The sequence below is a fragment of the Planococcus maritimus genome (assembly GCF_001687625.2).
Lineage (GTDB): Bacteria > Bacillota > Bacilli > Bacillales_A > Planococcaceae > Planococcus > Planococcus maritimus.
Map to the genome: position 1 here is coordinate 209,652 of NZ_CP016538.2, position 228,797 is coordinate 438,448.

Here is a 228,797-nt window from a genome sequence, read left to right on the forward strand (position 1 = left end):
CGGGAAGGCCGGATTTTGACGGGCGACTACCCGAATCTCGGTTATCCGTGCAGCCATTGCAAAACAATAATTCACCGGCATATGCTGTGTGAGGATTGCCGTCTCGATTTCCTCCGGAGCGCTAACGAGATACTGGCGGAAGATGACGAATGGGCAAACAGCACACAAGCACGCTGGAAAATGAAGAAATAACTTTAAGAGGTGGTGAAGGAATGAATATTGATAAAACGAATAGTTCTTCCTTTATTCAATCTTACCAAAAGCAAATGCAGGTGACGCCGGCCCAAAAAGCGCGCCCGCTTCAACAGGAAGACCAATTGCAGATCTCAAGTGAGGCGAAGGCGATGTTCGAGAAGAATACGGAAGCGGATATCGCCCGTCAAGAAAAAATACAGCTGCTCAAAGCACAGGTGGCTTCCGGTGAATACCAAGTCGATTCTGACAAGGTAGCCGAAAAAATCCATCAGTACTGGTTCGATAAATGACAGTTGAGCGGGTCGGAAAAGAGGGAACTCCGGTGTTGAAAATGATGACCGCGACACTTGATGAGCTGATCACCATACAGCAGCAATTGATCCGCTACGCGGAACGCAAACAGACAGTGCTGATCGAGCATAAAATAGACGAACTGACCGAACTGGTTAAAGAAGAGACGCGGCTTATCCGCAGGCTCGGCCAGCTCGAAGACGAGCGCGAACGCCTGGTGATGGACGTGCTTGAAGAGCATCCGGGACTCAGCTTCAGCGAGTTTACCGAACAGATGCCGGACGAAACAGCGAAACGGGCGCTGCAGGAGCAATTGACGTTATTGAAGCAATTGCTTTTGGAGCTGCAGGCCAAAAACCGCCAAAACGAGAAACTGGTACAAGATTCCGTGGATTTTATCCAAGGCATGATCGGCCATATCACGACGCCGGTAAAACAGCCATATAATTACCCGCCGAAATCCGGCGCAGCACCTAAACAGTCAACCAATCGGGGCTTTTTCGATACCAAAGCATAAAGCCCCCAGGGAAAGCAGGGGATCACGTGTCAACTTTTCACACTTTGGAAACCGGCCGCCGCGGCTTATCCGCCGGCCAGGCGAGCCTTTCGACCACAGGCCATAATATCGCAAACGCCAATACGAAAGGCTATTCGCGCCAACAAGTGAACACGAGTTCCGCTGCTTCTTTGGAAGTTTGGACGAGCCAAGGCAAAGGACAGCTTGGCACCGGCGTGACGGTCGATTCGGTCATGCGCGTGCGCGACCGCTTTCTCGACCAGCAATACCGCGGGCATACAGCAGAACTTGCCGAGTGGCAAACGAAAAGTGAAGCGCTCGGAAATGTGGAAACGATTCTCGGCGAGCCGGGAGAAAACGGGTTGAACGCGTCGATGGGCCGTTTATGGAGCGCTTGGCAAGACTTGGAAAGCGACCCGTCGAACGCGGCGGTCCAAGCAGTCGTCAAAGAACGGGCGCAAGCTTTTGCGGACGTGGCAAAAACGATCGACCGCTCGATGGGCGATTTGAAAGTGGAATTGACGGAACGCACGGCAGCGGCACAGACAGAAGCGCAAACATTGATCTCGCGCATTGAAGAGCTGAACAAACACATTTCCCAGAACGGAGCCCAGGCAAACGATTTGCGCGATGCACGCGATGCGGCGGTCGATGAACTGTCTCAGCTGATGGACATCAAAGTGACGGAAAAATCGGATGGCAGTTATGCACTGGCCTTAGCTTCGAACAACCAGCCGGTAAAATCGGGCGAACCGGTCGATCTCGAGGCAGCAGGCGGCAAGCTCGGTGGTCTCGGACAATCCTTAACGACAGTCGAAAATTATCAACAAAAGATCAACACGGCAGTGACAGAATTCGCTCAAGCGAATGGCAATGTTTTTGAAACGGCTTCACCAGCAGGTGAATTGAGCGTTGCAAAAGATGCGCAGCTCGAATTGCCAAAAGGATTAGATGAAGGCGTGAAAAACGTGCAAGCCGATTTCCGTGCTATCGTCAGCGGCCTCGGGGCGGAAGGGCAGACCGCCGGCTATGCAGTTTCTTCGCAAGAGCAATTGATCGTCTCGACAGACAACCGCCGCCAAGCGGTCGCCGGCGTTTCGCTGGATGAAGAAATGTCGAACTTGGTGAAATTCCAGCACGCTTATAATGCCGCAGCCCGCTTAGTATCAACGACCGATGAAATGCTCGATACGATCATCAACCGGATGGCTGCACGCTAAACCCAAAAAACGGAGGACGGCCCAATGAGAGTAACCCAGCAAATGATGCACCAAAATTCCCTGCGCCATATGCAGCAAAATCTTGGGCGTTTTGAAAACACCAGTATGCAGGCATCCAGCGGCAAATTGCTGCATAAGCCGTCCGACAATCCGCAAGCGGTAGCGAAAGCGATGAGTTTGAACAGCGTCATGTCAGCAAACGAACAATACGAGCGCAATATCGGCGATGCCAATTTGTGGCTCGATGAAAATGACCGCTCGATTCAAGCGATGGTCGATGTCACACAGCGCATCCGGGAACTCGGCGTGCAAGGCGGCAGCGGGACATTGTCTCCGGAAGACCGCGAATTGATCTTCAAGGAAGTCGGGGTATTGAACGATCAATTGCGCGAATTCGCGAATGCCGAAGTCGACGGCCGGTATTTATTCGGTGGCGGCGACGGCACGGTGAAGCCGTTTCCGGATGCTGTTTCGTTTGAAGCAGCTCCGCCAAACGGGACGCTGAAAACGGCGAAGATCGGTGTCGGGCTGCAGCTGGAAATCGGCATCTTGCCTCAAACGCTTGTCGGCAGCGGGGACGATCCGACGAATATATTCCGGGCCGTTGGAAAACTCGCTGAAAACATACAAGCTGGCGAAGCGGTTAATCTGGATGAAATCGATAAGGCCATGGAGCGCTTATTGACTTCGGCTGCTGAAAACGGCGCGCGTCAAAACCGCGTCGAAGCGACCGAAAGCCGGCTGTTGGACGCCAAGCTATCACTTGGAACTGCCTTATCTTCTATAGAAGATGTAGATTATGCTGAAATACTAATCAAATTGAAAAGTGAAGAAAGTGTTTACCAAGCAAGCCTGTCATCTTCGGCCAAGATCATGCAGACAAACTTGATGGACTTTCTCCGGTAAACAGCTAATCAAAAGCGATTGGCTGTTTTTTTATTGAAGTTTTCCGAATCAGCCCATATGAAAAAAAGCCGCGCACCAAGAGAGATTTCTCTTGGCGTGCGGCTTTTAATATTATGTTACTAAAAAATAATTTGGCAATATTAGGATTTCATCGTATTCACAAGACCCATCATATCGTCAGCGTAGGAAATGGCGCGCCCTTGTGATTGAAACAATCGCTGGGTGGCGATCAACTCGGTCATTTCGGCGGCCATGTCCACATTCGAGGTTTCCAAAAACCGGTGGGACATCGGCATGTCGATTAATTCGACCACGCCGGCAGCTGCTTGTTCGGCTTGTGTGCCGGGCAAGCGATAGCGATTATCGCCGGCATTTTCAAGAAGGGCAGGGCGAATGATTTTTGCCGTGCCGAGCTGAAAGGTTTCAGGCGGCTGGTTGTCATAAGAAACAGTCACGAGCCCGTCGTTGCCAAGGGACATTTCGCTATAACCGGCGCCGATCGTAATTGGCAGGCCGTCTGCACCGAGCACGGAATCACCGGAAGCGGTGGTGAGCGCAAGCCGGTCACTTTCTGGAATCGCTTCGGCCTGAAAAGAACCGTTTCGTGTGTAGTAGTTTTCCTCGCCATTGGCAATTCGGAAATAAGCGTTTGGCGATTGAAGGGCAAAATCCAGTTCACGGCCGGTTTCTTGCAAGGAGCCTTGCGAGTGGCGGGTAATGCCTTCGGATATCAAGGCGCCACCGCCGATCCGCAGTCCGTTCGGCGTGGTGCGGCCGATTTCGTTGGCCGTTCCGGCTTGCTTCGTCACGCTGTACAACAAGGCGTCGGAAAAATTGGCTTCTTGTTTTTTATAGCCATGCGTATTGACGTTGGCGACGTTATTGGCGATGGAATCGATTTTTTTCTGCAGTTCGCGCATCGTGCTGCTCGCTGTGTTCATTTGAATGTTCATGGACGCTGCTCCTTATCAGACCCGGCCGATTTCATTGACCGCTTTTTCCATGCTGCGGTCATAGGCCTGGATTACTTTTTGGTTGGATTCGAATCCGCGATAAGCGGTCATCATGTCGGTCATGGTGCGGGTCAAGTCGACATTGGACTGTTCGATAAAGCCTTGCTGGGCGTATCGCTCACCGTCAGCGGCGAGTGCCGGTGCATCATCAGGGTCGCCTTCCCAAGCGAGCAAGTTATGGCCTTGCTTGACGAGTTGGCCTGCATCTTCTGTCACACCGATCCACAAGTTTCCGGCGACGGTCCCATCTTCACGGGTAATCGCGCCGCTATCGTCTGCGGAAAATTCACTATCGCCGACTTGCAGCGGCTGAAGATTGTCGCCGAGCACTCGCTGGCCAAAGCTAGTCGCAAGAAAACCTTGTGCGTCTACCGTGAATTGGCCATTGCGCGTATAGCGCACATCGCCGTCTGCCGTTTCTACGGCAAACAATAAATGGCCGCGCTCGCCGGTTTCCGGGTCTGCTGCTAATTTTTCATCGAGCAAAGCGAAGTCTGTGGCATTGCCGGTTTCCCGGATAGGGCCTTGAAGAAACGAAGGAATCGCTTCTTGCAAATAAACACCGGTGGAAAGGTGGCCGATCGGTGCCGGCTGGTTGGCATTTTGCGCCTTGATCAATTGATCTGGAAATGATCGGACTGCCGAATCGTCTGTTTTAAAGCCGGGAGTGCTGGCATTCGCCAAATTATTGGTTAAGACTTGTTGGTATCTGTTTTGCGACATCATCCCTGAAGTCGCCGTATACAATCCACGGAACATATTACCTAGTCACCCTTCCTTTTCTAGTCTAAAGAACTATTAGCCTAATCTGGTATTTTCATTTTAACAGAAAACTGCAGATTAAATGGAAAAAATAGTAGAATTTTTTTACAAAATAAAATAGCCAAAATAAATAAAGCATGATACTATACCGGAGTAATAGTCATTCAAAATGATTCTAAAAGACGAGTTTACAGAAAAATATACCCATATCATGACGAAAATAGCAAACTTATACGAAAGTAAAGGACGCAAAGCTACGGATCTAACTGTCCCAGACACATGACCGCCGGGCTGCCGAAAGATGGTAGATTTGACTCAAATCCGCCTGTTTTTCAGTGGGTTTTTTATTTGGGCAAATTCACAAATAGGGGGTTAAGCGATGAATTTATTTCCATCAAGCATTCAAAAAATGGAGCAGGCTTTGTCGACATCGACATTGAAACAGCGTGTCCATGCCGATAATATCGCCAATGTCGATACGGCCAATTACAAAAGCAAGCAAGTGAACTTTCAGCAAGTGATGGAACAGGCAAGCGCTTCGCGTATGCAAAGTTACCGAACGAATGCGCAACACATGGAGTTTCAAAGTGGGCGGGGAGCTTCGCCGGTGACGGTCAATCACAATACGACAATGACGCCAAATGGCAATAACGTAGATATGGATTTTGAAATGGCGGAACTGGCGAAAAACCAATTATGGTACAACGCCGTTACCGAGCGGATCAATGGCAAATTCAGTAGCCTGAGTTCGGTCATCAACGGAGGGAGATAAGGGGAATGTCTTTATTTAACGGTCTGAATATTAGCGCAACGGGGCTTACGGCTAACCGCTTGCGAATGGATGTCGTCTCTTCAAATATCGCAAATGCCAATACGAACCGTGCCGAGTTAGTGGACGGGGAATGGGTGCCTTATCGCCGCAAAACAGTTGAGTTGTCGACGGCTGATGCTTCGCCTTTTGCCAAACATTTGAGTTCTGCCATGGGGCAAACCGCTGCTGGTGGCGGGGTTAAAGCGAGCGCGATTCGTGAAGACCAGACACCTTTTCCAGTGACTTATAATCCGGATCACCCGGATGCGGATGCTGAAGGGTATGTCCGGACATCGAACGTCGATCCCATTCAAGAAATGGTCGATTTGATGTCTGCCACCCGTTCGTATGAAGCGAACGTGACGGCGATGAACGCGTCGAAAAGCATGTTCATGAAAGCACTCGAAATCGGGAAATAACGAAGTTTAGTTTAGGAGGGGCAGCATGGAGAAAATTGGACAGCTGCAGACGCCGTTTCTGCAAAATCAATTCATGGAAAAATTACAGCCAGAACCGCAAGCGACAGGCTTCGGCGATGTCTTTAAAAATGCATTAAAAGAAGTGAGCAATGCGCAAAATGTATCCGATAAAAAGACCGACCAATTGCTGACGGGCGAAGTACAAGATGTCCACGAAGTGATGATCGCTTCGCAAAAAGCAAGTTTATCCCTGCAGATGACGATGCAAGTGCGCAATAAAGTGGTAGAAGCGTATCAAGAAGTCATGAGAATGCAAGTATGAAAAAGATTAAGGTGTGCGGTCAATGAAAGAAAAGTTCGAAACTTATAAAACCAAAACAAAAGACTCCTGGGGCAGTTTATCGAAAGCGACCAAATGGCTAATGGCCGCGTCCTTTTTCATCACTTTACTTGCTCTAGGGCTTTTTGTTTTCTTCAATAGCCAATCGAATATGTCGCCGCTTTATGCCAATTTGGATCCGGCAGAAGCGGGCGAAATCAAAGCGGCCATCGAGAGCCAAGGCATACCGGTCGAAGTATCGACAGACGGGTCGACGATTTCTGTTCCAGACGAACAAGTGGCTGGGTTGAAAGTCAGCTTAGCGGCTGAAGGCTTGCCGAAAAATGGCAATGTCACGTACGGCATCTTCAGTGAAAACATGGGCCTCGGGATGACTGACCGCCATTTTGATGTCGTCGAACGCGATGCCATGCAAAATGAATTAGCGTATTTGGTCAAGCAAATTGCCGGTGTGACAGATGCCAATGTCATGATTACCTTGCCAAAAGAAAACGTCTGGTTGACCGATGAAGAGCAAGTGTCGACGGCGTCGATTGTCGTCAAAGGCGACGGCACGTTAAATCTAGACCAGAAGCAAATTAATGGCTTGTACCATTTGGTCAGCAAATCGGTGCCGAATTTGCCGATGGAGCAAATCGTCATCATGGACCAAAATGGCCAAGTGTTTGAATTGCAGGATACAGGAGCACCGGATACCAATTTAACGATGTATCAGCAAAATCGTGAAATCCAACAAGGCATCGAACAAGATATTCAGCGTGAATTGCAGCAAATGCTTGGGCTATTGCTCGGGCAAGACAAAGTCGTCGTGTCCGTTATGGCGAATATTGACTTCACGAAAGAAAAACGCGAAGAGCAATTGGTGGAACCGGTCGATCTCGAAACCGGCGAAGGCATCGACATCAGTGTCGAACGAATCGTCGAAACGTATGCAAGCGAAGGCCAAGCCTTAGCAGACGATGCTGGTACCGGCGAGACGGATATTGCCAACTACCCATCAGCAGATGGCAGCGGCACAAGTGAATCTGAACGTACTGAAGAGCGCATCAACCGCGAAGTCAATCGGATCAGTCGACAGATCGAAATGAGTCCTTATGTCATTGACGACATTACGATCAATGTCGGCGTCGAACCGCCAGTGCCGGATAATCCGGCAACATTAACCGAACAGAATATGACGGATATCCGTACCTTATTAGCAAACACTGTGAGCGCCTCGCTCAGCATGAACGAATTCCAGCCGACTCCAGCAGAACTCGATGACCGGATTTCGATCTTTGCGACGGAATTCCAAGGACGTCCCGAAATGGCTGAAGAAGAGCCGGTCGTGACCCTTTGGACAGGCATCCCGCTTCTATGGTATGTGGCAGCAGGTGTTGGCATCCTATTGTTGACGGGCATTATCTTGTTCGTCGTGAAAAGACGCAAAAAGCAACAAGCAGAATTGGAAGCCGAACTGGAAATGGATTATTTCGAGCGAGCGGCAGCAAAAATGCAACCAGCAGCAAGCACGCAAGAAGGCGAAGTGGATTTGTCCGAGTTTAATAATCGAACGAATCCGAAACGCAAAACGATCGAGAAGCTTGCCAAGGGACGCCCGGACGACTTTACGAATTTACTGCGCTCGTGGATGGCGGATGATTAGGAGAGAACTGAATGGTAGAACGGATAAAAGAATTGACGGGCATCCAAAAAGTGGCCGTATTGCTTGTGGGCATGGGGCCGGATGTGTCAGTCGAAGTGTTCAAGCGCCTGTCTGAAAAGGAAATCGATCAATTGACGATGGAAATTTCCAATGTGCGCCAATTGAAAAATAGCCAATCGGAACGAGTCATCAACGAATTTTATGAAATGGTGCTGGCCCAGGATTATATGAACGAAGGCGGGCTCAGCTATGCGCGGGAAGTGCTTGAAAAAGCGCTCGGCAAAGAAAAGGCCATCGATACAATCGGCCGGCTGTCGAATCGTCTTCAAGTCAAGCCGTTCAATTTTGCAAGGCGCCTCGACCCAGCGCGTATTGTGACGGTGCTGCAAAGCGAGCAACCCCAGACAATCGCGCTGGTGTTGTCGTATTTGGATCCGAAGCAATCTTCTGCAATCCTGTCGCAGCTGCCTGTCGAGCAGCGGGCGGAAGTGGCGAAGCGCATCGCTTTGATGGAAAGCACATCACCTGATGTCATCCAGCAAGTCGAGCAAGTTTTGGAACGCAAACTGTCGTCTGTTAACGGTGCCCAAGATTATGCGGCAACCGGCGGCGTGGAAGCGATTGTCCGTGTGCTTAACCAAGTGGACCGAAGCACCGAAAAAGCCATCTTGTCCGAACTCGAAACCGGCAGCCCGGACCTTGTCGCTGAAATCAAGAAGCTTATGTTTGTTTTCGAAGACATCGTCAAATTGGACGTCCGTTCGATTCAACGGGTCATTCGCGAAGTGAGCGACTTGGACTTGAGTTTTGCGTTAAAAGCGGCCAGTGATGAAGTAAAAGAAAGCATTTTCCGAAATATGTCGACAAGGCGTTCGGAAATGATCCGTGAAGAAATCGACGTCATGGGGCCTGTCAAATTGAAAGACGTAGAAAATGCCCAGACTGAAATCGTGGCCTTGATCCGCAAACTGGAAGAAGAAGGGGAAATCACCGTCTCACGTGAAGAAGGAGATGAACTGATTGTCTAACATCATCCGCAGCACGGAACAAAGCGGCACGAAAATCATCCAATTGCGCAAAGTGGAGACGCGCAGGCAATTCACGAGCCAAGCGGATGGAGACATCGAGCAATACGGTGGGCGTTTAAAGGATGAAGTTGCGACGCTTGAACAGCAGCTCGACACTTTACGGCAGCAATTGGCCGACGAGCAACAGCAAGCGCATGAGGAAATGGCCGCTTGGCGAGAAGAACAGCAGCAACAAGCGGCGGCAGAAGCCCAGCAACAAGCACAAGCCGCAGCAACAGAAGGGTTTCAAGAAGGCTTCGCACAAGGACTCGCACAAGCCGAAGCGGATTTTCGCGAACAGCGCGAATTGATGGAAGGCTTGATCGCAGGAGCGTACGAAGAGCAAAAACGCATCATCCGTGAAGCGGAGCCGTTCTTGCTGTCGCTTAGCACAGAAATTGCACGCAAAATTATCCGCAATGAACTCAAGCAAGACGATGCCCAGCTATTGTCGATCATCCAACACGCCCTCCGGCAAGCGGATGATTCAGAAGAAGTCGCAATCCATGTGGCGCTTGAAGATTATCCGGCGGTCCTGCCTTTTGAAGATGAGCTGAAAAGCTATATCCGGGCAGGCGCCGAGCTGAAATTGATGCCGGTGGCGAACCAAGCGCCCGCCGGCTGTACGATCCATACGAAAAGTGGCTCGTACGATGCGACTTTGGACAGCCAATTGAGCGAAATCAAAAAACAATTGCTTCTTTATTGTGAGGAGAAGGCCAATGACGAAGCTGGAAGATAGCGAATACTTAACGCTTCTAGAAGAAATCGAACCGGTGAAAAAACACGGCAAAGTCGTCCAAGTCATCGGCTTAACCATTGAAGCGCAAGGGCCGAACGCCAAGCTTGGCGAATTGTGCTTATTGTATCCGAGCCGTTTCGACCCGCCGATCGAGGCGGAAGTGGTCGGCTTTAAGGAAAACAAAATCATGCTCATGCCGCTGAGTGACCTCGCGCAAGTGGGGCCGGGTTGCCTCGTCGTCGCAACGGGCGTGCCTTTGCAAATTCGTGTCGGCCCAGCCATCCTCGGAAAAATCCTGGACGGCACGGGCAAACCGCTCGATGACAATAAATTGCCAAAAGGCTTGAAGAAATATTCCACCACCAATACGCCGCCAAATCCGCTCAAGCGGCCGCGCATCGACAAGCCACTAGAAGTCGGCGTGCGCGCGATTGATGGATTGTTAACGGTTGGCCAAGGCCAGCGCATCGGTGTATTTGCCGGAAGCGGGGTCGGCAAAAGTACGCTCATGGGCATGATCGCCCGCAACACCGAAGCCGACGTCAACGTCATCGCCTTGATCGGCGAGCGGGGCCGGGAAGTGCGAGATTTCATCGAACGCGATCTCGGGCCAGAAGGGTTGAAAAACTCGGTCGTCGTCGCCGCAACTTCCGATCAGACACCGATGCAGCGCATTAAAGGAGCTTTAACCGCGACGGCGATTGCAGAGTATTTCCGCGACCAAGGCAAAAACGTCATGCTCATGATGGATTCGGTCACGCGTTTTGCCATGGCGCAACGCGAAGTCGGACTTGCAGTCGGAGAACCGCCGACTAGTAAAGGCTATACGCCAAGCGTTTTTGCCTTGCTGCCGCGCTTGCTCGAACGTTCCGGAACATCAGCAAAGGGATCGATTACCGCCTTCTACACAGTGCTTGTCGACGGCGACGATATGAACGAACCAATCGCCGATGCAGTGCGCGGGATTTTGGACGGCCATATCGTCCTGGACCGCAAATTGGCACAAAAAGGTCAATTTCCGGCGATCAATATCATGGCCAGCGTCAGCCGAATCATGAATGAAGTGACGACGCGCGACCACCAGCAGGCAGCGACCGAACTCAAGCGCCTGCTCGCAGCGCATGATTCCGCAGAAGACTTGATCAATATCGGGGCCTATAAAAGCGGGGCCAATAAGGAAATTGACGAAGCGATTCGCGCGTATCCGTTGATCCGGGACTATTTACAGCAAGATATTTACGAGAAGGCCGAATTGACGGAAAGCGTCGACCGGCTCGCACGACAATTTGGAGGTGCTGAAACGTGACACGATTCAATTTCCGATTCCAGAAAATTCTCGAACTAAAAGAAAACGAAACGCAGCTAGCCCAAGTCGAAATGGCCGAAGCGCTGAAAAAAGAGCAGGCGGTCCGCGAACAAAGCGAAGCCTTGCAAACGAAGATCATGGAAGCAGAAGAAATGAAAAAAGCAAAAGAACAAAAAGGCATCCCGATTTCTGAGCTGCGCATGCTCGAAGGCTATATTTACCAGCTGTATGAGCAGTCGTCCGCAGCGAACCGCGAAGTCGCGGCGCATGAGCGGCATGTCTCACAAAGCCAGGATGCCTTGAAAGCAAAAGCGCGCGAAGAGAAAACCTGGGGCAATTTGAAAGAACAAAACTATGCCGCCCACCAAAAAGAGAACCAAGCGGCAGAGCAGAGCTTTTTCGATGACCTGGCAGGGAGCCGCTACCATCGCCTCGGCAGAACCGGTGATGCCCAGTGAACGCCCTATCTTCTATCTTGATGGGAAGCACCGCTGCTCCTGTTGTTGCGAAAGCGGCGAAGGCTGCCGATCCGGCACGGCAATTTGAACAATTGCTGATGGGCTTGTCAGCGGGATCAGCAGAACAGCCGGAACTTGAAGCGGCCGCAGAACAATTGCCTGATGAAGAACTGATGGCGCTGTTCGGGCAATTGATGGGTACGCCGACAGAACAATTGACCGAAGAACAGCAAGCCTTGCAATACGCCATCTTCCAATTGACAGGAGATGCGAACGGAGAACAGCTGCAACTGGCCATTGAAGCCTATGTTGCCGATGAAGAAATGCAGGCGGAATTGACTGCACTGGTCAAACAATTGAAATCGTTTATAACAGCTGCTAAAGAATTCGCACAGCCCGATGGATTTTCGGGGGTCGCGCTAAAAGAAATGGACCTAACTGAGGCGGCACCGGATGAAACCTTGCGCCCGCTCATCGAACTGGCTGCGCAGTTGACAGAAGAAACGCCTTCTTCAGAAAAAGTGCAATTAGTAAAAGAACTCATGCCTGTTAAACCAGAAACGCGCCTGCCATTTGCGCAAACGCCCGCTTTCTTGCTTCGTGCCTTAACACAAGAAAGCGCTCCAGTTGATCGCACGGTGGAGCAACAAGCGTCTGATGTGCAAGCGATGCCTGCGGAAGAATTGGTTCCAGAAGCCGAGGCGGTTCAAGCCGCAGCGCCTGTGAAAACAGAAGGACAGGTGCAGGCCGCGGTGCTTCCGGCCGCATTCGCTGAACAAAAATCGGTGGATGCCCAGGTGCGGCAAGTGCCGGTGCAAAAACTTTCGGAAACACTCGCAGAATGGATCAGCTCTCCTGCGCGCCTCGCCGCTGGCGGCAATGAAACGCGCTTGCGCATCAATATTTTCCCTGAGCATCTCGGCCATTTAGAGATTTTGGTCAGTACAGCAAGCGGGAAAGTCAGCGCACAAATCATTGCGAGCCACGGGGCCGCAAAAGAAGCGGTCGAACTTCAATTAAATCAATTGCGCATTTCCTTGTCTCAGCAAGGTGTGGAAATCGATCGCTTGGAAGTGCGGGAAGACAACGGCCCATCCGAGTTCGAACAGCACAAACAGCAGCAATCGCCTTTCTCGAATGCACCGAAAGACAATATTAGCCAGCATGGCGGAAGCGGCGGTGAAGCTGTTGCGGATGATGCCGATATGCCGCCACAGCGCGAGCGTGAAACCGCATCAGCCAATGGCCAAGTGGATTATAGCGTTTAAACAAAAGGGAGTGCTTGAATGAATATCGCAGCAACAGGGACAACGACGGCGGCAACTCAACCGGCGGCTACGACAGAAACTACAAAGCCGGATGCTCTCGGGCAAGACGCTTTCCTGAAAATCCTCATCGCGCAGCTGAAATACCAGGATCCGATGGAACCACAGAAAGATGCAGAGTTTATCGGGCAGATGGCGCAGTTCAGCAGCCTTGAGCAATTGACTCAATTGAACAAGACGATGACAGGATACGCCGGAGAAGGCGGTAACGCATCGCTTGCAGATTCTGCTCATTTGCTCGGAACAGAAATCAGCTGGTCGGCGAATGGCGAGAGTGGTACCGGCATTGTCCAAGCCGTAACGATGAAAAATGGCGAAGTCATGGTCGAGCTGAAAGACGGGGAAACCAAAATCCCGCTATCGGCCATTGAACGGATCGAACAGCAAAACGACAATCAAAACGAACAGGCGGCCGAGCAAGCTTAAACTTGCAGCCAGCTGAAAGGGGAAATGACAAATGTTGCGTTCTATGTACTCAGGGGTAGCCGGCATGAAAAACTTCCAGGTGAAATTGGATGTAATCGGGAACAATATTTCCAACGTCAACACGATCGGATTCAAGAAAAGCTCGATCCAGTTCCAGGATCTGCTGAGCCAAACCGTATCGACAAGCGGGGCAAACCCGATGCAGGTCGGTCTTGGCTCTAGCGCCGCTTCTCTTAACATCAACCACAGCCCAGGTTCTGCGATTTCGACTGGGGTAGCGACAGATTTAAGCATTATGGGCGACGGATTTTTCGTCGTGCAATCGCCAGAAGACGTGAATGAGCGTTATTTGACGCGTGCCGGCAGTTTTACTTTGGACTCAGATGGTCTCTTGACCACAGCGCAAGGATATAACGTGCTTGATACAGACGGAAACCCAATCCAAATCAACCCAGGCAGCAATTTCAGCATCGATCGCCTCGGCAATATCCAGCAAGAAAACGGCCCGACAATTCAAATCGGCATGTTTGATATCGATAACCCGGCAAGCCTCGAAAAAGTCGGGGGTTCGATGTATAAACTAGGGAACCAAGAAGCTATCGCAAACGGCGATATTTCAGATGCAGGAACAATCAATTCCCAAATCGGCTCCGGTTTACTCGAAATGTCCAACGTTGACCTTACGGAAGAGTTCACGGAAATGATTATCGCCCAGCGCGGCTTCCAGGCAAATTCACGGACCATCACGACTTCAGATGAACTGCTACAGGAAGTCGTGAACTTGAAACGATGATAATACTGGCTGGACGGGGTGAAACTTTATGATTCGCTTAACGAGGCTGAACCGTTCTGAAATCGTCTTGAATGCGGTCTATATCGAACGGATTGAAGCGATGCCGGATACGGTCATTACACTGACAACCGGAAGGAAAGTCCATGTACTGGAGCCGGTGCAAACGGTGATCGGCCAAGTGACGGCTTACTACCGGGACATCAACATCCTTCCGAAATTGCACGACGCACCTATGGAAGAGTAAGGAGAGTCAGCATGGAACCTAATTTTTCAGAAAAGGATGCGGAGGATTTGAGCAACAAGAATATTCATACCTACGATTTCAAGAAAGCTTTGCGGTTTTCACAAGATCAGATCCGGACATTGTCCCGTATCCATGAAAATTTCGCGCGATTATTGACCTCTTACTTTTCGGCGCAGCTGCGCACCTACGTGCAAATCACGACGGAAAAAGTAGAGCAAGTCGCGTATACGGATTTTCTTCAGCAAATCGAAAAAAAGTCGATTCTTGGGGTCTTTGAAGCCCAACCATTGACAGGCAGCATGGTGATGAAATTTTCGCCGGAAGTGGCTTATGTCATGTTCGACCGCCTGCTTGGCGGGCAAGGAAACGTCGTGCAGCGGTCGAGCGATTTGACTGAAATCGAGATCAGCGTCATCAACCGAATCTTCAACCAGTCATTGGGCTGCTTTCAGGAAGCTTGGACCTCTGTAATAGAATTATCGGCAGAATTAAAAGAAGTTGAAGTAAATCCGCAATTTTTACCGATGGCTTCGCCGAACGAAACTGTCATTATCGTCAATTTGGTGGCCAAGATCGGCGACACGGAAGGGAAAATTCAATTATGCTTGCCGCATTTGGTGCTCGAGCATGTCTTGCCGAAATTATCGGCCCGCCATTGGCTCGCCAGCCAGAAAAAAGCGATTGAACACGAGGAAGTGGAAGCCTTAGAAAAACGCCTCCATGGAACGAAGATGGACATTGCTGCGGTTCTCGGAGAAGTGACGGTCGATATTAAGGATTTTCTGGATTTAAAAGAAGGCGATGTTCTCCGTTTGAATGAATCGGTGGATGCGCCGGTCAAACTGTATGTGGACCAAAAGCAGAAATTCCTGGCACAGCCTGGGACTTCGAAAGGCCGGTTAGCGGTCCAAATTACCGGCTTGTGCGGGGAAGGGGAATTTTACGATGAAGGATGAGCGTTTATCACCAGAAGAAATGGAAGGCTTGCTAAACAAGCCGGAGCGAACGGAATCAGCTGATGCTTTGGGCAGCCATGAACTCGATGTGCTGAAAGAGCTATTCTGTACGGCATTTGGCGGCACCGCGGTGTTGCAAGATTCGCTGTTTCCAGAAACGTCCGCCATCGAAGGACCCGTTTGGACGGTAAAAAGCAAAGAAGCCTTGTTTTCAGAAATGGAGACGCCGGTCTATATAGCACTTGGAGAATACACTGGCTTTGTCAAAATGCCTCAGATTGTGACATTGGACCAAACAGACGCTCACGCGGTGGCATCTCAGTTGACTGGAGAAACAGAAGAGGAAGCCTTGTTCGCTGCGGTTCAAGACATGCTGTCGCGCTTATTCACAGCTTCAGCGTCTGCTTTATCGATGGTGACTGGCCAAGAGGCAGGCTATTCCTTATCAGGGATGGACATTCTAGAGACCGGACAACAATTTCCATTTACCCATTTCACGAAAGAACAATGGTTTGCGGAGGCGTTGTTCACGCTTTCTGTCGGCGACCACCAAAACGTCGCATTCCGTATGTATTTGCCGGCGGGCCCTTGCCGAGAGCTTGTCGAAAAACTGGCAGGCTGCGAAGAACATGCAGAAGAAGTAAAGGAGGGACAGGGTATGCCATCAAACGATCAACAACCGCCGGAAAAAACGCAACAGCCGGAAGGAGCAAATGGACCGAGTGTCCAGTCGGTCCAATTTTCGAGCTTTGACGATATTACCGCTGAACAATCGGCGCCGAACAACCTTGATATGCTGTTAGACATCCCATTGCAAGTGACGGTAGAACTTGGCCGCACGAAGCGAATGGTCAAAGACATCCTTGAAATGTCACAAGGCTCGATTATCGAACTCGATAAACTGGCGGGAGAGCCAGTGGATATTCTCATCAACAATAAATTGATCGCAGTTGGCGAAGTCGTCGTCATCGACGAAAATTTCGGCGTGCGTGTGACAGATATCTTAAGTACGGCAGAGCGCATTTCCAAACTGCGTTGATGCAAGGCGAAGGAGTACGGCAAGTGTGAATTACAGACATTGGATTTTATTACTCATAACGCTCGCTGCCCTTTGGCTTGCCGCACCAGTAGCGTCTGCAGAGACGGGAAACGTAGCCGATTGGTTAAAAGAAGACCCGGCAAGCGAAAGTGAGCCGGCTGAGGCGGAAGCGGTGCCGGAGATTGAAGAAAAAAGTTTCGGCTTGATTATCGGCCAATTGATTTTTTATACGCTGCTGATTGTGGGCTTGATCTATGGCCTCATCAAGTTTTTGGCGATGCGCCAAAAAGGCGGGCAGTCACAGCGGGCGATTCAACTGATGGGCGGTTCGCCGCTCGGCCAGAACAAATCGCTGCAGCTGGTCAAAGTCGGCGGCCAATTCTATTTGATTGGTGTCGGCAATGAAGTGACACTCATTAAAGAATTTTTAGAGCCTGAAGAGATTGCGGCGTTAGAGCAAGATCTAGAACAACAACGTCCGGCAGCATCTGTTTTATTCGGCAATAACGGCAAAGCAAAAGCGCCTTTTGGAAATTTCGAGCAGTATTTCAACCGCAGTTTGGAGAAGCAAAAAGAGCGGCGCTTGTCTTTCGGCGAGAAACGCGCAGATGACGGGGAGGACCAACGATGATTCCTGACTTGTTATTGGCCATTCCCGGCATCTCACTCGATAATAACGACCCTGGCGATGTTTCGACGACTTTGCAATTATTATTGATGCTCACGGTTTTATCACTTGCCCCGGGCATCTTGATCATGATGACGAGCTTTACGCGAATCATCATCGTCTTGAGCTTCGTGCGGACAGGGCTCGGCACACAGTCGATGCCGCCTAACCAAGTATTGGTCGGCTTAGCGCTATTTTTAACATTTTTCATCATGGCACCAGTTGCGACAGAAATTAACGACACGGCCTTGCAGCCATATTTGGATGAAGAGCTGGAACAAGAAGAAGCGCTTGATGCGGCTATCTTGCCGATCAAAGAATTCATGGCCCAGCATACGCGTGAAAAAGATTTGGCCTTATTCTTCAAATACGCCGAACTCGAAAAGCCGGAGGGCATTGAAGGCATTCCGTTGACGTCCTTGGTCCCGGCATTTGCACTTAGCGAATTGAAGACGGCGTTCCAGATCGGCTTCGTCATCTTCATCCCGTTTTTGATCATCGATATGGTCGTCGCATCAACTTTGATGGCGATGGGGATGATGATGTTGCCGCCGGTCATGATTTCCCTGCCTTTTAAAATTTTATTGTTCGTCCTGGTGGATGGATGGTATTTAATCATCGAATCGCTGCTTGTCAGCTTTTAGCGAGAGGAAGAATTTATTTGACGCCGGATATGGTCATCAAACTAGCAGAACAATCCATTTATCTCATCATACTCATTTCAGCTCCGCTTTTGCTTATCGCCTTGGGAGTGGGCTTATTGGTCAGCGTGTTTCAGGCCATGACCCAAATCCAGGAGCAAACTCTGGCATTCATCCCGAAAATACTGGCCGTGTTTCTATCGCTGGTCATTTTCGGCCCCTGGATGCTGACGATGCTCCTGGATTATACGCGCGATTTGTTTGAGCAGCTGCCGCGGTTCGTCGGATAAGCGGCGATGTTGAATGAGGCTCTTACTCTGCTGCCGTTTTTCCTGCTCGTGCTTATCCGCCTGACTTCGTTTTTCCTCATTGCGCCGCTGTTTGCGATGAAGGGAGTGCCCACTCAATTCAAAATCGGTATCGCGGCTTTTCTCGCACTCATCGCAACTACGGCCTGGTCACCGGAAACCGCGCTGGTGATCGACGGGGGCTATACCTTATTGATCTTCAAGGAACTTGCGGTTGGGCTGGCGCTCGGTTTTACGGCTGCGCTATTGCTGTATGCAGTGCAAATTGCCGGGTCGTTCATCGATTTTCAGATGGGTTTCGCGATTGCCAACGTCTTGGATCCGCAGACCGGCGCACAGGTGCCGATTATCGGCCAATTCAAATACACGCTCGCCTTATTGTTCTTATTGACCGTAAACGGCCATCACATGATGCTTGACGGCGTGATGCAAAGTTTGCGTTCCTTGCCCCCGGAAGAGTTTTTGTCGGTCGCTCCTGGAGCCATCGCGCGTTTTATGACCGACTTGTTTATCGAAATGTTCATCATCGCTTTCCAGATTTCGCTGCCAATCGTCGCGTCCTTGTTTTTGATCGATGTGGCGCTTGGGATCTTAGCGAAAACCGTACCGCAATTGAACATCTTTGCGGTGGGGCTGCCCTTGAAGATTTTTGTCGGATTTGTGCTGTTGCTGCTGACGATGACGGTGTTTTTTTACTTGCTGCAAATCCTTTTCGACAAAATGATGGTCAGCATGGGCGAATTAATCAGCTTATTGGGAGGCGGATAGGATGACACGCTATCCATTGGACCTGCAATTTTTTGCTGGTGAAAAAACCGAAAAAGCGACGCCGCAAAAGCGCCAGGAATCACGCAAAAAAGGCCAAGTGGCCAAAAGCCAGGAAGTCGCAGCAGCACTCATCATGCTCGGCGGCATTCTCCTGCTGAGCTTTCTAGGGGATTGGATGTTAGACCAATTGCTCGCTATTTACCGCATCAATTACATCCAATACATCAGCTGGGACATCACGCCAGACACCATCCGCCTCATGTTCGAGCAATTGGCGATGGATGCGTTCTTGGTGATCGTGCCAATTATGGTCGTCGGCGTCGTTTTCGGATTTCTTGGCAATTACGTCCAAGTTGGCCCGTTGTTTACAGCCGAGCCCTTAAAAGCAAAGCTCGAACGGCTCGACCCGATCAAAGGCGCCAAACGAATCTTTTCGGTCCGCGCCCTCGTGGAGTTGGCTAAGTCTTTACTGAAAATCGCCATTATTGGAGGTGCCGCCTTTGGAGTGCTATGGGCGGGGCAAGAACAAATCTTCTCGCTATCGCGGCAAAACCTGCGTGATTCTTTAAGCCTCGTCGGGGGACTCGTCGTCCAGATGGGCATGATCGCGGCGTTGATCTTGCTGTCCTTATCGACGCTTGACTATTTGTATCAAAAATACGAATTCGAAAAAGGCATCCGGATGTCGAAACAAGACATTAAAGATGAATACAAAAAGGCAGAAGGCGACCCCTTGATCAAACAGAAGATCAAGGAAAAGCAGCGCCAAATGAGCATGAACCGCATGATCCAAGATTTGCCAAACGCCGATGTTGTCATTACCAACCCGACGCATTACGCCATCGCAATCCAATACGACGCCGAGACGATGGAAGCCCCGAAAATCATCGCCATGGGAAGAGATTTCACGGCGCTCAAGATCAAAGAAAAAGCGAAAGAGCTCGGCATCGTGACAATGGAAAACAAGCCGCTCGCCCGCTCGCTCTATGCGCAAGTATCGATCGGCGACACCGTACCGGAAGAACTATTCCTAGCCGTCGCCGAAGTCCTCGCCTATATCTATGCTTTGAAAGGGAAGCTTTCGTGAGTTTTTACGGTGTAATGAACAAGCTCAAGTGCCTCTCGCTTATTCATTAGTCGCCGCCTTCCGCTTTTTAAATCATTGCAATAAAAGGATATGGAGCAAAACAGCGCAGACTCCTGGGGGGTCAGTGAAGTGCTGAAATCCATTCGGGCGGCTAGCCCGAATTAGTTCAGCGCGAGCCCCCCGGAAAGCCAGCTGTTTTGCGGAATATCCCGACTTAACTTCAACATACATAGCTAAACAGCAACAAGAAAGAGGAGGAAGCAGTTTGAAATTTAGAGATTATGCGATATTGGTATCGGTGATCATGATTGTCATCATGATGGTTATCCCGCTGCCGCCGCTGTTATTGGATATTTTAATCATGATCAATATCAGCTTGGCGCTGACCATCATTCTCGTGGCCATGAATACACAAGAGCCATTGCAGTTCTCGATTTTTCCGACGCTCCTCTTGCTGACAACCTTGTTCCGCCTCGGCTTGAACGTCTCCACAACACGTTCGATCTTAACCAATCAAACCGGCGGGCAAGTCATCGAAACATTTGGTTCGTTCGTGGTCGGAGGCAGTGCCATTATCGGGATCTTGGTGTTCTTGATCTTAGTCATTATCCAATTCCTCGTCATCACCAAGGGTTCGGAGCGGGTAGCAGAAGTTGCCGCCCGTTTCACGCTCGATTCCATGCCCGGCAAACAGATGAGTATCGACGCTGATTTAGGTGCGGGAATGATCTCGGACCGTGAAGCGAAAACACGGCGCGAAAAAGTCGGACAGGAAGCGGACTTTTACGGCGCGATGGACGGGGCCAGTAAATTCGTTAAAGGCGATGCCATCGCCGGCATCATTATCACCATCATCAATATCATTGGCGGCTTGATGATCGGTGTCATCGTCCACGGTTTGCCGATCGCAGAAGCGGCGCAATTGTTCACCTTGCTATCGATCGGCGACGGACTCGTCAGCCAAATCCCGGCGCTGTTGATTTCGACGGCGATGGGGATTGTCGTCACCCGTGCGGTATCGGACGGTAACCTTGGTTCGGATATCACGCGTCAATTATTCGCTTTCCCGAAAATGCTTTACGTAGTTGCCGGTACCTTGATGATGCTCGCGATTTTCACGCCGATCAATCCGTTGCTTATTATGCCGGTCGCCGGCGTTATTGCCTTCAGCGCTTTCCGAATGGAAAGGACGCTTAAAGCTGAGGAAGCGGTCGAGAAAGACAGCGACCCGAACGAAAAAGAAGCAGCTGAATTGAAAAGCCCAGAAAGCGTCACGGACTTGCTTCATGTCGATGCCATTGAATTTGAATTCGGCTATGGTTTGATTCCCATCGCTGATAAGAACCAAGGCGGCGATTTGTTGGACCGGGTCATTATGATTCGCCGGCAATGTGCGATGGAACTGGGCATTGTCGTCCCGGTCATCCGCATTCGCGACAATATCCAATTGCAGCCAAACGAATACGTTATCAAAATCAAAGGCAACCGGGTGGCGCGCGGTGATATTATGCTCGATCATTATCTCGCGATGAGCCCAGGGGTCGATGATGAGAATGTTTACGGCATTGAAACGATCGAGCCCGCGTTCGGCATGCCGGCGTTATGGGTCGATGAAGACATGAAAGAAGAAGCGGAGATGGCCGGTTACGCCATCGTAGATCCGCCGTCTGTCGTGTCGACGCATTTAACGGAAATCATTAAACGCCATGCGCACGAACTCGTCGGCCGCCAGGAAGTGAAGTCGCTGATTGAAAACATCCGGGATTCTGCTCCGGCTGTCGTCGAAGAGTTGATCCCCAATTTGATGAGCATTGGCGAAGTCCAAAAAGTGCTGATGAAATTATTGAAGGAAAAAGTATCGATCCGCAATTTGCTGGTCGTCTTGGAAACCTTGGCAGATTACGCGCCGCAAACAAAAGACGTCGATTTGCTGACGGAATATGTGCGACAGGCACTCGCTAGACAAATCACCCGCCAATACGCGCCGGATAATGAAGCTTTAAAAGTCATTACGGCAGGAGCGAGCTTGGAGAAGAAATTCGCTGAGTCGGTCCATCGCACCGAGCAGGGCAATTACCTATCGATCGATCCGGAATCGTCCCAGACAATTTTCCAGAAAATCACGGAGCAGGCGGGACAGCTTCAGCAAAACGGCGTCCAACCAATCCTTCTAACTTCGCCAGCCATCCGCATTTATATGCGCCAATTCGTAGAACGCTTTGCGCCGGATCTGCCGGTCTTGTCTTATAACGAATTGGAACCTGAAATCGAAATTCAAAGTGTTGGAGTCGTGAATATCCCATGAGATTAAAAACTTACCGCGTCGCTACAATGCCTGAAGCCATGGTCCTCATCAAAAGAGATTTGGGCGACGATGCCCTCATCTTGAATACGAAAAAAGTGAAAACGGGCGGCTTGTTTGGTTTGTTCCAAAAAGAGCGCCTGGAAGTCACGGCGGCGGTCCAGACAGCAGAAGAAACAGCCCCTCAACCACAAGCTGCGAAATCACAGCCTGTCGAAGTCCCAAAAACAACCGAACCAAAAAGACCGGACACCGATGTAGTAATGGAAGAATTGAAAAGTTTGAAACGGCTTATGATGCACGAAGGCCCAGAAGACCGCTTGCCTGAGCCGTTACGCCCGATGCGCCGTTTGCTCGAAAAGCAAGGCGTGGATGAGGCGGTACAGACGGAGCTGCTGTCTGAGCTATTGCAAACTGTCGAATCCGATAAACCGGTACAAGAAGCCTTTCATGCAGAGCTGGTCCGTTTTATCGAACACCATCAGCAAACCGTCCAAAACGACTCGCCTTCGATCGCTTGTTTTATCGGACCAACGGGTGTCGGCAAGACGACAACCATCGCGAAAGTCGCCGCTGAACAATTGCTTGAACACAAGCGAACCGTCGGATTGATCACTGCCGATACGTACCGCATTGCCGCCGTAGCGCAATTGAAAACTTACGGCGAGATTCTCGATGTGCCGGTAGAAGTAGTCGAATCCCGTGAACAATTGGCCGGCGCGCTTGAAGCCTTAAAGGCATGCGACGTCATCTTGATCGACACGGCGGGGCGCAACTACCAGCAAGCTGAATACGTTCAGGATTTGCAGAAATTGCTGCCGGATACGCAACACATCCATACGACCTTGGTGCTCAGCTTAACAGCGAAATACGAAGACATGGTTCATATCATTGGAAACTTCGGTGCGCTATCAATCGACGAGTTATTGTTGACGAAAAAAGACGAAACGGCTTCTGCCGGGGTCATCTTGAATTTATTGCATCATTACCGGATCCCGCTTCGCCGCATCGCGACCGGCCAAAACGTGCCGGACGATTTGGTTGCGGCAACGCCAAGCCTAATTGCCGATTACATTGCGGGGGAGCTGCGCCATGCGTGACCAAGCCATTCAGTTAAGGGAAAAGATGACACGCAAAAATGCCAAGCCGGGCACACTCAACACCCGTGTCTTGGCTGTAACGAGCGGAAAAGGCGGCGTCGGCAAATCGAATTTCACTTTGAATTTCGCGCTCGCGTTGATCGAACAAGGAAAATCGGTGCTGATTATCGATGTTGATTTGGGCTTTGCCAATATCGATATTCTGTTCGGCCACGTTCCAAAACAAACCATTGCCGGCATGCTCGACAAGCAATTATCGATCCAAGAGCTTATCGAAAAAGGACCGCTCGGCTTGCAGTTGATTGCCGGGGGGCAAGGGTTTTCGGGCTTGCTTGAAATCAGTGCGGATAAAATGAAACACTTCATGGAACAAATCGGAAGCCTTCAAGGACAAGTGGATTTTGTGCTGCTCGATACAGGAGCGGGCTTGTCGGAAAACAATATGCGCTTTTTGCTCGCGGCCGATGAAGTGCTTTTGGTTACGACGCCTGAACCGACCTCGGTAACGGATGCCTATTCGGTCGTCAAGGTGATGCACGCCAAAGATTCAGACTTGGCGATCCGACTCGTCGTCAATCAATGCACCGATGGCAAAGAAGGACAGCAGACAGCCATGAATTTCACGAAAGTCGCCGGGAATTTCCTGGATAAAGACATCCGGACGCTCGGCATCTTGCCATCGGATTTCCACGTACCGCAAGCAGTAAAATTGCAACAACCGTTCTTGCTGGCCCATCCGAACAGTGCGGCGAGCAAGGCGCTGCGTACGCTCACCGCGGAGTATCTGGAGATGCCGTCGCCGTTCAAGATTGGGCTTCGGGGATTCGTCATGAAATTATTCTTTAAATAAAGGCATAGCGGAAGAGGGGTGGACAGCTTGGTAAATCAGAAATTGTCGAATGCAGAACTGGCGCAATGGGACAACTGGCAGCAGCATAGGGACCAGGACGCCGGCGATTATTTGGTCGCAAAATACTTGCCCTTGGTGGATTATGTGATTCAACGCTTTCTCATCAGCCTGCCGAAAACCGTCGATAAAGATGAAGTCCGAAGCTACGCCTACGAAGGCTTGCTGGATGCTCTCGACAAATTCAAGCCCGACAAAGACTGGAAATTCGAAACCTATGCCGCCTGGCGCATCAAAGGGGCGATCATCGACGGACTTCGAAAAAGCGACTGGCTGCCGCGCTCGCTGCGGGACAAGGTTAAGAAAATCGAAAAAGCATACGCCGAACTCGAACAACAGAAAGGCGAGAGCGTTAGCGACCAAGAAGTCAGCGAATATTTGGGGATGACTCAAGCAGAGCTCAATCGTGCCGTGTCGGAAGCTGCCTTATCGGCGATGCTGTCGATGGACAATGATCAGGCGAACATGGAAGATCGATTGCCGCGCGCTGTCGCCGGTTCTCCGGAACGAGAGCTGTCTGGGCAATTGACGAAAGACGCTTTGTCTAAAGCCATCGCCAAGCTTCCAGAAAAAGAAAAATTGACGGTTTCCTTATGCTATTTTGAAGAGATGAAGCTGACCGAAATCGCTGAAATTCTCGGGCTCAGCGTTTCGAGAGTATCGCAATTGCATTCTAAAGCGATGCTCCGGCTGCATGCAGCGATGTTATCGGTTCATGAACATTATTAAGCGAAGGAAAGCAGGGAGCAGATGGTAACACTATTGATAGTGGTCAGCACTTTATTGGTATTGCTGAACGTCAAATTGATGATGTCGAGGAAACTCATGGTCGAGCAGGAGTCCGAACGGCTTGAGGCGGCGATGGCGGAGTTTGTCGCAGCTGTCGAACAGGAAAACGATGCCTTGTACGATAAACTGATGGAACGCGTGGAACAGGCGGAAGCGAAAATGGCAGGAAGGGAACAAGCGGATCTCCCGACAGTGCCAGCGGTCCAACCGGAAAGTGCGCTTGATGACGTCGTTGTGCCTGCAGTTGAAACCAGCCGACGGGACCAAGTGAGGCAATTGATGAGGCAGGGCTTTTCAGCTGCCCATATCGCGAAGCTTTTGGAACTGCCGATCGGCGAAGCGGAAGTCGCCGTGCAATTAGAGAAGAAAAGACAGATTCAGTAGGTGGGGGAGAAAGATGCGCATTGATGCTGTAAGGCCGCGGCCTTCGGAACAACCCAATACGGCCGCTTTAAAACCATCAGGCGGCGGATTTGCACAGGTGATGAAGCAATCCCGCACAGAACTTCGCCGCGATGCACTGACGCCATTGTTCGCAAATGTGGAGCAAACCGGCAAACGGCTCGCGGAACATAGGACCCTGGAGAATGTGGTGGCGTATAAACAATCCATCAAACAATTTCTCAAGGAATCGCTTCGCCACGGGATGCAACTGACTGACCAAGCTGCCGAAAATTTTGGGGAAGGGACCCCGCCTCATCAACTCGTGAAAGTCATTGATGAAAAAGTAATTGCGCTGCAAGATCAATTACTGGATAATGAAGTGGAATATATTGGGGTGCTGGATACAATAGGGGAAATAAAAGGTTTGCTGCTGAATCTTTATATGTAAGCAGTATGGGGGAAGGGAGATACGCCGCAATGGAGGATAATCGAAGGGAATTCTTTCGTGTATCGTTTGTGCGGACCATTGATGGGAAATTGGTGGTTCCAGAAGGTGGGGAAGTGCTTATAGACATTTCCAATTTAAGTGCGGGCGGAGTGGTTTTCGACGGCTATTTTGACATCGCGCTTCGCGAAAAAGTACTGTGTCGCTTTGAGTTGTTGGATGAACCTTTTGAATTAGAGGGGCATATTATCCGCAAGCTAGCGAAAGACTATAGTTTCGAATACGCTGTGGAATTTTTGGCGGGCCAGCGGGCAGTGCCTAAATTGTTTCAGCAATTGAATACATACCAGATCCGCAAACGCAGAAGTTTGTTGAATGACTAAAAAGAAGGCCTCGGCCTTCTTTTTTTTCAGAGTGTTGAAGAAGTCTATGGTTTGCTCTCAACTATGAAAAAGTAGCGTCTTTCGCTTTCTTCAACAGAATAACCTCTCTAAGTATTTGGAGAAGTGTTCGCTCGACTCCTGTGGATCAGCGAGACGACCGAGACCCCGCAAGGCGCGTAGCGGCTGAGGAGGCTTGGGCGCGAGCCCACGGAAAGCGAGCGATAAGCTTCGGAAAATACGACTTTTCACCTTTCTCGACAACCTGCTAAAAAGAAGGCTCAGGCCTTCTTTTTTTCATGCAGGAATATAGATGCCCCGAATCGAAAGTAAGGGGAGATGGATGAGGAGAGGGGATTGGGCAATGCGGGCAGGTGAACATCTTCTGAATGTCTGGCAGCGCTTTGACGGGCTGCCAATGGATAATTTGGTGAAGGCCTGGAATTACGAACGGGCTGGATTGAAAAAGCAGCGCAGCATCGAACAAATGAAGGAACATCGGGAGGATTACGGGCTTGGCGGAAATTGCTTTGACCTGGCGCTTTGGCTACTGGCGGAATTTCGCGAAGCGGGAATCGAGGCCTATCCGGTTGGGTCGGAACTCAGCACGGCAGAAGCGCATGCAGCGGTTGTGGCAATCGACGGGCAGGGCAGGCGCTTTCTGTGTGATTTAGGAGACCAGTGGATTCAGCCGATTTTACTAGACACGCAAGATGCCTCTTTTTCGGATACCCCGCAAACAGGATTTTTCCCGGGAGCAGATGTGCAATTATCGGCTGAGCCGGATGGCATGACGATCGTTTATCAGCGGCCGGGCGGGAAGTTGTCGGTACAGAAGTATTCACTCGCTCCGGTAAGCGAAGAAACATTTTGGAAGGCAGCGGAATATTCACAGCATCAGCTTGGCAAAACACCGCTCATCGAAGTCCGCGTGCCTTACGCAGGAGAAGTGGCGCATTGGGAATTTAATGATTGGCAAAGTGAGCTCAGCACGAGCAAGGGCTTGGTTCAGGAGGAAGCTGCCGCAAGTTTTGACGCATGGGTAGAGCGCATCCAGGGGCGATCAGGATATGCGCGTGAGATCATCAAAGAAGCACTTTCATTTTACAAAAGCATGGACTGAGCAAGGCAAGGAGGTAAAAATATGAACACCAATTCATTGCCAAAAGAAATTCAGACAGAACGACTAAAGTTAATCCCCATCACTGAAGAACTGTATCGGAATTTGTATGGCAGTTATGCGATGGATGCACACATTAGCCTGCATTTAGACGATTTAAAACAAGATCAGCGTCTTTACGGCTGGGGGGCATGGATCGCTTTTGATCAATCCGGCGCACCGATTGGCGATATGGGGTTCAAGGGATGTCCGGACAAAGCCGGAAAAGTGGAAATCGGCTATGGCGTAAAGGAACCTTATCAAGGGAACGGCTACGCGACAGAAGGCGTGCAAGGCTTGATCGATTGGGCCTTTGCTTTTCCGGAAGTACGTGAAGTGACGGCGGAATGCTATGAAGACAATGCGCCTTCGATTCGTGTGCTCGAAAAGCTTGGATTTGAACGCATCGCACAGTCGAAAGAATTGGTGTTTTGGAGATTGCGCGATGGCTATTGAAAAACTAGCTTGTGTGACAGAGGATGGTGCGCTAATCGGCGTCGCGACCCGGGAGGAAGTCCATCGCCAAGGTTTGTGGCACGAGACCTTTCATTGCTGGATCGTTTCGCGTGAACAAGGCCGCACTTTGATTCATTTGCAGCTAAGAAGCCAAAATAAGGCGGATTTTCCCGGGCTTTTCGATATTACGGCAGCGGGCCATATCGCAGCGCACGAATCGATGCGAGACGGCGTTCGGGAAATTAAAGAAGAGCTTGGCTTAACGCTTTCATTTGAGCAATTAGCGCAGCTGGGTGTCGTGCATGACGAGATCGTCTTGCCTGGATTCACCGACCGCGAGCGCGCTTTTCTTCATTTGTACGAAGGCATGCCTATTGACCTGGAGGATTACCGCCTGCAACCAGAGGAAGTCTCAGGCATGGTGGCTGTCGAGTTTCTGGCATTCTTTGAACTGTGCATGAGGCAGACAGAAGCAATCGATGCCCGTGGGTTTATTGAAACGACAGAGGGAAGGCAGCCGTTTCATCAGAAAATCGGCTTGGCCGATTGCGTCCCACATCAACTCACTTACTGGCAGCAAGTGGCGATCCGCATTCGCCGCAAGTTAATGGATGACTAAAAAAGCGTCTGTATGGAAAAGAGCCGAATTGGCAACTTTATCATACAGGCGCTTTTTGAATGGGTTAAAACACGCTAAAGTCTTCTGATTTCAAGTCAGTGACGAACATATGGCCAGGAGCATGAGTGATCATCAAGGAAGGCTTGCTTTCCATCGCGACGGCTTGTGGCGTGACGCCACATGCCCAGAAGACCGGCACTTCGCCTTCTTTAATTTCAACGGCATCGCCGAAATCGGGCTTGTTGATGTCTTGGATGCCAATCGATTCGGGATTGCCGATATGGACGGGAGCGCCGTGGACGTTCGGGAAGCGGCTCGTCACTTGCACCGCGCGGACGATGTCTTGTTCTTTGACCGGGCGCATGCTAACGACAGTCGGTCCTTGGAAGCGGCCGGCTGGGACAGCTGCAAGCGAAGTCTTATACATCGGCACGTTGCAGCCCTGCTCTTGATGGCGCATCGGAATGCCGTTTTGTGTCAGCGCTTCTTCGAATGTAAAGCTGCAGCCAAGCAAGAAAGCGACCATGTCATCTGTCCATAACGGGCGGATGTCAGTTGTTTCTTCCGTCAACACGCCATCACGGTAGATGCGGTATTTCGGAATGTCGGTGCGCAAATCTGCATACGGCGCGGACAATGCCGGAACAAATGAACCGGGTTCCGTGACATCGATGACCGGACAGGCTTTTGGATTGCGCTGACAGAACAGCAGAAATTCAAACGCCATGTCTTTTGGCAAAATAGCCAGATTCGTTTGGATGAATCCTGGGGCGAAGCCAGACGTCGGTGCTTGGAATTCGCCTGTCCGGATGGCGCTGCGCAGCTCTTCTGGAGATGTGAATTGCATGTCCATTCACTCCTTATTTAAATAATTGCGGGATGCCATTCAATAATGTGTAACCGCCCATCCAGGACATGGCGATCACGATGACGACACCGAAGATCGTCATCCATAGCGGATGTTTGTAATCGCCGACGACTTTTTTCTTGTGGGCGGCGACGAGCATCACACCGAGTGCAATCGGCAAGATCAAGCCGTTCAACGAGCCGACAAGCAAGAGAATCAAGACCGGGCGTCCAATGGAGATAAAGACGATGGTCGAGATGACGATAAAGCCAATGGTCAAGTAGCGGTGATATTTCTCAAGCACCGGGCTGAACGACCGGATGAACGAAACAGAGGTATAAGCGGCGCCGACGACCGAAGTGACTGCGGCAGCCCACATGACGACACCGAAAATTTTATAGCCGATATTGCCAGCAGCAAGCTGAAATACAGAAGCTGGCGGATTGTCCGGATCGAGAGCCAGTCCTTGCGAGACGACACCGAGTACGGCAAGGAATAAGATGACGCGCATGATGGACGCGACCCCAATCGCATAAATGGAGCTGCGCGTCACTTGCGGCAAATGCCTTTGACCGGTCATCCCGGCATCGACCAGGCGATGGCCGCCGGCGAACGTGATATAGCCGCCGACGGTTCCGCCGACAAGCGTAACAATCGCAAAAATATCGATTGTATCAGGAGCGAAAGTTTTCGCCACCGCTTCACCGACAGGCGGTTGTGCGGTGATCATGACATAAATCGTCAAGGCGATCATGACAAAGCCGAGAATTTGGGCGAAGCGGTCCATCGCGCGTCCCGCTTCTTTCACCATGAAGATCCCGACTGCCAGCAAGCCGCTAAGTCCTGCGCCGAGTTCCGGGGAAATGCCGAACAACACATTCGTACCGAGCCCAGCACCAGCAATGTTCCCGATATTAAAAGCAAGCCCACCGATGACGACGAGAAACGCTAGCACGTAGCCAAGCCCTGGCAGCACGTCATTTGCGATATCTTGCGCGCGCTTTCCTGAAATGGCAATGATGCGCCAAATGTTCGTCTGCGCACCGATATCGATGATGATGGAGATCAAAATGACAAAGCCGAATGACGCCAATAAAGTCTCAGTAAAAACGGTTGTTTGGGTCAAGAACCCCGGTCCGATAGCGGAAGTCGCCATTAGGAAGGCAGCGCCGAGCAGGACGCTGCGGTTGGTATTTTTCATCTTTTTAACATTGTCCATAAAAGTTCCTCCTTAGGCGGTGTTACACAATTTTGTGGATATGTTGGATAGCGATTCCCGCCTCTTTCAAGGAACCGGAGATCTGCATCGCAAATTCTTTTGCAGTCTTGCCATCGCCGTGGATGCAGATCGTTTCTGCCTTCAAGGCAGTCTCGGTGCCTTCTGTATTGATGACTTTGTTTTCTTTGACCATGTGAATGACTTGTTGGATCGCAGCATCTGGGTCGGTGATGAGCGCGTTGTCTTGGCTGCGCGGCGTGAGCGTGCCATCTGGCTGATACGTGCGGTCGGAGAACACTTCATTCGCTGTGCGCAAGCCGATCTTATTGCCGGCTTTGATGATTTCACTGCCAGATAAGCCGAACAAGACGAGTTCCGGGTCGATTTTATAGACCGCTTCTGCGATCGCTTCCGACAGCTTGGCATCACCTGCGGCCATATTGTACATGGCGCCGTGGGCTTTCACGTGTTGAAGCTTTCCGCCTTCTGCTTTCACAAACCCGTAGAGTGCACCAATCTGGTAAATGACAAGATCGTATATTTCCTGTGGGGTGACAGCCATGTTGCGCCGCCCGAAACCGGCAAGGTCCTGAAGGCCGGGGTGGGCACCGATGCCGACGTTTTTGTCGAGTGCCAGTTTGACGGTTTCGCGCATCGTCGCCGGGTCGCCTGCGTGAAAGCCGCACGCGATATTGGCGGAAGTGACGTAATCGAGAATTGCCCGGTCATTGCCAAGTGTATAGGTACCGAAGCTTTCACCCATGTCACAGTTCAAATCTACTTGATGGTTCATGTCCATTCCTCCCGTTTCATTTGGATTGCGATTTTCAATTGACGGATTTGCTGTTCTTGTTCGATGTAAAGCTGTTGTGCATCATGCACAGAGATGTGGCGGAATTTCAGCGATTCGCCGGGTTTTAATTGACTGATCAGCGGCAAATCGACCGCTGCGACTTGGCCGATTTTCGGATAGCCGCCGGTCGTCTGGCGGTCTGCGAGCAAGACGATGGGGTTGCCATCTGCCGGGACTTGCACAGAACCGAACGCGACCGCTTCCGAAATCAATTCTTCCTGCTTTTCAAGTGCCAGTTCAGCACCTTCCAAGCGATAGCCCATGCGGTCTGAACTGGCTGAAACGGTGAAGGTTTCTTCGAATATGCGTGTCCGGCTCTCTTCATTAAAGAGAGTGAATTGACGTCCCGGCATCATCCGGACGATCGGCTGCTCGTGGTAGCGGGCAGGCGGGATGAGCCAGTCAGGTGCCTGTGCGTTCTGGTTTTTTAAGGCTTCTAGGCGCCCGGCAGGAAGAGGGAGCGTCTGCAGGCTGTCGCCGTTTTTTAGCGCGCGCCCGTGGAAGCCGCCGATGCCTGCGCGTAAATACGTGGAGCAGCTGTCCATGACAACCGGTATATCAAAACTGCCCGCAACGGCCACGTAACTGCGTGCGCCGCGCTTCGGTTCGCCGAATGACAGGATGCTGCCCTTTCGGACGAAATGGCCGCGCCACATGGTAAGTGGCTTGCCGTCGAGCGAAGGGGATAAGTCGCCTCCGCAAATGGCGATGAAATGGTCGGCTTCGAACTCGATGACCGGGCCGGACAAGGCGATTTCCAGGGTTGCTGCCGTTTCGGCATTGCCTGCGAGCAAATTGGCGATGCGGTGGGCAAACGGGTCCATAACGCCGCTTGCGATGACACCATAGCGCTGAAATCCGGTGCGGCCGAGATCTTGCACAGCTGTTTGCAGCCCACTTTTACGAATGGTCAGCATCTTGCTTCGCCTCCTGTTCCCGGTATTCAGCTTCATCGATTTGCGTGAAGCGGATTTCGTCTCCGGCCCGAAGCAAACTCGGGATGTCTTGGTCTGGCACAAATAGACGCAAAGGTGTGCGGCCGATCAACTGCCAGCCGCCCGGTGTTTTAATCGGATAGACACCGGTTTGCATGCCGGCAATCCCGACAGTGCGTTCAGGAATGCGCAAACGCGGCGATTTCCTTCTAGGTGCGGCAATTTTTTCGGACATGCCGCCGATGAACGGAAAGCCCGGGGCAAACCCAATCATGTGCACGCTGTAGATGCCAGACGTATGGATGTCTATGACTTCTTCTTCCGTCAGGCCATTATGCTCTGCGACAAAGCGAAGGTCAGGACCAAAATCGCCGCCATAACAAACCGGAATTTCGATTTGGCGTGGAGCGGGTGCTTCGACCTCATCCATTTGGGCCATTAGCGATTTTAGTTCCTGTTCCACCTCTGCTTGTTTGAGCTGGCATGGATCATAAAAAACCGTGACCGTCGTGAACGCTGGGATGAATTCGATTAGCCACTCCGGCGCTTCTTTTTCTAAGAGCGCCGACAGCTTGCGGACGGCTTGCTCCGACTCTTTATTGATGATGGCGCCGGTTTCGATGACCAGTGCCTGTTCACTGAGCGGGGAAAATGTGAATGCCAAAAAGTTCACCTCATCTGCAGATTATTCTAAATACTTTAACAGTATAATGCTTCTCATTAGTGAATGAAAGTGGAAGAAAGTTGGAGTTTGAAGAGTGCACTTATCGATAAATCGCTTCATCTATTAGCATGAATCAATAATTTGGCCCAATGAACAGGAGGATTATGGAAAAAAACACAAAAAAGCTTCCGCAATAGCTTCAAAAAATGTTATTGAAAGAATAGCATTCCATAAAAAAACCGATGCCAGCAGAAGCCGGCATCGGGGCAGTTGAGCTTATTCTTCAATTTCAATCGGCTGTGTCACATCGGCTCCGTCAAAAAACTCGGCGGAAAGTTCAGCGATAGTGCCGTCTTCAAGCATCTCATCGATTGCATTGTTGACGTTTTCGACCAATTCGTCATTACCTTTGTTCATGACCATGCCGCCTTCAGACGGGCGGTATTTGATCGTTGGGTGGATAACGATCTCGAGTTCTGGGAACGCTTCGATGGCGAGTGTCTGCAAATAATAATCGTTGAGAATGACATCGGTGCGGCCGATTGCGACGTCGCGCAAATACGTTTCATTTGTTGCGTTGTCGTAGGTCACTTCTTCAGCGCCATATGAACGGGCAGTTTCCATATAAACGGATGTTGAAGCGCCGGCTGCTTTTTTGCCTTCAAGGTCTTCTAGCGTCTCGATGCCAGAAAGATCGCCTTCGCGAACGATGGCTGTCCCGTACGAATATTTGAACGGCGTAGAGAAGACGAATTTCTCTTTGCGGTCTTCGTTAATCTCGATATCATTCGCGGCGATATCGACTTGGCCAGTTTGGACGGACGTCATCATCTCGTCAAAGCCCATTTCAGAAAACTCAATTTCAAGTTCAAGGCGTTCAGCCATTTCGCGAACGACCTCGACTTCAAAACCGGTCAATTCATCGGTGCCTTCTTCACGGTAGGAAGTCGGGTAAAGCGTACCGGATGTTGCGACGGTCAAGGTGCCTTGTTCTTGTATTTCGTCCCATGCGCTGGCTGTTTCTTCAGCGGTTTCTTCGCTGTCGCTGCCGCATGCGGACAAGGTAAGTGCTGCAGCGGCAGAAAGTGCGGTGATGGAAAACTTGGATGATAAAATTTTGTTCAAAAGAAGTTCCTCCTGTCTTGTCATGTGTACGTCAAACATAGCATGATAAGCGCTTTCAGGAAAGCTGAAATACTCACTTGAATAAAGTTGTAATTATCTGATATTTAAATTGACCAGAGTGGTCGAATGTTGTATATTGAAGTCGACCAGGGTGGTCAAGTTGTGCGTGGATATGGAGGTGATCGTCATCGTTGAACGATTTGAAAATTTAGAAGAGCGCAAGCAACGCACCATTCTTCAGGCCGCGCTTGCTGAATTTGCGGCGCATGGCTACGCGAAAGCCTCGACCAATCGCATCGTCCAAGCGGCAGGCATCGGCAAGGGGATGTTGTTTTATTATTTCACGAGCAAGCAGGAGCTGTACGCGTATTTGGTGAAGTATAGCCTTGAAACCATCCAGAGCCGTTATTTGGACCGAGTGGATGGGGAAGAACCGGATATGATTGAACGACTCACACAGCTTGCCCGCCTGAAAATGGAAGCCCAAGTTGAAAATGAGGAAGTATTCAATTTCTCAGCTGTGTTTATGCAAGAAAACGATGCGCCTTTGCCTGACGAGCTGGCGGTGAAAATAGGCGAACTGAAACAGACCGGCTACCGGCTCATGTATGAAGGTATCGACAAAAGCCGTTTCCGGAAAGATGCAGATCCCGATAAAGTATTCCATTTGATCCGTTGGTCGATCGATGGCTTCCAACAGGAATTGCTTGCGAAGCTGTCTGGCCAGAACCTTGCTGAGATTGACTTTGCGCCGTATTGGGATGAATTTTATGGCTATTTGGCTATTTTGAAAAGGAGTTTTTACGAAACGGAGGGGGAATCGTCATGACGGTCGTCAAAACACAAGGGCTCAGTAAAACATTCGGGGAGTTCAAAGCGCTGGATGGCGTCGATATCGAAGTGAAAGAAGGAGAAGTCTTCGGTTTCATCGGGCCGAACGGGGCAGGGAAATCAACGACTTTGCGTGTCTTGCTCGGCATTTTGAAAGCATCGGAAGGCAGCGCCGAGATTTTCGGCAAAGATGTTTGGAAAGATGCCGTCGATATCCATAAACGAGTGGCGTACGTGCCAGGGGATGTCAATTTATGGCCAAACTTGACCGGCGGCGAAGTGATCGATTTGTTTGGCAGATTACGCGGCGGCTACGACAAGAAACGGCGCGATGAGCTGATCAGCCGGTTCGGGCTCGACCCAAGCAAAAAATGCCGGACCTATTCAAAAGGCAATCGGCAGAAAGTGGCGCTCATCGCTGCCTTTTCTGCAGATGCAGATCTTTATATCTTTGATGAGCCGACGTCTGGTCTCGATCCGCTCATGGAGCGCGTGTTTGCCGAATACGTCCAGGAAGCGAAAGCACAAGGCAAGAGCATCCTCCTGTCGAGCCATATCCTATCAGAAGTAGAAAAACTATGCGACCGGGTGGCAATTATCCGCAAAGGGCGCATTATTGAAACCGGGACGCTTAAAGAGATGCGCCATTTAACAGGCTCTTTGATGTTCATTGAAACCCATCAGCCGATACCGGACTTGGCCGAACTGCGGGGCGTGCACCGTGTTGAGCCCTTTGATGGCGGCTGGTCATTCCAAGTGGACAGCGATGAACTTGATGCAGTCGTTCGCCATTTAAGCGCGTTCGGCCTGAAGCGGATGGAAAGCCGTCCGCCAACCTTGGAAGATTTGTTTATCCGCCATTATGAAGAAACGGAGACAGGAGCAGGGGGTGGCGTGTGATGAGCCAGCTTTTTGACCATACGTGGAGTTTGATGCGTTTTATCTTGCGGCGAGACCGAATCCGCCTGCCCATCTGGATCTTGTCGTTCGCTTTTGTATCGGCAGGTGTCGTCCTCGTCTTCGAAAATTTATACGGAGACGATATCGAACGCCAAGCTTTAAGCGAAACGATGGAAAATCCGGCCATGATCGCCATGGTCGGGCCGAATTACGGTGGAATGGACTATACGACAGGTGCTATGACAGCGCATGAAATGCTGTTGATGACGGCCGCTGTTGTGGCGCTAATGAATATTTTATTGGTCAGTCGCCATACACGAGGCGATGAAGAGGAAGGGCGGCTAGAATTGGTCCGCGCGCTCCCTGTCGGCCGGTTGTCGAGTACGGCAGCAGTTTTAGGCGTGCTAGCGGGTGTCAATGCCTTACTCGCTTTGGTGACCGGCGTTTCGATGGCAGCTCTTGGAGTCGACAGTGTGGACCTCCACGGTTCTCTCTTGTTCGGTGCGTCGTTAGGAGCCACAGGATTCTTCTTCGCGGCATTGACGATCGTCCTTGCACAATTGACACAGAACGCCCGGGCTACGACCGGCTTGTCGATTGCCGCGTTGCTCGCGTTTTACATGATTCGCGCAATAGGTGATGTCATGAGCGAACCATTGGCACTCACCTCTCCGCTCGGATGGATCCTGCGTGCCAAGCCCTATATCGAAAACGAGTGGTGGCCGGTTGGGTTGTCGCTCGGCTTGGCACTCGCCCTCTCTATCCTTGCCTTGTATTTAAACAGTATCCGTGACCACGATTCGGGCTTTTTACCGACGCGAGCTGGACGAACCACCGCTTCTAGTATGTTGCAAGGGACGTTCGGTTTAGCATTTCGCCTTCAACGCACGAGCCTGATTGCTTGGGCAGTTGCCATGTTTATTCTGGGCGCTTCTTATGGCTCTGTGCTTGGCGAAATCGAAAGTTTCTTCGATGATATCGAGCTTTTCCAGCAATTGATTGTCCAGCAAGCAGGATTCAGCCTGATCGAATTGTTCATCCCCGTGTTGTCATCAGTCATGGCCATTCTGGCTTCAATCCCAGCGATTATGGTGGTATTGAAGATCAAGACAGAAGAAAAGAATGAGCGGATGGAGCACCTGGTGAGCCGCTCGGTTTCCCGCGTGCGCCTTGTTTTTAGCTATTGGCTCCTCGCTTCATTGACTGCCGTCACGATGCTTGCGATGACCGGGCTTGGACTCGGCATTGCGGGCAATAGTGTGTTAGAAGACAGCTTGTCGTTTAACACCTATCTCGGCGCGCCGCTAGCATATTTGCCTGCGGTGCTGGTCATGATCGGGCTGGCCCTGGCATTTGTCGGCTTCTGGCCTAGTATTGCGAGTTTCCTCTGGCTTTACTTAGGTGTATCATTTTTCGTCGTCTACTTGGGAGAGTTACTGCAACTACCGGAGTGGGTGGAAAAGTTGACGCCTTATGGACACATCCCGGCGATTCCATTGGATGAGGTCAATTACGGCGTGCTCATATTGATGGTTGTCATTGCAGCAGCTTTGGCGCTAGCAGGTGCCTATGGCTTCCGCCGGCGTGATTTGCAAAATTGATAGCTGACTGAATGGCAGCATAGAATAGAAGGAGAAATGAAAAAATCCCCGGCGCGATAAAGCGCTGGGGATTTTTAGGTTCATAACAGCAGCCAGGCTACGAGGGGGCTGAGCAATGCGCCAAGAACAGCAGCCAAAGTCATCGCGACAGAACTCATCGAAGCTGATTCAGGGCCGTATTCGAACGCTTTCGCTGTGCCCAGGCCATGGGCTGATGCGCCGAGACCGATACCACGCCCAATCGGGGAATCGATATGCAATGCGTGCAGCATATACGGGCCGAGCAGAATGCCTGTGAACCCCGCGACCATGACGAAGACGGCAGCGAGCGACGGGATGCCGCCAATGGTCGAGGCGATCTGCATGGCAACAGGCGTCGTCAACGATTTCGGCAAGACCGTCAAAATCAATTCATCCGCAAAACCGAGCCAGCGCGTGAATAAGGTACCGCTGACGAGGCCAGCAAGGACCCCGGCAGTGATTCCGGCTGCGATCGGGACCAAGTTTTTTTGGAGCAATTGACGATGCTTATAGAGCGGGACAGCAAGTGCCACAACAGCCGGTCCGAGGAGAAATGCGATCCAGTCGCCGCCTTCCATATAAGTTTCGTAAGGAATATCGAACAGGACCAAGATTGCCACGAGTGCGACGGTTGTGGTAATGACCGGGTTCAAGGGCGTTTTGCGAAATCTTAAATAGATGAAATTGGCAATGACATAGGCCGTGACGGTCAGCGTGGAAAAAATAAGGGCTGCAGGAGTAAATGCCATGATTAAGTTTCCTCCTTTTTCGCTGCATGTCGATTCGCCATGTGTTGGCTTACGAATCCGGCCGCGGCCATCGTGATTAACGTGCTAATGATGACAACCGGCAACAGCAACGCCCCTTTTCCGGAAAATAGCGGACCATAATCGACGACGCCGACCGTAGCCGGAATGAAATATAAGGAAAGAAAACTCAATAAGAATGTCGCGCCGGCATCGATCCATTCAAGAGGATAAATTTTCAGCAATAATGCGCCAAACAGTAATAAAAAGCCGATGATGCTGCCAGGCATAGGCAAATGGAGCAAAGCTTGTATGGCTTCGCCAATCAGCAAAAAGCCATAAAGCACAAGCAATTGCAAAATAATGCGTATGATTTTCATTGTGCATCTCCGCCTTCCAGATAATTTTGGAAAACGATGGACGTCTTCATCTACGTAGATATTTTACAGCAATAAGCACAAAATGCGAGCCAATATGTTCGGTTATGGACACGGAAAAACTGTCAGTCAAGGAAGAAAATGTTATAGCGAAAAAGCTCTACATCGCAGCATTTACAGCGTATAATGAAATTTTCCGAAAACAAAAATTTAATCCTTGCATTTTATAAAAGATGTTGTAGTATTACATTGTGCAATATATCGCATACAATTATTCGCTGATAGTATTTAGGGATAAAAGAAAATGAATATTCAAACAAGTGAGGGAGTTAGTTAAGTATGGACAGCAAATTATCGATGAAAGCATATCTTATTATTGGGACAATGCTTTTCGCATTATTTTTTGGAGCGGGGAATTTGATTTTCCCGGCACAGCTCGGCCAGTATGCAGGTGAACACGTTTGGGTGGCGATGGCCGGTTTCTTGACAACAGGTGTCGGGCTGCCGCTTCTTGGCATCTTGGCAATCGGCTTTTCAAAAAGCAAAGACTTGCAGGACCTTTCAAGCCGTGTACATCCAGTGTATGGTCTATTGTTCACTGCCGCTCTTTATTTGACGATCGGGCCGTTCTTCGCCTTGCCGCGGACGGCTGCCGTTTCTTATGAAGTCGGCATCGTGCCGTTTATCGGTGACGGGTCAGTTGCCATCGGCTTGATCGTCTTCTCGGTTATTTTTTACGTTATTTCTTTATTGCTATCGTTGAATCCGACGCAAATGGTCGACAGCATCGGCAAATTCCTCGCTCCGGCCATTTTGGTGGTCCTTGGCATTTTGCTGGTCGCTGCGTTTGTTTCTCCGATGGGGGAGGCAGGACCTGCGCAAGACGGATATGCCACTGGCGCATTTCTGACTGGCTTTACGGAAGGATATAACACGATGGATGCGCTCGCTTCACTCGTATTCGGGATCATTGTCATTTCTGCTGTTCAAAAAATGGGCGTGACTTCTTCTAAAGGCTTGCTCAAAGCAACGCTTCTCAGCGGGGCTGTCGCCGCGGCTTTATTGGCGATCGTTTATACGGGCATTGCGTTTCTTGGCGCGACGAGCACGGCTCAACTCGGTCTATTGGAAACGGGTGGACCTGTGTTAAGCGGAGCGTCTGAACATTATTTCGGTACGTTCGGCGCCATGCTATTGGCCGTCATCATCATCTTGGCCTGCCTGACAACTGCGGTCGGCTTGACGGTGGCGACTTCGGAATTTTTCCATAAGCTGACGCCAAGCATCAGCTACCGCACCTACGTCTTTATCTTTACAATATTCTCATTGGTTGTGACGAATGCCGGATTGTCGAACATCATCACCTATTCGATTCCGGTCTTAATGTTCTTGTACCCACTGGCAATCGTCTTGATCATGTTGGCGTTCATGTCACCGCTTTTCAATCACAGCCGTATCGTTTACGTATCAGCCATCGGCGTGACATTCCTCATTGCCATCATCGATGGATTGAAGACCTTAACTGGTTCACTGGGTACGGACAATCCAGCTTGGCTCCAAAGCATCATCGACTTTTATGCAGAAGTTCTGCCGCTGTACAGCGATGGGCTGGGATGGTTTGTCCCGGCATTAGCTGCCATTCTCATTTCCGGCATTGTCGCCCGCATGAGAAACCGCAACGGAGCGGAATCGCCTGCATTCACCAATCGCTAAAAAAAGCTGTTCCCAACGTGTCTGACACGTTGTGGAACAGCTTTTTTAAATACCTTTGGAAGCGGTCAATTCTTCGATGGTGCGGACCCAGTTGGATTTCATTAAATGTGAGATCTTGTCGCCATCTCCTGCTTTGAGTGTCTCGATGATTTCAATATGCTCATCGTGAGAACGCATCGTCAGGACAAGGGAGTGATGGAAAAACTGTCTGCGGACGTGTGATTGAAGCTGGCCGAGAATGGAATCAATATATGGATTTCCGGCCGCATCGACGATGATTTGATGGAACTCTTCATCGATTTTTAAGGCAGAGAAGGAATCGCTGCTGCGGATTGCGCGCGCAAACTTCCGGTTGGTTTCTTCCAAAAGCCCGAAAATTTCAGGAGTCAAATTCGGGATGGCCAGTTCACCGGCAAGTGCTTGCAGCACAGCTAGAGGAGGCAGGAGGTGTTTAATGTCTTCGATATGGATATCCGTCACGCGTGTCGCTTTGCCAGGAAACATTTCAATGAATCCTTGTACTTCTAAAAGCTGCAGGGCTTCGCGAATCGGCGTGCGGCTCAAATTGAGTGCTTCGGCGAGTTCGGTGTCGACCAGTTTTTCACCAGGCTGTAACGTGCCATCGATGATCCATTGCTGCAGTTGCAAGTGGGCGCTTTCTTTAGCGGAAACGCGTACCGGCCTTGTATGATCTACAGGAATCGGCATAGTAAATCTCCTTTCGAAATTATCTGACTCCATTATACACTAATCTACACATCAGTAAAATGCAGAATGCAATATATCTGAAACACGGATTTGCGAATGGCAGTTTGAGGCCCTCCCTAAAGGGAATAACAGCTCTATCAGGAAACTTTAAGGAGGAGCCGCCATGTTATCATTCGTTACCAGTAAAGACGAACAAACCTTTGCTATCGAAGTCGAAGGCAAGGTGACCAAAGACGATTTGAAAAAATTCGATAATGTCGTATTCGAGAAATTCCGCAACGATGAGAAATTCAATGTCTATGCCGTTATCGGCGATATCGACGCCCCAACCGCAGGCGCGATATTCGAGGAACTGGCCATCGATGCCAAGCGCTGGACCCAGTATAATAAACTGGCCATTGTCAGTGAACAAAATTGGCTCGATAAAGCCTCTGGTGCTATCGATAAACTTCCAGGCGTTCAAGCAGAATATTTCCCGATCGACCAGATGGAGCAGGCCTGGGATTGGATAAAGGAGAGGTGAAGGGACATGCTGTCCATTGTGCCGAGTAAAGATATCGAAACAATCGCAATTGAAGTAGAAGGACGTGCCAGCAAAGCCGATTTTGAGAAGTTGGATCACGTCATCCGTGAGAAAGTGAACGAAAAAGGCCATTTTAATATGTATGCGATCATCTACAAAGTGGAAGATTCCACTTTGTTCGATGCAGCAGACAGTGCGGACATCGACCGTGATAGCTGGAGCCAAGCGCGCAAGTTCGCGGTCATCAGCGAAAAGGACTGGACCCAGGCCACGAGCGGCTGGAAAGGTTTCGCAGATGGCCTGGAAACACGTCATTTCAGTCTCGACGAAATGAACGATGCCTGGGAATGGATGCAAGAATGAATAATGGATACAAAGCGTTCCGCATCGTTGCGGAGCGCTTTTTTCTATTGGGCGGGCTAGTGGGAACGAGGGTTGGAAAGCTTGAGATGAAAAGAAGCAAGTGGAAAAGCTCCCGCTTGTCGACTGCGTTGCAGGGGGCTGCTTGGGGCTCGCAGGATGCGACTCATGCAGCTGATGCGACAGGACGTCGCGCTTTCAGCTGCCCGAGTATAGGGCGGGTGCCCGGCCAAGATGGCAAAAAGAACGCCGTACATTTGTCTCGCCAGCCCGCGCGGTCCCACAGGCGTCAGCCCCCTTCCACTCCGTCTCTAGTTTTAGAGGGGAAGAAAACTTCTCCTGTTCACTCGATAGAAAATGAAGAAATGCTTCATGTTTTGTAGCTCAAGTTATCTTTGGTACCGCGAGGCAAGCTAGTTCTGATCCCCAATAAAGTTTTTGGCTGAAGCACCAACGTGCCAGACGCTGCATCCCGGGAAGCGATTCCCCCACAAGCCGGCAACTGGGTACGGAAGCAGAACTATCTAAACACGCTTCACTCAACGAAATCACTCAGCCGCCGAGCGTAAAAGGGTGAGCCGAAGCGGTAAGACAAGCGTCCTTCTTGGCTTACTGCGAGAGGCCAACCCAAAGCCCGGCGGCGACTACTCAGGCAAAGTAAAAACAAAAGCAAAAACAATTCAACACCCAAACTCCCGCTATCTTCTCTAAGCATGTCCCAGGAAGCGATTCCCCCACAAGCCGGCAACTGGGTAAGGAAGCCGAACTACATAAACACGCTTCACTCAATGAAATCGCTCAGCCGCCAAGCGTAAAGGGGTGAGCCGAAGCCGTAAGACAGGCGGTCTTCCTGACTTACTGTGAGAGGCCAACCCAAAGCCCGGCGGCGACTACTCAGGCGAAGTAAAAACAATTCAACACCCAACCTCCCACTATCTTTTCCAAGCACGTCCCAGGAAGCGATTCCGAACCGAACCGGAAAAGAATAGCCATTGCGTTTTCACAAGCCTTCTCGTTTCCATGCCCATTTCACCGAAAAGAACGTTTGGAAGTGGGCAGGGCGACAGATTTCCTTTACACTGATTATAATGCAAAACGCAACGGCATAGATAGGATGAGGAATTGTGAGAAACGAATTGACCATAACAGTGAAAGACACATTAAGAAATGAATTGGCGAAAGGGTCGCCGCTCGTCACAAAAGACGGATTGATGAACGACATCGACGCACCCGAAGGCAGCTTGCTGCGCCTCGTTGACAAAGACGGGGAATACCTCGGTACCGGCTATTACGGCGAGCAAAACAAAGGCGCCGGCTGGGTCTTGACGAGAAACCAGGACGAAGCGGTCGGGCAAGCCTTTATCGAACGCAAACTAGAACTCGCCTTCAGCCGCCGTGAGAAATTCTTCAACAACCCAGAGACGACGGCCTTCCGTGTGTTTAACGGCGAAGGAGACGGCTTTGGTGGATTGACGATCGATTATTACGCAGGATTTTACTTGCTGTCCTGGTATAGCGAAGGGGTCTATTCGTTCCGCGAAGACGTCGTAGCCGCTTTAGAGAACGTAGTGGAGTGTATCGGCATCTATGAAAAGAAACGCTTCGACACGAAAGGCCAGTATATCGAAGACGATGATTTCGTATCGGGCGAGCGCGGGGAATTCCCGTTGATCGTTCAGGAAAACGGCGTGAATTACGCGGTTTATTTGAATGATGGCGCAATGACCGGCATTTTCCTTGACCAGCGCGATGTGCGCCAAGCGATTCGCACGAAATATGCGGACGGCAAAAGCGTCTTGAATACCTTCTCTTACACAGGTGCGTTTTCTGTAGCAGCAGCGCTTGGCGGGGCGGACAAGACAACAAGCGTGGACCTTGCGAAGCGCAGTTCGGCAAAAACCATCGAACAGTTCAGCATCAATGGCATCGATTTTGACGAGCAGGACATTTTGGTCATGGACGTTTTCAATTATTTCAAATACGCCAAGCGCAAAAACTTGAGCTTTGATGTGGTCGTCCTCGATCCCCCAAGCTTTGCGCGTTCGAAAAAGCACGTCTTCAGTGCGGCGAAAGATTACACCAATCTCATGAAAGAGTCGATTGATATTACGGCGCCAGGCGGCTTGATCGTCGCTTCGACCAATAGCGCTTCATTTAATATGAAGAAATTCACTCAAATGATCGATAAAGCATTCAAAGATAGAGACCAGAAATACAAAGTGGTGGAGACCTACAGCCTGCCGACAGATTTCCATGTCGACCGGAGATTCCCGGAAGGCGATTACTTGAAAGTGTTATTCCTCCGCTTGCTGTAAAGTGGGCTCATAGGCAAAAACAAGAGCGCAGATGGGCATTCAACAATGAATGTGCAACTGCGCTCTTTGTGCATGCTCTTGTGCACGAAAAGTGGGTTATAATGGAAAAAATAGCGATTACTTAATTTGGAGGCGGCAGTATGGCAAAAGCAATTTCCTCATCCTCACTCGCGGGGAGCCCGGTTTATCCGGTGATGTTCGCGATCGGTGGTGTCCATTTATTGAATGATTCCTTGCAGGCGGTGATCCCGGCAATGTTCCCGATTTTGGAGAAAGATTTGGGCTTGTCCTTTACACAGCTCGGGCTGATCGCTTTTGCGCTCAATATGGTCGCTTCTGTCCTGCAGCCGGTCATCGGGTTTGCGAGCGATAAAAAGCCGATGCCTTACGCGCTGCCGCTCGGCATGGTATTTTCTTTTATCGGGATTGCCGGCTTGGCTTTCGCTCCGGAATACTGGCTCATCTTGCTGTCGGTAATTTTCCTCGGCTTTGGTTCTGCGGTATTTCATCCGGAAGGCTCGCGTGTTTCCTATATGGCAGCGGGTTCGAGACGTGGTTTGTCGCAGTCGATTTACCAAGTTGGTGGCAACTCCGGTCAAGCGCTGGCCCCTTTGATCAGTGCCTTCATCCTCGTACCGCTCGGTCAACGGGGCGCAGCGCTGTTTCTCTTCGTCGCAGCGCTCGGCATTTTTGTGCTAACGAAGATTTCCGCTTGGTACAAGGCACAGTTAGAACGTGATAAGCTCGCGAAAGTGAAAAAAGCGGTGCTGTCTTCTTTGCCGCCTTTGACGAAAAAGCAAGTAGGTACGGCTTTGACCTTACTGTTATTAATCATATTCGCGCGTACTTTCTACATAACGACGATTACGAGCTTTTATATATTCCATTTAATGGAGAACTACGGCGTGACGATCCAACAAGGACAAATGTTCATTTTCTTGTTCCTTGGAATCGGTGCGTTCGGGACTTTTTTTGGCGGCCCGCTTGCAGACCGCATCGGCCGCAAGCGCGTCATCGTGCTGTCATTGATTGTGCCAATCCCGTTGGCACTGGTGTTGCCTTATGTGGCGCTTCCAATCGTTGCCGTCATTCTGGCCGTGCTTGGCTTTTTCCTCATGTTGAGTTTTTCCGTCATGGTCGTTTACGCCCAAGAGCTTGTGCCCAGCAGAATCGGCACGATGTCTGGGCTGACAGTCGGTTTGGCGTTTGGCATGGGGGCGATTGGGGCAGTTGCGATTGGCGTATTGATGGATTCGATTGGCGTGTATGAAACGATGGTTATTATTTCCGTCTTGCCGATTCTCGGATTGGTTGGCTTGGCACTGCCAAAAGACCGGAAAATTACCGCTGCATAAACAGTGGCGAACGGATAGATAGGAGATGTAAGGATGGAATCCATAGAGAAAAAACAAAGCATCAAGCCGTTTTTTACACTTTTAACATCGATTAAAATCCCGAAATGGGCGCTGGTTTTCGGACTGGCGACGAGCCTTGTGACGACAATTGTCGGCTTGCTTGTGCCATTGCTCACGAGAGAATTGGTGGACGGCTTTTCAGTAGAAGCATTAAGCGCGGGTTTGATTGCGACGCTTGCGGCTGCGTTTATCGTACAGGCTATCATTAACGGCGTATCGATTTATTTACTAAGTATGGTCGGACAGCGCATCGTGGCGGGTCTGCGCGAACGCATGTGGCTTCATTTGCTGCGTTTGCGTGTCGGCTATTTCGACCAGCATGCGAGTGGCCAGACAGTGAGCCGTGTCGTCAACGATACCGGCATCGTCCGGAATCTGATCACTGATCATTTCCCGAATTTCGTCACTGGCATTATTACCATTATCGGGGCGGTTGCTATTCTTCTTGTGCTGGACTGGAAAATGACCTTGATCATGATGCTTGCCGTGCCGTTGACGATCGCCATCATGATTCCTTTGGGACGCAAGATGGCGAAGATTTCCCGCAGTTTGCAAGATGAAACCGCTGTGTTCACAGGCGATGTTCAACAGACACTCGGCGAAATCCGCTTGATGAAATCATCGACTGCCGAACAAGTGGAAGAACAGCGCGGGTTGTCAGGCGTTCAGAAACTTTATGGCCTTGGCATGAGAGAAGCGAAAGTCTATGCCTTGATCGGCCCGCTCATGTATTTGGTCGTCATGGTCGTCATCGTGATGATCATCGGCTACGGCGGTATCCGAGTATCGGAAGGATCGATGTCGACCGGATCGCTGGTCGCTTTCCTTCTGTATCTGTTCCAAATTGTCGTGCCGCTCGCTACGTTTGCGCGCTTTTTTACGGAGTTGCAAAAAGCGAGAGGCGCGACAGAGCGCATCATCGACATTCTGGAATTGCCGCTTGAAGAACAAGAGCGTGGCAAAGAAATAGACATCAGCGGCAAAACGCTGCGCCTTGAAGACGTCAGCTTTTCCTACGAAACCGGCGAACCGGTCTTGCAAGGCGTGTCATTCGAAGCGCATCCTGGCCAGAAGATTGCCTTTGCCGGGCCGAGTGGTGGAGGCAAGACGACCATTTTCGGGCTAATTGAACGCTTTTACGAACCGACTGCAGGGACGATCACGATTGGAGATGTGCCGATCGGTGAAGTGGCCATTTCTTCCTGGCGCGACCAAATCGGTTATGTGTCACAAGAAAGTGCCATGATGGGCGGCACGATCCGCGCCAATTTGACGTATGGTTTGCCGGATGCCGACAGCTATGAGGATGAAGAATTGTGGCGTGTTTCCCGCATGGCGTATGCTGAAGAATTCATCGCTTCGTTTCCCGATGGATTAGACACACAAGTCGGAGAGCGCGGCGTGAAATTGTCCGGCGGGCAAAGACAGCGCATTGCCATCGCCCGTGCATTTTTACGTGATCCTAAATTATTGATGATGGACGAAGCGACCGCAAGTCTCGACAGCCAATCCGAGGGCATCGTTGGGCAAGCACTTGGACGCTTGATGGAAGGGCGCACAACATTGGTTATTGCCCATCGCTTGTCTACCATCGTCGATGCGGATCAGATTGTCTTTATTGAAGGCGGGCGCGTTACAGGCACCGGCAGTCACCGCGAGTTAACTGGGAAACATGCTTTATACCGGGAATTTGCCGAGCAACAATTAACTTAATGTTTTCTCTTGACCTTGACGCTGCGTCAAGGTTTAAGATGAAGTTATCAGGAGGTGGCGGCATGTATACAGTGCAAAAACTGGCTTCGCTTGCCGGCGTCAGCGCACGTACTTTGCGTTATTACGATTCCATCGGCTTGCTGATGCCGCAGAAAAACGAATCTGGTTACCGGGTGTACAACAGCGCAGAAATCGATCGCCTGCAGCTCATTCTGTTTTACCGGGAACTTGGGTTTGGGCTTCAAGACATTGCAAAGCTTCTGGACGACCCGGATTTTGATGAAACGGAAGCATTGATCGGACAGCGACAACAGCTACTTGAAGAACGCAGCCGCCTGGACCTGTTGATTACTAATGTGGAGAAAACGATTTCCGCAAAACAAGGGGATAGTCAAATGGCAGATCACGAAAAGTTTGAAGGATTTAAACAGCAACTGGTTGATGACAATGAAGCGGCGTACGGAACAGAAATCCGCGAGAAATACGGCGACACTGAAATCGACCGCTCAAATGCCAAAATGCTCGGGATGGGCCAAGAACAATACGAAGCGTTCAAGCGCCTTGAGCAAGACATTCTGGACAAGTTGGAACGTGCGCTAACAGAAGGCGAACAGGCAGGAGCTGCGGGTCAGGAAGTAGCCGATTTGCACCGGCAATGGCTCGGGTTTACGTGGGGCAGTTACGATCCCAAAGCACACGCCGGCCTAGCGGAGATGTATGTGGCAGATGAACGGTTTGCTGCGTACTATGATAGAGCCGGTGAAGGCGCAGCGCAGTATTTGCGAGATGCCATCATTGCCTATACCGATCAGCACAGTGAATAAAAATGGTCCCGCCTTGGCGGGTCTTTTTTCGTTTCGTTCGGAAAGGCAAGGGAATAGAAGTTAAATACAATAAGAAAGATGGGGGATGAGGAAGATGCTGACCGTGATGAGCTTTAATATTGCCTCAGGAAAACGAATAGACGGCGAACTGGAACTTGAATTGACAGCACAGGCCATTGAACAAGGGCGAGTGGATATTGCCGGTTTACAGGAGGTCGACCGCAACTTTTCCTCGCGCAGCAAATTTTGGGACCAGGCCAAATGGCTATCCAAGCGGCTCGGCATGAACATGGCATACGGGCCGAATTTGATCGACAGGGGAGCCGGTGGCACGCGGCCGAAGCGTGAATACGGCAACGCAATCTTAAGCCACTATCCAATTGTATCGTCCAAAAACCATGATTTAAGCGCTGTCGAAACGCATCCGGAAAACTTTGAGCCGCGCGGGATGCTTGAAGCGGTCATTGAAGTGGCTGGGCAACGATTTTCTTTTTACAATACGCATCTGTCGTTGATTGACGAGATCGTGGACCGCAATTTGACGGAAATTCTCACCATCACCGCAGGCAACCCGCTGCCTCAACTACTGGTAGGAGATTTCAATGCGTCGCCATCGACTAAGCACATCCAGCGATTCTCCAAGCATTTCCACAACGCATTTGGTGCTGGCCCCTATCCCGACACGTATAAAAAGCAGGGAGACCACGGACAGAAAATCGATTATATTTTCCATAATGACCATTTTGAGTCGTCAGAAGCCTGGGTTGTTGAAAACGAGGCGTCAGATCACGTGCCAATTGTGGCAAAAATCAGAAATTTACAAAACTATAACATATTTTAACTTGTTTTTAACTTAGAAAAGCGCCATGCCTGCTATAATTAAGGGGACAATTGCAGCTGCCACTGATTCGTTTCAACCTGAAAAGGAGATGGTCTCATGCACGGCGACGCCAGCACGACACCAACAGTGAAAGTAATGTCGTTCAATATTGCCCACGGAATGGGAATGGACGGCCAAGTGGATTTAGAGAGAACGGCACAAGCGATCGAAGCGTCAGGCGCTACCATTGTAGCCCTCCAGGAAGTCGACCGTTATTTTTCTTCCCGCAGTTTTTATATGGATCAGGTCGAATGGCTTTCCGAACGGCTCGGGATGTACGCCGCATATGGCGCGAACTTGAATCAGGAGCCGGATGACCCAGAACGCCCGAATCGCCAATACGGCAACGCGACATTAAGCCTTTATCCCATTAAATATGCAGAAAACCATTTTTTGACGCAAGTCGTTACCGACGTCTACAATAATGAGCAGCGAGGCGTCCTCGAGACCGTAATTGAAATCGAAGGAACGTATCTCAAAGTATTGAATGCTCACTTGGCGTTAAAAGATGAAGAATTGGAACTGAGTGTTGCGGAAATAGTGGAGATTGCGGGCAAAAGCTATTTTCCAAAAATCATCACAGGCGATTTCAATGCGCCGCCGACACACCGCCACTTGAGCCATCTACACAGCACCATGACGGATGTCTTCTTGAGAACCAAGCGGGGCGACGCCTATACGTATCCATCTCCTTATGAAAATCATGAAACAGGTGAATCGTTTAAGCCGATGACGCGCATCGATTATATTTTTGCTGACCACGGTTTTGACGTGCGCGAGGTCGAAACAATCGAAACGGCGGTATCGGACCATTTGCCGATCACCGCAGAGCTGGTCTGGACACAGAAAAAGGTCCCATCTGCCATCCTCGTGCCTGCAGTCCTGCCAACTAAACAAAAAATGTAAATACGAAAAGCCGCCGGCAAGTTAGACTGCTGGCGGCTTTTCTGCGCATGGATTTTATTCATGAAGCAAAACTTTTTTGGGTGCTTGTTTTGGAGCGGCGTGCGAGTTTGACGAGCAAGTAAACAAGTGGGGTATCCGCTGCTGCGACTGCCCATTTAAACAGATACTGGGTTACAATCATCGCGGCTAGCGCCGATAGCGGCATCGTCCCATAAAAAGCGATCGTGATAAAAATGGACGTATCGACCAATTGGCTAACCATCGTCGATGCATTATTGCGCAGCCACAACTTCGAGTCGCCGTTTCTCGCTTTTAATTTGTGGAAGATCGAGACGTCTAAGTTCTGGCTGATAAAATACGACACAAGACTTGCGAGCGTCACTCGGAAGCCGGCCGAGAAAATCGACTCGAATGCTTGCTGGTCTGCGAAAAACGGCGCGGACGGCAACTGAATCGCCGCAAAGATGAACGCCAGCGCTGCGAGTTGCGTGATAAACCCAGCCATGACCGTTTGGCGCGCGGCTTCTTTGCCGTACACTTCTGCGATGGTGTCGGTGATCGGAAACGTAAAGACGTAGACGATGACCGCGGCCGGCAGCACGGCCCATTCACTGATCGAGAATAGTTTGACCGCTAGGATATTCGACAGGATGAGCAAGCCGACAAAAGCACCGTTTAAATAAAGTAGCATGGCCGCTTCCCCTTATCGATTGGTGATTGTTTCCGGATTCATGTCGTGGTTCATCATCCGGTACGTCGCCATTTCTTCGTATTTCGTGCCAGGCTTGCCGTGGTTCGTATACGGGTCGATTGACAAGCCGCCGCGCGGGGTAAACTTGCCCCAAACTTCGATATAGCGGGGGTCGAGCAGCTCGATCAAGTCGTTCATGATGATATTGACGACGTCTTCATGGAAATCGCCGTGATTGCGGAAGCTGAACAAATAGAGCTTCAGAGCTTTACTTTCAACGAGCTTTTTATCGGGAATGAAGCTCAAATAAATCGTCGCGAAATCTGGCTGGCCGGTTTGCGGGCATAGCGAAGTGAATTCCGGGCAATTGAATTTGACGAAGTAATCGCGCGTGTGGAGATTGTCGATCGCTTCTAGAATGCCTGGGTCGTACTCGAATTTGTAGCGTGTGTTCTGGTTGCCGAGCAAAGCTAAATGCTCGAGTGTATCTTCATTTCTTCCTGCCATGTGTGTGGCCTCCTTCAAAATGGCCGGCGGGGGAGAGCTATAAAAAATCGGACAACAGAAAAGCCGAATCGCATGTGGATTCGGCTTGATTTCAAAATCCATAGTTTTTTATAGAGGGTGGAATGCTATGAACCTCTCCCGTTGCCGGGTTATTTAATTTCCTGCCTTATCGTATAAGATAGGGGCGGTTCTGTCAATTGGTGGTTTGTTAGGGATTAGCCTTTGCAATTTTCAGTTCCTATAGTTAATAGGGCAAGACGTGTGTGATGAAAAGAAGTGTTTGGAAAAATATTCGCTTTTCGACTGCGTTTCAGGGGGACGCTTTCCGGAGGGCTTGCATTGAGCCGCTTCGTCGCTGCGCTCCTGCAGGGTCTCAATTGTCTCGCTATTCCTCCCGGAGTCGCCCCCTTCCACTCCGTCTCTAGTTTAGAGGGAAAGATCATTTCTTCAATCTACTTAATAAAAGATGTGGAAATGTGTCGGGCTTTGTAGCTCAAGTCATCTCGATCAATAAAGATGTAATTGTAAATTCTATTCTAATTAAAATCTTTCTATTCAAGTATCTTAAACCCAGATACCACGTCCGAGGAAGCGATTCCCCCGCTAGCCGGCAACTGGGTACAGAAGCAAACATAACTAAACACGCTTCACTCAATGAAATCTCCTAGCCGCCGAGCGTAAAGGGGTGAGCCGATGCCGTAAGACAGGCGTTCTTCCTGGCTTATGGCAAGAGGCCAACCCAAAGCCCGGCGGCGACTGCCAAATGAAGTTCAACTAATAAACAGGAATAATTTCACAAGCAAACCCTCGCTATCTTCATAAATGTGGTCAATCCGGGAAGCGATTCCCCCACAAGCCGGCAACTGGGTACAGAAGCCGACCCGCCTAAACACGCCTCACTCATTGAAATCTCCCAGCCGCCGAGCGTAAAGGGGTGAGCCGAAGCGGTAAGACAGGCGGTTTTCCTGGCTTACTGCGAAAGGCCAACCCAAAGCAGGGTGGCGACTACTAAACTGAAGCTCAAATAGAATTATGGAACAATAAGACAAACAAGCCCTCGCTATCTTCTTTTTTCAGCAAATAAAAAAAGCTAGAGAAAAAAATCTCTAGCTTTTCATTATTAATGAAACGGGCAACCTGATTGCACAGTTGTATTCTTTTGTTCGTGATAAAACACATTATCCGGGCGGTTTTTCAGTTTTTGCACGTTTTTTAAGATCAAGCGGCTTTTTGGCATCGTCGGCATGCGGGACATATCGTAGGACAAGTCCTGTTCAGGCACGCTGTATTCCAGGTTCTCTGCAAAATACTTAAAAATCGACTGCATATACATGACCGTCATCCATTCACCCGCACAGCGGTGGCCGGTATGATGGTCGCCGCCTCCTTGCGGAATGAAAGAAAACGGGCTGCCGTCCCATGTGCTGAAACGTTCAGGGATGAATTCGTCGGCATTGTCCCAGGAATCGGGATGATGGTTCGTGCCGTAAAGGTCCAGAATGACGCGCATGTCTTTTTTGAACTGGACGCCGTTCCAGTTGAAATCTTTTTTGGAAATCGCTGCCATGACGGGTGCGAAAGGATAATAGCGACGCACTTCCTGGGCAAAATTATGGCTGTAATTGTGTTCATCCGCCTGCAATTTTTCGCGTGTGGCCGGATTTTCGTGCATGGCCATGACACCGAAGACGATAAAGTAAGCCGTCGCAATCATCGGACGGTAGGCGTTGTTCAAATCGACAGCTGCTGTTTCGAGGTCGAGCAGTTTGCCGTTTGGCGTGCGGTGATGGGCGACGATATACGCTGCTGTGTACGCTGGCGGATTGTACTCGCCTTTACGGATTTGCTTGATGATTTTCTTTAGCCAGTCTTCGTGTGCATTGCGCGCTTTCATGCCTTCAAGGTAGCGCCCTTCGGTGAGGCCAAACGAATCGACCATCGTAACAAGTTCCCATGTGCGCTGCTTGACTTCGCTTTCTTTCATTGGCAGGCCAGCCCAATGGATCATCGAGCGCGTGAAAATTTCTTCGATTTCATCCAATAAGACGACTTCGTCCATGTGCTGCCATTGTTCAGCTTTGGCTTCTAATTCTTGGATCATCATGCGCTTGGCATCTTCTAATCGTTCAGGTGTCATCATCGATAGGAACATGCGTTTTTGCTGATGATGGTCTTCGCCGTCGCGCCCATGGACCGCACCGCGCCCGAATAGCGTCTGTTCAAGTGGAAGCGGCGCTGCACCGCTGCGTTTGAAATAATCGTTATTGTAGAACAGTTCAGCGGCTTCCTCGCCGGCCATGCACAGGACCTTTTTCCCCATCAGGCGGGTTTCAAAAATATCCGAGCCCAGCTCTTTGCGGCGGCCAGGCAGGAAATCAAATCCTTCACCGAGAAGGGATAGAGTATTGTCCAATTCTTTTGCTTTCGGGATCGGGTGCTTCACTTTCATGTAACGTCAGCTCCTTGAGTCTATTCAATGCAGGAAATTCACCTGTTAAGTTGAAAAATCATTGTAGGAAACCATACCCTTCTAGCATCCCCGTAAACGCTTCCGGAATTTTGGAATAGCGCATATCAAAAAGCTGGAGTAGGCGTTTTTTCATGGTACACTGAAAACACTAGATAGGCTGAAAGGAGCGGCAAGAATGACAAATGGATTCGGCGGCTTGTCCCGTCAGGCACTCGAATGGGTCGAGTTGAAATGGCCAGGAGCTGCGCTAGAAGAAGCTGTCCCTTTAAAAGGCGGAACTTCTTCACTGCTTTATGAAATTCGCGCAAACAAAGACGGAGAGCGGCAAAGCCTTGTGTTGCGGCTGCATCATAAAGGAGAGTGGCTCGATCAGGAACCGGATTTGGCCAAGCATGAGGCAATGAGTCTGGAACTCGCCGAAAAAGCGGGTATTTCCGCCCCGCGCGTTCTAGCGTTTGATGAGAGTGGAGAAGCATGCGGCATGCCGGCCGTCTTGATGACAAAAGTACCGGGGACGGTTATTTTGCCGCCTTCGTATGATGCGGCGTGGCTTGAAGGCCTTGCTGAGACGCTCGCAGAGATTCATCGCCATAAAGCGGAAGGCTTTCCTTATGAATACTTCGCTTATAACGATGCAAGGCGTCTCGAGCGGCCAAAGTGGTCGCGTGTTGAAGGCGATTGGATGCGCGCATTTTATATCGTCGCTGCAGGTGGTCCGCCGGTTGAGTATGGCTTGATCCACCGCGATTATCACCCGGGAAATATTCTATGGGAATCTGGGCGCGTCAGCGGGGTCGTCGACTGGGTCAATACGTGCTTGGGTCCGGCTGGAGTCGATGTCGGGCATTGCCGCGTCAATTTGGCGCAACTTTACGGCACACGCGTCGCCAATGAATTTTTGGCCGCTTATGAACGCCATGCCGGCCCATCATTTACTTATGATCCGTATTGGGATTTATTGTCTTTGATTGACACATTGGACGGCAGCCCTGCAGTCTACCCGGGTTGGAAAGAATTCGGCTTGTCCGGCTTGTCCGATGAATTGGTCCGTTATCGCTTGGATGAGTACTTGATGAGCTTGATGGATCGCTTCGATGATTTCTGAGCTGTGCCTCTGAGGTTTGATTTCTCCCATACAGGCAATATATATAGCACAAGCATGTATTTAGAGGAGGAGTCAACATGACAGACGAACAGCTAACAGGATTAAAGGAGCAACTCGAAGCGCAATTAAAATCGCTCGAGGAACGAATGGAACATGCCGAGGAATTCGAAACAAGTGAGCTATCCAATTACGATAATCACCCGGGCGATAATGCCACTGATTTGTACGACCAAGAGCGCGGAATGGCGATGGAGCAATTCAAGGAAGAAGAGCACGCGGATGTAGTGGCTGCATTGAAAGCCATTGAAGACGGAACGTATGGCAAATGCGCGGTGTGCGGAAAAGACATTCCGTACGAACGACTCGAAGCGATACCGACCGCGCTGACCTGCATCGATCACGCGGATCATAGCCTGGACTTGGAAAGCCGGCCATCAGAAGAGGATGTTATCGGATCGTCGACAGACCACCCTGCAAAAACGGAAGATGGCCGAATTCGTGATTACGAAAACAGCTTTGACGATGTCGAGAATTTTGGTTCGTCAGACGGCCCTCAAGATCAACCGGGTGAAGACCAGGAAGATTTTTATAAAGACGATGAGGCAGAAGAAGACGAGCAATTTAAATAATCTGGTCCCGGCGCTTGCCGGGGCTTTTTTTCTTCGTTGCGTATTTGTGAAAGGAGTGTCTGGATGGAGGACTTACATAAACAGTTTTTGGGCTTGGAAAACAGTCATTTAGCACCGGTTGCCAGAGAATCGAACCGGAATATGGCAGAAATACTGGATGATGATTTTTTTGAATTTGGCATTTCCGGCGGTATTTGCCAGCGCGCTGATTTTGATGGGAGTTATGATTTATCTGAAGACGACTACCGCGTTTCTCGCTTTGAAGTAAAATCGCTTGGTCCTGAGGCGGTTTTAACAATGTATTTATTGGAGAACCGGACGACAGGCATCTGGAGCCACAGAAGTTCGGTATGGAAAAAGCGAGAAAATGGATGGAAGCTGCTTTTTCACCAGGGCACAAAGACAGATGGTTTCAAGAAATGGGAATAGGGAAAGTAAAAGGCAGGTATTAGTTCAAAGGAGGATCATCTATGGAGCATGCAATTGTTTTATTTGATGGAGATTGCAATTTCTGCGATTCCAGCGTGCAATTCATCATCAATCATGACCCGGCAGGTTATTTTCAATTTGCGTCCCTGCAAAGCGAAATCGGGCAGGAGCTTTCCCAAAAGCACAAAATTCCGGAAGATGTTGATAGCTTGGTGCTCATTGAAGGCGGCGAAGCGTACGTGAAGTCACAGGGTGCACTCATGATTTCGCATCACCTGACGGGCCTTTGGAAGCTTGCTTATCACCTTCAACCATTCCCACGCATACTACGCGACGGGGCATACGACGTCATCGCAAAAAACCGCTACAAAGTATTCGGCAAGCTCGACAGCTGCATGTTGCCGCCTCCGCATATCCGCAAGCGTTTTTTGGATCAATTTTAAAGATAAAAAGGGCGGTTCCAGAATTTCTGGAACCGCCCTTTTTGATAGGGAACAATTTTACTGGAGTTCATTACAGGAAATTCGAAAAGCGCCAATAATGAGCTGCGATCGGATCGGCCATCCAAGCGAGCCCTTCGCTTTCTGTCTGATGGAGTGCCTGCCAGCTTCCTTGGTCCCCAAGCTTTAAGTAAATTTCGTGATTCGGCGATTGGTCGTGGACGCCGATTAAATTGTAGACACCATTTCGGTAGAAGGTAGCGGATACTTCGTAATCGATATTCGGTGAAGTCGTCAACGGATTCCCGACACTGTGATATAGCCGGAATTCGGTTTTTTGTGCTGTGTCTTCAATAATCTTCGCCGTGACTCCTTCACTTGAGGCGACATCCGCTTTGCGGAATTTCTGGCGCCAGTTGTACGCGATGCTGGTACCGATGTCTTTATCAAAATCAAACGTGCTTTGTGGTGCTGTCAGGTTGACGATGCAATTGCTGAGTGAGCGATACTGTTTCGCTTCCGGGTCAAACGATCGGTTGTCCCCTTGAAAATAAGGGTTTGGCGATGTCAGATTGGGGTTTTTCAGAACATTATCAGGCAAAAAGGTCAAATATCGCAGATGCCATTTTAGTTCTGCTGCCTTGTCAGGGCCTTCTGCCAGCAATTGATTGAGCGGAGCAATCTTTTTCGATAGCCAGAATTTTTCTACGGCTGCTTGCTCTTGTGATGAGTCCACATTCAACAATCCGAATACAGTGGCCGCGATCGATTTGATTTTGCGCAACGGGCTTTCGGTCCGGTCAACGGGGCGCCTTGCACGTACCCAATAGGTCACTTCGCGGTCTTCCGGTACGTCCCGGTCGGTGAATTGTGTGTGGCGAGTCTTCGTTACGAGTTCGCCATCGCGGTAGATATCGTATGCGTCGATGCCATCGATGGCCCCCAAGCAAGTGAAACCCGTTTGTGAGATACAATGGTCGATAAGACAATCTGTTCGAGCTGATTGATGCAATCGGGGTCGCGTTTTTCAGTACCGGTTAATAATTTTAAGGTGGGGATCCATTTGCCTTGAGGCGATTGGCGTTCGATGGTATAGCGAATCACTTCACCGGCGCTCAGTCCGTCATCTCGAAATGTCGCCTGTGTTCCCATATAAACCACTTCTCCGTTTTTCTTGACTCGTGATATTTCATCTGTTGGGGTCCAGTTGAAAGAAATCATGCTATCGGTTTGTTCCAATAATTCAATGTCCCATTCTTCGTTCATTAAGGAGCCTCCTTTCGCTCGTGATAAGGTATACCCGATATTTGGAAATGATGAACATGACAATCTAACTGATTTTGTTACACAATTTAAACATTTCAGATAGTAAAGAGCGTTATAATAGAAAATAGAGAGAGAAGTGAGTTTCTTCCGTAGATGAATGACGAGTTGAGAAGGGGGAGATGGGGAAATGGTCAGGGGAAATCTGGAAAATGCACGGAATTTTAGTGATTTCGACGAAGCGGCTTCATATGCTCTCCAGGTTCTCAGCAAGCAGGCGGGCATGAACAGCTTTTACGTGGCAAAGCAAGAAGGCGAAGCGCAACATGTCGTTAAAGTGCATAATTTGAAGCATCATTTGATTGAGGAAGGGCAAGTGTCTGTGCTGCCATGTACATTGTCGGCTTTGTGTGTCGAGCATGGGGCACAGGCCTTAATCATCGAACACATTGGGGAACATGCATTGACGCGTTCTTTGGGCATCGCGGATGGAGTCGAAACAGGCTGTTTTATCGGGGTGCCCATTTTTTATGAAGATGGATCGGTTTATGGTACGATCTGTGGAATCGACGATGGACCGTGCGAGCTGCCGGCAGATTTGCCGTTTATTTTCGAGACGCTCGCTACCTTATTGACGTACGTGCTGGAACTTGAACAAGCATACGAAGAAATTGAATCGCTCGCAGCCCCGCTAGTCCCTATCGTCGGAAAAGTGGCGATTTTGCCGATTATCGGCGAAGTCAGGGCTTTGAGGGCGAAAACCATCATTGACCAAGTGATGCATGATTGTGCCGAAAAAGGCATTGAAGTGCTAATTGTCGATGTATCGGGAGTGTCGCAGATCAACTCAGAAGTTGGCGAGTATTTATTGAAGCTCGTGAAAGTATTGGAGTTGATCGGCGTCAAGACTGCCGTGACCGGTATCCAACCTTATATGGCATTGAAAGTTCCACATTTTGCCCAAGCGTTAAAAGGGACGATGATCGAAGCGAATCTCGAAACCGCACTCAAACGCCTCGGATTCAGCTTCCAACAAAATTGAGGATGCCATGGATCGAAAAAGCCATTTCCTGAACATCAGGAAATGGCTTTTTTCACTCTTCTTTATCGAAAAATACGTGCTTGAGCTCCCAAGTGTCGCCGATTTCTAGCAAGCCGAATGAGTATTGCGGTTCACGGCGCTTATCGGTTGGTGATCCCGGGTTGAATAAGGTCAGGCCGCCTGTTTCGCGCATAAGCGGCTGATGGGAATGGCCAAAAACGATGATGTCGACGTCTTCGCCTTCAAAGCTATCGAACGCTCGTTGTTCGGTCGTTTTCCGTATGCCATCTCCATGAACGACACCGATCTTCAAATCGCCGAATGTCAGGATTTTTTTGCGTCCGAAACGGTCAACGATTTCCCAAGGATCGACATTACCGGCTACACCGTCTGTCTCAGCGTAAGCCGATAATTCGTGGTAGACGTCCAGGATTTGCCAGTCGCCGGCATGAATAATGAAATCAGCGCCGTCACAGGCGTCGACAAGCGGTTGCGGGAGCTTTTTGCCGCGGTTGGGGATATGCGTATCAGATACAATGACTATCTTTTTCATCAAATCGCCTCCAAGATCAGTTTGTTCCACTTTACCAAACTCCCGCCTGTGCGTCTAAAAGCTGTAGCGGTTAAGATGATTGTAAAAGGGGAAGATAAGGTAGTAAAGAACAAGTTGGAGGGATTAGTATGAGCATCAACATGAAAAAATTCATTGCATCGGGCGCGGCACTAGGCGCAGGAGTGATTTTGCTAAAAGCGTACAAAGACAAGAAACGCAGAATTTGGGTATATGAGGATAGCGATATGCATAATAGTTATGAAATTGACCATGAGGAAAGCGTAAATGCGCCATATGATTCTGCAGAAGAAGGCTTGACCCAATTGGATTCCACCTACCGTTCGGAATGGCAAGCGAATGCGTTTCCGCAGACAAAAAAACAATTGGAAGAACTGGAATCGTAAGTTTTTCCTGAATTTAGAAACAAGCGGGCTGGCCCGCTCAAGGAGGCAGTTTGGATGGCTGAAAGGAAAGTCGTGTGCTATATTGCACAAAGCTTGGACGGTTATATCGCCGACACAGAAGAGACCTTGGATTGGTTATTGGATGTGGAAATGGATGGAGACGCTGGCTATGGGGAATTCATCAACACGGTCGATACGATTCTGCTCGGCAGACGCACCTATGATTGGGTAGTTGATCGTGTGAGTGAGGAATTTCCGTATGCCGATCAGCATTCTTATGTGTTTACTTCCCATCCGAAAGAGAACGAAAGCAACATTACATTCACTTCGAAAGATCCGGCATACGTCGTGAAAACACTCCAGCAGCAAGACGGCGGAACGATTTGGCCTGTCGGGGGCAGCTTGTTGATTGAGAGTCTGTTAAACGAAGACTTGGTCGACGCATTTATTATTTCGATTGCCCCTGTGACGCTTGGAAAAGGCATCCCCTTATTTCAAGAAGCCCAGCGCCGTCTCGATTTCACTTTGGAGAAAGTTGAAAAAGACGGTCAAATCGCGCAATTGTATTACAAAAGGAAAAGAAATTGAATCCAAGAGACAGCAGAAAAGACGGGCGACTTGCCCGTCTTTTTCTTGTTTTGCGTACATCTGAGGGATCTTCTGGGCCTAAAGAATCCAATGGGAATAGAAAGGCCTATCGAGTTGATAGAAATATTTGAAAACAAAGTAACTCCGTCATGTTGTGTTTAGGATTTGCCAAAGATATACTTTAAAAAGGAATCAATTGTCGATTCTTGTCAGTAAAACAAAAGGAGAGAACGCATGAAAACAATTAAAGTGCTCTTATTCAGTTTAGCTACGATTTTCTTTCTCACATTTTCCCACTCGGCGGCTTCCGCTCATGCGCCCGATCTACACGTAGGTGTCTCCGGCAGCGAAGTGACAGAGCTTCAAGTGAAGCTTCAAAAACTTGGCTATTTCCACGTAGCCCCGACCGGTTACTACGGCTCGATTACTAAAAATGCAGTCATTCAGTTCCAACGCGATTTCGGTGTCAGTGCGACAGGTTTTACCGGACCGTTAACACGTGAAAAAATGAAGCAAGTGGATATGATGGCGCGCACTGTCCACGGCGAAGCCCGCGGTGAACTATTCGAAGGGAAAGTCGCAGTAGCGGCCGTCATTATGAACCGCGTACAATCCCGTGCGTTTCCAAACAGTACATATGGAGTTATTTTTCAGCGTAATGCCTTTACGGCAGTGAACGATGGACAATATTGGCTGACGCCAAACGCTTCTGCTTATCTCGCTGTCCGGGAAGCGGCGAAAGGCTGGGATCCATCAGCCGGTGCAACTTATTATTATAACCCGGTAACCGCCACTAATCAGTGGATTTTCACACGCCCGACGATCAAAAAAATTGGCAAGCATGTATTTGCCAGATAACGAGAAAAGCCTCCGGAAAGATTCCGGAGGCTTTTTATTATCCTTTGACTGCACCAGCCGTGATGCCTGCGACAAAGTAACGTTGCAGGAAAACGTAGGCGATGACCATTGGCGCTGAGGCGATGATAACGCCTGTGAACAGCATCGGATAATTGGTGGAATATTGCCCTTGAAACTCAAGAAGTGCGAGCGGCAAGGTTTTATAAGCATTGTCCGTGATGAACAGCAGTGGATACAATAGATCGTTCCAGTGCATGACGAATAAAAAAATCGCGGTAGCTGATAGAGATGGTAAAGATAATGGAATGGCCACTTTCGTAAACATCTTCCAATTGCCAGCGCCGTCAATCGTGGACGCTTCAAACAATTCCCTCGGCAAAGTTTTCATGAAACCGGTCAAGATGAAGACCGCAATCGGCAAAGTCGAGGAGATGTTGACGAGAATAAGCCCGAGCAGGCTATTTGTCAGCCCCAAATCCAGCATGAGCGAATACAGCGGCACCATGATGACTTGTGCTGGCACCATCATGCCAAGCGTGAACACGCCGAACAAGCCATTGCCAATCCAATTGTTCATGCGTGTAATGCCGAAGGCGACCATGGCGGCGAGCAATAAGGTGAGCGAAACCGAAAACAAAGTGACGATGGTGCTATTGAGGAAATAGCCTGCCATGGTTTGTTCCTGAAAGATCGCAATATAGTTATCAAATTTAAAACCGCCGTCTGGCAAGCCGAGCGGGTCGCGGAACGTTTCCTGAAGTGTTTTAACGGACGTCAACAAGACGACCACTAACGGAATCAGGATCAGCAGCGCATAAATGAGCAGTGAAAATTTCCTGAACAGCAAAGTTGCCGCCCCTTTTTAATAAGATACGCGGTCTGAACGCAAGGCCTTGAATTGTAGATAGGTGATCAAGGCGATAATGACCATGAAAATGACGGAAATTGACGAAGCGTAGCCGAATTGATAGCTCTTGAACGCGACATCGTAAATATAAGTCGCGATGATTTCAGTGGAGTTGTTCGGCCCGCCGCCGGTCATCGCAAACACCAAGTCGAATGCTTTAAATGATTGGATGGTCGTATAGGCGACGACGATGGTAGCAGAAGGTGCAAGCAACGGCCACGTAACGCTTCTAAACGCCTGCCATTTGCTGGCGCCTTCAATTTTTGCCACTTCGTACAATTCTTCAGGAATGGCTTGAAGCCCCGCAACGAAGATAATCAGCATTTGGCCTGCGTGGAACCAGATTTGCGTAATGGCGAGCGAGTAAATCGCGATATTGGCATTGCCGAGCCAGTTCTGTGCCAGGAAATCAAGACCAACGAGCTGGAGCACTTGATTCAAGATGCCCATCGACGGATCGTAGATGAACGCCCAGATGAACGCCACCGATACCGAAGACAAAATGGTTGGGAAAAAATAAAGCGCACGGAGAAACACGTTCGTTTTCGTGTTCTTGATGACGATCAGCGCAAAAGCAAGCGCCACGAGTGTCTGGAACACAACGACTGTCAGCATGAACTTCAAGTTATTGCCGATCGTTTTTTGGAAAATCGAATCGCCCGTAAATGCGCGTGTGTAATTGTCGATGCCGACAAACTGGAAGGCTTCACTCAATCCATCCCAGTCAGTAAACGAATAGAACAGGGCACTGAAGGTTGGATACAAAAAGAACAAGCTGTAAAGGACAAGCCCCGGAAGAAAGAACCAGTAAATGGATTTGGAGATTTTCATAAACTGGTTATTCCCTGTTTTCTTCTACGATTTGTTGGGCTGCTTCAGCCGCTGCCATTGGATCTTCGCCCCCAAGAACGTTTTCAATGGAACTGAGGACCGCATCCTCAATTTGGGCGTTAGTGATCAAAAAGCGCGGCTGGAAGCGCGTATTGCGTTCGTCGATCCAATACGATGTGTTCTGCAGGGCTTCAGATTCGTATTCGACATCGTTGACAGTCAAGTGCTGGCCGGTTTCATTGGCGTATTTGGAAGCCACTTCCGGCTGGCTCAAATAGTCGATGAATGCTTTGGCTTGGTCTTTTTTCTCGGAATTGCTGTTGACGGCCAGCATGAACGTAGCCGTATTGATGCCTTCGTAAGTGGCTTCGCTTTCTTCCACTGTAATCGGCGCAAGCAAATCGAGTTCAAGATCCGGGTTTAGGCTGAGCAAGGAATTCATATGGTAAGAACCGGTCGCAAGCATGGCGGCTTCTTCATTCGCGACCATCGCCATGGCGGAGTCCTGATTGGTGCCGAGCGCATCGTCTTGGATATAGCCTTTGTCCGCTAAAAGCTTAAAGTCTTCGAGTGTTTTGACCCACCATTCATTGGTCAGGGATTCCTCGCCGTTTTGGAGTTTCGCAAAAACCTCTTCATCCGGTGCATTGTTCATCATCATGCTGTTCATGAACTGGTTTGGCCCGATGTCAGCGCCCGGGAAAGCAATTGGCGTGATATCGTTTTCGAGCAAAGTGTCGGCCATTTCTTGGAATTCGGTCCAGCTTTTCGGCACTTCAAGCCCCAGTTCGTCAAACATGCCTTTGTTATAGACCGGCATATTGAAGACCAATTGATACGGCAGCGCGTACTGTGTGCTGTCTTTCTGGCCGACAGAGATCAGGCTTTCGTCAAAATTTGAGACGAATTCTTCTCCGCTCAAGTCTTCAAAAAAGCCGGCGCTTTCGATGGATTCAAATTGCGCACCCGGGAATGACGTGAAGACATCTCCCGTCGATCCTTCCTGCAGCATGCGTTGTGCTGTCGCTTGGTACTGGTCGGATGGATAGATGTTCTGTTCTACGCGAATATCAGGATTCGCTTCTTCGAAATCCGCAATGATGTCATCGAGCACGGCTTTATCTTCTCCGCGCCAATGCATAAAGCTGATTTGCGTCGCATCGCCGCTCTCAGAAGAAGAGTCGCCGCCGCTTTCGCCTGCACATGCGCCAAGTACGAAGCCGAGCCCTATTGTTCCTGTTGCCAGCCAAAGTTTGTTTTTCATGTTCTGATACCCCCTTCGATTTTAGAAACATCCTACTACTATTATTTATAACCCAAATCTTCAAATAAATACAGAATTATCTAAATTGAGCGTTTGCTTTCAGTTGACAGATGGGCTTGAATTCCATAAGATGGTCACAAGCTTTTAATTGCGCGGGACCACACAAAACTGCGGAAACAAAGCGCCACATAAAAAATCGTTGAATAAGAAAAGTAATGCATGGTTAGCTTCTGAAGAGAGCCGGTGGTAGCTGAGAACCGGTGTGGCACGTGCATGAATGGACTTATGAGTGGCCTGTCATAACCAGGCTCGTTCGCCCCGCGTTACTGGGGTTTAAGTGGAAGCTGAGAGCTTCAAGATGAGGTGGCACCGCGGTCGATCCGTCCTCTGTACGAAATGGTCTTATTTCGTGCAGGGGGCTTTTTGTATTGAATCGGCGGTGCCCAGAAAGAAGAGGAGTTGAGCCGAGATGAGAAAAGATGTACAGATCAAGAAAGTAGAAGGCGATAGCTTGACGCCGATCATGGTGTTCAATCGTTTGGAAGGCCCTTATAAATGCTTATTGGAAAGCTCGTTGAAAACAAGCGCAAGCGGCCGTTATTCATTTATCGCGGCAGATCCGTCGAAAGCATTTATCGGACTGCAAGATCAATTGGAAGTGATCGATTATCGGAACGGTGAGCGTTCGGTGGAACAAGGTCGCCCGCTCGAACGCATTAAAGAGTTGATGCCAAAAGACGATCGGGATATTGAAGGTTTGCCGTTTACAGGCGGCGCGATTGGCTATATCGGATACGATGCGATTGCCGCTTATGAGCCGGTCGAGAGTGCCCGGAAAGACAGCTTGAACATGCCGGATATCCACTTGCAGCTATACGAAACGATTGTCGTGTTTGATCATGTCCGCCATGAGGTCACGGTTATTTCGTTTGAAGGACGTGCAGACGCTGTGGCCGAACAGTTAGAACGGACAGCGGAAACAGATCCGGTTGACCAGCCCCAAACTTTGAATTTTCATTCCGGCACAACGGCTGAACGGTTCCGTGAGCAAGTCGAACTGGCCAAACAGGAAATCCGCAAAGGCGAAGTGTTCCAATTGGTGTTGTCGCAGCGCTTGTCTGCAGATTACCGGGGGGATGCGTTCACGTTGTATCGCAAGCTCCGCAAACAAAACCCATCGCCTTATCAATTTTTCATCGATTTCGGAGACTATGCTGTTGTCGGGGCCTCGCCGGAGAGCCTATTGACGATTCGCGGCGGGGAAATGGTTACCAACCCGATCGCCGGCACGCGAAAGCGCGGCAAGACCGAAGCGGAAGATTTGGCGCTTGAGAATGAATTGCTTGGAGATGAAAAAGAGCGAGCAGAGCACCAGATGCTCGTTGACCTGAGCCGCAACGATGTTGGTCGTGTGGCAAAAGTCGGCACTGTCGCGATTCCCAAATATATGGTTATTGAGAAATACCAGCATGTTATGCACATCGTTTCAGAAGTGACAGGTGAGCTCGAAGGGGCGATGCATCCGCTTGATGCGCTCGTTTCTTGCCTGCCAGCTGGGACAGTGTCCGGTGCTCCTAAAGTGCGTGCCTTGCAGCTGATCCAGCAATTTGAAGAAGAACGCCGCGGTGTTTACGGAGGCGCCGTCGGTTACCTTGGCTTTAATGGCAATTTGGACGTGGCGCTCGCTATCCGGACTTTCGTCGTCAAAGATGACACAGTCCACGTCCAAGCAGGAGCGGGCATCGTCTTTGATTCGGTACCGCAGGCAGAATATGAGGAAACGCTCCATAAAGCACGTTCGTTGACGGAGGTGTTTGGATGATTCTCTTAATCGATCACTACGATTCCTTCACTTACAATATCTATCAAGCGGTGGCGGCTCTCGGCGAAGAGGTGGAAGTCGTGCGTTATGGCCAATTGAGCTTGGATGACATCCGCAGCAAACAGCCTGAGGCAATTATTTTGTCTCCTGGCCCAGGTCATCCGAGAGACGTACCTGAATCGCTCGAGTTGATCCGTGAACTTTACCGCGATGTGCCGATTCTTGGCATCTGCCTAGGTCAGCAATTGCTCGGGGAAGCATTTGGCGGCCGCGTCACAGAAGCGCCTGCTATTCGCCACGGCAAAGTCTCGGACGTTTCACATAGCGCAACGGACTTGTTCGCTGGCATGAACGAGCGGGTGCCTGTCATGCGCTATCATTCGCTGGCGATCGAAAAGGCATCCTTGCCTGAATGTTTTACTATACAGGCAGAAGCGTTGGATGATGGCACGATGATGGCGATTAAACATAAAGACTATCCGGTCTACGGCCTGCAGTTCCACCCGGAATCCATCGGCACGCCAGAAGGCACCGATATGATGGCGAGGTTCGTCGAATTGGCACGTGCGAGCCGCTTGCATACGCAGCAAGCCGACCATGAATAGAGAAAAATAGACAAATGAAAGAAGCTGCCCGCTGATGCGGGCAGCTTTTCTGTTTATCACCGAGCTATGGGCATCGTGCAGCAGCGGAAAGCGCCGCCGGATTTGATGATTTCCGAAAAGTCGGTTTCAATGACACGGAAACCACGATCGCGCAGCTGTTGATTGACCTTGATGTTTTGCGGCTGGCTAACGACGCGGCGGTCCCCGATTGACAACACATTTGTGCCGAGCTTGAATTGCTCGTCAGATTCGACAGAGATCAGCGTATAGCGCTCACGCAGCATGTCGATGGATGCTTGTTCCAGCGCTTCTGGGAAAATGAGCGCTTCGGTCGGCGACAAAATATTGAAGACACAATCCAAGTGCAAATATTTCTCATTGAGCTGAAGGGGGACGACACGGAAGCCGGATACCTGACTCTGCAATGCACCGATTGCTTTTTTAGACGTGCGGCTACTGATGCCGATGAATACCGTATCGCGGTCCACTAGTACGTCGCCACCTTCAATGCGGTGTCCGGGTAGATGCTTAAAGTGGATGTCTGTATTTTCAAGCCATTGCTGCAGCACCTGTTCTTCGCCTTGTCGGACTTCGGCGGCCATTTCACTGATGAAAACTGTGTCGCCAATCGTAAAGCCAATGTCCCGTGTAAATACTTGCTCTGGATATTCTTCCGAAGCTTCCAAAAAAGCCGTATCCACGCCTTCTTTAGCCAGCGCCTCCACAAAATTATCGTGTTGGCGAAGGGCTTTCGTAACGTCAATGTTTTCGTCTTTATATTGCTTTTGCACATCGTTAATAACGTCTCTGATTTCCATGAAACGCGGCGGGCATAGGAGCACATGGCGCAAGGTGCCATATTCGCTATGACAATCGGCTGCTGGGACTGGCTTGGCGTGTGTAGACATAATAAGTTCCTCCAAAGAACGTGATTTTACACTACTATTCCTTTTTCACAGTCTCATAAAACCTGGGAAAAGATTTATTTGAGTCCGGTTAGTTGAAAATCTAAGCGCCAGGATAGGGGAGGCAAAGCCGGAAACAAAAAAACGGACGCTCTATTCGGAGCGTCCGTTTGTCTTAGTCGCGATAAAATACTTTATCGACGTTGTATTTCGCTTTTCCTGTATTGATCAGGTAAGTCTCATAAATTTCACGTTCCATTGGGTCTTCCACAATGGAAACCGCAATGCGGTGAACTTCATCGCGATGGTTTTTCAATGGCGAGACATTGTCTTCGAAATGCTTTTTCACGCGCTGGCGCAGTTTGCGGGCTTTGCCGACAAACAATAACTCGCCGCTGTGATTGAAGAACTGGATGATGCCGCCTTTATCGCGCGGGATTTCATGCAAGTCAATAAACCCAAAAAGTGGTTTGATGACTGCTTCATCGCCTTGAATTTCTTGTTTGCGCTGAGTAATCGTAATGTCAGCTTTCGGTGCTTGAATATTAATCATGTTATCACGTCCTCTATTATCGTAAAGCTAGTCTACCATAGAAATGCCGTGAACGCCATCTGCCTAAAGCTTACAGGCGGTCGAGTTCCTGAGCGATGTCAGCTTCGCCCTGCAGGATTTCGAAGACTTTTCCGTAGGTGTTTTTACGATCGACCACTTCAGCGAGTGTACGTGCTACATCTGCACGTGGAATCGAACGGTTTTCGAAGGACTCAAAGTGTGCGACTGCTTCGATGTGGCCAGTTTTCTCGTCATCTGATAATGGCCCTGGGCGTACGATTGTATAATCGAGGCCGCTTTGTAAAAGAAGATCATCCGCTGTACGCTTCGCCACGAGGTAAGGCTTCATTTCCTCGCCACCTGCTTCCGGATTGTCAGAACCGACCGAACCAAGTTGGACAAAGCGTTTGACGCCTTTTTGCTTCGCGTAATCTGCTGCTTTGACAGAGCCCCATAGGTCGATCGTCAAGGTTTTATCAGCGCCTGTGTTCGGGCCTGATCCTGCGGCGAAAATGACTGCGTCGACATCGTCGAATGCATGGCTGAAATCTTTCTCCAAGTCACCAAGGACGATTTTTTTCGCGCCGCGTTTTTCCATCTCTTCGCGCTGCTCTTCTTTGCGGATCATCGCTACCGCGTCGTGGCCTTTTTCGGTTAATTCTTCTACAATATTGCGGCCTACTTGGCCATTTGCTCCTAGAACTAATACTTTCATCAAAATCCACTCCTAATTTTTTATGTCTGCTTGGTGTTTTCCCGTATCTCTTTCATTTAAACGCCCAAGCTTTCCGCTATGCTATTCAAATGGCCGGATGAAAGCTAAAATAGAGCAATGGAGGTGCAATAATGGAAATCATTAATTACGAAGTAGAAAAATTGCAAGACCCGACTGGCATCCTGGCAGGGGAGCGCTTTGAGTATACGATGGCGATCAAGGTGGACGAAGAAGACGAGCTGTACCGTCCGGGCGGTCTTGACCTGCGCTTGATCTTGGCAGTGGAAGATGGCATCGCGCGTATTGCCGATTATCATTTTATCGACAGCGAAAGTGAAAAACCGCTGGATTTTGCGTTAGACGAAGAAGAAGAACAGGAAGTGTTGGCGTTTTGTAAAGAGCGTCTCGCTGAATAGGTTTTAAGTATAAGAGCCCGAAAAAAACCCCTCGCCCATTAAGGCGAGGGGTTTTGAGTTTACAGTTTCACTTCAATTTCAGCGTCTTCACGCAGTTCCTCGACGCGTGCAAATGTAGCTTCCTGATCGTTTTGTTCTTGCAACGACTGTCGGATGGTCGGTTCCATTTCTTCGAAAGCCGGAGCTTCTTCTTCTGAGCTTTCAGCGAATTGGTCATAAGCTGCCTGGACTTCTTCATCGGTCACTTCAGGTGCATCGATTTCGTTTTCCATATAGCTTTCGTAGACGAGCTGTTCACGCAATTGCTCTTCCATTTCTTCAAGAGTAAAGCCGGTCTCAGCAAGCGCTTCGTTCATGGCGTCTTCGTCTTCAAAATTGGCTTTCAATTCTTCCATGCGCTCCTCGACGACAGCTTCATCTGCTTCATGGCCTTTTTCTTTGGCATCTTGCAAGAGAACCGCGTTGCCGATGACGACAGACATTGCTTCATCTTCGATCAATTGAAGGTTCTCTTCAGTTGATGGGTCCTGTCCTTGGGAAAGCAAGGTGGATTCGAACTGGCGAGCCACGCTATTGTACACTTTTCCTTGAATTTCTTCGCCGTTGACGACTGCCACGACGGCGTCTTCTTCAGGAAGTTCAAGTACCGATTCAGCCGGAGCTGCTTCTTCGGTGCCTTCTTCAGTGCCTTCTTCAGTCTGTTCGGTTTCTGGAGCCGCTGTTTCTTCGTTAGCGGCAGATTCTTCATTATCAGAACATGCGCCGAGCACTAAGGCGAGGGCGAATGGGGCAAAAACAAATGTCATTTTTTTAATCATGTGAAAACTCCTCTTTCGTCAGTCTCGTTAAAGTAAACCACATTTAGGTAAGGGTTTCAAATTGTAGGCCGTGCGCCTTTCAGGAAAGAGATTTTTCTGTAATAATAGAGACTATTATTTTTCTTTGACTAGAGTGGATATGCAGCAAATCGAGCTTTAATGGTATCATTATCGGTGGCAGTACATATTCATTCAGCATGATTAAAATTAGATGACGGAGGCGTACATAATGGCGAATTTGGAGAATATCAAAGCACGTAAAACCTTGGATCACATCCAGCCTTACTCACCAGGCAAGCCGATTTGGGAAGTACAACAAGAATTAGGTTTGGAGCGCGTCATTAAATTGGCATCGAATGAAAATCCGCTTGGCCCGTCGAAACAGGCTGTCAAAGCCATCGAACAAGGCGTACTCGGTTTGAACCGCTACCCGGATGCTGATGCTAGTGACTTAAAGGCGGCGATTGCCAAAGAGCATGGCGTTGAAAAAACGCAAGTGATTCCGACAAATGGCGCGGATGAACTGATCACGCTCATCTCGGAAGCCTTCCTAGAACCAGACGATGAAATTATCGTGCCGGATCCATCTTTCAGCGAATATGATTTTGGTGCGCATATTATGGGTGCCAAGGTCGTGAAAGTGCCATTTGCACAAGGCTTCGCATTCGATGTCGACGCCATGATCGCGGCAGTGACCGACAAAACGAAAATCATCTACATTTGCTCGCCCAACAACCCAACTGGGACTTATATGAAGAAACAGGATGTCCAGAAGTTATTGGACGCTGTAGGCGATACATTGGTAGTCTTTGATGCTGCATATAGCCATTATGCGGACGCAGAAGATTACACGGATGGCACCGAATTCATCCGCCAAGGCTACCCGCTATTGACCTTGAAAACCTTCTCGAAAATCTACGGCATTGCCGGGGTGCGCGTTGGGTTCGGAATCGCGGCGGATTCAATCATTACGTCGATCTTAAAAGTGAAAGAGCCGTTTAACGTCAATACCTTGGCGCAGCTCGCTGCGACAGCCGCAGTGTCAGACCATGAGCACGTGACGCAATCACGTGAAATCAATACCCGCGGGCTCGAGTATCTATATGGAGCCTTTGAAGAACTGGGCCTCCCGTATACGAAGAGCATGGCGAACTTCGTATTGGTTAAATTAGGCGATGAAGGCGAAACACTTTACCAGGAGCTGATGAAAAAAGGCGTGATTGTCCGCTATGGCAAAGGTTGGGGCCTTCCGGAATACGTGAGAGTCTCAATCGGCACACAGGAAGAAAACGAATTTTTCGTACAGGCCTTGCGTGAATTGATTCAATAATAAAGCGAGCATTAAAGAGAATGCAGTCAGAAACCGGTTGTCTGGGAGAGTCCCTGGCAATCGGTTTTTTTAGCAGGTATCTTGTTTAGCGAAAAAGTGAAGCGGGAAGAGGGAGGAAACGACAGTAGAAAAGGATGAACGCTATGCGATACGATTGTGCCATTATTGGCGGAGGACCTGCAGGCTTGAATGCCGCGTTGGTGCTCGGCCGTTCGAGAAAGAAAGCTGTGTTATTTGATGACGATAATGGGCGCAATTTGGTGACCCGCGAAGCGCATGGCTTCATTACGAGGGACGGGGTTTGTCCGGAGGAACTCAAGCGGCTAGGACGCGAAGAAATCCGCAAATACGGAAGCGTCCAAACAGAAAACGAGCGTGTCGTCCAAATTAACCGAATTTCGGAAACGCATTATGAATTAACGACCGCTAGTGGAAAGGTTTTTCATAGCATTAAAATCATCATTGCGGCTGGTTTAAAAGAAGAGCTGCCGAACGTGCCAGATATTGAGAAGTTCTACGGCACGAGCCTATTCAGCTGCCCATATTGCGATGGCTGGGAAATGCGCGATCAGCCGCTCGCGGTCATCGCTGATAAAAAAGTCTTCACGTTGGCAAAGGAAGTCTATACGTGGAGCCGTGACTTGGCGGTTTTCACGAACGGAGAAGGGCGATTAGAAGAGGAGCAAAAGCAAAAACTGCTCGCCAAAGGCATCAAAGTTTACGAAGATCCGATTTCCGGCCTTGAAGGAGAGAACGGCCAGCTGCAAAGCGTCCGGCTCGAAGACGGCACCTTGATCGACCGCAGTGCCGGGTTCGTGACACCTTTATGGAGCCACGCCACGAATTTTGCCAAAGAGCTCGGCTGCAAGCAAACCGAGCATGGCGGCATTTTGACCGACGACTACGGACGAACCAATGTCTGGAATGTCTATGCGGCTGGGGACGCTTCGCTGATTGTCCCGTCGCAACTCGTTATTGCTGCGGGTGAAGGCAGCGCTGCAGCTATCGGGGTATGCGGGGATTTGATAAACGAATATTTCGATGAAATGTAGGCTGCGTATCAGTTGCATAGACCGGCGCGGGTGCAGTAGACTTTAGAAAAACAGCCGGGAGGCGAACCGAATGGATCCGAAAAGCTCGCTGTCTTCCATTACGTACGTTGACACGGAACGCTCGATTGTAGCCGGCCAGATGAAAATCATCCACACCGAATACGAAATTCATTTATACGAAGATAAATTGATTGCCTCGACGAAAGAATTCAATTTGATGCACGTTTGGGACATTTCTTATAAAACGTTTTCTGATAATGCCAATCTATTGTATTTGCATACGTATCGCGGCGTCTTGACCTACAAAGTGCCAAGAGACCCTGATCGTTTCGTGAAGACTTTCAAAAAACTGAAAAACGCTAATTATTGAGAAGCCGGAAGTTCGGGCTTCTTTTTTTTTTTGAGTAGAATGGCAGGGAAGGGGAAATGGATACGGGAAACGAATGCGCACCGGATAGGGAACGCTTACGCTGACTAATGCAGGCCTAGACACATATTTTGAAAGAGACGACTTGGAAGTTCCGAATGGAATTTACGGCAAGGATTTTTAGTTTTAATGATAATAATTATCGTTTAAAACCACTGTGAAATCAGCTTAATTGATATGTATTATCAATTAAAAATAGTTATTCTCAATTACTTGGTTCGCTTATCAAGTTGTGCTATGATAGCTACATTATAATAATTATAAATAAGAAAATGAAGATTTAGGAGGTGTGGGCATGAGCACCCAGTACAAACCAGCGCTCCATTTTCAGCATGTGGATTACCGCATCGGAGACACAGAGATTTTAAGCAATATTACCGGTTCATTTCCGCAAGGCCGCATCACGACTTTAGTAGGTCCTTCGGGGGCCGGGAAGTCGACTTTACTTAAATTGTGCAATAGCCTGATTTCCCCGGAAAATGGCGAAATTTTTGTCAAAGACAAAGCGATTGGCGATTACGATCCCGTGGAATTGCGCCGAATGGTTGGGATGGCGCTGCAGAGCGCACCGATGATCAGCGGCACGGTCTATGAAAACTTGAATTTGCCTTTGGACTTGCAAGGGCAGCGACTAGCGAAAGAAGATGCCCTAGAGCTGCTTGAAGACGTGGGCTTAAAAGGTGACTTGCTGGACCGTAAAGTAAAAGAATTGTCAGGCGGGCAGCGCCAGAAAGTATCCATCGCAAGAACGCTCGTCAATAAGCCGGAGATTTTGTTGATGGATGAAATCACGTCGTCGCTTGACCGCGCCTCTAAGCATGAAGTGGAAGAGCTAATCAGCAAGATCAACCGAAAATACGGCACGACGATCATTTGGATCACCCACAACCTTCAACAAGCGCTCGAAATCGGCGACTATACATGGGTCATGATGGATGGCCAGGTAGTGGAAACTGGCGAAAGTTCCTTGCTAGAAGATCCTAAAAACGACCGTGTGGAAGAGTTCGTGAAAGGGGTGGTGTCATGAGTTATTGGGCTTTATCACTGACGCTCATTTTTGTTCTCATTCCTTTGCTCTTATCGAAAACATTGAATTTAGGACTCGGACGGGACATGACCGTTGCGACGCTGCGTTCGATTGTTCAACTGCTCGCCGTCGGGTATGTGCTGAAATTCGTCTTCGACTCCGAAAGTTTGCTATATATTTTCTTGATGGTTGCACTGATGATTGTAGCGGCCACCCATAACGCGCAGAAAAAAGGGGCGGCCATCCAAGGAATTACTTGGAAAATCGCCGTCACCCTGATTTTTGTGGAAGTATTGACGCAAGGGATTTTGGTCGGCTTTAATATTACACCGGCTACCGCGCAATACATCATTCCGATCAGCGGCATGGTGATCGGTAACTCGATGGTGCTGTCGATCTTGTTCTTGAACCGTTTCACAGCGGAAGTTGAAGATCATCAGGACCAGACCGAATTGATCTTGTCGCTTGGCGGAACGCCGAAACAAGCAATTCACCGCCAGTTGATCAATTCGATCAAAGCGAGTATGATCCCGACGATTGAGAGCCAGAAAACCGTTGGACTCGTCCAGTTGCCCGGCATGATGAGCGGGCAAATCATCGCGGGCGCAGACCCGATCCAAGCGGTGCAGTTCCAGTTGCTAATCATGTTCTTATTGTTGACGACAGCGGCTGTCACAAGCGTTTTCCTCGGATATTTATCTTATCCAACCTTATTCAATAAACGCATGCAATTACTAAAAGGCTGACGCATAGTCAGCCTTTTTCAGAGTGTTGAAGAAGTCTATTAATCAGTTATGAATTAAATTGGAAGCATCTTTTCAACATTTAAAAATCAGTAACCTCTCTAAGTATTTGGAGAAGTGTCCGCTCGTAAGCCCTTCTGCTCAATAATGCTGCGCATTACTTTCGCAAAGATAAGGTCTCCCGTAGGTCAACCTTATCTTTCCTGTGGATCAGCGAGACGACCGAGACCCCGCAAGCAGCGAAGCGGCTGAGGAGGCTTGGGCGCGAGCCCACGGAAAGCGAGCGATAAGCTTCGGAAAATACGATTTCTAAACATTCTTGACAATCTATGAAAGGCTGATATTTCGTCAGCCTTTTAATTTTGCTTAAATTTAGTTGGCGTTGCCAGGGTAGAAGCTGTCGATTTCAAAGCGGCCGGATCCTGGCAAGCTTTCGAGCAAGTCCGGTCCAAACAAGGCAGCGGGCGTCCAGCTGCCACTTGCATAATCACCTGATAATAAGCGCTGTGTCACTTCGAGCGCTCCATATACGGTCAGGTCATAAACATTCGCAGTGCGGATCCGGCACGTTTTAACAACGCCATCTGCATTTTTGGCTTGGCCCCAAATATACGCGGCACTGCCAGCGCGTTCTTCCTGGTTTGGTCCCTCTACACCTTGTTCGACCCATCTCAATAAAGGCTGCTTCACTTTTTCGGAAGACAGCAAAGGACTCGCCACGTTCATGAGCCGTGCTGCATAAATAGCTGCTTTGGGTGTTGGAATCCATGCTGAAATATTCGGAATCGCGGTCGTGTAATAAGCGGTGGCCACGTCTCCCCAAGGGATCGCCATGGCAGATTTCTTTCCGCGCCCGAAATCGATCAGTCGCTGTTGTTTACCAATCGCAGTATCCGTCAATTGGCCTTCTTTACGGACGGTATTGCCGCCACCTAGCCCTTCGACCATCGTTTTCATGGTACCGGGGGAGATGCCTGAGTCCGAATCAAATCCAAGTGCGAGCTCGATAGCATCAGGCAAAGCCTGCTTTAGCTTTAAAGCAGTGCAGTCGGTCGGGATAACGTCAAAGCCTACACCAGAACATAAAATGATGTTTTTTTGCAGCGCTTCTTCGTGCAAGGAATGGGTGTGTTCGAAAACGCTGATTTCCCCCGTGATATCGAGGTAATGAGCGCCGGCTTTTAGGCAAGCGTGAATCATCGGTTTGCTGGTCTTCTCAAAAGGCCCTGCGCAATGAAGCACAAGGTCGATGCCTGCCAACTGCTCAGCTGTTTGGTCATTTAATTCGAAAATCTGGAATTCCAAGTCGAGTTCTTCGGCGAGCGGCTGTACTTTTTCCTTGCTGCGTCCAGCCAACACGGGCCGCATTCCACGCTCAACAGCTTCTTGTGCAATTAATTTTCCTGTATAGCCTGTCGCTCCGTACAATAGCCAAGTTGTCATTATTTTAGGTCTCCTCATCTTTTGGTGTCTTTCTTGTGTTCTTCAATAAGAAGGAAATTCCTGTCTCTTTCTCGAAATTAATAACAAGAACTTTCCAATTCAAAAAGCGAACAAATGTTTGATTTTAACTGCGGCTATCAGGTAGAATGAACGAAACGAGCTGAAGGAGGAATTTTCGATGAACAATATTCATTTGATTCCATACCGCGTTGAACAAGTGACGGCAGCCCCGCCACGCATTCCGGAGGGGGTGCGGATGATTCAGGCTCCTGAAGTGTGGGAAAGCGCCGAACACGGCAAAGGCAATGTTGTGGCTGTCTTGGATACCGGTTGCCAGAGCGACCACCCCGATCTGTCAGCGCGGATTGTGGGCGGCCGTAATTTCACACACGATGACGCTGGAGACCCTGAACAGTTTGAGGATTACAACGGCCACGGCACCCATGTAGCCGGGACGATTGCTGCTTCGCTTACGGATGAAGACGGTGTGGTCGGTGTCGCGCCGCTCGCCGATTTACTTGTCGTCAAAGTGCTCGATAAACAAGGCAGCGGCAGTTACGAAGGCATTATTGCGGGCATTCATTACGCCATCGATTGGCGCGGCCCGAACGGGGAAAAGACCACGATTATTTCGATGTCGCTCGGAGGCCCTGAAGACCATCCGGAGTTATACGAAGCGGTCAAGCGCGCAGTGGACGCCGGAATCCCGGTTATTTGCGCAGCCGGCAATGAAGGAGACGATGCATACGATACGGATGAATTCGCTTATCCGGGTGCTTACGGCGAAGTCATTCAAGTGGGCGCTGTCGATTTCGACCGCCGCATCGCCCCGTTCAGCAATACCAATAACGAAATCGATTTGGTCGCGCCGGGCATCAACATCTATTCGACGTATCTGGAAGGGAAATACGCCAGCTTATCCGGTACTTCGATGGCGACGCCGCATGTATCGGGAGCTTTAGCATTGATCCGCAATATTTCCGAGCGTGAGTTTGACCGGGAGCTGACCGAGGCGGAATTGTATGCCCAGCTTGTCCGGCGCACGATTCCTCTTGGCTATCCGAAGACGGCGGAAGGCAATGGCCTGCTGGCGCTCGATATTCTGAATAAATTCGAGCAATTGTTCAAGATTCTCAGCAATTCCTATGGCAATGGCTCGGGCCGTTAACAGCAAACATTCAAAAACCCCCAGACACAAAGTCTGAGGGTTTTTTGCATTTAATCCGTCACTAATTTATCCGTTTTCCGCTGCTCTTCAATCCACCATTCAATATGGTTTGTGTCGAACAGGATCATGTCGCCATAAGGGCGGGCATGCGGAATGGTTCGTTTCGACAGGAGTTGCTGAATCTGCTCCTCTGTCATGGGGCAACTTCGCTGCTCTAAGTATTCAAGCAATTTCGGTATTCCCTGGATTTTCCCCATTTAATCACCTCCCACAAAATCTTCCTTGCAAAAGCAAAGAAAATTCAGTCCGAGTTATTAAACAGGCTGCTGAAAATACTATTCCCCTATTTTGAGTGTTCAATCCTAAAAAGCGAAAATTCACAGACGGGCAAAGCGGAACTGGGCAAACTCCTCCCGCTTATAGCGCGAATATGTTAGAATTTCTCCATATGTTAAAAACTATTGTAAGGCAGTAAAAGTGCTTTTAAGAAGAGAAGGTGCAAATAGATGAAAGTCGGAATAGATGCGGGCGGGACACTGATCAAAGTGGCATATACCGATGAGGGTGAGGTCCAGTTTGCGAAACACCCAATTGCTGACATCGGTTTAGTAGCAGAGTGGATTAATGGGCTGCCGGTTAGTGAAGTATGTGTGACTGGCGGAAAGTCAGGTGTGCTAGCCTCTTTGCTGGAACAGCCGGTCCAGGAAATGGTGGAATTTGAAGCGACTCACTTAGGTGTTCAAGTATTGCTCGAACGCATGGGACTTCACCATGAAGCTTATTTGGTCACCAATGTCGGAACGGGCACATCGATTCATTGCGTGCAGGACAATTCACAGGAACGCCTAGGCGGCACAGGCATTGGAGGCGGGACGTTGATCGGCCTCAGCCATTTATTGACAGGCATCACCAGCTTTGATGAAATCGTTGAACACGCTAAGCGCGGCTCGCGCGAACGCATCGATTTGAAAGTGAAGCATATCTATGAAGGCAAAGAGCCGCCCATTTCGGGTGAGTTGACGGCCAGTAATTTTGGCCAGGACTTGTTTGCCATTTCCCATGAATTGTCGAAAGAGGAATTGCTGGCGACAGTCATTGGTCTGGTCGGTGAAACAGTCAGTACGGTCAGTGTTCATGCAGCGCGCCAATGCCGCAGTTCGACGATTGTCTATATTGGCTCTTCCTTCAGCGACAATGCTTTGTTGAAAGAAGTCGTCACCAGCTACACCATACTGCGCGGCTCGACGCCACTATTCCCAGACAATGGCGAATATTCCGGTGCTGTCGGGGCTTTATCAGTCTTAGAACAGAAAAAAGAGCATCAAAGCTGATGCTCTTTTTCTTGATTATTGATCGATGATTTCGAGCTTTTCGCGCACATCGGTACGTGCTTGTTTTTCTGGTACGTGTGCAGGATAGCCCATCATCATGGTCGCAACGATTTTCTCGCCGGGTTCCACTCCGATTGCCTCACGGAAGACGGGGTTGTAAATCCAGTCGTTTGAGCGCCAAATCATGCCGATGCCGCGCTGCCAAGCAGCCAATTGGAAATTTTGCAGCATGGAACTAAGCGCTCCGTAGTCTTCGTCGAAACGTCGTTGGCGAGGATCAACTGGCATAATGGCGACGAGATGGAGCGGAATGTCTCGGAAGTATTGGGCTTTCGTGAGCGCTTTTTGCGGGATATCGCCGTCCGGTGTTTTCATCGACTCGAGAAATGCCTGGACGAATTTTTCTTTTCCGGCACCAGCGTACAGCTGGAAGCGCCAAGGCTCGTTTACTTTATGGTTAGGTGCCCATTTGGCGACATTGAGCAGCTCGATGATTTCTTCGACATCGACAGCGTCGGGTTTGAATTTTTTTATCGATCTTCTTTCCATGATCAATTGGTCAATTGGATTCAGCAAATTGAACCTCTCCTATCCTTTTAATGCCTTCGGTTAAATCCTACCATGAATGGCTAAAATCGTGTTGAAAATGACATATTGCCTTCTGTCGGAATACTGGTTTCTTGATAAAATAATTACTATATAAGTTGAAGTTAAGACTTCATAACATTCCGCAAAACCGCTACGCTTTCCTGCGGGCGAGCGCCAAGCCTCCTCAGTCGCTTTGCGCCTTGCGGGGTCTTGCCTGTCTCGCTTTCCCGCGGGAGTCTCCGCGGTTTTGCTCCATTTAGACACCATTAACATAGTTCGTCTTTTGATAATTTAGATTTCTTTAGTTTGATATATAAGCAAGGAGTGATTCGGATGAAGAAAGCCGTGGTCATCGGTGGAGGAATTACAGGCCTTTCCGCCATGCATTATTTAGAGCGGATGAAACAGCAGCACGGGCTCGAATTGGAACTCGAATTGATTGAAAAGGAAGAGCAACTGGGCGGGAAGATCCGTACGGTGAAAAAAGACGGTTTTGCGATGGAAGTGGGGGCGGATTCAATCGTCGCACGCCACGCCAGTGTACTGCCGCTTATTGAAGAGCTCGGTCTCGAAGAACAGATGGTTTACAACGGGACCGGCATTTCTTATCTGTATACCGATAACAAGCTACACGCCATTCCCAAAAACACCGTATTCGGTATCCCGATGGACCGTGAAGCATTATTTAGCTCGACACTCGTGTCGCAACAAGGGAAAGAACGGGCGATGCAAGACTTTGAAACTGTCAACGACCGTTTTACCAAAGACAGCTCGATTGGGGAATTCCTGGAGGCGTTTCTTGGAAAAGAGTTGGTGGACCAACAAATTGCGCCTGTCTTATCCGGCGTTTATTCAGGTTCATTGCGCGAGCTCACCTTAGCGTCGACCTTGCCCTATTTGATTGATTACAAAAATGACTACGGCAGTATCATCAAAGGATTCGAAGCGCATAAAGAGACATTCCAAGGGGCGGCGAATAAAAAATTCATTTCTTTCGATGGCGGCATGGTCGCATTGATCGACCGTCTCGAACAGCAAATGGAAACAGCAGTGATTCGAAAAGGAATCGAGACGAATTCTTTGGACAAACAAGATGGCCGTTACAAAATAGGCTTTTCAGACGGGACATCGAGCGAGGCGGATTTCGTTATTTTGGCGATTCCGCACCAGCACGCCCAAGCCTTGGTGAAAGATGAGACGCTTGATGAGGAATTTGGCCAATTGCTTAATTCGTCTTTGATCAGCGTGTACTTGGGATATGATTTGCCAGATGACCAATTGCCGGCAGATGGCACCGGCTTTATCGTGTCGGAAGGCAGTGATTTGGTGTGCAATGCCTGCACATGGACGAGCCGTAAATGGCCGCATACCTCGGCGCAGCATAAATTATTGGTACGCTTGTTTTACAAGAGCATCAATCCGCTATTCGCTGAATTGCAAAACGCGACGGATGAACAACTTGCCGAAAAAGCCAAGGTAGATGTCCAGAAAAGTCTGGGCATCGAGCAAACGCCTTCGGTCGTCGAAGTAACGCCGTGGAACGAGCTCATGCCAAACTACCATATGGGCCATAAAACGGCGGTCATGTCGCTTGAAGCGCGACTTTCGGGCGCTTACCCTGGCGTCTATCTGGCAGGTTCCTCCTATTACGGGGTCGGTATCGGCGCATGCATTCAAAACGGCAAAGATTTGGCCCAGCAAATCGTAACAGCGATTGAAGGAAAATAGAAAAATAGGGATCTTGCTTCCCGAAACGCAAAAAAGCTCCGGAAAAATTCCGGAGCTTTTTCATATTCATAATTATTTCATCGCATTAAGGCGTTTGTAGCTGTCGAAATGCTTGCCCCAGTAGCTGTCGTTGAGGCTCGTGATTTGGACGCGATCTCCGCCGGCATGGATAAAGCTATTGTTGCCGACATAGATGCCGACGTGGGAAATTCCCGGACGGTACGTATTTTTAAAGAATACCAAATCTCCTAGTTGAGGAGAGCTGACGGTAAAGGAACTTGCGTAATAGCCAATCGTGTTGGTGCGTGGAATCGTGATTCCCGCACGGTTATAAACATAGTATAGATACCCGCTGCAATCGAAACCGCTCGAGGTCGCGCCGCCCCATGCATAAGGCACGCCAAGTTGTGTGCGTGCGATAGAAAGGACTTGGTCTACTTTCGAAGAAGAAGCCGGATTGGAAACTTGCACAGGTGAAGGAGCAGCAGTCGTGCTTCCTTGGATTTTCAATGTTTGGCCGACGTGGATCGTCGAGTTGCTCAAATTGTTCCAGCTCATCAATTGGGTAACGGATACATTATAGCTTCTGGAAATTTTGCTAAGCGTGTCGCCTGAGACAACACGGTATGTAGTCGTGTTTGTTTGTGCGGGTGGTGCGGCCGGAGCAGGTGTAGGCGATGCGACGACAACCGATGTCGTGCCGCTGACTTTGAGCTTCTGGCCGATATAGATTGTAGAAGTGCTCAAATTGTTCAATTGCTGAATTTTTGCCACAGATGTGGAATATGCATTCGCAACTTTATACAAGGTATCGCCGGCTTTGACGGTATAAGTGCTCGTCGAGGTGGCGGCTGGTGCGGCTGGTACTGGAGTGCTCACTGCAGATGGTGAAGTCAGACGCAAAACTTGGTTTGGATAGATAGAATCAGTACTGAGGCGATTCCATGTTTTTAAGTTACTTACAGAAACGTGGTTGCTTGAAGCCACTTTCCATAATGTGTCGCCTGGTTTAATTGTGTATGAACTTGCTTCTGTATCTGCAGCCCCAAGTGCTAAGGATAGGACTCCTGCCGTGATTGCCATGCCGATCAGCTTCTTCATGCTCATTCCCCTTTTGATGTTCGCAACATAATTTGCGTACGCAATTTTCTTTAAGTGTATTCAGTTTCATAAATATAGGCAATAAGTTTTATATTACATTTGTGTTACAAAACTCTAAAGTCATAATTTAGAGTTTTATTTTGACTATAAAAATATTAATGGTAAAAATTTCTTTTAGTCTATTAGATGTGACTCAAAACAAATTTGTACCTAAAACAATTGTTGAAATATTTATGCAAATCTGACATTATGGAAGTAGTTTGTTTGTGAATCACTATTCAGTAGAGGGAGGAAAAAATAATGTATGCGACACTCGGCAGTATATTTGATCATACGGTTTCCTTGCACCCGGAACGTGAAGCGTTTGTCGACTTAAGAAGAAATCGGCGCTGGACTTATGCTCAGTGGCAAGAGGATGTCTATCGCTTGGCGAATGCGCTGACGGCAGCTGGTGTTGCTAAAGGAGATCGTGTTTCTACGTATCTTTTCAATAACCAAGAGTTGGCGACTACATTATTTGCCTGCGCCAAAATTGGCGCGATTTTCAACCCGATTAATTTCCGGCTTAAGGCCGAAGAACTGGCCTTTATCCTAGAAGACGCCAAGCCTGAAGTGGTGTTGTTCGAAGAAGTGCTTGAGGGGGTTGTAGAAGCGATTGCGCCGCAGTTTCCAGCCGTCCAGTTCTGGACGATCGATGGCAACACGCCATCCTTTGCCAGGAACTATCATGAACAAGTCGCGGAGGCCCCGGCAGAAGACCCGGGTGTTGAAGTGGATGAATCGGATACCTACGCCATTATGTATACGAGTGGAACAACAGGCCGTCCAAAAGGTGTTATTCACCAGCACCGCAGCATGGCCGAACAGAGCATGACGTGCATTGCGATGCTCAAAACCACAAAGAACGATATTGGTTTGGTCGCGGCGCCGATGTTTCATTGTGCGGAATTGCATTGCAACATCATCCCGCGTGTCCAGGCGGGGGCATCGAGTGTCATCATGCACCAATTCGATCCGTTCTTGGCACTGGATACCATTGAACAAGAACAGGTCACGGTGATGTTTGCAGTGCCAACGATGTGGAGCATGATCGCTGAAATCGATGGTGCCCAGCAGAAAGTGAAGACTCTAACGCGTGGTTTGTACGGCGCTGCTCCAATGGCACCCGTGCTCGTTAAACGCGTCAAGGCAGTTCTTGGCATAGAGTTGATTCAAGCTTATGGGCAGACAGAAATGGGCCCGGCCATCACCTTTTTGGCGGAAGAAGACCAATTGAAAAAAGCAGGATCTGCTGGGCAGCCTGCCTATAATCATGAAATCCGAGTCGTCCGGCCGAATGAAGACGGACCGTCGGAACCTGATGAAGTGCTTGCGCCGTTTGAAGTCGGTGAAATCATCGTACGCGGCCCGAGCATGATGGCGGGGTATTTCCAGCGTGAAGATGCGACAGAAAAAGCGCTTTATAAAGGCTGGTATCACTCAAGCGACCTTGGCTATCTGGATGAACAGGGCTATTTATATGTGGCCGACCGCGTCGATGATATGATTATCAGCGGCGGGGAAAACATTTATCCGCGCGAAGTGGAAGATGCGCTCCATGGGCACGACAAAGTCCAGGATGTGGCAGTGCTTGGCATACCGGATGAGAAATGGGGCGAATCTGTACTTGCTTTTGTCGTCTCGAAAGATCACTCGTTGACGGAACAGGAACTGGAAGAATACTGCGTCAATCACGAGAATCTTGCGCGTTACAAACGGCCGCGTTCGTACCGTTTCGTCGACGAACTGCCACGCAACGCAAGCGGCAAGATCCAGAAATTTTTATTGCGCGAACAATACAAAGAATTATCGTCTTAACAAGGCGGCAAGAAAAGAGGGCAAACATGGTAAAGATGAAACCAGTGGAAGAGACAATCATGGGAGCGCTCGGAATCGAACTGACTGAGCAGTCCGGGGAGCGGATCGTCGCGACGATGCCTGTACATGCGGCGACGCACCAGCCGTTCGGTTTACTGCATGGCGGGGCATCGGTCGTACTCGCGGAAACGGTGGCCAGTTTTGGCACTTGGCACGCGATTGACCAGGAACGTGAAATCGCGGTCGGATTGGAGATCAATGCCAACCACATCCGCGGAAAACAAGACGGCGTCGTCACAGCGATTGGCACGCCGCTCCATAAAGGGCGCACGACGATGATTTGGGATATCAAAATCGTCGACGAAGAAGAACGACTAATTTGCGTGTCGCGCTGTACGGTAGCGATTGTTAAAAAACCAAGCGAATGATGGGGAGGAAATTTCCTGTTTGAGCTTATGAAGAACGGGAATACGGGGGATAAGACATAAGGAGGGATCTACATGGCAAGAGACAAAAACAAAGAAAGACTGGAAGAAGAGCGCCGCGAGCAAGAGCTGCGTGAAGAACAACAGGCTTTTACAGATAGTGCCAGAAACCTCGACGAACAGAATCAACTAACCGATAAACAGAATCAGCAAAAATAAGCCATGCGTCAATACTAGCCCGCCCACCGACAAAATCGGTGGGCGGGCTTTTTTCACTATGGGGCTCAGCGTGTTAGTATGGTACATAATACTTTTCAGGAAAGAGTGGTAGTCATGTATGAGACCCTAGAACAGTTGATGGAAGAAAAAGGAATAGAGAGCAAGCGCTCAGTCGCATGGAAAAAAATCAGCGAAGAAGAACCGCTATCGGAACAATTTCTGGCTGACCAAGTACGTAATGTCCATTGGCAGGAAGTCTCCAAGCACCAGCAATTGTCTGAAGGGTTTATCCGTCAATACAGCGGTTTTCTTTACTGGGATGAAGTCCTGCTTCACCAGCAATTGTCGGAGCGCTTTTTGGAAGAGTTTTCTACTTCGGAAAAATGGCAGACTCAAGAAAATCAGTTGTCCGCTAAACAGCTGAAAGCTTTGAAAACGCACGGCCGTCCTTTTGATGAGCGGGAGTATTGGCACCTTGTCTCTACTAAACGCCTATCGCCAATGTTCATTGAGAAGCATCAGGACCGGTTGGATTGGCAATTGCTCAGCGATCGTCAGAAATTGCCGATGAGCTTGATTGACCGCCATGCGGATAAAGTCGATTGGCTTGCAGTGACTCGCGGGCAAAAGCTAACAGAACGGTTTATTGAAAAGCATCGAGGCCAAGTGGAGTGGGAGACGCTAACGTTCCACCAGGACCTATCGGAGCGGTTTATCAACCGGCATAGCGATAAAATGGCGGCCATCTCAGCGGAACAAACGCGTTCGGAAGCTTTTCTTTATATGCACCTCGATAAGATGGATCCGGAAACAGTATTGGCGTGCCAAGAGATTGGCCAAGCGGTGGAATACGAAAGTTTTAAAGTCTACAGCATTGCCCGAAACAGCCGGAAAAAATACATTGTGGAGTTTTTCCATTACGACGAACCGGAGACCCCGCGGTTTTTAAAGCTGGAAGATGAAGGACTTTATGATTTGTTGGAAGAGTATGAACTGCAAGATCGCATCGAAGCAGATTTTCCAGAACTCTTGGTCATTGAAGAAATGCGCTTTTGATGAAAACGCACCCGATTTTGGGTGCGTTTTTTTAGTTGGCGGCGCAATTCTCTTGCGGAGGGCTGGCTTGTGTTTTCCGTCATGCCGTTTATAATGGGAAGAAAAATTGAAAGTTGGGACTATGCATGGCGATGACCGATTTGACGATTGCAAAACAAGCGGCTATCCGGCCAATCCAGGAAATTGCGCAGCGCGCTGGGATTGCGGAAGAGGCTTTGGAATTATACGGAAAATACAAGGCGAAAATCGATGTGAACCAATTGCCGAAAACCACAAAAGATGGAAAAGTCGTGTTGGTGACGGCGATTAGCCCGACACCGGCTGGCGAAGGGAAATCGACGGTGACAGTTGGACTTGCGGACGCATTGAAACAAAGTGGAGAATCGGTCATGGTGGCGCTGCGTGAGCCTTCACTTGGACCCGTCATGGGCGTTAAAGGCGGTGCAACGGGCGGCGGCTTTGCTCAAGTATTGCCGATGGAAGACATCAACCTTCATTTCACAGGCGATATTCACGCCATCACTTCGGCGAATAATGCGCTCGCCGCATTGATCGACAACCACTTGCATCAGGGCAACACGCTCAAAATCGATCCGCGGCGCATCACTTGGAAACGCTCGCTGGACATGAATGACCGCGCACTGCGCCACGTGACGATCGGCCTCGGCGGCCCGGCGCAAGGCGTGCCGCGCGAAGATGGCTTCGATATCACAGTCGCCTCGGAAATTATGGCGGTGCTGTGCCTCGCTACATCGCGAGAAGACTTAAAGGAACGCTTGGCGCGCATGGTCATCGGCTATACGTATGACCGCGAGCCGGTAACGGTCAGGAATCTGGAAGCACAAGGCGCGCTTGCCTTATTATTGAAGGAAGCGTTCAAGCCGAATCTCGTACAGACGATTGAAGGAACGCCGGCGATTATTCACGGCGGCCCGTTCGCCAATATCGCTCATGGCTGCAATTCCTTGATGGCGACGAATACGGCTAGGAACCTGGCGGATGTTGTCGTCACGGAAGCAGGATTCGGAGCAGACCTCGGCGCTGAGAAATTCATGCACATCAAATCACGCAAAGGCGGCTTTCATCCCGATGCGGTCGTTATCGTTGCGACGGTGCGCGCATTGAAAATGCACGGCGGCGTCGATAAAAAAGCCTTGAGCAATGAAGATGCAGACGCGGTGCGCCGGGGGATCGTTAATTTGGCGAAGCATGTGGAAACAATCCGCCAGTTCGGCATCGAGCCAGTCGTAGCGCTCAATCGATTTACTGGAGACAGTGATGCAGAACTCGCGCAAGTGATGGCATGGGCAGAAGCGGAAGAAGTTGCCATTGCGCTGACTGAAGTGTGGGCTAAAGGTGGAGCTGGCGGACTCGAACTTGCGGAACTCGTCAAACGCCAGCTCGATCAAGGCGCAGATTTCACTTATCTATATGCAGAAGAAGACGCCGTCGAAGAAAAACTGCGGACCATTGTACAAAAAGTTTACGGCGGGGCGGATGTTCAGTTGACCGATCAAGCGCAGAAGCAATTGGCCGAATTGAAGAAATACGGCTGGGACGCGCTGCCGATTTGTATGGCGAAGACGCAGTACTCCTTATCCGACCAGCCAAAATTACTGGGCCGCCCAGAAGGCTTCACAGTGACGATCCGGGAGTTGATTCCGAAACTCGGCGCCGGCTTCATCGTCTGTTTGACCGGGGACATCATGACGATGCCAGGTCTTCCGAAATCTCCTGCGGCACTCAATATGGACGTGGCGGAAGACGGGCAAGCGCTCGGATTGTTCTAATGGCAGCGAGAGTGCAAATTATTGATTACGTAGAGCAAGGCCAATCTCTCTATATTCAATTGAAAATAATGGATACGGGAGCGGGAATCGCTGTTGAAGGCGAGGTCCGTTTTCTCGGCGAATTGCTTTACGGCGAATTGGTCCACGAAAAGAAATCGCCGCTAACAGACGCGGCGCGCTTGGAAACCATTGCGTATTTAAAAACCCATTTCGGAAGGTGAATTCCGGAGTGGGTTTTTCTTGCGAATTAATGACTGATTATTCAGTTAATAATGGTCGGTTGCCATTCAGATGTGCTAAGGTGAGAGAAAGGTCTGGCCAGGGTGAATAATCGATTCAAAAAGGAGCGTGTGCCATGAAACTGCAGTCTACACGAAGCCAGCAAAACGGTCTGTCGATTTCGGTATACACGGGAGGATTTGCGCTTATCCAGGAAAGCCGTTATGTAAAATCGGACGGCTTGGTGGAGGAAGTGCAATTCCTGGATGTTGCCGAGCGGATAGAGACGGATTCCATTATCGTGAATGGACTTGATGTCTTGGAGCAAAATTATGACTACGATTTAGTCAGTAAAGGCAAGTTGTTGGAACGTTATATCGATCGCAACGTCCATGTGCGGAACAGCGAAACCGGAGAAGCAGTGGAAATGCGTCTGCTCAGTGTAGCAGAATGCATCATCGGCGAGCGGGCCGATACGAAAGAGATCATCATCGACCCCGTCGGCGAATTGATCCTGCCAGCACTGCCTGAAGGCTTATTGCTAAAGCCGGCGCTCGTCTGGAAAATAGCGCCGGCAGCTGTCGACCAGGACATTCAAGTTTCGTATGTCACCAAAAGCTTGGAATGGCACGCCCATTACACGATGGAAATCAACGACCGTGGATTCGAGTTCAAGGCTTGGGTGAAAATCCTGAACCGCAGCGGCGCGCATTACAAAGAGGCGGATCTGAGTTTAGTGGCTGGGGAGGTTCATCGGGAAGAAGAGACGAATAATAATGATTCACCGCTTGTGTATTCGCGCATGCATGAACCGAATAAGCCGGCGCAAGCTTTGACCGATCGCTTCGTTTATGCCGTGAGTCGCCCGGTCACCATTATGAATGAACAGCTCAAGCAATTATCGCTGTTTTCGGTGCATGGAGCGGAGTTCAAAAGGGTGTACCAGATACATTCAGGTGTTACGCATGCCGACATTCAACTGGAATTCTGTAACACGCAAGTCAACGGGTTGGGCATGCCGCTCCCTGAAGGCATTGTCAAAGTATACGAAAGCGGAGAATCGGGGGGAGTGCTTTTTACAGGGGAAGATCGAATCGCGCATACGGCCCCAGGAAAAAACTTGTGCATTCATATCGGGAAAGCGTTGGACATTACGAGCGATAGTTATGAAAAGCTGCGCGAAAAGCATGGCGTCTATGAATACATCACTTATGTATATAAAATCGAAAACGGCAAGCAAGAAAGCATCCGTTTATTGGTCCAACATACGATCTACGGACAGTTTTGGGAAATGGAATCATCGAGCCATGATTATGAACGAAAAAATAGTACAGAAGTAGAATTTGTCGTCCGAATCCATCCACTGGTCAAAGTAGAACTGGAATTCACTTACAAAGTCGATATCCGGCGTGAAGGCCGGGCTTATTAGGAAAAGGAGGAGAACTTCATGGAAGTGGCATCAGTGAATGGCCGTATACATGTGAATAATTTGGCGGCAAGCATCTTGGTTCCAGTCGTTGGCGGCTCAATTGTCGGGGCGCTTGCCAATAGAAGTACCCGCGAACAATACGACCGGCTAAAAAGGCCTTCATTCGCGCCGCCGGGGTGGGTATTTCCGGTCGTCTGGACGGCGCTTTACGAAATGATGGGCGTCGCGAAATACCGTGCCCAGGAAATAGCCAAACCACAGGGGCGGGAGCGGCAAGTGATGAACCCCTACGAACTTCAACTCGGCTTGAATTTCCTGTGGTCGTTTTTGTTCTTTAAATGGGGGCAGCGTGGGACCGCGCTCATTGAAATGGCGGCTCTTCTCGGCGCCATCATCTGGGCAGCGTATGAGTTCTAACAAATCGACAAGCTGGCCGGCAGTTTGATGGTGCCTTATATCGTGTGGGTAGCGTTTGCGCTCGGCTTGAATTACTCCTTTTGGCAATTGAATAAATGATGGTTCGAAGTGCCGAAATCCCCAGCGATTCCGGCACTTTTGTCTATATTTTGACCTGCTTTTAAAAAAGTATTTCAAACACTGCAAACTGTTAAAAAATTATGATGCATAGTGGTAGAAAAACGACTACAATGAAGGAAGTTGACAACGTTCGAGGCATGGCCTTTTTGGGACTGTTGAAATCAACGCAGTTGAATGGTATCAGGAGGGAAATCAATGTTAAAAGATGTGTTTATCGGCTTGTCTCAAAACCGTCTCCTTACGGCTGCGGCCAAAAAGTACGGCTTGAAATTGGGGGCCCAAACCGTAGTGGCAGGGACCAATATCGAAGAGACCATTAAAAGTATCCGCAGTCTGAACGCGCAGGGAATCAGCGCAACGGTCGACAATTTGGGTGAATTCGTGTTCGAGAAAGAAGCCGCGCTCGAAGCGAAAGAGAACATCATGGATATGATCGAAGCGATCCATAAGAATAAAGTCGATGCCCATATTTCCTTAAAACCGACACAGCTCGGCTTGGATATCGATTATGATTTCTGCCTGGAAAACTTGAAAGACATTGTCGCACTTGCCCATAATTACCACATGCACATCAATATCGATATGGAAGATTTCGGGCATGTCCAGCCTTCGTACGACCTTTTGAATACGCTTTCGAAAGACTACGATAATGTTGGGACCGTCATTCAAGCCTACTTTTTCCGTGCCATGGACGATTTGCAGGAACATAAAGACTTCCGTCTGCGCATCGTTAAAGGCGCATACAAAGAGCCTGCGGATGTAGCTTACCAGACACGTGAGGAAATTGATGAGAACTTCATCAAACTGATTGAATACCATTTGCTGAACGGCAAATTCACGTCGATCGCGACACACGACCACCACATCATCAATCATGTCGAGGCTTTCATCAAAGAACATGATATTTCATACGATAAATTTGAATTCCAGATGCTTTACGGATTCCGCAAAGAACTGCAGCGGGAACTTGCCAATAAAGGCTATAATTTCTGCACATACGTGCCATTCGGCGATGACTGGTATGCCTATTTCATGCGCCGCCTGGCAGAGCGCCCGCAAAACTTGAATTTGGTAGTCAAACAAGTTTTCACCAAAAAGAACAATATCGCTATTGGAGCTTTGGCAGGGGCATTTATCCTCGGCCGCGCGACCAAAAAACGCAAGTAAGAAAAAAGCGTCTCTTTAAGAGGCGCTTTTTTTCAATCCCTCAAACCTGAAGGAGTGTAGGCATGTACAAAACCATCATTACCCCTCGTGTCTCGGAAACAGATGCGGTCGGCCATATCAATAATACAACTTTACCGGTCTGGTTCGAGGCGGGGCGCAATCCGCTATTTGAACTGTTCACGCCGGACCATGATTTTGCCAAGTGGAAAATGGTCATCGTCAAAACAACACTCGAATTTACGGGGCAAGCGTTTTTCGGCAAAGACGCCGAAGTCCATACTTGGGTTGAGCGCATGGGCAACAGCAGCCTCGAGTTGTATGAAGAATTGTATCAAGAAGGCCGCCTGTGCGCTAAGAACCGTGCCGTCTACGTAAACTTCAACCTGACACAGCAGCAAAGCGAACCGATTCCGGACCGGATCCGCGCCGAACTGAACAAGCATATGCGTGAGGCGGACAAAAGAAACAACTGATTCTGAATAGTTTTTTAATTAATGCGACTCTTGAATGGCCATTTGGGCATGCTATAATAAATGCATTCAAAAGAATATTCACTCATATAATAGCGGGAATATGGCCCGCAAGTTTCTACCGGTCCGCCGTAAACGGACTGACTATGGGAAGCAATGGAACGAAAAGAAACCGCCTATTTTTAGTGCGGCTTCCTTTTGCGTTTCCTTTCGGGAAAGCCCGGAGGACCTTGCTCCACTCATGGTTATGATTGGATGCGCGTCCTCCGGGCTTTTTTTCGGGGGATGCGGGAAAAGGAGCGGAAAACATGAAGCAATTAGAAGAGAAAATCATAGCGGACGGCCGGGTATTATCCGAAGCGGTCCTGAAAGTCGATTCATTTTTAAACCATCAGATTGACCCGGCCTTGATGAAGGCGATTGGGGAAGAATTTGCTTCCCGCTTTAAGGCGGCGGGCATTACAAAAATTTTGACGATCGAATCGTCCGGCATCGCGCCGGCGGTCATGGCGGGGCTTTCGCTCAGCGTGCCGGTAGTATTTGCGAGAAAGCGCAAATCGCTGACGTTGACAGATGGATTATACACAGCCCCCGTCCACTCTTTTACCAAAAATGAAACGAACGATATCTCTGTGTCTCGTGATTTTCTAGGGAAAGACGATGTCGTGATGATCATTGACGATTTCCTGGCGAACGGGCAAGCAGCACTGGGCTTGCTCGATATCGTCGAACAGGCTGGCGCTGAATGTGCAGGCATCGGCATCGTCATCGAAAAAGGCTTCCAGCCAGGCGGGAAATTACTGCGTGACAAAGGCATACGGGTCGAGACCTTGGCCAACATCAAATGGATGGAACCAGGCCACGTAGAATTTTACGGGGAGGTGCCGAACTGATGAAAAAAGCTTTCGGGGAAGCGGCACTCGGACTGCAACACGTGTTGGCGATGTACGCGGGAGCGATTCTCGTGCCCTTGATTGTCGGGGCAGCACTTGGATTGACGTCTGAACAATTGACTTATCTAGTGTCGATTGATATTTTATTATGCGGTGTCGCAACGCTGCTGCAAGTATTCAACTCGCGTTATTTTGGCATCGGCTTGCCGGTAGTGCTCGGTTGTACCTTTACGGCAGTGGGTCCGATGATTGCCATTGGCGGCCAATATGGCATCTCGGCAATTTACGGGTCGATCCTCGTTTCGGGCTTGTTTGTCATTGCCGTTTCCGGCTTTTTCGGCAGCCTCGTACGCTTTTTCCCGCCAGTCGTCACAGGTTCAGTGGTCACCATTATCGGCATCACGCTCATCCCAGTCGCCATCAATAATATGGGCGGTGGGCAAGGCGCGGCAGATTTCGGTTCGCTGTCCAATATTGCTTTGTCATTCGGGACTTTGGCCTTCATCATTCTCATTTATAAGTTTTCGCGCGGCTTTATGCGTGCCGTATCGATTCTTCTTGGCCTGATTGGCGGAACGGTAGCAGCCTGGTTTATGGGAAAAGTCGATTTCAGCCCAATTGCAGAAGCGTCTTACTTCCATATGCTGCAACCTTTCTATTTCGGCATGCCGACGTTTGAATGGTCTGCTATTCTTACGATGATCCTAGTAGCGCTTGTATCGCTCGTCGAATCGACGGGGGTCTACTTCGCACTCAGCGACATCACGAAAAAAGAAATCAAAGAAAAAGATTTGGCGAAAGGCTACCGGTCAGAAGGTTTGGCCATCTTCCTTGGCGGAATATTCAACGCCTTTCCCTACACAGCTTACTCGCAAAATGTCGGTTTGATTCAAATGTCCGGTGTGAAATCACGCAAAATTATCTTTATCGCGGCGATCATGCTGATTGTGCTAGGGTTCGTTCCGAAAATCGGCGCCATGACCACGATCATTCCGACACCGGTCCTTGGTGGTGCGATGATCGCGATGTTCGGTATGGTCATTGCGCAAGGCATCAAAATGCTGAGCGGCGTCATTTCAGAGTCGCAGGAAAATTCCATGATCGTCGCTTGTTCTGTCGGCCTTGGCCTGGGCGTAACCGTGGTTCCTGAGTTGTTTGCGTTATTGCCGGCTGGTGTTCAGATCCTGACTAGCAATGGCATCGTTGCCGGAAGTTTGACGGCGATTGGTTTGAATGTGGTCTTTCATATGCTGCCGTCACGCAAAAGAAAGCGCGAGGCGCAAGCTGTCCAATCCAGCCAAACGGTCACGCCCCATTAAGCAATAGAAAAGCTGTCCCACTGCTTTATGCGGTAGGACAGCTTTTATTTTTGCACTTGGCTTTCTTCAAGCAGGAACTCTAAGGTTTTCTGGAGAGTTTCCTGGCCATCGTTCGTATCCAAGGCGTATTGATATTCGTGCTTCAGGTTTTTATCAGTGCCACGGAAGAAGACCTCAGTGACATCGACACCTTTGATGCGCAGGCTGCCGGCCAGTGCTACCGATTGTGGCTCAAGCGGATCGGCGTCACCAGCTGATATAAACACGTCCGGATAAGCAGGTGTTACGTGCTGAATGGTAGACATCTCGTGGATGCTGCCAAAAGTCTCGAAACTTTCAGCTCCCGTATAGGCGTTCAAAAAAAAGTCGATATTCGGGAAGCCCGACTCGCGGACGGTGGCCATATCGTATAATCCACAGAACAACAAGGCCCCGCGCAATTGCTCGGCAGTGACAGCCGGCGTCAAATCCATTGTCTCTGCAAGAGCCGGATTAGATTGCAGGGCGGCCAGCTGACTGGCAATTTGCGCACCAGCAGAATCACCGCCGATAAAGATCCTTTCCATGTCCCCGCCATATTGTACGGCAGTCCCGTTCAAGAAACTCAAAGCTTCATTCGCTTGGATAACGGGGCCTGGATACAACTGGGTTGGTGCCAAGGCGTAATCGATATTGGCGACCAAATAGCCGGCGTTTGCGAGGGTCATGCCATAATCTTGACGGCTGTCTTTTGATCCGCCGATAAAACCGCCACCGTGAATCCATAGGATGACAGGTAAGGGGCCAGTAGCGTCTTTTGGATAATAGAAGTCCAAAAAAGCATTATCGGATGTGTGATAACGAACGTCTTTGACCACTTCCACGTGGGCAGCGATTTCCGCAATGTTCGGAGGCGGACTGTAAATAGCCGACCCGATGACCGGCGCCGCTGTCTCATCTTCTTTTAAATGGCTGGCGAGGACAAACCCTGCGCAGGCAAGAAAGGCCACTGCAAGAAGGGCGATTAGTTTTTTGGGAACTGGTTGTTTGCGTTTCATGGCGTTCATCCTCTGCCCGGTAGAATACACCGAAATTTCAATCAAGCTTATTGCCATCCTACCACGTGCCGGGTAGCTCCTCAAAAGATTAACTGTCATGAAATTGAAATGGTTCTGTAAGGTTTTGGGGGTTCACTGAGGTTCAAATCGGGTATCTAAGTGACAGGCCGATAGGTCATTTTTTAAAGTTGAAGGAGAGGGTTTCATGTTCGGATTGAGCGATTTGATCGCATTGGTCATATCTGCGTTTATCATTTTACCGGTCGTTGTCTTTATCCGGGAAGCGGGATATTTAATCGTTAGCGCCTTGCTTGGCGCAAAGAATCCGCGTTTAACAATCGGTTCAGGTCCTCGTGCCTTCAAAATTGGTATGTTTGACGTGAGGAAGTATTATCACTTATATAGTTGGTTTGCCTATGATGATTTGAAAAGGCAAAGCAAATTCGCATATATAGTACTCTATGCCGGCCCGATTTTGGCAAATGTCATTGTGGCGATCGTTATTAATGCGCTGGTCGCTAATGGAGTTTTGGATCAATACGAGACATTCTGGAACCGGTTTGTGTTCTACGGTTTCTATTTCGTGCTGTTTGATGCCGTTCCGATGAAAACGGCAAACGGTATGCCAAACAACGGCATGATCATCTACGAAATGCTGCGCTACGGCAAACGGACGGACTTCAATGATGAACCATTCTTGCCATCAACCTCGGAAGTGGAAGAGCAGTATGAAGAAGAAATGGAGAAAGTAGAAGAGCTGAAGGAAAACCAAAAAGAGATCGTAGAAGATGACGAAGATTTCTCAGCAGAGCAGCAAGAAAAAGAACGCCGCGAGAAAGCAGACATTGAAGAAAGTAAAGAACAGGATATAGAAGAATTGAAAGAAGCTGAGAAACTCACCAAAAAACAACAGCGAGAACGAAAAAACCAGATGCCGGATTGAACTTGAACGCTTAGCATCCGCTTGATAGGATAAGGGTATCAAAAAGGAGAGAAGACAAATGGGCGAAAGAACAAAAGGCATTCATCACATTACAGCGATTGTTGGAGAAGCGCAGGAGAACACCGATTTTTACGCGGGAGTGCTCGGCATGCGTCTCGTCAAGAAGACGGTGAATTTCGACGATCCGGGTACTTACCATTTGTATTTCGGAAACGATCAGGGAGCACCTGGCACAATCATGACCTTTTTCCCGTGGGGCAAAGCTTATCAAGGGAAAATAGGCGATGGGCAAGTCGGTGTTACGGCTTTTGCAGTCCCAGAAGGCGCATTGTCTTTCTGGCGCAATCGGCTCGAAAGCTATCGTGTAAGCTTTGAAGAACATGTCCGCTTTGGTGAGACTTATTTGAAATTTGCAGATCCCCATGGCCTTCAGCTGGAGTTGGTTGAACGTGGAACCGGCCAAGCAAGCGAATGGACGGGTGGCGGGATTACAGAAGCCAATGCCATCAAAGGCTTTGCCGGGGCTGTTTTGTACACGGCCAATGCCGCCAAAACCAAAGAGTTATTAGAAAACGTAATTGGCTTTTCCCGTCAAGAAGAGCAAGGCGATTACGTCCGCTTAGTATCGGATGGGACGCTTGGCAATACATTGGACATCAAGCAGACGCGTGTTGGTGCGGGGCAAATGGGTGTCGGCACGGTCCATCACATTGCCTTCCGGGCAGATGACGACGTGGATCAATTGGAATGGAAAAACCGCATCGAAGCATATGGACTCGGTGTCACACCAATACAGGACCGCAATTACTTCCGTTCCATTTATTTCCGTGAATATGGCGACCTGTTATTTGAAATGGCCACTGACCCACCCGGCTTCGCAGTTGACGAAAGCCCACATGCGCTCGGTGAGGAACTACAATTGCCTAAGCAATACGAGCAGTACCGGAAGCGCTTATTGGCAGAATTACCGCCAGTTTACGCGCGCCCGCTTAAATAGCGAACCAAAAAAAGCAGCCCGGACATATGTCCGGGCTGCTTTCGGGTTTTAAGAAGATTTGGAAAGAGCACCTTTTAAAACCAATTGGATGTTCTGCGGCCTTTCGGCAAGGCGTCTCATGAAATAGCCATACCAGTCTTGGCCAAACGGCACATAAGATGTCACTTGGTAATCTTCCGACAGCTCTTTTAATAAATCTGTCCGGAAGCCGTAGAGCATTTGGAATTCGAAGCGGTCTTTTGGAATATCTTGTTCGTTAATATAGTCAATTGCTGCGTTGATAATATGATGATCATGTGTGGCGATCGATGTGAACACCGGCTGGTCGAGCCGCAGCTTGATGAGCTTGAGAAAATTGGCGTCGACTTCCTCTGCAGATTGGAACGCCACTTGTTCACTTTCCTGATAAGCGCCTTTCACTAGCCGTAGCCGGACGTGTTGAAGCGCTTCCAAATCTTGTTCAGAACGGAATAGATATGATTGTATAACCGTTCCTACACTGTCGAACTCCTTTTTTAAAGTATGCAATATATCGAGTGTGGGTTGAAGATGTTCGTAGTTTTCCATATCTAAGTTCACGTAAATTCCGCGCTTCTCAGCTTCGGCCGCTATTTCACGGATGTTTTCTAAACAGAACTGGTTGTCGATATCGAGCCCAATCTGGGTCAATTTAACGGACAAGTGTGCATCCACTCCAGCTTCTGTGATCGCTTCAGCTGTTTGAATAATTTCCTCTTTAGCCTGTGTGGCTTCTTTGCGGCTGGTGACAAATTCCCCGAGCCGGTCGATCGTGGCAGAGATCCCATCCTCATTCAATGCGCGGACGGACGCCATCATATTCGGAATATCGGTTCCAGCAACGACCTTTGCGGCACCCAACTGAAATCCCCATTTTTTGGCTCCGCTATTCAATAGCCGATTATTGGACAATGCGATAAAAAAACTCCTTGTGATTCCCATTACTAGCCCTCCAGTAAAATAAAATATCAATGGCAATCCAGCCTGGTGGAAATAGCGGATCTAAGCGTCAAATACCCCGTAGAATAAGCGAATGCCGAGTTCTGGCAAAGCGGGTGTTCTTCGTGTGGCTAGAGCATATCATACAAATGACTGAAAATAAAAACAACTCTTAAAATTATTTTTTTCTTATTCTTTGTCTTCCACTTATTGGCTATTGTAAACAAATTAGTTGAAAAAAATTTCAGAACAATGAAAATGTGGCCTTTCTCAGAAAAAGCAAGCCTCTATTCCCGCAGCGACAAAGCAAAACGTGTAAAATGGTCGGTATGTGTTTTAAACAATTTACCAACTACGGAAGGAGGGCTTGCAGATGAAGGCATTAGCGAAACAAGGATTTACTTTATCTGTACTGATATACGCCGTTCTTCATTTTCTTCATTATTTTCTGGCTGATCCGTGGACGGAGACCTTGTTGCCGATTGCTGGATTTTTCAGTTTGGCGTTTGCTTTCGGCGTACTGCCGCTTCGCAAACTGCAGCTTCAGACGTTTCTGACCATTACAGCGCTCGCGGTGTTGTGGTCGACGAGCGCTGATTTTTGGCAAAATTTCCAGTTGGCGCTCGTCCAGATGGAAAGTCTCATCGCGCTTTTGTTGATCGTTCCGATGATCAGCTGGGTGCTCCGGGAAGAGCCATATATCGAGGAGATTATGAGCTTCGGCAATAAATGGCTGAACAAAAGCCAGACCTTTTATGGCGGGTTGATGGGCATGACGCAGATCATTTCGCATTTCCTGTTGTTCGGGGTTGTGCCGATGATGTACAAGTTCATCGATTCCTTCCTCAAAGATCATAAAGACGAAGCGTGGGAAAATTACAAAGGCACGGCAATCCTTCGCGGTTTCGCGTTATCGACGATGTGGGTCATTAGCATTCCAAGTTTTATCTTTGCGGTCGGCGCGATGGATGCGGTGCTATGGAAGTCGATGCTGCTCGGACTCGGCGCAGCCATTGCCGGCACTTTGCTGTCGGTTGCCTTTGCAACGGCCGATGAGAAACGCTACGGCAAAGACTTCTCGGCCGTGCTGACGAATGAAATCGATAAAGCGGTGGCGAACTCTCGCAACGCTGGCAAGTGGAACAAAGACGTCGCCGAATTTTGTTTTCTATTCATCTCGTTGTTCGGCACGATTTTCATCATTCACGAATGGACAGGTGCTGACTTTCTCGTCGTCATTCCGCTAGTCATTCTTGTCTGGACCTTCCTGTACTTCCTGATCAAAAAACGACCAGGGAATTATGCACGCGAAGCAGCGATTTATTATCGGGAAGGCGTCTCGAGGCAAGCCCAGCAGTTCAGTATCTTGCTTGCTGCCGGCTTGCTTATCTATGCGCTCAACCAATCTGCAGTCGGTGACTATGTCATCGGTGCGATGAATTATTTGACCGGTCATGTGCCATTTTTGAACTTGCTATTTCTGATTCCGTTCATCGTCATCTTCCTGGGTTTTATCGGGCTTGGGCCGCTGCCGGTCATCGTCCTTGTGACAGGGGTATTGGAATCGGCCGTGCTGCCGTTTCCACCGGAGTTGGTCGTGCTGGCGGTGACCTCGGGCAGTGTCATTTCGATTATCTTGTCACCTTTTGTTATGCCGGTGATCATCTTGAGCAGCGTGAATGGCTTGAGCGGCATTCGCAATGGCTTACGCTTTAATTTGAAATTCGCGATTGCTTTTTATGTGATGATGCAACTATTCGTACAGACCTTATTGTATTTCTGGAGTTGAAAAAATGCCCGAAGAACTTAATTGTTCTTCGGGCATTTTTGAATCTTCATTGAATATAAAGTCCTTTTGTCATATAATTTAGAAAATATAGAAAAGGGAGGCTGTCGAATGTCTGAGAATGCTGTCGATACTTTATTGGTCAACCGTTATGTCAACGGGGTGCTCGACCCTGATAAAGAAATGCTTGGCCCGGTGAAAGACGGCGGGCATATCATTGCCCATACTGCACCGGGATGCTGGGGCCCGATGATCACGCCGTGCATCCGGGGCGGCCATGAAGTGACGCAGCCGGTTCACGTTGAAGGAGCAGAACCGGGAGATGCGATCGTCATCCGCATCAAGTCGGTGGAAGTGACATCGCTTGCGACGGCTTCTGGCAATGACAAGCCAATCGAAGGACGCTTCCTAGGCGATCCGTTTGTAGCTGTGAAGTGCCCGGGATGTGGAACCTTGTATCCCGAAACCATTATCCAAGGCGTCGGCAGCGGGGCAATTCGCTGTGCCAATTGCGGAGAAGATGTCAGCCCGTTCGAATTTACGCACGGTTACACCATGACGTTCAGCGACAAAGGCGATGTGGGCATTACGGTGTCGAAACAAGCGGCCGAAACCATTGCACAAGATGGCAAGGAATACATGAAAACGCCCGAACATTCGGTGCAAAATCCCGTAGTCACCTTTGCGCCACACGATTTGGTCGGCACAATCGCACGCATGCGCCCGTTTCTTGGCCAACTCGGTACGACGCCTTCCCGACCAACACCCGATTCACATAATGCGGGCGATTTCGGCTCGTTTCTTGTTGGCGCACCCCATGAATACACGAGCACGCAAGAAGAACTTGAAACTCACCGGACAGATGGCCATATGGATATCAGCCGCGTGCGGGCTGGGGCAGTGCTTGTATGTCCCGTCAAAGTGAAAGGTGGCGGCGTCTATTTGGGGGATATGCACGCCATGCAAGGCGACGGCGAAATTGCGGGGCATACTTCCGATGTGTCGGGCATCAGCCATTTGCAAGTACATGTGTTAAAGGGGCTTGGGAATGCCGGGCCGATTCTGTTCCCGAATGTTGAAGATTTGCCCTATACGGCAAAGCCGTTCACAGAAGCTGAAAAAGCCTCCGCCCAAAAACTGGCTGAACGTTTTGGGTTGGAACAGCTGGAAGATTCATGGCCGATTTCCTTTGTCGGTTCGGGGCCGACCTTAAACGATGCGACAGAAAATGGCCTGCAACGCGCTGCGGATTTGTTTGGCGTTACCGTGCCAGAAATCATGAACCGCGCCACGGTAACAGGGTCGATCGAAATCGGCCGCCACCCAGGCGTCGTCACCGTGACGTTCTTGGCACCGGAAAGTTATTTGAAAGCAGCGGGCTTATTCGACCTTGCGAAAGCGCAATATGGATAATAAAAAACCCGCCATTCAAAAGTTGAATGGCGGGTTTTTGCACACCTGTCATGGCTGTGGCGCGTGGATATCCCAGGACATTTTCAATGAGTCAGCCAAATAATCAGCAGCGTCCATCGCTTCAAAATCGTCGACTCGGAATTCGGAGTGGTTGGCTGCATAAATCGATTGACGCTCGCGGAAAAGCTGTTCCATCTCCTGAAGGGTTTTATCTTTCAACAGCGGCCGTGTTTCCGTCAGGATGTGAATGCGTTCTTTCCAGGAATCCCAGGAAATATCGAAATATAGGACGGTGCAATTGGCTAGGCAATTACGGCGGTTTTCTTCTTGAAGAAACGCGCCTCCCCCAACAGAAATCACAAGCAGAGGTTGGCTGCCAAAAGCTTTGATCAATTCCCGTTCTTTGTCGCGAAATGTCTGTTCACCGTAAATGTTAAAAATTTCTGGTATCGGCATGCCGAATACCTTTTCAATTTCTTCATCGATGTCGATGAAATCGCGGTAAAGGCGGCGGGCCAAAAGCTTGCCGACTGTCGTTTTTCCAGCTCCCATAAACCCTGTGCAGACGATGCTTTTCTCGCGGACGGACAAAGGAAAATTCAACGCAACCACTCTCTTTCTAATTAAAATATCTAATTCACTCCACCACTTTACCGCACTGCATGGATGAATTGAAGAGGGAAAGTGAAAATCTAGCGAAACTTTACATTGCAGGCGGATGAATGATTGATGCGAGAGCGACGGCAAAACCAAAAGGAGGGATAGGATGAGCAGTACATACATAGTTAGTGGGTCTTATGCATCCGCCGAACAGGCAGGCATCACGCTTTGGGAATTAGAGCCTGTTACGGGGAAGTTGGCGAAAAAAGCTGAAATTCCTGGAGTGGAACGCCCTTCATTTCTCGCGGTTCATCCGAACGGCACGAGTTTTACAGCCGTCAGCGAAACGGGAGACGGGGAGGTCGTAGCCTATTGGCTAAACCCTCAAAAAGGCCTGATCCAAGAGCTGAATCGCCAGCCTGCTGGGGGCGACCATCCTGCCCACATTACAATCGATGAAGATGGGCAATGGGTGGTTTCCGTCACGTATTCCGGAGCGAACGTTACGGTTCATCCCCTGCGGTCAGATGGGTCGATCGGTGAAATGGCCGATTCGAAACACCATGAAGGGAGTGGGGCAGTTGCAGACCGGCAAGACGCCGCCCATCCGCATTCAGCGCTTCAACTGCCAGGAACGAATCGTTTTTTTGTTTCCGACCTCGGAATGGATGCAATTGTCCGCTACCGTCTCGATTTGCATTCCGGAAAACTGGAGCAAGAAGCTGTGACCAAGACAGCACCCGGCGCAGGGCCGAGGCATCTGGCGGTTCATCCGTCCGAAGCCTATGTATACGGCGTCAATGAACTCAATTCGACGGTTTCGGTATATGCGCTCGAAGGTCGTAACCTGAAAGAAAGGCAGAATATCTCGGCGTTGCCAGAACAGTTCACAGGAGACAATACGGCTGCTGAAATCGCTGTATCGACAGATGGGCGATTCGTCTATGTGTCAAACCGGGGCCATGACAGCATAGCGGTGTTCCGGGTCGCACAAGGCTTACTCGAAGCGGTTGGCCATGCGGATGCCGGCGGAGCGGGGCCAAGGCATTTTACGCTGGTGCCAAATAGCCCATGGATCGTCATCGCCCATGAAGGCTCGGGGACGATCGCCGTCAAACGCATCGGCGAAGACGGCATGCCAGGCGAAACAGTCGATAGTGTCGAGACGGTTACGCCTGTCTGCGTGCGCTTGCTGAAATAGCAAAAGGCAGAGCCGCAGCCCTGCCTTGTCACCAATCGGTTTGTGTTTTTTCCATCAGCCCTAGTTCTTTCAATAGCCGGATGGCCGGGCTGTCCTGATTGCTTTGGAATGCTTTTTCCGTACATTCGGAATGCGGGGGGTAATTCAATTCCTGTGCTTGGCCGAGCGTCGATTCTTCCAAGAAATTTGTTGGATCGGATTGTTCAAAACAAGACGGCGCAATAAACGTACGATGCGTATGTTCAAGCACAATGCGGCTTTGTGCGGAAGGCTCATTTTCCTGAGGTATGAAAAACCAGGTAGCCGCAGCAACCAAGAGCAAGAGTACGGCAGCTATGACCAGCGGCTTTCGTTTCATCCTTCTGCCTCCTCGACGAGGATCTCCGCATCGCGCACGATGTCTTCAACCGGCGGGTTCAGTCCATCGTAGTCTTTCATGATGACGCCTTCGTGATTCACCAAGTAAAAAGAAGTGCCGTGGATTACTTGCGTATCATCTTGAGGCTTCTGGGCAATGGCCTTGAAGTTCTCGAGTGCAAAGTCAGCAATTTGCTCTTGGGAATAGCCGGTCAGTAAATGCCAGCTGGTCAAATCGACATCGTAGTTTTCCGCATATGATTTCAAGATTTCCGGTGTGTCGACAGTCGGGTCTACGCTGAATGACACGATCTCGACATCAAGTCCTTGCGCCTGAAGTTCTTCCTGGACGCCTTTCATATTCGCCATCATTGGTAGGCAGACCGTTGTGCAGCTAGTGAAGACAAAATCGGCCAGCCAGACTTTTCCTTCGAGGTCGCTGGATCCGAAGTCTTCATCATTATGGTCGGTGAATGTGAATTCTTCTGTTTCCCAATTCAATGGGTTATCAATGCCTTGGCCGCAGGCAGTCAAAAACAACATGCCAATCAGCATACAGCTCAGTAAATAAGTTTGGGCTCGCAATTATTTCGCGTCCTTTCTGTATTGAAGCTAGTCTTTCTTTAGCCTATTCCAAACCAGACCTGACGACAAGCCGGTTATCACGTAAAAATATGAAGACATTGCGACATTCCCACTATTTATGGAAAATTTTAGCACATAACGGCATCTTAACAAGGACTTTACATTCCAAATGTAGAATAGAAACTAAACTTGGTTTCGGCCAAAAGGAGGCGCTGCATGGAATTTTTGTTGAATACATGGACGACAGAACGGCTACAAGCTTTTCATGAAGGGCAAATGGTTGATGGCTATTTGTATTTCGGAGCGCATGCACTTGGGAAAGAAACCACCTTTTCGGTTTGGGCCCCTGAAATCGACGGCATTGATGTCGTCTGTGTCGATCCCGAGACAGAACGCGTCTCCACTTACGCGCTGGAGCGGCATCCGCATGATTCAAGCATATGGGGAGTGAGTATCCCTGAAAACCTGGAAGGCCAGCTCTATGAATATGCGCTTCGGACACCGAGTGGCGAAGTGCTATGGAAATCGGATCCGTATGCGAGGCAAAGCGAGAAGCGCCCGTTCACCAAATCGATTGTTTCCGGTTCTAGCGAATACACGTGGCCATTGGATGTGCTCAAGCATAAGCAAACGATCAACGACCGGCATCTGGAACGCCCGATGGCTATTTACGAAGTGCATATCGGCACTTGGCGGCGCAAGGCAGACGGCGAGTTTTACACGTATCGCGAAATTGCGGACCAGCTGATCCCCTACGTCATCGATATGGGCTTCACACATATCGAGATTCTGCCGATTACCGAGCATCCGCTCGATGAATCTTGGGGCTACCAGACAACTGGGTATTTTTCACCGACTGGCCGCTATGGCACGGCTGATGAATTGAAGTATTTCGTTACAGCTTGCGCAGAACATGGACTAGGTTTGATCTTGGACTGGGTCCCGGGCCATTTTTGCGTGGACCAGCACGGGTTGGCGAATTTCAATGGCCAATTGCTTTACGAAGAAGCGCGGGAAGAACGCCGCATGAACCCGGATTGGGGAACCTTGAACTTTGATATCAATAAAGGCGAAGTGGTGAGCTTTATCTTATCGAGTGCCCATTACTGGCTCGAGGAATTTAAGTTTGACGGTTACCGGATGGATGCGCTCGTCAATCTCTTGTTCATCCCGAACATTAAGGAACGACCCCATAACGAAGAAGGGGCGGAGTTTCTCAGGAAGTTGACCGCTAGCCTGAAACGCCATTATCCGGAGAAATTACTGATTGCCGAAGATGCCTGGCATTACCCGAAAGTGACGCATCCGGTCGAATTCGGCGGTGTTGGCTTTGATTACAAATGGAATTTCGGCTGGATGCATGACACGCTCGAGTATATGAAAACGCCGCCGGCAGAGCGCTCAAAAGCGCATGGGAAAATGAATTTCTCAATGGTGTATCAATACGAAGAGCGTTACCAGGTGATTTTTTCCCACGACACTGTAGCGGATGGCCGGAAATCCTTGCTCAACAAACTGCCGGGCACGAGGGAAGAACGCTTCCTTCAATTGCGGTTGCTGTTTGGGTTTTGGATGGCGCATCCGGGTAAGAAACTATTGTTCATGGGACAGGAGTTCGGCCATTTCGAGGAATGGGAATTCCAGCCGGAACTCGACTGGGCGTCGCTCGAAGATCCACAGCATAAGAGAATCCATGAATTCATGAAAGAATTGCTGGCGTTCTACCGAAGCGAAAAAGCGTTTTTTGAACTCGATGATGAGCGCGATGGCTTTTTGTGGCTCGATGCCGATAACCATGAACAAAGCGTAGCGAGCTTTATCCGCAGAGGGTTTTTGCCAGAAGACGAATGCCTTGTGTTATGCAATTTCTCTGAACATCGTTATGAAGAGTTTCAAGTGGGCGCACCACAAAAAGGGCTTTACGAAGAGATATTTTCCACCAACGCAGCACAATTTGGTGGTTCTGCAGCAGAGTTGCAGCAGGCGGTGGAAACACTTGATATCATGTGCGACGATCAGCCTTTTTCATTAACACTTGATTTGCCGCCGTTCACGGTGAGTATTTGGAAAAAAAGACAGGATGGGAGTGGTTTGTTGTGAATGAAAAAGTAGTTGCGATGCTTCTCGCGGGTGGCCAAGGGAGCCGCTTGAAATCATTAACATATGATATTGCGAAACCAGCCATTCCTTATGGCGGGAAATACCGGATCATTGATTTTCCTTTATCGAATTGCACCAATTCCGGCATCACGACAGTCGGCGTCTTAACGCAGTATCAGCCGCATGCGCTCCATCGCTATATCGGGCTTGGTACGCCTTGGGATTTGGATCGCCATAAAGGCGGGGTGACCATGTTGCCGCCATATGCTGAAATCGATGGCATTAAATGGTATGCGGGAACGGCCAGTGCCATTTACCAGAACATCAATTACCTGACCAGTTGCGAGCCAGAATATGTATTGATTTTATCAGGAGATCATATTTACAAAATGGATTATGAAAAACTCGTAGAATACCACAAAGAAAAACAAGCCGACGTCACGGTTTCTGTTTTAGAAGTGCCGTGGGAAGAGGCAAGCCGCTTCGGTATCGTCAACACTGACGACGATATGCACATTGTAGAATTTGACGAAAAACCGGAAAAGCCGAAAAGTAATCTCGCTTCTATGGGCGTTTATGTATTCGATTGGAAAAAGTTAGAGCATTACTTGGAAGAAGATAATAGCAATGAACAATCCAGCCATGATTTCGGGAAAGACATTCTGCCGAAAATGCTGGCAGAGCAAAAGAAAATGGTAGCCTACCCGTTCAAGGGGTATTGGAAAGATGTCGGAACGGTCGACAGCCTATGGGAAGCGAATATGGATTTGCTTGACCCGTCAGAAGGGCTCGTCTTGCACGATCCTGCGTGGCGAATTTACTCATCGAACCCCCAATTGCCGCCACAAGTGATTACCGATACTGGTCGCGTGCAAGGTTCCATGGTCAACGAAGGCTGCGTCATTAGCGGAACAGTCAATCATTCAGTCATTTTCCAAAATGTCCTGGTTGAGCAGGAAGCGGTCGTAGAAGACAGTGTCGTCATGAGCGGAACAAAAATCGGGCGTGGAGCCCAGTTGAGCCGCGTCATCGTTCCGCCAGATGTCACGGTTCCGGAAAATTATCAATTGCTTGAACCGGCAGCAGGCATCACGCTATTGACGCAAGACTTAATCGATTCATGGAAGGAGAGTGGACAGCAATGACTTTGATGGCTGCAGTGGACGCTTCTGTAAAAGTAGCAGGGCTCCAAGACCTGACCATTCATCGATCGGTTTCTTCGATTCCGTTCGCGGGGAGATACCGCCTGATCGATTTCGCTTTATCGAATTTAGTGAATGCAGATGTCAATTCAGTCGGCATTTTCGCTTCGCAACCCTTTGGTTCGCTGATTGATCATATCGGAGTTGGGAAAAGCTGGGATTTAGACCGACGCAAAGAAGGCTTGTTCTTTCTCCCAACCACTCATCAAAACGGAGGCATCGCCACAGTTGGATCCTTCCGCGACTTTGAAGAAAATCTTCAGTTTTTTGAAAAAAGCCGTCAAACGCATGTCGTGGTGACAAGCAGTTTTGTCGCGGGGCAATTGGATTATAAAGAAATGCTTGCCAGTCATTTAGCGTCTGGCAATGACATTACGGAAGCCATCGGCGCAAGCGGCTCCTTAAAATCATACATTCTATCGCGCAGGTTGATTCTTGAATTGATTCACTCTTATCGGGAAAAGCGCATTCTCAGTGTCGAAGACTTAGTAAACTTGAAAAAAGCTCCGTATACATACGGAGTATATGAATACAAAGGGTATTTCGCAATCATCGATTCGATTCAGCAGTATTTTAAAGAGTCGCTTGGGCTATTGGACGAGAACAACCGCCGATTGCTGTTTTTGCCTCAAGCTCCCATCTATACAAAAGTGAAAGACGAGCCGCCGACGCGTTACTTGGATGGATCAGACGTATCGAATTCGATGATGGCCAATGGCAGCACCATTATGGGCAATGTCAAGAACAGTATCATCAGCCGTGCAGTCACAATCGGCCGCAACGCAAATCTTGACAGCTGCATCATCATGCAAAAATGCACCATCGAAGAAAATTGCGAACTTGCTTATGTAGTTGCCGATAAAGACGTCTATATTGAAAAAGGTGTCAAGCTGACCGGCACAGCTGACCGGCCAATTGTCCTTCGAAAAGGCGAGCGGGTCACAAAGGAGGATGCCCAATGAAGATTGTCATGGCCGCTGCGGAATGCGCGCCTTTTGCGAAAGCGGGGGGGTTGGCCGATGTCATCGGTGCGCTGCCGCTGGAATTGGTCAAGCTTGGACATGAGGTACAAGTCATTATCCCGAAATACAGTTTGATTCACGAACGCTACCAGGAGCAGTTTCGCAAAGTGGAAGTACATTCTTTTGAATTTAAAGAAGAAACGGCCCATTACGCCATACACGAACTCGCCAAGCATGGTGTCCAGTTCTTGTTTTTGGAAAACGATTCTTATTTTGAACGCGACAGCATTTACGGGCCAGACGATGCCGAGCGCTATGCTTTTTTCACCAGAGCGGTACTGGATTTCCTGGCGCGTTCCGAGACGGCACCGGATGTTGTCCATGTCCATGATTGGCACACGGCAGTATTGCCGTTCCTCTTGAAAGAAGATCCGCAATATCAGCAATTGTCCAGCCGTGTAAAAACGGTACTGACGATTCACAATATCCAGTTCCAAGGGAATTTTTCGAAATCCGTATTCTTGGAGCAATACCGAATGGATGAAAGTTTTTATGATAACGGGCAAGTCGAATGGCACGGAAACTTCAATTCTTTGAAAACCGGTATCTTGTATGCCGATAAATTAACAACTGTCAGCCCGAATTACCGAGATGAGATTTTGACGGAGGCTTATGGGGAGGGCTTGCAACACTTGCTTGGCGAAAGAGAAACCGATTTACAAGGCATATTGAACGGCATCGACACCGACGCCTACGACCCGCAAGGTGATGAACACATCGCGCAGACTTTCAGTGCAGAGGATTTACAAGGGAAACAGGCGAATAAACGCGCCATCCAAAAACGCTGCGGGCTGCCGGAACAGCCGGATGTGCCTTTGTTGACGATGGTATCGCGTTTGTCGGGACAAAAAGGAATCGATGTGCTCGAACAAACCCTCCTTGAATTTCTAGAAGGCGACGTCCAGTTTGTGCTGCTCGGTTCAGGAGAAGCGCGTTTTGAAGAATTTTTCCAGCGCCTTGAAGTGGACTATGCCGGAAAGGTCTCGGTCCATCTTGGGTTTGATGAGTCATTTGCCCACCAATTATACGCAGGCGCGGATATTTTCCTGATGCCCTCACATTTTGAACCGTGCGGCTTGAGCCAATTAATTTCGATGCGCTACGGGACGATCCCTGTAGCGAACCGGACGGGCGGTTTGCGCGATACGGTGGAAGAGTATAACGAAGTACAAACTACGGGAACAGGGTTCTTGAGCGATTTTAAAGCTGGCGTTCATTTTGATGAAGCCTTGTCGCGCGCATTGTCGTTTTATCATCAGCCGGAACATTGGAAGGCGTTGATCCGTAACGGCATGAAAAGAGATTCGTCCTGGTCGCGTTCGGCAAAAGACTACGAACAGTTATATGCGAGCTTAAACTGAAGGGTGTGTTGAAAATGTTTTACTCCAAAGAACAATTCAAAGAAGAATTCAACAGGCGATTGGCAGTGGAAAATGGGGATAAAACAGAAAGCACAGCCTATCATGTGTTAGGAAAAATGGTTTGTGAAGAAGTCATGCTGGAATGGGATAAACAACAGATTGCCAACCAGAACAGCGGCGATAAGCAATTGTATTATCTATCGATTGAGTTCCTGCTGGGCCGTTTGCTCGGACAGAACCTGCATAATCTAGGCGCCTATAATCTGGTAGAAGAAGCGCTTGGGGAACTCGGCTATAAACTAGCAGAAATCGAAGAGCTCGAGCAAGAACCAGGACTAGGAAACGGCGGGCTGGGCCGTTTGGCGGCGTGTTTCTTGGATTCACTCGCTTCACTCGGCTTGCCTGGCCATGGTTGTGGAATCCGTTACCGCGGGGGGTTGTTCACCCAGCATTTTGTCAAAGGCTTCCAAGTGGAGACACCGACGGATTGGATTAAGGAAGGACAAAGCCTCGAAGTGCGTCGTGATGACCTGGCGCTCGACATCCCGTTTTTTGGGGAAACTCATATGACTGTCGAGGAAGAAGGCGTCCGCACCGAACTGAAAAAAGCAGTATGGGTCAAAGCTGTGCCGTACGATATGCCGATTGTGGGGGCACAGGGCGGCACGATTAATACGCTCAGGCTATGGCAGGCGGAAATGTCTGAACAGCCGCAGCCTGCTGAACTGGGGCATTTGATGAACGAACTCGAGACAGCGAAAATTTCTGACCGGCTGTACCCAGATGATGCACTCGATAGCGGCAAATTACTGCGTTTGAAACAACAATACTTTTTATGCAGCGCCTCCATTCGCACCATCCTGGCGACGCGTAATTTTGATATTGAGGAATTGCCTGAAAAAGTAGCCATCCAGATCAACGATACGCATCCGGCTTTATCGGTGCCGGAGTTGATGCGGATATTGATGGACGACTATGAGCTGGATTGGGATAAGGCATGGTCGCTGACAACGCGGACTATTTCTTATACGAACCATACGATTTTGGAAGAAGCGATGGAAAAATGGGAGAGCCGGCTGCTGCGACAGCTATTGCCGCGCGTCTACCAAATCATCGAAGAAATTGACCGACGCTTCAGAGCGGAATGGGAATCGAAAGAATTGGACGAACAAGCTGTCCACAAACTATCGATCATCGACGAAGGCGTCGTGAAGATGGCTGTATTGGCGGTCGTGGGCAGCTACAAAGTGAACGGAGTGGCAAAACTCCATACCGAAATTCTCAAAAAACGGGAGATGAAAGAACTGAATGAATACTTCCCGCATAAATTCCATAACAAGACCAACGGCATTACCCATCGCCGTTGGTTGCTGGGGGCCAATCCGGAATTGAGTACGCTCATTACGGAAAACATTGGGAAGGAATGGATTCAGCAGCCTGCCCAATTAAGTGAACTCGGTTATTTGGCGGACAGCCGGCCGTTTCTGGAATCTTTTCAAGCCATTAAAAAGCTGAAAAAAGAGCAGCTGATTCATCACCTCGAAAGAGCGCATAATACCATTGTTGACCCCGATTCGATTTTTGATATCCACATCAAACGAATCCACGGTTATAAACGCCAGCTGATGAACATCCTGCATGTCCAGCAATTATACAAGCGCATCAAAAGCGATGCGAACTACCGGCCGTATCCACGGACTTTCTTGTTCGGCGGGAAATCCGCGCCTAGCTATCATTTCGCTAAACAAGTCATTAAGCTGATCAACACGGTTGCCGAACGCGTCAATAACGATCCAGTCGCAAGGCGCCATCTCCACGTCGTTTTCGTCGAAGACTATAACGTCAGCCATGCGGAGTATATGATTCCAGCGGCGGATATCAGCGAACAGATCTCCACTGCCTCGAAAGAAGCGTCAGGAACCGGCAACATGAAATTCATGATGAACGGCGCACTGACACTCGGCACATATGACGGAGCGAACGTCGAGATTTTCGATGCCGTGGGCGAAGAAAATGCCTTTGTTTTCGGTATGAGTTCGGAGGAAGTCATGCGCTTTGAGCATGATGGCAGCTATAATCCGAAAGACATTATCGACCGGGACCCACATATTCGTGAAGCAATTGAAGAACTGTCGAGCGGAGAATGGTCGGACGGCCCGCATCATGCCGATTTTATCGTGCGTCAATTGACAGAAGGGGGAGACCCGTTTTTTGTCTTGAAAGACTTGGGGGATTACGCAAGAACGCATGAGCGTGTACTGGCGGCATATGAGCACCCTGTTGAATGGGCGGGCATGTGCGTGAGGAATATCGCCGCTTCCGGCATTTTCTCAAGCGACCGAACGATCCAGCAATATTCGGAGGATGTCTGGGGATTATCGAAAGTTCCGACTAACTGAAACCGGCGGGAGGCATAGCCATGGGACAAGCAAGTTTTGACAATACTGATTTGGTTGATTATAAAGCGAGCGGTGCTCTAGAAGGCAAAGTGGCGATCGTCACCGGTGCAAGCAGCGGGATTGGCCAAGCAGTCGCCATCGCTTATGCAAAAGAAGGAGCACGTGTCGTCATTGGTTATCTCGATGACGAGGAAGGCGCAGAAAAAACCTTGAGCATCATCCAATCTTACGGGGGCGAGGCACGGGCTCTTGCTGGCGACCTTGGCCAGTCCAAGAATTGCGATGCGCTCGTGAAGTATGCGCTTGAGGAGTTTGGTGCGGTGGATATTGTCGTCAACAATGCGGGGTTTCAATACCCGCAGACTTCGCCGCTCGATATCAGTGATGAACAAATGCTGAAAACTTTCGAGATCAAAGCCTTCGCCATGTTTTATTTAGTACGTGCGGCTTTGCCGCATTTGAAAAAGGGATCACGTATCATCAATACCGCTTCCATCAATGCTTACCGGGGCCATTCCGATTTGATCGATTATTCCGGAGCTAACGGGGCGATGGTGGCGATGACCCGTTCTTTGGCCAGACGTCTCGTCCGGGAAGAAATTGCGGTCAATGGCATTGCGCCAGGCCCGATCTGGACGCCGCTCATCACGAAAACTTTCGGGGATTTAAACCCGGACGTCGAAAGTGATTTTGGAGAAGATGTACCGGCAGGGCGACCGGGGCAGCCATATGAACTTGTGAAGGCTTATGTGTTTTTAGCCGATCCTCAGAATTCCTATATGACCGGGCAATTTTTGCATATGAACGGCGGCGACTATATGTCGACTTAAAAGCACGGGGAACTCCCGTGCTTTTTTGTGTGGAATTTCCGCGTTTTTTCAAGGCTGTGGTAAAATTCGGGTAAGAGGTGGAAAACATGAAAAAGATACTGGGACTCGCCGTTTTGTTGATGGGGCTAACGGGGTGCGTGCCGCTCGGTGAACCGGCCAACCCGAAACCACAAGATCCAGTGCAGCCGGAACAGGGCGCCGATATCGATGCGATGAGTGGCCTTGCTGTCCATTACATCGATGTCGGACAAGGTTCTGCTGCATATTTGGAATGGGACGGCTATTCCATGCTGATGGATGCCGGAGATTGGAATGCGAGTGACACGCTGGCGTATTTGGATAAGCTGGAAGTGGAAACGATCGATATCGCTGTTGGAACCCACCCAGACGCTGACCATATCGGCCAATTGTCGCGAGTCATCGAGAATTACGAAGTCGGAGAAGTGTGGATGTCAGGGAACCTGAGTTCTTCCAATACGTTTATCCGAACACTAGAAGCAGTAGAAGAAGCGGGAATTCCATATGAAGAGCCGCGTCGTGGCGATGAATACGAGATCGGTTCGTTGAAAATCACCGTGCTTCATCCAGAACAACTGAGCGGCGACACAAACGGTGATTCACTATCGTTTCATATCCGTTACGGAGAAACCGCGTTCATTTTCACAGGGGATGCGGATATCCAGGCAGAACAGGAAATGGTCGCGAGCGGCTTGCCGCTTGAAGCGGATGTCTTGTTAATGGGCCATCACGGCTCGAATACATCGACAAGCCGTGAATTTTTGCAGGCTGTGGCACCTGATGTGGCCATTTACAGTGCCGGACTTGATAATCCTTATGGCCATCCATATGCAGAAGTACTGGCAACTGTGGAAAATGAAGGCGCGGACGTCTATGGTACAGACGTCAATGGCACCATCATCGTTGAGACAGATGGCCAGGAATACAATGTGGAAACGGAACGCGAAGGCGTCGCTAAAGAAGGCGGCAATCGGTGTGTAGACATCAACGGGGCGTCCACTGCAGAACTCTCGGAACTGCGTGGTATCGGAGAAGCACTGGCCAAAGTAATCGTCGACGAGCGGCCTTTTGACACGCTGGATGAGCTCACGCGTGTTAATGGCATCGGGGCAGGAAAGCTCGCTGGATTGAAAGAACAAGGATTAGCTTGTATAGGGGAGTGAGCAGATGAGAGGGGTATTGGATCGTTTTGAAGATGGCGGTGTGGCCGTCATTATCGCAGAACAAGCCGGACGCGAATTTCGTGTGCCGCTTCGCTATTTGCCGGAAGGTAGCAGGCAGGGCATGTGGTTTACGCTGAGTATCGAAGCGGGACAAGTTGTAGACATCGAAGCAGATCTTACGCAGACAGCTGAACGCACCGATAAAGCCGAACAGCTGATGGCACGATTGCGCAGTAAAAGCACAGGAAGCCGGTTTAAACGTAAATGAAAAGCGTAGGGAGTTCGTTCTCCCTACGCTTTTTCTGTGGTTGTTTTTAAGTTGAAACGACTTCAGTCAGCTCCAGGTGATAATCTGCGACTTTATTGCCTTCATAAAGATTGGTTGTGTCGGTGAAGTAATTGGAGATAGCAGCGTCGAATTCCTGGCCGTTCGCCGGTATGTTCACACGGAAATTCATCTCATAAAGCAAGACGGCAATGTCGTGATAAGCGTCGCTTGTCACTTTGAAGTCGCAGGAGATCTGTCTGCGGCCATCTTCTAAAGATTGCAGTTCAAGCCGCTCTGTTTTGATTGGGCGTCCGTTCAATTGAATAATTTCACTCATCGTCTATTCCTCCGTTCCGTTTGTAGCAAGTTTGCGAGCATCCTGATGCGCCTATTTTAACAATACCGCAACGTTACCACGAAAAAACACCAAAGCACATTTATGTGCTTTGGTGTGGGATGTTTTCAGTACGGACCACTTCTTTTTTGGATTTCCGGAGATTATTGTAAATCAAGGCGCCGACTAGGAACAATCCGAGATAGCCAACAACCGGGTAGAACCAGCTGACGAGTTCCGTGAAGCCGACAAAGCTCAGGATGTAAGCAACGACTCCGACAATGATAACGAACAGGCGGAATTTCGCGGTTCCCATTTCGACAAAACGTGCGGAAAACGAAAACAGCATGCTGACGCCAGTGTTGTAGATCATGCCGAATAAAATGACGGACATGAAAACGCCGAGTACAGGCGATAAGTCGTCTGCAATTTGCAACATCGGCATTTCGGCGGTGCCGACCACATCGACTTTGGAGAAAATAGCCAAATGGCTCAAAATAATCAAGACCCCAAGCCCCAGCCCGCCGATCAATCCACCGCGTGCGGCAATTTTTTCATCTTTTTCCGTACCGCCCATAACGATCGCCATCGACGCGCCGACCGCGATGTTGAAGGATACGTAGTTGATAGCCGACAGCCACCAATTGGCGACCGCAGACTCTTGCTCCTTAGCGATGGATTCAAGCGCTGAAAACGAACTGTCCATAGTGATCAAACTATAGGCAGCTAGTGCGATTACCGAAAGAATTAAGAATGGCGTGATGCTACCAATGATGTTGATGACTTTTTGAACGTTCAGCATGATCGTCAAGATGATCAAAACTGCCATAACGGTGCTGCCAAGAGTCGCTGACCATCCGAATTGCTGGGAAAAAATCGAACCGGCACCGGCGATCATGACGACCCCAACACCGAATAAAGTCAAGATGATGATCCAATCGACAATGGTGCCAATCAACCGGCCGCTAATGCCGAAAATCGCTTCTTTATGGGAAGTAGTCCGCATGCGGCTGCCGAGACGCGTTAAGCTCATGCCGAGATAGGCAAACAGGACGGTGGCGATAAAGGCTGCGACAGTGCCCATGATGCCAAAGCTAGTGAAATATTGGAGAATCTCCTGGCCGGAAGCGAAACCGGCACCGACGATGATCCCGATAAAGGCGCTCCCCATTTTAATACTTTTAAACATCTTGCTCCCCCTCGTTAAGCGTGCAAATTTACTTATTTGAAAATTAACCTTTTTCAAATATAGCAAAATTAAAGCGTTTTCACAAACCGCATTCAAAAAACAAGAGTATTTTACTAGTATTCATAGAAGGTTTATATACCTAAATAGTATTCGTTGCATAGTATTAGGCAGAGTTTGCTAGCTAAAAGTCGACACGAAAAAACCCCTCGCAGTGGGTAGCTGCAAGGGGTTGATGATCAATGGTCTTTATTGGCGACGATGACTAATTTCCCGGTATCGAGCACTTCTTCGTACTCATCCGCTTCTTCCTTAGTGAGGCCAGCTGCATGAAGTTTCGCGCGCAATTCATCGCCTCGTGAAGACGTCATGTTTTTCATGCTGTCGAGGAAGCCTTGTTCTTTCATGCCGACTGCTTCTGTGTCGAGTGCTTTCGTAATGTCTTTTGTCCGTTTTGGGTCATGGGCGAAAATGTAGATATCGTCATGTGTGAACCCTTGCGACTCAAGTTTTTCGATTTCTGCTTTTGCCTGTACTGCGTTTTCAACTGATAATTTAATTACCAAAACGAATCCCTCCAATATTTTCTTCTTGCTTCCTATATACCACATGAAAAAACTCTTAAACTTTGTGACATGGGTTGAGATGATATACTGGAGAAAAACTGGAAGGGTGAAGAGCATGAAGATTACACCAATCGGGATTTGGGGCGGCTACCCAAATAAAAATGAAGCCACTTGCGCTTATCTGATCGAACAAGACGGCTATCGTTGCCTTCTTGACTGCGGCAGTGGGGTGGTCGCGGCGGTTCAGAATTACACAGAGTTGAAAGATATCGATGCCGTCATCATCAGCCATTACCATCCGGACCACGTGGCGGACATCGGCGTTCTGCAGCATGCTGCGATGGTCGGGATGCAATTGAAAGAATGGGAGGTGCCCTTGCCGATCTATGCGCATGACCGAGACGAGCAAGGCTTCGCTCAGTTGTCGTATAAAGGCGTGACGGAAGGGCGGGCTATTCATGTAGATGACAGCTTAGCGTTGGGTCCGTTTCAAGTGACATTCTGCGAAACGGATCATCCGGTTTACTGCCTGGCAATGCGTTTTACAAACGGAGAACAATCAGCAGTCTTTACGGCGGATACGGCGTGGAAAGACGAACTCGTGCCATTCGCTGAATCAGCGGATCTGCTTGTTGCAGAGTCGAACCTGTACGAAAAATACCTCGGCATCATCCAAGGGCATATGAGTGGCAGCCAAGCTGGAAAACTCGCAGCACAATCTTCAGCCAAACGGCTCTTGTTGACTCATTTGCCGCAGTACGGGGAGTTATCCGAAATTCTCGAGGAAGCGAAAAAAACCTATAGCGGCAATGTCTCATTCGCTGAAATCGGCAAAAGCTATCAATTATAGCTAAGGCAGATAGTTTGAGTTTGAAGGAATTTCCTCCTATCCTTATATCATCCGATTGGATGAAAGGAAGTTGACAGATGACACAACAAACACAAGAGCTTGCGGTTTCCATCTTGGACCTTGTACCAGTACGCCAAGGCTATCCGATGGGGCAAGCATTCGAAGATATGAAAAATCTCGCACGCCATGCCGAGCAGTTCGGCTATAAACGGTTCTGGTTGTCCGAGCATCACAATACACCAACGCTCGCAAGTTCTGCGACGTCAATTCTCATTTCCAAAGTGCTTGAAGCGACACAAACGATCGAAGTCGGTTCCGGTGGCATCATGCTGCCAAACCATACGCCGCTCGTCGTCGCTGAACAATTTGGCACACTCGAAACGATGCATCCAGGACGCGTCAACTTAGGACTTGGCCGCGCGCCGGGCACCGATATGCAAACAGCCCGGGCGCTTCGCCGGACGACACAAGAAACTGCGTTTCAATTTCCTGAAGATGTCGAAGAGCTGCAGCGTTATTTAGGTCCGCTTGAAGCGCAGGAATCTGTGAAAGCTTATCCGGGCGTCGACACGGAAGTTCCGCTATTCATCCTTGGCTCGAGTACTTCGAGCGCGGTGCTCGCGGCAAAACTCGGCTTGCCTTATGCATTTGCGGCGCATTTCGCACCGCAACAGCTGGAGTCGGCAGTGGCCATCTACCGCAGTCGCTTCGAGCCTTCTGAATCATTGGCCGAGCCGTATGTTATTGCTTGCGTCAATGTGGTCGGCGCCGACAGTGCAGAAGAAGCGGAGCGGCTTTCGACATCGAGTGACCAGTTTTACTTGAACGTTGTCCGCGGTACGAAAAATCCATTGATGCCGCCTGTCGAGACGATGGATGGCCGCTGGAGTTATGCGGAAGAAGCGATGGTCAGATCGATGGGACGCTATACCTTCAAAGGGAATGCTGAGCAATTGGGCGAACAAATCGGCCGCTTTGCCGGTTCGCTGCCGATCGATGAATTGATGGCTGTCTCCTATATTTATGACCAAGACAAGCGAGTGCGTTCATACGAAATCCTGAAAGATGCGGTCTCGCACGCTGTCCGATTGCCATGAAATGTTCACCTTACAAGCGTCAATAACCGCTTCACTTCGTGTATAATACAATGGAAACTTGAAGTTTAAAGGTGGTAGTCATTTATGGATTTTCTCTATTTTCCTGAAGATAAATCAGAATATATTCCGGGAATCATCTCGGTCGTCATCATTTTTATCTTGTCGATCCTGATCGTCCGTTTGTTGACGAAAGCGTCGCGCAAGCAAGTCAAGAAGTTGAATGAGCAAGGATACCCGGTGATTTATGACCGCGGCGAGATGCAGAAAGATTCCGATGAATCAGCACCGACAAAACAACAAGCAAATCCGGATGCATCGGAGGAGCCACAAAATACAAATGGCTCGCCAACGAAAAAGCCCTGACGTTTCAGGGCCTTTTTCTATTTTGTAGGACGTGTATACTGGAACAATACTTTAAATGAAAAGAGTTGCCTCATGACAAAAAATTTAGCGGGCGGCTTTCAATGGGCGATTTTCCTGATCGCATCCTCCATTGCAGCCCCCATCGCCATCGCAAACATTTTCGGCATGGACACAGCCGATACTGCGCTATTCTTGCAGCGCACCATCTTCGTCCTCGGCATCGCCTGCCTAATCCAGGCCTTTGTCGGTCACCGCTTACCCATCAATGAAGGGCCCGCCGGATTATGGTGGGGCGTGTTTATCGTCTATGCCGGACTTGTCGGCGTGTTGTATTCAACTGCTGAGGAATCCTTGCAAGTGTTGCAAAGCGGCTTGTTCTACAGCGGTATTTTATTTATTGTTTTTGCTGTGACAGGCATAGTGGACAAGCTAAAACAGTTTTTCACTCCAACCGTCACCTTTATCTATTTGCTGTTGCTGGTATTGCAAATCAGTGAATCGATCATGAAAGGCTTGTTCGGCATTTCGTCGGAAGGGGAGTTAATGGACGTCAAGGTACTGCTGGCAGCAGTTGCCGTCATTTTGATCACGTTCTACTTCATGTTCCATCGCTCCGCGTTCATCAGCCGTTATTCCGTGCTCTTGTCCATCGCTTTTGGTTGGCTATTGTTTTGGGCAATCGGCAAAGCGCCAAGTATTCCAAAGGCTGAGGGGGCATTGTTGACGTTCCCGGATATGTTGGTCTTTGGCCCGCTCGTCTTTGACGGGGGAATGCTTGTCACGACCTTATTCCTGACTGTCTTGCTCATCGCCAATATGATGGCTTCGGTGCGCGTCATGGAAAGCTTGCTGAAAAACGCCTTTTCCATCCACGCAGAAGACCGCATGAAACAGGCATCGGTCGCTTCAGGATTGAACCATTTGCTCGCGGGGCTGTTTTCTTCTGTTGGCCCTGTGCCGATTTCTGGTGCTGCTGGATTTGTTAGTGCGACCAGAACACCAGGCATCCGCCCGTTCATCTTCGGTGGGGTTATTGTGGCCGGCATCAGTTTGTTTCCACAATTAATGGCCGTGCTCGCTTCTTTACCAGCACCGGTCGCGTATGCTGTCATTTTTGCGATTTTCTCTAAAATGGTCGAGATGGCGTTTAACGAATTGGAAGAAGAGCCTAACCGCAAGCGATCTTATAAAGTGGCCGCATTTGGCCTTATGACAGGTGTGGGCTTAATGTTCATCCCGACAGAAAGTATGGCTGGCTTGCCATCCGCTGTTGCTGCCATTTTATCGAATGGCTTGATTTCAGGGACCATTATCGCTATTATTCTCGAACAATTAATGATGCGCGTCGTACGTGTAAAATAAAAACAGGCGGCATAAAGGAGTTTCCTTTATGCCGCCTATTTTTTATACTTTTTGTTGTTCGATTTCTTCGGTCAAACGTTCCATTTCGTCGATCAGTTCACCGATATAAGCGATGGTATCGCGCAGTGGCTGTTCGGTCGTGATGTCGACGCCTGCCATTTTGGATAATTCCACAGGGGTTTTTGTGCCGCCTGCGTTCAAGACGTCGATCCATTCGTCGACGGCAGGCTGGCCTTCTGACAAGATCCGCTTTGATACTTGCGTGGAGATCGTCAGCCCAGCGCTATAAGTATACGGGTAAAGCCCCATATAATAATGCGGCTGGCGCATCCACGTCAATTCCGCGCCTTCTGTAACTTCTACATCGTCGCCCCAGAATTCTTCGAGCACGCCGCGTTTCAGCGCATTGAGCACGCCGGCATTGACGTTTTCTCCCGAATCAACTTTTTTATACACTTCGCGCTGATAAGCTGCTTCGAGCAAATGAGTGACAAAGTTATGGTAATAAGTTCTGGCGACGATCGATGAAATGACCCAGCGTTTGAATTTCGGGTCTTCGGAATTCTTCAGCAAATGATTGGCTACCAGCATTTCATTCATTGTTGAGGGCGCTTCGATAAAGTAGAGAGACGGGCGCGCATTGAAGAGGTTCTGTTCACGGTTGGCGTGATAGAAATGCCCCGCGTGGCCCAGTTCATGCGCTAGCACAAACACTTCGTTCATGCGGCCGGTCCAGGAAATAAGGATATATGGATGGTCGCCGTAAGGGCTTGCGCAAAATGCGCCTGTCGATTTGCCTTTGTTTTGGGCAAAATCGATCCAGCGTTCATTGTACGAGCGCTCCACCATATCCAAATAATCCGTTCCCATGATGCCGAGTGCTTCGTTGATGTATTGTTTAGATTCCTCGACAGTAATTTCTGGATCATATTCCGGGTCCAAAGAAATCTTCAAATCGGCAAAGGTCATTTTATCCAAGCCGTGCGTTTTTTGCAGCAAACGCGCGTATTTGCGCATATGCGGCGCGAGTTCCGTTTGAATCAAATCGATTTGGCGGTCGTACAGCGTCCGGTCGACTTCTTGATTAGATAACAGGTACTCGAAGATATCGCTATAACCGCGCAGATCGGCTGTTGTTTTTTCCGTCTGCAATTGCATGTCATATGTTTTAGCAGTCGTGTGTTGATAGTCGCGGAGTTTGTCGGAAAACGCTTTGAACGCAGCGCGCCGCAGTTCGGTATCGGTTTCCGCTTCCCAATCGCCTTCGAACGAGACGTAGCTAAGGGGATGGGATTTGCCGCCAGCTTCGAAATCAGGAAAGTCCATATCGACCATTTTCGTTGTATTGTACAATCCATAAGGGGACTGAAAGACAGAAGAGTAGGAAGCCAATGCTTTCTCTGCAGCTGGGTGCAATTGATGCGGTTTTTTCCGCAGCAATTTCTTCAAATAGCCTTCGAACTCTTGCGATTGCGACATCGCTTGTTTTAAGACGGGTTCGGGCAATTCCAATAACTCACTTGCTACAAAAGCGAGTCGGCTGCTAATTTTAGCTGAAAATGCGCTGAATTTCCCGGCGCGCATCTGGGCTGCCGTATCGGTTTGGTCGGTGCTGTAGGAGAGGCTGGCGTAAGTGCCCGGTGCTACCAATTTCTCAGCAATTTCAAGATACGCTTCAAGGGCTTGGAGGGCTGACTCGGCGTCAGTGATACGGCCTTGGAATTTCTCCGCATAGGCGGCCGTTTCTTGATCAAGTTCCTCTAAGGCAGTGTCGAATGCTTCAGGACTTGCCATAAGACTCTCTAAATTCCATGTTTCTTCTATTGATACTTCTGAACGTGTCGGTAAACTTTTAACCAATGATTTTCTCTCCCTTTGTATTCCGGATGTCGAACTAATTCTAAGTATACGGTCCAAACCTAGAAAAGTAAAAAAAGTTTTAAAATTAATTAGAAAATTACGAAAAATAGGTTTAATCCTGAAATGACGGGGTATCCACTTAGTACAAGGCGGAATGACCATCAGAAGACACGAGCGGTTTTTACCGGAATCGCCTTTTGATGAGAATATGCACAGCCTTGGCGGAAAATTTGCTTTACTGGCGATATAGCTCTTGTCGGGAACCAGATGAAAATGGTTCAGCCTAAAGAAATTTCGTTTTAACAGTAACAGGTAGGTTTTTTGTGTAAGTGCAACTGAACGCCTGGCTGCAAAGTCTATTGATCACTGAGAAGTATATGTGAAAAATCCAAAGACGGCCAGCGCCATTAAACTGCATAGGCGGGAGTTTTGTTTCACATCGCCAACATGTACGTTTGTAGAAGAATCGAATTGAATAGAATTTTCCGCGTGCGAAAATCCTCCAGGGACGAATCGGAGGATAAGGTAAGGAAGAGCATGATCCGAGTTTATCGGGTCATGCTTTTTCTATGTCTGCACTTTTTCTGGCATTCAATTGGCAGGCATCTCTCAAACCGATGTGGAATAGAGCAGAGGAAGACTTTTGCAAAGGGAGTGGGAGAGATTGAGTCAAACAGTTGTACATGCAATTCAAGATGAATACGGAAAAGAGTTCGCCTGGTGCTACGGATGTGGTCGTTTGAATGAACATGGGCTGCATCTCCGGACGGGATGGGACGGAGAAGAAACTATCACTTTTTATGAACCGCGAAAAGAACATACGGCCATACCGGGTTTTGTCTACGGCGGCTTACTGGCATCGCTGGTAGATTGCCACGGAACGGGTTCGGCGTCGCTCGCTCTTCACCGAAAAAATGGCCATGAGCCTGGCAGCGGGGAAGAGCCGCCGCGCTTTGTAACAGGGTCTTTGCACGTCGATTACTTGAAGCCGACGCCTCAAGGAAAAACCTTGAAAGCGGTAGGGAAAGTTGAAGAAATCCATCCCAAAAAATTTAAAGTGAATGTAGAAGTATTTGCAGGAGAAGTAAAAGTCGCAAACGGCGAAGTAGTGGCCGTGCTGATGCCGTCAACTTTCACTTCGTAAACTGGGCGCCGGAGCAATCCGGCGTTTTTTTATGGCTATAGATCTTTAAAGCCTATAAGACTTGTAGGGATTAGGGTGTATGCGGTATGCTCAATGTATTCAAAGCTCTATTTCTGAGGAGGAACCCGAATGACGGAGAAAGTGTATGTGATTCATGAAAATGAAGAATGGACGGTGCATTTATTGCGGCGCTTAGAAGAGCTCGAGGTGCCGTATGAAGACTGGTTTACCAACACCGGATCGGTCGATTTGACGAAAGAACCGCCGCATGGAGTGTTTTATAACCGCATGAGCGCATCTTCTCATACGAGAGGGCACCGTTTTGCGCCCGAAATGGCTGAAGCGACCATCGCCTGGCTCGAACGCCACGGTCGGCGTGTCGTCAATGGCAGCCGCGCATTACGGCTCGAAGTCAGCAAAGTGAACCAGTACATGGCGCTTGATGCAGCTGGCATCCAGACGCCGAAAACGATAGCTGTCAATGGAAAAGAGCAGCTCCTTGCAGCAGCATCCGCTTTCGATGGCGAGTCGTTCATCACAAAGCATAACCGTGCCGGCAAGGGACTAGGCGTCCGCTTGTTTCATTCGCTAGAAGCACTGGAGGAATATGTGAGTGGTGATGAGTTCGATGAATCGGTGGATGGCATTACCTTATTGCAACAATACATCCAAGCCCCTGAACCATTTATCACGCGCTGTGAATTTGTCGGCGGAAAGTTCGTCTACGCAGTCCGTGTGGATACATCGGAAGGCTTCGAATTATGCCCAGCGGATGCGTGCCGTCTTGAAGACATTTCATGCCCGGCAGACGGGGCAACAGAGACGCGGCCAAAATTTCAGGTCGTCGAAGGCTTCGATGATCCGATCATCGCCAAATACGAACGCTTTCTTAAGGACAACGGCATCGAAGTGGCGGGTATTGAATTTATCCAAAATGCTAGCGGCGAGCTGTTTACTTACGACGTCAACACCAACACGAACTACAATGCCGATGCAGAAGCCCAAAGCGGCACTTATGGCATGCTGGAACTGGCAAAGTATCTGGAACGGCAACGGCAAGCCATTACCACTGTCACAAAATAAAAGAAGAACAGTATAAAAGAACGGCCAAATATCCGGCCGTTCTTTTTGTCGGTCTTATGGGCTAGACGTTTACCTCCCCTCATTCAAGGGAACGGTTGAAAAAAGGGTTTTGTTTGCGGAAGGGAGTGAACTCGCGATGGATAAGGAAACTCAGGAAGTGGAAGAGCGGACGCCTTCAGAACCGGAAGACGTGGCGGACGTGGACAGCAAGGAATTAAAAACAGCGTCGAAATTCGATGGCATCTATAGCCGCGTCTCTTCGAACCGTATTGAAAACTTGCGCACGACCCATATTGAAAACAGGGCCAAAGAACTGGCGCGCAAAGGACGCCGCTAAGAGCTACTCCTCGCGCGGCAATTTTTCCATGGCGCTTGCGACTTCAAAGGCCAAATCGTCGTTGCCGAATGATTGCAGTACTTCGAGCAGGACGTCGCCCTCAATATCGTATTCGAAGGCTTCGGTTTCTTCCATTGCGGTTTTCAGCAACTGGTTTTCAGCCTGTGTCGGATAGGCCGCTGTATAAAGTGCAAGTGGATCGATTTTATGGTTGACGCACCATTGCACAAACACGCGGACCATTGTTTCTTCGTCTTGCTGATATTTTTTGATGATGAAATCTTCACGGCTTTCGTATTCCATGCGAGTCACTCCTTTTACAGAATCTTGGGATGTTTTCACAATAGCAGATAAATCGTTCGGTTGCATGGACTTCCTGCATGGTTTGCTCTAAAATGGTCCATAGCACTGATAGTATCGGAGGGGAAAGAATGAAATTACTTCAAGTTCGAAAAGGCCAATTTGTTTACTACAAAAACGAATTGCACAAAGTTTATTCCGTCAAGCCACTCGCTAAAAAATCGGTTTTGATGTTCCGTGTCAAGGACATGGAACAAGTGGCAAGCCGCGCTGATGAAGTGTCGCTTTACAAACCGAAACATATGGATTCGTTCATGTTTTTCGGAGAGCGTTACACCTTGCGTGAAGACGTATCCGCTGAAGAAGGCGGCTACATTCTGATCGCTAAGCCGGACCCAGATTATATGGACCATTATTCCTTGAACGAGTTTGAGAAAATCGAAACAGTTGAAGGCAAGAATGTCATCACGAGCCGACAGAATACGGTCAAATCAAGAGAATTCTTAGTGATGGTTCCAGGACAAGAGCAAGGCAGCAACGATATCGCTTATTACGACAAAGGGAAAGTATCGGAAGAGCAGCTTCAGCAAGACGCCCAACTGGCGGAAGACCTGCGCGACAGAAGCTCGATCCGTCCATCGATCGGTGACGTTTACTTGAACCTGGACAACACAGGAACGGCAATGGTTGTCGCAATTATGGGAGAAGAAGTGACGCTTGGCACAGGCGATAAGCTCACATTCCACGATTTGCATAAAGCGGACAACTGGAGCTATCTCTACAACGTAGCAGACGGCGATTTCCGTTAATAAAACCTGCTTCTCGCAAAAAAAGACAACTTCATAGTTGTCTTTTTTTTCAGGCTATCGAGAAAGGTAGGAAGTCGTATTTTCCGAAGCTTATCGCTCGCTTTCCGTGGGCTCGCGCCCAAGCCACCTCAGTCGCCCTGCTCCTTGCGGGGTCTCGGTCGTCTCGCTGATCCACTGGAGTCGAGCGAACGCTTCTCCAAATACTAAGACATTTCGTTAATTTGTTCATTGTGGAATAGTGTCACATTCTTTTTATTAATAGATGATTATAGACTTCTTCAACACTCATAAAAAAGACAACTTCATAGTTGTCTTTTTTATTTTGCTTATTCTTTTATTTCACCAGCACATCCTGAAATTCTTCGGTGTCGTCGATGACTTTTTTGGCGTATGGGCATTGGGGATCTATTGATTTGCCTTCGTTTCGTGCATGCTCTACCATTTTACCGACCAATTCTTTGCCCATGCCTTGCCCACTAATTTCCGGGGATACTTCAGTATGGTCAACGGTCAGCACATCGCCGTTTTCGACATAGCTGATAAACCCAGCTTCTTCAGAGCCATCGAACATGGCAATCCGGTTGTCTTGATGTTGAAAGTCCATTCCAATTTCCTCCTTTTTGAAAAAGCAATTTATCTAAAAGGTATTCCCGTTCTGTTCAATAATATGCACAGCGGGTATAAAAGAAAAAAGGAGGGATGGCATGGAGACCAGTTCAAAAGAACAACAGGCGGTCAATCAAATAGAAGAAATCTTTGGCGAGTATGAAGGCTATCGGCGTGCACATGCCAGAGGAGCGGCTTATAAAGGGCTGTTCGAGGGGAGCGGAGAGGCGAGTGAATTGACCGATGCGGCGCATTTTCAAAAAACAGAAGTGCCAGTACTGGTGCGCTTTTCGCATTTTTCGCCAGACCCCACGTGGGCGGATGCCATGTCGCCAGTCAAAGGCATGGCGGTTCAATTCCAACTAGGACCGGAAGAGGTAACGAATATTGTGTCGGTGACATCCCCAGTGTTCTTTACCCGTTCGCCGGAACGCTTCGTCGAGATGCTTAGGGTATCTCGCTCATTTCAAAAAGGGCGACCGAAATTGGCAGAGCTGGCAGAGTTGCTGACGGTTTTTCCCGAAGTGAGGGCGATGTTCTCAAGTATGAAAAAAATGACGGTGCCTGAAAGTTTCGCGACAGGCGTTTATCATTCTATCCACGCGTTTTATTTTGAAAAGGAAGGCAACAAACAAGCCGTCAAATACGTATTCGAGCCGGATGCAGGGGAAGACCGTCGTGCCTTGAAGGATATGAAGGATTTGCCTTTTGGCTATTACGAAGGAGAATTGGCTGAACGAACCTCGCGCAGCCCTGTATCTTTTCGGTTGTATGCTGTCATCGGCGAAGCGGACGACCCAACAGATGACCCGACGCGCGATTGGCCAAAAGACCGTGAACGCGTTTTTCTCGGACGATTGGCAATCGAAACGCCTGCTGCTGAAGCCGAACAGGCTCTATACGATCCAACCGTCATGACAAAAGGGATAATTTGTTCGGAAGACCCGATTCTGAGGTTTCGCCGAGAAGCTTACCGCACTTCCCATGAGAGACGCACAACAGAACAGCAAAAAAGCGGCCCATCAACTTGAGGGCCGCCTTTTTTATGGTTCTTCTAGATACCCAAAAGCGTAAAAAACCCCGCCTAATATGGCGGGGAGAAGATTATTTTTTGCGCTGCATCAATTGATGTTCCGTATTCAACGCTTTGAACAGTGCAATGACCATCAGGATCATGACAAACGAGAACGGCAAAGCCGCGATAATGATGGTGTTCTGGACAGCCGTCAAGCCACCGACAGAAAGCAAGATCGCGGCGACGAGCGACTGGGCGATACCCCAAAGAATTTTGATCTGGTTGCTTGGAAGCAGCGAGCCTTTGGTCGATTGCATGCCGAGCACGAATGTCGCTGAGTCAGCGGATGTGATGAAGAACGTGCTGACAAGCAAAATGGCGATGATCGACATAACGATGCCAAGCGGCAATTGGCTGAACGTCGCAAACAAAGTTTGTTCCGTTGGGAAAGCGGTCAAGTCGATGCCGCTTTTTTGGATATCGATGGCAGTGGTACCGAACGCACCGAACCATAACGAACCGAAAATGGTCGGAGCCAGGACGACACCAATCAGAAATTCGCGGATCGTTCGGCCTTTAGAGACACGGGCGATGAACATGCTGACAAACGGTGCCCAGGAAATCCACCATGCCCAGTAAAAGATTGTCCAGCCATCGAGCCAGCTGCGGTTTTCTGCATCAAGCGGCGCAGATTGGAAGCTTAAGCTGATCAGATTTTGAACATAAGCTCCGAAGGTTTCTGTGAACAAATTCAAAATCAAGATGGTTGGCCCTAAAATGAGAATCAACACAAGCAAAACGATAGCCAGAACCATATTGGTATTGGACAAATACTTAATTCCTTTGTTCAAGCCCGACCATGCCGAAATGATGAACAATAGCGTGACGACACCAATGATGACCATCTGCACCCAATATTCCTGAGGAGCGCCGAAGAGGTAAGCAAGTCCGCCGTTAATTTGAGCAGCACCGAAGCCGAGCGATGTGGCGACGCCGAACACAGTAGCAAACACAGCCAGTACGTCGACCAATGTGCCAAGCGGGCCATTCATACGGTCTCCGAACAAAGGTCTCAAGGTCGTCGAAATCAAAGCCGGCTGTCCTTTACGGAATTGGAAAAATGCGAGGGACAGAGCGACCATGCCGTACATAGCCCAGACGTGAATGCCCCAGTGGTAATAAGTGCGCTGCAAAGATTCCTTGAACGCTTCATCGGTGCCAGGTTCAGCTGTTGCTGGCTGGATGGCGAAATGCGATAGTGGTTCGGAAGCGCCGTAGAACACGAGCCCGATGCCCATCCCGGCTGAAAACAGCATAGCGAGCCAGGTGAACGTGGAAAATTCCGGACGGTCCGAGTCGCGGCCGAGACGGATTTTGCCGTAAGGGCTCACCACGATGACGATGACGAAGATTAAGAGAAGCGCCATGATCATCAAGTAATACCAGCCGAAAGCTGCATTGATATAAGTGCGGATCGTGCCGGTTGCTTGTTCGAAAGCTTCCGGTGCGATAACCCCGAAACCGACAGTTAAAATGACGAGTGCGAATGCGATATAGAAAACTTTGGTTGCTTTATTCATGATTCCTCCTATGATGTCTTTTTAGCATAACTATTAAAGGTATACGAGTGCCGCAGAATAGTCAAATACTTAGCTGATATTAAAAAGCTGCTGTTTAAGATAAAAAATACCAGGATCATAGAAAAATGCTCCGCCTATTCTGCGCGGAGCATCTATTCACCAGCCGTTCCATTCGTTTTGCTGTTCTTCTTCGGCCACAATACGCAAGTCATCGGCGGAGATGAGCAAGATTTCATACTCCTGCTTGTCGGCATAGCGCTCGGCTTCTTGCTTGATGAATTTTGGTGAGCCTTCTGTTTCCTCGTCGTAAATCAGCAGGATGCCATCGGAATTTCTGAGGAAGAATTTGTTTTTCTCGACAAATTGCCAGGGCGCTTCATAAGGCTTATTCGTCAAGCTGCGGTGGAAATCGGCTTGCGATAACAGGAATTCGTATTTTTCCTGTTTTGCTTCGTTCCAGTTTTTCTCCTGGTCCTCGAAAGGCGTAAGAATGGCGAAATGCAGCTGGGGAAATTCTTCCTGCAAATCGATGACCACTTCGGCGGCCCAAGTTTCGACGCCGAGCTGGCCGCTCAGGATAATCCATTCGAGCCCTTCGTCGACTAGGGCGCGCAGGCGGTTTTCGAGCGCTTTCTTGATAAAGCGGACGCCTTCGTGCTTGTCGTCAAATATGCCAAGCTCATGCGGTTTATAGCCGGTGATGACTAAGCGTTTGAGCATAATGTCTCCTCCTTTATGCAAATCGGTGTTACCAGTTTAACGCATTTCCTTCCATCATGGAGAAAACGCGTTATTTCTTGTCGTTGTCATGAACCGGGAATTCTCCAGTGAAACGCCGATGACCCGCGCATTTCCTGATGGATGAATGCTAATGAAACCTAATAAAAGTGAGTCAATTTGACCCGGGACCTGAGGCAATCGGTCCGGGGTTTTTGGATAGGAAGGCAATTGCAAATTATGGATGAAAACGGTAACATGAAGTTCAAGTATTCTGAACATACAGACTAGCGTGCATATAAGCGGAGGGGGAACTGATATGTCAGTGATGGATTTATTCGATTTAACAGGCAAGACGGCAATCGTAACGGGGGCGGTCGAGGTCTTGGGGCGCAAATTGCGGAAGGGTTCGCAGAAGCGGGCGCCAACGTGGTGCTGTGTTCGCGCAAAGTGGAAGCTTGCGAGGAAGTGGCAAATAAACTGGCGGCGAAGGGCGTGAAAACCTTGGCGCTGGCATGTGACGTTACCAATCCACAAGATGTCAAAAACGTCGTTGAAAAAACGCTGGAGGCTTTCGGAACGATCGATATTCTCGTGAATAATTCCGGAGCTTCGTGGGGAGCCACAGTGTCCGAGATGCCGCTGGAAGCATGGAATAAGGTGATGGCGGTCAATGTTACTGGCACGTTCCTCATGAGTCAGGCGGTGGGAGAAGTGATGATTCAAAAAAACAGCGGCAAGATCATTAATATCGCTTCCGTCGCAGGACTCGGAGGAATTGATCCGAAGCTGATGGATGCCATCGGCTACAATACGAGCAAAGGAGCAGTTATCACATTCACGAAAGATTTGGCGGCGAAATGGGGGAGTCATCATATCAACGTCAACGCCATCGCACCTGGCTTTTTCCCGACAAAAATGTCGAAAGACGTCATGAAGAACGGCGAAGAAGGCTTGCTTGCGAGAACGCCGTTAAAGCGTTTTGGGACAGACGAAGACTTGAAAGGCGCTGCGTTATTCCTGGCAGCAAAAGCATCGGATTATGTCACGGGCGACGTCATCATGGTCGACGGTGGCATGCACGCCATGTAAAGGCTATAGGATGTCTATACATATTGAACAAGCAAAGGGGACAGAGACGATGAAAGCTGAAGCCAATGTATACCGTGGTGCTGATTTTTTGATGAAAGCCTCGGGTCCAATCTTTTCACCTGAACAGTTTACCGATGAACACAAGATGATTGCAAAAACAGCCAAGCAATTTCTCGAAAAAGAAGTGCATCCGAACAATAGACGATTGGAAAAGCAGGAATTCGAACTCGTTCGAGAACTTTTTCATAAAGCGGGTGAACTTGGCCTTCTTGCGCACAGCATTCCAGAAGCTTATGGCGGGCTTGGCCTCGATAAAATCAGCAAAGGACTAGTCGGAGAATCGCTCGGCCCAGCCGGCGGATACGGCGTAGCGCATTCCAACCATACGTGCATCGCCACTTTGCCGATCACATATTTCGGAACGCCTGAACAGAAGGCGTATTATTTGCCCAAACTCGCAAGCGGCGAATTTATCGGGGCGTATTGCCTGACAGAACCAGGAGCGGGGTCGGATGCCTTGGCTGCCCAAACGACAGCGGTGCTGAATGAGCAAGGAACGCATTATCTATTGAATGGGACCAAAATGTACATCACCAATGCGGCTTTCTCCGATACCTTCATTACATATGCAAAAGTTGATGGCAAAGCGTTCACGGCATTTATCGTTGAAAAAAACCATCCCGGCTTATCGCTTGGACCTGAAGAAAAGAAAATGGGCATCAAAGGCTCATCGACACGTCCGGTCATATTCGAAGATTGTGAAGTGCCAATTGAAAATGTGCTTGGCGAAGTGGGAAAAGGCCATCTTGTGGCGCTCAATGTCTTGAATCTTGGCCGCTTCAATTTGGGGTCCGCCTGCATGGGTGCTGCTAAATTTAGCTTATCGCTGGCGCTTGGCTACACACAGGAGCGCCAGCAATTTGGGCGCGCCATCTCCGAGTTTGCGGCGACGAAAGAAAAAGTTGCATCGATGGCTGTGCGCATTTTTGCGTTGGAATCGCTGCAATACCGGACTGCCGGTTACTTAGAAGATGCGCTCGGGGATTGTATGATTCACAGGATCACGGATTGATTGCCAAACGAATGATGGAATATGCCACCGAATGTGCCATCTGCAAAGTTTATGGTTCTGAGACATTGGATATTGTCGCGGATGAAAGCCTGCAGTTGTTCGGCGGCTATGGCTATATCGAAGAGTACAAAATTGAGCAAATATATAGGGATTCACGCATCAACCGTATTTTTGAAGGAACAAATGAAGTAAATCGCCTGCTCATCCCTGGAAATGCATTAAAAGCTGCGGCAAAAGGCGCCTTTGATTTGGAAGCTGCAGCCACTCAAGCCGTTGAAGAAATGCAGACGCCAGAAGTGCCATATATCGGGACGCTTGCACGCGAAACGGAAGCGGTGCGGGCGATGCGCCGCGTATTCCTCAGTACGCTCGGGCTTGCGGCAAAATCCTGCGGAGCTGGAATCGGCGAGGAGCAAGAGGCGCTCTTGAAGCTCGCAGATCTCGCCATTGCTTTGTACGCCGCTGAATCCGTAGTCTCGCGGGCACAGCAAATGCTCGAACAGGACGAGGCAAAAGCGCAGCATAAAGTGGGAATGGCGCAAGTATTCATTGACGATGCGTTGCTCGAAACCGAAATGATCGCGCGTAAGCTCATTCAAGGCTTTACAGAAGGAGAAGAGTTGGCACGCTTTACCCAAATGGTGACTGCAGAACTTAGCCGCCTGCAGCGCGGCGGCACAGCAACAGCGAAACGCCGAGTGGCCGAAACAATTTATCAGGCAGGGCAATACATCAGTTGAGGGGGAAAAGACATGAAAGTAGTTAAATTCGAGGAGTACGGCGGACCGGAAGTGCTTCAGTATACAGAATCAGAGCAACCGAAACCAAAAGCCCATGAAGTGTTGATCGAAGTGAAGGCAGTAGGCGTCAATTACGCGGATACGGCAAGGCGCGAAGGGAAATACGTCGTCCCGACTGAATTGCCTTATATCCCGGGTTCTGAAGCAGCGGGTGTAGTCGTGGAAACAGGATCTGAGGTCACGCGTTTCAAAGCAGGCGACCGCGTCGTTGCCTTGATCGAATCAGCTGCATACGCCGAATATGCCGCCATTCCTGAACAGGTGCTGACGCCGGTGCCAGAAGGTGTCAGCTTTGAAGAAGCCGTCGCCTTGCCGCTGCAAGGATTGAGCGCTTACCATATTTTAAAAACAATGGGGCGTTTGGAGCCAGGGGAAACAGTGTTGATCCATGCGGCTGCCGGGGGCGTCGGCACAATTGCCGTGCAGCTCGCAAAACTATTCGGGGCCGGCAAAATCATTGCGACAGCGAGCACGGAAGAAAAATTATTCCATGCCGAGAAAATGGGCGCGACTCATTTAGTGAATTACAGTGAAGAAGGCTGGGTACAGCGCGTTAAAGAAATCACCGAAGGCAAAGGCGTTGATGTCGCACTTGAAATGGTTGGCGGCAGTGTCTTCAATGAAACCTTGAAAACCTTGGCGCCATTCGGACGCTTGGTTATTTTTGGTGCGGCAAGTGGGGAGCAAGCCGTTTTTGCTCCCGGCCAATTGATGAAGCGCAATCAGTCGGTTATCGGCTTTTTCCTGCCTCAGATTATGCGCAATCAAGAATTATTCCAAAAAAGTTTTCAGGAACTGCTCGAATATATGAACAATGGCCAATTAAAATTGACGATCGGCGGTGCTTATCCGCTCGAACAAGCGGCGGACGTGCATAAATTGCTGCAAAGCCGCAAAACGATCGGCAAGCTGGTGCTGAAGCCATGAATGAAGTCGAACAAACCGAATCCCAAGCGGTGCTGGACAAACTCGGATTGATCGCCGTAAGACATCCCTTGCCGTTCAGGTTAAATCACGTCAATTGCTTTATGGCGAAAGGCGAGGAGACTTGGACGATTATCGATGCTGGATTGAACAATGAGGTGTCGAGAACGTTGTGGGACAAGGTGATCGGCGATAAACCAGTGGGGCAGATTTTTTTGACGCATTATCATCCCGATCATTTCGGCTATGCGGGCGGCTTGCAGCAAAAGACGGGTGCGCAGTTATCGATGAGCAAGATTGATGCAGATGCTGGAATGAAATCCTGGAATGATGCATTTTTAGAGGCGTTGCCTGGTTACTACAAGGCAGCGGGGATCCCGCAGGAAGCGGCGCAGGAAATGGTCGACAATACGCGGGCCTTTCAACCGCTTGTTACCCCGTTTCCCCAAGTGGGCCATTATTTCGAAGAAGGTGAGATCATCCACATCGGCTGCTTGAAATACGAAGTGCTGTTCGTGCCAGGACATTCGGATGGCATGGTGTGTTTTTATCAACGCGAGCACAATGTGCTCTTGTCAGCGGATCACATTTTGCCGCGCATTTCGCCGAATATTTCCTATTGGTTCCACGGCGATCCCAATCCGCTTCAAACCTATATGAATTCATTGGAGAAAATCCGCAAGCTCGATGTGGACTGGGTGATCCCATCGCATGGCGAGCCGTTTCAAGGCGCCAACAAACGCATCGATGAATTACTGGCCCATCATGACGAGCGCCTGGATGCGACGTGGCAAATGCTGGATCGGCCATTGACCATCTTTGAAGTGCGCGAGCGCCTATTCGACCGGGCGCTAACGGTTCACGAAATGCGCTTTGCGGTTGGGGAAACCTTGGCGCATCTTGAATATTTACGGGCAAATGGCAGATGCGAGCGAACGATGGAAGCAGATCGCTGGGTCTATAAACAAACTTAAAAAGGACGTGTCACAATGAGAATGTTAATGGTAGGAGCAGGGGGCATCGGAGGTTATTTCGGTGCGCGTTTACTGGAAAAAGGAGAAGACGTCACCTTTCTGGTTAGGGAAGGACGCAAACAAAAGATTGAAGAAGAAGGTTTGCGCGTCAATAGCCGGCACGGAGATCTCCATCTCCAGCCGGCTCTATTAACGAAAACGATGCAAGCCGAGCCGTTCGACCTGATTCTTTTATCAACCAAAGCGTATCAGCTGGAACAAGCCATCGAAGACATCCGCCCATTTGTCGGCGAGCAGACAATGGTGTTGCCGCTATTAAATGGCATCGCGCATATTGAACAACTCGTTTCTGCATTCGGCGAAGAAGCAGTGATCGGCGGCTTATGCTTTATTGAAACGACCATCGGGGAAGACGGGTCGATTGTCCAGACGAGCCCGATTCACCAATTGGTCTACGGGGAACGCAGCGGCGAGCGGACAGCGCGCATCGACAAACTTAAGTCGCATTTTGACGGCACGAAAGCGGAATTTGTCTTGAGCGATAACATTGATCAAGACATGTGGCATAAATACATGTTCATCACGGCGATGTCTGGCATCACTTCTCTTATGGAATCGCCAATCGGCCCGATCCGTAAGCTTTCATCGGGGCAAATGGCGATCCGGTCGCTGCTCGACGAACTCGAAGCGGTGATGACCGCGATTGATGCTCCTATCAAAACAGGCATCTCGTCTATCCAGTTCGACAAAATGAACAGCATGGACGATAGCATGAAATCATCGATGCAGCGAGATATGGAAAAAGGCCAGGGCATCGAAGCAGACCATCTGCAAGGACATCTCATCGACAAAGCACAGCAAGTCGAAATCCCAGTACCCGTGCTGGAGACGGTATATACAAAATTGAAGTTATATGAAGCAAATAAAGACAAGCAAGAATAAAAAAACAGGACATTTGCAATAGCGTGGCAAAATCTTTTGTTCAACAAGATATGCAGGATTTTCAAAAAACAAAGGGAGTTGGGGAATGTGAATGCAATTGCTTTAGCTGCTATCGGGTTGTTTATATTCGTTCTCGGATACCGCTTTTATTCCAAGTACATAGCAGAAAAAATTTTCAAGCTGGACCCGAATTACGTCACGCCGGCCCACCGTTACAAAGATGGTGTCGACTTTGTCCCGACCAATAAGTTCGTCCTGTGGGGACATCATTTCACATCCGTTGCAGGAGCTGCGCCGATTCTAGGCCCGGCCATCGCTGTTTATTGGGGCTGGCTGCCGGCCGTCCTGTGGGTTGTTTTCGGTACAGTTTTTGCAGCGGGCGTCCATGATTTCGGAACACTGGCACTGTCAGTCCGTAACAAAGGGCAATCTGTCGGTACGCTTGCTCACCGTTTGATCGGCCAGCGCGGGAAGGTTTTGTTCTTATTCATCATCTTAATCCTAGTGCTCATGGTCAATGCGGTATTTGCCTGGGTCATTGCGAATTTGTTCATCTCGTACCCTGCAAGCGTCATTCCGGTGTTCATCCAGATTCCATTGGCGATTTGGATCGGCTATGCAGCTTATAAACGAAACATGAAAATGTTGATCCCTTCTGTGATAGCGCTTGCAATCATGTACGGGACAGCGGTTATTTCCAGCCAAGTGAATTTCCTGCAAATTGACCTGGTCCGCTATATGGGCGGGGAAGAAGGCGCTGGGCTGTTCGGTCTTGGGGCGATTTCCAGCGCATTCTTCATCTGGATCGTCGTATTGATGATTTATGTCTATATCGCTTCTACCTTGCCGGTTTGGAAACTTCTCCAGCCGCGTGATTTCATCAACTCGCACCAATTGATCGTCGGTCTGGCGATCTTGTATTTGGGTCTCTTGTTCACCAATCCTGAAATTACCGCACCGGCGACCAACCCGGGGGCGGATGTTTCCTGGTTCCCACTGCTTTTCATCACCATTGCTTGTGGGGCAATTTCCGGTTTCCATGGCCTCGTGTCATCAGGTACGTCTTCGAAGCAATTGGATAAAGAAACCGATGCCCGCTTTGTCGGGTACTTGGGAGCGGTTGGTGAAGGCGTGCTCGCCTTGATTTCGATCATCGCCGTCATCACTTTGTTCCCTGACCGTGCAGCATTCAGTGCTTCTTACAGCAGTTTTGCCGACGCAAGCGGCGCTGGCCTCGGAAACTTTATCGAAGGAGCAACGGTTCTTGCATCCGGATTGATGATTCCGGGATCGGTCGCTTCGACGATCGTGTCGATCATCGTCGTTTCTTTCGCTGCTACGACTCTTGATACTTCGGTTCGCCTTATGCGCTACATCATTTCGGAGCTCGGTGTCGAATACAAAGTGCCGCAGCTCGAGAAAAAGCATGTCGCGACTTCGATTGCGGTGCTTTCAAGTATGGCGCTCGTTATTTTGCCGGAAGGGCCGAACGGATTCGGATCGGGTGGCTACCTCTTATGGCCACTGTTCGGGACCTCGAACCAGTTATTAGCTGGCATCAGCTTGCTGCTGATTTCGATCTGGCTGCGCAAGCTCGGAAGAAATTACATGATTACCATTATTCCAATGGTGTTCTTGATGTTCATGACCTTATGGGCGATGTTCCAGCAAGTGTTCTTGCAATGGGCTTGGTACAACGAAGGATCGAATACCTTGCTGTTCGTCTTCGGGGCCATTATTTTCGTCTTTACCTTGTGGATCATCTTGACCGCTGCACAGGCGCTCATGAGCAAATCAAATCCTGGATTTTCAGACGAAGATTTGAAATAATGAATTGACAGAAAGTTTCATGAAATTTGCTGCTAATGAAACGTTTATTGCTCATAGTAGGAAATGCCAAGGGATCATCTCGATGATCCCTTGTACTTTTTTCAGGAAGAGGTGTCACTATGCCGATCGGCGACAAACTGAAAAAACTAATCGACTGGTACGAGGCTGTCTTGGAACATCCGCACCGAACGGAAATTGCCCGTGAGCTTCGCAGTGAAGACGATCTCTTCTTGTTAATGTTGTACTCGGAAATGCTTGGCATCCCAAATCCCGCCTATTATTACACGCTCGAGCTTTATCCGTATATGATTGAAGAATTTCACGATTGGCATTTACGCATGGGCATGGAAAAATCGCCGCTGTCTGGAATTCGCTGCTGTTAAATTTCAAGGAAACGAGGGAATGCCATGGACGTCTTATCGAAAAGCATCATTTTCGTCGGGGGCAAGGGCGGCGTCGGCAAATCGACATCGGCTGCCGCCATTGCCTGGCAATCCGCCCAAGCGGGATACAAGACGCTGCTTGTCTCGACAGACCCGGCGCACAATGTCGGGGACATCTTCAACGAACATATCGGCGGCCGTACAAAAGAAATCGCCGACAATCTATACGCACTTGAAATCGACCCTGAAATCGAGACGGACAAGTACATTAAAGGCGTCAAAAACAACATCCGCGGTACGGTCCACACCAGTATGATGGAAGAAGTGAACCGTCAGCTCGACACGGCAAAAGCTTCTCCTGGTGCAGACGAAGCGGCATTGTTCGATAAATTGATCCACATCATCCTCGAAGAACGCCAGCATTTCGATAAGCTAGTGTTCGACACGGCACCCACCGGCCATACGATTCGATTATTGTCGCTGCCGGAATTGATGGGGGTATGGATTGAAGGTTTGCTTGATAAACGCCGCAAGACCAATGAAAACTACACGGCGTTATTAAATGACGGCGAACCGAGAGAAGACCCAATTTATGAGGTCTTGCGTGAACGCCAGGAGCGCTTTTCAAAAGCGCGTGAGATTTTACTTGATGCTAAGCAAACCGGTTTTGTCTTCGTCTTGAACCCGGAGCGTTTGCCGATTTTAGAGACGAAAAAAGCCTTGGAACTACTGGATAAATACCATCTCCACGTGAAAACCTTGATCATCAACAAAGTGCTTCCGGAACAAGTGGAAGGGGCGTTTTTTCAGGAACGCAAAAAGCACGAAACGAAGTATATGGACATGATCCAAGAAACATTTCCAAAACAGCAGCTCTTATACATCCCGCTGTTTTCGCAAGACATCATCAGCAAGCGGCAGCTTGAACAATTCAGCCAACATTTTCAGGAGGAGGACTCAATTTGAAAGCATTTGTGATGGAAGCAGGCCAATATAAATTAAAAGACATGCCAGAACCAACAGCGCAACAAGGAGAAGTCGTCGTGAAAATTCGTGACGCCGGCATCAACCGCCGTGACCTCGGACTATTGAAACGTTACGGGGACAACCCGGAAGCCCTGATCATCGGATCCGACGGGGCAGGCGTTGTTGAATCGCTTGGTGAAGGCGTGACCGATTTTGAAGTGGGGGATGAAGTCATCATCAACCCTGGGCTCCGCTGGGAACAAAACAGCGACGCACCGCCGGAAGGCTTCGATATTCTGGGTATGCCGGACCACGGAACCTTCGCGGAAAAAATCGCGATTTCCGCCGAGCAACTGGAGAAAAAAACGAAGCACTTGTCATGGCCAGAAGCAGGAGGTCTTGGCTTGCCGGCTTTGACTGGATACCGCGCATTGTTCACGAAAGGCCAATTGAAAAAAGGCGATACCTTATTTATCCCCGGTGCAGGAAGCGGAGTGGCGACTTTCTTGATCCAGTTCGCGAAAAATATCGGTGCCACAGTCATCGTTACGTCGAGAAGTGAAGACAAGCTCGCGCATGCAAAAGAAATCGGGGCAGACATCGCCATCCCAACCGACAGCGATTGGGTAAAAGAACTGGAAGGCCAGACAATAGATCTCGTGATTGATAGCGTTGGCGGCGCCACGTTCAACCGCTCGCTCGAGGTATTGAAAAAAGGCGGGCGCATCGTCATTTTCGGCGCAACAACTTCCGACACGGTCGATTTCAATTTGCGCAGCTTTTTCTATGGGCAATATCAATTATTCGGCTCAACGATGGGCAGCCGCGAGGAATTGCGCGACATGGTCAAGCATATCGAACAATACGATACACACCCTGTCGTCGATCGTGTCTTTCCATTAGACGAGGCGCAAGAAGCATTTGACTATTTGGCACAAGGCAAGCAATTCGGCAAAGTCATTTTGCGAGTTTCCGAGTGAAATAATGAAACCTTCCACAAGTTCAGGCGTATACTAGAGTAAGAAAGTAATTTGGGAGGTCATGTAAATGGAGAAAATCGGGTTAAAAGTACTCGTCCACGCCAGTGCGTTTTTTGCCCCGTTTCTTGTCCCGGTCATCGTCTTTTTCGTCGCGATGTTGGTCACAGACGATCAAGAGTTGAAGAAATTGTCGATTCAAGCCTTGCTGTTCCAATTGGTTATGGGTGCCTTGATATTCGCGTCGACTTTATTGACGGCCGTATTGATCGGGTTCCCGCTCTTGCTCTTGTTCGGCGCTATCGGAATCATCGTGCCGATCATGGCGATCATCAAAGCTTTGCAAAACGAGCCATACGATTATCCGATCGTCGGTTCATGGTACCAATAATGGAATAAGGCCAGCATCACAAAACCCGCCGAGAGTTTCTCCGGCGGGTTTTTGTTATGAAAATTGACGTTTAAAGAGGTGGGTAGAAAAGCTTCGGCTTTTCGACTGCGCTTCAGGGGCACGCTTTCCGGAGGGCTCGCATTGAGCCGCTTCGTCGCTACGCTCCTGCAGGGTCTCAATTGTCTCGTTAATCCTCCCGGAGTCGGCCACTTTCACTCCGTCTCTAGTTTTAGAGTAGGGCATAGTTTCTTCAGTTTACTTGAAATGAAGTTTGGAAATGCATCATATTTTGTAATTCAAATCACTTTTACTAAGGAGAGGCTAATTGGTTCCGCTTTTAACTTAAACGCCAGTGTGCCCGATATTACACTTTAGGAAGCGATCCCCCCACAAGCCGGCAACTGGGTACAGAAGCTGAGCGATTTTAACAGTCCATATACAACGAAATCTCAAAGCCGCCGAGCGCCAAGGGTGAGCCGACGCCTTAAGACAAGTGTTCTTCTTGGCTTAAGGCAAGAGGCCAACCCAAAGCCCGGCGGCGACTAACACGCCGAAGCTCAACCAAAATGCCAAAACTCTTCCGCAAGCAAACCCTCGCTATCTCATTTCACTATCACCCGGGAAGCGATTCCCCACTAGCCGGCAACTGGGTACAGAAGTGAACTCACCTAAACACATCCGACGCTATCAAGTCCAACTAAACGAGACTGCCAAGCGATTTAGGTTTTCCATCATTCCAATATTCAAATTCACTAACAAAAAAGTGCAACGGCTCGGCCGTTGCACTTTTCGTTACTCGAAAATATAAGACAAAGCCTTGATCGCCTGGTCGCAAGTTTCGACCGTGGCATTGGCTTTTTGGGACAACTCTTTTAACGGATGGTGCAATTTCTCAGGACGGATCACAATGAGCGGCTTATGGCTTGCCAATGCAGCACTTGCATCCATCGCCGTGTTCCACTGCTTGTACTGTTCGCCGAAAAGGGCGATGACGAGGTCCGATTTTTCCATCAAGACACTCGTCCGCAAATTATTGAAACTTGAAGCCGCCGCGTCTTTAAAAACAGCGCCCGGCTGTTCGCCAAGGATTTCTTCACCGATATTGTCAGAGCGGTCATGGTCTTCCATTGGGCCGACAAAATCGATCGGCAAATCGAGTGCCAAGGATTTCTTTTTGATTTCATCACGCCACGAACTGTGGATTTCGCCTGCAAGGTAAACGGTTAATCTCATGAGTCTCATCCTCCATTTTCCATTTCCTCTTAGTGTAGCATAAAGGAAGATCCGCCGGAAAAGGATTCAGACAATTTGGCGTTCTTTTACTTGGACAGGGATGCATGAAAGCACGTGGTCAATTTTGAAGTGGCGTTTCTCGCGGCGCAAAAAACAATATGCCTGGAAGGAATCTCCGCTAACTTTTAGAATTTTGACCCGCCGCTTACTGATGGTGCCGTCGTTGGCGATATACATCATGTCGATTAATTGCTGATATTTGAATGCCTTTAGAAGCTGTGCTTTCATGATAACCCTCCCCAGTTAAGAACGTTTGTTCTCATTATATACCGAACGGAGGAGTGAAACAAGTAGAATGAATCGTGTATAATGGAACGAACGTATATTCTTTTATATAGAAGAAAGGGGATTTTTTCATGAAATTTATCCATACTGCTGACTGGCATTTGGGCAAGCTGGTACAGGGCGTACATATGACAGAAGACCAGCGATTGGTGCTGGCACAATTGATTGAAACCATCGAACAAGAGCGGCCGGACGCGCTCGTGATTGCCGGTGACTTGTATGATCGAGCCGTGCCGCCGACAGAAGCGGTCCGTTTGCTGGACGATACACTCACGAAAATCGTACTGGATATGAAAGTGCCGGTTATTGCCGTGGCAGGCAACCATGACAGCCCCAGCCGCTTGGATTTCGGGAGCCGTGCATTGAAAAGCAACGGTCTTCATATCGCAGGGCCGATCCGCTCTGAGTTCGAGCCGGTCGTGCTGAAGGATGAATCAGGAGAAATCCATTTCCACCTAGTGCCGTACACAGATCCATCGATGGTGCGCCACGTCTTTGAAGAGCCCGATATTAAGACGCATGATGACGCGATGAAGGCGATCACGGGGCGTATTGCCGAGCATATGGATCCAGCGGCGCGCCATGTGTTTGTCGGCCATGCTTTCGTGACGCCGCGCGGGGAACAAGAAGACAATACGAGTGATTCCGAACGGCCGCTTGCCATCGGCGGTGCTGAACATGTCAGCGCGCAGCATTTCGAGCCGTTCGATTACACGGCGCTTGGCCATTTGCATAAAGCGCATTACGTATTGAACGAAACGATCCGCTATTCGGGGTCACCGATGAAGTATTCGATATCGGAAGAGCATCATCAAAAAGGATTCCTCATCGTCGACTTGGCGGCAGACGGTTCGGCCACAGTAGAAAAGCGCTTGTTCGCTGCCAAACGCGATATGCGTTCTGTTGAAGGGACCATCGCAGAAATTACGGCGCATGATAGAAGTGAAGATTATGTCTTCGTTACTTTGCTCGACGAAACGCCTGTTTTATACCCGATGGAAAAAGTGCGTTCGGTGTACCCGAATGCGATGCATGTACAACGCAAAACGTTCGCGAAAGAAGCGGGAGAGTCGACCATTGGCAACCGCCGGAAAATGGACCCGATGCAATTATTCAATGCTTTTTATGAAGAAGTAAAAGGCGATGCGCCTTCTGCGGAGACTACAGAACTATTCGGCGAAGTGTTGCAGGAGTTTTTGCACGCCGACTCTGAGCGGGAAGAGGTGAAATCATGAGACCGGTCAAATTAAAACTGACGGCATTCGGCCCGTACCGTGATAGCGAAGAAATCAATTTCGAAGACTTAGAAGGCAATCGCCTCTTCGTCATTTCTGGCAGCACCGGTTCCGGAAAGACGAGTATTTTCGACGGCATTTGTTTTGCACTTTACGGCTCAGCAAGCGGAACAGATAGAAGCGAACCGAAAAACCTGCGCAGCGATTTCGCCAAGGATTCGGTTCATACTTCAGCTGAGTTGACCTTTGAAGTTCACGGCACCACTTACCGTATCTTGCGCCAAATGAGCCACGTGAAACAAGGCAATAAAAGCGCGACCGGTGAGCGCTATGAATTTTTCGAGATTACCCCCACAGGCGAAAAGCCGTGTGTCGAGCGGCAAATCGTCTCGGAGCTCAATCGCCGTATCGAAGAGATTCTGGGACTGACTTTTTCACAGTTCAACCAAATCGTCATGCTGCCGCAAGGGGAGTTCCGAAAGCTCCTGACGTCTGAGACGGACAATAAAGAAGCAATCTTACGGAAGATTTTCCGCACCGAACCTTACCGGCTGATGGCTGAGCGGCTTAAACACAAAAAAGACGAGGCGCAGGAACGCTTTAAAGCGCAGCAAATACGCTACAAAGAGCAAGTGCAGGCAATAATGGGTTCTTTGCCACAGCGAGATTCGGTTCTTTTTGAGGTGTTTGCGCAAAGTGAGTTTCAGCGCAACCAATTGCTCACGGGGCTAGAAGGGGAAATCAGCCATTACCGGTCAGAGAGCGCAAACCTGCAAGAGCGCTACCGGAAATCCTACGATGTTCACAATCAAAAAATGGCCGAATTCCATGAAGCAAAAGGCTGGAATGAGCGCTTCGATGAATTGGAATTGAAACAGCGCCATTTGCGGGAGTTGGACCAACAAGCTCCTGCGGTCAAAGAATGGGAACTGAAAATCACAGCAGCTGACCAGGCGAGCATGATCACTGGCTTGGAAGAGCAGGTAATGGAACTTGCGGCCAACGAGCACCGAAAACGTGAAGAGTTGCTTCGCGCGGAAACAGCTGAACAGCAAGCCCAAGAAAAGAAGCGGCAGGCACAACAAGTAAAAGATGTGGAAGAGAGCCGTCAAGAAGAGCGGCAAACTGCGCAGCAAGCGTTGATCCGATTGCACGATATGGAGTCTGGTGTATCGGAACTCGAACAGCAACGCTTGATGGTACAACAATTTGAGCGGGCAGCGATTCAGGCAAAGACCGTTTTACAGCAAACAGATGAACAAGCAGCAACGCTTGAAGCACAAGTATCGAAAACAAGGTCACTGATTCAGCAATTGGAAGAAAAACTTGAGCATGCCGATAGCAAGCGTGACCAAAAAGATCGCTTGGCGGAGCAGCAACGCGTCGTGTCAGAGTATCTTCGCTTGGAGCAAAAACTCGAAAGCTTGTCACAACAAGCGCTTGTAGATAAAGCCAAGTTCGAACAGGCACAACAAGCTTACCAATCGATGGAGCATGATTGGTTCGCCAACCAGGCGGCCCTGCTGGCATCGACTTTGCATGACGGGGAAGCGTGCCCGGTTTGTGGAAGCTTTGACCATCCGGCAAAACAGCAAGATGGTTCTGCCACCGTGAACCAGGAAGCGATGGAGCAGGCCAAACAAGAGTTGTCACAACGTGAGCAGAAATTCCGTAGAACAGAAGCGGAAGAAGCCACGGTGTGGGATCAGGCGGCAGCGAAGCGTCAAGAGTTGGATTCGATGTCGATTCCTGCACAACAAGCCATCGCTCAACTAGAGTCAATCCAGGCGCAGCAACAATCGCTCAATGAAGAGCTTGCCCACCTGCAGTCTGATAAAGAACAGCTGCGCAAGCAGAAAATGCATAGCCAGGAACTAGAAGAGAAGCTTTCGACATTAAAGAAACAGCAGATAGAAGTGCAGCAGAACGCGCAGGAGAAACGTTCGGCTTACGAATCGAGCGATGCTGTATTTCGCAGCAAGCGTGAGGCGATTCCAGAAGCGCTCCGTGAACCCGGCTCTCTTCAAGCGGAAATCGCCAAAGCGCAGCAAACAAAAGACCGCTTAGAAACCGTTTGGCAACAAGCGCAGGAAGCCTTGCAAATAGCCGAGCGGCAAGTATCAGAAGCGGTCGTGTCACTTCGCCATAGCAAGCAATCCGTACAAGAAGTACAGGAAAAGAGTAGGGATGCCGAAAGCCGTTTCGAGGAAGCGTTGGCGAAATCTGCCTTTGTCTCAAAATCCGCTTATGAGCAAGCCAAGCTCGACGCCGCTCGCTACGAGGAATTGAAAAAGAAAATTGAGCAGTACAAACAAGACCGCCACACGACCGAACGTCAATTGGCAGAGCTTGAAAGTCTGCTCAATGGCCGTGAACGCATCGACGTATCGAATGCGGAACAGACACTTGATGAGTTGAAGGCTGATTACGAACGGGCGCTTTCCGAATTCAATACATCCAAAGAATACAACAAAAAAGCGCAAGCGTTCTTCGATGAAGTGTCTGAAGCGTCTGCAAAAGAAGCTGCGGCCGAGGCAGCGTTTGTTCGCATCGTCGACCTCTACGATACGATTCGCGGGCAGAACGATGTGAAGCTGTCCTTTGAGCGCTATTTGCAAATTGAGTATTTGGAACAAATACTTGAAGCGGCCAATGAACGGCTCAAGCACTTATCAAACGGGCAATTCCATTTGACGAGAAGCGACAGGCAGGAAGCGCGCGGGAAGCAAAGCGGGCTCGGCCTGGATGTGTACGATGCCTATACGGGGCAGGCGCGCGACGTCAAAACGATGTCCGGCGGCGAGAAGTTCAACGCCTCACTATGTCTCGCGCTCGGAATGGCCGATGTCATCCAGAGCTTTGAAGGCAATGTGTCAATCGACACGATGTTTATCGACGAAGGCTTCGGTTCGTTGGATGAAGAGTCGCTGAATAAAGCCATTGAAACCTTGGTGGACTTGCAAAAGTCTGGTCGGATGATCGGCGTCATTTCCCACGTGCAAGAATTGAAAGCAGCGATTCCGGCAATTTTGGAAGTGGAAAAGACGAAAGAAGGCATTAGCCGGACCCGTTTCCAATTGAAATAACCAGCAGCGTTTACAATATAAGCGGAACGTGAATGATAAGAGCAAAGCTTGTTTTGGAAAAGGGGGTTTGACCATGAAGAACTTCAGTTTCAATGCCAGATTGATTTATTTCGGAGCGATTGTATTGTTCAGCCTTGGGTTCTTTTTCCTTCAGCTGTCATCCGTCATGGACGGCGGCGCCGGCATCGGCTCAATCATCCTTCTTATTTTATGGGGAGTGATGGCCGCATTTGGCATTGGCGGCATCATCGCGAGCTTCGCTGTCAGAAAACGCAGCAAGCAATAACATAGAAGCCGCAGAATGAGTATGGATTCTGCGGCTTCTATTGTTTTGGGATAGCCGTTCCCCTCTTTTTCTGGTGCACATTTGTGCATCCGGAGAAGGTAAATTTGCTTTTCGATTGTCGCATCTTATAAGATGAGAGGGACAAGCTAGAAAAAGGAGCGGCATATCTTATGGGAGAAATTAGCAGAGAACTACATGATTTCATTCTGAAAAATAAAAACTCCATGGTGGAAGAGTGGCTAGCCACTCGCGGCAATCATGCGAATACCGTTTACTCCGCCAGTGCATCTGAAGAGACGATCGAGAAGCTGAAAACAGAATCACTTGGCTTTATTGAAGCGGTAACGGCGATTTTTATCCACGATAAAGAAGAATCCCTTGCTTATGTAGAAGATTGGTCCTCAACCATCGCAAAAGAACGTGCCCAGCAATCCGTACCTCTGTACGAAGTGATGGAGCACCTTGGCCAATTGCGCAAAATCTATTGGAATTATGTCCGTAAGTTTTTCGAGGAAGTCGAAAAAGCGGGCAGCCGGGATGCTCTGCGCTGGAGTGAGATGTTGAATGATGTGTTCGACTTCATTGTCGAAAGTTTCGCGCGCCATCATCATGAAGCCCATCAGCGCTTGTTGGCGAGCCAGCAGGAAGTCATCGATGAGTTGAGCAGCCCGGTCATTCCGATCCGCAACGGGGTTGGGATTTTGCCACTGGTCGGCGGCATCGATACTTATCGCGCCAAAGTGATTTTGGAGACGGCGTTAGAAGAAAGCGCTAAGCAAAAACTGACGATCTTATACATCGACTTGTCTGCAGTTCCGATCGTCGACACGATGGTAGCCCATCAATTGTTCCAGCTGATGGACTCACTGAGAATCATCGGCGTGGAATCTGTGTTATCGGGAATTCGCCCTGAAATTGCACAGACCGCGGTCACGCTCGGTATCGATTTCAAAAATATCAAGGTCTATGCTAACCTCATGCAGGCGCTCGACGCGCTTGAATAAAAAAGAGCCGTTCTCATTAGAGAGCGGCTCTTTTTGCATTACAACACATATAAGTAAACAGCTAGGAAATGGCAAGTGCTTCCGAGCAAGATGAAAATATGGAAAATTTCGTGGAAGCCTAGATAACGGGAAGAAAGGAAATCAGGCTTGAGCCAATAGATGACGCCGCCGATTGTGTACAAAAGACCTCCGGCAATGAGCAGCCACAATCCAGCAGCGGAAATGCTTGCGGCTAGCGGAGCCGCTGCAAAGACGATGATCCATCCCATGAGGATATAGATGGCGGTCGATAGCCAGCGAGGGGAATGGAACCAGATCATCTTGAAGAGGATGCCGCTAATGCCAAGCAAGGCCACAATAGCGAAGATTGACCAGCCAAGCGTACCTTCAAGCGCAATTAGGCAAAATGGTGCGTAGGAACCAGCAATCAGCAAGAAAATCATGGAATGATCCAATTTGCGGAAAAAGGCGATGACCGCAGGGCGCGCTTTAACAGAATGGTAAACGGTCGAAGCGGTATATAGCAGGATCAAGCTGAGGCCGAAGATGACGACCGCTGTCACGTGTGCCGCAGGTGCTTGCGAATAGGCGGCTTTGATGGCCATTGCGAGCAAAGCGGAAAAGGACAAAAGGGCTCCTGCCAAATGGGACAAAGCATTGAAAGGTTCTCGGATAAATGCAGTCATGGATATATGCCTCCTGTTACGTAGTTATTGAAACTACATATAATAATATACGCATTAATTTCACCGGTCAAGTTTGTCGGCTTTTCCATCATAGGGTAAAATGAAGAAACAGAAGTTGAGGTGAAGCGAATGGAAAGCATCGATCGGCTCATTAGCCAATTGGCTCTCGATAGCCAAATCCGCACAAGCGATATCCCAAAAATCGATTTGTATGTGGATCAAGTCATTCAATTATTCGAAACGGCTTTTCATGAGACGAAAAGGTATCCGGACGATAAAGTATTGACGAAAACGATGATCAATAACTACGCCAAAGGCAAGCTGTTCTATCCGGTGCAGCAAAAAAAATACACACCTGACCACATCATGCTCATCAGCTTGATTTATCAGATGAAAAGCACATTGTCCATTAACGACGTGAAAAAAGTGCTGGAAAAAGTGAACGAACAAGCACAAGCGCGAGAACTGGATTTATCTGCATTTTATGAAATATACCTGGCGCTTCAGCAGGGTAATCATGCTGCCTTTAAAGAAGAACTGGAGCGGCAGGCTGAAGCCGTCGCGAACACGCAAAGCGATGAGGGCGGGGAGCTTTCGAAAGTGCTGTTCATCGCATCGCTTGTCCATAAAAGCAATCTGTACCGGAGAGCGGCCGAAAAACTAGCCGATGAACTGGTGAGGGAGGAAGCCGATGGCAAAAATTCTTATTGATGCAGACGGCTGTCCGGTAGTCGATATGACGATTGCGCTGGCCAAGCGTTTCGAGTGGCCGGTGCTGCTTATTTGCGATACGTCCCATGAAATGCACCGCGACGGGGCGGAGACGTTGACGGTATCGAAGGGAGCGGACGCAGTCGATTTTGTTTTGGTGAACCGTGTAAAACCTGACGATATTGTCGTCACGCAGGATTATGGGCTTGCTGCGATGGTGCTTGCAAAACGCGGAGTGCCGATCGACCAGAATGGGCGCATTTATGATGAAAATAATATTGAGCAATTGCTTCACGGGCGCCATGTCGCGAAAAAAATCCGCCAAGGTGGAGGGCGTATGAAAGGTCCGAAAAAGCGCCAACAGGCGGATAACGATCAATTTCGCGACAGTTTGATAGGTCTCTTGCAAACCGGGAAAGATCCGCTATGATGCGGGTCTTTTTTTATATTCTGCACATCGAGCCCATTGCCGTGAGTAATTTTTAGACGATAGGGAATATAAAAGGATATGACTGGATGGGGAGGAATACGCCATGAATAAAATAGCCATTATCGTGACAAATCACCAGACACTGGGAAATCGCGGCAAAAAAACCGGCTTGTGGCTGCGGGAACTGACAGATTTCTACCACGAAGTGAAAGACGAATTTGAAGTGGACATCATCAGCCCGAAAGCCGAAAAAGTACCGATCGACCCGAGAAGCCTGCCGGCAGCCTTGATCAATGGCCGGACGCGGCATTATTATTTGGACAAAAATATTCAGCGCCAACTAGACCAGCCGCTGACGCCGGGGCAAGTGAAAGCAGCCGACTACGCCGCCATTTACTTTACCGGCGGACACGGGACGATGTGGGATTTCCCGGACAATGAGGAATTGCAGCGGATGACGGCGAATATTTACGAAAAAGGCGGCGTAGTGGGAGCTGTTTGCCACGGACCCAGCGGTTTATTGAACGTTCGTCTGTCCGATGGCAGCCCGTTATTAGCCGGCCATCTGGCTACCGGCTTTTCGGATTTGGAAGAAAAGCTCCTTGGCCTCTATAAAGACATCCCGTTTTCTTTGCAGCATGAAATGAAAGAGCGAGGGGCACATGTTCAAATCGCTCAGCTTCCGCTCGAGTCTTGCGTCATTGAATCAGGACGTTTGATTACTGGACAAAATCCAGCTTCTGCAGCTGGTGTCGGTGAGAAGATGCGGGAACAGTTAAACGATATAGAGCGTTATGCGTAACTCGCCCCAAAAAAACTCATAAGAAAATTTAGGGTGAAAAATTTCAGCCTGCTTAATAATAAGGATTCGGGGTATACAGAGGAAGAGCAATAGAAAGACGCATTATTTTGGAGGGATTCTGATGAAAAAATCAACGATGAATACAGTAGTAGGCAGTGCGCTTGCAGCGGCTGCAGGAGTTTTCGTCTATAAAGCCTATCAAGAAAAAAATACAGTCCAGGTACAAGAAGACATCGATATGCACAATAGCAAGGAAATCGATGAACGCGAAAGTGTCTACGCTATCGAAGATTCAAGTGAACAAGGACTCTCGCAATTGGATTCAGCTTACCGCGAAGAGTGGCAAGCGAACGGATTTCCGCAAACCCAGAAGGAATTACGCGAACTCGAAGAAGACAAATAAATTACTGAACGAGCGAAGGCAGAAAATCATCTGCTTTCGCTTTTTCTTCGTGTATGATTTGAGTGTGGAACTAAATTTGAAAGGAGTGTCAGTACATGTGGATCCGAAAGCCATTTTTTGAATACACCGCCGGCATCTTATTGCTTGCCCTTACTTTATACGTACTTAGCAAATTGGATTATATTTGGGAACCGATCCGCATCGTTATTGCGACGCTATTTGCGCCAATCGTCATCGCCGGTATTTTATACTACCTGCTCCGTCCTTTGGTACGGGTGCTTGCCCGCCACATGCCGAAGATCGCAGGAATCGGAATTGTTTTTGCGGTCATTGCTCTGGCCTTGGGAAGTCTTGTCTATTTTTTCGGGCCGACCTTGATTGAACAAGGCAAAAGCTTGGTGGATTTGGCGCCTGAGAAAGTGGAGGAAGTCAGTTCGGAGTCGAACAATTTATTGGAAGGATTTGAGTTTGGGGGTATTTCCGGGCAGGAGATCAGCGACCGAATTTATAGTTATATCCAAAGCCTTTCGAGTAATTTGTTTGAGAACGTCATTGGTCTCCTCAGTATGTTGGTCAGCGCAGCCATTGTTTTGGTTGTAGTGCCATTTATTTTGTTCTTCCTATTGAAAGATGATGATAAATTCATCCCTTATTCAGTGAAACGGCTTCCGGAGGATCATAAGCCGGAAGGGAAGAAATTGCTGAAAGATTTGGATGAAACTTTATCCACCTTCGTAGTAGGGCAGGCCATCGTCGCGGCGGTAATCGGCGTCTTGATGTATATCGGTTATTTGATCATCGGGCTTGAATACGCGTTTACCTTGGCTGTGTTCGCAATGTTTTTAGTAGTCGTCCCGTTTCTCGGGCCGATTATCGGGATTATCCCGGCGATATTAGTGGCGCTGTTGAACGAAGGCTTGTTTATGGCATTTAAAGTCGTGCTGGTGCTATTGGTCGTTCAGCAGCTCGAAGGAAATCTCGTCACGCCGAATGTTATGGGCAATCGTCTCCACGTACATCCCTTGACGATTATTTTGTTATTGATGGTGGCAGGTTCCTTATACGGATTTATCGGAATCTTGATTGCGATTCCGACCTATGCAGTCTTGAAGACGCTCACGCATAATTTTCGCTTGTTTTACCGGCTCCATAAAAAACGCGCCATCAGCCATTAAGGCTAGTCATTAAGGCGCAAGTACACATCCTCCTTCCTAGTAAACTTCATTCGAAAGGTTCTGAATTTGAGAATAATGTGATATATTAGTCAATAGAATGACCAATACAGAACAGAGGGGGATGTGTATTAATGAAGAAATGGACTTTATTAGCATTATTGCTGGCAGTTCTCATGGTACTTGCCGCGTGCGGCGATTCGGAAGAAGAAGCTGGTGGTGGCGAATCCGGTGAAGGGGAATCCTACCGCGTTGGCATCGACACGACTTATCCACCATTTGAATTTGAAGATGCGGGAGAATACACAGGAATCGATATTGATTTGATCAATGCGATTGCTGAAAACCAAGGCTTTGAAATTGAATTCAACCCAATGGATTTCGGAGGCATCATTCCAGCGCTGCAAGCTGATCAATTGGATGTAGCGATTGCGGGCATGAGTATTACTGATGAACGCAAAGAAATTGTGGATTTCTCGGATCCGTATTTCGATGCCGGTCTTTCCCTGGTTGTAGCGGAAGACAATAGCGACATTACTTCACTCGAAGACTTAGAAGGCAAGACGGTTGCTGTCAAGAGTGGAACCACTGGCGCTCAATTTGCGCGTGACAACGAAGCTGAATACGGTTATGAAATTTCCCAGTTCGAAGACAGCCCATCGATGTTCCAGGAAGTATCAAACGGCAATGCCGATGTGCTTCTTGAAGATTACCCAGTCATCGCTTATGCCATCGCAGAAAGCGAACTCGCTTTGAAAACGGTCGGCGAACGCTTGACAGGCGACCAATACGGCATCGCTGTGCTAAAAGGCGAAAATGCGGAACTGCTTGAGAAAATCAATGCAGGCTTGCAGGAGTTGCGCGATAGCGGCGAATATGACGAAATCTTAAACAAATACATCGCAGAATAACATTATGTAGCGCGCATTCGCGCGCTGCATTTTTTTATGCAAGGGGGGGAACTGAGGGTGCAGACAATCATCAATGCTTTTCCGTATTTAATGGAAGGCCTGCAAGTCACACTATACATTTTCAGCATTGCCATCGTCTTGGGCTTCTTGATCGGCCTAGTGGTCGCTTTGCTGCGCTTGGCACCGTTCAAAATCTTGAACTGGATCGCCAAAATCTTTGTGGATGCAATCCGCGGGACGCCGTTTATCGTCCAACTGTTCTTCATCTACTTCGGTTTGAACTCACTTGGGTTCTTTTCGCTCGATAACACGACCGCGGGAATTGTGACCGTCGCGATCAATGCCGGTGCGTACTTCTCGGAAATTATCCGGGCAGGCATTCAGTCGATCGACAAAGGGCAAACAGAAGCGGCCCGTTCGCTTGGGTTAGGCTCGACGCAGACGATGCGCCATATCATTTTGCCTCAGGCGTTCCGCCGCATGCTCCCAACTATTACTAACCAGGCGATCATTTCCTTGAAGGATACTTCGCTTTTATCGGTTATCGGGGTAGCGGATTTGACGCAGGAAGGGCGCATTCAGGCAAGTGCCACATTCGATGCGTTTAATGTGTATTTGATCCTCGGCATCATTTACTTTATCGTCATTTACTTGCTCTCGATGCTCGCGAGCTTTGTGGAAAGGAAGTTTGTATTGCGATGAGTATGATCAGAGTCGAAAACCTCAAAAAATCATTCGGAGATTTGGAAGTTATCAAAGATATGAGTACCGTTGTCGAAGAGAAAGAGGTCATTTGCGTCATCGGCCCTTCCGGTTCCGGCAAAAGTACGTTTCTTCGTTGCTTAAACCGTTTGGAAGACATCAGTGGAGGCCATGTTTATATTGAAGGGACAGACATCACCAACCCGAAAGTGGACATTAATAAAGTGCGCCAAGACGTGGGTATGGTGTTCCAGCAATTTAACTTGTTCCCGCACAAAACGGTTCTTCAGAACGTGACGTTAGCACCGATCAAATTGAAAAAAGGCGATCAGAAAGCAGCCGAGAAGAAAGCTTATGAGTTGCTGGAGAAAGTCGGATTGGGCGAAAAAGCGAAAGCTTATCCCGGCGAGTTGTCCGGTGGCCAGAAACAGCGTGTGGCGATTGCGCGGGCGCTCGCGATGGATCCGAAAATCATGTTATTCGATGAGCCGACTTCGGCGCTTGACCCGGAAATGGTCGGGGATGTGCTGGATGTCATGAAGCAATTGGCGAGAGAAGGGATGACCATGGTCGTTGTGACTCACGAAATGGGCTTTGCGGCAGAGATGGGCGATCGCGTGCTGTTCATCGACGGCGGCTATATTGTGGAAGAGAATGTGCCGAAGGAATTGTTCGGCAATCCGCAGCACGAACGGACGAAAGCGTTCTTGAGTAAAGTGTTGTAACGATAGATGGGAGAGCGTGCCTTTTGGGCGCGCTTTTTTAATTTGTTCGAAGTTGGGATTAGATAGCGAGGGTTTTTGAACGGAATTATTCTTGAGCGTTGGATTGAGCTTCATTTGGGCAGTCGCCGCCGTGCTTTGGGATGGCCTTTTGCCATAAGCCAGGAAGAACACCTGTCTTATGGCATCGGCTCACCCTTGGCGCTTGGCGGCTTGGAGATTTCGTTGTACAGGGTTGTTTAAACCGATCTGCTTTTATATAAAGTTGCCGGCTAGTGGGGTAATCGCTTCCCAGGTGATGGTTGAAATAAGATAGCGAGGGTTTGCTTGCGGAAGAGTTTTGGCGTTTTGGTTGAGCTTCGGTGTGTTAGTCGCCGCCGTGCTTTGGGATGGCCTTTTGCCATAAGCCAGGAAGAACACCTGTCTTATGGCGTCGGCTCACCCTTGGCGCTTGCGGCTTGGAGATTTCGTTGTACAGGGTTGTTTAAACCGATCTGCTTTTATATAAAGTTGCCGGCTAGTGGGGAAATCGCTTCCCGGGATGCGGCATCTGACTAGTAAATATTTGAACCGAATATCTTGTTGGAGAAAGAGGACTGAAAATCGCATTCTCTTTGATCCAAATGATACGAGTTACAAAATATGATGCATTTAGACATTTTTCATCAAGCAGATAGAAGAAGTTTGTTTCCCTTCTAAAACTAGAGACGGAGTGGAGGGGGGGCTGACGCCTGTGGGACCGCGCGGGCTGGCGAGACAAACGTGGCGCGTTCTTTGCGGCACGTTGGCTCAACACCCGCCCCACGGCAAGCAGCCCCCCTGAAACGAAGTCGAAAAGCGGAAGATTTTTTAATCTTTAATCTTTAATCTTTAATCTTTAATCTCTAATTATCGAACCCCTTAAATCCCACCAAAACAAAAAAACGTGCCGCAGGGGCACGTTTTTTACAAGGGATTATTCAGCGTCAAAGACGTGAACTTTCTCCATTTTGTCGCCGTTTTTCATAGCTTTTGCAGTTTCAAGGCCTTTTGTTACTTGGCCAAAAACTGTGTGGACGCCATCAAGATGCGGCTGTGAATCGTGAACGATAAAGAACTGGCTTGATCCAGTGTCTTTGCCGGCGTGAGCCATAGAAAGGCTGCCTGGCTGATGTTTATGCGGGTTGCCTTCAGTTTCGCATTTGATCGTTTTGCCGCTGCCGCCCATGCCAGTTCCGGTTGGGTCGCCGCCTTGGGAAACGAAACCTGGAATGACGCGGTGGAAAACAACGCCGTTATAGAATCCAGAGTTTGCAAGCTCCTCGAAGTTTGCAACTGTGTTTGGTGCTTCATTTGGGAAAAGGTCGAATTCGATTACTTCGCCGTTTTCCATGTGCATGTGGCCTTTTTTCGCCATATCTAACATCTCCTTTTCATTTGGTTCATTCTTTAGTATATCGGCTTTTGGTGCCACTGCCTACTGAAAAGGGGCTTATAGCGCCTTCAGGAATCCACCATCGACAACGATTGATTGTCCAGTGACATAGGAATTGGCAGCGGAAGCCAAAAAGACGACGGTACGGGCGAATTCAGCGGGCTCGCCTAGACGGCCGCTAGGAATCTGCGCTTCGGTATGTTTCAAAACTTCTTCTGGAGAAAGGCCTTGTTTATCCGCGGTTGCTTGAGTCAATTCGGCAACACGATCGGTTGAGATTTTGCCGGGGCCAACGGTGTTGACCAAAATATTATCTCCTGCCACTTCCCGAGAAAGTGTTTTTGCAAAGCCGACCATGCCGGCACGCATCGTATTTGATAAGATCAAGCCGTCAATCACTTCCTTTGTGGAAGAAGAGGAGATGTTGATGATGCGGCCGAATTGTTGCGCTTTCATATAAGGAAGCACTTCGCGGCATGTGCGGATATAACTCAATAAGTTTTGATCGAATGCGGCATACCAGTCGGCATCGCTCATATCGCCGAATCCGCCCGCTTTTGGGCCGCCGGTGTTGTTGACGAGCACATCGATGCGCCCAAATTGTTCGTCAACTTTGTGGAATAATTGCTGGATATCGTCAGCTTGTGACATATCGCATGTAAATGCATAGACATGTTCATTGCCGCTTTCTGTGCGAATTTCTTCGGCAGCTGTATTGACCGATTCTTGGCGTCGGCTTGAGAGGACGACGATTGCCCCTTCTTTGGCAAACTCTAAAGCGCATGCTTTGCCGAGTCCTTTACTGGAAGCCATGACGACTACTACTTTTTCTTTTAATCCAAGATCCACATTTATCATCCTTTCCATTTGGTTCCTTGTTTCAGTTTACGATAGAATAAAAGGGATGGAAATGCTGGTTTCGGATTTCCGCCATAAGTCCAATGGCGGAGACCCTATATAGATGTGGTAGGATGGATATATTGATTAGATTAGGAGTGTTGGAAATGGAAGAACGTGAAATCTTCGATATTACAATCATCGGCGGCGGCCCGACCGGCTTGTTCGCTTCGTTTTATGGCGGCATGCGCAAAATGAAAGTGAAAGTATTGGATAGCCTTCCGCAGCTCGGCGGCCAATTGATGGAATTGTACCCGGACAAATTCATTTATGACATTGGCGGTTTCCCGAAAGTGTTGGCGAAAGATTTGGTGGACAACCTTGTCGAGCAAGCAAAATACGGCGACCCTGAAATTTGCTTGGAAGAAACGGTCGCGTCAGTCGAACGCGAAGACGAACATTTTGCCATTACAACAGATAAAGGGACGCATTACTCGAAAGCGATCCTGTTGACGGCTGGCGTCGGGGCTTTCCACCCGCGTAAATTGGCAGTAGATGGTGCTGAACAATTTGAAGGCAAAACTTTGCATTACGGTGTAAGAGACTTAACCTTGTTTAGCGATAAAAAAGTTGTAGTTCTCGGCGGAGGCGACTCTGCGGTTGACTGGGCGATGATGCTTGAGAATGTGGCGTCGCAAGTAACTTTGAGCCATCGCCGCGAGAAAATGACGGCACACGAAGCGAATATCGATACGATGATGCAGTCGACCGTGGAAGTCAAGAAGCCTTTCAACGTCAAGGAACTGGTTGGCGAGAACGGTGAAATCCGTGAGCTTGTGCTGGAAGACAAAGAAGGAAACGAAGAACGCCTTGAAGTCGACCATGTTGTCGTCAACTACGGCAACATCACATCCCTTGGACCGATCAAAGAGTGGGGCCTTGAGATGGAGAAGAACTCGGTTATCGTCAATTCCAAAATGGAAACGAATATCCCGGGTATCTATGCAGCAGGTGACATTGCCACCTACGAAGGGAAAGTGAAATTGATCGCGGTCGGCTTCGGTGAAGCACCAACCGCCATCAACAATGCAAAATCTTACTTGGATCCGAAATCCAGAGTACAGCCTTTGCATAGCACAAGCGTATTCAAATAAAAAAGAGAAATGCCCAGCAAGCGATGTAGCTTGCCGGGCATTTTTTTGTTGTTGCGTCACATTGGATTTTTTTTGCGCTTTACAGCTACCGGGTCTTGGCTAGCCGCTTTCAAGAACGCGGCTCCCATCAGCAAAACCACAACCGAGAACGGCAAGGCGGCAATAATCAATGAGTTTTGCAAACCTTGTGTACCGCCGCTGTAGACGACGATGGCCGCAACGGCTGACTGGATCAAGCCCCAAGTGATTTTTACCAAGTTTGGGGGATTCAATAAGCCGCCGGTTGTCTGCATGCCGAGCACGAATGTTGCGGAGTCGGCAGAAGTGATGAAGAAGATCGCGACGACGAATAATGTCAGGATAGACATTACGGTGCCAAGCGGATAATGCTGCAGCACGCCGAATGTGGCTGTTTCCAAACTATAATCGGAAATCGTATCGATGCCTTTTTGCTGGAGGTCCAAAGCCGAAACCCCAAACACGGCAAAGAAAATAAAGCAGACGAGAGACGGGACAACGAGAACACCGAGCATGAATTCCCGAACAGTGCGCCCTCGTGAAATACGGGCAATGAAAATACCGACAAATGGCGCCCAAGATATCCACCAAGCCCAGTAAAAGACAGTCCAGCCATCTACCCAGGCGCGGCGGTCGCTGTTCAATGGCTCTAAATTGAAACTCATTGATAGGAAGTTGGAAAAATAGCCGCCGAGTGAATCGGCAAACATGTTCATAATGTATAGCGTCGGGCCGACAACAAGCAGCATGCCAAGCAGGATGAAAGCGAGCACCATATTGATATTACTTAAATACTTAATGCCTCGGCCGATTCCGGACCAAGCCGAAATGATAAATAACAAAGTAGCGACGGCAAGGATCAATAATTGAAAGGCGAACGTATTCGGTGTACCGAACAGGAAAGACAATCCTTCATTGATTTGTGCAGAGCCAAAGCCGAGTGTGGAAGCGACACCGATAACCGTTGCAAAGACGGCGAGCGTATCGATCAGCTTGCCAAGCCAGCCGCTCATGCGCTTTTGGCCAAACAGTGGAATGAGTGTCGCACTGATCAGTCCTGGTGAACCGTTATGGAATTTCGCGTAGGCAAGCGACAAAGCGACAAGACCATAAATTGCCCAAGCATGGATGCCCCAATGGAAAAACGAGAATTGCATTGCTTCCCTCACAGCTTCGTTAGAACCCAGTTCAGAACGGGGGGCACTGATAAAAGCATGGGAAATCGGCTCAGCAGTTGTCCAGAACACGAGCCCCATGCCCATTCCAGCGGAAAATAACATCGCGAACCAAGAAATAAGGCTGAATTCTGGGTCGTCGCCAGGTTTGCCGAGTTTGATGTCGGCAAACCTGGAAAAAATCAAATAAAGGCAAAAAACAAGAATAATGAAGACTGATGCCAAGTAATACCAACCAAATGTGGATGAGATCCACGAAGTAAGCGAGCCGGTCTGCGCTTGGAAGTTTTCAGGGCCGACAACTCCCCAAGTAACCATGGCTAGGCAGATGGCCAGCGAAATCCAAAAAACGATTGTGACATTTTTCAAATGAGTTCCTCCTAAACTAAAAGCTAGATTGAATGAAATGTATCGAGTGCTGTAATTATTTATTCCCCCAACAAAAGGCAGCTAATCCAATCTATCGCTATTAATAATAGAAAAAAGAGCTGTAGGGTAGAAAAACTTGATAGCAACTAAGAAGAAAGAATGTTCAGTTTTATTACAAGCTGTCATATTTAAAAGATTGACGTAATGTAATTGTTAAATTTCATCTGTCGTTCTGTCATGTTCTTGCAATGCGCACATGTTAAGCTGTGTCTTGTGTTAGTGAAAAGGAGGAATTTCAATTATGAAAAAGCAAATCGTTACACTAACGGCAATTGCGGCATTAAGTGTAGGCGCAGCGACAACAGCAAGCGCTAATTCATCGTATACAGTCCAATCGGGTGACACTCTTTGGGGTATCTCACAAGAAAAAAATGTTTCAGTACAAAACCTTAAAAACTGGAATGACTTGTCATCTGACTTGATCTTCCCGAACGACACGCTTTCTGTCGAAGGTAAAGAACAGGCATCTACGAAATCAACGAACTCATCATCAACCTATACAGTTAAAAGCGGCGACACATTGTTCAAGATCGCTTCCGCTCACGGAATTTCATTGGATCAATTGATGAGCTGGAACAACATTTCTGGCCACATGATCTACCCTGGACAAGAATTCGCAGTAAAAGGTGCAGCAGCTAAAGCAACAGCGACAGCAACTGCTCCAGCTAAACAAGAAGCACCAAAATCAACTCAAGCAGCACCAACACCTGCGAGTGCACCAGCAGCGGCTAAACCAGCAGCGGCTTCTACACAATCAGGTAAAGAAATGACAGTATCTGCAACAGCATACACAGCTTACTGTGCAGGATGCTCAGGCATCACACGTACTGGCATTGACTTGCGTTCGAACCCGAACCAAAAAGTCATCGCCGTTGATCCATCCGTCATCCCACTCGGTTCAAAAGTATGGGTTGAAGGCTACGGAACAGCTATCGCTGGCGATACTGGCGGAGCAATCAAAGGCAACAAAATCGACGTCTTCATCCCAACACAAAGCGAAGCTTTGAAATGGGGACGCAAAAACATCACAATCAAAATTCTAGACTAATATCTTTATAAGCTACAAAGCCGAGGTGACCATTCCCTCGGCCTTTTTTATGTCATCCTTTGCTCCTATGCAAAGGATTTTTTTTTGTTAAATTCGCATTTTTTTAGTGAATAGTCGGAAAACTATTGAATTCGAAGTTAAGAGGCCTATAATGTGGGGTATAGTTATTGAGTATTTATAATTTTTATACTTATTAAAAGGAGGCGCATGAGATGGCAGAGAAGAAAAATGTTTCTAGACGCGATTTCCTGAAAACGTCGGGGATTGCGGCAGGCGCTCTCGTCGGTGGAGGAATCATTGGTGGAGTAATCGGTGCAAATACACGTCAGGACACGGCATCCACAAGCGGTGGAGAGGCTGGGCACAGTGGCGGCGGTGGAACAACCGAAGCGGTACGCGGCTTGCAGTTTTTCAAAAACCAACAGGAGTTTGCCGTATTGCAGCAAGCGACCGAGCGGATTTTCCCGGAGGATGATCTAGGACCAGGCGCAATCGGTCTTGGAGTGCCATTCTTTATCGATCATCAACTTGCCGGAAGCTATGGCGAGAACTCAAAAGAATACATGCAGGCACCCTTTGAGGAAGGTGAAGCCACTCAAGGCTATCAAAGCCGTTTGAAACGCAATGAATTGTTCAGACAAGGCTTGCAAAAAATGCAGCAAGAAGCACAAAGCCGTTTTGAAGCGAATTTTGTCGACTTAGAAGGCGAGCAAATGGATGAAATCCTGACAGCTTTCCAAGATGACGAAGTGGACATGCAAGGGGCCAACGCCCAATTCTTTTTCCGCCTGCTTCGCCAGGCAACATTGAACGGCGCTTATGCCGATCCAATCTACGGAGGTAACCAAAACATGGAAGCTTGGCGCATGAAAGGATTCCCTGGACACCAGGCAGCTTACATCAATGACATCGAAAGTGAAGACTTTGCGGAAATCGAACCGCACTCAGTAGGAGATATGCTGAGCTAACATAAAAAGGGGGAGTACGTATGGCAACAACACTGGATAAAGTGGATGTAGTGACGGTTGGCGTCGGTTGGACTGGCGGCATTATCGCTGCGGAATGTGCGAAAGAAGGACTGAAAGTCATGGGGCTTGAACGCGGGAAAGAGCGGTCGACCGAAGATTATTCAATGGTCCATGATGAATACCGCTATGCAATTCGCTACGAATTGATGCAGGATTTATCAAAAGAAACGATTACATTCCGCAACTCTAGAAACCAGAAGGCCTTGCCAATGCGGCAATTGGGCTCTTTCCTTTTAGGAGAAGGCCTGGGTGGTGCAGGGACGCACTGGAATGGGCAAACTTGGCGATTCTTGCCGTATGATTTTGAAATTAAGTCCATGACGGACGCAAAATACGGTGCCAATAAATTATCTGCAGAGTATACGCTGCAGGATTGGGGCATCACGTATGATGAACTGGAGCCATACTTCGACAAATTCGAAAAAACAGCAGGCATTTCGGGTGAAGACAAAAACCCATTCTGGGGCAAGCGTTCTTCTGAGTACCCGACGCCAGCCATGAAAAAAACGCCATTGCTCTCCAAATTCGAAACAGCTACTAGCAATCTCGGCTATACACCGTTCATGATGCCTTCCGCCAACTTGTCGGAAGCTTATGAAAATCCGGATGGCCAACAAATTGGCGCTTGCCAATATTGCGGGTTCTGTGAGCGTTTCGGCTGTGAATACGGGGCGAAGACGTCACCTGAAATCACCGTTGTACCCGCTGCACGTGAAACAGGGAATTACGACATCCGCTTTAACTCAAACGTAGTGGAAGTGATGAAAGAAGGCGATCGTGTAACGGGCGTGCGCTTTATTGACACGGTAACGTTTGAAGAGTTTATCCAACCGGCGGAAGTGGTTGTACTGACAAGCTACGTCATGAATAACGCCAAGCTCCTAATGGTTTCGGAAATTGGCCAAATGTACGATCCTGAAACCGGTCAAGGGTCGCTTGGGAAAAACTATGCCTACCAGATTCTTCCGGGAGCTTCTGGCTTCTTCGAAGACCAGATGAATGTCTTTATGGGAGCTGGCGCACTCGGTATGACCATTGATGATTTCAATGGCGACGCTTTCGACCATAGCGACCTTGACTTCATTCACGGCGGCAGTATTTCCATGACGCAGACCGGGGCTCGCCCGATTGCAACCAACCCGCTGCCACCGGATACACCGGCATGGGGTGCAGAGTTCAAGAAAGCATCCATCGAGAACTACACTCGCACATTGTCCGTAGGTTCACAAGGGGCATCGATCCCGCACCGCGACAATTATTTGACGCTCGATGGCACCTACAAAGATATTTATGGAATGCCTCTATTGCAATTGACGTATAACTTTACCGACCAAGACCGGGCATTGCACAAATACATTACGGAAAGAACTTCTGAAATCATGCAGGAAATGGGAGCGAAAACGGTCGTCGGCAGATCGCCGATTTCTGATTACGACATTGTTCCTTACCAAACGACACATAATACAGGCGGTACCATTATGGGTGGCGACCCAGCTACGAGCGTCGTCAATAATTACTTGCAGCATTGGGATATGGAAAACCTGTTTGTTGTAGGCGCTGGGAATTTCGCGCACAATGGCGGCTATAACCCGACCGGTACTGTAGGGGCATTGGCCTATCGTTGTGCAGAAGGCATCATTAAATACAGCAAAGATGGCGGTTCTTTAGTTTAATTCGTGAGGAGGAAAAGATATGGGTGGAATAGCTTCGATCGGTGTACCCGGCTTAATCATTATTTTGGTCATCGTGCTGATCATTTTCGGGCCTAAAAAATTGCCGGAAATCGGCGGAGCCGTTGGCAAAACTTTCGCGGAGTTCAAGCGTTCGACGAAAGGGCTAATGGACGACGATGAGGAAGACGACAAAGATAAGAAAGACAAAAAAGAAACAACCGAAACGAATAAAACCGAAAGTTTGTGAAGGTGGTTAAATGGATCCGTACGGAGAAAACAAGCTGATTAGTCCCTTGCATAAAAAAAAGGCGAGCAAAGATCCGGCGGGACAGGAGCAGCAGAAAACCGACTCCGAAACGGAACATGAAACCGGCGAGGTGTCGAAAAAGCCGAATTCAAGCGGAGGAGGGCAAAAACCTCCTGAAGAACCCGAAGACCGGATAGAGACCTTGGTCGATCATTTGGGGGATTTGCGAAAACAATTGATCAAAAGCGCTATTGTTTTCTTGTTTTTCCTGCTGCTCGTCTTTTCCACATTGAACTTCTGGTTCCCATATGTGGTGAAAGGCAATGAGTTGGTGATTCTTGGGCCTCTTGAAGTCGTGAAATTCTATACATCGATTTCGGCCACCATGGCGCTTGGTTTGTCACTGCCGTTTTTGGTCCATTTTATCTGGCAGTTTGTTAAACCAGGGCTAGAGGAAACTGAAGCTAAATTTCTTGGCGTGTATTCGCCAGTCATGCTGCTATTGTTCTTATTCGGCGTCGCTTTCGGCTATTTTATCGTCAACCCGCTAAGCTATCAATTCCTGATTGGCCTAGGCGCTGCGAATTTTGATGTGATGATTTCGGCAAACGAATACGTCCATTTCTTGATCATGACCACGATCCCGCTCGGTTTATTGTTCGAAATGCCTATCTTGGCTTTGTTTTTATCGTCAATCGGCGTCTTGACGTCTGTTTCGATGAAAAAAGTCCGGAAATGGTCCTATCTTGGATTGGCGATTGTTTCTGCCTTGATCACGCCACCAGATTTTCTCAGCCAGCTGCTGGTATTGGTTCCGATGGCTGGGCTTTACGAAGCCAGCATCTATATCGTGAAGAAAATGGAAGCACGTAACGAACGCATGGAAGATACGACTGTCTAATGGAAAGAAAAAGGGCTGCCCAAAACGTTATGACACGATTTGGTCCAGCCCTTTTCCTGTAATGCTTACTTTAAAGGAGGAAGCGGATATGCCAATGGAGATCAGAGAAATCGAAGACTTGCGTGAAGTGGATGCGATGGGCCTTGTGGAAGAAAGTGAAGCGGAAGGATATCGTTTCTTGAGGAGACTCGTCGATCAATACGAAGACGGCAGCAATCGCTTTGGCGAGCAAGGGGAAGTGTTGTATGGCGTATTTGATCCCCATGGAAAATTAGTCGCCATCGGTGGATTGAACCGGGATCCTTACTCCACAAAAGAAGGGATTGGCAGGCTGAGACGCCTTTATATCGCGGACGCCGCAAGAAGAGAGGGACTTGGGACAAAGTTATTGCAAGCGATCATTGACTTTGCCAAAGGACAATTCAGTGAGCTGGTGGTGCGGACAGATTCCGCTTCAGCAGACGCTTTTTACCGTGCAAATGGCTTTTCGGGAGATGTCGGTTTACCGGATGTTACGCATCGGCTCGTATTGGAGCAACACGCGACAAACAAATAGGCAGAGTTTGCAGTTTTCCGATTTTGACATCATTCTGCAGTAATTGATGGGCGAAAAGTCCGTTTTCTGAATCATCTTTTCTTGTACAATGGGAGTCGAGGGGCTGCCATGTCAGAGAAGGTGATTTTTTTAATTGGACAAGGGGAGGAAGACGATGCGTAAAGTAATTGTCACGGCTTATGATGAAAGGTGGCAAGCAGCGTTTGAAGAAGCCGCTGCAGAAATCTGTGGAGTGCTCGAAGCCGGCTGCCTAGATGTGCAGCATATCGGCAGCACCGCAGTACCGGGACTTGCCGCTAAGCCAGTGATTGATGTGCTCATAGAAGTTGTGGATATAATGGCTGTCGATCGCTTTGAAGCAGAATTTCGAAAGCTTGGGTATCAAGCGAAAGGGGAGAATGGGCTGCCGGGCAGGCGCTATTTTGAACGAGGTGGCAACGAACGTACGCATCACGTCCATTGTTATGAACAAGGCAATCCGGAAATTGTTCGCCATCTCGCCTTCCGGGATTTCTTGAAGGCCAATCCGCAAACTGCTGCAGCTTATGGGGAGTTGAAGATGGAGTTAGCGAAACAATACCCGTTGAACATCGAACAATACATAAAAGGAAAACAAATGATGGTCGAGGAAATTGAGAAAAAAGCGATAGGAGCGATTTGATGGAAATGGCGAATTGGAAAGGCGCAGCTGGCGTCTGTGTAAATGAGCGTGATGAAATTTTATTGGTGCTGATGAAAGCACCGGAAGAAGACAGCAAATGGTCGGTTCCGGCAAGCGGCATAGAAGCTGGCGAAACACTCGAACAATGTTGTGAACGGGAATTTGAGGAAGTAACGGGACTGACGGTCAAAGCAGGCGAACTCTTGAAAACACGGGATGGCAATTACGAAGATGCTGCCGTGTCCTTTGATTTGCATTATTTCCAGGTCGCTGTAGCAGGCGGTGAATTGGTGATTCCAAAAGGTGATTTTTTGATTGAGGACATTGCTTGGAAATCGGTGGAAGACATCGAAAAATTGGAACTGGCTTATCCGGATGATTTGGAGCTTTTCAAAAAACTTGTGGGCGCACGGCCTTAGCAGGATTCAAAAACTGGGCCTGGGGTAAAGTAGAGAAAACGAAGCTTTCGGGAGGGCGATGGCATGGACAAAGAACGAAAAGGGCAAGAAGGCGAGAAACTGCTGCCAGATATGGAAACGGTCCGTCATCAGCCGCGAGAGAAAGACGTGGATCCGATGCCAGACAGGGAGTTGGAATACGAAGAAAATTCCAATGAAAAGTACCGTGACCGGACCCCTGACAACCATAACGATGACTAGTACCAACGGCCGCTTGCAATAGAGCGGCATTTTTTGCGTGGTCGGTGAATGGAATATCGTTTGAAGGCGATTCGTCAGAAAGATAGGGGGAGGCATATGACGAGACATCAATTTAAAGATGCAGTGTGGCAAGAAGAAAACGTGCTGGAGGCAGCGGATTTCCGCCAATTGCTCACAGAAAATCCGCGGCTGCAGCAATGGATCGATCAATCGAATAAATTGACCGTCAATCTACTGCATGCCGACACTTCTCAGCTCGGCAAGGAAATCTTATGGGGTTCATTGATTTACAAGCAAAGCCGCCTGGCCCGGGATGCCCAGGACGTCTTTCATTTTTATGTATCGGCAGAGCTATTGGTGACCAGCACGCTTGATTTCGAAGAAGACTCAGACATGCCAAGGCATTTGATGATCCAACAGATGGACACTGCAGAATCGCCAATCGAAGTGATGATGATTTTACTTGGAGGCATGGTGGGTTCGGTGTTGCATAAAATTGACCGTTTTGAGGAGCGGCTCCATCACTTGCTATGGAATATCAAAGAACATAACAACCGCAAAACCTTGGAAAGCATCGAAGAAGTGCGCCATGAAATCTTATTATGGAAGCATTTGATCATGGGATTTCGTGAAATTATCATGGCAGTAGAGGAAACTTTTGGTGAAAACGTCTGGGATCGAAGAGAATACAAGCGGACATCCAAACGAATCGATCGCTGTGTCATGCTTGTTGAATCCTACGAAGACGAAATTAACAATATGGTCGATATGGAAAATGTCGTCGCTAATTACCGGGGCAATGAAATCGTCAAAACACTCACCGTTTTGACCACTTTGTTTACACCGGTCATGGCGTGGGGCGCTTTATGGGGGATGAATTTCCAGGCCATGCCAGAGCTCGATTGGAGTTTTGGCTATGTGGCAGCTATATTGGTTATTGTCGCCTCTACGTTCTTATTGTATTTGTATTTCAAGCAAAAAGGATGGACAGGCGATATTCTCCGGTCTGCCGTTAGCAAGGATAAACGAAAACAAAGGCAGGACTGATGCCAGTCCTGCCTTTGTCAGGTTGTCGAGAAAAGTGAAAAGTCGTATTTTCCGAAGCTTATCGCTCGCTTTCCGTGGGGCGGGTATCGAGCCTCCTCGTTACTTCGTTCCTGTGGGGTCTCTCAAACCCGCTAGGTCCCACAGGAAAGATAAGGTCGACCTACGGGAGACATTATCTTTGCGAAAGTAATGCGCAGCATTATTGAGCAGAAGGTTTTACGAGCGAACGCTTCTACAAATACTTAGAGAGTTCGTTGATTTTTCATTGTGGAATAGTCTCACGCTCTTTTCATTAATAGAGGATAATAGATTTTTTCTCATTTAGGTTTATCTTTTTTCAATTCTTCTAGCAGTTCGGTGTAGCGATGCAAGTCGCGGTCATCGTATTTGCCGATATAATTGATTAACATCTCCTCCACGTCCCGCCGTTGCCGTTCGGCTGCGATGAGTTTTTCTTTCATCGACTGCTGTTTCCACAGGATGGTATCTTCCACGTCTTCCATTTTATTGAGCATATCGATTTCTGCGAGCAGTACCAATGCGGCATTCTTTTTTTCTTCATACTTCTTCAATGCCTTGTCAATTTTCCGTGTATCGTTCTCGTAGGTCATATTGGAATAGATCGACATATGCAAGCTCCTCCTCTGCCGTTTGTGCTTTTAGATTAACAGATATTAGAATATTCTGTCTATAAAATGTGGCAAAAAAGATGGCGCAAGCCTTTCTTCGCAATGGTTCACGAAGTGCTTTCCGCCGTCTCTGCAGGTTCTATCCAATTTTGGGACCAGCGCTCGATTTCCTTCATGACCGGCTGCAGCGAGGCGCCTTTTTCAGTCAGGGAATATTCGATCCGGACGGGAGTCTCGGGATAGACGGTACGTTCGACCAACCCGTCTCCTTCTAGGTTTTTCAGCCGTTCAGAAAGGAGGCGGCCACTGATTCCGATTTCTTCAGTTAATTGGCCGAAGCGCTTGGGATCATCCATCAATTGGTGGATGATTAACCCTGTCCAGCGTTGTCCTAATAAGGAGATAGCTGCTTCAAACCGTGGGCAAATTTCCGAGCTTTTCATGTTCACCGCTCCTTTTTCTTCATAATAGCATATCTGCATGGGAATGAAAAAACAGTTGACTTGACGTAACTTGGTTATTAAAATATAATCAGTTACAAATAGTAAGTGGTTGGAGGGGTTATCATGAATTTTCATCAAAAGCCTGTAAGTTATGTAGAGAGCTTAACCTTGAAAGTATTAGATTTACCGGGAATGAGCCGTTTTTACGCAGAGGTATTAGGATTCGAAACGATTGAAGAAACAGGCCGTGAAACCATTCTCGGCGTAAACGGGGAAGCAATCTTGACTCTCCAATATGCACCGGAGTTCAAGGCAAAAGCAAGGCGTTTTGCGGGACTGTATCATTTTGCGGTGCTACTGCCTAACCGAAAAGAACTCGGCAAAATATTGCTGCATCTCCATGAGCAGAAAATTCCAGTCGGTTCTTCGGATCATCAAGTGAGCGAAGCTTTGTATCTGTCGGATCCTGAAGGCAATGGCATCGAAATCTACCGCGACCGCGAACCCGATGAATGGCAATGGCGCGGAGACCAAGTGCATATGACGGTTGATCCACTCGATGTACAGGAAGTTGTACAAGCTTCAAATGACGAGAAGTGGAGCGGCATGCCGGCGGGTACGGTGCTGGGGCATATCCATCTTCATGTCTCAGACCTGCAAGCTGCGCACGACTTTTATACCGGCGCGATCGGCTTCGGTGCAGTCGCGAACCTCGGCAATCAAGCATTATTTGTCTCGGACGGTGATTACCATCACCATATTGGCTTGAATATTTGGAACGGCATAGGCATTCCTGCTTTGCCGGATCAAACGGCCGGGCTCGCGCATTATGTTATCCGTGTCGCAGATGAGCTAGCGCAACAAGCTATGCGCGAACGTCTGGAAACTTACGGCGCTGAGGTTCAAATGGATGGCGAAGTATTGAAAACGGCTGACCCATCCGGCAACCGTATCCGCATTTTAACTGCATAAGAAAATCCCCGGGACTTGTGTCTCGGGGATTTTTGCATTAGGGTGCTGGGCACGAAGCGGATGCATCCGCATATAATAAGTTTTGTGTAGAGCGCCCAGACGCAATAGCTTGCTGGACAGTACTTGTTTGTTTGGGCACTAGATGATCTCTTGTTTCTGTATAAGCCTGGAGTCGCTCCTGGTTTTGCCAGTCTTCAAAAGGTTCATTATAAATACCCAACAGGATTGTTCCGCACAATACGGCAATCAAGGTGACGCCAAGTAACGAAAGGAAGCCTTTCATGATCGAATCCCGCCTTCTCATAGATGCTGATATTAAGAACGCGAACCGTCCCAAAAGGTTCCCAGTTGAAGAAATATGAAAGACTGGGATACTGATAAGTAAGAACATCAAGAGGAGGGAGAAGATGATTTCATTGAAAACTGATATTTGTGGATTGCTCGGAATCGACTACCCGATTATCCAAGCAGGAATGGCAGGCGGCCCGACCACTGCCGAATTGGTCGCAGAAGTTTCCGCAGCGGGTGGTTTGGGAACGCTCGGCGCAGCTTATCTGACTCCCGACAAGCTGAGGCAAGACATTGAGGACATACGCCAAAAAACGGATAAGCCTTTTGCCGTTAATTTATTTGCAACCGTCCCGCGAGATGACTTTTCGCGCCTTGATGAAGTGACACAAGCGTTGCAGCCAATCTATCAGGAGCTTGCCATTGATCAGCCATCTGTTAAATATCGCTCTCCTGATTACGAGGAGGAACTGTTTCGCATTTGCCTTGAAATGAACGTTCCGATCATCAGCACGGCGTTCGGTTCCTTGGCGCCTGGTCATATGGAGTCGGCCAAAGCGCAGGGTATCAAAGTCATTACGATGGCAACGACTGTCGGCGAAGCCTTGTCAGCCGAGGAGGCGGGAGCTGATGCCATCGTGGCTCAAGGCAGTGAAGCGGGAGGCCACCGCGGCAGCTTTTCGTTTGATCGCCATCCGATGGGGGCGCAGGTCGGCTTAATGGCGCTGCTTCCGCAAATCGCAGATGCCGTAGAGGTGCCGGTAATCGCAGCTGGCGGAATCGTGGACGGGCGGGGGCTGGTGGCGTCGCTCGCACTCGGCGCGCAAGCTGTTCAAATCGGGACGCGTTTTGTCGCAGCGAAAGAGTCGGGTGCACACAAAGCTTACAAACAAGCGATCTTTGACAGCGACGAGGAGAGCACCGTCGTAACGAAAAGTTTTTCGGGGCGCCCGGCGCGTGGCATCCGCAACCGATTCATCGAACTATTCGAATCATCGGGAACCAAACCACTGCCATTTCCGTCCCACAATACAGTTACGAAAGAAATCCGGGGAGCGTCAGCAACAGCAGGCAATCCGGAATTTATGTCATTATGGGCAGGACAGGCGACAAGGGGGCTTGCGCAGGAAGAAAGCGCAGCGGAAATCGTCTCTTCCATAATGGAACAAGCCCGTGCCTTCATCCGGTGATGCGGCTCGAGTTTCCTGTTTCTGCGTGCTATACTGATGAAAGTGATTTTGAAATGAGGAGATTGAACGAATGGAATGGAAAAATATATACCGTGGTATTTTAATGGGCATCAGTGATTTAATCCCGGGTGTCAGCGGAGGAACGATTGCCTTTATCTTAGGCATTTACGACCGTTTGCTTGAGTCGATTAGCGGATTTTTCAGCCGGGAGTGGAAAAAACAGCTAGGCTTTCTCGTGCCACTTGGCATCGGAATTGTCATTACGCTGTTATTGTTTAGCCGCTTTATCGAATTTTTATTGGAAAATCATTACGAAGCGACGCAATTTTTCTTCATGGGGCTAATACTCGGGGTCTTGCCGTATATCATGAAGCAAGCGGAAGTGAAGAAGAATTTTACGGCGCGCCATTTGGTCATTTTGCTGGTAATTGGGGCAGCGCTCGCTTCTATGGCGTTTATCCAGACGGATGAAAACATCGCACCGATTACGGAGTTGAGCTTGCCGACGTTCTTCCTGCTGTTTTTCTCGGGTTGGCTCGCGAGCATGGCGATGTTATTGCCGGGCATCAGTGGATCGTTTATCTTGTTGTTGATCGGGGTGTATTCGACCGCCATCAACGCCTTGTCGACACTGAACTTGCCGATTGTTTTGACAATCGGGGCAGGTGTCATGGTTGGATTTGTCGTCTCAAGTAAAGTAATCAGCTATTTGCTGGAGCATTTTACGTATGTGACATATGCCGCGATTATCGGCTTGATCCTTGGATCGCTGTTCGTTGTATTCCCTGGGTTTGCGGCCGACCCGACGACTTTGGTGACCAGCCTGATCACGTTCGTAGTGGGCCTCGTGTTTACCTTATGGTTCAGTTCGCCAAAGAAAACCGACATTACTAGCGAACAAAATGTAGAAGCATAATCGAAGAAATGACAAAGCGGACAGCGAAAAGAACTTCTTTTCCTGTCCGCTTTTAGTATTTATTTAAGGAAAAAAGTAAAAAAGGCTTTTTGCTTTGCGGAATTCACGTTTGCGATTAAACTAAAATGAAGAGAAAGAGGTGATGCATGTGCGGAAATTGTTTGGCCTCCTGTTGCTCCTGCTATTGTTATTTTTCACCCGCCCGGTATGGGAAGGGCCTGCCGAAAAATATGTCGACCTGAGCTTTTTGGACTCGGTGGATGAAATGATCGGAAATGTAACAGCTGATGCAGATGTTTCCAAAGCGCTCGATGAAGCCAAATATTTCACGACGCGCATCAGCCATCAGCTGCAGACCATGGTGACGGAATCTTCGGCCACCCTGCCCGAAGCGGTCGCGAAGCCAGAGCTTTCTGATACGGATTCTATGGTGGCGGTGCACAATGTCACGCTTGGGATGAGCAAGGAACAAGCCCAGCAAAAGCTCGGCTTGCCGCTGCGATTGATGGAAAATGAATACGGGACTGTTTGGCATAGCTATCATCAGGATTATCAGAACTACGTATTGTTGTCTTACGATGACAATGGAGAAGTCAATGGCATGTTCACCAACCAGGATCTCATTTCGTCTACTGAAGGCTTTTCAATGGATTCGACCAAAGCACAAGTGCGCGACTTGTTCGGGACACCTTTGACCAGTCTGCAAAAAGGGCGTGTGCAGTATATTCTCGATTCGCGTGATGAATATGATTTATTTGAAACAGCGGATTCTTATACAACCGTTTTCTATGATATTCACGAAGGAGACACGGTCACGGCTGTCCAGGTCATCGACAAAGAGTTGGAAGAACAGCGCGGCGAAATCTACGCAGAGCCTTCCCCGGAAGTGAAGGAAGGCTATGAGTTTTTACTGTTTGAATTAACCAATTCTGCGAGAATTCAACGCGGCTTGCCCTTATTGAAATGGGATAGCGAAACGATGGAAACAGCTCGCGATCACAGCCAGGAAATGGCGGAGGAGCGTTATTTCAGCCATACGAATCCGGCTGGCCAATCTCCTTTTGACCGCATGAAAGAAGATGGCATTACGTTCTTTATCGCCGGTGAAAACTTAGCCTACGGGCAGTATAGCGCTATCTTTGCCCACGAAGGACTCATGAATTCCATGGGCCACCGGGAAAACATCGTTAAGCCGGATTTTGGTTACCTCGGTGTTGGTGTCGCATTCAACTCAGACAAACAGCCATATTTTACGGCAAACTTTTTCAATCGATAAAAAAATCCCTCTATTGCTTTGCGCAGTAGAGGGATTTTTCAGAGTGTTGAAGAAGTCCACATTTCGCTCTCAACTATGAATGAGAGAACCTTTTTCTATATCTAACATTCAATGATCTCTCCAAGTATTTGGAGAAGTGTTCGCTCGTAAAACCTTCTGCTCAATAATGCTGCGCATTACTTTCGCAAAGATAATGTCTCCCGTAGGTCGACCTTATCTTTCCTGTGGGACCTAGCGGGTTTGAGAGACCCCGCAGGGAATGAATGAGCGAAGCTTGACTGAGTTCATTCATTTGCGACGCTTGAGCATAGCGAAAGTGGAGCAAGCCGAGGAGGCTCGATTCCCGCCCCACGGAAAGCGAGCGATAAGCTTCGGAAAATACGACTTTATCACTTTCTCGACAGCCTGGAAAATCCCTCTATTGCTTTGCGCAATAGAAGGATTTTTGATTAGTTCAATAAGAACCAGGCAAGCACGACGAGCGGGCCGACGATAAAGCAGTAGATCGCAAAATACTTCAGCTGGCCTTTCGCCATGATGTTCATGAACCATTTCAGCGAGAAGTACGAAGCAACGAGCGAGCCGACAAAGGCCATAATGTAAGGGATGGCCATCGTCGACAAATTATCGTCGTTGACAATATCCGTGATGCTTAGCACTGCTCCGCCAAAACTGACCGGGATGAACAAAAGAAATGAAAAGCGCAGCGCAGTTTCTTGGTTGATGCCACGGGCCATAGCAGCAACGATTGTAGCGCCGCTGCGGCTAATGCCAGGGATCAACGCAACAGCTTGTGCGCTACCGATGATCAAGGCATCTTTCATCGTCATATTGCCGTCTTTCCGTTGGCCGCGCATATTGCGGATCAGCCAAAGGGCGAGACCGGTGATAACCAAGGTGACGCCGACCGTGACGATCGTCGACAAGTACGAATCAATCGTATCCTGAAATAACACACCGATGATGCCCGCCGGAATGGTTGCGACAACCAAATAAACGACAAACATAAAATCACGCCGCGTTTCCGGCGTTTTTTCTTTGAAAAACTTCAAGCCGTTGATGACCAAGCGTTTAATGTCCTCGCGGTAAATGATCAAGACGGCGAGCAAGGAAGCGCTGTTGACGAGCAACGCAAAAGTCGAGTTGCTGCCTTCGATTTCCACATCGAGAAAATACTGAGCAATCAGCAAATGACCGCTTGATGAAATCGGGATGGGTTCGGTGAGTCCTTGAAATAGCCCGAGCAGCAAAAATTTAATGGTAAGCCATAATTGTTCCATCTGTATGTATTCCTCCAAATTCTATTCATTGTCACATCTACAGTCATAAGACGTGCAGTGCTTAAAAAAGTTCACGCTGCACAAAAACATATAATACCATATAAACGTGATAAACTGGGTATACTCATGAAAGAAAGGAAGTGTAATAGGTGACAAATAAATTATGGTTCCAGGCAGGCGTCGGCATTATCCTGACGCTAGTCATTATTCGCCTGTTTATCGAAGTTCAGGGGATTTTCGACCCGCTGTTCATTATTGCCGGAACGATTTTCGTGCCTTTACTTCTCGGGGGTGTCTTGTTCTATTTGACGCGTCCGCTGCTGTATTTTTTGGAGAACCGCAAATTCCCGAAATGGGCTGCCATCTTAACTATCATTCTTTTGATTGTTCTGGCCTTTTATCTATTATTTGCAATGGTTGGGCCGGAGGTGACAAAACAAGTCAACTCACTTGTCGACAATGCTCCAGGAATTATCAATGACGTAGAAGAATACGCGCAGTATTTGCTAGCTCAACGCGACCGCTTGCCGGATTCTTTGGAAGAGCAAATCAATGATATGAGCGGCCAAATCGGTGACCGCATCGGTGATATTGGCGGCTGGATCGTGTCGTTCCTTACAAGCTTTATCTCAGGCGTCATCACGCTCGTACTTGTACCATTCTTCTTGATTTACCTATTGATCGACCACCGCAAATTCGTGCCGTTCATTTCTGGCTTCTTCAGCGGTCAGCGCAAGCTTTGGGTGATCAAGACATTGAAAGACATTGACCACACCTTGCGTTCGTATATCCAAGGGCAGTTGTTTGTCAGCTTTTTAGTTGGACTGATGCTGTTGATTGGCTATTTAATCATTGGTCTCGACTATGCTTTATTATTGGCGTTGATCGGAATGGCGACAAATGTTATCCCATTCCTCGGGCCATACATTGCCGTCATTCCGGCGATACTGATCGCCTTGGTGCAGGATCCGATCATGGCAGTGTATGTCGCCATCATCATGCTGGTCGCCCAACAGATTGAAAGCAATTTCATCACGCCGAACGTCATGGGCAACGCACTCGATGTCCACCCGTTGACCGTCATTACCCTGATTCTCGCAGCCGGGAACATCGCGGGCATTTGGGGAATCATCTTGGCGATTCCGTTCTACGCGGTCGTGAAAACAATTATCAAAAATATTTATGCAAGGCGGCAAGAAATCCGTTCGACCGCCACAAGAGAAGTATAAGAGAAACCCTGCAGTCGAGGCTGCGGGGTTTTAATATGGGCAATTACTTGACTGTCAATAGTTTACCCCCTAAACTATCAGTAGTTGAGGGGGTAAACTATTTATGGATATGCGCATTAAAGAAGCAGTTGAATTGTTTCAGGAAGTCTTATTTTACGGGACGGAGCGGGTCATCCGTTCGGTGGACAATCCGTTATGGGAAGAGTTTTCCCCGGAGCAGATGCAGTCGCTGAAATTGATCGGCAAAGAAGGCCAAATCACATCAGCCAGACTAGCGGTGCTGCAAGGCGTCCATAAAAGCGCCGTCTCGAACCGCACGAAAAAACTATTGCAAAAAGAGTTGATCCAAGTGGTTCAGACCGCAGACCGGCGGGAAAAGTTGCTGGAATTGACTGCTGCCGGAAGGGCGGTATTAGAAGAGTCGGATAAGATACTCGCAGAATATGTAGAAAACTTGATGTCCGAACACGTGGACGATCAAGAGATTGAACAATTCCTGAAGATTTTCAGGAAACTTAGCGCAATCATGAAAACGGATGGAGTGTAATTGATGCAGACGATATTGAAATTGAAATGGCCGATCATGATCGGGCTGATTGTATTGACGGCGGCTTTGTTTTTAGCGGCGCCGAACTTAACGGAACAAGCGGAAGAAGCGGGCTCGTTCCAATTGTCCGAACAAGCGGATTCCCAACGGGCGGCAACGATCCTGGAATCGGCTGATGTCTCAGGGCAGACCATTTCCTTAGTGATCGAACTGGATTCAGCGCTCGATGAAACAAGCGAGCAGCAGATCGCGGATATGAGGGCGGAAATCGAAGCGCTCGGCGATCCAGTGTCCACGGTATTGGATCCGTTTGAAAATGAAGAACTGGAAGCCCAATTGGTCGCGGAAGATCGCCAGACGGTCTTGCTGCCGGTTTCGATCGAAGGGACGGACGAAGAAGCGGCAGCACTCGCCGATGACATTCGGGAAACGATCGTGCCAGAAGATTTAACGGTCTACTTGACGGGTGAGGCAATCATCAACCAAGACGTCAACACCAGTGCCCAGGAAGGCCTAAAGAAAACGGAGATCATCACGGTGATTTTGATTTTCGGATTGCTGTTGGCGGTATTCCGCTCTTTCATCACGCCAATCATTCCGCTTGTAGCTGTAGGACTCAGCTATTTATTGAGCCAGTCGCTCGTGGCATTTTTCATCGATTGGTTCGGCTTTCCGGTGTCGAATTATACACAGATTTTCTTAGTAGCGATTCTGTTCGGCCTCGGGACCGATTATTGCATCTTGCTGCTCAGCCGATACAAAGAAGAGCTGACAGAAGGCAAAGAAGTGCAAGAAGCGATTTTGAACACGTACCGGACAGCAGGGAAAACCTTATTCATTAGCGGATTCTCTGGCTTTATCGCATTTGCGGCGATCGGCTTTGCGGAATTCCCGATTTTCAAATCGGCCGTCGCCGTCGCAGTCGGCATCGCGATATTACTGGTCGTGTTGTTTACCGTCATGCCATTCTTTATGGCGGTACTGAAAGACAAATTGTTTTGGCCAAGCAAGGGTTCGGCTTCCCATAAAGATAGCAAATTGTGGATTTGGATCGGCAAATTGTCCGTCAACCGTCCACTTTGGTCGATGCTGTTGGTGGCAGTGATCACAATTCCTTTGCTGTTCTCCTATAATAACGACCTGTCGTTCAATACAGTGGATGAAATCAGTTCGGATTACGAATCAGTAAAAGGCCTCAACGCCATTGAAGACGCATTCGGAGCAGGCAATACGATGCCGGTACAAGTCGTCATCAAAGGCGAAGAAAGCTTGACGGCAGAAGAAACCCTTCCGTATCTCGATGCTTTGGCGCAAGATATGGAAAAAGTAGAAGGCGTCGACATGGTCCGCGCCATCACGCGCCCTACTGGTTCAGTCATCGATGAATTTTTCGTCGACCATCAGCTGGGTCTCATCGCAGAAGGGCTTGTGGAAGCGAACACCGGTATCGGCGAAGTCCAGTCGGGCCTTGGTGACATCGAAACCAATCTAGAAGCAATCAGCGAACAAGCAGGTGGCGAAGGTCTTCGCGAAGCAGCTGCAGGCCTTTCGCAAGTGAATGGCCAGCTAGAACAAATCTCAGGCGGGCTCCAGCAAAGTGGCAATATCGAGCAAACCGTTGGGGCACTCGCGCAAGTGAATGCTGGGTTATCAGAAATCGAACAAGGACTGAACGGCGCTGCCGGCCAGTATGATGAATTGGCAAGTGGTCTCGGTGAGCTTGCTCAAGGTGTGGGCGCTTCAGCGGATGGCCTTTCGGAAATCACTGAAGGCCTGACGGAAATTGCCGACACGCTCACGGGCATCAGCGACAGCGAAGCGGTGCGTGGCACAGGCATCTATCTGCCTGAAGGCACGTTAGAACAAGAAGAGTTCGAACCGCTGCTCGAGCAGTTTGCGTTTGCAGACGGTGAAGGCATGTTAATGGAAGTCGTGCTCGAAGAAGATCCGTATTCACCGGAAGCGATCGACATTGTCGCGAATTTGAAAGAAGCAGCCGAGAGAAGCATCAATGGTACGCCTCTTGAAGACGTAGATATCGCTTACGGTGGGGTGCCAAGCATCAATAGCGATTTGAAGGATATCTCAGAGAGTGACTTTACGCGGACGGTCAGCATTATGCTTGCCAGCCTGTTTGTGGTCTTGGCGGTACTGCTGCGTTCGTTTATCATGCCGCTATTTATGATTGGCTCGCTGTTATTGACTTACTATAGTTCGATTGCGATCACTGAGTTGATTTTCGTCGGATGGCTTGGCTATGACGGCATCACATGGGCCGTTCCATTCTTCGGCTTTGTCATGCTCGTCTCACTCGGCATCGATTACTCGATCTTCCTGCTCGACCGCTACCGGGAAGAGGCCTTGACGGCTGAAGACTTCTCGAAAGCAATGCACCGGTCGATGGCGAAAATGGGGACGGTCATCATCACGGCCGCCATTTTGCTCGCCGGAACGTTCGGCGCTATGCTTCCATCGGGCGTATTGAGCCTGATGCAGATAGCAACAATCGTCATCACGGGCTTGCTGCTTTACGGCTTAATTGTCTTGCCCCTGCTTGTACCGGCCATTACCGTTTCATTTGCGGGCGGCGCTTGGTGGCCATTCGGATTGAAAAAGAAAAAATAAGTTTGAAGGGCTGCTTTATAATTATCTTGAAATATCCGAAGAAAAAGAAGTCCTTTTTCTTCGGATATTTTATTTGTATGTTCGAGTTCGTCCACTCTCTTAAATTCAGAACATGGGATGGGAATGGAGACGGCGAATAAATGAACGAAGTGGAATTGAGTTCGTTTATTTGCGATGCTTGAGCATAGCGGAAGTTGAGCAACGACATTATGTGCCGGCTACATGACCCACATCCTATGAGCTAGAGCGCGTCCGTCGAAATGGACATCACTCATTTCTTATGTGCGGCCCTTTTTCTATTATTTCGCAAACGGCGAAGCCTGCCTATGCGTGTTATACTGAAAGCAGAAATCCAAAGAAGAAATGGGGATGTCCAGTGCTGACATTTGAACAAAAACTAGAAGTGATCGAAGCGTTTCCGGAACTGACACGAAAAGAAGTGTCGATGAAACGCGTTAACTTTCAATTTGAAGAAAGCCTATATGATAAGAAAAACGTCGTCTATCATCTTCAGCCGAACGGCAACGGTTTTGTCTTCGTCGGGGATTTGCCGCATTACGAAGCGGATAGCCGCGGATTGGTCAATATTCGTGATTTCACAGAAAGCCAGTTGCGCAGCATCATAGCCGACTCGATCGATTATCTAGGACAAGAACCGGAACCGCCGTATGACAAACGCTGGACCAATAGAGAAGGCGAAAAACTCGATTTGGTGTACGAAGAGCCTTTCTGGAATATTTACACGGGTAAAAACTTGGAAGAAAGCTTCGGCACATTTGACGATGCAGAAGATTACCTCCTCGACCAAGGATTTAGCGAGCGAAAATAATGAACATCCGACGACTGGAAGCGCGTGAGGAATTGCCGCTTGACCTGTTGCTAGAAGCGGATCCGTCTGAGCAACTAGTCCGCCGTTATTGTGCGGACGGCTATTGCTTTGTCGTCGAAAAGCAGGGAACTGTCATCGGCGTGTTTGTCTTGATTGCGCTCGATTCGGCCACTGCTGAAATCAAAAACATCGTCCTTGCTGAGCCGGAGCGTGGTAAAGGCCTTGGCAAACGCCTGGTGCTAGTGGCGCTTGAGGAAGCGAGAAAACTCGGATTTACGGCTGTCGAGATCGGCACTGGGAATTCCAGTTTGGCGCAATTGGCACTGTATCAAAAATGCGGATTCCGTATGAAAACGATTGATCGTGATTTTTTCACCCGCCATTACGAAGAGCCGATTTTTGAAAACGGTCTTGAATGCCGAGACATGGTTCGTCTCGATTATCGGTTGTGAACGAGCGAATGCAAATGCATTCGCTTTTTTGTTTGCGATGAGCCAAATCTAGCCCGCGATGCAGCGAAAAAGAGGAAAATTCTGACCATTTTCGGTATGCTGAGAAGAGAGGTGAGGACATGTTCAAGAAAGTCATACTATACACAAATCGTTTGGATGAAATGAAGGGATTTTACGAATACCAGCTCGGGTTCCGGATCGTGGAAGAAAACGAAGAAAGCTTTGCGCTGTCGATTGGTTCATCGGTTTTGGAGTTCCGTGCTTCAGAGCGAGCGTCATTCTATCATTACGCAATCAATATTCCCGGCAACCAGTTTAGCTTGGCGAAGTTTTGGGCGCGTGCTCGAGTCGAGTTAAATCGCCAGGAAGGGATGGACGAGATTTATTATGCGAATTTCAATTCCGACGCCTTTTATTTCGAAGATCCTGCTGGGAATGTCGTCGAATTTATCGGTCGACGCCATGTCGACATCATGGACGATTTCACGATCGATTCGCTACTCGACATTAGCGAAGTTGGCATTACCACTTCTTACGTCAAAGAAGTTGGTGAAAGGTTGGAGGCGATGGAAATTCCTGTTCGCGGCAATAAAGGGATTGAGCCAGAAACCTTGAATTTCCTAGGCAAAGACCCTCATTTTTTTGTGTTGGTACCGCCGAAACGGGTATGGTACTTTTCTAAGCGAAAAAGCGAAACGCATCCACTGGCGATTGAGCTGATAGATGGACGGGTGGTTGAGATCGATGAAGAAGGGCATATGGTTCAAAAGCAAGCCGACAACCCAGTGTCTGACTTAATGGAATCCAGCGCATTTTCAGGAACTGCCCAGATGGCCGGTGATGAAAATTGGTCCCTTGCCAAAGGATTCGCCAACCGTGTGGACGAGCGGCCGATTGCTGTTGACAGCCGCTTTGCGATGGCATCCGGCAGTAAAATTTTTACCGCCGTGGCCGTCTTGCAATTAGTGGAACAGGGCAAACTCGAACTATCGGCCAGTTTATCAGCGCTATTGCCGAAAACCTTTCCGAATTTTCATGCCACAGTTCACCAGCTATTGTGCCATACATCCGGGCTTCCCGATTACTTTGATGAAGAAGCACAGGATGATTTCGAACAATTATGGCAAGACATTCCGATGTACCGAATGCAGACGCCAGCTGACTTTGTGCCATTGTTCCGAGAATTGCCGCCTGTAGAAGAACCCGGTGCGCGTTTTCGCTACAACAATGCCGGCTATATTGCGCTAGGATTGGTCATCGAGCAAGTGACTGGCGAAGAGTTCGCCGATTATGTCGAGCGGGAAGTACTGGCGAAAGCGGGCATGTCGGAATCGGGCTATTTCCGCCTCGACCGCTTGCCGAAAAATACAGCATATGGCTATATCGATGAAGGAGATTCGTGGCGTACGAACCAATATTCCATTCCTATTCGCGGGGGTGCGGACGGGGGTGCATTCGTTACAACGGGAGATATGGCGAAGTTCTGGAACCGGTTAATGGACGGCACTTTGTTGTCCGGAGAAATGAAAACCTTACTGCTGACGGTTCAGGCACAACAAGGTGAAACGGCTTATGGTTATGGTGTGTGGATTGATCAGCAAGAAGAGGAAATCGTGAAGTATCACGTCATGGGATATGATCCCGGTGTTAATATCCATTCGGGTTATTATCCTAAGCACAAATCTATCGTTACGGTATTGTCAAATGCCGCAGAGGGCGCGTATGATATAGTGAAAGTCATTGAACGCGAGAAAAAACTGAGAGGGTGAGTCGATGGACGGAAAAAAACTGGCCATGAGCGTAGTGGTCGGAACGCTCCTGTTGGTCGCGATCATTTTCCTGGTCTTCCAATTATATTTTATCCTGAATTAAAAAAAGCTGCCCAATGGTAGCTTTTTTTAGGTTGTCGAGAAATCACGGTAACTTTTGCTTCGCCTCAAGAAGCGATTTCCCCACTAGCCGGCAACTACCTAAGAAAGCAGAGCTAGTTAAACTGGCATCATCCAATGAAATCTCAAAGCCGCCGAGCGTAAAGGGGTGAGCCGATGCCATAAGACAGATGTTCTTCCTGGCTTATGGCAAAAGGCCAACCCAAAGCACGGCGGCGAAGGCTAAGGCAACAATCACACCAATAAGCAAATCATTTTCGCAAGCAAGTCCTAGCTAGCTCGATTTACAGAACTCGCTCCGTAGCATGCAATTATTTTTAGACAATAAAAAATGGACTCTTCCGAAGAAGAGTCCATTGAAAGGTTAAGGGTTAATTAAGCTTTTGATACGTTAGTAGCTTGAAGACCGCGTTGGCCTTGCTCGATGTCAAAAGTAACTTCTTGACCTTCGTCAAGAGTTTTGAATCCTTCGCTTTGGATAGCTGAGAAGTGTACGAATACGTCGTCTCCGCCTTCGCGCTCGATGAAGCCGAATCCTTTTTCTGAGTTAAACCATTTTACTTTACCTTGTTCCATGTGTGTTTCCTCCTCGTATGCTAATGCATACATTGTATTACTATCCTTGCTCAAATCCTTCAGATAAAATCTGATACTTAATGAAAAGCCATCGAACAAAAATAATTCTTCCTTAGAATAGCATGGTACTCTCCAGAATGCAAGGGTTAAGTTCGGTTGGTTCTTTTTCTCGCCATTCGTTATAGTTAAATGAAGAGGGAATGGGGGCGGACGCGATGCAGCGAATTATGGTGATCGGGGTGTCAGCAGGAGTTGGCAAATCAAGGTTTGCTAGACGTTTAGGGGAAGCGACGGATTTACCTGTGCATCATTTGGATGCATATTTCTGGAAGCCGGGATGGATCGAGGCAGAAGAAAAAGAATTTCAACGGAAGCAGCAGGAACTAACTGGTGGTAGCCAGTGGATCATCGAAGGAAATTATAACAGCACGGCCCATATCCGTTTGACTTCTTGCGATACACTGATCCAATTGCAACTCCCATTGTGGCATTGTTTGTGGCGTGTATTCAAAAGGCGCATTCAATACCGCAAACAGGCACGGCCGGATATGGCACCAGGGTGTCCTGAAAAAATCGATCGTGAATTTTTGAAGTTCATCGTGACGACTTATCACAGCCGGCAAAAATCCCAGCGGCATTTAATAGAAGAATTCAGTACCGCATTTCCTGAAAAACAAGTGTATGTTCTTCGCGGCCAAAAAGAAGTCGACTCTTTTATAACCTTAGCTAGTAAATAGTTTTAATTTTACAGTCAATTGAAAAAGTTTAAAGACGACGGATATCGAACATGATATTCTGATAGTACGAAAGAGATGAGGGGGAATGGGCTTTGAAAGACCATCTATATGAAGGGACACTGACCAATGTGCGTTTGCACAAGCAGGTGCCCATGTATATGAAGCGCCTGTACCTGGAAGATTTGGCTGAAATCGAACGGGTTCAGCAATTGGTCACCGACTCGCTGTCAGAGAAAAATACATTGCAGCCATTGTCGACCGAAGAATTTTTGTTTATCTTGAATCACAATGGGCTACTTGTTGGCGCATATGTGGAATCGGAGCTGGTAGCTTTTCGTGCCTTGCTCGTTCCAGAAATCGATGCGGAACACCTGGGCCGTGACATCGGGCTCGAAGAAGATGATCTTGGTAACATGATCTACCAAGAGATTTCAGCAGTGGTTCCTGAGTATCGTGGAAATCGGCTTCAGCAGAAGTTGGCCGAAGTGGTCATGAAAGAATTGCATAAGTTGGAGAAGAAATACCGCTACGTGGCCTGTACGGTCGCGCCGATGAATATTCCAAGTTTGAAGGACAAGTTCACTCAGAAAATGTACATTGCGGCTTTGAAACAAAAATACGATGGATTGGAACGCTATATTTTGGTAAAAGATCTCGATCAGCCCAATGCAACATACGGCAATTCAATCGCGGTAACGATTGACGATCTGAAAAAACAGAGAGAATTACTAAATGAAGGATATGTTGGAATCGGCTTCCAGATGGTCAAGGGCTTTCACGCGCTGCAATTTGCCAAACCTCTTAGTTGATCGATAATTTTTTTAAAAAAGCGGCTCGAATTGTGGAAGACACCGGCGCTTTCCTGTAAAATTATCAGAAATTCACATAAATTTATCTTCAAGAGGAGTTACGATATGAAGTTGCAATTTGCACGAATTCCCGGGGTACACATATTAAAATCATTCGGGCCAGAGTCAGCGGACATTCAGGCGATTGTCTACAACTCTTCTTCGGCACGGAATGGTTCTGCATTTTTCTGCGTTATTGGAGAGAATACAGACGGACATCTATACATAGAGCCTGCGATCGAAAATGGTGCGCAGGCAATCATCGGCTCCAATGAAGAAATCTTGGCCCAGCAAGCTAAGCACCATCCAATGATCAGTTTTGTGCTGGTGGCGGATGTGCGGAATGCACTTGCACATACGGCGGATTTCTTTTTCAGCTCGCCGCAGAACGATTTGTTTAAAATCGGCGTAACGGGAACGAACGGCAAGACTACTACGGCTACGTATGCCCGCAATTTGTTCAACTTGCTGGGCACGCCTTGTGGGTTTATCGGCACGACAGGTGTCGAAACGGCTCAAGGCAAAGTGCCGTTTGAAAAGAGTACGCCAACAACGCCAATCGCCTCGGACATCCACCAGATTTTCTCGATGCTAGTGGAGGCGGACACAGAGGCGGTCGCCATGGAAGTGTCTTCGACTGCGCTCGATCAGCAACGCGTGGAAGGTATTACGTTCGATGTGGCGATTCATACCAATTTATCTGAAGAGCATCTCGAATACCATAAAACTTTTGAGCATTACCGAGAGTCGAAGTTGAAATTATTCGAACGTGCGAAAGCGGCAGTCGTTAATCTCGATGATCCGGGCCTTAGTGAAGGTATTTTGGCGATGGCGGATTATCCGGTGCTGAGCTATAGCCACAATCCGGCTAGCGGTGCAGACCTCGTATGGGGGAATTACAGCGCCTCTGCGGAAGGCATGCGTTTTGAGCTGAATTATAAAGGCGACAGCCGAATAGTCGAAGCGCCATTATATGGCGATTACAATGCCGCGAATTTGACGGCAGCAATCGGAACGGCCTTGCATGCAGGGCATTCGATCGACCAAATCATTGCCGTCTTGCCGAACATGCCACAAGTGGAAGGGCGCTTTCAAGTCATCAGAGGCCCTGAGGAACGAACAATTATCCTTGATTATGCCCATACTCCAGTGGCAATCGATGCGGTCTTGACCGAAGCCCGTAAATTGCCCCACCGGCGATTGATCGCTCTCATTGCCGGCATCGGTATTCGAGATTTCGCAAAGATGCCAAAAATGGCAAAAGCGTCTGAAGGAAAAGCGGACGTTCTGGTCGTAACGGTCGACCATCCAGGCTTTAACGATCCGGAAGATGTGGTCTCTGAAGTGATCAAAGGCTTTAGCGTCCCGTATCTGCAAAAAGTGCTGAGAGCGCCTACGCGCAAGCAGGCAGTGGAAAAAGCATTGGAAGAAAGCGGACCACAAGATATCGTCTTGCTTTCAAGTGGCTGCATCAACGGAGCCCAAATCATTAAAGGGGAGTATATCCCGCATTCTGATGAAGCGATAATCGAAGCGTTCTTCTCGAGCAAAACTGGGGAATTTTAGCGGCGAGGGTCGCTTTTTTCGCGTGGAATGTGTTTAATAGAAGAGAAGCTAGATCAAGAATAAGAATTGGAGTGAATGGAATGCAGTATCGTACAGAAAAAGACACGATCGGTGAAATTCAAGTTGAAGCTGACAAAATGTGGGGCGCGCAAACACAGCGCAGCGTCCAAAACTTTGCCATCGGAACAGAACGTATGCCCCATGAAGTGGTCATGGCATTTGCTCAATTGAAAAAAGCGACAGCTAAAGCGAACCATAAGCTCGGCAAGATGTCCGACGCGAAGATGCGAGCGATCGAAACGGCTGCCAACGAAGTCATTGCGGGCAAATGGAACGATCATTTCCCACTCGTCGTCTGGCAAACCGGGAGCGGCACACAGTCCAATATGAACATGAACGAAGTATTGGCGCGTCGCGGAAACGAAATTTTGGCGGAGCAGGGATCGGATGAAAAACTTCACCCGAACGATGACGTCAATATGTCCCAAAGCTCGAACGATACGTACCCGACGGCAATGCACGTTGCTGGCGTTTTAGCAGTTACGGAGCAATTGATCCCAGCGGTCCAGAAGTTGAAAACGACACTGGATGAAAAAGCGAAGAAATTCGACGAAGTCATCAAAATCGGCCGTACGCATTTACAGGATGCTACACCGCTCACATTAGGCCAGGAAATCAGCGGCTGGCGTCACATGTTGGTGAAAAGCGAACGCATGATCAAAGAAAGCGTTGAGCATATGCGTGAACTGGCAATCGGCGGAACAGCCGTCGGCACAGGCATCAACGCAGACCCGAAATTCGGCGGCTATGTGGCGGAATTCATCGCACAAGCGGTCGGCACGGAATTTACTTCAGCGGAAAACAAATTCCATGCATTGACTAGCCACGATGAAATGGTCTACGTGCACGGAGCAGTGAAAGCACTTGCTGCGGATGCGATGAAGATCGCGAATGACGTCCGTTGGCTTGCAAGCGGCCCACGCAGCGGCATCGGCGAGATCACGATTCCAGCGAATGAGCCAGGCAGCTCGATCATGCCAGGGAAAGTCAACCCGACGCAAAGTGAAGCCTTGACGATGGTATCAGCACAAGTCATGGGTAATGACGCGGCGATCGGCTTTGCGGCAAGCCAAGGGAATTTTGAACTCAATGTCTTCAAACCGGTCATTGCCTATAACTTCTTGCAATCGGTTCGCTTGCTGACAGATTCACTCATTTCCTTCAACGACAATTGTGCGATCGGCATCGAAGTGAATTTGGACGTCATCGAAAATCACGTGAAAAACTCGTTGATGCTCGTGACCTCTCTCAACCCGCATATCGGCTACGAGAAAGCGGCAGCCATTGCCAAGCAAGCTCATAACGAAGGCACCACATTAAAAGAATCAGCAGTGAAGAGCGGCCATTTGACGTCGGAGCAATTCGACGAATGGGTACGCCCGGAGAATATGGTAGGAAAATAATGCAAACAGCCGGGAAATCCCCGGCTGTTTTTTTATGCGACAAGGAGTTTGGCGGTAGGAAATAGAAGTAGAGGGAACGAGAGTGATGAAATCGCTCCAGGCGGACGCTTTCCGCGGGCATGGCTTGAGCCTCCTCGGTCGCTATGCTCCCTGTGGGGTCTCAAGACTCATGCTATTCCCGCAGGAGTCGCCGCCTTCTACTCTTTCATCAAGACTATTAATAGCAAGATAAAAGAAATTACAGAAGAGGTGCAGTATGCAAAAACCATTTATCACATCATGGAGCGGCGGCAAGGACTCCGCTTTGGCCTATTACCGGGCGGTGCAGCAAGGGCATGTGCCAATCGCATTGTTCACGATGTTTGAAGAAGACGGGGAACGGTCGAAATCCCACGGACTGAAACAGCAGATTTTAGAAGCACAAGCGGAACGAATGGGCTTGCCATTAGTGATCGGTAAAGCCGATTGGTCAGGATACGAAGAGGAATTTATCCACCATTTGCAGAATTTTAAAGAACAAGGCATCGAACTGGGTGTCTACGGCGATATTGACTTGCAGGACCATCTCGATTGGGTAGAAAAAGTCAGTGACAAGGCAGGACTTGAAGTTTTGCATCCGCTCTGGCAAGAAGCCCGCCGGTCATTATTGGAAGAGCTGATCGAAGAAGAGTTTAAAGCTGTGATTACGGTAGTTGATACCGCGCGTGTCGGAGAGGAGTTTCTCGGACGCGTCTTCACCCGGGAACTGATCGAAGAATTGGAAGCACTCGGCATTGATGCCTGCGGAGAAGAAGGGGAATTCCATACGACATTGGTGGATGGCCCGATTTTTGTCGAGCCGTTGCCAGTGGAGCTTGGAACCATTGTGCACAACGGCCAGTACGCGATGCTTGAGGTGAAACTTCAAACAGGGGAGTGATGAAATGTGATCCAGATCATCAGTGTTGAAGAAAAGCATATCCGCCAAATGTCTGCATTGCTGTCAAAACGCCAAGCGAGGGAGCGGAAGATTTTCCCGTACCTGCCGGATAAATTTGAGGAAATTGACGAGGCGGAAGTGGTTATTCGTAAACAGCTCGAGCGTCCTTATGTCAGCGGCGTGGTTGCTGTGCGCGGCATCGACGTCATCGGGTACCTGATTTATGAGTTTAAAGAAGAAGCGCATCGCGGCCGTTACGTATGGATGGATTATGAATCGATGGCTATCAGTGAGCATGAACATCCGCGCCTATTGCGCTTATTGTATGCAGATGCCGGAACAGAGTGGATCAAGCATGGCTATTTCCATCATGTGCTGATGGCGTCACTCGGAGACGAAATGGTATTCGAGCAATGGATTGATCAAGGATTCGCCTTCGAGCAGAAATACGCCATCCTGTCACTGGATGATTACGAACCCAAAAACGGGACGTTGCCGGATCTTGAATTTCGCCGTGGCACGCAAGCAGATGCGCCGCTGTTGAAAAAGATGGCAGTATGGAACAGCATTCACCAAGCCGCTGCTCCGTCCTGGCATCCGATTACGAGAGAAACGATGGAAAATGTCCAAGAAAGTTATATGGCATTGACAGAAGACGAAGAAGCCTATCTTTGGCTCGTTGCCCAAGGTGAGCAAGCGGCCGGCTTCCATGTGTATTTTCGAAAAGAAGATTCTTTTAGCTTAGTAACACCCGAAAATTGCGTAGAATTGCCTGCCGCTTCGACCAATCCGGATATGCGTGGTCGCGGCATTGGCCGTGCACTGGCAAACTATTGCTTTGGGGAATTAAAGAAAGAAGGCTATGATTATATTTTTGCCGACTGGCATACGCCAAACCAAATGGCGTCTTATTTCTGGCCGCGGATGGGTTTCCAACCGGTCATGGTCAGGATGTCGCGTCAAATCGATCCGCGCATTTCATGGGCGCACGGACAGGACTAAGAGCGAGCATCGCTTTACTTGCTCCTGAAAATCAACTTCGTTATACTCGTGGGCGTGTTGGAAATGACAATATTTCCTGGGCTTTTCCCCTGAAAAAACTACATCTCTTTGTAGTTTTTTCTTTTTTTGTGGTTATAACAAGGAATCTAGAGGGAAGGCAAGAAAGGGATTAACTAATTGAGGGGGATTCGATGAAAAAGAAAGGCTTGATCGATTACCGGATTTTTCTTCCGGCTTTGATCATTATCATCGCAATCAGCGTTCCACTTGCGCTTTATGAAAGCCGTTCACTGGAATTGCTGAATGGGATTTTTACGACAATTGTTGACGTATTCAGCTGGGGCTATCTCTGGTACGGCATTATATTAGTTGGGGCTGCGTTGTATTTTTCGTATTCCAAATACGGTGATATCGTGCTCGGCGACCCGGCAGAAAAACCGCGCTTGACTTTATTTGAGTATGCTTCCATTTTAATCGCCATGGGACTCGGTTCGACAATTATGCGCACCGGTATGCTGCAATGGACATCGGTTGCGAACAACCCGCCGGCCGGCATGGACGCAGGTTCGCCGGAATCGATCCTGATGGGCAACGCCTACAGCATGTTCTTGTGGGGCTTTCAAGTATTCGCGATTTTCGTCATGATCGCGCCGGCGATGGCTTATACATTGCACGTCAAGAAAAAACCGATGATGCGCATGTCTGAAGCGGCACGTCCGGTGTTCGGTGATAAATTAACGGATGGCTGGGCAGGACGCTTGCTCGATATCTTGTTCTTGCTCAGCATCATGACCGGGGCAGCGGTCACGCTCGGCCTAGGTGCGCCGATCATCACATACAACCTGTCCGCTTTGCTAAACATTGACGTAACGTTCGTGTTGACGCTCATTGTCACGATTGTGTGGGTAGCGCTGTTTTCCGTCAGTGCCTATCTGGGTGTGGAAAAAGGCATCAAGCGGCTCAGTACCTTTAATATCTATTTAGCAGGCGCCTTTACCGTCTTTATTTTATTGGCAGGGCCAGGCGTCTTTATCTTGAATTACTTCTCGGACAGCGTTGCTTCGCTGTTCACCAATTACTTGAGTTTTTCACTCAATACGGACTCGGTCTACCAAGGCGCGGCGTCGCATGTGCAAAGCAATACGGTGTTCTGGTTTGCTTATAGCGCTACATGGGCGATGCTGCATTCGGTCTTTGCGGCCCGTATCTCGAGAGGCCGTACCATTCGTGAGATGATCATGACCTACCTATTGGCACCGACTCTATTGTCTTGGATCGCGACAGGCGTTCTCGGCGGGCTTGGTGTTCACCGTTACTTAACGGGAGAATTACCGATTTTGGATATGGTGAAGGAAAACCGGATGGCAGTTATTCCTGAAATTCTGGCTACCTTGCCGCTTGGCGGACTCGCAATTGTCGTCTTTATCATCGTCGCGCTGATTTTCCTGACGACGACGCTCGATTCGACGACTTACACGATTGCGGCTTATACGAGTACGCTCGATATGAGTAAAAACGAACCGCCGAAAATTTTGCGTATCCTAGTGGCTGGCATCATCACCGTCATTTCGCTGGTGCTCATGAGAATCGGCGGCTTGGCACCACTAGAAGTCGTTTCTGGTTTGATGGGCTTGCCAATCATTTTTATCACCTTCCTGATGATTTATTCAGCGAAAAAAATGATGGACCAAGACCGGGCATGGCTTACGAATGTGCGGGACAAAGAAACACCTTTGAAACGGTCGAAGCAGAGAACGAAAAGCGAATAAGTGTTCAGCTTATCTGGGCGCCCGGCTTTCATCGTATCGAACGAAAACCGGGCGCTTTTGTGTGTAGAAAACAATCAATCGCCTCTTCTGACAAGGAAATTCTGGACAAATTTGGTTGTAGCGTGGAAGATAAAGATAACGTCATCGGTTCGAATGCTGAAAGTAAGAAACCGATCGGCTAATTGACGAATGTTAAAAGTGTAAATGACCGACTCGTTAAAGGGAGTGTTGAAAAATGTACAAGAAAATTCTACTTGCTGTGGACGGTTCTGACCATTCAGTCCGCGCAGCTAAAGAAGCCGTGAAAATTGCAAAAGGATCTGAAGATTCACAGGTCACCATCGTTTTTGTAGCAGATCACGACAACGCAAAAAACGAAGTGCTTCACAGCGGCAGTTCCGCGGAGCTCGATTTCCAGCGCCGCAAGAAATTGCAGCCGGTCGAAGAAGCGATCGCATCGGAGAAAATCAAATACCGCGTCGAAATCCTACACGGGACGCCGGGCCCGGCGATTGTCGAATTCGCTAACGAAGAAGCGTTCGACATGCTCGTAATTGGCAGCCGGGGCTTGAATTCTCTGCAGGAAATGGTGCTTGGCAGCGTTAGCCACAAAGTGGTCAAGCGCGCGAACTGCCCGGTATTAATCGTCAAATAAGGAAAAGGGCTCCCGGGTGGAGCCCTTTTTGCTGTAGCAGGCAGGGAGGAGAACAAAGTGAAACATAATGCGCCAATACATACGCCATTTTATTATGGCTGGGTCATCGTCGCGATTTCGGCGTTGTCGTATTTCTTTTCGGGACCTGGCCAAACATTTTCCAATGCTATTTTCATTGATTATTATATCGAGGAGTTCGGATGGAGCCGTTCGACGGTGTCGGGAATTTATTCTGCGGCTACCTTGCTCGCTGGTTTCCTGATCTTCATGGTCGGCAGGCTGTTCGATAGTCAGGGAGCGCGCAAGATGGCGGTGATCATTTCTGGCTTGCTGGGGCTTGCTTGTTTGTTTAATGGCTTGATCGCCAACACCTTCATGCTGTTTGTTGGTTTCTTTTTCATCCGTTTGCTCGGACAAGGCTCCATGTCACTTACGCCAAAGTCATTGGTCCCTCAATGGTTTATCGTCAAAAGAGGGCGTGCACTCAGCTTGGCTGCACTTGGAGCGATGGTCGGTTCTGCGGTTTTTCCGCTGCTCAATGTGTGGTTGATTGAAACGGTTGGTTGGCGCATGGCGTGGATGTTGCTTGGTGCGTTTGTAGTGGTCATTTTCACGCCACTCGCGCTTTTGCTGATCCGCAACAAGCCGGAAGACATCGGCTTGCGTCCAGACGGGGAAGTGATTCCTGAAGGAGAAACGGCAGAAAAAAGCTTGTCAGCCGATATCAGTTGGACCGTGAAAGAAGCGCAAAAAACACGCGCTTTCTGGTTGCTGCTGTTTTGCGTCGCAACACCAGCCCTGGTGAACACAGGCATCACGTTCCATTTGGTGTCGATTTTCTCGCAACAATCATTGACACCCGAAGCGGCAGCGACCGTGCTCAGCTTGATGGCGGTCGTCGGTTTTCCTATCACATTCTTGGCCGGCTATTTGCTAGATAAAATCGAAGTGCGCTGGATGCTGGTCGCGTTATTTGCTGGGGAGATCCTGTTCATCTTGCTGCTCCAGCAAGCGACCGTTCTGTCGTTAGCGATCCTGTTTGGCGTTGTATGGGGAGTCGTGTCTGGAATTGAGCGGGTTACCTTAAGCATTGTCTGGCCCAATTACTACGGCCGGCAGTATATCGGCAGTATCAGTGGCATCGCCATGGCAGTTATGGTCATCGGTTCGGCTCTAGGCCCCTTGCCTTTTGGCTTGTTTTACGATTTTCTCGGCGGCTACGACGAAGCCTTAAGCTTTCTCCTCATTATCCCGGCCATGGCAATCGTCGCATCCATTCTAGCAAAACCACCCATAAAAGAAGAACTGAAAACAGAACAATAAAAAAAGAGCGCACTGGCGCTCTTTTTTAATTCTCCAAATAACGATACAAAGTAGACTTGCTAATGCCGGTCTGTTCTTTGATTTCCGCTAAGCTATGTGATTTGTTTTTATACATCTCGATTGCTTTTTTGACATTGGCATCGGGTTTGCGCGGACGCCCGGCGTGCATGCCTTTTTGTTTGGCTTCCGTTAAGCCGGCTTTGGTTTTGGCGCTGATGGAGTCGCTTTGGAAGTCGGCAATCGCTTTTGTGATCTCCAAAAAAGAAAACGAAGTTCCTTTCGTAGTGTCGATCTGTTCTTCAACGGCATAAAGAAAGGCAGCCTTGTCTTCCAACACTTCCACCAAATCGACTAAATGCCTTGTCGAATCCGCCAACACATGAAGTTTCATGACAACAATGTGGTCACCGGGTTTCACGGCTGCCATCATTGTGTCGAGCGCTATCCGCTGTTTGGGGGAACTATGTGATTCTATATGGATCGCCTCACAGCCGAACTCTTCAAAAAGGGCCTGCTGCTTGTGGCAGTCTAAATCTTCTTCAATGGCTCTTGCATAACCGATTCGCACCTAAAAAAACCCCTCACTGTACAAAGTGAATACATTATAACATATTAATTTTTAATAAAAACGGCCCAAAAAGGTTCCATTAATGGAGCGTCGGTGCTAAACTGTTTTCATTGTGAAAAAATAAGATTTCCGGTTCAGCGGAAATTTGCAAATAACCAATAGAGGAGCACGACCAAGTGAAACAAAGTCTTAAAACCCAATGGTTTGGGAATATCCGAGGGGATATCCTGTCGGGGATCCTCGTAGCCATCGCGCTTATCCCAGAAGCCATTGCCTTCTCGATCATTGCGGGGGTTGATCCCATGGTCGGCTTGTATGCTTCCTTCAGCATCGCCGTCATCATTGCCTTCGTCGGTGGACGCCCAGGCATGATTTCAGCTGCAACTGGGGCGATGGCGTTATTGATGGTGCCGCTCGTCCGTGACCACGGCCTGGAATACTTGCTTGCCGCTACGATTTTGACAGGAGTTATCCAATTGTTGTTTGGTGTCTTTAAAGTCGCGAAAGTGATGAAATTCATCCCGCGCGCTGTCATGATTGGCTTCGTCAACGCATTGGCCATCTTGATCTTTATGGCGCAAGTGCCGCATTTTATCGGCATCAATACGATGACTTACGTTTTTGTCGCCATTACGCTGGCGATTATTTACATCGTACCGCGTTTTTTCAAAGCTATCCCGGCACCGCTTATTGCGCTGGTGGTCTTGACTGCCGTAACGATCTACTCCGGTTTCGATTTGCGTACCGTTGGTGATTTGGGGACGATCAGCCAGACGCTGCCGAGTTTCCTGTTGCCGGATGTACCGTTTAACTTAGAAACCTTATCGATTATTTTCCCTTATTCGCTAGCACTGGCGATTGTCGGATTGCTTGAATCGCTACTGACGGCGAATATCGTCGATGACATGACCGATACAGCAAGCGACAAAAATAAAGAAGCCAGAGGGCAAGGCATTGCCAATTTCGTTACCGGCTTCTTTGGCGGAATGGCAGGCTGCGCGATGATCGGGCAATCGGTCATTAATGTCAAATCTGGCGGGCGAGGACGGTTGTCGGCACTTGTTGCCGGTACATTCCTGATGTTTTTGATCATTGTCCTTGGCAGTGTGGTCGTGCAGATTCCAATGCCGGTCCTTGTCGGCATCATGATTATGGTATCGATCGGAACGTTTGACTGGGCTTCTTTCACTTATTTGAAAAAAGCGCCGAAAACCGATTCGATCGTCATGGTCGCTACAGTCGCGATTGTGGTCTATACGCATGATTTATCAATCGGCGTATTGGCTGGGGTCTTGCTCAGTGCCGTCTTCTTCGTTTCGAAAATTTCCAAGATCAAAGTGGAAAAGCGTTTGCTCGATGCCACGCAATACCGTGTGGAGGGGCAGTTGTTCTTCGCTTCGGTCGAGGATTTCTTGGAAAAATTCGATTTTGATGTCGAACGCGAGAAAGTGGTCATCGATTTTACGGATGCCCATATTTGGGACGATTCCGGAGTCGGCGCCGTCGATCGGGTCGTATTGAAATTCCGCGAAAACGCCAATGAAGTGGAAGTGACGGGCTTAGATGCCGGAAGCCAGAAACTGGTCGATCAATTGGCGATTTTCCAAAGTTCGAACGCGAAATTACCCACTCATTAATAACAGAGCTTAGCCCATCCTTTTCGAAGGATGGGCTTTTTTTAGGGTTTAGAGCGTCTTAACAGTCAGAAAAGCGCTAAAAAGATTTAAGAGCTTTCACAGTTTAGAAATATTTTCTATTTAAACAAAATTTTTATACTATATAATAACTGTAAATGGAGTTTATAGGAGTAGGAGGAATCAACATGAAAAAAACAACCATCAGCATTGCTCTTATCGTGCTGTTGTTCCTTTCACCATTCATCTTTTGGCTGTTGCAGGGGAATGAGCCTTTGAACGTGGCCATCATCGACAAAACGGTCCCTTCTGAGGAGTACCGCGAACATAAGGGGCTAACGTGGGTGTTGAACCATCAACGTTACGTCAAAGAGGATGAATCGGACTATCTCGCAGATACGGATTATTTTGGTTTTATGCCGGATGAAGCCAAAAAGGATTATGAGATTCGCGGCGTTGAAGAAATGGGATCCGGCCATGATTTGATTTATTTGGCCGACACTTACGGTGTATATGAAGACGATCTTCCTTGGCAAGAAGCAGAAGGAGAACGCTCTGAGCTCGTCTATGGCGGCTTGGAAATGGCTGAATGGCAGATGATCAAACAGCAAGTGCGAGACGGCGGCAGCGATCTTGTCGTTGAATTCAATACCTTTGCTTCTCCGACGGATTCAGCTGTCAGTGCAGACATGGAAGAATTTCTTGGGATCAAGTGGAGTGGCTGGAGCGGCCGCTATTTCCCTGATTTAGCATCGGGATCGGAAGTGCCGGAATGGATCGTCCAGAACTATGAGCAGGACGCAGAAGACTGGCAGTTTACAGGCGGAGGCTTTGTGCTCGTGGAAGATGCCAGTGGCGAGATTGTCGTGCTGTCAGAAGAACGGGGAGATATCGAAAATGCAGGGCTTCAAGTGAAATTCACGGAGCTTGGGCAAACGGCATTTGATCTTGAAGAAAGCCCGACATTCGATTATTGGTTTGATATTAACGAAGCCCATGGCGAGACGGAAGTGCTTGCTGAGTACGAATGGTCACTTAACGAGCAAGGCCAAGAGGCGCTTTCTGAACGCGGGATTCCTGAGAATTTCCCAGCGGTCCTGCACACGTCCATGAATGATTCGGGCGTCTATTATTTCGCCGGCGACTTTGTTGATATCGGGGAAGTGCCGTCTTTCTATCAATACGGTGGCTTGGCTAAAATGAAAGATTGGTTGTCATTTGGCGGCTCTGAAAGCTTCTATTGGAAAACCTATGTTCCGATGATGAAGACGATTCTTGCTGACAGTGCAGAAAAGCAACGAGACACGGAAGAACGCGTATCGGTTGCTGCTGAAAAAGATGGCATTTCTTATCCATCCCGTGTGAATGGTGAACAATTTGAAGTATTCGAAGGTGGCGAATGGAAGGACTTTACGGTCAAAGGCGTCAATATGGGCATGGCCAAACCTGGCACTTTCCCGGGTGAAGCCGCGATTTCCCGTGAAGAATACGACCGCTGGTTCAAAGAGATCGGCGAAATGAACGCCAACGCCCTCCGCGTCTACACGCTTCATCCGCCTGCTTTTTATAAAGCATTGGCCCAATACAATAAAACAGCTGAAACGCCGCTGTATTTGTATCATGGGGTATGGATAGACGAAGAGCCGCTAGAAGAGACATTGGATGCTTTTACTCCTGAGATTACAGAGCGCTTCCAACAAGAAATGAAGAATGTGGCTGATGCGGTTCATGGCGACGCGAAAATAGAAGAAGAGCCGGGGCATGCGTCCGGAAACTATACGGCTGACATTTCCGATTATGTAATCGGCTGGATGATCGGCATCGAGTGGTATCCTTTTACGGTAGATGAAATGGACAAGAAATATCCGGATCTCGGTGATTTTTCAGGAACCTTCATCGAGACTGAAGACGCCAACCCGATGGAGCATTGGATTGCGCAACAGCTGGATGAATTGGCTGTCTATGAATATGAAACATACGAAAGCATGCGCCCGCTTAGCTTCACGAACTGGGTAACGACAGATAATATCGATCAACCGGCAGAGCCGAGCGAACAAGAAGATATGGCCACGGTCGATCCGAACCACATCCGCACGAAGGGTGAACTAACGGAAGTGGGCATGTTCGCTTCTTATCATGTGTACCCATACTATCCAGATTTTCTTAATCTGGAAGAGAAATACACGGAATTTATTGACCATCGAGGGGAACGCAATAATTACGCAGGATATTTACGTGATTTGAATGAATCGCACGATATGCCATTATTGATTGCCGAATTCGGCGTACCGGCATCGAGAGGCATGACCCATAAAAACCCATTCGGCTGGAACCAAGGCTTCATTTCCGAGAGTGAGCAAGGGGAAATCGTCAGCCGCCTGTATGAAGATATCCTAGAAGAAGGATTGCTGGGTGGCTTAGTCTTCACGTGGCAAGACGAATGGTTTAAACGGACGTGGAACACGATGGAATACGACAATCCGAATGAGCGGCCGTTCTGGTCGAATGCCCAGACGAATGAGCAGCAATTCGGCTTGCTCAGCTTCGACCGCCACAAAGTGAAAGTCGATGGGGAAGACGACTGGCAGGATGGGACCTTGCTGGACGAAAAAGAAAAAGGTGCTTTGCGCTCGCTGTCGATGGATTCGGATGAACGTCATGTCTATGTGAAAGCAAAGTTCGATCCCACTGAGAAATGGTGGAACGAAGACAGCCTTCGCCTTTACTTTAGTGTAAGGGAAAACGAAGGTATCGAAGTGGCAGAAGAGTTCTTGGCTGATTTTGAGCTTTCCATCAAAGGAAAGGAAGCGGCACTCAAAGTGGCAGGCGATTACGATACCTTCTATTATGACTATTACAACCGGTTGGAGATGATTCCAAAAGAGCCGGATATTGAAAACAACTTCCACCCGATGCGGTTGGCGTTGAACAAGAAATTCACGCGGCCAGACACTGGGGAAGTCTATCCGTTTGAATACTATGAAACCGGCGAGTTGCGCTTTGGCATCGCCGACCCTGAAGACGAGCAATACGATTCTCTGAACGATTATTATTATTCGGAAGAGGAAGGGATTTTGGAAATAAGAATTCCTTGGATGCTATTGAATGCAAAAGACCCTGCGAAAAAAGAGTTCACGGGCGATTTGCAAAAGGATGGCATTGAAGCAAGCATGACAGTAAAAGGCATTAAAGCCGCAGCCTTGTTGGAGGATGCAAGTGGGAACAAATTAGAGTCAATGGGACTTGAGGACAGCAAGGTTTATTCTTGGGAAGCCTGGGAATTGCCGGAGACACAAGAACGATTGAAAGAATCCTATTACATCCTGCAAGAAACTTTTAAAGATACTGAATGATAAAAAGACCCATTACTGGGCTGCGCCGAAACTGGCTCAGTTCAGTTTGGGTCTTTTTCAATTGAGTAATTCAAGAAAATAAAAGTCTTTCATTAGTTCATCCCGAAATCAAATGAAAATAATTCTCATTTAGTTATTGAAAAAGGTTTTTATTCTGCTATACTAATGAATGTAGTTAAGTGATAATGATTATCAGTATCAACGGATCATTTTGCTGCAAGTTTTCGAAAGTGGGAGAAGCAAGATTACATAATGCAAGGGATGTCTATCATCCACCAATTTCAACAGAAGAGGAGACGGAATAAAATGAAGAAATGGGCAATGGCAATTTTGATGCTAGCGATGTTGGCAGTACTTGCAGCTTGTGGGGCAGAAGAAGAGGCAACCGATAGCCAAACGGCGGATGCACAAACAACAGAAGCGGAAACGATGACAGTGACGCACGAACTTGGTGAGACGGAAGTGCCGAAAAATCCGGAAAAAGTCGTCGTCTTTGACTTCGGAATTTTGGATACACTGGATCAATTGGATGTGGAGTCTGTAGCAGGCGTTGCACAAGGTAATATCCCTACATATTTGGAGAAATATGAAGATACGGAGAAATACGAAAATATCGGAACATTGAAAGAAGCGGATTTTGAAGCGATTCATGCGATGGATCCGGACTTGATCATCATCTCCGGGCGCCAAGCAGAGATGTATAGCGAATTCAGCGAAATCGCCCCGACGATCCACTTGGGCGTAGACACAACAGATTATATGAATTCCTTCACAACCAATATGGAAACGGTTGGAGAAATTTTTGGCAAGGAAGCAGAGGTTGAAGAAGAACTTACGGCTATCAACGAGCAAATCGAAGGCGTAAAAGAAAAAACTTCGACTTCTGATGAGAAAGGCTTGATTGTTTTAGCGAACGAAGGAAAAGTCAGTGCATACGGCGCCGCGTCACGCTTCGGCATCATTCATGATGTATTCGGCGTGAAGCAAGCAGACGAAGGCATTGAAGCTTCTATACATGGCCAAAGCATCACGTATGAATACATTCTCGATACGAATCCGGATGTGATGTTTGTTGTCGACCGCAATGCAGCAGTCGGCAATGAGGCAAGCGCGAAAGATTCATTGGAAAATGAATTGGTACAGAAAACGAATGCTTACCAAAACGATAACATCATCTACTTGGATCCAGATTATTGGTACCTATCCGGTGGCGGGCTGCAGTCTGTCAGCGAAATGGTCAATGCCATCGAATCTGCATTTTAATCTCAAAGCCCTGGCGCTGCCAGGGCTTTTTGTTCGTTAAAGGAGAAACGGGTATGGAAGCTATTGCCGGTGGACAACAGCTTGTTCGCATCGGCAATGAGAAAAAAACAAAAGGACGGAAGGCGTAAATGCCTTCCGTCCTTTTGTTTTTGTAGGCGAATCATCGTTTATTCATACGTACGGAAAAAGTCCAGCGTCCCGTCAATAATCCGTTGTTGGTCGTGGTCCAGTGTCGCCACATGATAGCTGTCTGGCATTTCGACGATATCTTTTTCCTCAGATGCAATATGCTCGTAAATAAATTTGGAATTTCCGGGTGGTACCACATGGTCTTCCGGCGAGACAAAAAGCATTACGGGGCAATGGATAGCAGAGAGGTTTTTACGTACCAGTTCCATGAAAGGCAAAATTTCTTTGACGGAAGCGACTGGGGTTTTGTCATAGGCAAGCTCAGTAACTCCCGGCTTTTTAATATCGGATCCGATAGCGTCCAAAAAACGCACATCCTGCAATTCCATGACGCCTTCCATATCCGGCACTTCGATAGCGGCGTTGATCAAGGCAATGCCACGGATTTCCGGATGGTTCTCCGCCATATAAAGCGCCAGTGTCCCGCCCATCGACAAGCCTGCAACAAATATCTTGTCGCAGCGTTCCATCAACCACGCATAAGCTTCTTCGACAGAAGCGATCCAATCCTGATAGGTGCTCGTCTCCATGTCTTCGTAATGTGTGCCATGCCCTTTCAGGCGTGGGGCGTAGATACTATAGCCTTGTTGTGAAAAAGCCTCCGCCAGCGGACGCATGCTTTGTGTTGTTCCGGTAAAACCGTGCGAGATGAGAATGCCGGTGTTGCCGCCTTCAAATATGAACGGTTCAGCTCCAGGGAGTATGTCAAACTCATGTGCCATTCAAAAACCTCCTTTTAGGTATCCTTAACTATTCGTTGCCATATGGAAAAATCCTGCCCCTCGATTGCCTGAAAAGCAATGCTATAATAATGGGAATGTACCGAACTGGAGGGGATTTTGTGCGCAATGTACAGAACTATAGACAATTGATTGAGCAATTTGAGAATGGCCCTTATTTCCAGTTGCTTGGATTTCAAATTGATTGGGTAGAGTACGGCAAAGCGTCGCTGCGCTTAGAGAAAATAACCGCAAACGATAATATGCAAAACATGCTGCACGGCGGTGCAATAATGTCCGGCTTGGACATTGTCATGGGACTCGCTTCCCGGTCGCTTGGCAGTGACGCAGTTTCAACGATTCAAATGGAAGTGCGCTTTATCAAAAGCTTAGCTGAGGGAACCGCCATTTTCCAAGCGGAACTGCTGCATCAGACAAACAGCACGGCGATCCTGGCAGGACGGGTTGTGAGCGATCGGGATGAATTATTGGCTCATAGTACCGGCACATTCAAGTTATAACTGTCTAACTCCTTTTCGCAGATAGTGGAAGGGAGTTTTCATTGGGGGTAATTGGAAACCGTTTTCTTGACCCGATAGCTGGCGCTTGTTATAATTACTTTTAATTAAAGATATTTTAATTCAAAGTAAAGAGGTGGAATATATGGAGTTCTCCAACCAGAATTTAAAAGCTGTAACTGTGTTAATTCGCGCCGCGGATGCTATCCACGATGCCATCAAATGCGACGTGGCTGGATACGGTTTGAATGCGACGGAATTCTCGGTACTCGAACTGCTCTATCACCAAGGACGCCAGCCGATACAGGCAATCGGCAAAAGAGTGCTGATTGCGAGCAGCAGCATCACCTATGTAGTCGATAAATTGGAGCAAAAAGGCTATGTCGAACGGGAAGCGTGCAAGGAAGATCGGCGCGTGACCTATGCATTGTTGACAGGCGGCGGGCAAGAATTGATGAAGCGAATCTTCCCGGAACATGAACGGCAGATGGATACATTATTTGCGGGGCTTGAGACGGAAGAGGTAACGGCATTGATTGAGAAGTTGAAGAAAGTCGGTTATGAAGCACAAGAAAGCAATGAAGAGAAAATGGGAAATGATAAGGAGCGGTATGCATGAACGAATTGAAAGGGATTCACCACGTTACAGCGATTACGAGCAGCGCAGAAAAGAACTATGAATTTTTCACTTATGTATTAGGCATGAGACTGGTTAAGAAAACTGTAAACCAGGATGATATCCAAACGTATCACTTGTTTTTCGCTGATGATAAAGGCTCAGCTGGGACGGATATGACCTTCTTTGATTTTCCGGGCATTCCGAAAGGCACTCACGGCACGAACGAAATTTACAAAACGGCTTTTCGTGTGCCGACAGACGAAGCGCTCAGTTATTGGGAAAAGCGTTTTGACAAATACGAAGTGCAGCACAGTGCAATCACCGAGCAATTTGGCATCCAAACTTTGTCATTCGCCGACTTTGATGACCAACAGTATATGCTCGTATCAGACGAACATAATACAGGGATAGAGTCTGGCACACCGTGGCAAGATGGCCCGGTCCCGCTCGAATTTGCCATCACTGGCCTCGGCCCAATTCATATTCGCATTGAGCGCTTCGATTATTTGAAAGAGGTATTGGAGAAAGCGATGCATATGCGTGAAATCGCTGAAGAAGGGCCGCTACATTTGTTCGAAATGGGTGAAGGCGGCAACGGAGCGCAAGTGATTGTCGAACATAACGCCGATTTACCAGCCGGCCAACAAGGCTTCGGTACGGTCCACCATGCTGCCTTCCGCGTAGCGGACCGAAAAGCATTGGATGAATGGATCAGCCATATGCAGAAAATTGGATTCTCAACGTCCGGCTATGTCGACCGTTTCTTCTTTGAATCATTGTATGCACGAGTCGCTCCTGGATTATTGTTTGAATGGGCAACGGATGGCCCCGGCTTTATGGGTGATGAGCCATACGAAACACTGGGCGAGAAACTGTCGCTGCCGCCATTTTTGGAGCCGAAACGAGAACAGATTGAATCCAGCGTGCGCCCGATCGATACTGTGCGCAGTATAAAAGCCATCGAAAAAGAATACCTATAAGAAATATTCGGCGCTGCTCATACGGGGCAGTGCTTTTTTATGTGAAAAAAGGGCGAGTGGCCAAAAATCTGAAATAATGGGACAATTTTGGGAACTTATCCCACTTCTCTTCGTATGTATAAATAACACGCGAAAAGGGGAGAAGAACGATGCCGAAATGCCAAAATTGCGGAACGACATGGACTTGGGTGCAGTGTGTTTGCCGACTGGTCACACTCGGGGATAGCTTGACTTGCCCATCTTGCAGGCAAGATCAATTCTTAACGGTAAAAGCACGTAAAAAGACAAGTTTGTTTGTCTTTATTGCGCCTCTTCTCATGTTCATTTCCGTCGCTTTTGGCATTGAGCCGTTCGCTTCCCTTGCCTTATTCCTCGCAACTTTCCTAGTGGTTCTGGGCATCTTTCCGTTTTTGATCGAATTGACAGACGAACGCGGGCCGATGTGGTGAATAGTCCTTTGTCTAGTGTTTCACTGGGAAATGAACCAAAGCCCCTCAGATAGGGATTCTTTTCTGGACAGCACATGATGCTTGCGCTAAACTTACAGATAATCATCTATAGCGTTCTTCGGGGTCGGGTGAAATTCCCAATCGACGGTAACGGAGCAATCCGAAGCCCGTGAGCCTTTCGGGGCAGGATTTGGTGCAAGTCCAAAGCCGACAGTTAAAGTCTGGATGGGAGAAGAACCGTCAAACAGCCTACTAGCAATCGCTTAGGTTTCTTTGATATGCACTTTCAAGGCCCCCTTTCTTTTATGAAAGGGGCCTTTTTTGCATACTGTGGATGATCAACTGAATAGTATTCCTTCGGGGTCGGGTGAAATTCCCAATCGACGGTAACGGAGCAATCCGAAGCCCGTGAGCCTTTCGGGGCAGGATTTGGTGCAAGTCCAAAGCCGACAGTTAAAGTCTGGATGGGAGAAGGAAGAACACGGAAATTATAGAGCAATCTATAGTTCTATTTCCTATTGTCTTCTAACCCATTGGTTTATCAATGGGTTTTTATTATGTTGTGAAAGGCGTGATCAAGTGGATGATCAGCAAATCATGAAGCAAGCTTTGGATTTGGCGCAATCAGCCGCCGGACAGACTTCGCCTAATCCGCTTGTCGGGTCGGTCATTGTCAAAGAGGGCCGGATTATCGGCATGGGCGCGCATCTGAAAGCGGGGCAGCCCCATGCAGAAATCCATGCGCTGAATATGGCAGGCGGTGAAGCGCAAGGCGCAGATTTGTATGTGACATTGGAGCCTTGCAGCCATCATGGCCGGACAGGCCCTTGCGCGGATGCGATTATTCGTGCCGGCATCCGCCGTGTCGTCGTCGCGGTGCTGGACCCGAACCCCCTCGTCTCAGGCCAAGGCATTCAAAAGCTTGAAGCCGCCGGGGTGATCGTAGAGACCGGCGTTTGCGAACAGCAAGCGGCGGAGTTGAACCGAATGTTCTTTACCTATATCCGCAAGAATCGGCCTTTTGTGACATTGAAACACGCCATTACCTTAGACGGCAAAATCGCGGTAACCGGTGGCCGTTCGGAAAAAATTACAGGGCCGGATGTTCAGCAAGACGTTCATAAACTGCGCTTGCTGCACGACGCCATTTTGGTCGGTGCACAGACTGTCGCACTCGACAACCCCCGCTTGACCAATCGGTTTGCCGACTCCCCGAGGCAGCCGATCCGTGTCGTATTGGATCGCCATTTACGTATCCCGATAGAGAGCCACGTTATTCAAGTACCTGATGCCCCTACTTGGATTATTGTTGGATCAGGGGTGGATATCGATAGCCGCGGAGCTTTTCCAGAGCACGTCGAAATCCTGCAGCTGGATACGCCCGATGTAGACATTGCCTCAGCATTGGAAGTGCTTGCTGCGCGCAAAGTTTTATCGGTACTGGTGGAAGGCGGCCAAAAAATCAACACCGCTTTCTTGCAAAGCGGTCAAGTAGATGAAATCGCAACGTATATCGCGCCAATCATTCTCGGCGACGAAGGAACGGTTTCCGTATTCGGTGATCTGCACGCCAGTTCAGCGTCGAACGGCGTCCGCTTGGAGACGCAGAAAGTTGAACGAATCGGAACGGATCTGAAGATCATCTCCACCTTAAAGGAGTGACACACATGTTTACAGGCATTATCGAAGAAAAGGGACAGCTCGCGGGCATTAAACGCGGCGCGTCCAGTATGGAAATGACGATACGTGCGCATGTCGTCTTAGAAGAAACAAAAATCGGCGACAGCATTTCAGTAGAAGGCGTGTGCTTAACCGTGACTTCAATGTCGAATGGCCGATTTACGGTGGATGTCATGCCGGAAACCTTTCACGGTACCACACTTTCGTCATTAAGTACCTCTAGCCCCGTCAACCTCGAGCGGGCGATGGCGGCGAACGGCCGTTTTGGTGGGCATCTTGTCGCTGGCCATATCGACGGGGTCGGCAAAATCTTGCGCAAGCGCCCTCAGGAAAATGCATTGTATATCGATATAGCAGCACCCGCTGAATTGCTTGCACAGTCTATTGTCAAAGGGTCTGTCGCGATCGATGGCGTCAGTTTGACGATTTTCGAGCTCAGCGAAAACCATTTGACCGTTTCGCTCATCCCCCATACAGCAGGGGAAACGACTTTAGGTAGCAAAAAAGTAGGCGATTCGGTCAATCTCGAAACCGATATGTTCGGGAAATACGTGCAGCGTTTTATGGAGCATGCGCCAAAACAACCGATGAACGCCGAGTATTTGCGGCGCCACGGATTTTAAAGGAGCAAACCGATGCGAAATACAATCGAAGAAGCAGTAAAGGATTTGCAGGCAGGAAAAGTTGTGATTCTAGTAGATGACGAGTCCAGGGAAAATGAAGGCGATTTTGTTTGTCTCGCGGAGCATGCGACGCCTGAAAACATCAACTTTATGGCAACGCACGGCCGGGGGCTCATCTGCACGCCGGTCTCACCGGATATCGCCTTGCGATTGAAACTCGATCAAATGGTCAGCCACAATACCGATCATCATGAAACGGCGTTTACTGTCAGTATTGACCATAAAGATGCCAAGACAGGAATCAGTGCATTTGAACGGTCGGACACCATTTTGAAGATGCTTGATACGAAAGCCGTGCCGCAAGATTTCAAACGGCCCGGGCATGTCTTTCCGCTCGTCGCGAAGTCAGGCGGCGTGTTCCAGCGCCAAGGCCATACAGAAGCATCCGTTGATTTGGCACGTCTATCCGGCAGTGAGCCGGCAGCAGTCATTTGCGAGATCATGAATGCGGATGGCACGATGTCGCGTATGCCTGATTTAGAAAAATTAGCGGATGCGCTGGAGTTGAAAATCATCACGATCGAAGACCTCTATGCGTATCGCGCGGAGAAAGACCCGATTCTCACAAGGGAATCGAGCGTACACATGCCGACAGATTTCGGCGAATTCCGGATGGTCGGCTATTCCAACCGGCTTGATACAGAAGAGCACGTTGCAATTGTCAAAGGCAATCCGGAATCAGTAGAAGCACCGATTGTGCGCATTCATTCCGAATGTTTGACGGGCGATATTTTCCATTCGCGCCGTTGCGATTGCGGGGCACAATTGGCCAAGTCACTCGAATTGATCGAACAGGCAGGAGCCGGCGTCGTCCTTTATATGAGACAGGAAGGGCGCGGCATCGGCTTGTTGAACAAGCTGAAAGCCTATGAATTGCAGGAACAAGGCTTGGACACTGTCGAAGCGAATGAACAGCTCGGCTTCCCTGCAGAGATGCGCGATTATACTTTATGCGCATTGATGCTGAAGGATCTCGGGGTGTCTCGGGTCCGGCTGTTGACGAATAATCCGGCTAAAACAGACGCATTGATTGAATACGGCATTGAAGTGGAAGAGCGGCTTGCGCTCATCATTCCGCCGACTGAAGACAATACGCAGTATATGAAAACGAAAAAACAACGCATGCATCATCTAATCGACTAAGGAGTGTTTATAATGGAAACAGTTTACGAAGCGAATTTGATCGGGTCAGAGTTAAAAATAGGAATCGTTACAGGCAGGTTCAATGATTTCATCACCTCCCGCCTGTTGGATGGCGCCGTTGATGGTTTGGTGCGCCACGGCGTTAATAAAGACAATATCGATACTGCTTGGGTACCAGGGGCATTTGAATTGCCGCTTGTGGCAAAAAAAATGGCAGAAACGAAAAAATACGATGCCATCATCGCGCTGGGCACGGTCATCCGCGGTTCTACGACACATTACGATTACGTCTGTAATGAAGCAGCGAAAGGCATCGCGCAAGCAGGCATGTCGACAGGCGTCCCAGTCATCTTCGGCGTCTTAACGACAGAGACAATCGAGCAGGCGATTGAACGTGCTGGCACTAAAGCGGGCAACAAAGGCTATGAAGCGGCGGTCTCCGCTGTCGAAATGGGCAATTTGATGAAAGCGTTCGACTGATTAAGAAAAGTAAGGCCGGTTCCAAATCGAGTCAATTGAAGTAGGGAAGGAGCTTGCATTCTTTAATGAATGCAGGCTCTTTTTAGTTTGCAGCAAGGCATCACTTCCATACTAATTGGAAAAGTGGTTAAGTTCGTGGGAAGTTTTATTTGAAGTTAAAGGCAATAGAGCATTGACAATTAACTGAAGTTTTAGAATAATGAAAAAATATTAAGGTATTACCCTTAAATTGGAAAGAGAGGTGGCGCTATTCTGTCATAAGAGACGATCAAATATCGTCATACTTGAGAACGGTTACAAAAAAAGGAGTGAAGAGATGATCTGGGTCCTGTCGTTAAGCCTCATAACGATATTGTCAGTGGTTGCAGGTTTAAGAAAGAAGAGGATAGTCTATTTTTTTGTCCCGTTAGTGTCAATTTTTGCATTCATGCTCATTAAAATCATTATGGTGCCTTTGCCGTTCACGGATACAGTCCGCTTTATTTTTCAGCTTAGGGGATAAGTGAAAACTAGCTGTCTTCAATACCGATAAAAGGGGTGGGAATATTGAGGAAGATCGATAAACGGGAGGCGGATTCTTATTTCCGGATTCGTACCATATTAATCACTATTTATTTGCTGATTGGCTTTACGGCATCTTTCGTCGTGGTGTTTTTCGCAGAACAACTGTCGGAATTTAGCTTTAATGGCATGCCGTTTCATTATTTTATGGGGGCACAAGGAGCTATCTTGATTTTCATCATCTTGCTGTTTACGAACGCCATCATTAACGACCGTATCGATAAGAAGTTCGGGCTGGACCAGGACGAAAAGGAATAAAACGACGGATTTATGGATAAACGACCACAATAAGTTCCTGTATTGATAAAGGGGGAGAAGCAGTGGATTCACAATTTCTCGTATCGCTTTTAATGATCCTCGTTACTTTTGGGCTGTATATCGGCATTGCCGTCTATAATATGGCCAGACAAACTTCTGATTTCTATGTAGCTGGCCGCAATGTGCCGGCGGTCTTTAACGGAATGGCCATCGGAGCCGACTGGATGAGTGCCGCTTCGTTTATTGGGCTCGCCGGAACGGTCATGCTGCTCGGTTATGACGGGCTTGCCTATATCATGGGGTGGACAGGCGGCTATTTGCTGCTGACCTTTCTATTGGCGCCGCAACTCCGTAAATCCGGCCGTTACACGGTCCCAGAGTTTATCGGTGATCGTTACAGCAGCAGTACGGCGCGGTTGATTGCCGCTGTCGCGACCATTATCATCAGTTTTACGTATTCCATCGGCCAGCTCTCGGGTTCTGGCGTGGTTATCGGAAGGCTACTGGAAGTACATACAGCTGTAGGGACGATCATTGGTGTAGTTTTAATCGCATTTTACTCAGCGCTTGGCGGCATGAAAGGGATCACTTGGACGCAAGTAGCACAGTACTTGGTGCTGATTATTGCTTATTTGATCCCAGTTATTTTCATGTCCTTGCAACTGACAAATAATCCCATTCCGTGGATGTCTTATGGGCAAATTGTAGGCGAGTTACAGCAGCTCGACGCACAGTTGGGCATTTCTGAATACGTAGTGCCGTTTACGGAAGCGACCAAATGGCAATTTCTCGCGTTGATGTTCACCTTGATGGCTGGAACAGCGGGGCTGCCACACGTAATCGTCCGTTTCTATACGGTTTCTACGATGAAAGCGGCTCGTTGGAGCGGGGCATGGGCGCTGTTGTTCATTGGCTTGCTTTACTTGTCCGCTCCAGCCTACGCAGCATTTTCACGATTCATCTTGATGACCCAAGTGGCGGGTTCATCGATTGCCGATTTGCCGGCATGGACAGCATCTTGGGTGAACACAGGGTCATTATCGGTAGCAGATACCAATGCGGATGGAATTCTGCAATGGGAAGAAATCGTCATCAGCAACGATATCGTCGTCATGGCGACGCCCGAAATCGCCAATTTAGGGATTTTCGTGATCGGGCTTATGGCGGCAGGCGCTATGGCGGCAGCACTCTCGACTGCAGGCGGATTGATGATTGCGATTTCCGCCGCTTTATCGCAGGACATTTATTACCGTTCCATCAATCCTGAAGCGACTGAAAGCCAGCGCCTTCTCGTTGGGCGGGCTTCGATCGTCATCGCGACAGTTGCGGCAGGGCTTGTGGCATTGAACCCGCCTGGTGCCATTACACAAATTGTAGCTTGGGCGTTTGCTCTTGCATCCGGTACGTTTTTCCCGGCGCTTATCCTGGGAGTGTGGTGGAAACGGGCGAACGGTCCAGGGGTCATCGCAGGGATGTTGGTTGGCTTAAGTGTGACCTTGACGTATATTTTTGCCGCGAAGTATGGCGGTTTCACCATACTCGGCATAATCGATACGGGGGCAGGAGTGTTTGGCGCTGCCGCTGCGATCATCGCCATTATCGTGGTGTCGTTAGCCACTAAAGCGCCATCAAAGGAAATTCAGGAAGAAGTGATGGACTTGCGTTACCCTGAAGGAATGACGTACAAAGACGGCGAAGTTTGGCGCACCGATCCGGCTGAGAAAAAACGCCCGGATCATTAAAAAAAGAGCGGAAGCCCAAGCTTCCGCTCTTTTTCTATGGGTAAGTTATTCTTTTCGGAACACCCAAGCGCGCTGGGCGATAAAGCCAAAGATGAATAGCACCGTATCGACCATCACTTTCAAAATGACTTCTCCGCGGCCGAGCCATTCCGCGTACAGAAAGTGGACGGAGGCGGCGGAAACGCCCATGATGAAAGCGGCCAATATATAGTATCGCAGCAAGGATCGTTTGGAGCCCTGTTTAAAGACCTTGTTGCGGTTGACGTAATAATTGAATAGGGAAGACAGGATACGTGCTGCTATCGTTGCAATAATGATGAACGCTTCCGGAGACTCGTCTCGAAATAGCTGGACGAACAGCCAGAACAATCCGATATCTAGCCCGAAAGAAGCGGCGCCTGATATCCCATAAAAGATAAAGATCTTGTAAATGTGGTAAGAGTCACGCAAGGGATGAAAATGGGACGATTTATTATCATCCAGATAAACCGTTTCGATCGTCACTTCCGACACGGGGATGTAATTTTTCTTTAACGCCGCAAGCATATTCATTTCATATTCAAAACGTTCCCCGAGCACATCGAGAAGCCTGGGCAAGAATTTTACGGGAATGCCGCGCAGGCCGGTTTGCGTATCCGTCAAGTCAGCGCCAGTCGATAAGCGGAACAAAAGCCGCGTGAACCGGTTGCCAAAGCGGCTGCGAAACGGAATGCCCGGCTGCTTGAAATCCCGGGCACCGAGAACGACATGGTTTGGCGAAGCTTCCAGTTCATTGGCGATTTTGACCATATCCGATACCAGGTGCTGGCCGTCTGCATCAGCGGTGATGATGGCTTCAATCGGCAATTGATGGTTGAGGATGTAATGGAACACGGTTTTAAGCGCGCGCCCTTTTCCTTGATTAACCGCATGAGTCAATAAAGTCACTTGAGGCAGCTTTTCGATTTCCTCGAAAAAGCCTTCATAGGCGGGACCGCTGCCGTCATTCACGACGATGATCCGGGAAAAGCCGGCTGAAATCGCTTCTTCGATTGTACGTTTACAAGGCTCTTCCGGTTTATAGGCCGGAATGACAATGGCATATGGTTTCACAGGCAACCTCTTTCCATTTCTGGCATCCAGAAATAAGATACTGGCATAAGTTTCTATCTTTATATAACAACATTACCCCAATTACGGTCCTTTAGTCGTGCCTTTCAAGAATTCCTGTCTGCTTTTAGCAAGAATCGCTTTCTGGGTCCACAAGTAGGCTAATCTGCAACAGCATCTTCTGGGCGATAGCCATCCTGTAACTCGCGAATCGATAAGCCAAAATCCATTTGAAAATGGGGGTAATCTTTAAAGCCCATCCAATCGCCGCCCCATTCAAAGCCGAGCTCTTTAGCGATATCCGCTACTTCAAACCAATCGGGACGGCCATTTGCGTTGCCGTCGTGCTGGATATCCCAGACGACCGAGCCATCTGGCAGGCGCAGCGCAAAGTCGATGGCGAGCCCATAATTGTGATAGGACTCGCCTCCTTCGGCATAAGTGACGACTTGTCCGGCCCGTGTCCGGCCTTGTGCGTGGATCTGATTTTGTTCTTCAACGGAACGGAAGCCATCGGTAATAAGAATTTCGATGCCGGCATCATCCGCAAGTGCGATCAGTTGGTCTCGCTTGGATGCAACGATGGGGTGCAGCTCATCTGGCAGCGGCCGTGCAGCGCGTTCGTTGCGCTCATCGATTTCGCGTTCGATCCAAATGAACAAAAAGACACCGACGATGAAAAGGAATAGCAAAGAAAAGACGGTGCGCAATGTTTTCAAGTCAATTCACCTCATGGCTTGATTGTAGCAAAAATCCTGAAGCAAGTATCCGGCAGAAGTTTTTGGTACGATAGAGGAAACAGATCTTTTGGAGGGATACATAATGGTCATTGAATTAATGAAATCCCATGCGTCGGTCCGCGATTACAAAGACCAGCCATTGACGCGTGCACAAGTCCACGAATTGGTCGAAGCGGCACAATATGCAGCAACGTCCCATTTTGTTCAAGCCTATTCAATCGTTTGGGTGACAGATGAAGACAAACGCAAACGCCTCGGCGAGCTGTCGAAAAATCCGAAACAGATGGAAGGGGCAGGAGCCGTTTTCCTAATGTGCGCCGATTACAACCGGTTGGGGCATGCCGCAAAATTGCAAGGGGAAGACATTGTCTTCGATCAGGCCGAGAACTTGCTGGTTGCAGTGACGGATGTCGGTTTGCTCGCGCAGAACTTGGCACTGGCTGCTGAATCCAAAGGCTATGGCATCTGCTATATCGGCGGGGTGCGCAACAATATGGAAGAAATCAGTGAACTGGTCGGTTTGCCTGAGGGCGTTTTCCCAGTTTACGGGCTGACCGTGGGCGTACCGAACGAAGCCAATGAAGTCAAGCCGCGCCTTCCTGTAGAAGCTGTGCTTCATGAAAATGAATACGATGAAGAGAAGTATGCAGACATTTTACCAGCTTACGATGAAACGATCATGGCCTATTATGCTGCTCGTTCAAACAATCAAAAAACCGCCAAATGGAGCGAGCAGATGGCGACATTTTTAAACAAGCCACATCGCCCGGACTTGAAAGACGTATTGGCCAAGCGTGGCTACCTATTTAAGTAAGCTTAGATAAACGAACAACTGGAATGTTGGAGGAGGTTGAAGAGCAATGAAAATCGCGTTATTTGGAGCAACTGGAAGAGTTGGCAGATACGTTTTGAACATGGCACTTCGTGATGGCCACGAAGTAAAGGCTTTGGTCCGAAGAGCGGACCTTGAACCCCACTCGAATTTGGACGTAATTGTCGGCAATGTCCGCAATGAAGATGATATTCAGCGGACCTTAGAAGGGGCGGATGCGGTCATCAGTGCAATTGGTACCGACCGCACAACCACTTTGTCAGAAGCCACGCCGCTCATCGTCAAAGCGATGGAAGCACAAGGCATACGGCGCATCATCACCATCGGGACTGCTGGCATTTTGAACAGCCGCTTAAGCCCCGGGCTGCTCCGTTATCAGGGTGGCGATTCGAAGCGCCAATTGACCTTTGCGGCAGAAGAGCATGAAAAAGCTTATCTCTCTTTAGAACAAAGTGATCTGGACTGGACGATTGTGTGCCCGACTTATTTGCCCGACGGCGAACCAAAAGGCTATTTCCGTTTTGAAGAAAACTATTTGCCCGAAGACGGCAAAGAAATAACGGCTGGCGATACGGCATTATTCGCTTACGAGCAATTGGACTCGGATGATTTCTTGAAAAGCCGCGTCGGCATAGCATATTGAATAACAAAACCCCTTGAACTGTGAAGAGTTCAAGGGGTTTTGTACGTATCAGGCAGTGACGTCGCGTTTAGAGAATGTCCAATAACTGATCAGCATGAAGATTAGGAAATAGACAGCTAAAACAATAAGCGACATGGTCATCGTGATGTCCGAGATAGGCATGAAGCCTGTATAAAATTGCGTCAAATCGGTATGCGTGAACAAATAGTATTTGACGATTTCAAAGTCCTGCAACAAGAAGACGAGTTGCACGCCGACAAACATCAGGAAAATCGACACGCCGATCGCAAGCGAGCTGGAGCGGAAAACTGTCCCGAGCATAAACGCAAAAGTTCCGATCATCCAGGTGCTGGCCAAGCTGAGTGCGGATAGTTTCAATGCCTCGGCCCAATAAGAGCCTTCGACAACTTCCGATCCGTTCCACACGAGGAATACGCCGTCGCCGGTTCCAAAGAAAATCCAGCTGAATAACGCGATCGATACGAAAGTAAGGATGGCAAACACCAATCCGAACAACATGGTCGTAATATATTTAGATGTAAGTATTTTCCATCTATTGACAGGGCGAGTCAGTAGCATCTTGATCGTTCCTTGTGAAAATTCCGCAGCGACGATTCCGGCGCCGACAATGACCGTAAACAAAGTAACAAGCGACAGCATCATATGGCCGTCAAGCACTTGCTGCTGCAAGCTTTCGATTTTAAAAGGCGCGGCATCATTTGCCAAGCGGTATTCTGCGATAGCGGCTTGCCCTTCATAATACTCTTGTTGGGCTGGGCCCATGTCCGAATTCTGTAATTGATCCTGATACATCATCATGTCCATCGTTGCCATTTCCTGCCAATCACTTTCCGGTGCAGGGGAGGTCGATTCGATCCATTTCGTAATGCCGGCATTTGCCAATAAAATCACAATAAGCAAGACAGCCATAATCCATGTCGCTTTTTTACTCCATAATTTCATCCATTCATTTTGTATGAGCTTGAGCAATTTCGCCGCCTCCAGTCATTTCAAGGAATTGATCTTCTAAGGTTGTGCGATGAGGCTGGACAGCGTACAAATCGACGCCCGCAGCAGTGAGCAGCTTGATGGCGCCCGGGATATGTTCCGCTTCGGTATCGATTAAATAGCCATTTTCATGAGGATGTACGGTAAAACCGATTTCCTCAAGCACTTGTTTGGCTTGTTCGGCAGGCTTTGCTTCTATGTAATAACGGGATTGCTGGTGTTCGTTGACATTTTTGATGTCGATCAATTCACCATTTTGAATAATGGCGATACGGTCGCACAATAATTCAATCTCCGACAAGAGATGGCTGGAGACGAAAATAGCCACATCGTTTTCACGAGCCACTTTGCGCAAATACATGCGGAATTCGCGGATGCCGGCAGGGTCCAGGCCGTTTGTCGGCTCATCCAAAATCAAGAACTCCGGATTGTTGAGGAGTGCCTGTGCCAGGCCAAGACGTTGGCGCATGCCGAGTGAATAAGATCCCACTTTTTCCTTGATGCGGTTTTGCATGCCGACTTGCTGGATCACTTCGTCGATGCGGGCTTTGGTCACGCCTTTATGCATGCGTGCGAAATGCAGGAGATTTTTGTAGCCGGACATGAATTTGTACATTTCCGGGTTTTCGACAATGACGCCGACTTTCTCGATGCTTTCCTCGAAATCGGTGCGGATCGATTTGCCGCCAATCAGGATGTCGCCTTGCGAGGGTTTCATCAACCCGACCATCATCCGGATCGTTGTCGTCTTGCCGGCCCCGTTCGGCCCCAAAAACCCGGTAATTTCTCCTTTATGGAGATCCAAGTTCAAGTCTTTGATGATTTGCTTTTTGCCGATTGTTTTGGAGAGCTTGCGAATCTCGACAATTTTTTCATTGCTCATGTGAGCCACCTTCTTTCCATTTTGCTTCCTTCAGTACTAACGATTCATTTCCCGGAAAGTTTCAGTTTTCTGGAAATCCGGCAGGCTTAACGATTGTTTAAGAAAAAGGTACAAAAAACAACGGAAAAGTGAGTTCGGCTTCCAGGATGAATTTCAGGCAACACAGTAAATACTCATAGTATGTGTTCATATTTTTTACCAAATATATCTTTAGAGAAAACTCAGGATCTCGCTTATCGTTTATCGCAAGGCAGTGGCTATCAACACATAACCCAAATCGAATCCCGAAACAGTTTAGCAGGCAAACTCTCACTAGCTGTTCCACACGTCTCCCAAGAAGCGATTCCCCCACTAGCCGGCAACTTTATACAGAAGCAGAGCTGATTAAACACACCCAAATCAACGAAATGTTCTAGCCGACCAGCGCCAAGGGTGAGCCGACGCAATAAGACAAGCGTCCTTCTTGGCTTATTGCAAGAGGCCAACCCAAAGCAAGGCGGCGACTACTACGACGAAACCCGAATCAAGCTCGAAAGATCTCCACATACAAGCATTCATTCTCTCCTCAACGGGAAGCGATTCCTCCACTAGCCGGCAACCCGTACAGAAGCAGTTCTGATTAAACAAACCTAAATCAATGAAATCTCTCAGCCGCCAAGCATAAAGGGGTGAGCCGACGCAATAAGACAAGCGTCCTTCTTGGCTTATTGCAAAAGGCCAACCCAAAGCCGGGCGGCGACTACCAAGGTGAAGCCCGAATCGAATGCAGAAACATTTCGACATGCATACTCTCGCTATCTTCATATGCGCTCAAACCAGGAAGTGATTCTCTCGCCACTAGAACGAAAAAAAGAAACCAATGCTGAGCATTGATTCCTTCCATACATTTCTGAAGTTAAAGCCCCAGAACAAAGAATGCCAGGAAAATGGTGACAATCACTAAAGTATTAGTAATCAGCGAAGTCCGCTTGCTGACAGGTTCATCAAGTGCAGGGAAGCGCTCGACTAGGCGGATGCCTCCATAAATCAGCACCATCAACAAGACTAATGTCACCACGAGCGGCATATCGTAAACACGCACATCGATAAAGCGGATGAAAATGACCGAGAAAGCCAGGATCATGCCATTGACTAAATTTTTTCGTTTCATAGGAGCTCCTTCAATTCGTTTTCAAGAAACGGCTTAGCGTTCAACAATTTAGTGAATTCCCGGTAACGTTCCAATTGCCCCGCTGCCGGTTTTTTATTTGTCCGGTAAGCGCGGATCAGGATGTTTTTCGGCGTATGCTCCATATCGATAAACTCCATCAATTGGGTTTCATAGCCGACCAAAGACAAAAGTTCCGCGCGAATCGAATCGGTCGCAAGTGCGCTGAAGCGTTCTTTGATCAATCCGTGCTGAAGCATGACATCGAGTGGCGATGCTTGGATCTGGCTATTAAGCTCATGCTGGCAGCATGGCACGCTCAAGATGACGCCGGCGTTCCATTTGACGGCGCGGGCGAGTGCCATATCGGTTGCGACGTCACAGGCATGCAGCGTCACGACCATATCGACTGCGGTATCTTGGTCATAATCATTGATGTCGCCGACTAGGAATTCCAGTTGTTGATAGTCAAGGTCGCGGGCAATATTTTGGCAGTCCTCGATAACGCTTTTTTTCAAGTCTAGTCCGGTGACGCGCAGGTCCAAGCCTTTTTCGATGCGCAAATAATGATACAGCGCGAAGGTCAAATAGGATTTTCCGGAGCCAAAATCGAGTATGCGGATCGGGCGATCTTTCGGCAAATGTTCGAGGGCATCGTCGATGAATTCGATAAAGCGGTTAATCTGGCGGAATTTATCGTATTTTTGTTTTTTGACTTTGCCGTCTGGCGACTGGACGCCGAGGCGCACGAGGAATGGGTAAGGAATACCGTCCTCAAGCAAGTAGGACTTCTTGCGGTTATGGGACAAATCGGCGGCAGCACGGGCATCGGCTTCAGATTTATAGCTCACTTTGAACTTCTTGGTCAACTGGACCTGGACTTTTTCGTCAGTGAATTGGAACAAACCCTGGCGAAATTCGGTGAACAATTGTTCAAGCTCTTCGGCTGCCTGTTCGATTGTCAGGTTTTGATGTTTCAAGATCTGTTCATATTGGTATTCGAACTGGATGCGGTAGCCTTCTTTCAGTTCAACGGGTTTTAGTTTGATACGCTTCAAGTCGTTCGATTTCTGGCGCGGCTGGCTGATGGTCGCATTGACAAGGGCGTAGTTTTGCAGTTTTTCGGCAAGCTGTGCGTGCATAGTTTGGAGTTCCATGGAAAATCCCTTCCGTCTTTATGATAGCCTCATTTTAGCACGGCTGGCAGTCTGCTGCGACTTCATAGGCTGGAAAAGGCGCTTTCCTTTTATTTGGAATTTTGCGATAATGAAAAATGGGATGAAAACGTTTTCAAATAGGGGGGCAGGAAAAATGATCATCGATCAAACAGTAGGGGAAATTGTAAGGGAACAGGCGAAAAATTTTCCGGAAACCGAAGCGTACGTTTATCCAGAACGAGGCATCCGTAAAACCTATGCCGAATTTGACCAAGAGACGGACCGGTTGGCGAAAGCTTTCATGGGACTTGGCATTGAAAAAGGTGAGCACATCGCCATTTGGTCTGACAATAAACGCGAATGGCTGCTTAGCCAGTATGCGACCGGCAAGATGGGGGGAGTGCTCGTCACCGTCAATACGAGCTACCAGGCGAATGAACTGGAATACTTGCTGAAGCAATCAGATTCCACGACCTTGATTTTAGGGGAAGAATTTAAAGGAACCAATTATATTGATGTATTGAACCAAGTATGCCCAGAATTGGCCGACTCCGAAAAAGGACAACTCGATTCGCCAAAGCTGCCGCATTTGAAGCGCATCATCGTCATGAGCGACCACAGCTATCCAGGGATTTACACATGGAGTGAGTTCGAAGCGTTCGCGGAAGAAGTACAGGACGCAAAGCTAGAACAGCGCTTTCATTCAATGGAACCGGACGAAGTCATCAACATCCAGTACACGTCCGGAACGACTGGATTTCCGAAAGGCGTTATGCTGACGCACCGCAACGTCGTCAATAACGGGCGCTTGGTCGGCGATATGATGAATTTGGATGAAACGGACCGCTTGTGCATCCCGGTGCCGTTTTTCCATTGTTTTGGCTGCGTGCTTGGAACGCTTGCGGCGGTCACTCATGGCACTACGATGGTCATCGCTGAGCAGTTCGAGCCGAAGCGCATTTTGCAAATGGTACAAGATGAAAAATGTACCGCGCTTCATGGTGTGCCGACCATGTTCATCGCGGAACTCAATCACCCGGAATTCGACTCGTTCGATACGTCCACTTTGCGCACCGGCATTATGGCAGGGTCAACGTGCCCGATCGAAGTGATGAAGAAAGTCATCAGTGATATGGGCGCAAGTGAAATCACCATCGCTTACGGACAAACGGAATCATCGCCAGTCATCACGCAAACCGGCAAGGACGATGCCATCGAAAAACGCGTTGCGACAGTTGGCAAACCGCACGACGATGTGGAAGTGAAAATCATCGACCCCGTGACAGGCGAACAAGTCGTCAAAGGCATGCCAGGCGAATTGTGCACACGCGGCTACTTGATCATGAAAGGCTATTATAAAAACGAAGACGCGACAAAAGAGGCAATTGACCCTGATGGCTGGCTTCATACCGGAGACATTGCGGTAGAAGATGAAGATGGCTATATCTCGATTACCGGGCGCATTAAAGACATGGTCATACGTGGAGGAGAGAATATCTATCCGCGGGAAATTGAGGAATTTTTGTATCAGCATCCGTCGGTCCAAGACGTTCAAGTTGTCGGAGTGCCAGATCCGAAGTACGGGGAAGAGCTGATGGCTTGGGTCATCTTAAAAGAAGGCGAAACACTTGTGCCGGAAGAATTGCGCGCTTATTGCAAAGGCAAAATCGCCCATCATAAAATTCCGCGCTATATAGAATTTATTGAAGAGTACCCAATGACCGCTTCAGGGAAAATCCAGAAGTTCAAGCTTCGGGAAATGTCGGAAGAAATTGCAGAGAAAATTTAATAAGCAAAAAACCAGATGACCGCACTTGTCATCTGGTTTTTTGTTGGAGTGAAACAGCCCGGTTATTATTTTGAAATTTCGAAAAAAGTTTAGCTTTTCCGCAATTAGGGCACACAAGTGATAGAAGTTATCTTGAAAGTAGGATATTTTGTCCGAGCCACGGAGCATATTGATAAAGGAGAGATTATGACATGAGCAATGTAAAGTTAGCGATCATCTATTATAGCTCGACCGGAACCAATTACCAGATGGCACAATGGGCAGAAGCGTCTGCCAAAGAAGCGGGTGCAGAAGTCAAAGTGGCGAAAGTGAAAGAAAATGCCCCGATGGAAGCGATTGAATCGAATCCAGCCTGGAAAGCGCATTATGAGGCGACACAGGACGTGCCGGAAGCTGATACTGATTTGCTCGAATGGGCAGATGCCATTATCTTCAGTGTGCCGACCCGCTTTGGCCACGTCTCTTCCCAAGTGCAGCAATTCCTGGATACAACAGGCGGTCTATGGGCGCAAGGAAAGCTCGCAAACAAAGTGGTAAGCGCGATGTCTTCTGCACAAAACCCTCACGGTGGCCAGGAAGCGACCGTACTCGCGGTTTACACGACGATGCATCATTGGGGAGCGATTATCGCGGCTCCGGGTTATACGGACGAATCACTATTTAAAGCGGGAGGAAACCCTTACGGCACAAGCGTCAGCGTTGACCAGGACGGCAATATGGTCGAAGATGTGGAAGACGCCGTCGCCTACCAAGCGAAGCGGACGGTGAAAGTTGCTGGATGGGTTAAAGATGGCTTGAACGGGTAATTGACAACTACATGCCAAAAGCAAGCTGGCAGATGGGCGAATGAATGCGCCTGTCTGCTTTTTTAGTGGAGGAGGGGTATCTTGGAGTGGCTTAGCTTCTTGTTTGTCATAGGATTTATTCTGATCCATCTATTCTCAAAAAACATGAAATTTTTGAGAGCTGTACCGCGCAGTCGCTTCCTGTCCATAGCAGGCGGCGTTTCCGTTGCCTATGTATTTTTGCACTTGCTGCCTGAGCTGGGTGAATTCCAGGAAGCGGTCCATAAAGAATTTGGCGCGCCCGGTGAAGGGTTCTTGAGCAATCATATTTACCTTGCTGCCATGGTTGGGCTTGTGCTGTTTTACGGGTTGGAGCAAATGGTGAAGAATTCGAAATGCAAGACAGCAGAAGGTCAATCTACAGCAGGCGTTTTCTGGATCCACATCGCTTCTTTCGCCATTTACAACGGGGTCATCGGCTATTTGATGATCCGTGAGGAGTTCGAAGGGACGGTCGGGATGTCCCTGTTCTTCATTGCGCTCGGCGTTCATTTCATCACGAATGATAAAGGCCTAAGGACGGCGCATAAAGGCGAATATGACCGATATGGCAGATGGCTTCTTGCTGCAGCCATCGCAGCCGGTTGGGCAATCGGCTGGTTGACGGAAGTTCACGAATTGATCATTGCGTTTCTCATGGCTTTGATTGCGGGCGGTATTATCCTGAACGTGTTGAAAGAAGAATTGCCGGAAGAGCGGGAAAGCAGTTTGGGCGCTTTTGTCGCCGGGCTGTCGGTCTATTCGATTTTGTTATTATTTTTGTGAATAAAAAAGAGGCGATTTTTCAAAAAGAGGAATAAGGTTTCAGAAAACGGGTAAAGTGTTAGATAATGGGTCACGTGCGCACTCCTCGCGTTGGTGTCGAAAGGTGATGTATATGCCATGATCACGAAAGAGGAAGAAGCAGTCTTTGAATACGAACTGCAGAAATTAACGACAGAGTGCCGGGAATGCCTGGATACTTCCTTGAAGAGGAAGATCCAAGACGATGCCTTGTGGTTACAGGACATCATTTTTCCGCCATCTGGGAACACAAACCGTAATAGGAACAAATAGACGATATTCAAGCCGTACAGCTCTGCTGTGTGGCTTTTCTTTATGAAATGTGAACCGTTTTGTAACAATTTCCCGGGAAATGACGCTCTCAGTGTGCGTCCCCAAAGGAATCCGCGGCGTGCTCCTTTATAATGGGGGTATGTGAAAGAAAGGGCGATAGCAATGGGTAGTTTGAAGCAAATGGCTTACAGCCAAAACAATCGCATACGGTTATTGTTTCTAGCATCCTTAGCAAAAGGGCTCGCTATGATCGGGCAAGCTTTGTTTTTCGTCTGGGTGGCAGACGAAGTCTTTTTGAAAGATGCGGCTTTTGAAGAGGTGATGCCTCTATTGGCCGCTTTGCTGGCGGTCATTCTGTTGCGGGCGGGCGCAAGTTATGCGATCGGCCGGCTCGGTGTGACGCTTTCTGTTGAGGCGAGACGCCGGTTGCGCCGGGAATTGATCGCTGCCTACAAGGAAAATCCGCTCCAAGGGTCGATAGCGGGGCAGTCGGGGCGCAAGGTCGGCTTGCTGCTCGAAGCGGTCGATGGCACAGATGGTTATTTCAGCAAATATATCCCGCAAATGATTCAAAGCTATACCATTCCGTTGCTATTGCTCGGTGTGATTTTTTACTTGAACTGGACGACGGGGCTGATCATTTTGATCACGGCACCATTCATTCCATTGTTCATGGCGATTGTCGGAAAACGGACGAAACAGAAGGCGGATGAAAAAGTCGAGCAATTGGCCAGTTTTTCCGGCGCTTTCCTCGACGTGTTACAAGGATTGACGACTTTGCGTTTGTTCGGACAGGCAAAGCGTCAAAGTGACACCATCCGCGATAATAGTTTGAAATTCCGCGATTCAACGATGGACGTTTTGAAGTCAGCTTTCCTGTCTTCATTGACACTCGAATACATCTCCATGTTGAGCATCGGAATTATCGCGCTCGAAATCGGTTTGCGTCTTGTAGTCTTCGACAGCATTACGTTTTTCCCGGCCTTTCTTGTGATGCTGCTCGTTCCGGATTTCTTTAATCTATTAAAAGAGTTCGGCAGCGCTTTTCATACGGCAAGAGGAAGTGCAGCCTCAGCTGAATTATTGGCAGAAGAATTGGCGAAAAGCCACCAACCGGTTGTCTGGGGGGCGACGCCCGTACACGGACCGATTGAGTTGGCGTTAGAGCAGGTGAGTTTCCAGTACGGGGAAGGATTTCAACTGGAGCCGGCTAGTTTCACACTGGAAGCAGGAACGTCCACAGCGCTAGTTGGGCTGAGTGGTTCCGGTAAAAGCACATTGTTGAATATCATGGCAGGATTATTACCCGCAACGAGCGGGCGCTTGCTGATCAATGGCCATCCTCAGGAACAAATGAGCGAAGATGAATGGTTCGGGCAATTGAGCTATATTACGCAAGATCCGTATGTGTTTGCAGGAACTATTAAGGAAAATATAGTACTTGGCACGAATCGAGCTGTGCCATCACAAGAATTGGTGGCGGCAGCGCAAAAAGCAGGCATCCTGGAATTGATCGAAGCGCTCCCTGAAGGATTCGACACGATAATCGGGGAGGCGGGACGCGGGCTATCAGGCGGTGAAAAGCAGCGTCTCGTGCTAGCGCGGGCGTTTATCAAAAAGCCGGCACTGCTGTTTTTCGACGAACCAACAGCAGGCCTTGATCTTCAGACAGAACAAGTACTGCAACAAGCCATCGAAGAGCTGTCAAAAAAAGCAACGGTCATCACGATTGCGCACCGCTTGCACACGATCCGCAATGCATCGCGCATTATTGTCTTGGACGAAGGAAGAGTGAAAGCCATCGGCACACACGAAGAGCTGATGGGCAACTTTAGCCCTTACCGGTCCATGATTGAGGCGCAGCAAGGAGGCACACAGGCATGGGTGAATTAAAGACGGTTTTTTGGCTGACACTGAAAGAAAAACGTGATGTTGCCCTTGCTGTAGTGTTCGGTTTTTTAGCGGGACTCGCTGGCGTTGCGCTTCTAGGAGCGAGCGGCTATTTGATTTCAAAGGCCGCTTTAACAGCACAAATGACCACCTTGGTCGTCATGGCAGCTTCGCTGAAACTATTCGGTTTTGCAGCAGCGATTACACGTTATGCGGAAAGGCTGTTTTCACACCGCGCAACGTTTACGATGCTCGGCCATTTGCGGAGCAATTTTTTTGAGCGATTGGCTCCGCTCGCGCCAGGTATTTTCCAGCGACACCAAAGCGGTGATTTGCTGTCACGTATTGTCGGCGACGTAGAAAGTTTGCAGAATTTCTTATTGCGCGTCTTGTATCCGCCAATTGTGGTCGGCATGGTTTTGGTGGCGACGGTGTTCTTTACATCGTTTTATTCGCTGCCGATGGCCTTGGCCATTTTTGTGGGTGCGATTCTTGTCGTCATTGTTTTGCCAACCTTCTTCGCGCTGCGGAGACGAAAAAAGACGCATGCGACGGGACAAACCCGTGGCGCGTTTTCGGCGCAATCGGCAGAATTTCTTTATGGGTTCAAGGATTTGAAAATCCATTTAGCGCTCAATCAAAAAAGCGCAGAATTGCAAGAAAGCGCACAGCGCTATGAACAGGCGCAGCAAAACGAAGGACTCGAGGAAAATCGAGTTCAGTCATTGAATGCGTTCGTGGCTTTTTTGACTTCATTTGTCGTCTTGGCAACTGGGGCGTATTTCGTGTCGATTGGAGAGTTATCCGGTTTGTATTTAGCGATGCTGGTTATGGTGTCGCTCGGGGCATTTGAGAATGTCGGCCCGCTTGCTGCCCTTCCGGCGTATTACGAAGAAAGTCGAATTGCTGCGCGCAGATTAGAAGAAGTGGTGGCTGAAGAAGCTGATCAGAGCACAGGGAGCATGCCGGAGGGTGCGGTGAACATTGAGGCAGAGCACCTCAGCTACCGCTATCCGAACGATGGGCGCTTGGCGCTCGATGAAATCAATTTTCGATTGCCGCAAGGGTCCAAAACGGCCATTGTCGGCCCGAGCGGTTCCGGGAAATCGACTTTATTGCAGCTATTGCTAAAAACTGCAGAGCCTGAGAACGGCAGCATCCGTTTTGGAGGCGAAGCACTTAGCCAGATGGCCCCTGAAAACGTATGGCAGCGCATGAATGTCGTGCTGCAGGAAAATCATTTCTTTTCAGGGACGATTGAAAGCAATTTGCGCATTGCCAACGGGCAGGCAGATGCCGGGCAATTGCGTGAAGCACTTGAGCTTGTCCGATTGGGCCATCTGGAACTGGCTGCGCCGGTTTATGAAAAAGGCCGGAATTTATCGGGTGGCGAAAAACAACGCCTTGCGATGGCACGGGCTTTCTTAAAAGGCGAGCGGCTGTGGTTGCTGGACGAACCGTTTTCATCGGTGGACGGTGTGACCGCGCAGTCCATTTACAGCGAATTGTTCGCCCGTCACCCCGAAGACACGTTTGTCATCATCAGCCACGACTTATCGAGATTGGAAGATATGGATCATATCTTGGTATTGGAAAATGGCCGTTTGATCGAACAAGGCACTTACCAGGAATTGATGGAACGCCGCGGCTATTTCTACGGGCTGAAAAAAATAGAAGAAGAAGTTTTCGCCTGAGTGTTCACATTGGCTGAAAGCTACGAAAAAGACGCGTCTATGCAGACGCGTCTTTTCAGAGTGTTGAAGAAGTCTATGGTTTGCTCTCAACTATGAAAAAATAGCGTCTTTTGCTTTCTTCAACAGTCAATGACCTCTCTAAGTATTTGGAGAAGTGTTCGCTCGACTCCTGTGGATCAGCGAGACGACCGAGACCCCGCAAGGCGCGTAGCGGCTGAGGAGGCTTGGGCGCGAGCCCACGGAAAGCGAGCGATAAGCTTCGGAAAATACGACTTTTCACCTTTCTCGACAACGTAAAAAGACGCGTCTATGCAGACGCGTCTTTTTGTCGTTCGGCTATGAGTGGTTGATTTTTCAAGGCGTCATCGAGCTTCATCTGCTCAAGTTCGAGACGCAGCTTCTGCGTTTCGATAACGTAATTGTCATGCTTGAGTTTTTCGAGTTCCACTTCCGTCTCGAGTGCCTGCTGGTGCATTTTTTTCTTTCTGGTCAAATAGTCTGTCCAGATAGCGACGAGGGGAATGGAAAAGACCATGATGACGGCTACCAGTCCTGTCATAGTGTTCACCTCTATTCAGATTATTCTGCATATAAATAAGTATACACGTTATTCTTGATTTTAGAAAGTTGTGGAAAAGCAAAAACCATGACAGGTGTCATGTGCGGAAACAGACGTTTATGCCTTATGAAGAAGGCGGAAGGGGCGTAATATGTGGATTAACAAGTAAACAGGTGGGCACGCCCATTTTAGGAGGAAGACAAGAGATGAGCAAAGAAAAGACAGCGCAATTACGTAAGTTTGTCGCCCCTTTCGAAAAAGCAGATGTTAAAGCAAGCGTTCAACAAATGATCAATACCATACCACCATTTCTCGTTCTTTGGTTTTTAGCATATCTCGCGTTGGATGTTTCCGTTTGGTTGACAGTCGGGATTTCCATTGTCGCAGCTGGATTTGTCGTTCGCATGTTCATCATTTTCCATGATTGCACACATGGCTCGTTCTTCAAAAACAAAAAAGCGAACGCAGTCGTCGGAACGATTACCGGAATCTTAACCCTTTTCGCTTATGAAAAATGGAAACGCGAGCACGCGATCCATCACGCGTCGAGTGGTAATCTTGACAAGCGCGGAGTCGGTGACATCTGGGTCATGACAATTGACGAGTATGTAGAAGCTTCTAAATGGGAACGTTTCAAATACCGCATGTACCGCAACCCTCTCGTTATGTTTGGCTTAGGGCCATTATTCCTAGTCTTAATCTCAAGCCGTTTCAACCGTAAAGATGCACGCAAGAAAGAGCGCAACAACACGTATTTGATCAATGCTTCACTAGTAGTCCTTTACACGGTCATGATCTTGGCGATCGGTTGGCAGGCATTCGTATTGATCCAAGGTACGATCATGTTTACTGCTGGGGCACTGGGCATTTGGTTGTTCTACATCCAGCATACATTCGAAGATTCGTATTTTGAGGACGAAAGCGAATGGGATTATGTGAAAGCAGCAATCGAAGGCAGCTCGTACTACGAATTGCCGAAAGTTCTGCAATGGGTGACTGGCAACATCGGCTTCCACCATGTTCATCACTTGAGCCCGCGTGTGCCGAACTATAATTTGGAAAAAGCGCATGTATCGACACCGCCGCTTCAAAAAGCGACGACGGTCAACTTGAAAACAAGCTTCCAATCGTTGAAGTACAAAGTATACGACGAAGAGAACAAAAGATTTGTGACATTCGGTGCCATCAAGCATTTGCTTGGCGAGTCTCGGACAGCACAGCAATAAAGCGGAACTGCCCTTGCCCCTCATTAGAGGCAAGGGCAGTTTTTCTTTAAACGCGCTTCAATGGCAATAGGGGTTTTCTTTTTAGCTTCGAGCTTTGATATGATAGAAGAAAGAAACATGAGGAGGCAATTATGCAGAACTGGTATCAAATTTTCCCCCGTAATACGTGGCTAAGCATCTATGCCTGGACAATCTTTTGCATTTTGCCATTCTTTTTCATTTTCCGTTCGTCTTCTCTGACGGAAATCGTAGCAGGTATTGTCTTGCTAGTGGCGTTTTTTATTGCTTATCGCCTGTCGTTTAGTTCACATTCTTTTTTCGTGTACTTGTGGGTGAGTGTTGAGATGATCATCAACGTCGCGATGATTTTTTTATTCGGCTATGTTTACCTGGCAATTTTTTTGGCATTCTTTATCGGCAATATCCGTAGCAAAGTCGGGTTTTTCATCATTTATGGCCTGCATATCGGAACGACGATCGCGGCTATTATTTACGGGATGATCATGGATTTTGAATTGTATATGACACAATTGCCATTCATCATCTTGAGTGTTCTCGGCGTCATCTTACTGCCGTTTAATACTTATAACCGGCATAAACGCGAGAAGCTCGAAGGGGCGCTCGAAGACGCCAATAAACGGATTTCTCAGTTGGTATTGATTGAAGAACGCGAACGGATCGCACGTGATCTGCACGATACGCTTGGCCAAAAATTATCGTTGATCGGCTTGAAAAGCGACTTAGCGGGGAAACTACTTAGTAAAGACCCTGAACGCGCAGCGGCTGAGATCCAAGACGTTCGCCAGACGGCGCGCACAGCGTTGAAAGAAGTGCGGGAGTTGGTGACAGATATGCGCGGCACCAAACTCGAAGACGAGCTAGTGCGCATTCAGCAAATCTTGCGGGCCGCGGACATGGATTTTGTATTTTATGGCAACGCCAAGCTCAACAACACACCACTGTTGATGGAGCATGTACTGAGCATGTGTTTGAAAGAAGCGGTGACTAATGTCGTGAAACATAGCGCAGCGTCTCGTTGTACGGTGCTGATCAAGCAGACACCGAACGACATTCTGGTGCAAGTGCAAGACGATGGCGTGGGCTTTCCTGAAGGCAATCCGCTCGTTCAAGGAAATGGGCTGACGGGCATGCGGGAGCGGCTAGATTTCGTTAATGGGCAAGTTGATGTCGAAGTGATGGATGGCACGACTTTGAACATTCGAGTGCCCAACGTCATTCTTTATCAAGATTTGGAGGGGAGAAATTCATGATTCGAATCGTATTGGCGGAAGACCAGCGCATGATGCTTGGGGCGCTTGGGTCATTATTGGATCTAGAAGATGATTTGGAAGTGGTGGGCATGGCGCCGAATGGGGAAGAAGCGGTTCGCTTGGTGGAGGAGCTGAATCCTGATGTCTGCATCATGGATATTGAAATGCCGGTCAAGAGCGGGCTGGATGCGGCAGAAGCCTTGAAAGACCACCCATGCAAGACCATCATCCTGACGACGTTCGCCCGTTCAGGTTATTTCGAACGGGCACGGAAAGCTGGCGTCAGCGGCTATCTATTGAAAGACAGCCCGAGCGAGGAACTCGGCACTTCGATCCGCACCATCATGGATGGCCGCCGGATTTATGCGCCGGAACTCGTCGATTTGGCGTATGCCGGAAGCAATCCGCTGACCGAACGCGAGCGCCAAGTCATGGAATTGATCACAGAAGGGCGCAGCACGAAGGAAATTGCGAAAGAGTTGTTCATTACGACAGGGACCGTACGCAATTACATTTCCACGATTCTTGATAAACTTGAAGCGAGCAATCGAATTGAAGCCATTGCGCGTTATCGTGAGAAAAGCTGAACGCCCAAAATAGCAGGGCAGGAAAACGATTGTGTTTCCCGTCCTGCTATTGGCTTCACTCGTATAATTTTTCCTGCAGTGAATCGTCTTCCGCATAAATGTGAAGTTCGCCGTTGTTGCGGTTGACGTAACGCTTCGCTTCGCCCATCAAGTCATCCTTTGTATCTTCAATGAGGATGGCTTTTTTGCTGTCTTTCTTCTTCAACTGCCATCCTTCCGAATGCTTGCGGATTTCGTAGACCGGGGCGTCGCTATCGCCTTCTACGGTATCCCGTGCCTGATCGAGCGCAATCGGTATGGCGCGTCCTTCTTCGTACCCATCACGTAAAAGGGCATTGGCAATCTCAATCGCTTTGTTGCGAACAGCCTCATCCAAATTTTTGAAAGAATCCGGGTAATCGTTCTTATTCCATGGCATATTTATCGCCTCCTTGCCTCTCTATGCCCATTTAAATAGGAAATAAAACGCAAAGCCCCCTTTTCATCTAAGCTCATTATGTTAAAGTGTTTAATAAGGAGGAGATGTCATGACAGATACAACCTATCAAATCATAGCCTTACTCGTGTACCTCGCGGCTATGCTATTCATTGGCTGGTATGCGTATAAGAAGACAGCCGACTTATCCGATTACATGCTCGGGGGAAGGGGACTCGGCCCATCCGTTGCAGCTCTCAGTGCCGGCGCATCCGATATGTCTGGATGGCTATTGCTCGGACTGCCTGGCGCCATTTACGTTGGCGGGCTCGTGGAAGTCTGGATCGCCATCGGGTTAACCATCGGTGCATTTCTGAACTGGTTCTTTGTTGCGCCTCGTCTACGGATCTACTCATTCGTCACCAGTGATTCCATCACCATTCCTAGCTTCTTAGAAAATCGTTTAAAAGATAGTTCGCGCCTATTGCGGATTGTCGCTGGTATTATCATTTTGATTTTCTTCACATTCTACGTTTCATCCGGAATGGTAGCTTCTGGCTTATTCTTCCAGAGCTCATTCGGAATGGATTACCATCTTGGCCTCGTTATTGGTTCCGTGGTAGTTGTTGCATACACATTATTCGGCGGGTTTCTCGCCGTCAGTTACACGGACTTTGTTCAAGGGGTCATGATGTTCTTGTCGCTTATTGCAGTACCGGTCGTCGGGATTTTCGTTACCGGCGGATTCGGGGAAACAGCAGCAAGTATTCGGGAAGTCGATCCGAACATGTTGAGCCTTGTGTCAGGGGCCTCTACGATCGGCGTTATTTCAGCCGCTGCCTGGGGTCTTGGTTACTTCGGCCAGCCACATATCATCGTCCGTTTTATGGCCATTAAAACCTTGAAGGAAGTTCGTACAGCCCGCCGCATCGGTATGGGCTGGATGATCTTAAGCCTTATCGGGGCAACGGGTACGGCTTTGATCGGGATTGCGTATTTCCAGCAAAATCCTGGATCTACATTGGTGGACCCGGAAGCAGTTTTCTTGGACATGAGCCAAGTACTGTTCCATCCGCTAGTGGCAGGCTTTGTCCTGGCAGCAGTTCTAGCAGCAATTATGAGTACGATTTCGTCTCAATTGCTGGTCAGCTCATCTGCCTTGATCGAAGATTTGTACAAAATCGCTTTCAAAAAAGAGTCTAGCGCGAAAGGTTATGTCATGCTTGGGCGTATCGCTGTAGCAGCCATCGCTGTTATCGCGGCCACGCTTGCATGGGAGCAGAACAATACCATCCTTGGATTGGTCGCTTATGCATGGGCAGGATTCGGTGCTGCTTTTGGCCCGATCATTTTGCTGTCGCTCTTCTGGCGCAAGCTTACTGCTAAAGGTGCACTCGCTGGTATGCTCGTTGGTGCCATCACGGTTATCATCTGGGATCTAGTGGGTAATATGGAAGGCGCTTCTGCTAATGATCTAACCATGTTCATGGGCAGCGTCTACGAAATCATCCCTGGCTTCTTCCTTAGCTGGTTAGCTACTTGGGGTGTCAGCTTGATGACATACAAACCTAATGCTGAAATCGATGCAGAATTCGATGAAACCGTTCGCTTGATCGAAGAAGACAAAAACTAAAAAAACGAAACAGGCGATCCTCATTTGTGAGGATCGCCTGTTTTTTGTGTTTAGCTTGTTTGGGTATCATCATGGTTGAACATCCAGACGATGCCATATTTGTCTTCTACAATGCCGTATCCAGGACTCCAAAACGTTTCCTGCAACTCCATATGGACGGTTCCGTCTTGTCCGAGCTGATTGAACTCGGTCTTCATTTTCGTCAAATCATTCGATAGGACGGTGACGTTGATGTTTTCGCCAAACCTAATGGGTTCATTTGTCATGGCATCTGAAAACATGACAGCACTGCCATGAATATTCAAATTCGCGTGCATGACCCGGGCTTTCATCTCTTCTGGCATATCCTGTCCGGGCTCGGGGGGCATGTCGCCAAAGCGTGAAAGTTCGGGTGGTTCCGTACCGAATATGGTTGCGTAATAGCCTACTGCCTCTTTGCAGTTTCCATTGAAAATCATATAAACGTTGATAGACATGGGGAAAACTCCTTTCTATGATTATGTAAAATACGAACAAACATTCTCTTTTTTATTATATACTCCTTACGCCGAAAGTAAAGGGTTTTTAATTGAATAATCAGTTTTTTTGTGAAGAGAGCCG

The 228,797-nt window shown here is 48.8% G+C and carries 236 protein-coding genes, 3 pseudogenes, 5 riboswitches and 1 other annotated feature (1 of these 245 only partly in view); of the genes and pseudogenes, 175 read left to right on the forward strand and 64 right to left on the reverse strand.

Features of this window, described 5'->3' with window-relative positions; translation table 11 throughout:
* The 5 genes in view from BBI11_RS01145 to flgL are tightly spaced (at most 26 nt apart) and all read left to right on the forward strand, a layout consistent with a single transcriptional unit that may run on beyond the window.
* Positions 1–192 carry the final stretch of a hypothetical protein gene (locus tag BBI11_RS01145; RefSeq protein WP_068459824.1) on the forward strand. Its footprint begins 219 nt before the window's first position, so only the last 192 of its 411 coding nucleotides appear in the window; the start codon falls outside the window, past its left edge; the stop codon is at positions 190–192.
* Between the two features lie 20 nt (positions 193–212).
* A complete protein-coding gene (gene flgM / locus BBI11_RS01150; RefSeq protein WP_068459826.1) occupies positions 213–485 on the forward strand; it encodes a flagellar biosynthesis anti-sigma factor FlgM in 273 nt (90 codons plus the stop codon).
* The gene (locus BBI11_RS01155) at positions 482–1,003 is read left to right on the forward strand and encodes a flagellar protein FlgN (RefSeq protein WP_237150303.1); all 522 of its coding nucleotides are present in this window, start codon (positions 482–484) and stop codon (positions 1,001–1,003) included. The genes flgM and BBI11_RS01155 overlap by 4 nt, the downstream gene beginning before the upstream one ends.
* A gap of 26 nt (positions 1,004–1,029) precedes the next feature.
* A complete protein-coding gene (flgK, locus tag BBI11_RS01160; protein WP_068459830.1) occupies positions 1,030–2,223 on the forward strand; it encodes a flagellar hook-associated protein FlgK in 1,194 nt (397 codons plus the stop codon).
* 24 nt (positions 2,224–2,247) lie between these two features.
* Positions 2,248–3,129: a flagellar hook-associated protein FlgL gene (gene flgL, locus BBI11_RS01165; protein WP_068459831.1), complete on the forward strand. Its 882-nt coding sequence runs from the start codon at positions 2,248–2,250 to the stop codon at positions 3,127–3,129.
* Between the two features lie 140 nt (positions 3,130–3,269).
* Here flgL and BBI11_RS01170 read toward each other — a convergent pair whose 3' ends face one another.
* Both BBI11_RS01170 and BBI11_RS01175 read right to left on the reverse strand, forming a co-directional pair.
* A complete protein-coding gene (locus BBI11_RS01170) occupies positions 3,270–4,082 on the reverse strand; it encodes a flagellar hook-basal body protein (RefSeq protein ID WP_068459833.1) in 813 nt (270 codons plus the stop codon).
* A 15-nt stretch (positions 4,083–4,097) separates the two neighbouring features.
* Complete coding sequence (locus BBI11_RS01175) at positions 4,098–4,901, reverse strand: flagellar hook-basal body protein (protein WP_068459835.1); 804 nt, start codon at positions 4,899–4,901, stop codon at positions 4,098–4,100.
* A gap of 215 nt (positions 4,902–5,116) precedes the next feature.
* A riboswitch (cyclic di-GMP riboswitch) is annotated at positions 5,117–5,203 on the forward strand.
* A gap of 80 nt (positions 5,204–5,283) precedes the next feature.
* On the opposite strand from BBI11_RS01175, the gene flgB reads away from it, so the two are divergent.
* The 29 genes from flgB (at position 5,284) to BBI11_RS01320 (ending at position 28,487) form a co-directional block, all read left to right on the forward strand.
* Complete coding sequence (gene flgB, locus BBI11_RS01180) at positions 5,284–5,676, forward strand: flagellar basal body rod protein FlgB (RefSeq protein WP_068459837.1); 393 nt, start codon at positions 5,284–5,286, stop codon at positions 5,674–5,676.
* A 5-nt stretch (positions 5,677–5,681) separates the two neighbouring features.
* Positions 5,682–6,134, forward strand: a complete 453-nt coding sequence (gene flgC / locus BBI11_RS01185; protein WP_068459839.1) for a flagellar basal body rod protein FlgC — start codon at positions 5,682–5,684, stop codon at positions 6,132–6,134.
* Positions 6,135–6,159: 25 nt separating this feature from the next.
* Complete coding sequence (fliE, locus tag BBI11_RS01190; RefSeq protein WP_068459841.1) at positions 6,160–6,456, forward strand: flagellar hook-basal body complex protein FliE; 297 nt, start codon at positions 6,160–6,162, stop codon at positions 6,454–6,456.
* 22 nt (positions 6,457–6,478) lie between these two features.
* The gene (gene fliF / locus BBI11_RS01195; RefSeq protein WP_068459843.1) at positions 6,479–8,119 is read left to right on the forward strand and encodes a flagellar basal-body MS-ring/collar protein FliF; all 1,641 of its coding nucleotides are present in this window, start codon (positions 6,479–6,481) and stop codon (positions 8,117–8,119) included.
* Positions 8,120–8,130: 11 nt separating this feature from the next.
* Positions 8,131–9,147: a flagellar motor switch protein FliG gene (fliG, locus tag BBI11_RS01200; protein ID WP_068459845.1), complete on the forward strand. Its 1,017-nt coding sequence runs from the start codon at positions 8,131–8,133 to the stop codon at positions 9,145–9,147.
* A complete protein-coding gene (locus tag BBI11_RS01205) occupies positions 9,140–9,928 on the forward strand; it encodes a FliH/SctL family protein (protein ID WP_068459847.1) in 789 nt (262 codons plus the stop codon). Before fliG ends, BBI11_RS01205 begins: the two co-directional genes overlap by 8 nt.
* Positions 9,909–11,234, forward strand: a complete 1,326-nt coding sequence (gene fliI / locus BBI11_RS01210) for a flagellar protein export ATPase FliI (protein ID WP_068459849.1) — start codon at positions 9,909–9,911, stop codon at positions 11,232–11,234. Before BBI11_RS01205 ends, fliI begins: the two co-directional genes overlap by 20 nt.
* Positions 11,231–11,692 carry a flagellar export protein FliJ gene (fliJ, locus tag BBI11_RS01215; RefSeq protein WP_068459851.1) on the forward strand — a complete coding sequence of 154 codons (462 nt, stop codon included), beginning with the start codon at positions 11,231–11,233 and terminating at the stop codon, positions 11,690–11,692. Before fliI ends, fliJ begins: the two co-directional genes overlap by 4 nt.
* The gene (locus BBI11_RS01220) at positions 11,689–12,960 is read left to right on the forward strand and encodes a flagellar hook-length control protein FliK (RefSeq protein ID WP_068459853.1); all 1,272 of its coding nucleotides are present in this window, start codon (positions 11,689–11,691) and stop codon (positions 12,958–12,960) included. Before fliJ ends, BBI11_RS01220 begins: the two co-directional genes overlap by 4 nt.
* A gap of 18 nt (positions 12,961–12,978) precedes the next feature.
* Positions 12,979–13,443 (forward strand): flagellar hook capping FlgD N-terminal domain-containing protein, encoded by a 465-nt coding sequence (locus tag BBI11_RS01225; RefSeq protein WP_068459855.1) that lies wholly within the window; start codon positions 12,979–12,981, stop codon positions 13,441–13,443.
* 31 nt (positions 13,444–13,474) lie between these two features.
* Positions 13,475–14,236 (forward strand): flagellar basal-body rod protein FlgF, encoded by a 762-nt coding sequence (gene flgF / locus BBI11_RS01230; RefSeq protein WP_068459856.1) that lies wholly within the window; start codon positions 13,475–13,477, stop codon positions 14,234–14,236.
* A gap of 28 nt (positions 14,237–14,264) precedes the next feature.
* Positions 14,265–14,480 (forward strand): flagellar FlbD family protein, encoded by a 216-nt coding sequence (locus tag BBI11_RS01235; RefSeq protein WP_068459858.1) that lies wholly within the window; start codon positions 14,265–14,267, stop codon positions 14,478–14,480.
* A gap of 11 nt (positions 14,481–14,491) precedes the next feature.
* Positions 14,492–15,436, forward strand: coding sequence for a flagellar motor switch protein FliM (fliM, locus tag BBI11_RS01240; RefSeq protein WP_068459860.1), 945 nt, complete (start codon positions 14,492–14,494; stop codon positions 15,434–15,436).
* Positions 15,426–16,475 carry a flagellar motor switch protein FliN gene (gene fliN, locus BBI11_RS01245; RefSeq protein WP_068459862.1) on the forward strand — a complete coding sequence of 350 codons (1,050 nt, stop codon included), beginning with the start codon at positions 15,426–15,428 and terminating at the stop codon, positions 16,473–16,475. Before fliM ends, fliN begins: the two co-directional genes overlap by 11 nt.
* 25 nt (positions 16,476–16,500) lie before the next feature.
* Positions 16,501–17,106 carry a flagellar biosynthetic protein FliO gene (locus BBI11_RS01250; protein ID WP_068459864.1) on the forward strand — a complete coding sequence of 202 codons (606 nt, stop codon included), beginning with the start codon at positions 16,501–16,503 and terminating at the stop codon, positions 17,104–17,106.
* On the forward strand, positions 17,103–17,786 hold the full coding sequence (gene fliP / locus BBI11_RS01255) for a flagellar type III secretion system pore protein FliP (protein ID WP_068459866.1): 684 nt from the start codon (positions 17,103–17,105) through the stop codon (positions 17,784–17,786). Before BBI11_RS01250 ends, fliP begins: the two co-directional genes overlap by 4 nt.
* A gap of 17 nt (positions 17,787–17,803) precedes the next feature.
* Complete coding sequence (gene fliQ / locus BBI11_RS01260; RefSeq protein WP_068459868.1) at positions 17,804–18,073, forward strand: flagellar biosynthesis protein FliQ; 270 nt, start codon at positions 17,804–17,806, stop codon at positions 18,071–18,073.
* Between the two features lie 9 nt (positions 18,074–18,082).
* Positions 18,083–18,859 (forward strand): flagellar biosynthetic protein FliR, encoded by a 777-nt coding sequence (gene fliR, locus BBI11_RS01265; RefSeq protein WP_416383644.1) that lies wholly within the window; start codon positions 18,083–18,085, stop codon positions 18,857–18,859.
* Between the two features lies 1 nt (position 18,860).
* On the forward strand, positions 18,861–19,946 hold the full coding sequence (gene flhB, locus BBI11_RS01270) for a flagellar biosynthesis protein FlhB (protein WP_068459873.1): 1,086 nt from the start codon (positions 18,861–18,863) through the stop codon (positions 19,944–19,946).
* A 265-nt stretch (positions 19,947–20,211) separates the two neighbouring features.
* Positions 20,212–22,251 carry a flagellar biosynthesis protein FlhA gene (gene flhA, locus BBI11_RS01275; protein ID WP_068459875.1) on the forward strand — a complete coding sequence of 680 codons (2,040 nt, stop codon included), beginning with the start codon at positions 20,212–20,214 and terminating at the stop codon, positions 22,249–22,251.
* On the forward strand, positions 22,248–23,348 hold the full coding sequence (flhF, locus tag BBI11_RS01280) for a flagellar biosynthesis GTPase FlhF (protein ID WP_068459877.1): 1,101 nt from the start codon (positions 22,248–22,250) through the stop codon (positions 23,346–23,348). Before flhA ends, flhF begins: the two co-directional genes overlap by 4 nt.
* 25 nt (positions 23,349–23,373) lie before the next feature.
* Positions 23,374–24,198, forward strand: coding sequence for a MinD/ParA family protein (locus tag BBI11_RS01285; RefSeq protein ID WP_237150304.1), 825 nt, complete (start codon positions 23,374–23,376; stop codon positions 24,196–24,198).
* Between the two features lie 27 nt (positions 24,199–24,225).
* Complete coding sequence (locus BBI11_RS01290; protein ID WP_068459881.1) at positions 24,226–24,984, forward strand: FliA/WhiG family RNA polymerase sigma factor; 759 nt, start codon at positions 24,226–24,228, stop codon at positions 24,982–24,984.
* 21 nt (positions 24,985–25,005) lie between these two features.
* The gene (locus BBI11_RS01295) at positions 25,006–25,428 is read left to right on the forward strand and encodes a hypothetical protein (RefSeq protein ID WP_068459882.1); all 423 of its coding nucleotides are present in this window, start codon (positions 25,006–25,008) and stop codon (positions 25,426–25,428) included.
* Positions 25,429–25,441: 13 nt separating this feature from the next.
* Positions 25,442–25,876: a YaaR family protein gene (locus tag BBI11_RS01300; protein ID WP_068459884.1), complete on the forward strand. Its 435-nt coding sequence runs from the start codon at positions 25,442–25,444 to the stop codon at positions 25,874–25,876.
* 29 nt (positions 25,877–25,905) lie between these two features.
* Positions 25,906–26,256 (forward strand): PilZ domain-containing protein, encoded by a 351-nt coding sequence (locus BBI11_RS01305; protein WP_068459886.1) that lies wholly within the window; start codon positions 25,906–25,908, stop codon positions 26,254–26,256.
* A gap of 361 nt (positions 26,257–26,617) precedes the next feature.
* Positions 26,618–27,376, forward strand: a complete 759-nt coding sequence (locus BBI11_RS01310) for a hypothetical protein (protein WP_068459889.1) — start codon at positions 26,618–26,620, stop codon at positions 27,374–27,376.
* A 21-nt stretch (positions 27,377–27,397) separates the two neighbouring features.
* Positions 27,398–27,868, forward strand: coding sequence for a GNAT family N-acetyltransferase (locus BBI11_RS01315; RefSeq protein ID WP_068459891.1), 471 nt, complete (start codon positions 27,398–27,400; stop codon positions 27,866–27,868).
* Positions 27,858–28,487, forward strand: a complete 630-nt coding sequence (locus BBI11_RS01320; RefSeq protein ID WP_068459893.1) for an NUDIX hydrolase — start codon at positions 27,858–27,860, stop codon at positions 28,485–28,487. Before BBI11_RS01315 ends, BBI11_RS01320 begins: the two co-directional genes overlap by 11 nt.
* Before the next feature lie 64 nt (positions 28,488–28,551).
* On the opposite strand, the gene BBI11_RS01325 is transcribed toward BBI11_RS01320, so the two are convergent.
* The 6 genes from BBI11_RS01325 to BBI11_RS01350 form a co-directional block, all read right to left on the reverse strand.
* Positions 28,552–29,340, reverse strand: a complete 789-nt coding sequence (locus tag BBI11_RS01325) for a putative hydro-lyase (protein ID WP_068459895.1) — start codon at positions 29,338–29,340, stop codon at positions 28,552–28,554.
* Positions 29,341–29,347: 7 nt separating this feature from the next.
* Entirely contained in the window at positions 29,348–30,553 is a 1,206-nt protein-coding gene (locus BBI11_RS01330) for an NRAMP family divalent metal transporter (RefSeq protein WP_068459898.1), read from the reverse strand.
* A 22-nt stretch (positions 30,554–30,575) separates the two neighbouring features.
* Positions 30,576–31,346 carry a LamB/YcsF family protein gene (locus tag BBI11_RS01335; protein WP_068459899.1) on the reverse strand — a complete coding sequence of 257 codons (771 nt, stop codon included), beginning with the start codon at positions 31,344–31,346 and terminating at the stop codon, positions 30,576–30,578.
* Positions 31,343–32,323 carry a 5-oxoprolinase subunit C family protein gene (locus BBI11_RS01340; protein WP_068459901.1) on the reverse strand — a complete coding sequence of 327 codons (981 nt, stop codon included), beginning with the start codon at positions 32,321–32,323 and terminating at the stop codon, positions 31,343–31,345. Before BBI11_RS01340 ends, BBI11_RS01335 begins: the two co-directional genes overlap by 4 nt.
* Positions 32,307–33,005 (reverse strand): 5-oxoprolinase subunit PxpB, encoded by a 699-nt coding sequence (pxpB, locus tag BBI11_RS01345; protein ID WP_068459903.1) that lies wholly within the window; start codon positions 33,003–33,005, stop codon positions 32,307–32,309. The genes BBI11_RS01340 and pxpB overlap by 17 nt, the downstream gene beginning before the upstream one ends.
* A gap of 276 nt (positions 33,006–33,281) precedes the next feature.
* Positions 33,282–34,130 (reverse strand): transporter substrate-binding domain-containing protein, encoded by an 849-nt coding sequence (locus tag BBI11_RS01350; protein WP_068459905.1) that lies wholly within the window; start codon positions 34,128–34,130, stop codon positions 33,282–33,284.
* A 172-nt stretch (positions 34,131–34,302) separates the two neighbouring features.
* On the opposite strand from BBI11_RS01350, the gene BBI11_RS01355 reads away from it, so the two are divergent.
* From BBI11_RS01355 to BBI11_RS01365, 3 genes are read left to right on the forward strand one after another with little or no spacing between them, the layout of a single operon-like run.
* Positions 34,303–34,959, forward strand: a complete 657-nt coding sequence (locus BBI11_RS01355) for a TetR/AcrR family transcriptional regulator (RefSeq protein WP_068465512.1) — start codon at positions 34,303–34,305, stop codon at positions 34,957–34,959.
* Positions 34,956–35,861 carry an ABC transporter ATP-binding protein gene (locus BBI11_RS01360; protein ID WP_068459907.1) on the forward strand — a complete coding sequence of 302 codons (906 nt, stop codon included), beginning with the start codon at positions 34,956–34,958 and terminating at the stop codon, positions 35,859–35,861. Before BBI11_RS01355 ends, BBI11_RS01360 begins: the two co-directional genes overlap by 4 nt.
* Complete coding sequence (locus BBI11_RS01365; protein ID WP_068459909.1) at positions 35,861–37,462, forward strand: ABC transporter permease; 1,602 nt, start codon at positions 35,861–35,863, stop codon at positions 37,460–37,462. Before BBI11_RS01360 ends, BBI11_RS01365 begins: the two co-directional genes overlap by 1 nt.
* 80 nt (positions 37,463–37,542) lie before the next feature.
* On the opposite strand, the gene BBI11_RS01370 is transcribed toward BBI11_RS01365, so the two are convergent.
* Both BBI11_RS01370 and BBI11_RS01375 read right to left on the reverse strand, forming a co-directional pair.
* Entirely contained in the window at positions 37,543–38,232 is a 690-nt protein-coding gene (locus tag BBI11_RS01370; protein ID WP_068459911.1) for an LrgB family protein, read from the reverse strand.
* Positions 38,233–38,234: 2 nt separating this feature from the next.
* Entirely contained in the window at positions 38,235–38,609 is a 375-nt protein-coding gene (locus BBI11_RS01375) for a CidA/LrgA family protein (RefSeq protein WP_068459913.1), read from the reverse strand.
* Between the two features lie 336 nt (positions 38,610–38,945).
* On the opposite strand from BBI11_RS01375, the gene brnQ reads away from it, so the two are divergent.
* Entirely contained in the window at positions 38,946–40,319 is a 1,374-nt protein-coding gene (gene brnQ, locus BBI11_RS01380; RefSeq protein ID WP_068459915.1) for a branched-chain amino acid transport system II carrier protein, read from the forward strand.
* A 45-nt stretch (positions 40,320–40,364) separates the two neighbouring features.
* Here brnQ and BBI11_RS01385 read toward each other — a convergent pair whose 3' ends face one another.
* Positions 40,365–41,027, reverse strand: a complete 663-nt coding sequence (locus BBI11_RS01385; protein WP_068459917.1) for a GntR family transcriptional regulator — start codon at positions 41,025–41,027, stop codon at positions 40,365–40,367.
* A 163-nt stretch (positions 41,028–41,190) separates the two neighbouring features.
* Between BBI11_RS01385 and BBI11_RS01390 the strand changes: the two genes are divergently transcribed.
* The 8 genes from BBI11_RS01390 to BBI11_RS01430 all read left to right on the forward strand — a co-directional run bounded on the left by BBI11_RS01390 (position 41,191) and on the right by BBI11_RS01430 (position 49,963).
* On the forward strand, positions 41,191–41,550 hold the full coding sequence (locus tag BBI11_RS01390; RefSeq protein ID WP_068459919.1) for a SpoIIAA family protein: 360 nt from the start codon (positions 41,191–41,193) through the stop codon (positions 41,548–41,550).
* Between the two features lie 6 nt (positions 41,551–41,556).
* Entirely contained in the window at positions 41,557–41,913 is a 357-nt protein-coding gene (locus tag BBI11_RS01395) for a SpoIIAA family protein (protein WP_068459921.1), read from the forward strand.
* Between the two features lie 1,121 nt (positions 41,914–43,034).
* Complete coding sequence (locus BBI11_RS01405; protein WP_068459925.1) at positions 43,035–44,225, forward strand: class I SAM-dependent rRNA methyltransferase; 1,191 nt, start codon at positions 43,035–43,037, stop codon at positions 44,223–44,225.
* A gap of 140 nt (positions 44,226–44,365) precedes the next feature.
* Positions 44,366–45,580, forward strand: a complete 1,215-nt coding sequence (locus BBI11_RS01410; protein WP_208597166.1) for an MFS transporter — start codon at positions 44,366–44,368, stop codon at positions 45,578–45,580.
* Positions 45,581–45,613: 33 nt separating this feature from the next.
* Complete coding sequence (locus BBI11_RS01415; RefSeq protein ID WP_068459929.1) at positions 45,614–47,353, forward strand: ABC transporter ATP-binding protein; 1,740 nt, start codon at positions 45,614–45,616, stop codon at positions 47,351–47,353.
* 62 nt (positions 47,354–47,415) lie between these two features.
* Positions 47,416–48,177 carry a MerR family transcriptional regulator gene (locus BBI11_RS01420; RefSeq protein ID WP_237150305.1) on the forward strand — a complete coding sequence of 254 codons (762 nt, stop codon included), beginning with the start codon at positions 47,416–47,418 and terminating at the stop codon, positions 48,175–48,177.
* Between the two features lie 85 nt (positions 48,178–48,262).
* A complete protein-coding gene (locus BBI11_RS01425) occupies positions 48,263–49,018 on the forward strand; it encodes an endonuclease/exonuclease/phosphatase family protein (RefSeq protein WP_068459933.1) in 756 nt (251 codons plus the stop codon).
* 96 nt (positions 49,019–49,114) lie between these two features.
* Positions 49,115–49,963 carry an endonuclease/exonuclease/phosphatase family protein gene (locus BBI11_RS01430; RefSeq protein WP_068459935.1) on the forward strand — a complete coding sequence of 283 codons (849 nt, stop codon included), beginning with the start codon at positions 49,115–49,117 and terminating at the stop codon, positions 49,961–49,963.
* A gap of 58 nt (positions 49,964–50,021) precedes the next feature.
* Here the strand turns inward: BBI11_RS01430 and BBI11_RS01435 are convergent, their stop codons facing one another.
* The 3 genes from BBI11_RS01435 to BBI11_RS01445 form a co-directional block, all read right to left on the reverse strand.
* Positions 50,022–50,654: a queuosine precursor transporter gene (locus BBI11_RS01435; protein WP_068459936.1), complete on the reverse strand. Its 633-nt coding sequence runs from the start codon at positions 50,652–50,654 to the stop codon at positions 50,022–50,024.
* Positions 50,655–50,666: 12 nt separating this feature from the next.
* Positions 50,667–51,161: a preQ(1) synthase gene (gene queF, locus BBI11_RS01440; protein ID WP_068459938.1), complete on the reverse strand. Its 495-nt coding sequence runs from the start codon at positions 51,159–51,161 to the stop codon at positions 50,667–50,669.
* Positions 51,162–51,255: 94 nt separating this feature from the next.
* A riboswitch (PreQ1 riboswitch) is annotated at positions 51,256–51,303 on the reverse strand.
* Positions 51,304–52,281: 978 nt separating this feature from the next.
* A complete protein-coding gene (locus tag BBI11_RS01445; protein ID WP_068459940.1) occupies positions 52,282–53,610 on the reverse strand; it encodes a cytochrome P450 in 1,329 nt (442 codons plus the stop codon).
* Positions 53,611–53,806: 196 nt separating this feature from the next.
* On the opposite strand from BBI11_RS01445, the gene BBI11_RS01450 reads away from it, so the two are divergent.
* The 4 genes from BBI11_RS01450 (at position 53,807) to BBI11_RS01465 (ending at position 56,237) form a co-directional block, all read left to right on the forward strand.
* Positions 53,807–54,736, forward strand: coding sequence for a phosphotransferase family protein (locus BBI11_RS01450; RefSeq protein WP_068459942.1), 930 nt, complete (start codon positions 53,807–53,809; stop codon positions 54,734–54,736).
* A 77-nt stretch (positions 54,737–54,813) separates the two neighbouring features.
* The gene (locus tag BBI11_RS01455; RefSeq protein ID WP_068459944.1) at positions 54,814–55,365 is read left to right on the forward strand and encodes a TraR/DksA C4-type zinc finger protein; all 552 of its coding nucleotides are present in this window, start codon (positions 54,814–54,816) and stop codon (positions 55,363–55,365) included.
* Positions 55,366–55,428: 63 nt separating this feature from the next.
* Complete coding sequence (locus BBI11_RS01460) at positions 55,429–55,794, forward strand: nuclear transport factor 2 family protein (RefSeq protein WP_068459946.1); 366 nt, start codon at positions 55,429–55,431, stop codon at positions 55,792–55,794.
* Positions 55,795–55,835: 41 nt separating this feature from the next.
* Positions 55,836–56,237 (forward strand): thiol-disulfide oxidoreductase DCC family protein, encoded by a 402-nt coding sequence (locus tag BBI11_RS01465; RefSeq protein WP_068459948.1) that lies wholly within the window; start codon positions 55,836–55,838, stop codon positions 56,235–56,237.
* A gap of 70 nt (positions 56,238–56,307) precedes the next feature.
* On the opposite strand, the gene BBI11_RS01470 is transcribed toward BBI11_RS01465, so the two are convergent.
* Both BBI11_RS01470 and BBI11_RS16590 read right to left on the reverse strand, forming a co-directional pair.
* On the reverse strand, positions 56,308–57,180 hold the full coding sequence (locus tag BBI11_RS01470) for a DUF3238 domain-containing protein (protein WP_237150306.1): 873 nt from the start codon (positions 57,178–57,180) through the stop codon (positions 56,308–56,310).
* The gene (locus BBI11_RS16590) at positions 57,123–57,500 is read right to left on the reverse strand and encodes a hypothetical protein (RefSeq protein ID WP_237150307.1); all 378 of its coding nucleotides are present in this window, start codon (positions 57,498–57,500) and stop codon (positions 57,123–57,125) included. The genes BBI11_RS01470 and BBI11_RS16590 overlap by 58 nt, the downstream gene beginning before the upstream one ends.
* Before the next feature lie 187 nt (positions 57,501–57,687).
* Between BBI11_RS16590 and BBI11_RS01475 the strand changes: the two genes are divergently transcribed.
* Positions 57,688–58,539: an STAS domain-containing protein gene (locus tag BBI11_RS01475; protein ID WP_068459950.1), complete on the forward strand. Its 852-nt coding sequence runs from the start codon at positions 57,688–57,690 to the stop codon at positions 58,537–58,539.
* Positions 58,540–58,591: 52 nt separating this feature from the next.
* On the opposite strand, the gene BBI11_RS01480 is transcribed toward BBI11_RS01475, so the two are convergent.
* Entirely contained in the window at positions 58,592–59,092 is a 501-nt protein-coding gene (locus tag BBI11_RS01480; protein ID WP_068459952.1) for a metallophosphoesterase family protein, read from the reverse strand.
* Between the two features lie 128 nt (positions 59,093–59,220).
* On the opposite strand from BBI11_RS01480, the gene BBI11_RS01485 reads away from it, so the two are divergent.
* The 3 genes from BBI11_RS01485 to BBI11_RS01495 all read left to right on the forward strand — a co-directional run bounded on the left by BBI11_RS01485 (position 59,221) and on the right by BBI11_RS01495 (position 60,942).
* Positions 59,221–59,496 (forward strand): hypothetical protein, encoded by a 276-nt coding sequence (locus BBI11_RS01485; RefSeq protein ID WP_237150308.1) that lies wholly within the window; start codon positions 59,221–59,223, stop codon positions 59,494–59,496.
* A gap of 54 nt (positions 59,497–59,550) precedes the next feature.
* Positions 59,551–60,084, forward strand: a complete 534-nt coding sequence (locus tag BBI11_RS01490) for a dihydrofolate reductase family protein (protein WP_068459954.1) — start codon at positions 59,551–59,553, stop codon at positions 60,082–60,084.
* A gap of 234 nt (positions 60,085–60,318) precedes the next feature.
* Positions 60,319–60,942, forward strand: a complete 624-nt coding sequence (locus BBI11_RS01495) for a cell wall hydrolase (RefSeq protein ID WP_068459956.1) — start codon at positions 60,319–60,321, stop codon at positions 60,940–60,942.
* A gap of 37 nt (positions 60,943–60,979) precedes the next feature.
* On the opposite strand, the gene BBI11_RS01500 is transcribed toward BBI11_RS01495, so the two are convergent.
* The 3 genes from BBI11_RS01500 to BBI11_RS01510 are packed head-to-tail and all read right to left on the reverse strand — an operon-like array spanning position 60,980 to position 63,944.
* Positions 60,980–61,789 (reverse strand): carbohydrate ABC transporter permease, encoded by an 810-nt coding sequence (locus BBI11_RS01500; protein WP_068459958.1) that lies wholly within the window; start codon positions 61,787–61,789, stop codon positions 60,980–60,982.
* A gap of 15 nt (positions 61,790–61,804) precedes the next feature.
* Positions 61,805–62,680 carry a carbohydrate ABC transporter permease gene (locus tag BBI11_RS01505; protein WP_068459960.1) on the reverse strand — a complete coding sequence of 292 codons (876 nt, stop codon included), beginning with the start codon at positions 62,678–62,680 and terminating at the stop codon, positions 61,805–61,807.
* A 7-nt stretch (positions 62,681–62,687) separates the two neighbouring features.
* Positions 62,688–63,944 (reverse strand): ABC transporter substrate-binding protein, encoded by a 1,257-nt coding sequence (locus BBI11_RS01510; protein WP_068459961.1) that lies wholly within the window; start codon positions 63,942–63,944, stop codon positions 62,688–62,690.
* Between the two features lie 190 nt (positions 63,945–64,134).
* Positions 64,135–64,335: a binding site (T-box leader), on the forward strand.
* Positions 64,336–64,413: 78 nt separating this feature from the next.
* Between BBI11_RS01510 and trpE the strand changes: the two genes are divergently transcribed.
* Together trpE and BBI11_RS01520 are read left to right on the forward strand one after the other, a co-directional pair.
* Positions 64,414–65,766, forward strand: coding sequence for an anthranilate synthase component I (gene trpE / locus BBI11_RS01515; RefSeq protein ID WP_068459964.1), 1,353 nt, complete (start codon positions 64,414–64,416; stop codon positions 65,764–65,766).
* The gene (locus tag BBI11_RS01520) at positions 65,763–66,371 is read left to right on the forward strand and encodes an anthranilate synthase component II (protein WP_068459966.1); all 609 of its coding nucleotides are present in this window, start codon (positions 65,763–65,765) and stop codon (positions 66,369–66,371) included. Before trpE ends, BBI11_RS01520 begins: the two co-directional genes overlap by 4 nt.
* Before the next feature lie 56 nt (positions 66,372–66,427).
* Here BBI11_RS01520 and BBI11_RS01525 read toward each other — a convergent pair whose 3' ends face one another.
* From BBI11_RS01525 to BBI11_RS01535, 3 genes are all read right to left on the reverse strand, one after another.
* The gene (locus BBI11_RS01525; RefSeq protein ID WP_068459968.1) at positions 66,428–67,279 is read right to left on the reverse strand and encodes a dimethylarginine dimethylaminohydrolase family protein; all 852 of its coding nucleotides are present in this window, start codon (positions 67,277–67,279) and stop codon (positions 66,428–66,430) included.
* 172 nt (positions 67,280–67,451) lie between these two features.
* A complete protein-coding gene (locus BBI11_RS01530) occupies positions 67,452–67,829 on the reverse strand; it encodes a nucleotide excision repair endonuclease (RefSeq protein ID WP_068459970.1) in 378 nt (125 codons plus the stop codon).
* A gap of 70 nt (positions 67,830–67,899) precedes the next feature.
* Positions 67,900–68,544, reverse strand: a complete 645-nt coding sequence (locus BBI11_RS01535; RefSeq protein WP_068459972.1) for an SDR family oxidoreductase — start codon at positions 68,542–68,544, stop codon at positions 67,900–67,902.
* A 131-nt stretch (positions 68,545–68,675) separates the two neighbouring features.
* Here BBI11_RS01535 and BBI11_RS01540 point away from each other — a divergent pair, with 131 nt between their 5' ends.
* Complete coding sequence (locus BBI11_RS01540) at positions 68,676–68,960, forward strand: DUF6509 family protein (protein ID WP_068459974.1); 285 nt, start codon at positions 68,676–68,678, stop codon at positions 68,958–68,960.
* A 59-nt stretch (positions 68,961–69,019) separates the two neighbouring features.
* Here the strand turns inward: BBI11_RS01540 and BBI11_RS01545 are convergent, their stop codons facing one another.
* Positions 69,020–69,778 (reverse strand): SurA N-terminal domain-containing protein, encoded by a 759-nt coding sequence (locus BBI11_RS01545; RefSeq protein WP_068459976.1) that lies wholly within the window; start codon positions 69,776–69,778, stop codon positions 69,020–69,022.
* Positions 69,779–70,007: 229 nt separating this feature from the next.
* Between BBI11_RS01545 and hisC the strand changes: the two genes are divergently transcribed.
* From hisC to BBI11_RS01570, 5 genes are all read left to right on the forward strand, one after another.
* Complete coding sequence (gene hisC, locus BBI11_RS01550) at positions 70,008–71,108, forward strand: histidinol-phosphate transaminase (RefSeq protein WP_068459977.1); 1,101 nt, start codon at positions 70,008–70,010, stop codon at positions 71,106–71,108.
* Positions 71,109–71,242: 134 nt separating this feature from the next.
* Positions 71,243–72,160: an NAD(P)/FAD-dependent oxidoreductase gene (locus tag BBI11_RS01555; protein WP_335645530.1), complete on the forward strand. Its 918-nt coding sequence runs from the start codon at positions 71,243–71,245 to the stop codon at positions 72,158–72,160.
* A gap of 70 nt (positions 72,161–72,230) precedes the next feature.
* Positions 72,231–72,530, forward strand: a complete 300-nt coding sequence (locus BBI11_RS01560; protein WP_068459981.1) for a hypothetical protein — start codon at positions 72,231–72,233, stop codon at positions 72,528–72,530.
* A gap of 352 nt (positions 72,531–72,882) precedes the next feature.
* A complete protein-coding gene (locus tag BBI11_RS01565) occupies positions 72,883–73,614 on the forward strand; it encodes an ABC transporter ATP-binding protein (protein ID WP_068459983.1) in 732 nt (243 codons plus the stop codon).
* On the forward strand, positions 73,611–74,360 hold the full coding sequence (locus tag BBI11_RS01570) for an ABC transporter permease (protein ID WP_068459984.1): 750 nt from the start codon (positions 73,611–73,613) through the stop codon (positions 74,358–74,360). The genes BBI11_RS01565 and BBI11_RS01570 overlap by 4 nt, the downstream gene beginning before the upstream one ends.
* 369 nt (positions 74,361–74,729) lie before the next feature.
* Here BBI11_RS01570 and BBI11_RS01575 read toward each other — a convergent pair whose 3' ends face one another.
* Complete coding sequence (locus BBI11_RS01575) at positions 74,730–75,800, reverse strand: saccharopine dehydrogenase family protein (protein WP_068459986.1); 1,071 nt, start codon at positions 75,798–75,800, stop codon at positions 74,730–74,732.
* 178 nt (positions 75,801–75,978) lie between these two features.
* Between BBI11_RS01575 and BBI11_RS01580 the strand changes: the two genes are divergently transcribed.
* Positions 75,979–76,968, forward strand: coding sequence for a S8 family peptidase (locus BBI11_RS01580; protein WP_068459988.1), 990 nt, complete (start codon positions 75,979–75,981; stop codon positions 76,966–76,968).
* Positions 76,969–77,018: 50 nt separating this feature from the next.
* Here the strand turns inward: BBI11_RS01580 and BBI11_RS01585 are convergent, their stop codons facing one another.
* The gene (locus tag BBI11_RS01585) at positions 77,019–77,225 is read right to left on the reverse strand and encodes a hypothetical protein (RefSeq protein WP_068459990.1); all 207 of its coding nucleotides are present in this window, start codon (positions 77,223–77,225) and stop codon (positions 77,019–77,021) included.
* Between the two features lie 249 nt (positions 77,226–77,474).
* Here BBI11_RS01585 and coaW point away from each other — a divergent pair, with 249 nt between their 5' ends.
* Entirely contained in the window at positions 77,475–78,299 is an 825-nt protein-coding gene (gene coaW, locus BBI11_RS01590) for a type II pantothenate kinase (RefSeq protein ID WP_068459991.1), read from the forward strand.
* A gap of 15 nt (positions 78,300–78,314) precedes the next feature.
* On the opposite strand, the gene BBI11_RS01595 is transcribed toward coaW, so the two are convergent.
* Positions 78,315–78,875, reverse strand: coding sequence for a nitroreductase family protein (locus BBI11_RS01595; RefSeq protein WP_313903517.1), 561 nt, complete (start codon positions 78,873–78,875; stop codon positions 78,315–78,317).
* A gap of 345 nt (positions 78,876–79,220) precedes the next feature.
* Here BBI11_RS01595 and BBI11_RS01600 point away from each other — a divergent pair, with 345 nt between their 5' ends.
* Positions 79,221–80,615, forward strand: coding sequence for a protoporphyrinogen oxidase (locus BBI11_RS01600; protein ID WP_068459993.1), 1,395 nt, complete (start codon positions 79,221–79,223; stop codon positions 80,613–80,615).
* A 72-nt stretch (positions 80,616–80,687) separates the two neighbouring features.
* Here BBI11_RS01600 and BBI11_RS01605 read toward each other — a convergent pair whose 3' ends face one another.
* Positions 80,688–81,716: a C40 family peptidase gene (locus BBI11_RS01605; RefSeq protein WP_068459995.1), complete on the reverse strand. Its 1,029-nt coding sequence runs from the start codon at positions 81,714–81,716 to the stop codon at positions 80,688–80,690.
* Positions 81,717–82,016: 300 nt separating this feature from the next.
* On the opposite strand from BBI11_RS01605, the gene BBI11_RS01610 reads away from it, so the two are divergent.
* From BBI11_RS01610 to BBI11_RS01660, 12 genes and pseudogenes are all read left to right on the forward strand, one after another.
* Complete coding sequence (locus tag BBI11_RS01610) at positions 82,017–83,573, forward strand: fatty acid--CoA ligase (RefSeq protein ID WP_068459997.1); 1,557 nt, start codon at positions 82,017–82,019, stop codon at positions 83,571–83,573.
* A 26-nt stretch (positions 83,574–83,599) separates the two neighbouring features.
* Positions 83,600–84,001, forward strand: a complete 402-nt coding sequence (locus BBI11_RS01615) for a hotdog fold thioesterase (RefSeq protein ID WP_068459999.1) — start codon at positions 83,600–83,602, stop codon at positions 83,999–84,001.
* 72 nt (positions 84,002–84,073) lie between these two features.
* The gene (locus BBI11_RS16280; RefSeq protein WP_156889021.1) at positions 84,074–84,217 is read left to right on the forward strand and encodes a hypothetical protein; all 144 of its coding nucleotides are present in this window, start codon (positions 84,074–84,076) and stop codon (positions 84,215–84,217) included.
* A 114-nt stretch (positions 84,218–84,331) separates the two neighbouring features.
* Positions 84,332–85,273, forward strand: a complete 942-nt coding sequence (locus BBI11_RS01620) for a hypothetical protein (protein WP_068460001.1) — start codon at positions 84,332–84,334, stop codon at positions 85,271–85,273.
* A gap of 125 nt (positions 85,274–85,398) precedes the next feature.
* Positions 85,399–87,063, forward strand: coding sequence for a formate--tetrahydrofolate ligase (locus tag BBI11_RS01625; RefSeq protein WP_068460003.1), 1,665 nt, complete (start codon positions 85,399–85,401; stop codon positions 87,061–87,063).
* Entirely contained in the window at positions 87,063–87,284 is a 222-nt protein-coding gene (locus BBI11_RS01630; RefSeq protein WP_068460005.1) for a hypothetical protein, read from the forward strand. Before BBI11_RS01625 ends, BBI11_RS01630 begins: the two co-directional genes overlap by 1 nt.
* A gap of 134 nt (positions 87,285–87,418) precedes the next feature.
* A complete protein-coding gene (locus BBI11_RS01635; RefSeq protein WP_068460007.1) occupies positions 87,419–88,711 on the forward strand; it encodes a DUF4139 domain-containing protein in 1,293 nt (430 codons plus the stop codon).
* Between the two features lie 18 nt (positions 88,712–88,729).
* Positions 88,730–89,227 (forward strand): annotated as a pseudogene (locus tag BBI11_RS01640) (TspO/MBR family protein).
* A gap of 216 nt (positions 89,228–89,443) precedes the next feature.
* Positions 89,444–90,415 carry a proline dehydrogenase family protein gene (locus tag BBI11_RS01645; RefSeq protein WP_068460009.1) on the forward strand — a complete coding sequence of 324 codons (972 nt, stop codon included), beginning with the start codon at positions 89,444–89,446 and terminating at the stop codon, positions 90,413–90,415.
* A gap of 62 nt (positions 90,416–90,477) precedes the next feature.
* On the forward strand, positions 90,478–90,888 hold the full coding sequence (locus tag BBI11_RS01650; RefSeq protein ID WP_068460011.1) for an acyl-CoA thioesterase: 411 nt from the start codon (positions 90,478–90,480) through the stop codon (positions 90,886–90,888).
* Positions 90,889–90,950: 62 nt separating this feature from the next.
* Positions 90,951–91,052, forward strand: a riboswitch (purine riboswitch).
* Between the two features lie 141 nt (positions 91,053–91,193).
* The gene (locus tag BBI11_RS01655; protein WP_068460012.1) at positions 91,194–91,778 is read left to right on the forward strand and encodes a xanthine phosphoribosyltransferase; all 585 of its coding nucleotides are present in this window, start codon (positions 91,194–91,196) and stop codon (positions 91,776–91,778) included.
* The gene (locus BBI11_RS01660; protein WP_068460014.1) at positions 91,778–93,097 is read left to right on the forward strand and encodes a nucleobase:cation symporter-2 family protein; all 1,320 of its coding nucleotides are present in this window, start codon (positions 91,778–91,780) and stop codon (positions 93,095–93,097) included. Before BBI11_RS01655 ends, BBI11_RS01660 begins: the two co-directional genes overlap by 1 nt.
* Positions 93,098–93,141: 44 nt before the next feature.
* Here the strand turns inward: BBI11_RS01660 and BBI11_RS01665 are convergent, their stop codons facing one another.
* On the reverse strand, positions 93,142–94,134 hold the full coding sequence (locus tag BBI11_RS01665) for an alpha/beta hydrolase (RefSeq protein WP_237150309.1): 993 nt from the start codon (positions 94,132–94,134) through the stop codon (positions 93,142–93,144).
* Between the two features lie 205 nt (positions 94,135–94,339).
* On the opposite strand from BBI11_RS01665, the gene BBI11_RS01670 reads away from it, so the two are divergent.
* Positions 94,340–95,077, forward strand: coding sequence for a hypothetical protein (locus BBI11_RS01670; protein ID WP_068460016.1), 738 nt, complete (start codon positions 94,340–94,342; stop codon positions 95,075–95,077).
* Between the two features lie 58 nt (positions 95,078–95,135).
* Positions 95,136–96,074, forward strand: coding sequence for a ring-cleaving dioxygenase (locus BBI11_RS01675; protein ID WP_068460020.1), 939 nt, complete (start codon positions 95,136–95,138; stop codon positions 96,072–96,074).
* Between the two features lie 48 nt (positions 96,075–96,122).
* On the opposite strand, the gene BBI11_RS01680 is transcribed toward BBI11_RS01675, so the two are convergent.
* On the reverse strand, positions 96,123–97,034 hold the full coding sequence (locus BBI11_RS01680) for a proline dehydrogenase family protein (protein WP_068460022.1): 912 nt from the start codon (positions 97,032–97,034) through the stop codon (positions 96,123–96,125).
* Between the two features lie 370 nt (positions 97,035–97,404).
* Here BBI11_RS01680 and BBI11_RS01685 point away from each other — a divergent pair, with 370 nt between their 5' ends.
* Both BBI11_RS01685 and BBI11_RS01690 read left to right on the forward strand, forming a co-directional pair.
* On the forward strand, positions 97,405–98,820 hold the full coding sequence (locus BBI11_RS01685) for a hypothetical protein (protein ID WP_068460024.1): 1,416 nt from the start codon (positions 97,405–97,407) through the stop codon (positions 98,818–98,820).
* A 108-nt stretch (positions 98,821–98,928) separates the two neighbouring features.
* Positions 98,929–100,230, forward strand: coding sequence for an acetamidase/formamidase family protein (locus BBI11_RS01690; RefSeq protein WP_068460026.1), 1,302 nt, complete (start codon positions 98,929–98,931; stop codon positions 100,228–100,230).
* 48 nt (positions 100,231–100,278) lie between these two features.
* Here the strand turns inward: BBI11_RS01690 and BBI11_RS01695 are convergent, their stop codons facing one another.
* A complete protein-coding gene (locus BBI11_RS01695; protein WP_068465526.1) occupies positions 100,279–100,782 on the reverse strand; it encodes a shikimate kinase in 504 nt (167 codons plus the stop codon).
* A 214-nt stretch (positions 100,783–100,996) separates the two neighbouring features.
* Here BBI11_RS01695 and BBI11_RS01700 point away from each other — a divergent pair, with 214 nt between their 5' ends.
* Positions 100,997–102,031 carry a lactonase family protein gene (locus BBI11_RS01700; RefSeq protein WP_068460028.1) on the forward strand — a complete coding sequence of 345 codons (1,035 nt, stop codon included), beginning with the start codon at positions 100,997–100,999 and terminating at the stop codon, positions 102,029–102,031.
* 28 nt (positions 102,032–102,059) lie between these two features.
* On the opposite strand, the gene BBI11_RS01705 is transcribed toward BBI11_RS01700, so the two are convergent.
* Together BBI11_RS01705 and BBI11_RS01710 are read right to left on the reverse strand one after the other, a co-directional pair.
* Positions 102,060–102,389, reverse strand: coding sequence for a hypothetical protein (locus tag BBI11_RS01705; protein ID WP_068460030.1), 330 nt, complete (start codon positions 102,387–102,389; stop codon positions 102,060–102,062).
* The gene (locus tag BBI11_RS01710; RefSeq protein ID WP_068465528.1) at positions 102,386–102,943 is read right to left on the reverse strand and encodes an SCO family protein; all 558 of its coding nucleotides are present in this window, start codon (positions 102,941–102,943) and stop codon (positions 102,386–102,388) included. Before BBI11_RS01710 ends, BBI11_RS01705 begins: the two co-directional genes overlap by 4 nt.
* A 246-nt stretch (positions 102,944–103,189) precedes the next feature.
* Between BBI11_RS01710 and glgB the strand changes: the two genes are divergently transcribed.
* From glgB to BBI11_RS01750, 8 genes are all read left to right on the forward strand, one after another.
* Complete coding sequence (gene glgB / locus BBI11_RS01715; RefSeq protein ID WP_068460032.1) at positions 103,190–105,073, forward strand: 1,4-alpha-glucan branching protein GlgB; 1,884 nt, start codon at positions 103,190–103,192, stop codon at positions 105,071–105,073.
* Complete coding sequence (locus tag BBI11_RS01720; RefSeq protein WP_083388969.1) at positions 105,070–106,218, forward strand: glucose-1-phosphate adenylyltransferase; 1,149 nt, start codon at positions 105,070–105,072, stop codon at positions 106,216–106,218. The genes glgB and BBI11_RS01720 overlap by 4 nt, the downstream gene beginning before the upstream one ends.
* Complete coding sequence (locus tag BBI11_RS01725) at positions 106,215–107,237, forward strand: GlgC family sugar phosphate nucleotidyltransferase (protein WP_068460033.1); 1,023 nt, start codon at positions 106,215–106,217, stop codon at positions 107,235–107,237. The genes BBI11_RS01720 and BBI11_RS01725 overlap by 4 nt, the downstream gene beginning before the upstream one ends.
* Positions 107,234–108,658: a glycogen synthase GlgA gene (glgA, locus tag BBI11_RS01730; RefSeq protein ID WP_068460036.1), complete on the forward strand. Its 1,425-nt coding sequence runs from the start codon at positions 107,234–107,236 to the stop codon at positions 108,656–108,658. Before BBI11_RS01725 ends, glgA begins: the two co-directional genes overlap by 4 nt.
* A gap of 14 nt (positions 108,659–108,672) precedes the next feature.
* Positions 108,673–111,057, forward strand: coding sequence for a glycogen/starch/alpha-glucan phosphorylase (locus tag BBI11_RS01735; protein WP_068460038.1), 2,385 nt, complete (start codon positions 108,673–108,675; stop codon positions 111,055–111,057).
* Positions 111,058–111,077: 20 nt separating this feature from the next.
* A complete protein-coding gene (locus BBI11_RS01740; RefSeq protein ID WP_068460041.1) occupies positions 111,078–111,887 on the forward strand; it encodes an SDR family oxidoreductase in 810 nt (269 codons plus the stop codon).
* Between the two features lie 86 nt (positions 111,888–111,973).
* Positions 111,974–113,068 carry an MBL fold metallo-hydrolase gene (locus BBI11_RS01745; RefSeq protein WP_068460043.1) on the forward strand — a complete coding sequence of 365 codons (1,095 nt, stop codon included), beginning with the start codon at positions 111,974–111,976 and terminating at the stop codon, positions 113,066–113,068.
* A 4-nt stretch (positions 113,069–113,072) separates the two neighbouring features.
* On the forward strand, positions 113,073–113,336 hold the full coding sequence (locus tag BBI11_RS01750) for a DUF3006 domain-containing protein (RefSeq protein ID WP_068460045.1): 264 nt from the start codon (positions 113,073–113,075) through the stop codon (positions 113,334–113,336).
* A 46-nt stretch (positions 113,337–113,382) separates the two neighbouring features.
* Here the strand turns inward: BBI11_RS01750 and BBI11_RS01755 are convergent, their stop codons facing one another.
* The 3 genes from BBI11_RS01755 to BBI11_RS01765 form a co-directional block, all read right to left on the reverse strand.
* Positions 113,383–113,673, reverse strand: a complete 291-nt coding sequence (locus BBI11_RS01755; RefSeq protein ID WP_068460048.1) for a DUF3219 family protein — start codon at positions 113,671–113,673, stop codon at positions 113,383–113,385.
* Between the two features lie 100 nt (positions 113,674–113,773).
* On the reverse strand, positions 113,774–114,859 hold the full coding sequence (locus BBI11_RS01760; RefSeq protein WP_068460050.1) for a YkvI family membrane protein: 1,086 nt from the start codon (positions 114,857–114,859) through the stop codon (positions 113,774–113,776).
* A 236-nt stretch (positions 114,860–115,095) separates the two neighbouring features.
* Positions 115,096–115,422 carry a YflT domain-containing protein gene (locus BBI11_RS01765; RefSeq protein ID WP_068460052.1) on the reverse strand — a complete coding sequence of 109 codons (327 nt, stop codon included), beginning with the start codon at positions 115,420–115,422 and terminating at the stop codon, positions 115,096–115,098.
* 115 nt (positions 115,423–115,537) lie between these two features.
* Between BBI11_RS01765 and BBI11_RS01770 the strand changes: the two genes are divergently transcribed.
* The 4 genes from BBI11_RS01770 (at position 115,538) to BBI11_RS01785 (ending at position 119,094) form a co-directional block, all read left to right on the forward strand.
* Positions 115,538–116,272: an MBL fold metallo-hydrolase gene (locus BBI11_RS01770; protein ID WP_068460054.1), complete on the forward strand. Its 735-nt coding sequence runs from the start codon at positions 115,538–115,540 to the stop codon at positions 116,270–116,272.
* A 77-nt stretch (positions 116,273–116,349) separates the two neighbouring features.
* Complete coding sequence (locus BBI11_RS01775) at positions 116,350–117,369, forward strand: LLM class flavin-dependent oxidoreductase (RefSeq protein ID WP_068460056.1); 1,020 nt, start codon at positions 116,350–116,352, stop codon at positions 117,367–117,369.
* 84 nt (positions 117,370–117,453) lie between these two features.
* Positions 117,454–117,732: a hypothetical protein gene (locus BBI11_RS01780; protein WP_068460058.1), complete on the forward strand. Its 279-nt coding sequence runs from the start codon at positions 117,454–117,456 to the stop codon at positions 117,730–117,732.
* Between the two features lie 72 nt (positions 117,733–117,804).
* Complete coding sequence (locus BBI11_RS01785; RefSeq protein ID WP_068460060.1) at positions 117,805–119,094, forward strand: purine/pyrimidine permease; 1,290 nt, start codon at positions 117,805–117,807, stop codon at positions 119,092–119,094.
* A 42-nt stretch (positions 119,095–119,136) separates the two neighbouring features.
* On the opposite strand, the gene pepF is transcribed toward BBI11_RS01785, so the two are convergent.
* A complete protein-coding gene (gene pepF, locus BBI11_RS01790; RefSeq protein ID WP_068460063.1) occupies positions 119,137–120,954 on the reverse strand; it encodes an oligoendopeptidase F in 1,818 nt (605 codons plus the stop codon).
* Positions 120,955–121,618: 664 nt separating this feature from the next.
* Here pepF and BBI11_RS01795 point away from each other — a divergent pair.
* The 3 genes from BBI11_RS01795 (at position 121,619) to BBI11_RS01805 (ending at position 123,518) form a co-directional block, all read left to right on the forward strand.
* Positions 121,619–122,098 (forward strand): PaaI family thioesterase, encoded by a 480-nt coding sequence (locus tag BBI11_RS01795; protein ID WP_068460065.1) that lies wholly within the window; start codon positions 121,619–121,621, stop codon positions 122,096–122,098.
* 129 nt (positions 122,099–122,227) lie between these two features.
* Positions 122,228–123,181: an ATP-grasp domain-containing protein gene (locus BBI11_RS01800; RefSeq protein ID WP_068460066.1), complete on the forward strand. Its 954-nt coding sequence runs from the start codon at positions 122,228–122,230 to the stop codon at positions 123,179–123,181.
* Between the two features lie 136 nt (positions 123,182–123,317).
* Positions 123,318–123,518, forward strand: coding sequence for a hypothetical protein (locus tag BBI11_RS01805; protein ID WP_068460067.1), 201 nt, complete (start codon positions 123,318–123,320; stop codon positions 123,516–123,518).
* Positions 123,519–123,521: 3 nt separating this feature from the next.
* Here BBI11_RS01805 and BBI11_RS01810 read toward each other — a convergent pair whose 3' ends face one another.
* Positions 123,522–123,821, reverse strand: a complete 300-nt coding sequence (locus BBI11_RS01810) for a hypothetical protein (protein WP_068465531.1) — start codon at positions 123,819–123,821, stop codon at positions 123,522–123,524.
* Positions 123,822–123,949: 128 nt separating this feature from the next.
* Between BBI11_RS01810 and BBI11_RS01815 the strand changes: the two genes are divergently transcribed.
* On the forward strand, positions 123,950–124,627 hold the full coding sequence (locus BBI11_RS01815; protein ID WP_068460070.1) for a hypothetical protein: 678 nt from the start codon (positions 123,950–123,952) through the stop codon (positions 124,625–124,627).
* Between the two features lie 334 nt (positions 124,628–124,961).
* Here the strand turns inward: BBI11_RS01815 and BBI11_RS01820 are convergent, their stop codons facing one another.
* Positions 124,962–125,231: a GNAT family N-acetyltransferase gene (locus BBI11_RS01820; protein WP_068460072.1), complete on the reverse strand. Its 270-nt coding sequence runs from the start codon at positions 125,229–125,231 to the stop codon at positions 124,962–124,964.
* A gap of 100 nt (positions 125,232–125,331) precedes the next feature.
* On the opposite strand from BBI11_RS01820, the gene BBI11_RS01825 reads away from it, so the two are divergent.
* On the forward strand, positions 125,332–126,264 hold the full coding sequence (locus tag BBI11_RS01825; protein ID WP_068460074.1) for a catalase: 933 nt from the start codon (positions 125,332–125,334) through the stop codon (positions 126,262–126,264).
* A 73-nt stretch (positions 126,265–126,337) separates the two neighbouring features.
* Here the strand turns inward: BBI11_RS01825 and BBI11_RS01830 are convergent, their stop codons facing one another.
* Both BBI11_RS01830 and BBI11_RS01835 read right to left on the reverse strand, forming a co-directional pair.
* The gene (locus BBI11_RS01830) at positions 126,338–127,828 is read right to left on the reverse strand and encodes a glycine betaine uptake BCCT transporter (RefSeq protein WP_068460076.1); all 1,491 of its coding nucleotides are present in this window, start codon (positions 127,826–127,828) and stop codon (positions 126,338–126,340) included.
* Between the two features lie 156 nt (positions 127,829–127,984).
* A complete protein-coding gene (locus BBI11_RS01835) occupies positions 127,985–128,548 on the reverse strand; it encodes an SLOG family protein (RefSeq protein ID WP_068460079.1) in 564 nt (187 codons plus the stop codon).
* Positions 128,549–128,864: 316 nt separating this feature from the next.
* Between BBI11_RS01835 and BBI11_RS01840 the strand changes: the two are divergent.
* From BBI11_RS01840 to BBI11_RS01885, 10 genes and pseudogenes are all read left to right on the forward strand, one after another.
* A pseudogene (locus BBI11_RS01840) lies at positions 128,865–129,637 on the forward strand (SDR family oxidoreductase).
* Between the two features lie 49 nt (positions 129,638–129,686).
* A pseudogene (locus BBI11_RS01845) lies at positions 129,687–131,449 on the forward strand (acyl-CoA dehydrogenase family protein).
* A 12-nt stretch (positions 131,450–131,461) separates the two neighbouring features.
* Positions 131,462–132,436: a quinone oxidoreductase family protein gene (locus BBI11_RS01850; protein ID WP_068460081.1), complete on the forward strand. Its 975-nt coding sequence runs from the start codon at positions 131,462–131,464 to the stop codon at positions 132,434–132,436.
* Entirely contained in the window at positions 132,433–133,407 is a 975-nt protein-coding gene (locus BBI11_RS01855; protein ID WP_068460084.1) for an MBL fold metallo-hydrolase, read from the forward strand. Before BBI11_RS01850 ends, BBI11_RS01855 begins: the two co-directional genes overlap by 4 nt.
* Before the next feature lie 15 nt (positions 133,408–133,422).
* On the forward strand, positions 133,423–134,349 hold the full coding sequence (locus BBI11_RS01860) for a ketopantoate reductase family protein (protein ID WP_068460086.1): 927 nt from the start codon (positions 133,423–133,425) through the stop codon (positions 134,347–134,349).
* Between the two features lie 87 nt (positions 134,350–134,436).
* The gene (locus tag BBI11_RS01865; protein ID WP_068460088.1) at positions 134,437–136,179 is read left to right on the forward strand and encodes a carbon starvation CstA family protein; all 1,743 of its coding nucleotides are present in this window, start codon (positions 134,437–134,439) and stop codon (positions 136,177–136,179) included.
* 119 nt (positions 136,180–136,298) lie between these two features.
* Positions 136,299–136,562 (forward strand): cory-CC-star protein, encoded by a 264-nt coding sequence (locus tag BBI11_RS01870; protein WP_068460090.1) that lies wholly within the window; start codon positions 136,299–136,301, stop codon positions 136,560–136,562.
* 24 nt (positions 136,563–136,586) lie between these two features.
* Positions 136,587–137,528 carry an ArsA family ATPase gene (locus tag BBI11_RS01875; protein ID WP_068460092.1) on the forward strand — a complete coding sequence of 314 codons (942 nt, stop codon included), beginning with the start codon at positions 136,587–136,589 and terminating at the stop codon, positions 137,526–137,528.
* Positions 137,525–138,508, forward strand: a complete 984-nt coding sequence (locus tag BBI11_RS01880) for a zinc-binding dehydrogenase (protein ID WP_068460094.1) — start codon at positions 137,525–137,527, stop codon at positions 138,506–138,508. The genes BBI11_RS01875 and BBI11_RS01880 overlap by 4 nt, the downstream gene beginning before the upstream one ends.
* Positions 138,509–138,575: 67 nt before the next feature.
* The gene (locus tag BBI11_RS01885; RefSeq protein ID WP_068460096.1) at positions 138,576–138,896 is read left to right on the forward strand and encodes a DUF4870 domain-containing protein; all 321 of its coding nucleotides are present in this window, start codon (positions 138,576–138,578) and stop codon (positions 138,894–138,896) included.
* A 792-nt stretch (positions 138,897–139,688) separates the two neighbouring features.
* Here BBI11_RS01885 and BBI11_RS01895 read toward each other — a convergent pair.
* Positions 139,689–140,129, reverse strand: coding sequence for a YtoQ family protein (locus BBI11_RS01895; RefSeq protein WP_068460100.1), 441 nt, complete (start codon positions 140,127–140,129; stop codon positions 139,689–139,691).
* Positions 140,130–140,195: 66 nt separating this feature from the next.
* Complete coding sequence (locus BBI11_RS01900; protein WP_068460102.1) at positions 140,196–140,417, reverse strand: transcriptional regulator; 222 nt, start codon at positions 140,415–140,417, stop codon at positions 140,196–140,198.
* Positions 140,418–140,545: 128 nt separating this feature from the next.
* Between BBI11_RS01900 and BBI11_RS01905 the strand changes: the two genes are divergently transcribed.
* From BBI11_RS01905 to BBI11_RS01920, 4 genes are all read left to right on the forward strand, one after another.
* Positions 140,546–141,709 carry an exonuclease SbcCD subunit D gene (locus BBI11_RS01905; protein WP_068460104.1) on the forward strand — a complete coding sequence of 388 codons (1,164 nt, stop codon included), beginning with the start codon at positions 140,546–140,548 and terminating at the stop codon, positions 141,707–141,709.
* Complete coding sequence (locus BBI11_RS01910; RefSeq protein ID WP_068460106.1) at positions 141,706–144,795, forward strand: AAA family ATPase; 3,090 nt, start codon at positions 141,706–141,708, stop codon at positions 144,793–144,795. Before BBI11_RS01905 ends, BBI11_RS01910 begins: the two co-directional genes overlap by 4 nt.
* Positions 144,796–144,868: 73 nt before the next feature.
* The gene (locus tag BBI11_RS01915) at positions 144,869–145,081 is read left to right on the forward strand and encodes a hypothetical protein (RefSeq protein ID WP_068460108.1); all 213 of its coding nucleotides are present in this window, start codon (positions 144,869–144,871) and stop codon (positions 145,079–145,081) included.
* A gap of 170 nt (positions 145,082–145,251) precedes the next feature.
* Complete coding sequence (locus tag BBI11_RS01920) at positions 145,252–146,085, forward strand: STAS domain-containing protein (RefSeq protein ID WP_068460110.1); 834 nt, start codon at positions 145,252–145,254, stop codon at positions 146,083–146,085.
* 38 nt (positions 146,086–146,123) lie between these two features.
* Here BBI11_RS01920 and trhA read toward each other — a convergent pair whose 3' ends face one another.
* Positions 146,124–146,771, reverse strand: coding sequence for a PAQR family membrane homeostasis protein TrhA (trhA, locus tag BBI11_RS01925; RefSeq protein WP_068460112.1), 648 nt, complete (start codon positions 146,769–146,771; stop codon positions 146,124–146,126).
* A gap of 129 nt (positions 146,772–146,900) precedes the next feature.
* On the opposite strand from trhA, the gene BBI11_RS01930 reads away from it, so the two are divergent.
* The 8 genes from BBI11_RS01930 to BBI11_RS01965 all read left to right on the forward strand — a co-directional run bounded on the left by BBI11_RS01930 (position 146,901) and on the right by BBI11_RS01965 (position 152,627).
* Entirely contained in the window at positions 146,901–147,482 is a 582-nt protein-coding gene (locus BBI11_RS01930) for a DUF1836 domain-containing protein (RefSeq protein WP_068460114.1), read from the forward strand.
* Complete coding sequence (locus BBI11_RS01935) at positions 147,463–147,912, forward strand: YaiI/YqxD family protein (RefSeq protein WP_068460115.1); 450 nt, start codon at positions 147,463–147,465, stop codon at positions 147,910–147,912. Before BBI11_RS01930 ends, BBI11_RS01935 begins: the two co-directional genes overlap by 20 nt.
* Positions 147,913–148,015: 103 nt before the next feature.
* A complete protein-coding gene (locus BBI11_RS01940) occupies positions 148,016–148,714 on the forward strand; it encodes a type 1 glutamine amidotransferase domain-containing protein (RefSeq protein WP_083388973.1) in 699 nt (232 codons plus the stop codon).
* Positions 148,715–148,835: 121 nt separating this feature from the next.
* On the forward strand, positions 148,836–149,117 hold the full coding sequence (locus BBI11_RS01945; protein ID WP_068460117.1) for a hypothetical protein: 282 nt from the start codon (positions 148,836–148,838) through the stop codon (positions 149,115–149,117).
* 95 nt (positions 149,118–149,212) lie between these two features.
* The gene (locus tag BBI11_RS01950) at positions 149,213–150,292 is read left to right on the forward strand and encodes an AI-2E family transporter (RefSeq protein ID WP_068460119.1); all 1,080 of its coding nucleotides are present in this window, start codon (positions 149,213–149,215) and stop codon (positions 150,290–150,292) included.
* Between the two features lie 131 nt (positions 150,293–150,423).
* On the forward strand, positions 150,424–151,200 hold the full coding sequence (locus BBI11_RS01955) for a transporter substrate-binding domain-containing protein (protein ID WP_068460120.1): 777 nt from the start codon (positions 150,424–150,426) through the stop codon (positions 151,198–151,200).
* A gap of 57 nt (positions 151,201–151,257) precedes the next feature.
* Positions 151,258–151,902, forward strand: a complete 645-nt coding sequence (locus BBI11_RS01960; protein ID WP_068460122.1) for an amino acid ABC transporter permease — start codon at positions 151,258–151,260, stop codon at positions 151,900–151,902.
* Positions 151,899–152,627 (forward strand): amino acid ABC transporter ATP-binding protein, encoded by a 729-nt coding sequence (locus BBI11_RS01965; RefSeq protein WP_068460125.1) that lies wholly within the window; start codon positions 151,899–151,901, stop codon positions 152,625–152,627. The genes BBI11_RS01960 and BBI11_RS01965 overlap by 4 nt, the downstream gene beginning before the upstream one ends.
* A gap of 952 nt (positions 152,628–153,579) precedes the next feature.
* Here BBI11_RS01965 and BBI11_RS01970 read toward each other — a convergent pair.
* Both BBI11_RS01970 and BBI11_RS01975 read right to left on the reverse strand, forming a co-directional pair.
* Entirely contained in the window at positions 153,580–154,020 is a 441-nt protein-coding gene (locus BBI11_RS01970; protein ID WP_058381931.1) for a peptidylprolyl isomerase, read from the reverse strand.
* A gap of 75 nt (positions 154,021–154,095) precedes the next feature.
* Positions 154,096–154,887, reverse strand: coding sequence for an SDR family oxidoreductase (locus BBI11_RS01975; protein ID WP_068460127.1), 792 nt, complete (start codon positions 154,885–154,887; stop codon positions 154,096–154,098).
* Positions 154,888–155,042: 155 nt separating this feature from the next.
* On the opposite strand from BBI11_RS01975, the gene BBI11_RS01980 reads away from it, so the two are divergent.
* A complete protein-coding gene (locus BBI11_RS01980) occupies positions 155,043–156,029 on the forward strand; it encodes an NAD(P)/FAD-dependent oxidoreductase (protein WP_068460129.1) in 987 nt (328 codons plus the stop codon).
* 56 nt (positions 156,030–156,085) lie between these two features.
* On the opposite strand, the gene BBI11_RS01985 is transcribed toward BBI11_RS01980, so the two are convergent.
* Positions 156,086–157,591, reverse strand: coding sequence for a BCCT family transporter (locus BBI11_RS01985; RefSeq protein WP_068460132.1), 1,506 nt, complete (start codon positions 157,589–157,591; stop codon positions 156,086–156,088).
* 301 nt (positions 157,592–157,892) lie between these two features.
* On the opposite strand from BBI11_RS01985, the gene BBI11_RS01990 reads away from it, so the two are divergent.
* From BBI11_RS01990 to BBI11_RS02030, 10 genes are all read left to right on the forward strand, one after another.
* A complete protein-coding gene (locus tag BBI11_RS01990; protein WP_068460134.1) occupies positions 157,893–158,699 on the forward strand; it encodes a LysM peptidoglycan-binding domain-containing protein in 807 nt (268 codons plus the stop codon).
* A 212-nt stretch (positions 158,700–158,911) separates the two neighbouring features.
* Positions 158,912–159,667 carry a gluconate 2-dehydrogenase subunit 3 family protein gene (locus BBI11_RS01995; RefSeq protein WP_068460136.1) on the forward strand — a complete coding sequence of 252 codons (756 nt, stop codon included), beginning with the start codon at positions 158,912–158,914 and terminating at the stop codon, positions 159,665–159,667.
* A 20-nt stretch (positions 159,668–159,687) separates the two neighbouring features.
* On the forward strand, positions 159,688–161,400 hold the full coding sequence (locus BBI11_RS02000) for a GMC family oxidoreductase (RefSeq protein WP_068460138.1): 1,713 nt from the start codon (positions 159,688–159,690) through the stop codon (positions 161,398–161,400).
* A gap of 19 nt (positions 161,401–161,419) precedes the next feature.
* Positions 161,420–161,647 (forward strand): twin-arginine translocase TatA/TatE family subunit, encoded by a 228-nt coding sequence (tatA, locus tag BBI11_RS02005; RefSeq protein WP_068460140.1) that lies wholly within the window; start codon positions 161,420–161,422, stop codon positions 161,645–161,647.
* 10 nt (positions 161,648–161,657) lie between these two features.
* Positions 161,658–162,548, forward strand: coding sequence for a twin-arginine translocase subunit TatC (gene tatC, locus BBI11_RS02010; protein ID WP_068460143.1), 891 nt, complete (start codon positions 161,658–161,660; stop codon positions 162,546–162,548).
* Positions 162,549–162,636: 88 nt separating this feature from the next.
* The gene (locus BBI11_RS02015) at positions 162,637–163,104 is read left to right on the forward strand and encodes a GNAT family N-acetyltransferase (RefSeq protein WP_068460144.1); all 468 of its coding nucleotides are present in this window, start codon (positions 162,637–162,639) and stop codon (positions 163,102–163,104) included.
* Between the two features lie 154 nt (positions 163,105–163,258).
* Positions 163,259–163,765: a GrpB family protein gene (locus tag BBI11_RS02020; RefSeq protein ID WP_068460146.1), complete on the forward strand. Its 507-nt coding sequence runs from the start codon at positions 163,259–163,261 to the stop codon at positions 163,763–163,765.
* Positions 163,765–164,184 (forward strand): NUDIX hydrolase, encoded by a 420-nt coding sequence (locus BBI11_RS02025; RefSeq protein WP_156889022.1) that lies wholly within the window; start codon positions 163,765–163,767, stop codon positions 164,182–164,184. Before BBI11_RS02020 ends, BBI11_RS02025 begins: the two co-directional genes overlap by 1 nt.
* Before the next feature lie 63 nt (positions 164,185–164,247).
* Complete coding sequence (locus BBI11_RS16420) at positions 164,248–164,424, forward strand: hypothetical protein (RefSeq protein ID WP_167358134.1); 177 nt, start codon at positions 164,248–164,250, stop codon at positions 164,422–164,424.
* Positions 164,425–164,520: 96 nt separating this feature from the next.
* Positions 164,521–165,471 carry a magnesium transporter CorA family protein gene (locus BBI11_RS02030; RefSeq protein WP_068460148.1) on the forward strand — a complete coding sequence of 317 codons (951 nt, stop codon included), beginning with the start codon at positions 164,521–164,523 and terminating at the stop codon, positions 165,469–165,471.
* A 317-nt stretch (positions 165,472–165,788) separates the two neighbouring features.
* Here BBI11_RS02030 and BBI11_RS02035 read toward each other — a convergent pair whose 3' ends face one another.
* Entirely contained in the window at positions 165,789–166,100 is a 312-nt protein-coding gene (locus BBI11_RS02035; RefSeq protein WP_068460150.1) for a hypothetical protein, read from the reverse strand.
* Between the two features lie 107 nt (positions 166,101–166,207).
* Complete coding sequence (locus BBI11_RS02040; RefSeq protein WP_068460153.1) at positions 166,208–166,543, reverse strand: winged helix-turn-helix transcriptional regulator; 336 nt, start codon at positions 166,541–166,543, stop codon at positions 166,208–166,210.
* Between the two features lie 123 nt (positions 166,544–166,666).
* On the opposite strand from BBI11_RS02040, the gene BBI11_RS02045 reads away from it, so the two are divergent.
* Entirely contained in the window at positions 166,667–167,515 is an 849-nt protein-coding gene (locus BBI11_RS02045; RefSeq protein ID WP_068460155.1) for a VOC family protein, read from the forward strand.
* A gap of 37 nt (positions 167,516–167,552) precedes the next feature.
* Here the strand turns inward: BBI11_RS02045 and BBI11_RS02050 are convergent, their stop codons facing one another.
* Positions 167,553–167,798, reverse strand: coding sequence for a hypothetical protein (locus BBI11_RS02050; RefSeq protein WP_068460157.1), 246 nt, complete (start codon positions 167,796–167,798; stop codon positions 167,553–167,555).
* Between the two features lie 124 nt (positions 167,799–167,922).
* Here BBI11_RS02050 and BBI11_RS02055 point away from each other — a divergent pair, with 124 nt between their 5' ends.
* The 3 genes from BBI11_RS02055 (at position 167,923) to BBI11_RS02065 (ending at position 171,185) form a co-directional block, all read left to right on the forward strand.
* Entirely contained in the window at positions 167,923–168,993 is a 1,071-nt protein-coding gene (locus BBI11_RS02055; protein ID WP_068460158.1) for an NAD(P)H-dependent flavin oxidoreductase, read from the forward strand.
* A gap of 70 nt (positions 168,994–169,063) precedes the next feature.
* On the forward strand, positions 169,064–169,909 hold the full coding sequence (locus BBI11_RS02060) for a DUF368 domain-containing protein (protein WP_068460161.1): 846 nt from the start codon (positions 169,064–169,066) through the stop codon (positions 169,907–169,909).
* 142 nt (positions 169,910–170,051) lie between these two features.
* On the forward strand, positions 170,052–171,185 hold the full coding sequence (locus tag BBI11_RS02065; RefSeq protein ID WP_237150310.1) for a CAP domain-containing protein: 1,134 nt from the start codon (positions 170,052–170,054) through the stop codon (positions 171,183–171,185).
* Between the two features lie 449 nt (positions 171,186–171,634).
* On the opposite strand, the gene BBI11_RS02070 is transcribed toward BBI11_RS02065, so the two are convergent.
* Entirely contained in the window at positions 171,635–172,465 is an 831-nt protein-coding gene (locus BBI11_RS02070; RefSeq protein ID WP_068460162.1) for an undecaprenyl-diphosphate phosphatase, read from the reverse strand.
* Between the two features lie 149 nt (positions 172,466–172,614).
* Between BBI11_RS02070 and BBI11_RS02075 the strand changes: the two genes are divergently transcribed.
* The 6 genes from BBI11_RS02075 (at position 172,615) to BBI11_RS16285 (ending at position 179,916) form a co-directional block, all read left to right on the forward strand.
* A complete protein-coding gene (locus tag BBI11_RS02075; RefSeq protein ID WP_068460164.1) occupies positions 172,615–173,694 on the forward strand; it encodes an AI-2E family transporter in 1,080 nt (359 codons plus the stop codon).
* A gap of 103 nt (positions 173,695–173,797) precedes the next feature.
* Positions 173,798–174,241, forward strand: coding sequence for a MarR family winged helix-turn-helix transcriptional regulator (locus tag BBI11_RS02080; RefSeq protein ID WP_068460165.1), 444 nt, complete (start codon positions 173,798–173,800; stop codon positions 174,239–174,241).
* Between the two features lie 3 nt (positions 174,242–174,244).
* Positions 174,245–176,866: an MMPL family transporter gene (locus tag BBI11_RS02085; RefSeq protein ID WP_068460167.1), complete on the forward strand. Its 2,622-nt coding sequence runs from the start codon at positions 174,245–174,247 to the stop codon at positions 176,864–176,866.
* 376 nt (positions 176,867–177,242) lie between these two features.
* Positions 177,243–177,695 carry a hypothetical protein gene (locus tag BBI11_RS02090; RefSeq protein WP_068460169.1) on the forward strand — a complete coding sequence of 151 codons (453 nt, stop codon included), beginning with the start codon at positions 177,243–177,245 and terminating at the stop codon, positions 177,693–177,695.
* Complete coding sequence (locus BBI11_RS02095) at positions 177,695–178,147, forward strand: GNAT family N-acetyltransferase (RefSeq protein WP_068460171.1); 453 nt, start codon at positions 177,695–177,697, stop codon at positions 178,145–178,147. The genes BBI11_RS02090 and BBI11_RS02095 overlap by 1 nt, the downstream gene beginning before the upstream one ends.
* Positions 178,148–178,266: 119 nt before the next feature.
* Positions 178,267–179,916, forward strand: coding sequence for a serine hydrolase (locus BBI11_RS16285; RefSeq protein ID WP_156889023.1), 1,650 nt, complete (start codon positions 178,267–178,269; stop codon positions 179,914–179,916).
* Positions 179,917–180,411: 495 nt separating this feature from the next.
* Here BBI11_RS16285 and BBI11_RS02105 read toward each other — a convergent pair whose 3' ends face one another.
* Positions 180,412–180,612: a cold-shock protein gene (locus BBI11_RS02105; RefSeq protein WP_058381906.1), complete on the reverse strand. Its 201-nt coding sequence runs from the start codon at positions 180,610–180,612 to the stop codon at positions 180,412–180,414.
* Positions 180,613–180,827: 215 nt separating this feature from the next.
* On the opposite strand from BBI11_RS02105, the gene BBI11_RS02110 reads away from it, so the two are divergent.
* From BBI11_RS02110 to BBI11_RS02150, 9 genes are all read left to right on the forward strand, one after another.
* The gene (locus tag BBI11_RS02110; RefSeq protein WP_068460173.1) at positions 180,828–181,349 is read left to right on the forward strand and encodes a P-loop NTPase family protein; all 522 of its coding nucleotides are present in this window, start codon (positions 180,828–180,830) and stop codon (positions 181,347–181,349) included.
* 92 nt (positions 181,350–181,441) lie between these two features.
* On the forward strand, positions 181,442–182,158 hold the full coding sequence (locus BBI11_RS02115; RefSeq protein ID WP_416383641.1) for a hypothetical protein: 717 nt from the start codon (positions 181,442–181,444) through the stop codon (positions 182,156–182,158).
* A gap of 105 nt (positions 182,159–182,263) precedes the next feature.
* Positions 182,264–183,763: a UDP-N-acetylmuramoyl-L-alanyl-D-glutamate--2,6-diaminopimelate ligase gene (locus BBI11_RS02120; RefSeq protein ID WP_068460176.1), complete on the forward strand. Its 1,500-nt coding sequence runs from the start codon at positions 182,264–182,266 to the stop codon at positions 183,761–183,763.
* Positions 183,764–183,843: 80 nt separating this feature from the next.
* Positions 183,844–185,226, forward strand: coding sequence for a class II fumarate hydratase (gene fumC / locus BBI11_RS02125; RefSeq protein WP_068460178.1), 1,383 nt, complete (start codon positions 183,844–183,846; stop codon positions 185,224–185,226).
* Between the two features lie 256 nt (positions 185,227–185,482).
* Entirely contained in the window at positions 185,483–186,145 is a 663-nt protein-coding gene (locus BBI11_RS02130; RefSeq protein ID WP_068460180.1) for a Dph6-related ATP pyrophosphatase, read from the forward strand.
* Between the two features lie 6 nt (positions 186,146–186,151).
* Complete coding sequence (locus BBI11_RS02135; protein ID WP_068460182.1) at positions 186,152–187,147, forward strand: GNAT family N-acetyltransferase; 996 nt, start codon at positions 186,152–186,154, stop codon at positions 187,145–187,147.
* A gap of 191 nt (positions 187,148–187,338) precedes the next feature.
* Positions 187,339–188,916 carry a BCCT family transporter gene (locus BBI11_RS02140; protein ID WP_068460184.1) on the forward strand — a complete coding sequence of 526 codons (1,578 nt, stop codon included), beginning with the start codon at positions 187,339–187,341 and terminating at the stop codon, positions 188,914–188,916.
* 235 nt (positions 188,917–189,151) lie between these two features.
* On the forward strand, positions 189,152–189,571 hold the full coding sequence (locus BBI11_RS02145; protein ID WP_068460186.1) for a universal stress protein: 420 nt from the start codon (positions 189,152–189,154) through the stop codon (positions 189,569–189,571).
* Between the two features lie 57 nt (positions 189,572–189,628).
* Complete coding sequence (locus BBI11_RS02150; protein ID WP_068460189.1) at positions 189,629–190,894, forward strand: MFS transporter; 1,266 nt, start codon at positions 189,629–189,631, stop codon at positions 190,892–190,894.
* 25 nt (positions 190,895–190,919) lie between these two features.
* Here the strand turns inward: BBI11_RS02150 and BBI11_RS02155 are convergent, their stop codons facing one another.
* Entirely contained in the window at positions 190,920–191,462 is a 543-nt protein-coding gene (locus BBI11_RS02155) for a recombinase family protein (RefSeq protein WP_068460191.1), read from the reverse strand.
* A 176-nt stretch (positions 191,463–191,638) separates the two neighbouring features.
* Here BBI11_RS02155 and BBI11_RS02160 point away from each other — a divergent pair, with 176 nt between their 5' ends.
* The 3 genes from BBI11_RS02160 (at position 191,639) to BBI11_RS02170 (ending at position 197,712) form a co-directional block, all read left to right on the forward strand.
* Positions 191,639–193,099 carry a SulP family inorganic anion transporter gene (locus BBI11_RS02160; protein ID WP_068460193.1) on the forward strand — a complete coding sequence of 487 codons (1,461 nt, stop codon included), beginning with the start codon at positions 191,639–191,641 and terminating at the stop codon, positions 193,097–193,099.
* 185 nt (positions 193,100–193,284) lie between these two features.
* Positions 193,285–196,449 (forward strand): hypothetical protein, encoded by a 3,165-nt coding sequence (locus tag BBI11_RS02165; protein ID WP_068460195.1) that lies wholly within the window; start codon positions 193,285–193,287, stop codon positions 196,447–196,449.
* A 306-nt stretch (positions 196,450–196,755) separates the two neighbouring features.
* A complete protein-coding gene (locus tag BBI11_RS02170; protein ID WP_068460197.1) occupies positions 196,756–197,712 on the forward strand; it encodes a siderophore ABC transporter substrate-binding protein in 957 nt (318 codons plus the stop codon).
* A 2-nt stretch (positions 197,713–197,714) separates the two neighbouring features.
* Here BBI11_RS02170 and BBI11_RS16425 read toward each other — a convergent pair whose 3' ends face one another.
* Complete coding sequence (locus tag BBI11_RS16425) at positions 197,715–197,876, reverse strand: hypothetical protein (protein WP_167358135.1); 162 nt, start codon at positions 197,874–197,876, stop codon at positions 197,715–197,717.
* A 3-nt stretch (positions 197,877–197,879) separates the two neighbouring features.
* Positions 197,880–198,623: an alpha/beta hydrolase gene (locus tag BBI11_RS02175; protein ID WP_068460199.1), complete on the reverse strand. Its 744-nt coding sequence runs from the start codon at positions 198,621–198,623 to the stop codon at positions 197,880–197,882.
* 95 nt (positions 198,624–198,718) lie between these two features.
* Here BBI11_RS02175 and BBI11_RS02180 point away from each other — a divergent pair, with 95 nt between their 5' ends.
* The 10 genes from BBI11_RS02180 (at position 198,719) to BBI11_RS02230 (ending at position 207,733) form a co-directional block, all read left to right on the forward strand.
* Positions 198,719–199,141, forward strand: coding sequence for a PaaI family thioesterase (locus BBI11_RS02180; RefSeq protein WP_068465544.1), 423 nt, complete (start codon positions 198,719–198,721; stop codon positions 199,139–199,141).
* Positions 199,142–199,283: 142 nt separating this feature from the next.
* Positions 199,284–199,757 carry a MarR family winged helix-turn-helix transcriptional regulator gene (locus BBI11_RS02185; RefSeq protein WP_068460201.1) on the forward strand — a complete coding sequence of 158 codons (474 nt, stop codon included), beginning with the start codon at positions 199,284–199,286 and terminating at the stop codon, positions 199,755–199,757.
* Positions 199,754–200,737: a ring-cleaving dioxygenase gene (locus BBI11_RS02190; protein WP_068460203.1), complete on the forward strand. Its 984-nt coding sequence runs from the start codon at positions 199,754–199,756 to the stop codon at positions 200,735–200,737. The genes BBI11_RS02185 and BBI11_RS02190 overlap by 4 nt, the downstream gene beginning before the upstream one ends.
* A 149-nt stretch (positions 200,738–200,886) precedes the next feature.
* Positions 200,887–201,186 carry a TIGR04104 family putative zinc finger protein gene (locus tag BBI11_RS02195; RefSeq protein WP_068460205.1) on the forward strand — a complete coding sequence of 100 codons (300 nt, stop codon included), beginning with the start codon at positions 200,887–200,889 and terminating at the stop codon, positions 201,184–201,186.
* A gap of 110 nt (positions 201,187–201,296) precedes the next feature.
* Positions 201,297–201,427, forward strand: a riboswitch (FMN riboswitch).
* Between the two features lie 108 nt (positions 201,428–201,535).
* Positions 201,536–201,666: riboswitch (FMN riboswitch) on the forward strand.
* A 99-nt stretch (positions 201,667–201,765) separates the two neighbouring features.
* A complete protein-coding gene (ribD, locus tag BBI11_RS02200) occupies positions 201,766–202,848 on the forward strand; it encodes a bifunctional diaminohydroxyphosphoribosylaminopyrimidine deaminase/5-amino-6-(5-phosphoribosylamino)uracil reductase RibD (protein ID WP_083388978.1) in 1,083 nt (360 codons plus the stop codon).
* Between the two features lie 5 nt (positions 202,849–202,853).
* Complete coding sequence (gene ribE / locus BBI11_RS02205; RefSeq protein ID WP_068460207.1) at positions 202,854–203,489, forward strand: riboflavin synthase; 636 nt, start codon at positions 202,854–202,856, stop codon at positions 203,487–203,489.
* 12 nt (positions 203,490–203,501) lie between these two features.
* Positions 203,502–204,692 carry a bifunctional 3,4-dihydroxy-2-butanone-4-phosphate synthase/GTP cyclohydrolase II gene (locus BBI11_RS02210; RefSeq protein ID WP_068460209.1) on the forward strand — a complete coding sequence of 397 codons (1,191 nt, stop codon included), beginning with the start codon at positions 203,502–203,504 and terminating at the stop codon, positions 204,690–204,692.
* Between the two features lie 12 nt (positions 204,693–204,704).
* Positions 204,705–205,172 (forward strand): 6,7-dimethyl-8-ribityllumazine synthase, encoded by a 468-nt coding sequence (gene ribH / locus BBI11_RS02215; protein WP_068460211.1) that lies wholly within the window; start codon positions 204,705–204,707, stop codon positions 205,170–205,172.
* Between the two features lie 546 nt (positions 205,173–205,718).
* On the forward strand, positions 205,719–205,991 hold the full coding sequence (locus tag BBI11_RS02225) for a DUF4212 domain-containing protein (protein ID WP_068460214.1): 273 nt from the start codon (positions 205,719–205,721) through the stop codon (positions 205,989–205,991).
* A gap of 62 nt (positions 205,992–206,053) precedes the next feature.
* Positions 206,054–207,733, forward strand: a complete 1,680-nt coding sequence (locus BBI11_RS02230; protein WP_068460216.1) for a sodium:solute symporter family protein — start codon at positions 206,054–206,056, stop codon at positions 207,731–207,733.
* A 45-nt stretch (positions 207,734–207,778) separates the two neighbouring features.
* Here BBI11_RS02230 and BBI11_RS02235 read toward each other — a convergent pair whose 3' ends face one another.
* Together BBI11_RS02235 and BBI11_RS02240 are read right to left on the reverse strand one after the other, a co-directional pair.
* Complete coding sequence (locus BBI11_RS02235; protein ID WP_068460218.1) at positions 207,779–208,825, reverse strand: bifunctional glycosyltransferase family 2/GtrA family protein; 1,047 nt, start codon at positions 208,823–208,825, stop codon at positions 207,779–207,781.
* 158 nt (positions 208,826–208,983) lie between these two features.
* The gene (locus BBI11_RS02240; RefSeq protein WP_068460220.1) at positions 208,984–209,541 is read right to left on the reverse strand and encodes a M15 family metallopeptidase; all 558 of its coding nucleotides are present in this window, start codon (positions 209,539–209,541) and stop codon (positions 208,984–208,986) included.
* A gap of 103 nt (positions 209,542–209,644) precedes the next feature.
* Between BBI11_RS02240 and nfsA the strand changes: the two genes are divergently transcribed.
* Both nfsA and BBI11_RS02250 read left to right on the forward strand, forming a co-directional pair.
* Positions 209,645–210,376 carry an oxygen-insensitive NADPH nitroreductase gene (gene nfsA, locus BBI11_RS02245; protein WP_068460222.1) on the forward strand — a complete coding sequence of 244 codons (732 nt, stop codon included), beginning with the start codon at positions 209,645–209,647 and terminating at the stop codon, positions 210,374–210,376.
* Between the two features lie 46 nt (positions 210,377–210,422).
* Complete coding sequence (locus BBI11_RS02250) at positions 210,423–211,037, forward strand: NAD(P)-dependent oxidoreductase (RefSeq protein WP_068460224.1); 615 nt, start codon at positions 210,423–210,425, stop codon at positions 211,035–211,037.
* 48 nt (positions 211,038–211,085) lie between these two features.
* Here BBI11_RS02250 and BBI11_RS02255 read toward each other — a convergent pair whose 3' ends face one another.
* The 4 genes from BBI11_RS02255 to BBI11_RS02270 form a co-directional block, all read right to left on the reverse strand.
* Positions 211,086–212,000, reverse strand: coding sequence for an ABC transporter permease (locus BBI11_RS02255; RefSeq protein WP_237150311.1), 915 nt, complete (start codon positions 211,998–212,000; stop codon positions 211,086–211,088).
* Positions 212,001–212,004: 4 nt separating this feature from the next.
* Complete coding sequence (locus tag BBI11_RS02260) at positions 212,005–212,928, reverse strand: ABC transporter ATP-binding protein (protein WP_068460229.1); 924 nt, start codon at positions 212,926–212,928, stop codon at positions 212,005–212,007.
* Between the two features lie 895 nt (positions 212,929–213,823).
* A complete protein-coding gene (locus BBI11_RS02265; RefSeq protein ID WP_068460230.1) occupies positions 213,824–214,078 on the reverse strand; it encodes a hypothetical protein in 255 nt (84 codons plus the stop codon).
* Positions 214,075–215,232 carry a class I SAM-dependent methyltransferase gene (locus BBI11_RS02270; protein ID WP_068460232.1) on the reverse strand — a complete coding sequence of 386 codons (1,158 nt, stop codon included), beginning with the start codon at positions 215,230–215,232 and terminating at the stop codon, positions 214,075–214,077. Before BBI11_RS02270 ends, BBI11_RS02265 begins: the two co-directional genes overlap by 4 nt.
* A 154-nt stretch (positions 215,233–215,386) precedes the next feature.
* On the opposite strand from BBI11_RS02270, the gene BBI11_RS02275 reads away from it, so the two are divergent.
* From BBI11_RS02275 to cydC, 5 genes are all read left to right on the forward strand, one after another.
* Positions 215,387–217,021, forward strand: coding sequence for an AMP-binding protein (locus BBI11_RS02275; protein ID WP_068460234.1), 1,635 nt, complete (start codon positions 215,387–215,389; stop codon positions 217,019–217,021).
* A 191-nt stretch (positions 217,022–217,212) separates the two neighbouring features.
* Positions 217,213–217,827 carry an NAD(P)H:quinone oxidoreductase gene (gene wrbA, locus BBI11_RS02280; RefSeq protein ID WP_068460236.1) on the forward strand — a complete coding sequence of 205 codons (615 nt, stop codon included), beginning with the start codon at positions 217,213–217,215 and terminating at the stop codon, positions 217,825–217,827.
* A gap of 144 nt (positions 217,828–217,971) precedes the next feature.
* Positions 217,972–218,631, forward strand: coding sequence for a ZIP family transporter (locus BBI11_RS02285; RefSeq protein ID WP_335645533.1), 660 nt, complete (start codon positions 217,972–217,974; stop codon positions 218,629–218,631).
* A gap of 453 nt (positions 218,632–219,084) precedes the next feature.
* On the forward strand, positions 219,085–220,815 hold the full coding sequence (gene cydD, locus BBI11_RS02290) for a thiol reductant ABC exporter subunit CydD (RefSeq protein WP_068460240.1): 1,731 nt from the start codon (positions 219,085–219,087) through the stop codon (positions 220,813–220,815).
* The gene (gene cydC / locus BBI11_RS02295) at positions 220,803–222,506 is read left to right on the forward strand and encodes a thiol reductant ABC exporter subunit CydC (RefSeq protein ID WP_068460241.1); all 1,704 of its coding nucleotides are present in this window, start codon (positions 220,803–220,805) and stop codon (positions 222,504–222,506) included. The genes cydD and cydC overlap by 13 nt, the downstream gene beginning before the upstream one ends.
* Before the next feature lie 307 nt (positions 222,507–222,813).
* Here the strand turns inward: cydC and BBI11_RS02300 are convergent, their stop codons facing one another.
* Positions 222,814–223,065: a hypothetical protein gene (locus BBI11_RS02300; RefSeq protein ID WP_068488611.1), complete on the reverse strand. Its 252-nt coding sequence runs from the start codon at positions 223,063–223,065 to the stop codon at positions 222,814–222,816.
* 206 nt (positions 223,066–223,271) lie between these two features.
* On the opposite strand from BBI11_RS02300, the gene desA reads away from it, so the two are divergent.
* The 3 genes from desA (at position 223,272) to BBI11_RS02315 (ending at position 226,149) form a co-directional block, all read left to right on the forward strand.
* Positions 223,272–224,291 carry a Delta(5) desaturase DesA gene (gene desA / locus BBI11_RS02305; RefSeq protein WP_068460245.1) on the forward strand — a complete coding sequence of 340 codons (1,020 nt, stop codon included), beginning with the start codon at positions 223,272–223,274 and terminating at the stop codon, positions 224,289–224,291.
* 131 nt (positions 224,292–224,422) lie between these two features.
* Positions 224,423–225,562: a sensor histidine kinase gene (locus BBI11_RS02310; protein ID WP_068460248.1), complete on the forward strand. Its 1,140-nt coding sequence runs from the start codon at positions 224,423–224,425 to the stop codon at positions 225,560–225,562.
* Positions 225,559–226,149, forward strand: coding sequence for a response regulator transcription factor (locus BBI11_RS02315; RefSeq protein WP_068460250.1), 591 nt, complete (start codon positions 225,559–225,561; stop codon positions 226,147–226,149). The genes BBI11_RS02310 and BBI11_RS02315 overlap by 4 nt, the downstream gene beginning before the upstream one ends.
* Before the next feature lie 55 nt (positions 226,150–226,204).
* Here the strand turns inward: BBI11_RS02315 and BBI11_RS02320 are convergent, their stop codons facing one another.
* Entirely contained in the window at positions 226,205–226,567 is a 363-nt protein-coding gene (locus BBI11_RS02320) for a DUF2188 domain-containing protein (protein ID WP_068460252.1), read from the reverse strand.
* A 109-nt stretch (positions 226,568–226,676) separates the two neighbouring features.
* Here BBI11_RS02320 and putP point away from each other — a divergent pair, with 109 nt between their 5' ends.
* Positions 226,677–228,197 carry a sodium/proline symporter PutP gene (gene putP / locus BBI11_RS02325; RefSeq protein ID WP_068460255.1) on the forward strand — a complete coding sequence of 507 codons (1,521 nt, stop codon included), beginning with the start codon at positions 226,677–226,679 and terminating at the stop codon, positions 228,195–228,197.
* A gap of 50 nt (positions 228,198–228,247) precedes the next feature.
* Here the strand turns inward: putP and BBI11_RS02330 are convergent, their stop codons facing one another.
* Entirely contained in the window at positions 228,248–228,673 is a 426-nt protein-coding gene (locus BBI11_RS02330) for a VOC family protein (RefSeq protein WP_068460257.1), read from the reverse strand.
* Positions 228,674–228,797 lie beyond the last annotated feature (124 nt).

Bases quoted from the DNA above. Each gene is read 5' to 3' on its own strand.
- flgM (WP_068459826.1), top strand. From the start codon at position 213: ATGAATATTGATAAAACGAATAGTTCTTCCTTTATTCAATCTTACCAA.
- BBI11_RS01155 (WP_237150303.1), top strand. From the start codon at position 482: ATGACAGTTGAGCGGGTCGGAAAAGAGGGAACTCCGGTGTTGAAAATG.
- flgL (WP_068459831.1), top strand. From the start codon at position 2,248: ATGAGAGTAACCCAGCAAATGATGCACCAAAATTCCCTGCGCCATATG.
- BBI11_RS01170 (WP_068459833.1), bottom strand. From the start codon at position 4,082: ATGAACATTCAAATGAACACAGCGAGCAGCACGATGCGCGAACTGCAG.
- BBI11_RS01175 (WP_068459835.1), bottom strand. From the start codon at position 4,901: ATGTTCCGTGGATTGTATACGGCGACTTCAGGGATGATGTCGCAAAAC.
- flgB (WP_068459837.1), top strand. From the start codon at position 5,284: ATGAATTTATTTCCATCAAGCATTCAAAAAATGGAGCAGGCTTTGTCG.
- flgC (WP_068459839.1), top strand. From the start codon at position 5,682: ATGTCTTTATTTAACGGTCTGAATATTAGCGCAACGGGGCTTACGGCT.
- fliE (WP_068459841.1), top strand. From the start codon at position 6,160: ATGGAGAAAATTGGACAGCTGCAGACGCCGTTTCTGCAAAATCAATTC.
- fliF (WP_068459843.1), top strand. From the start codon at position 6,479: ATGAAAGAAAAGTTCGAAACTTATAAAACCAAAACAAAAGACTCCTGG.
- fliG (WP_068459845.1), top strand. From the start codon at position 8,131: ATGGTAGAACGGATAAAAGAATTGACGGGCATCCAAAAAGTGGCCGTA.
- fliI (WP_068459849.1), top strand. From the start codon at position 9,909: ATGACGAAGCTGGAAGATAGCGAATACTTAACGCTTCTAGAAGAAATC.
- BBI11_RS01225 (WP_068459855.1), top strand. From the start codon at position 12,979: ATGAATATCGCAGCAACAGGGACAACGACGGCGGCAACTCAACCGGCG.
- flgF (WP_068459856.1), top strand. From the start codon at position 13,475: ATGTTGCGTTCTATGTACTCAGGGGTAGCCGGCATGAAAAACTTCCAG.
- BBI11_RS01235 (WP_068459858.1), top strand. From the start codon at position 14,265: ATGATTCGCTTAACGAGGCTGAACCGTTCTGAAATCGTCTTGAATGCG.
- fliM (WP_068459860.1), top strand. From the start codon at position 14,492: ATGGAACCTAATTTTTCAGAAAAGGATGCGGAGGATTTGAGCAACAAG.
- fliN (WP_068459862.1), top strand. From the start codon at position 15,426: ATGAAGGATGAGCGTTTATCACCAGAAGAAATGGAAGGCTTGCTAAAC.
- fliP (WP_068459866.1), top strand. From the start codon at position 17,103: ATGATTCCTGACTTGTTATTGGCCATTCCCGGCATCTCACTCGATAAT.
- flhB (WP_068459873.1), top strand. From the start codon at position 18,861: ATGACACGCTATCCATTGGACCTGCAATTTTTTGCTGGTGAAAAAACC.
- flhF (WP_068459877.1), top strand. From the start codon at position 22,248: ATGAGATTAAAAACTTACCGCGTCGCTACAATGCCTGAAGCCATGGTC.
- BBI11_RS01285 (WP_237150304.1), top strand. From the start codon at position 23,374: ATGACACGCAAAAATGCCAAGCCGGGCACACTCAACACCCGTGTCTTG.
- BBI11_RS01295 (WP_068459882.1), top strand. From the start codon at position 25,006: ATGGTAACACTATTGATAGTGGTCAGCACTTTATTGGTATTGCTGAAC.
- BBI11_RS01300 (WP_068459884.1), top strand. From the start codon at position 25,442: ATGCGCATTGATGCTGTAAGGCCGCGGCCTTCGGAACAACCCAATACG.
- BBI11_RS01305 (WP_068459886.1), top strand. From the start codon at position 25,906: ATGGAGGATAATCGAAGGGAATTCTTTCGTGTATCGTTTGTGCGGACC.
- BBI11_RS01310 (WP_068459889.1), top strand. From the start codon at position 26,618: ATGCGGGCAGGTGAACATCTTCTGAATGTCTGGCAGCGCTTTGACGGG.
- BBI11_RS01315 (WP_068459891.1), top strand. From the start codon at position 27,398: ATGAACACCAATTCATTGCCAAAAGAAATTCAGACAGAACGACTAAAG.
- BBI11_RS01320 (WP_068459893.1), top strand. From the start codon at position 27,858: ATGGCTATTGAAAAACTAGCTTGTGTGACAGAGGATGGTGCGCTAATC.
- BBI11_RS01325 (WP_068459895.1), bottom strand. From the start codon at position 29,340: ATGGACATGCAATTCACATCTCCAGAAGAGCTGCGCAGCGCCATCCGG.
- BBI11_RS01330 (WP_068459898.1), bottom strand. From the start codon at position 30,553: ATGGACAATGTTAAAAAGATGAAAAATACCAACCGCAGCGTCCTGCTC.
- BBI11_RS01335 (WP_068459899.1), bottom strand. From the start codon at position 31,346: ATGAACCATCAAGTAGATTTGAACTGTGACATGGGTGAAAGCTTCGGT.
- BBI11_RS01340 (WP_068459901.1), bottom strand. From the start codon at position 32,323: ATGCTGACCATTCGTAAAAGTGGGCTGCAAACAGCTGTGCAAGATCTC.
- BBI11_RS01355 (WP_068465512.1), top strand. From the start codon at position 34,303: ATGGAGGTGATCGTCATCGTTGAACGATTTGAAAATTTAGAAGAGCGC.
- BBI11_RS01360 (WP_068459907.1), top strand. From the start codon at position 34,956: ATGACGGTCGTCAAAACACAAGGGCTCAGTAAAACATTCGGGGAGTTC.
- BBI11_RS01365 (WP_068459909.1), top strand. From the start codon at position 35,861: ATGAGCCAGCTTTTTGACCATACGTGGAGTTTGATGCGTTTTATCTTG.
- BBI11_RS01370 (WP_068459911.1), bottom strand. From the start codon at position 38,232: ATGGCATTTACTCCTGCAGCCCTTATTTTTTCCACGCTGACCGTCACG.
- BBI11_RS01375 (WP_068459913.1), bottom strand. From the start codon at position 38,609: ATGAAAATCATACGCATTATTTTGCAATTGCTTGTGCTTTATGGCTTT.
- brnQ (WP_068459915.1), top strand. From the start codon at position 38,946: ATGGACAGCAAATTATCGATGAAAGCATATCTTATTATTGGGACAATG.
- BBI11_RS01385 (WP_068459917.1), bottom strand. From the start codon at position 41,027: ATGCCGATTCCTGTAGATCATACAAGGCCGGTACGCGTTTCCGCTAAA.
- BBI11_RS01390 (WP_068459919.1), top strand. From the start codon at position 41,191: ATGTTATCATTCGTTACCAGTAAAGACGAACAAACCTTTGCTATCGAA.
- BBI11_RS01395 (WP_068459921.1), top strand. From the start codon at position 41,557: ATGCTGTCCATTGTGCCGAGTAAAGATATCGAAACAATCGCAATTGAA.
- BBI11_RS01410 (WP_208597166.1), top strand. From the start codon at position 44,366: ATGGCAAAAGCAATTTCCTCATCCTCACTCGCGGGGAGCCCGGTTTAT.
- BBI11_RS01415 (WP_068459929.1), top strand. From the start codon at position 45,614: ATGGAATCCATAGAGAAAAAACAAAGCATCAAGCCGTTTTTTACACTT.
- BBI11_RS01420 (WP_237150305.1), top strand. From the start codon at position 47,416: ATGTATACAGTGCAAAAACTGGCTTCGCTTGCCGGCGTCAGCGCACGT.
- BBI11_RS01425 (WP_068459933.1), top strand. From the start codon at position 48,263: ATGAGGAAGATGCTGACCGTGATGAGCTTTAATATTGCCTCAGGAAAA.
- BBI11_RS01430 (WP_068459935.1), top strand. From the start codon at position 49,115: ATGCACGGCGACGCCAGCACGACACCAACAGTGAAAGTAATGTCGTTC.
- BBI11_RS01435 (WP_068459936.1), bottom strand. From the start codon at position 50,654: ATGCTACTTTATTTAAACGGTGCTTTTGTCGGCTTGCTCATCCTGTCG.
- queF (WP_068459938.1), bottom strand. From the start codon at position 51,161: ATGGCAGGAAGAAATGAAGATACACTCGAGCATTTAGCTTTGCTCGGC.
- BBI11_RS01445 (WP_068459940.1), bottom strand. From the start codon at position 53,610: ATGAAAGTGAAGCACCCGATCCCGAAAGCAAAAGAATTGGACAATACT.
- BBI11_RS01450 (WP_068459942.1), top strand. From the start codon at position 53,807: ATGACAAATGGATTCGGCGGCTTGTCCCGTCAGGCACTCGAATGGGTC.
- BBI11_RS01455 (WP_068459944.1), top strand. From the start codon at position 54,814: ATGACAGACGAACAGCTAACAGGATTAAAGGAGCAACTCGAAGCGCAA.
- BBI11_RS01460 (WP_068459946.1), top strand. From the start codon at position 55,429: ATGGAGGACTTACATAAACAGTTTTTGGGCTTGGAAAACAGTCATTTA.
- BBI11_RS01465 (WP_068459948.1), top strand. From the start codon at position 55,836: ATGGAGCATGCAATTGTTTTATTTGATGGAGATTGCAATTTCTGCGAT.
- BBI11_RS16590 (WP_237150307.1), bottom strand. From the start codon at position 57,500: ATGAACGAAGAATGGGACATTGAATTATTGGAACAAACCGATAGCATG.
- BBI11_RS01475 (WP_068459950.1), top strand. From the start codon at position 57,688: ATGGTCAGGGGAAATCTGGAAAATGCACGGAATTTTAGTGATTTCGAC.
- BBI11_RS01480 (WP_068459952.1), bottom strand. From the start codon at position 59,092: ATGAAAAAGATAGTCATTGTATCTGATACGCATATCCCCAACCGCGGC.
- BBI11_RS01485 (WP_237150308.1), top strand. From the start codon at position 59,221: ATGAGCATCAACATGAAAAAATTCATTGCATCGGGCGCGGCACTAGGC.
- BBI11_RS01490 (WP_068459954.1), top strand. From the start codon at position 59,551: ATGGCTGAAAGGAAAGTCGTGTGCTATATTGCACAAAGCTTGGACGGT.
- BBI11_RS01495 (WP_068459956.1), top strand. From the start codon at position 60,319: ATGAAAACAATTAAAGTGCTCTTATTCAGTTTAGCTACGATTTTCTTT.
- BBI11_RS01505 (WP_068459960.1), bottom strand. From the start codon at position 62,680: ATGAAAATCTCCAAATCCATTTACTGGTTCTTTCTTCCGGGGCTTGTC.
- BBI11_RS01510 (WP_068459961.1), bottom strand. From the start codon at position 63,944: ATGAAAAACAAACTTTGGCTGGCAACAGGAACAATAGGGCTCGGCTTC.
- trpE (WP_068459964.1), top strand. From the start codon at position 64,414: ATGAGAAAAGATGTACAGATCAAGAAAGTAGAAGGCGATAGCTTGACG.
- BBI11_RS01520 (WP_068459966.1), top strand. From the start codon at position 65,763: ATGATTCTCTTAATCGATCACTACGATTCCTTCACTTACAATATCTAT.
- BBI11_RS01525 (WP_068459968.1), bottom strand. From the start codon at position 67,279: ATGTCTACACACGCCAAGCCAGTCCCAGCAGCCGATTGTCATAGCGAA.
- BBI11_RS01530 (WP_068459970.1), bottom strand. From the start codon at position 67,829: ATGATTAATATTCAAGCACCGAAAGCTGACATTACGATTACTCAGCGC.
- BBI11_RS01535 (WP_068459972.1), bottom strand. From the start codon at position 68,544: ATGAAAGTATTAGTTCTAGGAGCAAATGGCCAAGTAGGCCGCAATATT.
- BBI11_RS01540 (WP_068459974.1), top strand. From the start codon at position 68,676: ATGGAAATCATTAATTACGAAGTAGAAAAATTGCAAGACCCGACTGGC.
- BBI11_RS01545 (WP_068459976.1), bottom strand. From the start codon at position 69,778: ATGATTAAAAAAATGACATTTGTTTTTGCCCCATTCGCCCTCGCCTTA.
- hisC (WP_068459977.1), top strand. From the start codon at position 70,008: ATGGCGAATTTGGAGAATATCAAAGCACGTAAAACCTTGGATCACATC.
- BBI11_RS01555 (WP_335645530.1), top strand. From the start codon at position 71,243: ATGAACGCTATGCGATACGATTGTGCCATTATTGGCGGAGGACCTGCA.
- BBI11_RS01560 (WP_068459981.1), top strand. From the start codon at position 72,231: ATGGATCCGAAAAGCTCGCTGTCTTCCATTACGTACGTTGACACGGAA.
- BBI11_RS01565 (WP_068459983.1), top strand. From the start codon at position 72,883: ATGAGCACCCAGTACAAACCAGCGCTCCATTTTCAGCATGTGGATTAC.
- BBI11_RS01570 (WP_068459984.1), top strand. From the start codon at position 73,611: ATGAGTTATTGGGCTTTATCACTGACGCTCATTTTTGTTCTCATTCCT.
- BBI11_RS01575 (WP_068459986.1), bottom strand. From the start codon at position 75,800: ATGACAACTTGGCTATTGTACGGAGCGACAGGCTATACAGGAAAATTA.
- BBI11_RS01580 (WP_068459988.1), top strand. From the start codon at position 75,979: ATGAACAATATTCATTTGATTCCATACCGCGTTGAACAAGTGACGGCA.
- BBI11_RS01585 (WP_068459990.1), bottom strand. From the start codon at position 77,225: ATGGGGAAAATCCAGGGAATACCGAAATTGCTTGAATACTTAGAGCAG.
- coaW (WP_068459991.1), top strand. From the start codon at position 77,475: ATGAAAGTCGGAATAGATGCGGGCGGGACACTGATCAAAGTGGCATAT.
- BBI11_RS01600 (WP_068459993.1), top strand. From the start codon at position 79,221: ATGAAGAAAGCCGTGGTCATCGGTGGAGGAATTACAGGCCTTTCCGCC.
- BBI11_RS01605 (WP_068459995.1), bottom strand. From the start codon at position 81,716: ATGAAGAAGCTGATCGGCATGGCAATCACGGCAGGAGTCCTATCCTTA.
- BBI11_RS01610 (WP_068459997.1), top strand. From the start codon at position 82,017: ATGTATGCGACACTCGGCAGTATATTTGATCATACGGTTTCCTTGCAC.
- BBI11_RS01615 (WP_068459999.1), top strand. From the start codon at position 83,600: ATGGTAAAGATGAAACCAGTGGAAGAGACAATCATGGGAGCGCTCGGA.
- BBI11_RS16280 (WP_156889021.1), top strand. From the start codon at position 84,074: ATGGCAAGAGACAAAAACAAAGAAAGACTGGAAGAAGAGCGCCGCGAG.
- BBI11_RS01620 (WP_068460001.1), top strand. From the start codon at position 84,332: ATGTATGAGACCCTAGAACAGTTGATGGAAGAAAAAGGAATAGAGAGC.
- BBI11_RS01625 (WP_068460003.1), top strand. From the start codon at position 85,399: ATGGCGATGACCGATTTGACGATTGCAAAACAAGCGGCTATCCGGCCA.
- BBI11_RS01630 (WP_068460005.1), top strand. From the start codon at position 87,063: ATGGCAGCGAGAGTGCAAATTATTGATTACGTAGAGCAAGGCCAATCT.
- BBI11_RS01635 (WP_068460007.1), top strand. From the start codon at position 87,419: ATGAAACTGCAGTCTACACGAAGCCAGCAAAACGGTCTGTCGATTTCG.
- BBI11_RS01645 (WP_068460009.1), top strand. From the start codon at position 89,444: ATGTTAAAAGATGTGTTTATCGGCTTGTCTCAAAACCGTCTCCTTACG.
- BBI11_RS01650 (WP_068460011.1), top strand. From the start codon at position 90,478: ATGTACAAAACCATCATTACCCCTCGTGTCTCGGAAACAGATGCGGTC.
- BBI11_RS01655 (WP_068460012.1), top strand. From the start codon at position 91,194: ATGAAGCAATTAGAAGAGAAAATCATAGCGGACGGCCGGGTATTATCC.
- BBI11_RS01660 (WP_068460014.1), top strand. From the start codon at position 91,778: ATGAAAAAAGCTTTCGGGGAAGCGGCACTCGGACTGCAACACGTGTTG.
- BBI11_RS01665 (WP_237150309.1), bottom strand. From the start codon at position 94,134: ATGAAACGCAAACAACCAGTTCCCAAAAAACTAATCGCCCTTCTTGCA.
- BBI11_RS01670 (WP_068460016.1), top strand. From the start codon at position 94,340: ATGTTCGGATTGAGCGATTTGATCGCATTGGTCATATCTGCGTTTATC.
- BBI11_RS01675 (WP_068460020.1), top strand. From the start codon at position 95,136: ATGGGCGAAAGAACAAAAGGCATTCATCACATTACAGCGATTGTTGGA.
- BBI11_RS01680 (WP_068460022.1), bottom strand. From the start codon at position 97,034: ATGGGAATCACAAGGAGTTTTTTTATCGCATTGTCCAATAATCGGCTA.
- BBI11_RS01685 (WP_068460024.1), top strand. From the start codon at position 97,405: ATGAAGGCATTAGCGAAACAAGGATTTACTTTATCTGTACTGATATAC.
- BBI11_RS01690 (WP_068460026.1), top strand. From the start codon at position 98,929: ATGTCTGAGAATGCTGTCGATACTTTATTGGTCAACCGTTATGTCAAC.
- BBI11_RS01695 (WP_068465526.1), bottom strand. From the start codon at position 100,782: ATGGGAGCTGGAAAAACGACAGTCGGCAAGCTTTTGGCCCGCCGCCTT.
- BBI11_RS01700 (WP_068460028.1), top strand. From the start codon at position 100,997: ATGAGCAGTACATACATAGTTAGTGGGTCTTATGCATCCGCCGAACAG.
- BBI11_RS01705 (WP_068460030.1), bottom strand. From the start codon at position 102,389: ATGAAACGAAAGCCGCTGGTCATAGCTGCCGTACTCTTGCTCTTGGTT.
- BBI11_RS01710 (WP_068465528.1), bottom strand. From the start codon at position 102,943: ATGCTGATTGGCATGTTGTTTTTGACTGCCTGCGGCCAAGGCATTGAT.
- glgB (WP_068460032.1), top strand. From the start codon at position 103,190: ATGGAATTTTTGTTGAATACATGGACGACAGAACGGCTACAAGCTTTT.
- BBI11_RS01725 (WP_068460033.1), top strand. From the start codon at position 106,215: ATGACTTTGATGGCTGCAGTGGACGCTTCTGTAAAAGTAGCAGGGCTC.
- glgA (WP_068460036.1), top strand. From the start codon at position 107,234: ATGAAGATTGTCATGGCCGCTGCGGAATGCGCGCCTTTTGCGAAAGCG.
- BBI11_RS01735 (WP_068460038.1), top strand. From the start codon at position 108,673: ATGTTTTACTCCAAAGAACAATTCAAAGAAGAATTCAACAGGCGATTG.
- BBI11_RS01740 (WP_068460041.1), top strand. From the start codon at position 111,078: ATGGGACAAGCAAGTTTTGACAATACTGATTTGGTTGATTATAAAGCG.
- BBI11_RS01745 (WP_068460043.1), top strand. From the start codon at position 111,974: ATGAAAAAGATACTGGGACTCGCCGTTTTGTTGATGGGGCTAACGGGG.
- BBI11_RS01750 (WP_068460045.1), top strand. From the start codon at position 113,073: ATGAGAGGGGTATTGGATCGTTTTGAAGATGGCGGTGTGGCCGTCATT.
- BBI11_RS01755 (WP_068460048.1), bottom strand. From the start codon at position 113,673: ATGAGTGAAATTATTCAATTGAACGGACGCCCAATCAAAACAGAGCGG.
- BBI11_RS01760 (WP_068460050.1), bottom strand. From the start codon at position 114,859: ATGTTTAAAAGTATTAAAATGGGGAGCGCCTTTATCGGGATCATCGTC.
- BBI11_RS01770 (WP_068460054.1), top strand. From the start codon at position 115,538: ATGAAGATTACACCAATCGGGATTTGGGGCGGCTACCCAAATAAAAAT.
- BBI11_RS01775 (WP_068460056.1), top strand. From the start codon at position 116,350: ATGACACAACAAACACAAGAGCTTGCGGTTTCCATCTTGGACCTTGTA.
- BBI11_RS01780 (WP_068460058.1), top strand. From the start codon at position 117,454: ATGGATTTTCTCTATTTTCCTGAAGATAAATCAGAATATATTCCGGGA.
- BBI11_RS01785 (WP_068460060.1), top strand. From the start codon at position 117,805: ATGACAAAAAATTTAGCGGGCGGCTTTCAATGGGCGATTTTCCTGATC.
- BBI11_RS01800 (WP_068460066.1), top strand. From the start codon at position 122,228: ATGACGGAGAAAGTGTATGTGATTCATGAAAATGAAGAATGGACGGTG.
- BBI11_RS01805 (WP_068460067.1), top strand. From the start codon at position 123,318: ATGGATAAGGAAACTCAGGAAGTGGAAGAGCGGACGCCTTCAGAACCG.
- BBI11_RS01810 (WP_068465531.1), bottom strand. From the start codon at position 123,821: ATGGAATACGAAAGCCGTGAAGATTTCATCATCAAAAAATATCAGCAA.
- BBI11_RS01815 (WP_068460070.1), top strand. From the start codon at position 123,950: ATGAAATTACTTCAAGTTCGAAAAGGCCAATTTGTTTACTACAAAAAC.
- BBI11_RS01820 (WP_068460072.1), bottom strand. From the start codon at position 125,231: ATGGACTTTCAACATCAAGACAACCGGATTGCCATGTTCGATGGCTCT.
- BBI11_RS01825 (WP_068460074.1), top strand. From the start codon at position 125,332: ATGGAGACCAGTTCAAAAGAACAACAGGCGGTCAATCAAATAGAAGAA.
- BBI11_RS01830 (WP_068460076.1), bottom strand. From the start codon at position 127,828: ATGAATAAAGCAACCAAAGTTTTCTATATCGCATTCGCACTCGTCATT.
- BBI11_RS01835 (WP_068460079.1), bottom strand. From the start codon at position 128,548: ATGCTCAAACGCTTAGTCATCACCGGCTATAAACCGCATGAGCTTGGC.
- BBI11_RS01850 (WP_068460081.1), top strand. From the start codon at position 131,462: ATGAAAGTAGTTAAATTCGAGGAGTACGGCGGACCGGAAGTGCTTCAG.
- BBI11_RS01855 (WP_068460084.1), top strand. From the start codon at position 132,433: ATGAATGAAGTCGAACAAACCGAATCCCAAGCGGTGCTGGACAAACTC.
- BBI11_RS01860 (WP_068460086.1), top strand. From the start codon at position 133,423: ATGAGAATGTTAATGGTAGGAGCAGGGGGCATCGGAGGTTATTTCGGT.
- BBI11_RS01870 (WP_068460090.1), top strand. From the start codon at position 136,299: ATGCCGATCGGCGACAAACTGAAAAAACTAATCGACTGGTACGAGGCT.
- BBI11_RS01875 (WP_068460092.1), top strand. From the start codon at position 136,587: ATGGACGTCTTATCGAAAAGCATCATTTTCGTCGGGGGCAAGGGCGGC.
- BBI11_RS01885 (WP_068460096.1), top strand. From the start codon at position 138,576: ATGGAGAAAATCGGGTTAAAAGTACTCGTCCACGCCAGTGCGTTTTTT.
- BBI11_RS01895 (WP_068460100.1), bottom strand. From the start codon at position 140,129: ATGAGATTAACCGTTTACCTTGCAGGCGAAATCCACAGTTCGTGGCGT.
- BBI11_RS01900 (WP_068460102.1), bottom strand. From the start codon at position 140,417: ATGAAAGCACAGCTTCTAAAGGCATTCAAATATCAGCAATTAATCGAC.
- BBI11_RS01905 (WP_068460104.1), top strand. From the start codon at position 140,546: ATGAAATTTATCCATACTGCTGACTGGCATTTGGGCAAGCTGGTACAG.
- BBI11_RS01910 (WP_068460106.1), top strand. From the start codon at position 141,706: ATGAGACCGGTCAAATTAAAACTGACGGCATTCGGCCCGTACCGTGAT.
- BBI11_RS01915 (WP_068460108.1), top strand. From the start codon at position 144,869: ATGAAGAACTTCAGTTTCAATGCCAGATTGATTTATTTCGGAGCGATT.
- BBI11_RS01920 (WP_068460110.1), top strand. From the start codon at position 145,252: ATGGGAGAAATTAGCAGAGAACTACATGATTTCATTCTGAAAAATAAA.
- trhA (WP_068460112.1), bottom strand. From the start codon at position 146,771: ATGACTGCATTTATCCGAGAACCTTTCAATGCTTTGTCCCATTTGGCA.
- BBI11_RS01930 (WP_068460114.1), top strand. From the start codon at position 146,901: ATGGAAAGCATCGATCGGCTCATTAGCCAATTGGCTCTCGATAGCCAA.
- BBI11_RS01935 (WP_068460115.1), top strand. From the start codon at position 147,463: ATGGCAAAAATTCTTATTGATGCAGACGGCTGTCCGGTAGTCGATATG.
- BBI11_RS01940 (WP_083388973.1), top strand. From the start codon at position 148,016: ATGAATAAAATAGCCATTATCGTGACAAATCACCAGACACTGGGAAAT.
- BBI11_RS01945 (WP_068460117.1), top strand. From the start codon at position 148,836: ATGAAAAAATCAACGATGAATACAGTAGTAGGCAGTGCGCTTGCAGCG.
- BBI11_RS01950 (WP_068460119.1), top strand. From the start codon at position 149,213: ATGTGGATCCGAAAGCCATTTTTTGAATACACCGCCGGCATCTTATTG.
- BBI11_RS01955 (WP_068460120.1), top strand. From the start codon at position 150,424: ATGAAGAAATGGACTTTATTAGCATTATTGCTGGCAGTTCTCATGGTA.
- BBI11_RS01965 (WP_068460125.1), top strand. From the start codon at position 151,899: ATGAGTATGATCAGAGTCGAAAACCTCAAAAAATCATTCGGAGATTTG.
- BBI11_RS01970 (WP_058381931.1), bottom strand. From the start codon at position 154,020: ATGGCGAAAAAAGGCCACATGCACATGGAAAACGGCGAAGTAATCGAA.
- BBI11_RS01980 (WP_068460129.1), top strand. From the start codon at position 155,043: ATGGAAGAACGTGAAATCTTCGATATTACAATCATCGGCGGCGGCCCG.
- BBI11_RS01990 (WP_068460134.1), top strand. From the start codon at position 157,893: ATGAAAAAGCAAATCGTTACACTAACGGCAATTGCGGCATTAAGTGTA.
- BBI11_RS01995 (WP_068460136.1), top strand. From the start codon at position 158,912: ATGGCAGAGAAGAAAAATGTTTCTAGACGCGATTTCCTGAAAACGTCG.
- BBI11_RS02000 (WP_068460138.1), top strand. From the start codon at position 159,688: ATGGCAACAACACTGGATAAAGTGGATGTAGTGACGGTTGGCGTCGGT.
- tatA (WP_068460140.1), top strand. From the start codon at position 161,420: ATGGGTGGAATAGCTTCGATCGGTGTACCCGGCTTAATCATTATTTTG.
- tatC (WP_068460143.1), top strand. From the start codon at position 161,658: ATGGATCCGTACGGAGAAAACAAGCTGATTAGTCCCTTGCATAAAAAA.
- BBI11_RS02015 (WP_068460144.1), top strand. From the start codon at position 162,637: ATGCCAATGGAGATCAGAGAAATCGAAGACTTGCGTGAAGTGGATGCG.
- BBI11_RS02020 (WP_068460146.1), top strand. From the start codon at position 163,259: ATGCGTAAAGTAATTGTCACGGCTTATGATGAAAGGTGGCAAGCAGCG.
- BBI11_RS02025 (WP_156889022.1), top strand. From the start codon at position 163,765: ATGGAAATGGCGAATTGGAAAGGCGCAGCTGGCGTCTGTGTAAATGAG.
- BBI11_RS16420 (WP_167358134.1), top strand. From the start codon at position 164,248: ATGGACAAAGAACGAAAAGGGCAAGAAGGCGAGAAACTGCTGCCAGAT.
- BBI11_RS02030 (WP_068460148.1), top strand. From the start codon at position 164,521: ATGACGAGACATCAATTTAAAGATGCAGTGTGGCAAGAAGAAAACGTG.
- BBI11_RS02035 (WP_068460150.1), bottom strand. From the start codon at position 166,100: ATGTCGATCTATTCCAATATGACCTACGAGAACGATACACGGAAAATT.
- BBI11_RS02040 (WP_068460153.1), bottom strand. From the start codon at position 166,543: ATGAAAAGCTCGGAAATTTGCCCACGGTTTGAAGCAGCTATCTCCTTA.
- BBI11_RS02045 (WP_068460155.1), top strand. From the start codon at position 166,667: ATGAATTTTCATCAAAAGCCTGTAAGTTATGTAGAGAGCTTAACCTTG.
- BBI11_RS02050 (WP_068460157.1), bottom strand. From the start codon at position 167,798: ATGAAAGGCTTCCTTTCGTTACTTGGCGTCACCTTGATTGCCGTATTG.
- BBI11_RS02055 (WP_068460158.1), top strand. From the start codon at position 167,923: ATGATTTCATTGAAAACTGATATTTGTGGATTGCTCGGAATCGACTAC.
- BBI11_RS02060 (WP_068460161.1), top strand. From the start codon at position 169,064: ATGGAATGGAAAAATATATACCGTGGTATTTTAATGGGCATCAGTGAT.
- BBI11_RS02065 (WP_237150310.1), top strand. From the start codon at position 170,052: ATGCATGTGCGGAAATTGTTTGGCCTCCTGTTGCTCCTGCTATTGTTA.
- BBI11_RS02070 (WP_068460162.1), bottom strand. From the start codon at position 172,465: ATGGAACAATTATGGCTTACCATTAAATTTTTGCTGCTCGGGCTATTT.
- BBI11_RS02080 (WP_068460165.1), top strand. From the start codon at position 173,798: ATGGATATGCGCATTAAAGAAGCAGTTGAATTGTTTCAGGAAGTCTTA.
- BBI11_RS02085 (WP_068460167.1), top strand. From the start codon at position 174,245: ATGCAGACGATATTGAAATTGAAATGGCCGATCATGATCGGGCTGATT.
- BBI11_RS02095 (WP_068460171.1), top strand. From the start codon at position 177,695: ATGAACATCCGACGACTGGAAGCGCGTGAGGAATTGCCGCTTGACCTG.
- BBI11_RS16285 (WP_156889023.1), top strand. From the start codon at position 178,267: ATGTTCAAGAAAGTCATACTATACACAAATCGTTTGGATGAAATGAAG.
- BBI11_RS02105 (WP_058381906.1), bottom strand. From the start codon at position 180,612: ATGGAACAAGGTAAAGTAAAATGGTTTAACTCAGAAAAAGGATTCGGC.
- BBI11_RS02110 (WP_068460173.1), top strand. From the start codon at position 180,828: ATGCAGCGAATTATGGTGATCGGGGTGTCAGCAGGAGTTGGCAAATCA.
- BBI11_RS02120 (WP_068460176.1), top strand. From the start codon at position 182,264: ATGAAGTTGCAATTTGCACGAATTCCCGGGGTACACATATTAAAATCA.
- fumC (WP_068460178.1), top strand. From the start codon at position 183,844: ATGCAGTATCGTACAGAAAAAGACACGATCGGTGAAATTCAAGTTGAA.
- BBI11_RS02130 (WP_068460180.1), top strand. From the start codon at position 185,483: ATGCAAAAACCATTTATCACATCATGGAGCGGCGGCAAGGACTCCGCT.
- BBI11_RS02140 (WP_068460184.1), top strand. From the start codon at position 187,339: ATGAAAAAGAAAGGCTTGATCGATTACCGGATTTTTCTTCCGGCTTTG.
- BBI11_RS02145 (WP_068460186.1), top strand. From the start codon at position 189,152: ATGTACAAGAAAATTCTACTTGCTGTGGACGGTTCTGACCATTCAGTC.
- BBI11_RS02165 (WP_068460195.1), top strand. From the start codon at position 193,285: ATGAAAAAAACAACCATCAGCATTGCTCTTATCGTGCTGTTGTTCCTT.
- BBI11_RS02170 (WP_068460197.1), top strand. From the start codon at position 196,756: ATGAAGAAATGGGCAATGGCAATTTTGATGCTAGCGATGTTGGCAGTA.
- BBI11_RS16425 (WP_167358135.1), bottom strand. From the start codon at position 197,876: ATGATTCGCCTACAAAAACAAAAGGACGGAAGGCATTTACGCCTTCCG.
- BBI11_RS02175 (WP_068460199.1), bottom strand. From the start codon at position 198,623: ATGGCACATGAGTTTGACATACTCCCTGGAGCTGAACCGTTCATATTT.
- BBI11_RS02180 (WP_068465544.1), top strand. From the start codon at position 198,719: ATGTACCGAACTGGAGGGGATTTTGTGCGCAATGTACAGAACTATAGA.
- BBI11_RS02185 (WP_068460201.1), top strand. From the start codon at position 199,284: ATGGAGTTCTCCAACCAGAATTTAAAAGCTGTAACTGTGTTAATTCGC.
- BBI11_RS02190 (WP_068460203.1), top strand. From the start codon at position 199,754: ATGAACGAATTGAAAGGGATTCACCACGTTACAGCGATTACGAGCAGC.
- BBI11_RS02195 (WP_068460205.1), top strand. From the start codon at position 200,887: ATGCCGAAATGCCAAAATTGCGGAACGACATGGACTTGGGTGCAGTGT.
- ribE (WP_068460207.1), top strand. From the start codon at position 202,854: ATGTTTACAGGCATTATCGAAGAAAAGGGACAGCTCGCGGGCATTAAA.
- BBI11_RS02210 (WP_068460209.1), top strand. From the start codon at position 203,502: ATGCGAAATACAATCGAAGAAGCAGTAAAGGATTTGCAGGCAGGAAAA.
- ribH (WP_068460211.1), top strand. From the start codon at position 204,705: ATGGAAACAGTTTACGAAGCGAATTTGATCGGGTCAGAGTTAAAAATA.
- nfsA (WP_068460222.1), top strand. From the start codon at position 209,645: ATGGTCATTGAATTAATGAAATCCCATGCGTCGGTCCGCGATTACAAA.
- BBI11_RS02250 (WP_068460224.1), top strand. From the start codon at position 210,423: ATGAAAATCGCGTTATTTGGAGCAACTGGAAGAGTTGGCAGATACGTT.
- BBI11_RS02255 (WP_237150311.1), bottom strand. From the start codon at position 212,000: ATGAAATTATGGAGTAAAAAAGCGACATGGATTATGGCTGTCTTGCTT.
- BBI11_RS02260 (WP_068460229.1), bottom strand. From the start codon at position 212,928: ATGAGCAATGAAAAAATTGTCGAGATTCGCAAGCTCTCCAAAACAATC.
- BBI11_RS02265 (WP_068460230.1), bottom strand. From the start codon at position 214,078: ATGAAACGAAAAAATTTAGTCAATGGCATGATCCTGGCTTTCTCGGTC.
- BBI11_RS02270 (WP_068460232.1), bottom strand. From the start codon at position 215,232: ATGGAACTCCAAACTATGCACGCACAGCTTGCCGAAAAACTGCAAAAC.
- BBI11_RS02275 (WP_068460234.1), top strand. From the start codon at position 215,387: ATGATCATCGATCAAACAGTAGGGGAAATTGTAAGGGAACAGGCGAAA.
- wrbA (WP_068460236.1), top strand. From the start codon at position 217,213: ATGAGCAATGTAAAGTTAGCGATCATCTATTATAGCTCGACCGGAACC.
- BBI11_RS02285 (WP_335645533.1), top strand. From the start codon at position 217,972: ATGAAATTTTTGAGAGCTGTACCGCGCAGTCGCTTCCTGTCCATAGCA.
- cydD (WP_068460240.1), top strand. From the start codon at position 219,085: ATGGGTAGTTTGAAGCAAATGGCTTACAGCCAAAACAATCGCATACGG.
- cydC (WP_068460241.1), top strand. From the start codon at position 220,803: ATGGGTGAATTAAAGACGGTTTTTTGGCTGACACTGAAAGAAAAACGT.
- BBI11_RS02300 (WP_068488611.1), bottom strand. From the start codon at position 223,065: ATGACAGGACTGGTAGCCGTCATCATGGTCTTTTCCATTCCCCTCGTC.
- desA (WP_068460245.1), top strand. From the start codon at position 223,272: ATGAGCAAAGAAAAGACAGCGCAATTACGTAAGTTTGTCGCCCCTTTC.
- BBI11_RS02310 (WP_068460248.1), top strand. From the start codon at position 224,423: ATGCAGAACTGGTATCAAATTTTCCCCCGTAATACGTGGCTAAGCATC.
- BBI11_RS02315 (WP_068460250.1), top strand. From the start codon at position 225,559: ATGATTCGAATCGTATTGGCGGAAGACCAGCGCATGATGCTTGGGGCG.
- BBI11_RS02320 (WP_068460252.1), bottom strand. From the start codon at position 226,567: ATGCCATGGAATAAGAACGATTACCCGGATTCTTTCAAAAATTTGGAT.
- putP (WP_068460255.1), top strand. From the start codon at position 226,677: ATGACAGATACAACCTATCAAATCATAGCCTTACTCGTGTACCTCGCG.
- BBI11_RS02330 (WP_068460257.1), bottom strand. From the start codon at position 228,673: ATGTCTATCAACGTTTATATGATTTTCAATGGAAACTGCAAAGAGGCA.